205 protein-coding genes, 6 tRNA genes, 8 pseudogenes and 1 riboswitch (1 of these 220 cut by a window edge) are annotated in these 230686 nt (G+C 68.1%); of the genes and pseudogenes, 101 read left to right on the top strand and 118 right to left on the bottom strand.

Annotated elements, in window-relative coordinates; translation table 11 throughout:
• A protein-coding gene (locus ACQR3U_RS03785) for an alpha/beta hydrolase (RefSeq protein WP_051121583.1) crosses the window boundary here: on the bottom strand, nt 1–735 show its 5' portion. It extends 255 nt beyond the left edge of the window; only the first 735 of its 990 coding nucleotides appear in the window; its start codon is at nt 733–735; the stop codon falls past the left edge of the window.
• A gap of 174 nt (nt 736–909) precedes the next feature.
• Between ACQR3U_RS03785 and ACQR3U_RS03780 the strand changes: the two genes are divergently transcribed.
• Both ACQR3U_RS03780 and ACQR3U_RS03775 read left to right on the top strand, forming a co-directional pair.
• Complete coding sequence (locus ACQR3U_RS03780; RefSeq protein WP_006551737.1) at nt 910–1830, top strand: pseudouridine synthase; 921 nt, start codon at nt 910–912, stop codon at nt 1828–1830.
• A gap of 28 nt (nt 1831–1858) precedes the next feature.
• Nucleotides 1859–2365, top strand: coding sequence for an SRPBCC family protein (locus ACQR3U_RS03775; protein ID WP_060651943.1), 507 nt, complete (start codon nt 1859–1861; stop codon nt 2363–2365).
• A gap of 46 nt (nt 2366–2411) precedes the next feature.
• Here the strand turns inward: ACQR3U_RS03775 and ACQR3U_RS03770 are convergent, their stop codons facing one another.
• Nucleotides 2412–2957, bottom strand: a complete 546-nt coding sequence (locus ACQR3U_RS03770; RefSeq protein WP_269065267.1) for a flavodoxin domain-containing protein — start codon at nt 2955–2957, stop codon at nt 2412–2414.
• A gap of 163 nt (nt 2958–3120) precedes the next feature.
• Between ACQR3U_RS03770 and ACQR3U_RS03765 the strand changes: the two genes are divergently transcribed.
• Together ACQR3U_RS03765 and ACQR3U_RS03760 are read left to right on the top strand one after the other, a co-directional pair.
• The gene (locus tag ACQR3U_RS03765) at nt 3121–4653 is read left to right on the top strand and encodes a CYTH and CHAD domain-containing protein (RefSeq protein WP_230809732.1); all 1533 of its coding nucleotides are present in this window, start codon (nt 3121–3123) and stop codon (nt 4651–4653) included.
• 148 nt (nt 4654–4801) lie between these two features.
• Nucleotides 4802–5695: a universal stress protein gene (locus ACQR3U_RS03760; protein ID WP_064062131.1), complete on the top strand. Its 894-nt coding sequence runs from the start codon at nt 4802–4804 to the stop codon at nt 5693–5695.
• A gap of 70 nt (nt 5696–5765) precedes the next feature.
• Here ACQR3U_RS03760 and ACQR3U_RS03755 read toward each other — a convergent pair whose 3' ends face one another.
• Nucleotides 5766–7277: an AAA family ATPase gene (locus tag ACQR3U_RS03755; protein ID WP_372477515.1), complete on the bottom strand. Its 1512-nt coding sequence runs from the start codon at nt 7275–7277 to the stop codon at nt 5766–5768.
• A gap of 231 nt (nt 7278–7508) precedes the next feature.
• Here ACQR3U_RS03755 and ACQR3U_RS03750 point away from each other — a divergent pair, with 231 nt between their 5' ends.
• The 6 genes from ACQR3U_RS03750 (at nt 7509) to ACQR3U_RS03725 (ending at nt 15246) form a co-directional block, all read left to right on the top strand.
• Entirely contained in the window at nt 7509–9911 is a 2403-nt protein-coding gene (locus tag ACQR3U_RS03750) for a glycerol-3-phosphate 1-O-acyltransferase (protein WP_230809730.1), read from the top strand.
• Nucleotides 9908–11338, top strand: coding sequence for an HAD-IB family hydrolase (locus ACQR3U_RS03745; RefSeq protein WP_230809729.1), 1431 nt, complete (start codon nt 9908–9910; stop codon nt 11336–11338). Before ACQR3U_RS03750 ends, ACQR3U_RS03745 begins: the two co-directional genes overlap by 4 nt.
• Nucleotides 11339–12457: a lysylphosphatidylglycerol synthase transmembrane domain-containing protein gene (locus ACQR3U_RS03740; RefSeq protein ID WP_230809728.1), complete on the top strand. Its 1119-nt coding sequence runs from the start codon at nt 11339–11341 to the stop codon at nt 12455–12457.
• An 83-nt stretch (nt 12458–12540) separates the two neighbouring features.
• Complete coding sequence (locus ACQR3U_RS03735) at nt 12541–14145, top strand: sodium-dependent transporter (RefSeq protein WP_230809727.1); 1605 nt, start codon at nt 12541–12543, stop codon at nt 14143–14145.
• Nucleotides 14142–14249, top strand: coding sequence for a methionine/alanine import family NSS transporter small subunit (locus tag ACQR3U_RS03730; protein ID WP_006551747.1), 108 nt, complete (start codon nt 14142–14144; stop codon nt 14247–14249). Before ACQR3U_RS03735 ends, ACQR3U_RS03730 begins: the two co-directional genes overlap by 4 nt.
• Before the next feature lie 169 nt (nt 14250–14418).
• Nucleotides 14419–15246 carry a hypothetical protein gene (locus ACQR3U_RS03725; protein WP_230809726.1) on the top strand — a complete coding sequence of 276 codons (828 nt, stop codon included), beginning with the start codon at nt 14419–14421 and terminating at the stop codon, nt 15244–15246.
• A 47-nt stretch (nt 15247–15293) separates the two neighbouring features.
• Here ACQR3U_RS03725 and ACQR3U_RS03720 read toward each other — a convergent pair whose 3' ends face one another.
• Complete coding sequence (locus ACQR3U_RS03720; protein ID WP_230809725.1) at nt 15294–15977, bottom strand: TetR family transcriptional regulator; 684 nt, start codon at nt 15975–15977, stop codon at nt 15294–15296.
• A gap of 163 nt (nt 15978–16140) precedes the next feature.
• Between ACQR3U_RS03720 and ACQR3U_RS03715 the strand changes: the two genes are divergently transcribed.
• On the top strand, nt 16141–16986 hold the full coding sequence (locus tag ACQR3U_RS03715; RefSeq protein WP_230809724.1) for an LLM class F420-dependent oxidoreductase: 846 nt from the start codon (nt 16141–16143) through the stop codon (nt 16984–16986).
• A 23-nt stretch (nt 16987–17009) separates the two neighbouring features.
• On the top strand, nt 17010–18473 hold the full coding sequence (locus ACQR3U_RS03710; protein WP_230809723.1) for an FAD-dependent oxidoreductase: 1464 nt from the start codon (nt 17010–17012) through the stop codon (nt 18471–18473).
• Between the two features lie 49 nt (nt 18474–18522).
• Here ACQR3U_RS03710 and ACQR3U_RS03705 read toward each other — a convergent pair whose 3' ends face one another.
• From ACQR3U_RS03705 to ACQR3U_RS03695, 3 genes and pseudogenes are all read right to left on the bottom strand, one after another.
• The gene (locus ACQR3U_RS03705) at nt 18523–19062 is read right to left on the bottom strand and encodes a GMC oxidoreductase (protein ID WP_230809722.1); all 540 of its coding nucleotides are present in this window, start codon (nt 19060–19062) and stop codon (nt 18523–18525) included.
• A gap of 234 nt (nt 19063–19296) precedes the next feature.
• Nucleotides 19297–19857 (bottom strand): TetR/AcrR family transcriptional regulator, encoded by a 561-nt coding sequence (locus tag ACQR3U_RS03700; protein ID WP_230809819.1) that lies wholly within the window; start codon nt 19855–19857, stop codon nt 19297–19299.
• A gap of 76 nt (nt 19858–19933) precedes the next feature.
• Nucleotides 19934–20665 (bottom strand): annotated as a pseudogene (locus tag ACQR3U_RS03695) (cytochrome P450); the annotation flags it as partial.
• Here ACQR3U_RS03695 and ACQR3U_RS03690 point away from each other — a divergent pair.
• The 6 genes and pseudogenes from ACQR3U_RS03690 to ACQR3U_RS03665 all read left to right on the top strand — a co-directional run.
• Entirely contained in the window at nt 20609–21406 is a 798-nt protein-coding gene (locus ACQR3U_RS03690; protein ID WP_230809721.1) for an oxygenase MpaB family protein, read from the top strand. The pseudogene ACQR3U_RS03695 and the gene ACQR3U_RS03690 overlap by 57 nt on opposite strands.
• Before the next feature lie 160 nt (nt 21407–21566).
• A pseudogene (locus ACQR3U_RS03685) lies at nt 21567–23036 on the top strand (aldehyde dehydrogenase).
• 26 nt (nt 23037–23062) lie between these two features.
• Nucleotides 23063–23812 carry an SDR family oxidoreductase gene (locus ACQR3U_RS03680; RefSeq protein WP_230809720.1) on the top strand — a complete coding sequence of 250 codons (750 nt, stop codon included), beginning with the start codon at nt 23063–23065 and terminating at the stop codon, nt 23810–23812.
• A complete protein-coding gene (locus ACQR3U_RS03675; protein WP_230809719.1) occupies nt 23809–24708 on the top strand; it encodes an NAD(P)-dependent oxidoreductase in 900 nt (299 codons plus the stop codon). Before ACQR3U_RS03680 ends, ACQR3U_RS03675 begins: the two co-directional genes overlap by 4 nt.
• Nucleotides 24705–25072 (top strand): annotated as a pseudogene (locus ACQR3U_RS03670) (carboxymuconolactone decarboxylase family protein). The gene ACQR3U_RS03675 and the pseudogene ACQR3U_RS03670 overlap by 4 nt, the downstream one beginning before the upstream one ends.
• Nucleotides 24982–25593: pseudogene (locus ACQR3U_RS03665) on the top strand (LLM class flavin-dependent oxidoreductase); the annotation flags it as partial. The pseudogenes ACQR3U_RS03670 and ACQR3U_RS03665, both read left to right, overlap by 91 nt.
• Before the next feature lie 166 nt (nt 25594–25759).
• Here the strand turns inward: ACQR3U_RS03665 and ACQR3U_RS03660 are convergent.
• Nucleotides 25760–26119 carry an Rv2640c family ArsR-like transcriptional regulator gene (locus ACQR3U_RS03660; protein ID WP_006551768.1) on the bottom strand — a complete coding sequence of 120 codons (360 nt, stop codon included), beginning with the start codon at nt 26117–26119 and terminating at the stop codon, nt 25760–25762.
• A gap of 97 nt (nt 26120–26216) precedes the next feature.
• Here ACQR3U_RS03660 and ACQR3U_RS03655 point away from each other — a divergent pair, with 97 nt between their 5' ends.
• Entirely contained in the window at nt 26217–26708 is a 492-nt protein-coding gene (locus tag ACQR3U_RS03655; protein ID WP_006551769.1) for an ArsI/CadI family heavy metal resistance metalloenzyme, read from the top strand.
• Between the two features lie 52 nt (nt 26709–26760).
• On the opposite strand, the gene ACQR3U_RS03650 is transcribed toward ACQR3U_RS03655, so the two are convergent.
• The 5 genes from ACQR3U_RS03650 to ACQR3U_RS03630 are packed head-to-tail and all read right to left on the bottom strand — an operon-like array spanning nt 26761 to nt 30167.
• Nucleotides 26761–27168, bottom strand: a complete 408-nt coding sequence (locus ACQR3U_RS03650) for a low molecular weight phosphatase family protein (RefSeq protein WP_006551770.1) — start codon at nt 27166–27168, stop codon at nt 26761–26763.
• Between the two features lie 13 nt (nt 27169–27181).
• Nucleotides 27182–28243: an ArsO family NAD(P)H-dependent flavin-containing monooxygenase gene (locus ACQR3U_RS03645; protein ID WP_230809718.1), complete on the bottom strand. Its 1062-nt coding sequence runs from the start codon at nt 28241–28243 to the stop codon at nt 27182–27184.
• 14 nt (nt 28244–28257) lie between these two features.
• On the bottom strand, nt 28258–28671 hold the full coding sequence (locus tag ACQR3U_RS03640) for an arsenate reductase ArsC (RefSeq protein WP_269572320.1): 414 nt from the start codon (nt 28669–28671) through the stop codon (nt 28258–28260).
• 3 nt (nt 28672–28674) lie between these two features.
• Nucleotides 28675–29772, bottom strand: coding sequence for an ACR3 family arsenite efflux transporter (arsB, locus tag ACQR3U_RS03635; protein WP_019290010.1), 1098 nt, complete (start codon nt 29770–29772; stop codon nt 28675–28677).
• Nucleotides 29769–30167: an ArsR/SmtB family transcription factor gene (locus ACQR3U_RS03630; RefSeq protein ID WP_064852786.1), complete on the bottom strand. Its 399-nt coding sequence runs from the start codon at nt 30165–30167 to the stop codon at nt 29769–29771. The genes arsB and ACQR3U_RS03630 overlap by 4 nt, the downstream gene beginning before the upstream one ends.
• 792 nt (nt 30168–30959) lie before the next feature.
• Here ACQR3U_RS03630 and ACQR3U_RS03625 point away from each other — a divergent pair.
• Nucleotides 30960–31193 carry a hypothetical protein gene (locus ACQR3U_RS03625; protein ID WP_230809717.1) on the top strand — a complete coding sequence of 78 codons (234 nt, stop codon included), beginning with the start codon at nt 30960–30962 and terminating at the stop codon, nt 31191–31193.
• Nucleotides 31168–31830 carry a class I SAM-dependent methyltransferase gene (locus tag ACQR3U_RS03620; protein WP_230809716.1) on the top strand — a complete coding sequence of 221 codons (663 nt, stop codon included), beginning with the start codon at nt 31168–31170 and terminating at the stop codon, nt 31828–31830. Before ACQR3U_RS03625 ends, ACQR3U_RS03620 begins: the two co-directional genes overlap by 26 nt.
• Before the next feature lies 1 nt (nt 31831).
• On the opposite strand, the gene ACQR3U_RS03615 is transcribed toward ACQR3U_RS03620, so the two are convergent.
• The 8 genes from ACQR3U_RS03615 to ACQR3U_RS03580 form a co-directional block, all read right to left on the bottom strand.
• Entirely contained in the window at nt 31832–32923 is a 1092-nt protein-coding gene (locus ACQR3U_RS03615; protein WP_230809715.1) for a prenyltransferase, read from the bottom strand.
• Nucleotides 32910–33641 carry a class I SAM-dependent methyltransferase gene (locus ACQR3U_RS03610; protein ID WP_024103028.1) on the bottom strand — a complete coding sequence of 244 codons (732 nt, stop codon included), beginning with the start codon at nt 33639–33641 and terminating at the stop codon, nt 32910–32912. Before ACQR3U_RS03610 ends, ACQR3U_RS03615 begins: the two co-directional genes overlap by 14 nt.
• Nucleotides 33635–34873 carry a glycosyltransferase family 4 protein gene (locus tag ACQR3U_RS03605; protein WP_006551781.1) on the bottom strand — a complete coding sequence of 413 codons (1239 nt, stop codon included), beginning with the start codon at nt 34871–34873 and terminating at the stop codon, nt 33635–33637. Before ACQR3U_RS03605 ends, ACQR3U_RS03610 begins: the two co-directional genes overlap by 7 nt.
• A gap of 224 nt (nt 34874–35097) precedes the next feature.
• Nucleotides 35098–35171 (bottom strand) — tRNA-Asp (locus tag ACQR3U_RS03600).
• Nucleotides 35172–35256: 85 nt separating this feature from the next.
• Nucleotides 35257–35333: transfer RNA gene (locus ACQR3U_RS03595), tRNA-Phe, on the bottom strand.
• 39 nt (nt 35334–35372) lie between these two features.
• Nucleotides 35373–35446, bottom strand: a tRNA-Asp gene (locus tag ACQR3U_RS03590).
• 54 nt (nt 35447–35500) lie between these two features.
• Nucleotides 35501–35573 (bottom strand) — tRNA-Glu (locus ACQR3U_RS03585).
• A gap of 100 nt (nt 35574–35673) precedes the next feature.
• Nucleotides 35674–36333 carry a TetR/AcrR family transcriptional regulator gene (locus ACQR3U_RS03580; RefSeq protein WP_006551782.1) on the bottom strand — a complete coding sequence of 220 codons (660 nt, stop codon included), beginning with the start codon at nt 36331–36333 and terminating at the stop codon, nt 35674–35676.
• 332 nt (nt 36334–36665) lie between these two features.
• On the opposite strand from ACQR3U_RS03580, the gene ACQR3U_RS03575 reads away from it, so the two are divergent.
• A tRNA-Lys gene (locus tag ACQR3U_RS03575) sits at nt 36666–36738 on the top strand.
• 84 nt (nt 36739–36822) lie between these two features.
• Here the strand turns inward: ACQR3U_RS03575 and ACQR3U_RS03570 are convergent.
• Complete coding sequence (locus ACQR3U_RS03570) at nt 36823–37461, bottom strand: hypothetical protein (RefSeq protein ID WP_024103026.1); 639 nt, start codon at nt 37459–37461, stop codon at nt 36823–36825.
• A 187-nt stretch (nt 37462–37648) separates the two neighbouring features.
• Between ACQR3U_RS03570 and ACQR3U_RS03565 the strand changes: the two genes are divergently transcribed.
• The 6 genes from ACQR3U_RS03565 to phoU all read left to right on the top strand — a co-directional run bounded on the left by ACQR3U_RS03565 (nt 37649) and on the right by phoU (nt 44710).
• Nucleotides 37649–38110, top strand: a complete 462-nt coding sequence (locus ACQR3U_RS03565) for a hypothetical protein (RefSeq protein ID WP_230809714.1) — start codon at nt 37649–37651, stop codon at nt 38108–38110.
• Nucleotides 38111–38196: 86 nt separating this feature from the next.
• Nucleotides 38197–38799 carry a DUF937 domain-containing protein gene (locus tag ACQR3U_RS03560; protein ID WP_019290016.1) on the top strand — a complete coding sequence of 201 codons (603 nt, stop codon included), beginning with the start codon at nt 38197–38199 and terminating at the stop codon, nt 38797–38799.
• A 205-nt stretch (nt 38800–39004) separates the two neighbouring features.
• Nucleotides 39005–39958 carry an acyl-ACP desaturase gene (locus tag ACQR3U_RS03555; protein WP_230809713.1) on the top strand — a complete coding sequence of 318 codons (954 nt, stop codon included), beginning with the start codon at nt 39005–39007 and terminating at the stop codon, nt 39956–39958.
• Nucleotides 39959–40126: 168 nt separating this feature from the next.
• On the top strand, nt 40127–41269 hold the full coding sequence (dusB, locus tag ACQR3U_RS03550) for a tRNA dihydrouridine synthase DusB (protein WP_024103024.1): 1143 nt from the start codon (nt 40127–40129) through the stop codon (nt 41267–41269).
• Between the two features lie 770 nt (nt 41270–42039).
• Nucleotides 42040–43902 (top strand): LCP family protein, encoded by a 1863-nt coding sequence (locus ACQR3U_RS03545; protein WP_230809817.1) that lies wholly within the window; start codon nt 42040–42042, stop codon nt 43900–43902.
• An 85-nt stretch (nt 43903–43987) separates the two neighbouring features.
• Complete coding sequence (phoU, locus tag ACQR3U_RS03540; protein ID WP_006551790.1) at nt 43988–44710, top strand: phosphate signaling complex protein PhoU; 723 nt, start codon at nt 43988–43990, stop codon at nt 44708–44710.
• Between the two features lie 88 nt (nt 44711–44798).
• Here the strand turns inward: phoU and pstB are convergent, their stop codons facing one another.
• The 6 genes from pstB to ACQR3U_RS03510 all read right to left on the bottom strand — a co-directional run bounded on the left by pstB (nt 44799) and on the right by ACQR3U_RS03510 (nt 50810).
• Complete coding sequence (gene pstB / locus ACQR3U_RS03535; RefSeq protein ID WP_006551791.1) at nt 44799–45575, bottom strand: phosphate ABC transporter ATP-binding protein PstB; 777 nt, start codon at nt 45573–45575, stop codon at nt 44799–44801.
• 45 nt (nt 45576–45620) lie between these two features.
• The gene (gene pstA / locus ACQR3U_RS03530; protein ID WP_006551792.1) at nt 45621–46544 is read right to left on the bottom strand and encodes a phosphate ABC transporter permease PstA; all 924 of its coding nucleotides are present in this window, start codon (nt 46542–46544) and stop codon (nt 45621–45623) included.
• Between the two features lie 3 nt (nt 46545–46547).
• Nucleotides 46548–47603 (bottom strand): phosphate ABC transporter permease subunit PstC, encoded by a 1056-nt coding sequence (pstC, locus tag ACQR3U_RS03525; RefSeq protein ID WP_230809712.1) that lies wholly within the window; start codon nt 47601–47603, stop codon nt 46548–46550.
• An 88-nt stretch (nt 47604–47691) separates the two neighbouring features.
• The gene (pstS, locus tag ACQR3U_RS03520) at nt 47692–48816 is read right to left on the bottom strand and encodes a phosphate ABC transporter substrate-binding protein PstS (RefSeq protein WP_230809711.1); all 1125 of its coding nucleotides are present in this window, start codon (nt 48814–48816) and stop codon (nt 47692–47694) included.
• Nucleotides 48817–49092: 276 nt separating this feature from the next.
• The gene (gene mshD, locus ACQR3U_RS03515; RefSeq protein WP_230809710.1) at nt 49093–50004 is read right to left on the bottom strand and encodes a mycothiol synthase; all 912 of its coding nucleotides are present in this window, start codon (nt 50002–50004) and stop codon (nt 49093–49095) included.
• On the bottom strand, nt 50001–50810 hold the full coding sequence (locus ACQR3U_RS03510; RefSeq protein ID WP_024103019.1) for a winged helix-turn-helix transcriptional regulator: 810 nt from the start codon (nt 50808–50810) through the stop codon (nt 50001–50003). The genes mshD and ACQR3U_RS03510 overlap by 4 nt, the downstream gene beginning before the upstream one ends.
• Nucleotides 50811–50974: 164 nt before the next feature.
• Here ACQR3U_RS03510 and ACQR3U_RS03505 point away from each other — a divergent pair, with 164 nt between their 5' ends.
• From ACQR3U_RS03505 to ACQR3U_RS03475, 7 genes are all read left to right on the top strand, one after another.
• On the top strand, nt 50975–51757 hold the full coding sequence (locus tag ACQR3U_RS03505) for an LmeA family phospholipid-binding protein (RefSeq protein ID WP_081364962.1): 783 nt from the start codon (nt 50975–50977) through the stop codon (nt 51755–51757).
• On the top strand, nt 51754–52179 hold the full coding sequence (locus ACQR3U_RS03500; RefSeq protein WP_230809709.1) for a thioredoxin family protein: 426 nt from the start codon (nt 51754–51756) through the stop codon (nt 52177–52179). Before ACQR3U_RS03505 ends, ACQR3U_RS03500 begins: the two co-directional genes overlap by 4 nt.
• 45 nt (nt 52180–52224) lie before the next feature.
• Nucleotides 52225–52308, top strand: a complete 84-nt coding sequence (locus ACQR3U_RS03495; RefSeq protein ID WP_363887211.1) for a putative leader peptide — start codon at nt 52225–52227, stop codon at nt 52306–52308.
• A 118-nt stretch (nt 52309–52426) separates the two neighbouring features.
• The gene (locus ACQR3U_RS03490; protein ID WP_230809708.1) at nt 52427–52891 is read left to right on the top strand and encodes a DUF4395 domain-containing protein; all 465 of its coding nucleotides are present in this window, start codon (nt 52427–52429) and stop codon (nt 52889–52891) included.
• Between the two features lie 105 nt (nt 52892–52996).
• Nucleotides 52997–53833: a sulfurtransferase gene (locus ACQR3U_RS03485; protein WP_006551800.1), complete on the top strand. Its 837-nt coding sequence runs from the start codon at nt 52997–52999 to the stop codon at nt 53831–53833.
• Nucleotides 53834–53835: 2 nt separating this feature from the next.
• A complete protein-coding gene (locus tag ACQR3U_RS03480; RefSeq protein WP_006551801.1) occupies nt 53836–54141 on the top strand; it encodes a DUF1416 domain-containing protein in 306 nt (101 codons plus the stop codon).
• Between the two features lie 184 nt (nt 54142–54325).
• Nucleotides 54326–54988 (top strand): FABP family protein, encoded by a 663-nt coding sequence (locus ACQR3U_RS03475; RefSeq protein WP_006551803.1) that lies wholly within the window; start codon nt 54326–54328, stop codon nt 54986–54988.
• 75 nt (nt 54989–55063) lie between these two features.
• On the opposite strand, the gene ACQR3U_RS03470 is transcribed toward ACQR3U_RS03475, so the two are convergent.
• Nucleotides 55064–56770 (bottom strand): BCCT family transporter, encoded by a 1707-nt coding sequence (locus tag ACQR3U_RS03470; protein WP_230809816.1) that lies wholly within the window; start codon nt 56768–56770, stop codon nt 55064–55066.
• Here ACQR3U_RS03470 and ACQR3U_RS03465 point away from each other — a divergent pair.
• Entirely contained in the window at nt 56709–56846 is a 138-nt protein-coding gene (locus ACQR3U_RS03465; RefSeq protein WP_228045205.1) for a hypothetical protein, read from the top strand. The genes ACQR3U_RS03470 and ACQR3U_RS03465 overlap by 62 nt on opposite strands.
• A gap of 309 nt (nt 56847–57155) precedes the next feature.
• On the opposite strand, the gene cydC is transcribed toward ACQR3U_RS03465, so the two are convergent.
• The 5 genes from cydC to ACQR3U_RS03440 form a co-directional block, all read right to left on the bottom strand.
• A complete protein-coding gene (gene cydC, locus ACQR3U_RS03460) occupies nt 57156–58802 on the bottom strand; it encodes a thiol reductant ABC exporter subunit CydC (protein WP_230809815.1) in 1647 nt (548 codons plus the stop codon).
• A 17-nt stretch (nt 58803–58819) separates the two neighbouring features.
• Nucleotides 58820–60547, bottom strand: a complete 1728-nt coding sequence (gene cydD, locus ACQR3U_RS03455; protein WP_230809707.1) for a thiol reductant ABC exporter subunit CydD — start codon at nt 60545–60547, stop codon at nt 58820–58822.
• A gap of 2 nt (nt 60548–60549) precedes the next feature.
• Nucleotides 60550–61587 (bottom strand): cytochrome d ubiquinol oxidase subunit II, encoded by a 1038-nt coding sequence (cydB, locus tag ACQR3U_RS03450; protein ID WP_006551807.1) that lies wholly within the window; start codon nt 61585–61587, stop codon nt 60550–60552.
• Between the two features lie 12 nt (nt 61588–61599).
• Complete coding sequence (locus ACQR3U_RS03445; protein WP_006551808.1) at nt 61600–63099, bottom strand: cytochrome ubiquinol oxidase subunit I; 1500 nt, start codon at nt 63097–63099, stop codon at nt 61600–61602.
• 241 nt (nt 63100–63340) lie between these two features.
• Nucleotides 63341–64195: an aminodeoxychorismate lyase gene (locus ACQR3U_RS03440; RefSeq protein ID WP_006551809.1), complete on the bottom strand. Its 855-nt coding sequence runs from the start codon at nt 64193–64195 to the stop codon at nt 63341–63343.
• 56 nt (nt 64196–64251) lie between these two features.
• Between ACQR3U_RS03440 and ACQR3U_RS03435 the strand changes: the two genes are divergently transcribed.
• The 4 genes from ACQR3U_RS03435 (at nt 64252) to ACQR3U_RS03420 (ending at nt 67446) form a co-directional block, all read left to right on the top strand.
• Nucleotides 64252–65382 carry a YgfZ/GcvT domain-containing protein gene (locus ACQR3U_RS03435; RefSeq protein WP_230809706.1) on the top strand — a complete coding sequence of 377 codons (1131 nt, stop codon included), beginning with the start codon at nt 64252–64254 and terminating at the stop codon, nt 65380–65382.
• On the top strand, nt 65379–66083 hold the full coding sequence (locus ACQR3U_RS03430) for an MOSC domain-containing protein (RefSeq protein ID WP_024103012.1): 705 nt from the start codon (nt 65379–65381) through the stop codon (nt 66081–66083). The genes ACQR3U_RS03435 and ACQR3U_RS03430 overlap by 4 nt, the downstream gene beginning before the upstream one ends.
• Entirely contained in the window at nt 66080–67060 is a 981-nt protein-coding gene (locus ACQR3U_RS03425) for an asparaginase (protein ID WP_230809705.1), read from the top strand. Before ACQR3U_RS03430 ends, ACQR3U_RS03425 begins: the two co-directional genes overlap by 4 nt.
• A gap of 194 nt (nt 67061–67254) precedes the next feature.
• Nucleotides 67255–67446, top strand: coding sequence for a DUF3073 domain-containing protein (locus tag ACQR3U_RS03420; protein ID WP_006551813.1), 192 nt, complete (start codon nt 67255–67257; stop codon nt 67444–67446).
• Nucleotides 67447–67671: 225 nt separating this feature from the next.
• Here ACQR3U_RS03420 and purM read toward each other — a convergent pair whose 3' ends face one another.
• The 12 genes from purM to ACQR3U_RS03360 all read right to left on the bottom strand — a co-directional run bounded on the left by purM (nt 67672) and on the right by ACQR3U_RS03360 (nt 80019).
• Nucleotides 67672–68745, bottom strand: coding sequence for a phosphoribosylformylglycinamidine cyclo-ligase (purM, locus tag ACQR3U_RS03415; RefSeq protein ID WP_006551814.1), 1074 nt, complete (start codon nt 68743–68745; stop codon nt 67672–67674).
• Nucleotides 68746–68882: 137 nt separating this feature from the next.
• Entirely contained in the window at nt 68883–70466 is a 1584-nt protein-coding gene (gene purF, locus ACQR3U_RS03410; RefSeq protein WP_006551815.1) for an amidophosphoribosyltransferase, read from the bottom strand.
• 98 nt (nt 70467–70564) lie between these two features.
• Complete coding sequence (locus tag ACQR3U_RS03405; RefSeq protein ID WP_024103011.1) at nt 70565–70951, bottom strand: sterol carrier family protein; 387 nt, start codon at nt 70949–70951, stop codon at nt 70565–70567.
• Nucleotides 70952–70962: 11 nt separating this feature from the next.
• A complete protein-coding gene (locus ACQR3U_RS03400) occupies nt 70963–71649 on the bottom strand; it encodes a CPBP family intramembrane glutamic endopeptidase (RefSeq protein WP_230809704.1) in 687 nt (228 codons plus the stop codon).
• The gene (locus ACQR3U_RS03395) at nt 71646–73421 is read right to left on the bottom strand and encodes an alpha/beta hydrolase (protein WP_006551818.1); all 1776 of its coding nucleotides are present in this window, start codon (nt 73419–73421) and stop codon (nt 71646–71648) included. The genes ACQR3U_RS03400 and ACQR3U_RS03395 overlap by 4 nt, the downstream gene beginning before the upstream one ends.
• Before the next feature lie 2 nt (nt 73422–73423).
• Nucleotides 73424–75703 carry a phosphoribosylformylglycinamidine synthase subunit PurL gene (purL, locus tag ACQR3U_RS03390; protein ID WP_230809703.1) on the bottom strand — a complete coding sequence of 760 codons (2280 nt, stop codon included), beginning with the start codon at nt 75701–75703 and terminating at the stop codon, nt 73424–73426.
• A gap of 67 nt (nt 75704–75770) precedes the next feature.
• Nucleotides 75771–76445 carry a Uma2 family endonuclease gene (locus tag ACQR3U_RS03385; protein ID WP_231781116.1) on the bottom strand — a complete coding sequence of 225 codons (675 nt, stop codon included), beginning with the start codon at nt 76443–76445 and terminating at the stop codon, nt 75771–75773.
• Complete coding sequence (locus tag ACQR3U_RS03380; RefSeq protein WP_230809702.1) at nt 76442–77737, bottom strand: M18 family aminopeptidase; 1296 nt, start codon at nt 77735–77737, stop codon at nt 76442–76444. The genes ACQR3U_RS03385 and ACQR3U_RS03380 overlap by 4 nt, the downstream gene beginning before the upstream one ends.
• Nucleotides 77738–77809: 72 nt before the next feature.
• The gene (locus ACQR3U_RS03375) at nt 77810–78160 is read right to left on the bottom strand and encodes a VOC family protein (RefSeq protein WP_230809701.1); all 351 of its coding nucleotides are present in this window, start codon (nt 78158–78160) and stop codon (nt 77810–77812) included.
• A gap of 348 nt (nt 78161–78508) precedes the next feature.
• Nucleotides 78509–79186, bottom strand: a complete 678-nt coding sequence (gene purQ / locus ACQR3U_RS03370) for a phosphoribosylformylglycinamidine synthase subunit PurQ (RefSeq protein ID WP_006551823.1) — start codon at nt 79184–79186, stop codon at nt 78509–78511.
• Nucleotides 79183–79428: a phosphoribosylformylglycinamidine synthase subunit PurS gene (gene purS / locus ACQR3U_RS03365; protein ID WP_006551824.1), complete on the bottom strand. Its 246-nt coding sequence runs from the start codon at nt 79426–79428 to the stop codon at nt 79183–79185. The genes purQ and purS overlap by 4 nt, the downstream gene beginning before the upstream one ends.
• Nucleotides 79429–79554: 126 nt before the next feature.
• Complete coding sequence (locus ACQR3U_RS03360; protein WP_269572318.1) at nt 79555–80019, bottom strand: LLM class flavin-dependent oxidoreductase; 465 nt, start codon at nt 80017–80019, stop codon at nt 79555–79557.
• A 118-nt stretch (nt 80020–80137) separates the two neighbouring features.
• Here ACQR3U_RS03360 and ACQR3U_RS03355 point away from each other — a divergent pair, with 118 nt between their 5' ends.
• Nucleotides 80138–80782 carry an MBL fold metallo-hydrolase gene (locus ACQR3U_RS03355; RefSeq protein WP_064852801.1) on the top strand — a complete coding sequence of 215 codons (645 nt, stop codon included), beginning with the start codon at nt 80138–80140 and terminating at the stop codon, nt 80780–80782.
• 94 nt (nt 80783–80876) lie between these two features.
• Here the strand turns inward: ACQR3U_RS03355 and ACQR3U_RS03350 are convergent, their stop codons facing one another.
• Both ACQR3U_RS03350 and ACQR3U_RS03345 read right to left on the bottom strand, forming a co-directional pair.
• Nucleotides 80877–82520 (bottom strand): FAD-binding dehydrogenase, encoded by a 1644-nt coding sequence (locus ACQR3U_RS03350; protein WP_230809699.1) that lies wholly within the window; start codon nt 82518–82520, stop codon nt 80877–80879.
• 58 nt (nt 82521–82578) lie between these two features.
• Nucleotides 82579–83283 carry a DUF2334 domain-containing protein gene (locus ACQR3U_RS03345; protein ID WP_024103003.1) on the bottom strand — a complete coding sequence of 235 codons (705 nt, stop codon included), beginning with the start codon at nt 83281–83283 and terminating at the stop codon, nt 82579–82581.
• Nucleotides 83284–83501: 218 nt separating this feature from the next.
• On the opposite strand from ACQR3U_RS03345, the gene ACQR3U_RS03340 reads away from it, so the two are divergent.
• Nucleotides 83502–85547, top strand: a complete 2046-nt coding sequence (locus tag ACQR3U_RS03340) for an FAD-dependent oxidoreductase (protein ID WP_230809814.1) — start codon at nt 83502–83504, stop codon at nt 85545–85547.
• Nucleotides 85548–85629: 82 nt separating this feature from the next.
• On the opposite strand, the gene bluB is transcribed toward ACQR3U_RS03340, so the two are convergent.
• From bluB to ACQR3U_RS03325, 3 genes are all read right to left on the bottom strand, one after another.
• Entirely contained in the window at nt 85630–86289 is a 660-nt protein-coding gene (bluB, locus tag ACQR3U_RS03335) for a 5,6-dimethylbenzimidazole synthase (protein ID WP_230809698.1), read from the bottom strand.
• Nucleotide 86290: 1 nt separating this feature from the next.
• Nucleotides 86291–86785, bottom strand: coding sequence for a glutathione peroxidase (locus tag ACQR3U_RS03330; protein ID WP_019290035.1), 495 nt, complete (start codon nt 86783–86785; stop codon nt 86291–86293).
• 228 nt (nt 86786–87013) lie between these two features.
• Nucleotides 87014–88378, bottom strand: coding sequence for a cation:dicarboxylate symporter family transporter (locus ACQR3U_RS03325; protein ID WP_033096838.1), 1365 nt, complete (start codon nt 88376–88378; stop codon nt 87014–87016).
• Nucleotides 88379–88640: 262 nt separating this feature from the next.
• Here ACQR3U_RS03325 and ACQR3U_RS03320 point away from each other — a divergent pair, with 262 nt between their 5' ends.
• Both ACQR3U_RS03320 and ACQR3U_RS03315 read left to right on the top strand, forming a co-directional pair.
• The gene (locus tag ACQR3U_RS03320) at nt 88641–90194 is read left to right on the top strand and encodes an ATP-binding protein (protein ID WP_230809697.1); all 1554 of its coding nucleotides are present in this window, start codon (nt 88641–88643) and stop codon (nt 90192–90194) included.
• Entirely contained in the window at nt 90191–90883 is a 693-nt protein-coding gene (locus ACQR3U_RS03315; RefSeq protein WP_006551834.1) for a response regulator, read from the top strand. Before ACQR3U_RS03320 ends, ACQR3U_RS03315 begins: the two co-directional genes overlap by 4 nt.
• Nucleotides 90884–90966: 83 nt before the next feature.
• Here ACQR3U_RS03315 and ACQR3U_RS03310 read toward each other — a convergent pair whose 3' ends face one another.
• Both ACQR3U_RS03310 and ACQR3U_RS03305 read right to left on the bottom strand, forming a co-directional pair.
• Nucleotides 90967–93114 (bottom strand): S9 family peptidase, encoded by a 2148-nt coding sequence (locus tag ACQR3U_RS03310; protein WP_230809696.1) that lies wholly within the window; start codon nt 93112–93114, stop codon nt 90967–90969.
• Nucleotides 93115–93120: 6 nt separating this feature from the next.
• The gene (locus tag ACQR3U_RS03305) at nt 93121–94008 is read right to left on the bottom strand and encodes a phosphoribosylaminoimidazolesuccinocarboxamide synthase (protein ID WP_230809695.1); all 888 of its coding nucleotides are present in this window, start codon (nt 94006–94008) and stop codon (nt 93121–93123) included.
• Nucleotides 94009–94116: 108 nt separating this feature from the next.
• On the opposite strand from ACQR3U_RS03305, the gene ACQR3U_RS03300 reads away from it, so the two are divergent.
• A complete protein-coding gene (locus tag ACQR3U_RS03300; RefSeq protein ID WP_094979470.1) occupies nt 94117–95550 on the top strand; it encodes an MDR family MFS transporter in 1434 nt (477 codons plus the stop codon).
• A gap of 74 nt (nt 95551–95624) precedes the next feature.
• Nucleotides 95625–96023 carry a hypothetical protein gene (locus tag ACQR3U_RS03295; protein ID WP_006551838.1) on the top strand — a complete coding sequence of 133 codons (399 nt, stop codon included), beginning with the start codon at nt 95625–95627 and terminating at the stop codon, nt 96021–96023.
• A gap of 68 nt (nt 96024–96091) precedes the next feature.
• Here ACQR3U_RS03295 and entS read toward each other — a convergent pair whose 3' ends face one another.
• The 5 genes from entS to ACQR3U_RS03270 form a co-directional block, all read right to left on the bottom strand.
• Complete coding sequence (gene entS, locus ACQR3U_RS03290; protein ID WP_024102995.1) at nt 96092–97342, bottom strand: enterobactin transporter EntS; 1251 nt, start codon at nt 97340–97342, stop codon at nt 96092–96094.
• Nucleotides 97343–97352: 10 nt separating this feature from the next.
• A complete protein-coding gene (locus ACQR3U_RS03285) occupies nt 97353–97574 on the bottom strand; it encodes a phosphopantetheine-binding protein (RefSeq protein ID WP_006551840.1) in 222 nt (73 codons plus the stop codon).
• Complete coding sequence (locus ACQR3U_RS03280; RefSeq protein WP_230809694.1) at nt 97496–106873, bottom strand: non-ribosomal peptide synthetase; 9378 nt, start codon at nt 106871–106873, stop codon at nt 97496–97498. Before ACQR3U_RS03280 ends, ACQR3U_RS03285 begins: the two co-directional genes overlap by 79 nt.
• Nucleotides 106874–106983: 110 nt before the next feature.
• Nucleotides 106984–108012: an ABC transporter substrate-binding protein gene (locus ACQR3U_RS03275; RefSeq protein WP_230809693.1), complete on the bottom strand. Its 1029-nt coding sequence runs from the start codon at nt 108010–108012 to the stop codon at nt 106984–106986.
• A gap of 94 nt (nt 108013–108106) precedes the next feature.
• On the bottom strand, nt 108107–115915 hold the full coding sequence (locus tag ACQR3U_RS03270) for a non-ribosomal peptide synthetase (RefSeq protein ID WP_230809692.1): 7809 nt from the start codon (nt 115913–115915) through the stop codon (nt 108107–108109).
• 178 nt (nt 115916–116093) lie between these two features.
• Between ACQR3U_RS03270 and ACQR3U_RS03265 the strand changes: the two genes are divergently transcribed.
• From ACQR3U_RS03265 to ACQR3U_RS03255, 3 genes are read left to right on the top strand one after another with little or no spacing between them, the layout of a single operon-like run.
• Nucleotides 116094–117236 carry an isochorismate synthase gene (locus tag ACQR3U_RS03265; RefSeq protein ID WP_033096844.1) on the top strand — a complete coding sequence of 381 codons (1143 nt, stop codon included), beginning with the start codon at nt 116094–116096 and terminating at the stop codon, nt 117234–117236.
• Nucleotides 117233–118015, top strand: coding sequence for a 2,3-dihydro-2,3-dihydroxybenzoate dehydrogenase (locus ACQR3U_RS03260; protein ID WP_230809691.1), 783 nt, complete (start codon nt 117233–117235; stop codon nt 118013–118015). Before ACQR3U_RS03265 ends, ACQR3U_RS03260 begins: the two co-directional genes overlap by 4 nt.
• A gap of 43 nt (nt 118016–118058) precedes the next feature.
• A complete protein-coding gene (locus tag ACQR3U_RS03255; protein WP_230809690.1) occupies nt 118059–119708 on the top strand; it encodes a (2,3-dihydroxybenzoyl)adenylate synthase in 1650 nt (549 codons plus the stop codon).
• On the opposite strand, the gene ACQR3U_RS03250 is transcribed toward ACQR3U_RS03255, so the two are convergent.
• On the bottom strand, nt 119659–121557 hold the full coding sequence (locus ACQR3U_RS03250) for an ABC transporter ATP-binding protein (RefSeq protein ID WP_230809689.1): 1899 nt from the start codon (nt 121555–121557) through the stop codon (nt 119659–119661). The two genes, ACQR3U_RS03255 and ACQR3U_RS03250, sit on opposite strands and share 50 nt — an antisense overlap.
• Before the next feature lie 89 nt (nt 121558–121646).
• On the opposite strand from ACQR3U_RS03250, the gene ACQR3U_RS03245 reads away from it, so the two are divergent.
• Entirely contained in the window at nt 121647–122075 is a 429-nt protein-coding gene (locus ACQR3U_RS03245) for a MarR family winged helix-turn-helix transcriptional regulator (RefSeq protein WP_230809688.1), read from the top strand.
• An 82-nt stretch (nt 122076–122157) separates the two neighbouring features.
• Entirely contained in the window at nt 122158–122877 is a 720-nt protein-coding gene (locus ACQR3U_RS03240; protein WP_230809687.1) for a 2OG-Fe(II) oxygenase, read from the top strand.
• Nucleotides 122878–122913: 36 nt separating this feature from the next.
• On the opposite strand, the gene ACQR3U_RS03235 is transcribed toward ACQR3U_RS03240, so the two are convergent.
• The gene (locus tag ACQR3U_RS03235; protein WP_230809686.1) at nt 122914–123885 is read right to left on the bottom strand and encodes a phosphotriesterase family protein; all 972 of its coding nucleotides are present in this window, start codon (nt 123883–123885) and stop codon (nt 122914–122916) included.
• Nucleotides 123886–123929: 44 nt separating this feature from the next.
• Complete coding sequence (locus tag ACQR3U_RS03230; RefSeq protein ID WP_006551851.1) at nt 123930–124760, bottom strand: SDR family oxidoreductase; 831 nt, start codon at nt 124758–124760, stop codon at nt 123930–123932.
• Between the two features lie 120 nt (nt 124761–124880).
• Here ACQR3U_RS03230 and ACQR3U_RS03225 point away from each other — a divergent pair, with 120 nt between their 5' ends.
• The 3 genes from ACQR3U_RS03225 (at nt 124881) to ACQR3U_RS03215 (ending at nt 126980) form a co-directional block, all read left to right on the top strand.
• Entirely contained in the window at nt 124881–125543 is a 663-nt protein-coding gene (locus ACQR3U_RS03225; RefSeq protein ID WP_230809685.1) for an alpha-ketoglutarate-dependent dioxygenase AlkB family protein, read from the top strand.
• A 149-nt stretch (nt 125544–125692) separates the two neighbouring features.
• Nucleotides 125693–126442, top strand: coding sequence for a cutinase family protein (locus ACQR3U_RS03220; protein WP_052227314.1), 750 nt, complete (start codon nt 125693–125695; stop codon nt 126440–126442).
• Nucleotides 126443–126500: 58 nt separating this feature from the next.
• Nucleotides 126501–126980 (top strand): MarR family winged helix-turn-helix transcriptional regulator, encoded by a 480-nt coding sequence (locus ACQR3U_RS03215; RefSeq protein WP_006551854.1) that lies wholly within the window; start codon nt 126501–126503, stop codon nt 126978–126980.
• Between the two features lie 56 nt (nt 126981–127036).
• Here the strand turns inward: ACQR3U_RS03215 and ACQR3U_RS03210 are convergent, their stop codons facing one another.
• The 9 genes from ACQR3U_RS03210 to ACQR3U_RS03170 all read right to left on the bottom strand — a co-directional run bounded on the left by ACQR3U_RS03210 (nt 127037) and on the right by ACQR3U_RS03170 (nt 134589).
• Entirely contained in the window at nt 127037–127258 is a 222-nt protein-coding gene (locus ACQR3U_RS03210) for a type II toxin-antitoxin system RelE family toxin (RefSeq protein ID WP_372477525.1), read from the bottom strand.
• Between the two features lie 53 nt (nt 127259–127311).
• Nucleotides 127312–127602, bottom strand: coding sequence for a type II toxin-antitoxin system Phd/YefM family antitoxin (locus tag ACQR3U_RS03205; RefSeq protein ID WP_006551856.1), 291 nt, complete (start codon nt 127600–127602; stop codon nt 127312–127314).
• 238 nt (nt 127603–127840) lie between these two features.
• On the bottom strand, nt 127841–128659 hold the full coding sequence (locus ACQR3U_RS03200) for a family 1 encapsulin nanocompartment shell protein (RefSeq protein ID WP_230809683.1): 819 nt from the start codon (nt 128657–128659) through the stop codon (nt 127841–127843).
• Nucleotides 128656–129684: a Dyp-type peroxidase gene (locus ACQR3U_RS03195; protein WP_230809682.1), complete on the bottom strand. Its 1029-nt coding sequence runs from the start codon at nt 129682–129684 to the stop codon at nt 128656–128658. The genes ACQR3U_RS03200 and ACQR3U_RS03195 overlap by 4 nt, the downstream gene beginning before the upstream one ends.
• A gap of 76 nt (nt 129685–129760) precedes the next feature.
• Complete coding sequence (locus ACQR3U_RS03190) at nt 129761–131362, bottom strand: L-lactate permease (protein ID WP_024102976.1); 1602 nt, start codon at nt 131360–131362, stop codon at nt 129761–129763.
• 4 nt (nt 131363–131366) lie between these two features.
• Nucleotides 131367–131795, bottom strand: a complete 429-nt coding sequence (locus tag ACQR3U_RS03185; RefSeq protein ID WP_230809681.1) for an HIT family protein — start codon at nt 131793–131795, stop codon at nt 131367–131369.
• Entirely contained in the window at nt 131792–132394 is a 603-nt protein-coding gene (locus tag ACQR3U_RS03180; protein WP_039958024.1) for a TetR/AcrR family transcriptional regulator, read from the bottom strand. Before ACQR3U_RS03180 ends, ACQR3U_RS03185 begins: the two co-directional genes overlap by 4 nt.
• Nucleotides 132395–132508: 114 nt before the next feature.
• Nucleotides 132509–133930, bottom strand: coding sequence for an adenylosuccinate lyase (gene purB, locus ACQR3U_RS03175; RefSeq protein ID WP_006551863.1), 1422 nt, complete (start codon nt 133928–133930; stop codon nt 132509–132511).
• Between the two features lie 44 nt (nt 133931–133974).
• Nucleotides 133975–134589: a TetR/AcrR family transcriptional regulator gene (locus tag ACQR3U_RS03170; RefSeq protein ID WP_230809680.1), complete on the bottom strand. Its 615-nt coding sequence runs from the start codon at nt 134587–134589 to the stop codon at nt 133975–133977.
• A gap of 145 nt (nt 134590–134734) precedes the next feature.
• On the opposite strand from ACQR3U_RS03170, the gene ACQR3U_RS03165 reads away from it, so the two are divergent.
• Entirely contained in the window at nt 134735–136378 is a 1644-nt protein-coding gene (locus ACQR3U_RS03165; protein ID WP_006551865.1) for a GMC oxidoreductase, read from the top strand.
• Between the two features lie 27 nt (nt 136379–136405).
• Here the strand turns inward: ACQR3U_RS03165 and ACQR3U_RS03160 are convergent, their stop codons facing one another.
• From ACQR3U_RS03160 to ACQR3U_RS03145, 4 genes are all read right to left on the bottom strand, one after another.
• The gene (locus ACQR3U_RS03160) at nt 136406–137605 is read right to left on the bottom strand and encodes a pyridoxal phosphate-dependent aminotransferase (protein WP_019290068.1); all 1200 of its coding nucleotides are present in this window, start codon (nt 137603–137605) and stop codon (nt 136406–136408) included.
• A gap of 31 nt (nt 137606–137636) precedes the next feature.
• Complete coding sequence (locus tag ACQR3U_RS03155; protein ID WP_230809679.1) at nt 137637–139403, bottom strand: CocE/NonD family hydrolase; 1767 nt, start codon at nt 139401–139403, stop codon at nt 137637–137639.
• Between the two features lie 84 nt (nt 139404–139487).
• Nucleotides 139488–140741 (bottom strand): phosphoribosylamine--glycine ligase, encoded by a 1254-nt coding sequence (gene purD / locus ACQR3U_RS03150; protein ID WP_006551868.1) that lies wholly within the window; start codon nt 140739–140741, stop codon nt 139488–139490.
• 10 nt (nt 140742–140751) lie between these two features.
• Nucleotides 140752–141417 carry a nucleoside/nucleotide kinase family protein gene (locus tag ACQR3U_RS03145; RefSeq protein WP_024102972.1) on the bottom strand — a complete coding sequence of 222 codons (666 nt, stop codon included), beginning with the start codon at nt 141415–141417 and terminating at the stop codon, nt 140752–140754.
• A 131-nt stretch (nt 141418–141548) separates the two neighbouring features.
• On the opposite strand from ACQR3U_RS03145, the gene ACQR3U_RS03140 reads away from it, so the two are divergent.
• The 7 genes from ACQR3U_RS03140 (at nt 141549) to ACQR3U_RS03110 (ending at nt 147077) form a co-directional block, all read left to right on the top strand.
• Nucleotides 141549–142658, top strand: coding sequence for a serine hydrolase (locus ACQR3U_RS03140; RefSeq protein ID WP_230809678.1), 1110 nt, complete (start codon nt 141549–141551; stop codon nt 142656–142658).
• Nucleotides 142655–143170, top strand: coding sequence for an ArsR/SmtB family transcription factor (locus ACQR3U_RS03135; RefSeq protein WP_019290073.1), 516 nt, complete (start codon nt 142655–142657; stop codon nt 143168–143170). The genes ACQR3U_RS03140 and ACQR3U_RS03135 overlap by 4 nt, the downstream gene beginning before the upstream one ends.
• A 25-nt stretch (nt 143171–143195) precedes the next feature.
• Nucleotides 143196–143621 (top strand): HIT family protein, encoded by a 426-nt coding sequence (locus ACQR3U_RS03130; RefSeq protein WP_006551872.1) that lies wholly within the window; start codon nt 143196–143198, stop codon nt 143619–143621.
• Between the two features lie 56 nt (nt 143622–143677).
• Complete coding sequence (locus tag ACQR3U_RS03125) at nt 143678–145177, top strand: MDR family MFS transporter (RefSeq protein WP_230809677.1); 1500 nt, start codon at nt 143678–143680, stop codon at nt 145175–145177.
• A 366-nt stretch (nt 145178–145543) separates the two neighbouring features.
• A complete protein-coding gene (locus ACQR3U_RS03120) occupies nt 145544–145750 on the top strand; it encodes a hypothetical protein (RefSeq protein ID WP_006551874.1) in 207 nt (68 codons plus the stop codon).
• 40 nt (nt 145751–145790) lie between these two features.
• A riboswitch (guanidine-III (ykkC-III) riboswitch) is annotated at nt 145791–145856 on the top strand.
• Nucleotides 145857–145869: 13 nt separating this feature from the next.
• Nucleotides 145870–146184, top strand: coding sequence for a DMT family transporter (locus ACQR3U_RS03115; protein ID WP_006551875.1), 315 nt, complete (start codon nt 145870–145872; stop codon nt 146182–146184).
• A 62-nt stretch (nt 146185–146246) separates the two neighbouring features.
• Nucleotides 146247–147077: an ABC transporter gene (locus ACQR3U_RS03110; RefSeq protein WP_193903070.1), complete on the top strand. Its 831-nt coding sequence runs from the start codon at nt 146247–146249 to the stop codon at nt 147075–147077.
• A 17-nt stretch (nt 147078–147094) separates the two neighbouring features.
• Here the strand turns inward: ACQR3U_RS03110 and ACQR3U_RS03105 are convergent, their stop codons facing one another.
• Together ACQR3U_RS03105 and ACQR3U_RS03100 are read right to left on the bottom strand one after the other, a co-directional pair.
• On the bottom strand, nt 147095–147964 hold the full coding sequence (locus tag ACQR3U_RS03105) for a ribokinase (RefSeq protein ID WP_230809676.1): 870 nt from the start codon (nt 147962–147964) through the stop codon (nt 147095–147097).
• Between the two features lie 43 nt (nt 147965–148007).
• Nucleotides 148008–148619, bottom strand: a complete 612-nt coding sequence (locus ACQR3U_RS03100) for a TetR/AcrR family transcriptional regulator (RefSeq protein ID WP_230809675.1) — start codon at nt 148617–148619, stop codon at nt 148008–148010.
• A 134-nt stretch (nt 148620–148753) separates the two neighbouring features.
• On the opposite strand from ACQR3U_RS03100, the gene ACQR3U_RS03095 reads away from it, so the two are divergent.
• From ACQR3U_RS03095 to ACQR3U_RS03085, 3 genes are all read left to right on the top strand, one after another.
• Nucleotides 148754–149227 carry a general stress protein gene (locus tag ACQR3U_RS03095; RefSeq protein WP_230809674.1) on the top strand — a complete coding sequence of 158 codons (474 nt, stop codon included), beginning with the start codon at nt 148754–148756 and terminating at the stop codon, nt 149225–149227.
• A 180-nt stretch (nt 149228–149407) separates the two neighbouring features.
• The gene (locus ACQR3U_RS03090; protein ID WP_024102965.1) at nt 149408–149650 is read left to right on the top strand and encodes a hypothetical protein; all 243 of its coding nucleotides are present in this window, start codon (nt 149408–149410) and stop codon (nt 149648–149650) included.
• A gap of 436 nt (nt 149651–150086) precedes the next feature.
• Entirely contained in the window at nt 150087–150374 is a 288-nt protein-coding gene (locus tag ACQR3U_RS03085; protein WP_006551882.1) for a hypothetical protein, read from the top strand.
• A gap of 32 nt (nt 150375–150406) precedes the next feature.
• On the opposite strand, the gene ACQR3U_RS03080 is transcribed toward ACQR3U_RS03085, so the two are convergent.
• Nucleotides 150407–150481 (bottom strand) — tRNA-Thr (locus ACQR3U_RS03080).
• Between the two features lie 145 nt (nt 150482–150626).
• Between ACQR3U_RS03080 and ACQR3U_RS03075 the strand changes: the two are divergent.
• Nucleotides 150627–152024: pseudogene (locus tag ACQR3U_RS03075) on the top strand (threonine/serine ThrE exporter family protein); the annotation flags it as partial.
• A 381-nt stretch (nt 152025–152405) separates the two neighbouring features.
• Here the strand turns inward: ACQR3U_RS03075 and ACQR3U_RS03070 are convergent.
• The 3 genes from ACQR3U_RS03070 to ACQR3U_RS03060 form a co-directional block, all read right to left on the bottom strand.
• Nucleotides 152406–152642 (bottom strand): MbtH family protein, encoded by a 237-nt coding sequence (locus tag ACQR3U_RS03070; RefSeq protein ID WP_006551884.1) that lies wholly within the window; start codon nt 152640–152642, stop codon nt 152406–152408.
• Nucleotides 152639–154030 (bottom strand): lysine N(6)-hydroxylase/L-ornithine N(5)-oxygenase family protein, encoded by a 1392-nt coding sequence (locus tag ACQR3U_RS03065; protein WP_230809672.1) that lies wholly within the window; start codon nt 154028–154030, stop codon nt 152639–152641. The genes ACQR3U_RS03070 and ACQR3U_RS03065 overlap by 4 nt, the downstream gene beginning before the upstream one ends.
• Nucleotides 154031–154264: 234 nt before the next feature.
• The gene (locus tag ACQR3U_RS03060) at nt 154265–155065 is read right to left on the bottom strand and encodes an alpha/beta fold hydrolase (protein WP_006551886.1); all 801 of its coding nucleotides are present in this window, start codon (nt 155063–155065) and stop codon (nt 154265–154267) included.
• Nucleotides 155066–155260: 195 nt separating this feature from the next.
• On the opposite strand from ACQR3U_RS03060, the gene ACQR3U_RS03055 reads away from it, so the two are divergent.
• Together ACQR3U_RS03055 and ACQR3U_RS03050 are read left to right on the top strand one after the other, a co-directional pair.
• Complete coding sequence (locus ACQR3U_RS03055; RefSeq protein ID WP_016692417.1) at nt 155261–155470, top strand: hypothetical protein; 210 nt, start codon at nt 155261–155263, stop codon at nt 155468–155470.
• 91 nt (nt 155471–155561) lie between these two features.
• Nucleotides 155562–157073 (top strand): alpha,alpha-trehalose-phosphate synthase (UDP-forming), encoded by a 1512-nt coding sequence (locus ACQR3U_RS03050; RefSeq protein WP_006551888.1) that lies wholly within the window; start codon nt 155562–155564, stop codon nt 157071–157073.
• Nucleotides 157074–157083: 10 nt separating this feature from the next.
• On the opposite strand, the gene ACQR3U_RS03045 is transcribed toward ACQR3U_RS03050, so the two are convergent.
• From ACQR3U_RS03045 to ACQR3U_RS02990, 12 genes are all read right to left on the bottom strand, one after another.
• Entirely contained in the window at nt 157084–157713 is a 630-nt protein-coding gene (locus tag ACQR3U_RS03045) for a hypothetical protein (protein WP_006551889.1), read from the bottom strand.
• The gene (locus tag ACQR3U_RS03040) at nt 157710–158222 is read right to left on the bottom strand and encodes a hypothetical protein (protein WP_006551890.1); all 513 of its coding nucleotides are present in this window, start codon (nt 158220–158222) and stop codon (nt 157710–157712) included. The genes ACQR3U_RS03045 and ACQR3U_RS03040 overlap by 4 nt, the downstream gene beginning before the upstream one ends.
• The gene (locus tag ACQR3U_RS03035; RefSeq protein WP_019290086.1) at nt 158222–159634 is read right to left on the bottom strand and encodes an MCE family protein; all 1413 of its coding nucleotides are present in this window, start codon (nt 159632–159634) and stop codon (nt 158222–158224) included. Before ACQR3U_RS03035 ends, ACQR3U_RS03040 begins: the two co-directional genes overlap by 1 nt.
• The gene (locus tag ACQR3U_RS03030; RefSeq protein WP_230809671.1) at nt 159631–160848 is read right to left on the bottom strand and encodes an MCE family protein; all 1218 of its coding nucleotides are present in this window, start codon (nt 160846–160848) and stop codon (nt 159631–159633) included. Before ACQR3U_RS03030 ends, ACQR3U_RS03035 begins: the two co-directional genes overlap by 4 nt.
• The gene (locus ACQR3U_RS03025; protein WP_019290088.1) at nt 160845–162173 is read right to left on the bottom strand and encodes an MCE family protein; all 1329 of its coding nucleotides are present in this window, start codon (nt 162171–162173) and stop codon (nt 160845–160847) included. The genes ACQR3U_RS03030 and ACQR3U_RS03025 overlap by 4 nt, the downstream gene beginning before the upstream one ends.
• The gene (locus tag ACQR3U_RS03020) at nt 162170–163228 is read right to left on the bottom strand and encodes an MCE family protein (RefSeq protein ID WP_019290089.1); all 1059 of its coding nucleotides are present in this window, start codon (nt 163226–163228) and stop codon (nt 162170–162172) included. Before ACQR3U_RS03020 ends, ACQR3U_RS03025 begins: the two co-directional genes overlap by 4 nt.
• On the bottom strand, nt 163225–164244 hold the full coding sequence (locus tag ACQR3U_RS03015) for an MCE family protein (protein WP_024102956.1): 1020 nt from the start codon (nt 164242–164244) through the stop codon (nt 163225–163227). The genes ACQR3U_RS03020 and ACQR3U_RS03015 overlap by 4 nt, the downstream gene beginning before the upstream one ends.
• Nucleotides 164245–164246: 2 nt before the next feature.
• Nucleotides 164247–165425: an MCE family protein gene (locus ACQR3U_RS03010; RefSeq protein ID WP_230809670.1), complete on the bottom strand. Its 1179-nt coding sequence runs from the start codon at nt 165423–165425 to the stop codon at nt 164247–164249.
• 10 nt (nt 165426–165435) lie between these two features.
• Nucleotides 165436–166284 carry an MlaE family ABC transporter permease gene (locus ACQR3U_RS03005; protein ID WP_024102955.1) on the bottom strand — a complete coding sequence of 283 codons (849 nt, stop codon included), beginning with the start codon at nt 166282–166284 and terminating at the stop codon, nt 165436–165438.
• A 16-nt stretch (nt 166285–166300) separates the two neighbouring features.
• Entirely contained in the window at nt 166301–167065 is a 765-nt protein-coding gene (locus tag ACQR3U_RS03000) for an MlaE family ABC transporter permease (protein ID WP_006551898.1), read from the bottom strand.
• A gap of 469 nt (nt 167066–167534) precedes the next feature.
• The gene (locus tag ACQR3U_RS02995) at nt 167535–168461 is read right to left on the bottom strand and encodes a 3-oxoacyl-ACP reductase (protein WP_006551899.1); all 927 of its coding nucleotides are present in this window, start codon (nt 168459–168461) and stop codon (nt 167535–167537) included.
• Between the two features lie 132 nt (nt 168462–168593).
• Complete coding sequence (locus tag ACQR3U_RS02990) at nt 168594–168779, bottom strand: ferredoxin (protein ID WP_006551900.1); 186 nt, start codon at nt 168777–168779, stop codon at nt 168594–168596.
• Nucleotides 168780–168911: 132 nt separating this feature from the next.
• Here ACQR3U_RS02990 and ACQR3U_RS02985 point away from each other — a divergent pair, with 132 nt between their 5' ends.
• The 4 genes from ACQR3U_RS02985 (at nt 168912) to ACQR3U_RS02970 (ending at nt 173506) form a co-directional block, all read left to right on the top strand.
• On the top strand, nt 168912–170096 hold the full coding sequence (locus ACQR3U_RS02985) for an acyl-CoA dehydrogenase family protein (RefSeq protein WP_006551901.1): 1185 nt from the start codon (nt 168912–168914) through the stop codon (nt 170094–170096).
• 15 nt (nt 170097–170111) lie between these two features.
• Nucleotides 170112–171227 carry an acyl-CoA dehydrogenase family protein gene (locus ACQR3U_RS02980; RefSeq protein WP_006551902.1) on the top strand — a complete coding sequence of 372 codons (1116 nt, stop codon included), beginning with the start codon at nt 170112–170114 and terminating at the stop codon, nt 171225–171227.
• Nucleotides 171228–171231: 4 nt separating this feature from the next.
• Nucleotides 171232–172866, top strand: a complete 1635-nt coding sequence (locus tag ACQR3U_RS02975; protein ID WP_230809669.1) for a long-chain-fatty-acid--CoA ligase — start codon at nt 171232–171234, stop codon at nt 172864–172866.
• Between the two features lie 253 nt (nt 172867–173119).
• Complete coding sequence (locus ACQR3U_RS02970; RefSeq protein WP_230826403.1) at nt 173120–173506, top strand: DUF3253 domain-containing protein; 387 nt, start codon at nt 173120–173122, stop codon at nt 173504–173506.
• Nucleotides 173507–173522: 16 nt separating this feature from the next.
• On the opposite strand, the pseudogene ACQR3U_RS02965 reads toward ACQR3U_RS02970, so the two are convergent.
• The 4 genes and pseudogenes from ACQR3U_RS02965 to ACQR3U_RS02950 form a co-directional block, all read right to left on the bottom strand.
• Nucleotides 173523–174262 (bottom strand): annotated as a pseudogene (locus ACQR3U_RS02965) (NAD(P)H-dependent flavin oxidoreductase); the annotation flags it as partial.
• A 93-nt stretch (nt 174263–174355) separates the two neighbouring features.
• Nucleotides 174356–175576, bottom strand: a complete 1221-nt coding sequence (locus ACQR3U_RS02960; protein ID WP_230809667.1) for a CaiB/BaiF CoA transferase family protein — start codon at nt 175574–175576, stop codon at nt 174356–174358.
• A gap of 276 nt (nt 175577–175852) precedes the next feature.
• Nucleotides 175853–176965 (bottom strand): NAD(P)H-dependent flavin oxidoreductase, encoded by a 1113-nt coding sequence (locus ACQR3U_RS02955; RefSeq protein WP_006551907.1) that lies wholly within the window; start codon nt 176963–176965, stop codon nt 175853–175855.
• An 8-nt stretch (nt 176966–176973) separates the two neighbouring features.
• Nucleotides 176974–178641, bottom strand: coding sequence for an acyl-CoA synthetase (locus tag ACQR3U_RS02950; RefSeq protein WP_230809666.1), 1668 nt, complete (start codon nt 178639–178641; stop codon nt 176974–176976).
• A gap of 45 nt (nt 178642–178686) precedes the next feature.
• Between ACQR3U_RS02950 and ACQR3U_RS02945 the strand changes: the two genes are divergently transcribed.
• Complete coding sequence (locus tag ACQR3U_RS02945) at nt 178687–179574, top strand: crotonase/enoyl-CoA hydratase family protein (RefSeq protein WP_230809665.1); 888 nt, start codon at nt 178687–178689, stop codon at nt 179572–179574.
• Between the two features lie 141 nt (nt 179575–179715).
• Complete coding sequence (locus ACQR3U_RS02940) at nt 179716–181245, top strand: AMP-binding protein (protein ID WP_230809664.1); 1530 nt, start codon at nt 179716–179718, stop codon at nt 181243–181245.
• Between the two features lie 60 nt (nt 181246–181305).
• Here ACQR3U_RS02940 and ACQR3U_RS02935 read toward each other — a convergent pair whose 3' ends face one another.
• Nucleotides 181306–182343 carry an LLM class F420-dependent oxidoreductase gene (locus ACQR3U_RS02935; RefSeq protein WP_230809663.1) on the bottom strand — a complete coding sequence of 346 codons (1038 nt, stop codon included), beginning with the start codon at nt 182341–182343 and terminating at the stop codon, nt 181306–181308.
• A 90-nt stretch (nt 182344–182433) separates the two neighbouring features.
• On the opposite strand from ACQR3U_RS02935, the gene ACQR3U_RS02930 reads away from it, so the two are divergent.
• From ACQR3U_RS02930 to ACQR3U_RS02900, 7 genes are read left to right on the top strand one after another with little or no spacing between them, the layout of a single operon-like run.
• Nucleotides 182434–183405 carry a Zn-ribbon domain-containing OB-fold protein gene (locus ACQR3U_RS02930; RefSeq protein ID WP_220666507.1) on the top strand — a complete coding sequence of 324 codons (972 nt, stop codon included), beginning with the start codon at nt 182434–182436 and terminating at the stop codon, nt 183403–183405.
• Between the two features lie 13 nt (nt 183406–183418).
• Nucleotides 183419–184480 carry a thiolase domain-containing protein gene (locus tag ACQR3U_RS02925; protein ID WP_019290103.1) on the top strand — a complete coding sequence of 354 codons (1062 nt, stop codon included), beginning with the start codon at nt 183419–183421 and terminating at the stop codon, nt 184478–184480.
• Nucleotides 184480–185655: a thiolase domain-containing protein gene (locus tag ACQR3U_RS02920; protein ID WP_230809662.1), complete on the top strand. Its 1176-nt coding sequence runs from the start codon at nt 184480–184482 to the stop codon at nt 185653–185655. Before ACQR3U_RS02925 ends, ACQR3U_RS02920 begins: the two co-directional genes overlap by 1 nt.
• An 8-nt stretch (nt 185656–185663) precedes the next feature.
• Nucleotides 185664–186545, top strand: coding sequence for a TIGR03619 family F420-dependent LLM class oxidoreductase (locus tag ACQR3U_RS02915; protein ID WP_230809661.1), 882 nt, complete (start codon nt 185664–185666; stop codon nt 186543–186545).
• Entirely contained in the window at nt 186542–186955 is a 414-nt protein-coding gene (locus tag ACQR3U_RS02910) for a nuclear transport factor 2 family protein (RefSeq protein ID WP_006551916.1), read from the top strand. Before ACQR3U_RS02915 ends, ACQR3U_RS02910 begins: the two co-directional genes overlap by 4 nt.
• Before the next feature lie 9 nt (nt 186956–186964).
• Nucleotides 186965–187537, top strand: a complete 573-nt coding sequence (locus tag ACQR3U_RS02905; protein WP_230809660.1) for a nucleotidyltransferase family protein — start codon at nt 186965–186967, stop codon at nt 187535–187537.
• 60 nt (nt 187538–187597) lie between these two features.
• Entirely contained in the window at nt 187598–188863 is a 1266-nt protein-coding gene (locus ACQR3U_RS02900) for a hypothetical protein (protein WP_019290107.1), read from the top strand.
• 82 nt (nt 188864–188945) lie between these two features.
• On the opposite strand, the gene ACQR3U_RS02895 is transcribed toward ACQR3U_RS02900, so the two are convergent.
• On the bottom strand, nt 188946–190199 hold the full coding sequence (locus ACQR3U_RS02895; RefSeq protein ID WP_033096884.1) for a cytochrome P450: 1254 nt from the start codon (nt 190197–190199) through the stop codon (nt 188946–188948).
• A gap of 180 nt (nt 190200–190379) precedes the next feature.
• On the opposite strand from ACQR3U_RS02895, the gene ACQR3U_RS02890 reads away from it, so the two are divergent.
• From ACQR3U_RS02890 to ACQR3U_RS02880, 3 genes are all read left to right on the top strand, one after another.
• Nucleotides 190380–191543, top strand: a complete 1164-nt coding sequence (locus tag ACQR3U_RS02890; RefSeq protein WP_230809659.1) for a steroid 3-ketoacyl-CoA thiolase — start codon at nt 190380–190382, stop codon at nt 191541–191543.
• A gap of 1 nt (nt 191544) precedes the next feature.
• Entirely contained in the window at nt 191545–192018 is a 474-nt protein-coding gene (locus ACQR3U_RS02885; RefSeq protein WP_230809658.1) for a nitroreductase family deazaflavin-dependent oxidoreductase, read from the top strand.
• A gap of 90 nt (nt 192019–192108) precedes the next feature.
• The gene (locus ACQR3U_RS02880; protein WP_006551922.1) at nt 192109–192768 is read left to right on the top strand and encodes a GNAT family N-acetyltransferase; all 660 of its coding nucleotides are present in this window, start codon (nt 192109–192111) and stop codon (nt 192766–192768) included.
• Between the two features lie 58 nt (nt 192769–192826).
• On the opposite strand, the gene ACQR3U_RS02875 is transcribed toward ACQR3U_RS02880, so the two are convergent.
• On the bottom strand, nt 192827–193741 hold the full coding sequence (locus ACQR3U_RS02875) for an SDR family oxidoreductase (protein ID WP_024102934.1): 915 nt from the start codon (nt 193739–193741) through the stop codon (nt 192827–192829).
• A complete protein-coding gene (locus ACQR3U_RS02870; RefSeq protein ID WP_230809657.1) occupies nt 193738–194514 on the bottom strand; it encodes an SDR family oxidoreductase in 777 nt (258 codons plus the stop codon). Before ACQR3U_RS02870 ends, ACQR3U_RS02875 begins: the two co-directional genes overlap by 4 nt.
• 194 nt (nt 194515–194708) lie before the next feature.
• Between ACQR3U_RS02870 and ACQR3U_RS02865 the strand changes: the two genes are divergently transcribed.
• Genes ACQR3U_RS02865 through ACQR3U_RS02840 form a run of 6 tightly spaced genes read left to right on the top strand, consistent with a single transcriptional unit; the run spans nt 194709 to nt 199659 of the window.
• Nucleotides 194709–195263, top strand: a complete 555-nt coding sequence (locus ACQR3U_RS02865) for an FAS1-like dehydratase domain-containing protein (RefSeq protein WP_230809656.1) — start codon at nt 194709–194711, stop codon at nt 195261–195263.
• Nucleotides 195260–195667 carry a Zn-ribbon domain-containing OB-fold protein gene (locus tag ACQR3U_RS02860; protein ID WP_230809655.1) on the top strand — a complete coding sequence of 136 codons (408 nt, stop codon included), beginning with the start codon at nt 195260–195262 and terminating at the stop codon, nt 195665–195667. The genes ACQR3U_RS02865 and ACQR3U_RS02860 overlap by 4 nt, the downstream gene beginning before the upstream one ends.
• The gene (locus ACQR3U_RS02855; RefSeq protein WP_230809654.1) at nt 195664–196074 is read left to right on the top strand and encodes a MaoC/PaaZ C-terminal domain-containing protein; all 411 of its coding nucleotides are present in this window, start codon (nt 195664–195666) and stop codon (nt 196072–196074) included. The genes ACQR3U_RS02860 and ACQR3U_RS02855 overlap by 4 nt, the downstream gene beginning before the upstream one ends.
• Nucleotides 196071–197255, top strand: coding sequence for a lipid-transfer protein (locus ACQR3U_RS02850; RefSeq protein WP_230809653.1), 1185 nt, complete (start codon nt 196071–196073; stop codon nt 197253–197255). Before ACQR3U_RS02855 ends, ACQR3U_RS02850 begins: the two co-directional genes overlap by 4 nt.
• Before the next feature lie 39 nt (nt 197256–197294).
• Nucleotides 197295–198527 carry an acyl-CoA dehydrogenase family protein gene (locus ACQR3U_RS02845; protein ID WP_230809652.1) on the top strand — a complete coding sequence of 411 codons (1233 nt, stop codon included), beginning with the start codon at nt 197295–197297 and terminating at the stop codon, nt 198525–198527.
• A gap of 1 nt (nt 198528) precedes the next feature.
• Entirely contained in the window at nt 198529–199659 is a 1131-nt protein-coding gene (locus ACQR3U_RS02840) for an acyl-CoA dehydrogenase family protein (protein WP_230809651.1), read from the top strand.
• A gap of 70 nt (nt 199660–199729) precedes the next feature.
• Here the strand turns inward: ACQR3U_RS02840 and ACQR3U_RS02835 are convergent, their stop codons facing one another.
• The gene (locus ACQR3U_RS02835) at nt 199730–200326 is read right to left on the bottom strand and encodes a TetR family transcriptional regulator (RefSeq protein ID WP_255312751.1); all 597 of its coding nucleotides are present in this window, start codon (nt 200324–200326) and stop codon (nt 199730–199732) included.
• Between the two features lie 256 nt (nt 200327–200582).
• Between ACQR3U_RS02835 and ACQR3U_RS02830 the strand changes: the two genes are divergently transcribed.
• On the top strand, nt 200583–201101 hold the full coding sequence (locus ACQR3U_RS02830; protein ID WP_230809650.1) for a flavin reductase family protein: 519 nt from the start codon (nt 200583–200585) through the stop codon (nt 201099–201101).
• Nucleotides 201102–201154: 53 nt separating this feature from the next.
• On the opposite strand, the pseudogene ACQR3U_RS02825 reads toward ACQR3U_RS02830, so the two are convergent.
• The 8 genes and pseudogenes from ACQR3U_RS02825 to ACQR3U_RS02790 all read right to left on the bottom strand — a co-directional run.
• Nucleotides 201155–201703, bottom strand: a pseudogene (locus ACQR3U_RS02825) (MFS transporter); the annotation flags it as partial.
• Nucleotides 201704–201940: 237 nt separating this feature from the next.
• A complete protein-coding gene (locus ACQR3U_RS02820) occupies nt 201941–203902 on the bottom strand; it encodes an ATP-binding protein (protein ID WP_006551935.1) in 1962 nt (653 codons plus the stop codon).
• 615 nt (nt 203903–204517) lie between these two features.
• Nucleotides 204518–204769: an FAD-binding protein gene (locus tag ACQR3U_RS02815; RefSeq protein ID WP_372477514.1), complete on the bottom strand. Its 252-nt coding sequence runs from the start codon at nt 204767–204769 to the stop codon at nt 204518–204520.
• Between the two features lie 396 nt (nt 204770–205165).
• A complete protein-coding gene (locus ACQR3U_RS02810) occupies nt 205166–205579 on the bottom strand; it encodes an MmgE/PrpD family protein (RefSeq protein WP_269065233.1) in 414 nt (137 codons plus the stop codon).
• A 218-nt stretch (nt 205580–205797) separates the two neighbouring features.
• Entirely contained in the window at nt 205798–206721 is a 924-nt protein-coding gene (locus ACQR3U_RS02805; protein ID WP_019290121.1) for a VOC family protein, read from the bottom strand.
• Nucleotides 206722–206755: 34 nt separating this feature from the next.
• Nucleotides 206756–207934 carry an acyl-CoA dehydrogenase family protein gene (locus tag ACQR3U_RS02800; protein ID WP_230809647.1) on the bottom strand — a complete coding sequence of 393 codons (1179 nt, stop codon included), beginning with the start codon at nt 207932–207934 and terminating at the stop codon, nt 206756–206758.
• Between the two features lie 169 nt (nt 207935–208103).
• Nucleotides 208104–208970 carry an alpha/beta fold hydrolase gene (locus ACQR3U_RS02795; RefSeq protein WP_019290122.1) on the bottom strand — a complete coding sequence of 289 codons (867 nt, stop codon included), beginning with the start codon at nt 208968–208970 and terminating at the stop codon, nt 208104–208106.
• Between the two features lie 105 nt (nt 208971–209075).
• A complete protein-coding gene (locus ACQR3U_RS02790; RefSeq protein ID WP_372477513.1) occupies nt 209076–209969 on the bottom strand; it encodes an IclR family transcriptional regulator in 894 nt (297 codons plus the stop codon).
• A gap of 274 nt (nt 209970–210243) precedes the next feature.
• On the opposite strand from ACQR3U_RS02790, the gene ACQR3U_RS02785 reads away from it, so the two are divergent.
• The 3 genes from ACQR3U_RS02785 (at nt 210244) to ACQR3U_RS02775 (ending at nt 214131) form a co-directional block, all read left to right on the top strand.
• Complete coding sequence (locus ACQR3U_RS02785; RefSeq protein ID WP_006551941.1) at nt 210244–211389, top strand: 12-oxophytodienoate reductase; 1146 nt, start codon at nt 210244–210246, stop codon at nt 211387–211389.
• 226 nt (nt 211390–211615) lie between these two features.
• Nucleotides 211616–212962 (top strand): MFS transporter, encoded by a 1347-nt coding sequence (locus ACQR3U_RS02780; RefSeq protein ID WP_230809812.1) that lies wholly within the window; start codon nt 211616–211618, stop codon nt 212960–212962.
• Nucleotides 212963–213078: 116 nt separating this feature from the next.
• Nucleotides 213079–214131, top strand: coding sequence for a ferredoxin--NADP reductase (locus ACQR3U_RS02775; protein WP_019290126.1), 1053 nt, complete (start codon nt 213079–213081; stop codon nt 214129–214131).
• Between the two features lie 70 nt (nt 214132–214201).
• Here ACQR3U_RS02775 and ACQR3U_RS02770 read toward each other — a convergent pair whose 3' ends face one another.
• The 5 genes from ACQR3U_RS02770 to ACQR3U_RS02750 all read right to left on the bottom strand — a co-directional run bounded on the left by ACQR3U_RS02770 (nt 214202) and on the right by ACQR3U_RS02750 (nt 219185).
• The gene (locus ACQR3U_RS02770) at nt 214202–215005 is read right to left on the bottom strand and encodes an SDR family NAD(P)-dependent oxidoreductase (protein ID WP_230809646.1); all 804 of its coding nucleotides are present in this window, start codon (nt 215003–215005) and stop codon (nt 214202–214204) included.
• 37 nt (nt 215006–215042) lie between these two features.
• Nucleotides 215043–215312: a hypothetical protein gene (locus tag ACQR3U_RS02765; protein ID WP_006551945.1), complete on the bottom strand. Its 270-nt coding sequence runs from the start codon at nt 215310–215312 to the stop codon at nt 215043–215045.
• Between the two features lie 11 nt (nt 215313–215323).
• Nucleotides 215324–216502, bottom strand: coding sequence for a Rieske 2Fe-2S domain-containing protein (locus ACQR3U_RS02760; RefSeq protein ID WP_006551946.1), 1179 nt, complete (start codon nt 216500–216502; stop codon nt 215324–215326).
• Nucleotides 216503–216669: 167 nt separating this feature from the next.
• On the bottom strand, nt 216670–218349 hold the full coding sequence (locus ACQR3U_RS02755; RefSeq protein WP_037217165.1) for an AMP-binding protein: 1680 nt from the start codon (nt 218347–218349) through the stop codon (nt 216670–216672).
• A 26-nt stretch (nt 218350–218375) separates the two neighbouring features.
• Complete coding sequence (locus ACQR3U_RS02750) at nt 218376–219185, bottom strand: MaoC/PaaZ C-terminal domain-containing protein (protein ID WP_039583877.1); 810 nt, start codon at nt 219183–219185, stop codon at nt 218376–218378.
• Between the two features lie 236 nt (nt 219186–219421).
• Between ACQR3U_RS02750 and ACQR3U_RS02745 the strand changes: the two genes are divergently transcribed.
• On the top strand, nt 219422–221101 hold the full coding sequence (locus ACQR3U_RS02745) for a class I adenylate-forming enzyme family protein (RefSeq protein WP_230809645.1): 1680 nt from the start codon (nt 219422–219424) through the stop codon (nt 221099–221101).
• A 16-nt stretch (nt 221102–221117) separates the two neighbouring features.
• Here the strand turns inward: ACQR3U_RS02745 and ACQR3U_RS02740 are convergent, their stop codons facing one another.
• Nucleotides 221118–221711, bottom strand: a complete 594-nt coding sequence (locus tag ACQR3U_RS02740; protein WP_024102909.1) for a TetR/AcrR family transcriptional regulator — start codon at nt 221709–221711, stop codon at nt 221118–221120.
• A gap of 52 nt (nt 221712–221763) precedes the next feature.
• Here ACQR3U_RS02740 and ACQR3U_RS02735 point away from each other — a divergent pair, with 52 nt between their 5' ends.
• Nucleotides 221764–222471 (top strand): hypothetical protein, encoded by a 708-nt coding sequence (locus ACQR3U_RS02735; protein WP_230809644.1) that lies wholly within the window; start codon nt 221764–221766, stop codon nt 222469–222471.
• Between the two features lie 2 nt (nt 222472–222473).
• Here ACQR3U_RS02735 and ACQR3U_RS02730 read toward each other — a convergent pair whose 3' ends face one another.
• Complete coding sequence (locus ACQR3U_RS02730) at nt 222474–223691, bottom strand: acetyl-CoA C-acetyltransferase (RefSeq protein WP_006550414.1); 1218 nt, start codon at nt 223689–223691, stop codon at nt 222474–222476.
• 124 nt (nt 223692–223815) lie between these two features.
• Between ACQR3U_RS02730 and echA20 the strand changes: the two genes are divergently transcribed.
• Genes echA20 through ACQR3U_RS02710 form a run of 4 tightly spaced genes read left to right on the top strand, consistent with a single transcriptional unit; the run spans nt 223816 to nt 227317 of the window.
• Entirely contained in the window at nt 223816–224577 is a 762-nt protein-coding gene (gene echA20 / locus ACQR3U_RS02725; RefSeq protein ID WP_024102907.1) for a (7aS)-7a-methyl-1,5-dioxo-2,3,5,6,7,7a-hexahydro-1H-indene-carboxyl-CoA hydrolase, read from the top strand.
• A 30-nt stretch (nt 224578–224607) separates the two neighbouring features.
• Nucleotides 224608–225486: a CoA transferase subunit A gene (locus tag ACQR3U_RS02720; protein ID WP_230809643.1), complete on the top strand. Its 879-nt coding sequence runs from the start codon at nt 224608–224610 to the stop codon at nt 225484–225486.
• Entirely contained in the window at nt 225483–226241 is a 759-nt protein-coding gene (ipdB, locus tag ACQR3U_RS02715) for a cholesterol ring-cleaving hydrolase subunit IpdB (protein ID WP_230809642.1), read from the top strand. The genes ACQR3U_RS02720 and ipdB overlap by 4 nt, the downstream gene beginning before the upstream one ends.
• Nucleotides 226238–227317 (top strand): NAD(P)H-dependent flavin oxidoreductase, encoded by a 1080-nt coding sequence (locus ACQR3U_RS02710; RefSeq protein WP_230809641.1) that lies wholly within the window; start codon nt 226238–226240, stop codon nt 227315–227317. Before ipdB ends, ACQR3U_RS02710 begins: the two co-directional genes overlap by 4 nt.
• A gap of 240 nt (nt 227318–227557) precedes the next feature.
• Here ACQR3U_RS02710 and ACQR3U_RS02705 read toward each other — a convergent pair whose 3' ends face one another.
• Both ACQR3U_RS02705 and ACQR3U_RS02700 read right to left on the bottom strand, forming a co-directional pair.
• Nucleotides 227558–228256 carry an ABC transporter ATP-binding protein gene (locus ACQR3U_RS02705; RefSeq protein ID WP_019290135.1) on the bottom strand — a complete coding sequence of 233 codons (699 nt, stop codon included), beginning with the start codon at nt 228254–228256 and terminating at the stop codon, nt 227558–227560.
• 29 nt (nt 228257–228285) lie between these two features.
• On the bottom strand, nt 228286–229353 hold the full coding sequence (locus tag ACQR3U_RS02700) for an ABC transporter permease (protein ID WP_230809640.1): 1068 nt from the start codon (nt 229351–229353) through the stop codon (nt 228286–228288).
• Between the two features lie 126 nt (nt 229354–229479).
• Here ACQR3U_RS02700 and ACQR3U_RS02695 point away from each other — a divergent pair.
• A pseudogene (locus ACQR3U_RS02695) lies at nt 229480–230592 on the top strand (sensor histidine kinase); the annotation flags it as partial.
• Between the last annotated feature and the right edge of the window lie 94 nt (nt 230593–230686).

The raw sequence follows: 230686 nt of genomic DNA, 5'->3' as shown, positions 1-230686 counted from the left end.
CCACATCGGCAGTCCGCGCATCTGCGGCGCCGCGACGAACGGGTCGTGACGCAGCCACGCCGAGTCCCAGGGCGGTCCCCACATCGCGTCGGCGTTGTATCCGCCGGCGTCGAGCATGGCGAGACGGATGGCCTCGCGCATACCGGGGGCCGAGAGGTTGAGGTAACCCGAGAGGGAGCCGGCGAACTTGAACTGGTCGCGGTGGTAGGCGGCCAGGATCAGCGCCGCGTTACCGCCCATCGACAGGCCGACCACCGCGTTGTTGTTGCGGTCGATGCCGTAGACGTTTGCGAGATGGTCGGGGAGGTTCTGGGTGAGGAAGGACTCCCACTTGTAGGTGTAGGGCTGGCCGTTGAAATTGCTCGGTGCGTACCAGTCGGCGTAGAAGCTCGACTGTCCGCCCACCGGCATGATCACGTTGACGCCGTGATCGGCGAGCCACGCCGCGTTTGTCTCGTGTTCCCAGCCGCTCACGTCGTCGGTGGCGCGCAGACCGTCGAGCAGATAGACGGCCTTGTTGCTGCCGTTGTTCGCCCGCCAGATGCGTACCTTGATCGCCCCGACCCCACCCGGGGCGGCGACCATGTCCTCGTGGAAGCGATCGTACGGATCGGCCGCAGCCGTGCCGGCGCCGAGCCCACTGAACGCGAGCGCCAGCGGAAGGACCAGTGCCGCCACCAGCAGCCGCACGAGAGCGCGTCCCCCCCGCCGACGTGTTCCGGTTTTCGCCGACATCGTCACAACATGCTCCCCTTGCACTCCAGTAACATTTTTCACTTCCGTCCCAGGGTATCGACGGTGCAGAAACCTTAAGCAGGCTTGCACACAATCGTTATCGTGGAAAGTCCGGCAGCGTTATCGTCGGGCCTTCGGCGCTCGCATTCCGGGCGCACCGCTAACCTCCGACCCGTGCCCGAAGCTCCCCTCCCCGTTCGCGACGGCCTGAACCCCACCCGCCTGCGACTGCCGGAAAATCCCAGCTGGGAGACCATAGCGGAGTTCCTGCTCACACGCTTCCCGAACGATGCGGCGCGCATCGCGGAGAAGATCGAATCCGGCGAAGTGGTCGTACAGGACGGCACAGCGGTCACATTTTCGACCCCGTACGTCCCACGCGAATTCGTGTATCTCTACCGTGATCCGCCCGCCGAACCGCGCGTTCCCTTCGAGATCGACGTCCTCCACCGTGACGAGAACCTACTCGTCGTGGACAAGCCGCACTTCCTGGCGACCACCCCGCGTGGTTCCTGGGTGACGGAGACCGCCGTGGTCCGGTTGCGCAAGGATCTGGACCTGCCCGAACTGTCCCCCGTTCATCGGCTCGATCGGCTCACGGCGGGCGTCCTGGTGTTCACCGTCCGGCGCGAGGCGCGACGCGCGTACCAGACGCTGTTCGACCGGCGTCTCGTCGAGAAGGAGTACGAGGCGATCGCCCCGGCCGCGCCGCGCCTCGACTTCCCTCGCGAGGTCCGCAGCCGCATCGTCAAGGAGCGCGGCGTGCTGCAGGCCCGCGAGGTCGACGGTCCCGTCAACGCCGTGACCTCGATCGAATTGGTGGACACGGCCGACGACCGTGCGCGTTACCGTCTGCGTCCCGAGACCGGCCGGACGCATCAACTCCGGGTACACATGAACTCGCTCGGAATCCCCATTCTCGGCGACAACCTCTATCCGGAGGTGTACGAGCTCGAGCCACAGGATTATTCGAATCCGCTGCAGCTTCTGGCCAGATCCTTGTCGTTCCACGATCCGATCACAGGTCGGCCGACCCGCTTCGTAAGCCGACGAAACCTGGCAGCATGGAGTAACAGCACACCAGGACCCCGCTGACCGGCGAGTTCTCGTCTTGGAGGTTTCCATGGAAATCGGCAGCATCTCGCGTACCTATGACGGGCGGGTGGCCCTGCGGTTCGAACGCTCGTTCCCCCACCCGCCGGAGAGAGTGTGGCGGGTCCTGACCGATCCGCAACATCTCCGCGCCTGGTTCCCTGCCGACGTCGAGTTCGAGCTCACACCCGGCGCCACACTCGAATTCCGCTCGACACAGGAACAGACCCGACGTTTCGGCCTGCCGGAAGGGCACACAACCATGGGCAGTGTCCTCACGGTGCGGCCCGCACGGATCCTGGAATACCTCTGGGACACCGACGTTCTGCACTGGGAACTCACTCCGGACGGCTCCGGCGGGTGCTGGCTCACCCTCACCCACACCACCGACGACGAGGAGGACGCCCTTGCACACGGCGCCGCCTGGCACGCCGGGTTCGAGGTGGTCGAGGCCCAATTGGAGGAACGCCCGGTCGACTGGTCGATCTGGGACCGCGCAGCCGAACTGAGCACGCACTATCAGGGCAGCTCGGGCTGATCGCCCGGCTCGGGATCCGGGCCGATCGCCCGGGTGGAATATCCGCCTAGCGGCGCGCCCCACGTCGCGCGGGAGCCGAACCGACGCCGTCGAGGTCGCGCTCCCGCGCTGTCGTGCGTGCAACGATGCGCGCACCCCAGGCACCGATCGCGTCCCAGTCCCGGAAGTCACCGGAAGGGGCGCCGACCATCCTGACGACCATCCGTTCGCCGGTGCCGAGCACCGCCAGATCCAGCTTCCCCGGGAAGGTGCGATGTTCGACGGCCTCGATGCGTTCGGCGACGGCGCACGCGTCGTAGCACGTGTTCACCGACCTCCCGCCCGAGGCGACGGGACCCGACGAGAACAGGTAGACGTCGCGTTCGCGCAGTTCGGCCGCGTGCCGGTCGGAGAACTCCCGCGCGCTGCGCAGCCAGCGACTGCGGTAGACGGCGCTGCCGAGCACCACGACGTCGTACGCGTCGACCTCGTCGACGTGCTCGGGCGCGTTCACGTCGACCTGCGCGCCGTGGTGGCGCATCGACGCGGCCAGCGCTGTCGCGATCTCCGCGGTCGAACCGTGCCGACTGGCCACCGAAACAAGAACCTTCATCACTACCTCCGGACCCGCGTCGAACCATGATCACCCCGGAACCGGGCCTTGACCAGGGCCGAAGTGCCCTTTGCCCGGTATCGGCAGATCACAGTCGGACGAATCCCCTCATATCGGACCGCGTGGCAAGGTGGAGGCAACGCGCACCGAGAGGAGCAGATGGATGCCCAGTACATCGTCGGCGACCGTCGCGGAGGAGGCGGAACGCAAGTACTCCGCCACCGGCGACCGGCCGCTTCCGGACCTGACAGGACTGCCGTCCGTCGATACGATCGACGTCGACCGGTTCGAGTTGTCGGCCCAGTACTACGACACCGCCGACCTGCGCCTGCTGCGCTCGAAGATCACGCTCCGCAGGCGCGAGGGCGGCGACGACGCGGGATGGCATCTCAAACTGCCCTCCGGTGTCGACACCCGCACCGAACTGCACTTCCCCCTCGGCGACGACTCGGCCGAGGACGTTCCCGCAGACCTCGGGTCCCTGTTGCGCGGCATCCGCCGTGGCGCCCCGTTGAGCCTGGCCGCTCTGCTCGTGACCCGACGACATCGGCACCGGCTCCGGTCGTCCGACGGCGGCTTCGTCGCGGAGGTGGTGGTGGACGACGTCGACGCCGTGCGCAGCGCCGACGGATCCGAGATCCGCTGGAAGGAGATCGAGGTCGAGTGGAATTCCACCCTCGGCGACAAGACGATCGGCCGATTCCTCACAGCACTCGAGGAACGCTTCGCGGCCGTCGGGATCACCCGTTCGGAGAGCTCGTCGAAGCTCCACCGCGTGCTCGGCGACCTGATCCCCGCCCGCCCGCCGATCGCGAAGGGCCTGATCCCGATACGCGACTATCTCTCGAGCGAACTGCACACCCTGGGGCTGTCCGACATCGCCGTCCGCCGCGACGCACCCGACGCGGTGCACAGCATGCGCAAGGCCGCGCGGCGTCTGCGCAGCGCACTGCAGACCTATTCCGACGAGATCGTCGTGGATCACGACCTCATCGACGAACTCCGTTGGCTCGGAAGACGTCTCAGCCCGTCACGTGATCTCGAGGTCCAGTGGGAACGGCTCGCGGATCGCGTGGCCGACATCCCGGTCGAATCGCACCGGGAAGCGACGAGAGCCCGTATCGACGAGTACTTCTCGGCACGGTCGGAGGCCGCCCGTCTCGAAGCCGTCGACACCCTGGACTCGGATCGGTACGTCGCGCTGCTCACCCGCCTCGACGCGGCGATCATCGACCTCGCGCCCGCCACCGAAGCGGCGGGGGCACGGCCGAAGGTGGCACGGAAGGAACTGTTGCGCGCGGTCGCAGCGCTGTCGAAGAAGGTCTCGCGCCGCGTCGACAGGGTCGGCGACGCCGAGAACCCGGCGGAGCGCGACGCGCTGATGCACCGGGCACGCAAGGGCGCCAAACGGATGCGGTACGCCATCGAGGTGATCGCGCCGCTGCATCCGAAGCGTTCCGGGCGGATCCTCGACCGGTTCGACGACTTCCAGGATCTGCTCGGTGAATTCCAGGACTCGGTCGTGGCGCGGGAACACCTCCTGGACATGCTCTCCGAGCAGGACCACACCGCCGAGACCAGTTTCGGGCTCGGGATCCTGTTCCGGATCGAGACCGAGATCGGCGACGCGCAGGCCGCGCATCTGGACAGCGGCTGGAGGAAGGCCTACCGCGCCGCTCGCCGATTGTGGACCTGATCGAGGCCGGAAGGCTCTGGTCGGGGCCTCCCCGATCGGGGATCATGAAGATCGTCGACACCGGGTCACGGCCGCGTCGTGGCGGTAACGTGGCCTCGGGCCGACCTGCGCGCGGGAAGCCGCGCGTCGCAACGAAAAGGAGACATCCATGAGCACACCGAGCACCCGCAAGGCAGTCGTCGCAGGCGTCGACGGCTCCGAAACGGCTGTAGCGGCAGCGCGGTGGGCCGGTGCCGTCGCGTCGCGCATCGGAGCACCCCTCCACCTCGTGCACTCGATGCCCCCGGAGGGCATCTTCTACAGCGAGGCCGCAGTGCTCGTGCAGTCGCAGATGATCCAGCAGCTCGAGGAGGACGGCAAGAAGCTCCTCGCCGACGCCGCCGAGCGAGTCCGCGCAGATCACCCCGAGCTCGAGATCAGCAGCTTCATCGGTCCCGGTCCCGCAGCCAAGTCGCTGCTCGAGGCCGCCGAGGACGCACGCCTGGTCGTCATGGGCGCCACCGGCGCGGGTGCGCTGGAGAACTTCCTCCTCGGCTCCACCGTTCTGCGCGTCGCGAACCATGCGCCCTGCCCGGTGGTCGTGTGGCGCGGCAACACCGATTCTCCGCTGCCCGATTCCCGGCCGATCGTCGTCGGTGTGGACGGTAGCGAATTGTCCTCTGCCGCAGTCACTCACGCGTTCTATCTCGCGTCGGCCCTCGGGGTTCCGCTGCGGGCAGTGCACTCCTGGCTCGGTGACGCCGCACTCGGTGTCGGCGCCACGGCCGCGCTGGTCGATTGGGATGCCGTGGAGACCTCGGAGACCGCGGTTCTCGCCGAGACGCTGGCCGGCTGGAGTGATCGCCACCCCGAGGTCACCGTCGAGCGTGTGATCGATCGGGGCCCGGCCTCGAAGGTCCTGCTCGCGCACCTCGACGACGCCCAACTCGTCGCAGTCGGAAGCCACGGACGTGGCCAGTTCCGCGCCGCCCTGCTCGGATCCACGAGCCAGAACCTGCTGCACAAGGCTCCGTGCTCGGTGCTCATCGCCCGCAAGGTCTAGAACCGATCGTTCCGGTTCGACGGGGATCGCTTCGACGAAGCGATCCCCGTTCACTGTTCTCGGGGCGCGATCACCAGGGCGCTGGACCGAGCATGCTCTCCAGTCGCGCCGCGTCGACGGTCTCGACACCCGTATCGATCGCCGCTGCCTCCGGCCACGGATCCCGCCGGCGGAGTTGCTGTTCGAGCACGGCAGGGGTCGCATCGGAGGCATCGTCGCCGCGCTCGGCTCGGGATGCCATCCGTTGCAACAGGATTCCCTTGTCTGCACGGCACTCGATCTCGATCACATCCACGGAAGCACCGTCCGCGACCTTGCGGGCCGCGTCGCGCTGCCCGGACGACAACCAGGTCGCGTCCAGCACGACGGATCGTCCCCGGGCCAGAGCGGTCTCGGCACGGCGCAGCAGTTCGCGGTAGGTCGCCTCCGAATGCGTCGGTGCGTACAGACCGGCATCCGTACCGTCGCCGGTGCGGTCGGTGGGTTGCAGACCCGCCAACTCCTTGCGGACGATGTCGCTGCGCACTACATCCGCTCCGAGATACGCACCGACCGTGCGCGACAGTGTCGTCTTGCCGGTCGCGGAGACACCACCGACGAGCACCATGCGCACGCGCCCCCGGTCGAGATGTCCCTCGAGCAACTCGACGAAACCGGTCGCCGTTTCCCGCGCCGCTGCATCACCCTGCTCGTAGCGTAGGGCGGTCACCTTCGCGCGCACCAACGCTCGATAGGCGATGTAGTGGTGCACGAGAGAGGAGGGCGGGTGATCGCCCGAGACCTCACCATATTGCTCGAGCAACCGCCGTGCTGCGGGTTCGGCACCGAGACGTTCGAGATCCATTGCGAGGAAGGCGAGATCGAGTACTGCGTCGCCGTAGCGCAACTCGTCGTCGAACTCGAGGCAGTCGATGATGCGCGGACCGTCGTCGAGACAGAAGATGTCGTCGGCGAGCAGGTCGCCGTGTCCGTCCACGGCCCGGCCCGCCGCGATGCGTTCGTCGAACAGCACCGCCCGGCCGGCGAGGTAACGGTGCACGGACTCCCGGATCCGCGTCAACGCCCCGGCACGATCCGCCCCTACCTCCAGCCGGCCGAGATGGTCGAGACTGAGATCCCACAGCTCGGCGACGAAATCCGCGGAGGCACACCGGTCGATCTCGGGACCGTGCGGCGAGGAGGCGTGCAGTGCGGCGACCTGCTGTGCCACCTCGTCGATCACCACCGACACGTCCTCACCTCGGCGGACCGCGGCGGCCAGGCGCCGGTCGTCGGGCAGCCGCACCATTTCGACGAGGTGCTCGCACAACTGTCCGTCCGGGCCGTGGACGTCCGCGACGCCCAGATAGACGTCCGGTGCGAGACGCCGGTTGAGCTCCACCTCCCGGTGGCAGATCCGTTCACGGGCCTCACGCGTGCGGTTGTCGAGGAAGCCCAGGTCGAGCGGCTTCTTCAGTTTGTGCACGCGCTCGCCGACGAAGAAGACCACCGACGAATGCGTCTCCCTCACCCCCGCGTAGCCGACATCCTCCGGTCCGGCACCTGTGGTCACTGCGCCCTCCCTGTCGTCGGCGGCTCCCACCGAGTCCTCTCGTCCACCATATTGTCGTTCAGACACTCCCCCGGTGCATCTGCACAGCGCCCACCGGCGCATCTGCACAGCGCCCACCGGTGTATCCGCACAGCCCGCCGGTGTATCCGCACAGCCCACCGGTGTATCCGCACAGTGTGTGTGTGTTCTCCTCCGGATCGCCCGAACGAACCGGCCGCGACAGGTAGCTTTCACACCGAGGTGACTTCTGGACGGGGTGAGATGAGAAACGATCAACCGAGCCGGGTACGAGGAGACGACACCGTGCGGGCGGACGACGGACCCACGGTGGCGGTCCTCGCGTACACGACGGCTCTCGAACGAACGATGATCGAGGATTGGCTGCGCTCGGACGAGCTTCCCGCCGAGTACCGCACGCCGACCCGCCCCGAGTCGCTCGACCTCGACTCACGGGTGCTCACCGAGGAGCTCGTGACCCGCACCGACGATCCGCTGATCCTGCCCTTGCGGATCGTGTGGCTCCCGGCGGAGCGCGACGGTGCGCGGCGTATCCGGTTTGCCGACGTCCTCGCCCTCACGAACCCACGCAATCCGAATCTGCTGCTGCAGAAATGGCTCGTGCGCAAGGGTGCCGACCGCTACCGGATCGTCGTCGCGAAACCGGCCCGCCTGTCCGAACTGCGGGACGCGCTCAGGGCGGAGGGCGGTGACGATGACGACGGGGCACTCGCGCGGTACGTGACCCGTCGCGCCGTCGTCGCGCTCGAACGCGCGGAGCGAGCGGTGATCGGCGACCGCTACAAGGTCCCGCGGCTCGTCGCCGCCCAGATCATGGACTCGCCGATCTTCCGGCGCCGTCTCGACGAGATCGCCGCCGAGCACGGCCTCTCGCGCGCCGAGGTCGAGTCGCGGGCGCGCAGTTCCCTCGACGAACTCGTGGCCGTGCAGTCACGATTGGTCACCGACCTGTTCACGCAGGCGATGCGGCCGTTGCACGCGTCGGCATGGACCGTGCACGCCGACGAGGCCGGTCTGCGCGCACTGCGCGAGTCCAACCGCCGGTACGCCCTGGTCTTCCTCCCCTCGCACCGGTCCTACGCCGATGCCTTCGTGCTGGGCGACATCCTGGCGGCGAACGATTTTCCCGGCAACCACATCATGGGCGGGGCCAACCTCACCTTCTGGCCGATCGGTCCCGTCGCCCGCCGCACCGGCACGGTGTTCATCCGGCGCAGCTTCGCAGACGACGACGTCTACAAGGCCGCGCTCGAGGAGTACTTCGCGTTCCTGCTGAGCAAGCGGTTCAACCTCGAGTGGTACTTCGAGGGCGGCCGGACCCGCACCGGCAAGCTCCGGGCCCCGCGCTACGGATTGCTCAGCTACGTCGCCAACGCGATCCGCGGCGGACGCGTCGAGGACGCGATGCTGGTGCCGGTCTCGATCACCTACGAGGGACTCGCCGAGGTCGCGGCGGTCGCCGCCGAACAGACCGGCGCGACGAAGAAAACCGAAGGCCTGGGATGGCTGGTGCGCTACGCCCGCAATCAGCGCAAGCGGGCCGGGAACGTGTACGTGCGGTTCGGCGATCCCGTGTCGATGCGCGAACTGCTGGTCGCCGGTGGGGATCCGGACCTGACCGCACCGGCGCCGGCAGCCGACCCGTCCGCGGCGCCGACGGATTCCGAGGAGATACGGGTGCTGCGCCGCAAGGCGCTGCAGAAGGTCGCCTTCGAAGTCGCGGTCGGCATCAACTGCAACACTCCGGTGACGGTGAACTGCCTGGTCACCCTGGCCCTGCTCGGTGTGCGCGACCGCTCGCTGACGCTCGAGGAGGTGCGGGCCGTGATCGCACCTGTCCGCCGTTATCTCGATCGCCGCGGTGTCCCGCAGGGCGGGCTCCACATCCTCGACGTCGAAGGTGGGCTCGAGGACGTGCTCTCGTCGCTCACCCACGCGGGGGTGGTCACCACCTACGCCGGCGGGGAGGAACCGGTCTACTCGATCCAGCCGGGTCAGCATCTCGTCGCGGCGTTCTACCGCAACAGCGGCGTGCACTGGTTCGTCAACCGGTCGATCATGGAGCTGGCCATCCTCTACGCGCACGCCAATCTCGGTGACGATCCTGTCCGGGTGGCGTGGGAGGAGGCGAAGAACCTGCGCGACCTGCTGAAGTTCGAGTTCTTCTTCCCCGACCGAGACACCTACGAGACCCAGATGCGCGACGAGCTCGCCTTGCTCGTCCCGTCCTGGGGCGACACCCTGCCGACGAAGGACGAAGCACTGACCGGTCTCGTCGAGACCGGCTTCTTCATGTCGCACCGCACGCTGCGGTCGTTCTTCGACGCGCAGCTCGTCGTCGCCGAGCGCCTCGCCGTCCGGGATCCGGAGCTCGAGGTCGACCGCGCCGCCTTCCTGTCGGAGTGCGTGGCGGTGGGCCGGCAGATGCTGCTGCAGCGCCGCCTGTACGGGCCGGAATCGGTGTCGTCGGAGTTGTTCGCGTCCGCGCTCGACCTGGCGCGCAATCGAGGATTGCTCGACCACGACGAGGACCCCGAGACCGTCCGCGAGCGCAGGAAGGCATTCGCAGCGGAGCTGTCCGAGTTGGCCCAGCGGGTCGCGCTGGCCGAGTCGCTCGACGTGTCGAACAGAAAGGTGGAACGGTGAACCTCGAGCAGGCCCTCGAACGGGTGCGTACGGGTCCGCAGGGACCCGAGGTGGCGGCCTTCTTCGATTTCGACGGCACCATCGTGCACGGCTTCTCCGGTGTCCACTTCTTCCGCGACCGGGTGCTCGCCGGGAAGGTCTCCGCATCCGAACTGGCCGCGACGATGATCAACGGGATCCGCGGGACGGAGACCGAGGAGGACTTCGAACGCTTCGTCGCGATCGCCTTCAAGGCGTGGCGCGGTCACACCGAGGACGAGCTCTACGAGATCGGCCGCCGGCTGTTCATGACGACGATCGCCGGACACCTCTATCCGGAGGCGTGGCAACTCATCGGCGCGCACCAGAACGCGGGCCACACGGTGGTGATCGCCTCGTCGGCGTCCCGCTACCAGATCCAGGCCGCCGGGGACGCGCTGGGCGTCGAGCACATCCTGTTCACCCCACTCGAGGTCGAGAACGGTGTGCTCACCGGACGGGTCGACGGGAAATCGTTGTGGCGCAGCGGCAAAGCGGAGGCGGCACGCAGTTTCGTCGAGACACACGGCATCGACGCCGAGGCCAGCTACACCTATTCCAACGGTGGTGAGGACGTGGAGTTCCTGGCCGTCGCCGGCAACCCCACGGCCACGAACCCCGATCGCACTCTCACCCGATTCGCCATCGAACGCGACTGGCCGATCATGCGGTTCCGGCCGCGCGGTACGCCGGGCGCCCGCGAACTCGTCCGCACCGCCGCCGCCTACGGCGGGATGTTCGGCTCGGTGTGGACGGGTCTCGGTCTCGGTCTGATCAACCGCAGCCGCAAGACCGCGCTGGACTCGATCATCAGCATCGGCACCGAGGTCTCCCTGGCCCTCGCCGGAGTGAACGTACGCATCGTCGGGGAAGCGAATGCGTGGGCCGCCCGGCCGGCGGTGTTCATCTTCAACCACCAGAGTCAGCTCGACCCGGTGGTGCTGGCCAAGGTCCTGAGGCAGGACTTCACGGGCGTGACGAAGAAGGAGATGGCCAACGACCCGTTGTTCGGGCCGCTTCTGCGGTTCGTCGGCGCCACCTTTGTCGACCGCACGAACACCGAGCGGGCGGTTGCGGCGCTCGGACCCGTCGTCGACACCCTCCGCGAGGGTACGTCGATCGTCATCGCCCCCGAGGGCACACGCTCGCTGACCCCGGCGATCGGCAGGTTCAAGAAGGGCGCCTTCCACATCGCGATGCAGGCCGGTGTCCCGATCGTGCCGGTCGTGATCCGCAACGCCGGCGAGATCCTGTGGAAGCACTCGACCCTGCTGCGGTCGGGCACCGTCGATGTGGCGGTGCTCGAACCGATCGACGTGAGCGGCTGGTCGCGGGAGAACTTCGGTGAGCACATCGCCGAAGTCGAGGACCTCTACCGCCGCACGCTGTCGAGCTGGCCCACCGATTAGATGACGAACGAGACCGTGACACCCGAGGAGCCGGACGACGGAGCCGACGAGAGCCCGCACGGTGAGAGCGGGCCGCTCACCCCGAAGCGACGCCGGTATCTCAAGTGGATCGTCGGTGCTCTGCTCGTCGTGGTGCTCACCGTCGAGATCGTGCTCGTGTGGCCGGAACTGTCCGACAGCGTCCGCGGCCTCGGGCATCTTCACTGGGGTTGGGTCGCGGCAGCGGTGTTCGCCTCGATGGCGGAGATGTCGACCTTCGCACGGGTGCAGCGGGCGCTACTGTCCGCGGCGGGTGTGAAGGTCTCGCAATGGCAATCGCTTTCGGTGGCCCTCGCGGCGAACTCCATGAGCGTGACCCTGCCGGGCGGACCGGTGGTCGGGACGACCTTCACCTACCGACAGATGCGGCGCTGGGGCGCACCCCCGGTGGTGGCGACCTGGCAGCTGGTCATGGCCGGGCTCCTCCAGGCCGCCGGACTCGCACTGCTCGGCATCGTCGGCGCTCTGCTCGTCGGCGCCAGCAACAACCCGTTCTCGCTGATCTTCTCGCTCGGCGGTCTGCTGCTGCTGGTCGTGCTCATCCAGTACGCGGCCGGCAATCCTGGTTCGTTCGAATCGATCGGCCTGATCGCCCTGCGGAGCCTGAACCGGTTGCGGAAGAAGCCGGAGCAGGCGGGTGCGCGAGCGTGGCGGAAGATCGTCGGCCAGCTGAGCGCGGTGCAACTCGATCGTCCTCATGCGGCCCGCGCGTTCGGCTGGTCGCTGAGCAACTGGGTATGCGACGGTGCGTGCCTGGCGTTCGCCGCATACGCGGTCGGTGGCGCGCCGAGCCTGGCCGGTATCGCGGTCGCCTACGCGGCCGGAACCGCCACCAGCCGTGCCATTCCGCTGCTCCCCGCCGGTCTGGGTGTCATGGACGCCGTGCTTATGCCGGCGCTCACCGCCTCCGGCATGACCGGCGCGCAGGCCCTGTCGGCGGTGGTCGTCTACCGGTTGATCAGTTTCGTGCTCGTCGCCGCGGTCGGCTGGATCGTCTTCGCATTCCGCTACCGGAACGTCGGCGAGGAGGGGCACGAGGACGAAACTCCCCCGGACCTGCGGCTCTGGGACGACGGCTGAAGGCGCCGACCGAAAAGATCGCCCGCGCGCCGGTCGGGGCGCTAGCGTTGTCCTCCATCCGGATGAATGGAGGGACGAGGTCCGTGGCACAGCACGAGGTCACACGTAAACGGGAAGTCTGGTCGGGCCGGTCGGTGTTCATCATGGCCGCAATCGGCTCGGCGGCCGGACTCGGCAACATCTGGCGCTTCCCGTACATCGCTTACGAGAACGGTGGTGGCGCATTCCTGATCCCGTATCTGGTCGCGCTGCTGACCGCGGGTATCCCCCTTCTCCTGGTCGACTACGCGATCGGGCACAAGTTCCGCGGATCGCCGCCGCTGGCCTTCCGCAGACTGCGCCGCGGCGCCGAATTCATCGGCTGGTGGCAGGTGCTGGTGTGCTTCGTCATCGGCGTGTACTACGCGGTGATCGTGGCCTGGGCCGCGCGGTACACCTTCTTCTCGATCACCGAGGCCTGGGGCGACGACCCCGAAGGCTTCTTCATGAGTTCGTTCCTGAACCAGGACACCGATGCGACCTTCGGCCTGAGCTTCGTGCCGGGCGTCGCGTGGATGCTGCTGCTGGTCTGGATCGCGACGCTCGCGGTGCTCGCTCTCGGCGTCCAGCGCGGTATCGGCAACGCCAATCGGTTCTTCGTGCCGTTGCTGGTCCTGCTGTTCGGTGCGCTCGTCGTCCGGTCGCTGACCCTCGACGGCGCGACCGCCGGTCTCGATGCGTTCTTCACCCCGAACTGGTCGGCGCTGACCGACACCGGGGTGTGGATCGCGGCGTACGCGCAGATCTTCTTCTCGCTGTCCGTCGCCTTCGGCATCATGGTGACCTACTCGTCGTACCTGAAGCGCAAGACGAACCTCACCGGTTCGGGTCTCGTGGTCGGGTTCTCGAACTCGAGCTTCGAGGTGCTCGCCGGCATCGGCGTCTTCTCCGCTCTCGGCTTCATGGCCCAGGCGCAGGGTGTCGAGGTCGGTGAGGTGGTCGCGGGCGGTATCGGCCTCGCCTTCATCGCTTTCCCGACGATCGTCTCGGAGATGCCCGGCGGCCCGCTCTTCGGTGTGCTGTTCTTCGGTTCGCTGGTCTTCGCCGGGTTCACGTCGATGATCAGCATCATCCAGGTGACCGTCTCGGCCTTCCAGGACAAGACGGGCCTCGGCCGGGTGCCGGCGGTACTCGCCATCGGTGGTGTGTCGGCAATCGTGTCGCTGCTGCTCTTCCCCACCACCACCGGCCTGAACACTCTCGACGTGGTGGACCGCTTCGCGAACCAGTTCGGCATCGTGGGTGTCGCCTTCGTGGCGCTCGTGGTGGTCGCGTGGATCTATCGTCGTCTGCCCGAACTCCGCGACCACCTCAACTCGGTGTCGTCGTTCAAGGTCGGCACGGGCTGGATGGTGTTCACGGGCATCATCACCCCGCTCGTCCTCGGCTACATGCTGTTCAGCGAGATCCGCGACCGTGTCCGCGACGGCTACGGCGGTCTTCCCGACAGCCTGGTCACGGCCTTCGGCTGGAGCGTGCAGGCCGGCGTGATCATCCTCGCCGTCCTCCTGACGTTCATCCCCTGGCGCAGGGGAATCGACGAGGAATACGAGCTGGACGAGAACCGTCCGCCCGCATCCGCCCAGGCGCCTGCTTCGTCCGGTGCTCTCTTACCCGGACCCGACTCGTCCACAGGAGGTACCCGATGAGCACAGCGGCCGTCGCCATGATGATTCTCGCCCTCGTCACGCTGTGGGGCGGTCTCCTGCTGAGCATCCTGCATCTGCGTAAGCATCCGGACGATCCGGACTGATCATCCGCACCACCGACTCACATGGGTGTCGGTTCGGTAACACCACGGGGCGGCGCTCTGGCCGGAGCGCCGCCCTTGTGGTCTCCTGGAGCGGTCGTACTCTAAACCTCTAGTTTAGAGTTAGGTAGAGCCCGTCCGGGTGTCACGACCCACAGGAGGAGAACCCCATATGAGCCGCAGACACCGCAATCGGATGCGTCGCATCTCGGCCGCCGCAGCCCTGACCGTCGCCGCAGGTCTGGCGCTTCCCACCATCGCCGGCGCCGAACCCGCACCCACGGACCCGGCAGCACCGGCGGAAGCGCCCGCCACGAGCCCGCTCGTGAGCTCGCTCGAGGCTCTCCGCGCGCTGCCCGGCGTCGATCCCACGACTCTCGCTGCCGCCGAAGCGATCGCGAACGCACGCGGAAGCGCTGCCGACGCGGCCGAAGCGACACCGCTCGGCGCCTACGAGGACGGCATGGAGTTCCTGCGTCGCCTCGGCGTCGAACCGTTCCTCTACCCCACCGGCGCACCGTTCTGCACGGCCGACGGCGACCTGCCGCTGGGCACCGTGCCCGCCGTTGCGGGTGCTCTGCCCGGGCCATGGCCGAACCGCAGCCTGTCGCCGCTGCCGGGCACCCTGAACGTCGTCTCGCCCGGTGAGACGCTCTTCGCGTTCGTCCCCGTCGGCCTCGAGGAGGACGCCGACACCTCGGGCATCCAGCTCGCGTGGTTCAACGTCAACACCTTCCAGGGTGGCTTCGTCCCGATGGGCACGCCGGAGGAGACCGCGGCGGGAGCCATTCCGGCCGGCCTTCCCGTCCAGGCCCGCGGCATCGTCGAGCAGGCCATCACGACCTTCATCGCCGACACCCTGCCGCTGGGTGGCGTGCGGGTCGCGCCGGTCGAGACGGGGTCGGGCACCGTGCTCTCGGCCGTCTTCGGCAACGTGCGCAACGGCGACACGCAGTGCTTCTTCCTGCCCACGATCGGCATCGTGGACGTGCCGGCCTGATCGAACCAGAGCTCCCGAGCGGAGCCCAGAACTGCAGCGGGTGGGCGTCAGCTCGCCCGCTGCAGTCGGTTCAGCCGGTCGAACACGAGCGTGACGGCGGTGTCCATGTGCGCGAGCACATCGTCGACCGACTGCCGGCCCGCCACCCAGGCGACCAGCGCCGACATCCACACGTCGGCGATGATCCGCACGGCGTTGAGCACCTCTTCGGTGACGATGTCGATGCCTGCCGCCTGCGCGAACAGTCGGGTGAGCACCTCACCGAGACGGTCGAGTTCGGGCGCCGAGGACGCGTCGGCGAACATCGCCGCCCGGATGAGCGCGTCGTAGCGCAGCGGGTTCTCGGACAGACGCGGCATCACTCCGCGCAGGACGCCCATCAGGCGCTCGGCGGCACCGTCGCCAGGGATCTCCACGGTGGTCACGGCTTCGGCGGCGGTCTCGAATTCGAGTACGAGCGCCACGACGAGCAGGTGGTTCTTCGAGGGGAAGTAGCGGTAGACCGTGCCGAGAGCGACACCGGATCGGTCTGCGACCGCCCGCATCTGCACGGCGTCGTATCCACCCTCGGAGGCGAGCTCCTCGGCGGAGGCGATGATCCGCATGTACCGCGCCCGCTGTGCCGGTCGTAGGCCCGCACCGGGCGACCGGGTGGACCCGAGGGCCGGCCGCGAGGTCCGCGTCGACGCCGACTCCTCGCCCGCGGTCTCCGTCGTCGACTGCTCCGTCATCACGCCACCTTCCGTTCATGTCCGTTTCGAGGATAGTTCAGCGTGGGACGACTGCCTTTTCGTACGGCCGACCGGCCGCAACCGGACAGGTGTCCGGAAATCTCTTCCCTCCGGATGTAGAACGCGTTACATTTTCTCCGTCACCGTCTGGAGAGGGGCTGTTGTGCGCCACGGAATCACCCTGTTCACGAGCGACCGGGGAATCCGGCCCGAAGTCGCTGCCTCGACCGCGGAGAGTCGCGGTTTCGACAGTTTCTACGTGCCCGAACACACCCACATCCCGATCCGCCGCGAATCCGCGCATCCGGGAACGGGCAACGAGACCCTTCCCGACGACCGTTACATGCGCACCCTCGATCCGTGGGTGGCGCTGGGGCTCGCAGCCGCGGTGACGTCGACGATCAAACTGGGCACCTCCGTCGCACTGCTTCTCGAGCACGACCCCATCACGCTCGCCAAGACCATCGCGAGCCTCGATCACCTCTCCGGCGGCCGGGTGAACTTCGGTGTCGGATTCGGTTGGAACGCAGAAGAACTCGCCGACCACGGCGTACCGCCGAAGAAGAAGCGCACCGCCATGCGCCAGTATCTCGAAGCGATGCAGGCGCTGTGGACCGAGGAAGAAGCCTCCTACGAGGGAGACTTCGTCGCGTTCGGGCCGAGCTGGGCGTGGCCGAAACCCGTGCAGCAACCACGGCCCCCGATCTTCCTCGGCGCCGGTTCCACCGACCGCAACTTCGACTGGATCGTCCGCCACGCCGACGGCTGGATCACCACCCCCACGGAGAACAACGTCGTCGACAACGTCGCCCGTCTCCACAAGGCCTGGGCCGACGCCGGTCGTGCCGGAACTCCCGAGATCCTCGCTCTGGCAGGCCGTCACGACGCCGAACAACTGAAGATCTGGGAGGACGCCGGGGTCACCGAGGTGATCTTCGGTCTGCCCGACCGCGCCCAGGACGACGTCGTCGCATACATCGGCCGACTCGCCTCGAAACTCGACCACTGATCACCGACCCCGAACGGACCCCGATGAGCACCGATCTCCACCCCCTTCCCGCCGGCAGCATCTCCACCTGGGACCACGAAGCCGACGTCGTCGTCGCCGGTTACGGCATCGCCGGTGTCTCGGCGTCCATCGAGGCCGCCCGCGCGGGTGCCGACGTGCTCGTGCTCGAGCGGACCGGCGGTTGGGGCGGTGCGGCCTCACTGTCGGGCGGCATCGTCTACCTCGGCGGCGGCACCCCGCTGCAGAAGGCCCTCGGATTCGACGACACGCCCGAGAACATGAAGGCGTTCATGCTCGCCGCGCTCGGGCCGGGCGCCGACGAAGCAAAGATCATCGAGTACTGCGAGGGCAGCGTCGAACACTACGAGTGGCTCGTGGACAACGGCGTGGTGTTCAAGGAGAGCTTCTGGGGCGAACCCGGGTGGGAGATCCCCGGTGACGACGGCCTGATGTACTCCGGCGGCGAGAACTCCGCGCCCTTCAACGAGATCGCGACGCCCGCCCCGCGCGGCCACGTCCCGCAGATGACCGACAAGCGGACCGGCGAGAAGGGTGGCGGGTACATGCTCATGCAGCCGCTCTCCCAGGTCGCCGAAAGCCTGGGTGTGCGTGCCGAATACGACGTGCGGGTGCAGCGGCTGATCGTCGACGGCGACGGACGCGTCGTTGGCCTGACGGCCAAGCAGTACGGCAAGGACGTCCACATCCGGGCCCGCAGCGGCGTCGTCCTCGCGACCGGCAGTTTCGCGTACAACCAGGAGATGGTCGAGTCGTACGCGCCGCAACTCAGCGGTCGCCCGGGTGCGGCGATCGAGGAGCACGACGGCCGTGCGATCCGCATGGCGCAGGCGCTCGGCGCCGATCTCGCGCACATGGACGCCACCGAGGTCGCCTTCTTCGGCGACCCGCAGTTGATGGCCCGCGGCATCCTCGTCAACGGCCGCGGTCAGCGGTACGTCCCCGAGGACACCTATCCGGGCCGTATCGGTCAGCTCACGCTGCTGAAGAACGACAACCAGGCCTATCTGATCATCGACGAACAGGCGTACGAGGAGGGTTGTGCGGCAACGAGTTCGACGCCCTTCTTCCGGTTCCGTCCGAAGTGGGTCGCGGAGTCCGTCGCCGAACTCGAATCCGACATGGAACTGCCTGCCGGGACGTTGCAGGCGACCGTCGAGGTCTACAACAGGCACGCGGAGAACGGCAGCGATCCGGTGCTGGGCAAGAAGAGCGAGTGGGTCAAGCCCATCGGCAGCCCGATCGCCGCGCTCGATCTCCGAAACTGCACAGCAGGTTTCACGCTCGGCGGTCTGCGCACCTCGGTGAACTCGGAAGTGCGGCACGTGTCCGGCGATCCGATCCCCGGCCTGTTCGCCGCCGGTCGCTGCACGTCGGGCGTGTGCGCGTGGGGTTATGCGAGCGGCACGTCGCTGGGGGACGGAAGCTTCTTCGGTCGCCGCGCCGGTCTGTCGGCCGCGAAGGACTGAGACCGAACGGGTGGTTCCCGCGGCCGAGCCACCGGAACCACCCGTCAGGTCAGAACACGCGATCCAGGTCGCGTGAGACGATCCGATCGGCGCCGTACCCGGCGAGTGCCGCGATCGTCATCGACGGATTGCACGCCCCGGTCGATCCCGGGATCTTCGCGCCGTCCACCACATACAGGCCGGGCTGGCCGTGCACGCGACCGGCGTCGTAGTGCCGGACTCCTCGGCCGTCGACGATCCCCAGACCGATCATCGTGGTCATTCCCACATCGACAGGGAACGGCAGCGGGCCGGTGACGACCATCAACGGTCCGGCGGGATCGGTGTAGTCGGGCATACCCACACAGGCGGAGCCGCCCTGATGGTCGCGGGGGCTGACGAGCGGACTCGTCACGGCGAACACTCGGTCGCCGTTGTTCCCCCATCCCGTTCCGACGCCGTCGGGAAGATCGGGGACGAACCCCTTCGCCTTCGCCTTCACGAGGAGGCGTGTCGTGACGGCCGATCCGGCACCGAGGAACCGCGACTGTGCAAGGAGCCGCTTGCGTTCGAGAACCTCTCCGTCCGTGTGGATCCGGTCGACGTACACGATCCAGGTGCCGTCCGGAGCGCGCTCACCGTCGGCGTGGCGGGACAGTGCCCAGAATCCGAGGTCGGGGTTGTGGGTGGCCGGGTCCTCCTCACGGAGCCGGCGGTAGGTGGGATACGGATCTTCGTGGAAGGCGTAGCCCTACGGGTTGAAGCTCACGGCGCCGAGCGTCGGTGGATCGGGCGAAGCGGGCCCTGAGTACGACGCGGAGCCCGGGGATGCCTGGATCGTGGATCACTCCAATAGAAGTCGGGCGGATGTCTCCAGCCTGTCGGCGAGTTTCTCGTAGGTGCCGTAGCCCATGCCGGCCCGGACGAGCGCGCCGGCGTAGAGCAGTTCGAGTGCTTCGAGTTCGTCGGGATCGGAGTCGGCGCCGAGGGCTGCCGAGACCCGGTGACGGATGTCGAGTCCGATGCGCGCACGCAGGTGTTCGACGTCGGGGTCGTGACCGAGCAATGCACTGGTGACCGCGGCCGCGAGTTCGGGTTCGTCGGCCAGCAACAGCGCGATTCCCCGCAGCACCGCGACCGCCCGATCGGCACGGCTCGCGCTCTCGGCGTCGGCCGTGGGAGCGTTGGCCAAGCGACGCCAGAACACCTCGGCGACGAGGTGTTCCTTGGACGAGAAGTAGGTGTAGGCGGTGGCCGGGGCGACACCGGCGCGGGCGGCGACCATACGCACCGTCAACCCCGTGAATCCCTCCTCGCGGAGCACCTCGACCGCGGCCTGCGTGAGCCTCGCCACCGTATCGGCCTGTTTCTCGGTCAAGCGACGACGGGTCGATTCGAGATTCACGTTTCTGGACACGTGTCTGGACATTACTACGATTGGAGGGGGTCGGCAACGCCCGCAGCGCGTTCATTCGGCGAATTCAGCGCTCTCGTCGGTGGATACGGACGGGCATGGACTTGATGCCGTTGATGAAGTTCGATCGCAACCGCCGCGGTTCGCCGGCCGGTTCGACCCCGTCGATACGGGCAATGAGGGTCTCGAACATGATCCGCAGTTCGAACCGCGCCAGATGTCCCCCGAGACAGAAGTGCACGCCCGTCCCGCCGAAGGCGACGTGCGGATCGTGCTCGCGCCCGAGATCGCGTTGCGCGTCGTCTCGTTGCCCGCGATGACGAGCAGGACGAAGAACATGTCGAACTCCATCTCGGAGAGCGTGTCGCCGTTCTCGTCGGGACACACCAGCTTCGAGACGATGTCGCCGCGCGGCGATCTCGTTGGCGTACAGGAAGATCTCGGCGGCGGCGAGTTCGTCGTCCTCCTGAGTGGTGCCGTATTCGGGGTCGTCCCAGCCGATCATGCGGTTCGACCAGTCGTAGAGCTTGCCGACGTCCTCGGCCGGTGCGCCCAGCAGCGCTGCGATCACCTCCAGCGGCAGGGGTGCCGAGATCGCCGGGATGAAGTCGATCACCGTGCCGTCGCGTGCGGCCTCGATCGCGGCGTCGACGGTGCGTTCGCACGTCCGCCGGATGCGCTCCTCGAGCGTCTTCACCATGCGCGGGGTGAAGCCACGGCTCACGCGTTGCCCGAGGCGGGTGTGCTCCGGCGGGTCGAGGTCGAGCAGCATGGACGCCTGTTTCAGGCGTGTCTCCTCGGCGTCGGCCAGGGGGTCGTCGACAGCACGGTCGACACCGGCCGCGCCGATCTCCATCCAGTCAAGCGGGCCCTCACGACCGGCACCTATCTGGCGGTCGCGGTGTTCGGCACCGAGGCCGACCGCGATTTCGTCCGCAAGTCGGTGCGGAAGATCCACGCGCGGATCACGTCGTCACCCGGCGCGGAGGTCCGCTACAGCGCCAACTCCCCCGCCCTGCAGTTGTGGGTCGCGGTCTGCCTGCTCGAGTACTTCATCGACCAGCACGAATTCCTGTACGGCCCGCTCACCGAGGAGCAGTACGCCCGCATCCTTCGCGACGGCGCAACCCTCGCGACGACACTGAACGTCCGACCGGGGTCGTGGCCCACGACCCGCGAGGAGTACGAGGAACTGTGGAAGGCCGGCGTCGCCGACATCTCCATGAACGAGCAGGTGCGCGAGTACCTCACCGAACTCTGCAATCTCGCGTTCCTCGAGGTGCGTCTCGGACGACTGTGCCGCGGGATCCACCGGGTGCTCGGCAGGTCGTTCGAACTGATCACGCGCGGTGCGCTGCCGCCGGAGTTCCGCGACCTCATGCACTACCCGTGGACCGCCGACGACCAGCGGCGTTTCGACCGCTATCTCGTGGCGGTCCGGCGCCTGCACCGCGTCACGCCGTGGATATGGCCGTTGCTGTGGAAGTCCTATCTGCTCGATCTGCGCACGCGGCGACACCTCGGACTGCGCGTGTTCTGACCGGAGACCACCGGACCCTCGTCGAGACCGGTGTTGTGTGCGAGATTCGTCGAATTCCTCGCACACGACACCGGTTTCGTCCGTTTCGGACGAACCGTTGCATTCGATCGCGTCGCCGAACTATAGTCCAGACACCTGTCCAGAACCGAGGGAACGTCTGATGACACTTCGCCCTACCGACAGCTCCACCCTTCTGATCGACGGCAAGCTCGTACCCGGCAGCGGAGGCACCTTCGCGATCACCGATCCGAGCACCGAAGAACTGCTCGGCCACGCGGCCGAGGGCACCGCCACCGACATGGACGCCGCGATCGCGGCCGCGCGTCGCGCCTTCGACGACACCGACTGGTCACGCGACCACGCCTTCCGGGCCCGCTGCCTCCGTCAGTTGCGCGACGCTCTGCGCGAGCACATCGAGGAACTGCGGGAGATCACCATCGTCGAGGTCGGCGCTCCCCGATTCCTCACGAGCGCCGCGCATCTCGAAGTCCCCATCGACGATCTGCTCTACTTCGCCGACCTCGCCGAAAGTTACGCGTGGACGCAGGATCTCGGCAACGCCTCCCCCATGGGTATCCCCACCCACCGCTATCTGCTCAAGGAAGCGGTCGGGGTCGTCGGCGCGATCACGCCGTGGAACTTCCCGCACCAGATCAACTTCGCCAAGCTCGGGCCCGCTCTCGCCGCCGGGAACACCGTGGTGCTCAAGCCCGCCGCGGACACCCCGTGGTGTGCGGCCCTGGTCGGGCGGATCGCGGCCGAGGAGACCGACATCCCGCCGGGAGTGCTGAACATCGTCACCTCGAGCGACCACAGGCTCGGCGCACAGCTGAGCGAGGATCCGCGCGTCGACCTGATCTCGTTCACCGGTTCCACCGCGACCGGCCGGGCCGTGATGCGCGCGGCCTCAGAGAACCTCAAGAAGGTCTTCCTCGAACTCGGCGGCAAGTCGGCGTTCATCGTCCTCGACGACGCCGACCTGCGCGGCGCCTGCTCGATGGCGGCCTTCACCGTGTGCACGCATGCCGGCCAGGGCTGCGCGATCACCACGCGTCTGCTCGTTCCCCGCGAACGGTACGACGAAGCGGTGGCCCTGACCGCGAAGTCCATGAGCGGCATCCGGCCCGGCGACCCGCGCGATCCCGGCACGGTGTGCGGGCCGCTCATCTCCGAGAAGCAGCGACAGCGGGTGGAGGGCTTCATCCGCCTCGCCGTCGAGGAAGGCGGCACGATCGTCACCGGCGGCGGACGTCCCGCCGAACACGAGCGGGGATTCTTCGTCGAACCCACCCTCATCGCCGGCCTCGACAACTCCGCGCGTACAGCGCGGGAGGACATCTTCGGCCCGGTGCTCGTGATCATCCCTCACGACGGCGACGACGACGCGATCCGCATCGCCAACGACTCCCCCTACGGCCTCTCGGGTTCGGTGTACGGCACCGATCCGGACCGCATCGCGCGGATCGTCGCAGGTGTACGGACCGGCACGCTCGGCGTCAACGGCGGCATGTGGTAAGCCGCCGACGCCCCGTTCGGGGGCTACAAGCAGTCCGGGATCGGCCGCGAGATGGGTGTGGCCGGTTTCGAGGAATACCTGGAGACCAAGCTCGTCGCCGAACCCGCGAGCTGACCCGAACTTCCGAAAGGACTTTTCCGATGGCACGTTTCACCGGTCGCACCGCGATCGTCACCGGCGCCGCCCAGGGGATCGGCGAGGCGTACGCGCGTGCGCTCGCCGCCGAGGGCGCGAACGTGGTGGTCGCCGATATCGATGCCGAACTCGGCGAGCAGGTTGCCAAACAGATCGTCGCCGACGGCGTCATCGCGAGCTTCACGTCGGTCGATGTCTCCGACCCCGCCTCCGCCGAGGCACTCGCCGTGTCGACCGTCGAGACCTACGGCGGCATCGACCACGTGGTCAACAATGCCGCCATCTACGGCGGCATGAAACTCGATCTGCTGCTGACCGTTCCGTGGGACTACTACAAGAAGTTCATGAGCGTGAACCTCGACGGCGCCCTCAACGTCACCCGCGCAGTGTGGCCGCACATGACCAAGAACGGCGGGTCGATCGTCAACCAGTCGTCGACGGCGGCCTGGCTGTACTCGGGTTTCTACGGGCTCGCGAAGGTCGGGATCAACGGTCTCACACAGCAACTCGCCGTCGAGCTCGGCGGGTCGAACATCCGCATCAACGCGATCGCCCCCGGCCCCATCGACACCGAGGCGACCCGCACCACCACCCCCGCGAACATGGTCGCCGACATGGTGAAGCAGTTGCCGCTCAAGCGCATGGGCACTCCCGACGATCTCGTCGGCATGTGCCTGTTCCTGCTCTCCGACGAGGCCGCCTGGGTCACAGGGCAGATCTTCAACGTCGACGGCGGGCAGGTGATCCGCTCGTGACCGGCTCCACGATCGGCCGGGTCGGTTACATCGGGCTGGGCAACATGGGGGCACCGATGGCCGAGCGGCTGTTCACCCGACCCGGAGGCCTCACCGTGCTCGACGTGGTGCCCGAGGCGATGAGCCCGTTCACCGACAAGGGTGCCGCCGCGGCGTCGAACCCGGCGGAGCTGGCCGCCGACTGCGACCTCGTGTGCGTGACGGTCCTCGACGACGCCCAGGTCCGCGACGTCGTCACCGGTCCGGACGGACTTCTCGCGACGGCCCGGCCCGGCACGGTCGTCGCGGTGCACTCGACGATCTCCGACACCACCGCCGTCGAACTCGCCGCGAAGTGCGCCGAGAAGGGAGTCGACTTCGTCGATGCACCGGTCAGCGGCGGCGCCGGCGGTGCGAAGAACGGCACTCTCGCAGTGATGGTCGGCGCGACCGACGACGGCTTCGCCAAGATCGAAGAACCGTTCGGCACCTTCGCGTCGCTGGTCGTGCACGTCGGTCCCGTCGGCGCGGGAACCCGGATGAAGCTCGCCCGCAACCTGCTCCACTTCATCGCGTTCACCGCGGCGACGGAGGCACAGCGACTCGCCGAGGCCGCGGGCATCGACCTCACCGAGCTCGGCAGGGTCGTCCGGCACACCGACGCGATCACCGGCGGCGCCGGTTCGATCATGTGGCGCGACACCACATCTCCCCTCGCAGAGGACGACTCCTGGTTCCCGATCGTCTCGCGCGTGCGCGCCCCGGGTGAGAAGGATCTCGCGCTCGCACTCGATCTCGGCGATCGCCTCGGAATCGCCCTGCCGCTCGGAGCCCGGGCGCTGTCCGACCTCGGCCCCGGCCTCGGAGTCGGCACGGGCGAGATCGCACGGACCCGTTCCCGGAAGGAGCACGCATGACCGACGAGACCCGCCGCCGCGGCCTGGAGATGATGTCCAAGGTCTACGGCTGGGAAATGCAGGACGGTCCCGGTGAGCACTTCGCCGTCACCGCCGACCACCTGTTCGCGAACATCTGGACCCGGCCCGGGCTGACCATTCGTGATCGGCGACTGCTGCTGCTCGGGGCACTCACCGCACAGGGGCCCCCGACATCGCCGAAATCCAGATCGAAGCGGCGCTGAAGAACGAGGAGCTCGACGAGCAGCAGCTCCGCGAGATCGCCCTGTTCCTGTGCCACTACGTGGGCTGGCCGCTGGGCTCGAAGCTCGACAACGCAGTGGGCAGCGTGCTGCAGCGACGGAAGGCGGCGGCCCGCTCGTGAGCATCCCCGGCGGATCCGTACCGGAGCCGGACTGTCCGGAACTCGGATTCTACGGCCTCGCCGGGCACGCCGACGACCCGAGGTCGCTGCTCGACGAGATCGTCGTCGCCGAACGCATCGGTCTCGGCTCGGCCTTCCTGTCGGAACGGTTCGACACCAAGGACGCAGCAGCGCTGGCCGGTGCGGCCGCCGCGACGAGCCGCACGCTCGGGATCGGCACCGCGGCGACCAATCCGCACACCCGCCATCCCCTCGTCACAGCGACGATGGCGACCACACTGCACCGGTTGAGCCGCGGCCGCTACGCCCTCGGGCTCGGCCGCGGCTTCGACGTGCTGTTCGCTCTCATGGGTCTGCCTCGCGTGACGTCGGCACGGCTCGAGGACACCGTCGATCTGCTCCGGACGCTGTGGCGCGGTGACGCGGTCGTCGACCGGCACGGCCCAGCCGGCGACTTCCCGTATCTGCGACGCACCGCCGAGGACGTCGACCGCATCCCGATCCTCATGGTCGCGCTCGGCGAGCGCACGCTCGACCTGGCGGGACGCGTGGCCGACGCCGTCGTCCTGCACACAGTCTTCACCGGACCAGCGACCCAACCAAGGCCGCTGCGCGCCCAACCCCCGATTTTCTGCTCGATGTACGTCCTTCCGGGCCATATGGCAGGTAATCGACACCACGTCGGGATCAGCGACAACAGTTCGGGTCCAGCACCATCCGCAGGGCTTCGAGAGACTCGGCGCGAGGGCGGTAGAAGACGTTCATCCCGCGGCGTTCGGATACGACCATGCCGGCCTTGCGCAGTTGCCCGAGGTGGTGACTGACGGTGGATTCGGTCAGGTCGACGCCGGTGGCGAGATCGCAGGTGCACACTTCGCCGTCGTCGGCGGTGAGCAGGATCGACATGAGCTTGATGCGGACCGGGTCCGCCAGCGCCTTCAGCCGCAGGGCGAGTTCGAGAGCTGCGTTGTCGCTCATCGGCGCGGCCGAAACCGGTTCGCAGCAGATCGGGGCGCTGACGTCGATCACAGGCAGAGCTTTCGGCATGGTTCGAGCTTATCCACTTACTTGACATATGTCGAAAAGGTGGCGCATCCTGTACCCGTCCAGAGTTTCGACATATGTCACACAAGTGGAGGATGTCATGTCCCGCGCACAACTCGCCCTCAACGTCGACGACCTGCAAGAAGCGGTCGCCTTCTACTCGAAGCTGTTCGGCACCGAACCGGCCAAGGTCAAGCCGGGCTACGCGAACTTCGCGATCGCCGAGCCGCCGCTCAAGCTCGTGCTGCTGGAGAACCCCGGCAAGGGTGGCACCATCAACCACCTGGGCGTGGAGGTGGAATCGAGCGAGAAGGTCCATGCCGAGATTGCCCGCCTGACCGGCGAAGGGCTGTTCACCGATGAGGAGATCGGCACCACCTGCTGCTTCGCTACCCAGGACAAGGTGTGGGTCACCGGCCCGGCTGGGGAGAAGTGGGAGGTGTACACCGTCCTCGCCGATTCGGAGACCTTCGGTTCGAGCCCGCAGCATCTCGACGATCCGGCCACCGCCGGGGGTGGGGTGTGCTGCGGCACCGCTGCGGCCCCGGCCGAGGACACACAGCAGGCCCCGGCCGCACCGTCCTGCTGCTGAACAACCCACCTCGATGTCGGCCACCGGATTCGGGTGGCCGACATCGGTGTCTTCAGCGACGGAGCCGGTGGGCGAGGTCGGTGACGCGAGCGGCGATGTCGTCGCGGACCAGCCGCATCCGTTCGATGCCGTCGATGCCGCGCTCGGACGGCTCGTCGGTGTCCCAGTTCTCGAACTGTGTCCCGGGCACCGGATCGAGACGGGCTTCGCGGCCGAGGGTGACCACGAGATCGACGTTCCGAACCAGCTGGGGGTCGACCGGTACCGGGGTCTGGCCGGTGATATCGACGCCGACTTCGAGGAGTACTTCGGCGGCCAAGGCATTGATGCTGGTGCCGGGTTTCGTGCCGGCGGAGTGCACCGTAAGGGTGTCGCCGGCGGCGGCTTTCATCAGTCCGGCGGCCATCTGGGATTTTCCGCCGTTCTTCACACAGACGAACAGCACCGAGGGTGTGCTCACGGTCGAGGTCCTTTCACGCAGGTCGGGTGTCGAGGTCGAGGTCGAGGTCGGCGACAGCGGCCTTGGCGGTGCGGCCGACGCCAAGGAGGGTGGCCGAACCGGGTCCGGTCCAGTCGCCGTAGCCGAGCAGGTGCAGGCGCGGTTCCTTGAGTGCGCGGGTGCCGGCGACCGGCACCGTGCCGGTGTGATCGCGCAGCCGCAACGGGCGCAGGTGTGCGAGGGCGGGCCGAAATCCCGTCGCCCACACCACGACATCAGCCCGCTGGTGACGCTCACCCCAGGCGATGCCGTCGACGGTGAGCCGATCGAACATCGGCAGCGCGGTCAAGACGCCGCGCTCACGGGCGGCAAGCACCTCCGGGACCATCACGATGTCCCCCAGGGCGGCGATGCCGCCGGGATCGGTCCGTCCGGCAGCCAGGGCCACTGCACGGCGGGAGGCGAGCTCGAACAAGGCCCGGCCGTCGACGCCATCCGGCAGGAACCGCGGGGGCCGGTTGGTGACCCAGATGGTTCTCGCGGTGGTGGAGATCTCGGCGACGAGTTGAGCCGCGGAGTTGCCACCCCCGACCACTACGACGTCCGAGCCGGTGAACTCGGCCGCGCTACGGTAGTCGACGGTGTGCAACTGCCGCCCGGTGAACACATTTATGCCCGGATAGCTCGGCAGAAACGGTCGCTGCCAGGTACCGGTGGCGCTGATCACCCGCCGCGCCCGCCACTGCCCGCGGTCGGTGTCGACGAGCAGGTCAGCGCCGTCTTGGCGTACCGCCTGCACGCGCACCGGTCGCTCGATCGGCAGGTCGTAGCGGGTTTCGTAGGCGGAGAGATAGTCCACGACATGCCGTGCCGGCGGGAAACCGTCCGGCCAGCGGGGCATCGGCCACCCCGGCAGGGACGCGAATTCCGCCGGGGAGAACAGCCGTAGCGACGGCCACATGTGCGGCCACGCCCCGCCCGGCTGTTCCTGGTCGTCGAGGATCACGAAGCGGTGCCCCGCCCGGCGCAGATAGTAGCCGGCAGCCAGACCCGCCTGCCCACCGCCGATCACCACGACATCGACGTTCGTCGTCATCGGAGAGCCTCGCGTCAGCGCGGGGTGGGCGGGGCGGTCAGCTCGGCGATGAGGGCTTCGACCTTGGCGCGGATCTCATCGCGGATCGGACGCACCGCCTCGAGGCCCTGCCCAGCCGGGTCGTCGAGCACCCAGTCGCGGTAGGACGTGCCGGGAAAGACCGGGCAGGTGTCCCCGCAGCCCATCGTGATCACCACATCCGATGCCTGCACCGCCTCGGTGGTGAGGATCTTCGGGTTCTCGGTCGAGATGTCGATGCCGACCTCGGCCATCGCCGCGACCGCGGCCGGGTTCACCTGCTCGGCCGGGGCGCTGCCGGCCGAACGCACCTCGATCCGGTCCCCGGCCAGAGCGGTGAGGAACCCGGCGGCCATCTGCGAGCGGCCGGCGTTGTGGACACAGACGAACAACACACTCGGTGTGCTCACGGATCAGACCTTTCGTGGCGCCGGCACCTGCGCCGACTCGTGACGGGTGAAGCGCTTCCGTAGGGCGAGGGAGACGTAGACCAGGGCGACCAGGACGGGAACCTCGATGAGCGGTCCGACCACCCCGGCCAGGGCCTGCCCGGAGGTCACGCCGAAGGTGCCGATCGCCACGGCGATGGCGAGCTCGAAGTTGTTGCCCGCCGCGGTGAACGCGAGGGTGGTGGTGCGTTCGTAGCCGAGGCCGATCGCGGCGCCGAACAGGTATCCGCCGACCCACATGATCGCGAAGTACGCCAGCAGCGGCAGCGCGATCCGCACCACGTCCAGCGGGCGGGAGGTGATCTGCTCGCCCTGCAAGGCGAACAGGATCACGATGGTGAACAGCAACCCGTACAGGGCCCACGGTCCGATCTTCGGCAGGAAGGTGTCCTCGTACCAGGTGCGGCCCTTGGCCTTCTCGCCGAAGTGTCGGGTGAGGAACCCTGCGACCAGGGGAATGCCGAGGAAGATCAGCACCGATTTGGCGATCTGCCATGGCGATACGTCCAGGGCGGCCTGTTCGAGGCCGAGCCAGCCGGGGAGCACCGACAGGTAGAACCAGCCGAGCACGGCGAACATGATCACCTGGAACACCGAGTTGATCGCCACCAGCACCGCCGCGGCTTCCCGGTCGCCGCAGGCGAGGTCGTTCCAGATGATGACCATGGCGATGCACCGGGCGAGACCGACGATGATCAGGCCGGTGCGGTACTCGGGCAGATCCGGCAGCATCAGCCAGGCGAGTGCGAACATCAGTGCGGGTCCGAGGATCCAGTTGAGGATCAGCGACGAGACCAGCAGTTTGCGGTCGCCGGTGACGGTGTCGAGGCGGTCGTAGCGCACCTTCGCCAGCACCGGGTACATCATGATCAGCAGACCGAGGGCGATCGGCAGGGAGATGCCGTCGATCTCGATGAAACTCAACGCTTCACCCAGTCCGGGGATCAGGCGGCCGAGCAACAGACCCACCACGATGGCGGCGCCGATCCACACGGCCAGATACCGGTCGAGGGTTGACATCTTCCCGACGACAGCCGGGTGTTCGGTGTTCGTCGCGGTCATCGGGCCGACTCCACGGCATCGCTGGCCGGGGCACAGTCCGAACCCGGCAACACCCCTACCTCGGCGGAGAGCACGGCCGACAACTGCGCCAGGGCTGACGGGATCACCCGGTAGTACACCCAGGTCCCGCGTCGTTCGCACTCGAGCAGACCGGCCTCGCGCAGCACTTTGAGGTGATGCGAGATGGTCGGCTGGGACAGGTCGAAGGCAGGGCTGACGTCGCACACGCAGCTTTCGCCGCCCTCATGGCTGGCGATCAGGCTCAGCATTCGGAGGCGCACCGGATCACCGAGAGCCTTGAACATCCGGGCCAGGTCTGCGGCCCAGTCCTCCGTCAGAGGTTCCCGTACCAGTGGTGCGCAGCAGAGGTCACCACTATCAGTTTGAATCGACACACATCAATATTGACACTGATCGAATCAGCCTGGCAAATCGTCTTGGCACGCCTGGTCAGGGCCGACCTCCTCCCACAGAACCTGACGGTTCACCTCCCTAGGATCACCGCCCATGACAATCAGCACCCAGTCCACGCCCTCTCGTGAACGACTCCTCGAGCTCATCGACGAACTGTGGGACGGATGGAATCGGTTCTTGCATCGGGACCCCAATCGTTGTGCCGACCGCGGGATACCGAACATCCACTGACCACAGCCGTGGTCATGGCCTATGAAACAGCGATCACCGCGCATTGGCTCGCCGAGGTGGGAGATTCGCGGTGATCTCCGTCAGTCCCCCGTACAACGAGTCCGGTGGCGGCGGCACGGCGTGTCCCGTCGTAGCTCGGTCGACAGATCGCATCTGGTCGGTCCTCGCGACCGTCGACGAGTCGACGCCCGAGGATCTTTCGTTCGCGGAAGCTGACCGGACGGCTCGCGACCTACCTGCAGGGCTGTGGTGACGTGCTCGTGCGTGCGAACAGCTGGGATCCTCAGGTACTGCACCGTTTCAGGGACGACGCGCAGGTCCGTGCTCATTCCGGACCGATCGACGCGGCGCCCACCGAAACGGCGCCAAGCCCACCGAGCTCGCCCCGGTCGCCGCCGCGTGGCGGACGACCCGCGACCCCGAGCGTTTCGCACCTCTACCCGCAAACCCCGGCCGGAGCGCACGATGACCGATCTGTAGTTGTCGGTGGACGACCTGACTCCCGAACGACTCTCGGCCGTGCTCGGTGGCACGGTACGCACGTGCAGGTCGAGCGGACCGGAACGGGCCGGATCGCCACGAGGACCGAGCGCGGCGACCGCATGTTCGCGGTGATGGTCGAGCGGTCGTGCGCCGCGATCCGCGATCTCGACAGTCTCACCGTCGTGTCCGAGAGCATCGGACGCCGCGATCGGTCGGTAGGGTGCTCGGGATACACCGCATCACGCGAGAAGAACGGAGATCCATCCGATGTCCCGCACCACCCTGCCCCGTGAGGCGATCGAACTCGCTGAGGCGACACCGGGTTTCATGCCCCAGGACGAGGGAACCGCACTGCACGAGGCTGCGGTGCAGTATCTCGGTGACGGCGTCGGCGTCGAGATCGGCACCTACTGCGGCCGCTCGACCGTGTATCTCGGCGCTGCGGCCAAGGCGACCGGCGGCACCATCGTCACCGTCGACCACCACCACGGTTCGGAGGAGCATCAGCCCGGCTGGGAGTACCACGATCCGTCGCTGGTCGACCCGCACACCGGCCGCCTCGACACGGTCGGCGTGCTGCGGCACACCCTCGCCGACGGCGACCTCGAATCGCACGTCGTCGCGGTGGTCGGCAATTCTCCTGTGGTGGCGTCGTTCTGGCGCACCCCCGCCTCGTTCGTGTTCATCGACGGCGGACACAGCAGCGAGGCGGCCCGGGCGGACTACGACGGCTGGGCGAGATGGGTGCGCATCGGCGGCGCCCTGATCATCCACGACGTCTTCCCCGACCCGAAGGACGGCGGCCGGCCTCCGTACGAGATCTACTGTCTCGCACTGGAGAGCGGGGAGTTCGTCGAGAAGTCGGTGACGTCCTCGCTGCGGGTTCTCCAACGCACCGCCGGCACGGTCGGATCACGGCCCGGCAGCTGAACTACCGGACGAGCACCGGGCAACGCTCGGTGCAGCGGTCGGCGCCCACCTGGTCGGCGGGTGCCGCCGCATCCCGGAAGATCGCGTTTCCTCCCGTCGTGCGCGAGAGCGCGTCGGCGGCGAGGATCACCGCTGCGCTGGTCCAGGAACTGACCTCCACCGGCCAGCGCTTGCCGTCGGCGTAGACCAGACCGGTCCAGTACGAACCGTCCGGGTCGCGCAGATGCTGCATGGCCGCGAACAATTCGCGGGCACGCCCGGCGTGGCCGAGTGCGTCGAGCGCCAGGACCAGTTCGCACGTCTCGGCTCCGGTGACCCACGGACGATGGTCGACGCACCGGATCCCGAGACCGTCGACGACGAAATCCGACCAGCGTTCGCGGATCCGTTCGTGCGCATCGGTGCCGCGCACCGCTCCCCCGAGGATCGGGTAGTACCAGTCCATCGAGTACTCGGGCTTGGGCGTGAACGCCTCGGGATGCCGACGCAGAGCGTGGCCGAGACGGATCAGCGCGACCCCCCATTCGGGTTGCGCCTCACCGATCAGATCGGCGATCCGCAGACCGCACCACAGGCTCTGGTGGATACTCGAACAGCCTGTGAGCAGCGCTTCGTCGAACATCCCGCCGTCGCCTCGCGCCCAGGAGATCTGGCCGCCCGGCAACTGCATGTCGACCACGAGGTCGAGCGCTGCCCGCACCGTCGGCCACATGTGCTCCACGAAACCGCGATCACCCGTCACGAGATGGTGGTGCCATACGCCAACGGCGATGTAGGCCGTGAAATTGCTGTCGGTGTCGTGGTTCTCGACGATGTCGCCCCGGAACTGGATGGGCCACGACCCGTCGGCGCGCTGCGTCCGCCGCGACCACTCGAAGGCGGCGTCCGCCTCTTCGCGTAAACCGATGACGGTCAACGCCATCGCGGATTCGATGTGATCCCACGGGTCGATGTGCCCACCGGGGAACCACGGGACGGCGCCCGAGGGCTCCTGCATCCGCGCGATGGCCCGGCCCGTCGCCAGGCTCTGTTCCGGCGACAGCACACCCGGCACCGACGGCACCGTCACGCGCGCGGATTCACCGCGCCGCACCGGCGTTTCCCGGCTTCTCGAGGTAGAACACGACACTCTTCCCGATGACGGGATCGAGGATCTTCTCGGCCGTGCGAGTGATCCACGGGGCCTTCATAAGATCCCAGACCAGCAGCCGGTGGTACGCCTTCGTCAGCGGATTGTCGTCGTTGTCGACGCCGACGGCGCACTTGAGCCACCAGTACGGTGCGTGCAGTGCGTGGGCGTGGTCGGTGCCCGAGACCGTCAGACCGGCTGAGGCGAGTTTCGCGGCGAGTTCGTCGGCCTTGTAGATGCGGATGTGCCCGCCCTCCACCTCGTGGTAGGCGTCCGACAGGGCCCAGCAGATCTTTTCCGGCAGCCAGCGCGGCACGGTCACGGCCGCGACACCACCGGGTTTGAGGACCCGGACGAGTTCGGCGATGGCCCGCTCGTCCTCCGGCACGTGCTCGAGCACCTCGGAGATGAGCACGAGATCGAAGGTCGCGTCGTCGTACGGCAGCGCGAGCGCGTCGCCGACCTCGGCCCGGGCCAGCGCACCCTCGGGGACCTCGCCTTCGAGTTCCATCGCGACGAACATGTCGGCGACGGCCTTCATGTCGTCGGCGTTCTGGTCGAAGGCGACGACATCCGCGCCGCGGCGGTACAGCTCGAAGGAGTGGCGCCCCGCGCCGGCCCCGATGTCGAGAGCGCGTATCCCCGGTACGACGCCCAGGCGGTCGAAGTCGACGGTCAGCATCCGTTCTTCCCCTCTCGATGCGCGGCGATCGCCTTGTCGTAGATCGCGGCGGTCTGCGCGGCCACGGCCGCCCAGCTGTAGCGTTCGAGCACACGCTCGCGGCCCTTCGTGCCGAGACGCCGACGCTCGGCCGGGTCGTCGAACAGGCCCGCGAGCCCTGCTGCAAGCTGTTCGGCGTCGCCCGGAGGCACCAGCCGACCGGCGCCCCCGACGACCTCGGGGATGGCCCCGGCGCGGCTCGCGACGAGCGGTGTTCCGCACGACATCGCCTCGATGGCCGGCAGCGAGAATCCCTCGTACAGCGACGGCACCGCCGCGATCTCGGCGGAGGCGAGCAGGTCGGCGAGTTCGGTGTCGTCGATCCCGGAGACGGTGCGCACGACGTCGCCGATCGCGAGTTCGTCGATGAGCTTCTCGGTGGCGCCGCCCGGGGCGAGTTTCGAGACGAGGACCAGTTCGATCTCGCGTTCGGTGCGCAGCTTCGCGACCGCCTCGAGCAGGGTGGGAACACCCTTGAGTGGGGCGTCGGCGCTCGCGACGCAGACGATCCGACCGGGAACTCGCTCGTCCTTCCGCGGCGCGAACACCTCCGTGTTCACGCCGAGCGGGATCGTGTGGATGCGTTCGGATTCGATCCCGAAGGCGGTGCGGATGTCGTCGGCCGAGTTCTCCGACACCGTGAGCAGCGTGGGAATCTGCTGGGCCACCTTCTCCTGCATGCGCAGGAATCCGTACCAGCGCCGGAGCGTGACCTTACGGCTGAGGGTGGTCGCGGAGGCGAGATCGAGTTCGCGGTCGCGGGTGATCGGATGGTGGATCGTCGCGACGAGAGGAAGGTCCTCGGCGATGCGCAGCAAGCCGGACGCGAGCGACTGGTTGTCGTGCACGACGTCGAAGTCGCCGAGGCGGTCGCGCAGCAGTCGTGCGGCGCGCAGACCGAAGGTGCGTGGTTCGGGGAAACCGGCGGTCCACATGGTGGCGACCTCGAGGACGTCGATCCAGTCGCGGTACTCACCCAGCTTCGGGGTGCGGAACGGATCGTCGTCGCGGTAGAGATCGAGACTGGGCACCTTCGTGAGCGTCACGCCGGGGTCGAGCTCGGGGTACGGCTGCCCGGAGAACACCTCGACGGTGTGCCCCTGGGCGACGAGTTCGCGACTGAGATGGCGGACGTAGACCCCCTGACCCCCACAATGCGGCTTGCTCCGGTACGACAACAGAGCTACGCGCACATTCCACCTCGGGGTTCGCTCGGAGGGCCAGGTCGCTCGGACAGATGTCCACTAGTTGTGTAGGGCACACACTAGAACATGTTTTGTGTCCTCACGATAGCGAGCCGGACCGCACCCGGTGCGGATCGGCGATACGAGTGGGACCACGACGCAGACACCGGACCGCGAACAGGTGACGACGACGAAGCCCCGGCATCGATGTGATGCCGGGGCTTCGCCTGGAGCGACCCTGACGGGACTCGAACCCGCGACCTCCGCCGTGACAGGGCGGCGCGCTAACCAACTGCGCCACAGGGCCATGAGGAACCGGAGTTCCCACAGCTCGACCCACCGCAACCGGTGGGTCGAAGATATGAAATTGAGGGTTGTTCGCCGGACAACCGTGGTGGCCAGGGCCGGGATCGAACCGGCGACCTTCCGCTTTTCAGGCGGACGCTCGTACCAACTGAGCTACCTGGCCGGACGGCACCCGAACCGAATGCCGATCGAAACTCTGGAGCGACCCTGACGGGACTCGAACCCGCGACCTCCGCCGTGACAGGGCGGCGCGCTAACCAACTGCGCCACAGGGCCATATATATTCACTTCTCACACCAAGATACTGCACACTTCGACGAGGTCGAAGCGTACCCCCTACGGGATTCGAACCCGCGCTACCGCCTTGAAAGGGCGGCGTCCTAGGCCGCTAGACGAAGGGGGCCCGATCGGATTTCTCCGAACCGCACCCTCAACGGGTTTGGCGTTCCGTTGGGAGCTTGGACAGCTTATGCCACGGCATTCGCGAATCACAAATCAGCAGGTCAAGTGGCTGATTCGTCGTTGTTGGGCCTGCTCGGCCAGCCCTTCTCCCGCCACTGCGCGAGCCACTGCTCCGATGCCATCGCCTCGAGCGGCACCTCCACGCAGGCCTCGAAACGGGCGCGGACGTCGGTCTCCGGCGACGTGAGGTCGGCGAGATAGCGTTGACCGGCGAGTGACGACGCGATGGCCTCGACGAAACGCTGGAGGTCGACATCGGGTCGGAACAGGCCCTTCTCCTGCGCTTCGCGCGCCAGCTGGTAGCCGGCCCGCCCCCACAGGACGCTGCCGCGCAGCCTGACCTCCTCCGCGAACTCGGGTTCGGTGACCAGACGGAACTCCGCGGCGATGACCACGTCGTCGTGCAGAGCCGCACCGAGATCACCGACGAGACCGTGCAGCCGCTCGAAGGGGTCGAGATCGGGGACGTCCATCCACCTGCCGACGATGGCACGGTAGTGCTCGAGTCCTTCGTCGAGCACCGCCCGGGCCAGATCCTCCTTGGACGCGAAGTGAAAGTACATCGCACCCTTGGTGGCGTTCGACTGCTCGAGGATGGCGTTGATCGATGCTGCGGCGAAACCTCGCCGCGCGAATTCGGTGGCTGCCGATCGGACGATCGCAGCCCGCGTACGACGCGCACGCTCCTGTTGACGAGGCATGGGGAAATTCGGCCTTCCACGTTCCTGTGTTCCCCCACGAGACAACTCTAGTCTGCCCCCCACAACCCCGGTTCCAGGCCGTGTTCCACCGGGTGAAATGTGAAACTCCACCCCCGACACCCGGGTTTCCACAGAACACACCGAGTGGTACGCTTTGTCCGGCTCGGGTGCGGAGCAGGGGGTGGGCACCCGAGCCTCTTTCCATTCGTCACGGGTGGCGTCTGCACCGCCGGATGTCCGATATCATCGATCGCGCAGCGTGGCTCACCCTGTGATGTGGTCATCGGACCATGCGGTCTGATCACTGCGGTGTGGTTACACTGTGCGCCCATGCCCCTATAGCTCAGTTGGTAGAGCTACGGACTTTTAATCCGCAGGTCGTAGGTTCGAGCCCTACTGGGGGCACCGGCAACGCCGGCGTCGTACACGACGCCGGCGTTCGTCGTTCCGGAACGTCCCACGGTCCTTCGTCGGAGTCCGGGTCCTTCGTCAGAGACGGTGGGAGCCGGGCGGGACGTCGTCGGTGTTCCGGCCGAGTTCCTTCTCCGCCTCACGGCGCGCCTCGAGGCGCTCCTGCTCGATCCGGCGCTGCTCGAGATCCGTGCGGGCCTGCTTCAGATCACGTCCGCGCTTGCGGTAGCGGGTGAGCGCGACGACGAAGATCACCGCGAACAGAGCTCCGACGATCGCGCCGATCAGCGTGGCGCCGCGGAAGCCGGGCGCGTCCACGTCGAGGATCCGCTCCCCCGCGTGCGCACCGTTCCCCGTACCCAGCACGACCGCCAGGGTCATGAGGTTCGGCAGGGCGACCACCAGCGCGAGCACGCCGAAGGTGATCTGCAGCCCGCGGCTGTACCGCCAGTTGCGGACCTGCCAGATCCACGCGAGCAGCGCGATGGGGATCGCCGTGCACAGGATGCCGAAGAGCAGACCCCACAGCACTCCGCGCGCGAAGCCGCCCTCGGCGAGGTTTGCGATCCGCTGCGCCCACCAGCGAGGAACGAACGCCGCCAGGGTGTAGTAGGCGATGACGAGCACGATCAGCGCCACGACCACGGCGATGGTCTTCTTCGCCCACGGCGGCAAGCCTTTCCGCGAACCGGTCTCGTCGACATTCATGTCCGTCATTTCGAACCTTCCTGGCCGATCGGTCCATGTGCACCTGCCGTGCGCATCTCACCTTACGGACCACCGCGTTCGGAGCAGTGCATTCGGGCAGGTCTCTTCGCACTGCGAATTTCACCCGGTGCGGTTGCCCGTCTTTGTATACGGTGAGCCGCAGGGGTAATCGAATGTTCATCGTCCGGGGAGGAACATGCGCAGTTTCGTGGACCTGGGCCTGTTCCTGGCCGCCGTCGCTCTGGGAATCGGGTCGGTGTTGCCGGTGGTCGGCGGAATACGGCCCACCGAGATTCCCCTGTCGGCGCTGCGCGACGGTTTCCCCGAGGGCGATCTCGCCGGTGTCGCGGTCCCGGGTCTACCGCTGTACGAGTCCCTCGCGGTACCGCTGGTCGTGGCCGCGATCCTGCTCCTCGCTGCCGCACTGTTCGACTCGGTGGCCGTCGGCTGGGCCGGGACGCTGATCGGTGTCGCGACGGCCGCGGTGTTCTGGACGCGTCTGTTCCAGACCCACGGCGAGTACGTCGAACTCAATCGCAGTACGACCCTGACCAATCAGAACGGGACGGTGCTCCTGCTCAGCGGCACGCTCGTCGCACTGCTGTGTTGCCTGATCGCGTTGCGCCGTTCGCCGACGGGCGCCGCCTCGCTCGACTGACGCCTCCCGCTGCAACGGGCTTCGTCCCGATACCCTCTCGGCACCGGGTGGCCACTTCGGGCCACCCACGAGTCAAGGCAGGAACGATGGCAAGTCTCGACGATCTGATGTCCCGCATTCCCGTCGACCAGGTGGCGCAGCGACTCGGTGTCGACAACGCGACGGCGGAGACGGCCGTCCGCGCCGCACTCCCCACCCTCGTCGGTGGTCTCGACGCCAACGCCCAGAATCCGACCGGGGCGGCCTCGCTGCTCTCCGCGCTGGGCAAGCACTCCGAGTCGAACCTCGCCGAGGGTCAGGTCGACGTCGACGGGATCGACACCGAGGACGGCGACAGGATCGTCTCCAATGTCTTCGGCGACAAGAAGGATCAGGTGATCTCGACCCTCGGTTCCGTGAACGGCGCCGGTGGGAACGATCTGATCGCCAAGGTCCTGCCGATCATCGCCCCCATCGTGCTGTCCTATCTCGCCAAGCAGATCGGTGGCGGTGCGGGAACGAACACCGCGAGCGCTCCGCAGGGCGGAGGTCTCGCCGATCTCCTCGGGGGTCTGCTGAAGAACGCCGGTGGTGGATCGGTCGGCTCCGGCGGTGGGATCGGCGACGTCCTCGGCAGCGTGCTCGGCGGCAGTTCGGGTGGTGGACTCGGCGGTCTCCTCGGGGGACTTCTCGGTGGAGGTAAGCGCTGAAACCCTCCGGAACCGCACGTTCCGCTCGTCCGTGTGATAAGGCACGAGCGGGACGGTACTGTCCTCGAGCCGCTCGGACCTGTACCGTGATCCGGGCGAATGTGGGGGGCCACCGGTGCACCGCGTGCCGCGGCGACGAACGGCCGGGCTCCCCTCCTCCGTAGGCCGGCGGAATACACGGACACGATGTGAGGGGTAGAAGAGTATGACGCGAGTCCTGACTCAACTGGAGCTGCTGCGAGAGCTGGAGCCTGTGGCCGAGGCGAACCTCAACCGGCATCTCGCGATGGCGAAGGACTGGCACCCCCACGACTACGTGCCGTGGGACGAGGGCCGGAACTTCGCCGCGATGGGCGGTGTCGACTGGGAACCCGAGCAGTCGAAGCTCGACGAGGTCGCCAAGGCTGCCATGATCACCAACCTCCTCACCGAGGACAACCTGCCCTCCTACCACCGGGAGATCGCCGAGAGCTTCTCGCGCGACGGCGCCTGGGGCACCTGGGTCGGCCGGTGGACCGCGGAGGAGAACCGCCACGGCATCGTCATGCGCGACTACCTGGTCGTCACGCGCGGTGTCGATCCCGTCGCACTCGAGAACGCCCGCATGGAGCACATGACGAACGGCTTCGCGTCCCCCAACTCGACTGGCATGCTCCACTCCGTCGCCTACGTGACCTTCCAGGAGCTCGCGACCCGCGTGTCGCACCGCAACACCGGTCGTGCCTGCGACGACTCGATCGCCGACAAGATGCTCCAGCGCATCGCCGCCGACGAGAACCTGCACATGATCTTCTACCGGAACATCTGCGACGCGGCGATCGACATCGCTCCGGCCCAGACGCTCGCCGCGATCGTCGAGGTGCTCGAGAACTTCCAGATGCCGGGTGCCGGCATGCCGAACTTCCGTCGCAACGGTGTGTTGATGGCCAAGCACGGCATCTACGACCTGCGTCAGCACCTCGACGACGTCGTGATGCCGGTGCTGCGCAAGTGGAGGATCTTCGAGCGAGATCTCGGCAGCGAGGCGCAGCAGGATCTCGACAAGCTCGGCAACTTCCTCGACGAACTGGAACGTCAGGCGGGGCGGTTCGAGGAGATGCGCGATCGCTCCCTCGCCCGCGAGGCTGCCAAGCGCGAGAAGGTGGGCGCGCACGCCTGAGTCCGGATGCACACAGCCGCCCGAGTCCGGATGCACACAGCCGCCCGAGTCCGGCGGAGGTTATCCTGTAGCCCGGTGCCGTTTTCGGTGCCGGGCACAGTCGTTTCCGCGGCCCATCACTGACGGGCACGCTATTTCTTTGTCACACAACGTTTTCCAGAGGTACCCATGTCTTCCCTCCGTATCGGCCCGCTCGAACTGAACAGCCCGGTCGTGCTGGCGCCGATGGCGGGAGTGACGAATGTCGCATTCCGCACGCTGTGCCGCGAACTCGAACTCGAACGGGCCGGCAGCACGTCGGGCCTGTACGTCTGCGAGATGGTCACCGCCCGCGCCCTCGTCGAGCGGCACCCGGTCACCATGCACATGACGACCTTCGGCCCCACCGAGACGCCGCGGTCGCTGCAGCTCTACACCGTCGATCCCGGCACGACCTACGCGGCGGCGAAGATGATCGTCGACGAGAACCTCGCCGACCACATCGACATGAACTTCGGATGCCCGGTCCCGAAGGTGACCCGCAAGGGCGGAGGGTCGGCCCTCCCTTACAAACGCCGGTTGTTCGGGCAGATCGTCGCGGCCGCCGTCCGCGCGACCGAGGGCACCGACATCCCGGTCACGGTCAAGTTCCGCATCGGGATCGACGACGAGCACCACACACATCTCGACGCCGGTCGCATCGCGGCCGCTGAGGGTGCCGCGGCCGTTGCCCTCCACGCCCGGACCGCTGCGCAGCGGTACTCCGGAGCGGCCGACTGGGACGAAATCGCGCGGCTGAAGGAGCACGTCACCGACGTGCCCGTGCTCGGCAACGGCGACATCTTCGACGCCTCCGACGCCGAGAAGATGATGGCGCAGACCGGTTGCGACGGCGTCGTCGTCGGTCGCGGTTGCCTCGGACGTCCGTGGTTGTTCGCCGAACTGAGCGCCGCGCTCGGCGGTCGCCCGATCCCCACCCCGCCGAATCTCGGTGAGGTGACGCAGATCATGCGGCGGCACGCCGAACTGCTCGCCGATCACCACGGCGAGGATCGCGGTCTGCGCGACATGCGCAAGCACATCGCCTGGTATCTGCGTGGTTTCCCTGCGGGTTCGGAGATCCGCAACGGCCTCGCCCGCGTGTCGACGCTCGCCGAACTCGACGACCTGCTGGGCAAACTCGACCACGACGTACCCTTCCCCGCCGATGCCGAAGGCCCGCGGGGACGTCAGGGCTCCCCGAGCAGCGTCGCTCTGCCCGACGGCTGGCTCGACGATCCCGAGGACACTTGCGTGCCCGAGGGCGCCGACATGATGCACTCGGGCGGGTAACCCGTCCCGGCATGTAGTCCCGGACGATAGACGGATCGACCGGTGGATGTCGTGCGACACAGCCGCGTCACCGTCACATGAAACAGACGATCAGTATCATTGCTGAGTCCTCGCGACGGTCGCCGGTGAGCGATCACGTGGACGACGACGGATCCGAGGCGGTGCGACCGCGGAAAGAGCAGGTATCGGTGGACGAGGAGCACGAGACAGGATCCCCGGATCCTCGCGCTCCCTGGGAACGGCCGATCGCCGACAGCAGCTACCGCGAATCCCGCTCGTCCCGCCGCAGCCGCTCGGGTGGGGTGCACCGCTCCGACGACACCGATCCCGATTCGCGTCGCCACGAGAGTGCACGCAACCGCCGGGCCGCGGACTCGGACGATCCGGAGCAGCTCACGGTCGCCGAACTGCTCGACAAGATGGGACGACGATCCGATCCGTCCCCCCGGTCGGATCCGCCCCCGGCCGATCCGCCGCACACGTCCACCTCGTCGTTGCCCCCGGCCCGTCCCCGCGACCCGGAATCCGCCCGGCACGTCGCGACCGAGGACGATGCCGGTCGAGCGGAACTCCCGCGCAGGACGCCGCCTCCGGCTGCGCCGCCGACTCCGTCGGGACCTCCCAGCCCTCCGGTGCCGCCGGCTTCTTCGGGACCGCCGACCACGGTCGCCCCCCCGGTGCAGCCCGGTGCTCCCCGGGTGCCCCCGGGGCCGTCCCGGCCCCGGCCGCCGGAGAAGCCCGTCCCGCCGCACATCCAGGCTCCCGATCGGATGGCGCGCCCCCCGTCCGTTCCGCCCCCGGTACCGACTCCCCCGGCCTCGGCGCAGCCCCCTCGAGCAGTGCCTCCCGCGGACTCACGCCCGGTGCCTCCCGCGGACTCGCGCCCGGTGCCTCCCGCCGGGTCGCCGCAGACCATCAGACCGCCGCAGACGCCTCCTCGACAGCAACCGCCGATCGCGGACGAACAGCCGACCGTCAAGATCGATGCGGTGTCCCCCGAGGGCGCTGCGTCGCCCGCCGAGGACGAGAACGACGACCGGACGACGGACGAGAAGGCGCACGGCTCCGCTCGGCCCCGCACGGTGGGCAACGCGACTCTCGGCCGGCTCGCGCAGAGCAAACAGCGCAAGCGGAAGCGTCTGAGGTTCGCGGCGAGATCGGCGGTGGCGTTCGTCTCGGTCCTCGCGCTCCTCTGTAACGGTGCGGTGTGGGGATACGTCCGGTCCACGGAGGCCGGCTTCTCCCAGATCGCCGCGCTGGACACCGAGTCGGAGGACATCGTCGACCCGGTCGGTCAGACCGGCGACGAGACCTATCTGATCATCGGCACCGACACCCGCGCCGGTGCGAGCGGTGAGATCGGCGCCGGGACGGCCGACGACGCCGAGGGCGCTCGTGCCGACACCGTCATCCTCGTCAACATCCCCGCCGATCGCAGCCGCGTGGTCGCGGTGTCGTTCCCCCGCGATCTGGACGTCGATCGACCGGTCTGTCGCGGATGGGACAGTACGACCGGCGAATACGATTCCGAGCTCTATCCGGCCGCCGAAGGCGACAAGCTCAACGCGACCTACGCCCTCGGCGGACCGAAGTGCCTGGTAAAGGTGATCCAGAAGATGTCCGGATTGAGGATCGGCCATTTCGTGGGCATCGACTTCGCCGGCTTCGAATCGATGGTCGACGAGATCGGCGGCGTCGAGGTGTGCACCTCCATACCGTTGTACGACAACGAACTCGGTCCCCTGATCGAGACTCCCGGCACCCACACGCTCGACGGCAAGCGGGCACTCGACTACGTCCGCGCCCGCAAGATCGACCAGGAGGGCAACAGCGACTACGGCCGGATCAGCCGGCAGCAGAAGTTCCTGTCGTCGCTGCTGCGCTCGACGTTGTCGAACAAGGTGCTGTTCGATCCCGTGAAGCTCAACGGCTTCATCAGCGCCTTCACCCGCGCGACCTTCGTCGAGAACGTCAACGCCGAGTCGCTCGTCAAACTCGGGCGTTCGATGCAGAACGTCGAGGCGGGTGCGGTGTCCTTCCTGACCATCCCCACGGCCGGTACCAACGACTGGGGCAACGAGATCCCGCGCACGGACGACATCAAGGCGATCTTCACCGCGATCATCGACGATCTCCCTCTGCCGGGTGAGAAGCGGGGGGAGGACCCGACGGAGGTCGCGTCCGCTCCCCCGGCCGAACCGCTGCCCGCGCAGCTCGCTGTCGATCCGTCGACGGTGTCGGTGCAGGTCTCGAACGCGTCGGGTCTGTCCGGGCTGGCGGCCGGCACCGCCGAGGAGGTCGCCGCCTACGGCTTTCCGGTCTACTCGATCGGCAACTATGCCTCCGGGACGAGCAAGCAGACCGTGATCCGCTTCAGCGAAGGACAGGAGACCGACGCTGCGACGGTGGCCTCGGCCTTCCCCGGTGCGGTGCTGCAGGAGGCTCCGCCCTCGGCCCAGCTGGGCAGCATCGTGGAGATCGTCCTGGGTACCAGCTTCGACGGCACCGTCGTCGCTCCCACCCCCGCGGGCACGCCGCTCGCCCCGATGCAGATCCGGACCCGGTCGGAGTCGTCGGTCGAGCTCCCCGCCGATCTCGCGATCACCAACGCCGCCGACGATCTGTGCACGTAGACACCACTGTTCGGCCGTCGACGTTCACCTCTGGTTCATCCGATGCTCGCCGTTCGGACCGCTCGAGGTCGTAGGCTGTGCCACTATGCGCGTCGTCTACAACGAACAGATGGGCGAACTCGGCGATCTCCTCGGGGAGATGGCCGGGCTCGCCGGGACCGCGATGGAGCGGTCCACCAGAGCTCTTCTCGAAGCCGATCTCGCTCTCGCCGAGCAGGTGATCGACGAGCACGAGAAGATCACCGAACTCGTCACGATCTGCGAGGAGAAGGCGTTCCAGCTGCTCGCCCTGCAGGGTCCGGTCGCCGGCGATCTGCGTGCCGTCGTCAGCGGCATCCAGATCGTGGCCGACATCGACCGCATGGGTGCGCTCGCACTGCACATCGCGAAGGCGACCCGCCGACGTCATCCCAAGCATGTGCTCCCCGACGAGGTGAAGGGCTACTTCGCCGAGATGGGACGGATCGCGGTCGCCCTCGGTGCCGCCACACGGGAGATTCTCGAGACCCGTGATCCCGCCCGGGCCGCCCGCCTCCACCACGAGGACGAGGCGATGGACGATCTGCACCGACACCTTTTCACCGTGCTCATGGACCGCGAATGGGCGCACGGCGTCGCAGCCGCCGTCGACGTCGCCCTGCTCGGCCGCTTCTACGAGCGGTTCGCCGATCACGCCGTCGAGGTGGGCCGCCGCGTCATCTTCCTCGTGACCGGCAAGCTCCCCACCGAGGAGGAGATCCGTCAGCTCGTGGAGAAGGTGGACAGTCTGACCGTCTACCCGGAGCACCACCGAGCGCAGAACCCCTGAGCCCACGACTGTCGAGTGCAGTAAGCACACGAACGACGAGACCCCGACCGGACGGATCCGGTCGGGGTCTCGTGTAGGTAGTGGCGGCTCAGCCGAAGCGGCCGGAGATGTAGTCCTCGGTGGCCTTCTTGCTCGGGTTCGAGAAGATCTTCTCGGTGTCGTCGATCTCCACCAGACCACCCGGGCGGCCGGTCGCCTCGAGGTTGAAGAAGGCCGTCTGGTCGCTCACGCGCGCGGCCTGCTGCATGTTGTGCGTGACGATGACGATGGTGAAGTCCTTCTTCAGCTCACCGATCAGGTCCTCGATGGCCAGCGTCGAGATGGGGTCGAGGGCCGAGCACGGCTCGTCCATGAGCAGCACGTCGGGCTGGACCGCGATGGCGCGGGCGATGCACAGACGCTGCTGCTGACCACCGGAGAGGCCACCGCCCGGCTTGTCGAGACGGTCCTTGACCTCGTTCCACAGGTTGGCGCCGCGCAGCGACTTCTCGGCGATCTCGTCGAGGGTCTTCCGGTCGCGCACACCCTGCAGCTTGAGGCCGGCGACGACGTTGTCGCGGATCGACATCGTGGGGAACGGGTTGGGACGCTGGAAGACCATGCCGATCGTCTTGCGCACACCGACCGGGTCGACGTTCTGATCGTAGATGTCCTCGCCGTCGAGGAGGATGGATCCCTCGACACGGGCGCCGGGCGTCACCTCGTGCATGCGGTTGATCGACCGGAGCACGGTGGACTTGCCGCAACCGGATGGGCCGATGAAGGCGGTGACGTTCCGCGGCGGCACGGACAGCGTCACGTCGGCCACGGCGTGGAACTTGCCGTAGTAGATGTTGACGTCCTTGAGATCCAGACGCTTAGCCATTACCGGCTCCCTACTGGTGTATCGATGTGAGAAGAGGTCTGTGGGTTACTTCTTGCCGACCTGCGAGTACCGGCTGATCAACTTGGCCGCGATGTTGAGGACCGCGATGACCAGGATCAGGGTGAGCGCGGCGCCCCAGATGCGCTGCGAACCGGCGTCGGTCGGGTTGTTCATCTCGGCGACCATGACGCCCGGGAGGGTGCCTTGCTCACCGCCGAACAGGTCGAGATTGATGAAGGGCGCGTACCCGACGAGGATCAGCAGCGGCGCCGTCTCGCCCATGACGCGGGCCAGGGCGAGCATGATGCCGGTGATGATGCCGGCGAGCGAGGTGGGCAGCACGATGCGCGCGATGGTCTTCCACTTGGGGACACCGAGGGCGTAGGACGCTTCGCGCAGGTCCTGCGGGACGATGCGCAGCATCTCCTCGGTGCTGCGCACGACCACCGGCACCATGAGCAGAACGAGCGCGAGCGACACCGCGAAGCCCGACTTGGGCATCCCGAAGGTCGACACCCACAGTGCGTAGATGAACAGTGCCGCGACGATCGATGGGACACCGCTGAGGATGTCGACCATGAACGTCGTGATCCGGCCGAGCCGCGACCGGCCGGCGTACTCGACGAGGTAGATCGCAACGAAGACGCCGAGCGGGATGGAGATGATCGCGCAGACGAGTCCCTGCAGGAGGGTGCCGACGAGGGCGTGGTAGATGCCGCCGCCCATCGACGAGGACGTCAGTCCGCTCAGCGAGTGCGTGAACCAGGTCGGCGAGGTCAGGGCCGGCAGGCCCTTGGCGACTACGGTGAACAGCACCCAGGCCAGGGGAATCAGCGCGACGACGACCGACAGCGTGACGAGCACGGTGGCTGCGGTGTCCTTGATGCGGCGACGCCCGCTGACCCGCTGGAAGGCCGGAGGCTTGACCGGCGAGGAGAGCGCGGTGGTCGACGTGGTGGTGGTCGACATGGATCAGTCCTTCTTTCCTGCGACGATCATGCGCGCGGCGGCGTTGACCACGAAGGTGAGCACGAAGAGCACGAGACCGGCGGCGATGTAGGCGCCCGCCTGGATGTCGTTGTTGAATTCGGCGTATCCCAGCGCAATCTTGGACGCGATGGTCGCGCCGCCGTCGAACAGCGACCAGGAGAACGCCTCCGAGGTGGTGCGCAGGATGAGGTACAGCGCCATCGTCTCGCCGAGCGCGCGGCCGAGACCGAGCATCGAACCGCTGATGTAGCCGGACTTGCCGAACGGGATGACGGTAGTCCGCACGACCTCCCAGCGGGTCGCGCCGAGTGCGAGCGCGCCCTCGATGTGGGCCGTCGGGGTCTGCACGAACACCTCGCGGCTCACCGCGGCGATGGTCGGCAGGATCATTACGGCGAGGACGATGCCGGCGGTGAAGATCGTTCCGCCGCCCACGATGGACCCGCTGCCGGTGGCGAAGAGCGGGAACCAGGCGAGGGTGGTATTGAGCCATTCCGCGACGGGGCGCAGGAACGGGGCGAGGACGAGCATGCCCCACAGGCCGTAGACGATCGACGGGACCGCGGCGAGCAGGTCGATGACATACGCCAGCGGTTTCCGGAGCCGGTCGGGGCAGTACGAGGTGAGGAAGATCGCGATGCCCAGCGCGACCGGCATGGCGAGGAACAGCGCGAAGAAGGAGACGAGCACCGTCACCTGGAACAGGTCGAGGACACCGAACGCCATGTCGGTGATGTCCTGCGTGATCCAGTCACGGCTGGTGAGGAAGTTGACCTGGTTGCGCTGCAGCGCCGGTACGGCACGCCAGACGAGGAAGACTGCGATCGCGCCGATGATCACGGAGATCAGGACGGCGGAGCCGGAGGCGAGCGAGCCGAAGATTCTGTCTCCCGGCCGCACGACTGTCTTGCGTGCCCTGTCCGGGGATGGGGGTGGGGTGCTGATCGTGTCCTCCGTAATGCCGGTTGCACCGCCCGTTCCTGAGCGGGTCGGTTCGTCGGTCGCGATAGAGACCGACGTGTTGTGCGCGTCACTCATGTGCGCTCGCAATCCTTCTCAGCGTATTCCTCAGGAACGGGCGGGTCGATGATCCCTCGGTTACTCACCGGACCGAGGGATCGGCGGGTCATCCGGCGGCGATGGCGTCGATCGACTCGGTGAGGCGGGTCTTGAAGGCGTCGGGCAGCGGGACGTAGCCCTGCTCGGACAGGCCTTCCTGGCCCTCGTTGGTGGCGGAGATCAGGAACGACTTGACGGCCGCGGCGGTGTCGGCGTCGTAGCCGGCCGAGCACACGATCTCGTAGGTGGCCAGCACCAGCGGGTAGGCACCCTCTTCGGAGCTGCCGAAGATCGACGACAGGTCGAGCGTGAGGTCGCCCTCGGAGGCCGGGACGAACTCGGCGCCCTCGATGGCCTTGCCGGCGGTCTCCTCGGTCAGCTCGACGGGTCCGGAGCCGTTGTCGATCTGCGCGATGCTCAAACCGTTCTGGTCGGCGAAGGACTTCTCGACGTAGGTGATGGAGTTCGGCGAGCCGGAGACGGCCTGCGCGACACCCGCAGAACCCTTCGCGCCCTCACCGACACCGCCGGTGAAGTCCGAACCGGCACCGGAGGTCCATGCGCCGTTCGACGCGGTCTCGAGGTACTGCTGGAAGTTGTCGGTGGTGCCCGACGAGTCCGAGCGCACGATCGGGGTGATGTTCGCGTCGGGAAGCTCAGCGCTCTCGTTGAGAGCGGCGATGGCCGGATCGTTCCACGTGGTGATCGAGCCGTTGAAGATCTTCGCGGCCGTCTCGGCGTTCAGCACGAGCTCGTCGACACCCTCGACGTTGTAGGCCAGTGCGACCGGGCCGAAGACCAGCGGCAGGTTCCATGCGGGATTGCCGGCGCAACGCTCGGCGGCCTGTGCCGCCTGCTCGTCCTTGATGGCCGAGTCCGAGCCGGCGAAATCGATCTGGTTCGCGATGAACTGCGTGCGGCCGTCACCGGAACCGGTGGGGTTGTACGCGACGTTGACGTTCGTGCCCTTCTCGGAGCACACCGCGATGTAGGTGGAGACGAACTGGTCCATCGCGTTCTTCTGGGCCGACGAGCCGGCACCCGAGAGGTTGGACTTGCCGTCGCAGGCTGCAGCGGACGCGGACGCATCGACGTCGACCGACCCGGCATTGTTGTCGGTACCGCACGCGGCGAGCGTGAGGGCTCCAGCGGCCACAACACCGAGCAGGGCGCCATTGCGCTTGAGGTTCACCTGTTCTCCTCCGGAAGTAACTTCACACGACCGCGGCGCCGAGCGGCGGCGGCATCGAGGCGCTGGCGACGCCGGCGCCGGGTCTGCGGCACTCGACCCGCTAGTGAAGTTAGGAGGAGACGGTGGACACTCGGACTACCGAGGGTTAACGCCGGATGAACACGCCGGATACACCTGGCGATGGTGTTGCGACCATCACTCGAATCCTGACCGCGATCGGCGTGTCGGGTGGCAGAGTCCACCCTTCACGCCGTTCGTCCACCCGATCGGAGAGGGTCACGCCCGGGCGTAGGCGACGTCCACGTGGAACCGCTCGAAGCCGAGTTTGCCGTAGGTGTTCAACGCCGCGGTGTTGTCGCCCTCGACGTAGAGCAGGACACCGGGCAGACCCCGATCGCGCAGATAGTGCAGACCCGCGAGGGTGAGCAGGCGACCGAGCCCTCTGCCCTGCGCGGACGAGTCGATACCCACGACGTAGACCTCGCCGAGCTGCGGGTCGGACGCCGTGGCCGGGTGCACCTTGGTCCAGTGGAATCCGAGCAGCTTGTCGGGCTCGGCGGGATCGAACGCGAGGAACAGGCCTTCGGGATCGAACCACGACTCGCGTCGGCGTTCCTCCACGTCGGCGGCCGTCCAACGCCCCTGCTCGGGATGCCACTCGAAGGCCGCCGCGTTGACGCGGAGCAGTTCGTCGTCGTCCTGCGGGCCGCCGTAGGTGCGCAGCAGCACCGAGTCGGGCACCTCGAGGGCGGGAAGATCGTCCTGCTCGAGGGATCGACGCAACTGCAGGAGTTCGCGGACACCGGTCAGACCGAGACGGCGCGCCACCGCCTGCGCGGCGGGCAGGTCGCCGTGTGCCCACACGCGGGTGCCGTCGCCGCCCTCGGTGAGTGCACGGTCGACGAGCTCGCGGCCGAGTCCGTGCCCGCGCTGCGGCGGGTCGACGACCACCTCTGCCATCGCCGGATGACCGTCCTGAGCAGACACGACGTTCGCGTAGCCCGCGACCTCACCGTCCTCTCCGAACGCGACGAGATGCCGGGCCGCGCCCTCCCGTCCGAGGGAGTGCACCGCCTGTTCGGAGATCGGCGCGGTGCCGTCGGTCTGCGTCGCCCGCGACACCACGGCGCGTACGGCTTCGGCGTGGTCGGTGGACGGGTGGTCGACGAATTCCGTATCGGTGCTCACGGAACGAATTGTGCCCCGGACTCCCCTGCGCCCGAGTCACCCGCGCCGGATTCCTCCGCACGGGGGTCGTCGAGAAGCGTGTCGTCCACATCGTCGTCGTCGACATCGGGAGTGGCATTGCCACCCTTGCCCACGCGGTTGGAAGGACGCACCGCCTTGTAGCCGACGTTGCGGACCGTTCCGATCAGCGCTTCGTGCTCGGGGCCGAGTTTCGCTCGCAGACGTCGGACGTGGACGTCGACGGTGCGGGTACCACCGAAGAAGTCGTAACCCCAGACCTCCTGCAGCAGCTGGGCGCGGGTGAACACCCGACCCGCGTGCTGGGCGAGGTACTTGAGGAGTTCGAACTCCTTGTAGGTGAGGTCGAGGGGACGTCCGCGCAGGCGGGCGGTGTAGGTGCCCTCGTCGATCGTGAGTTCCCCGAGAGTGATCTTGCCGGTGTTCTCCGGTCCCACCGCGACACCTGAGCGGCCCATGAGCAGGCGCAGGCGCGCGTCGAGCTCGGCCGGTCCGGTGCTGGACAGCAGGATGTCGTCGAGTCCCCATTCGGGGTTGACGGCCACGAGTCCGCCTTCGGTGAGCACGGCGACGACGGGCAATGCCGACCCGGTGCTGCCGAGCAGTCGGCACAGTCCTCGCGCGGCCGCGAGATCGGAGCGGGCATCGACGATGGCGATATCCGCCGAACCCGCCTCGAGCAGCGACGAAACTTCTGTAGGAGCCGGCCTGACCGAATGCGGGAGCAGCGCCAAGGACGGCAGGACCGCATCCGGATTCGGGTCGGAGGTCAGAAGGAGCAGCTCCACCGGGCCTCCAGTTCTTCGCGCGACCAGCGCGGATAGGGGTCGTAAACGTCGTGCAACAGACTAACGCCCCGATTGTTACCGCTATGTAAGCACGAGAATTCCGTGGACGGCCTCGGAGCGGACGGCGCGGCCCGACCGACGGCGCGTCCGACACAATGGTGGGCGTGCGCAAACTGATCTTCGGTCTCGTAGTCCTGCTCGGACTCGCAGTCCTCGCCGACTTCGGCGCGGCGGCGTGGTCGGAATACCGCGTCTCGCGTGCGCTGCGGGAGGGTGGCGTTCTCGAATCCGATCCGGCGGTGACCATCCACGGCTTCCCCTTCCTCCTCCAGGCCCGCGACGGTCACTACGAGAACGTCGAGATCGTGGCCGACAACGTCCACACCGATCTGCTCGGGGACATCACGGTCGAGGCCAATCTGATCGGTGCGCACGCCGAGGCCGGTGAGCTGCTCGACGGGTCGATCCGGTCGGTGCCCGTCGACCTGCTGTACGGCCGCGTCATGCTCGACGCCACCGAGCTCGGACAGCTCTACGGCATCCCCGACCTGCAGGTTTCCGCTCCCCCGGCGAGCAAGTCCGACGGGACGGGCGGATCCGGCGGGTCCGGTCCGACGACCGCCGGCGGGGTCGTCCTCACGGGGACGGTGCCGGTCGGACCGGTGGATGCGACGGTGAGTGTCCAGGCCGATCTGGTGCTCGACGGCGACCGCGTCCACATCGTCGCGTCGGATCTCTACTTCGGCCCCGAGGGACGCGCCGACTTCTCGGTTCCCGACGTCCTGAAGCCGGCGGTGCTCGGACTGTTCACGACGACGATCGAGCCGCAGAATCTGCCGTTCGGCGTGCGGCCCACCTTCGTCGAGGCGCGGGGCTCCCGGATCGTCATCGAGGGCGAGGCCCGCGACGTTGTCATCGATCTGCAGGAAGTGCAGACGCCCGCATGATCGCAGTGATCGTCCTCGTGGCCGTGATAGTCGCCACACTGGCGGTGGGAACGGCCCTGCGCACCCGTTCCGGCAAGCTCCGCACCACCGGCGCCGGCGCCTCGGCGGGCACCCACGAACTCCATCCCGCGCTGGCCACAGCGGGTGTCGGTGACGGCGTACCGGTGGTCCTGCATTTCTCCGCGCCGTGGTGCGGACCGTGCGCGGCCGTGCGACGGGTCGTCGTGCAGGTTCTCGCCCGCGATCCCGGTCGGGCACGCGAGGTCGAGCTGGATCTCGACGAAAATCCGGTCCTGGCACGGAAACTCGGGGTGCTGTCGCTGCCCACTACCTTCGTCTTCGACGGCGAGGGGCGCGAACGGTTCCGCGCGTCCGGCGTTCCGTCCGTCGACGACCTGCGCACAGCCCTGTCGTCGTTGTGATCCCGGGGGTCCACCCCCGAGGGGACGTGCGTTAAACTCCCCCGCGTGCAGAACCGCCACGAGCTGATGCTCACCCGACGCCGCGCAGTCGATCTGTGCCGCCTCGGTGGCTGTTGTTGTCCCTGCTGAACGCATCAACGGGCTGGCCCCGATCCTTGCGGCACCGATGCCGCCGAACCGATGCGTCGCCCCGCGGTCGTATGAATACCCTCCGCCCAGCGAATCAGAATCCAGCAGGAGATTCCCCATGCCCGTATCCACTCCCCGCACGTCCGGTAGGCAGGTCGACGTCCGTGGCCCGCGTTTCGCGGCGTGGATCACCACCGGCGTCCTCGTCCTCGCCCTGGTCGTCGCCACCTTCTCTCCCGTCGCAGCGGCCGTGATCCTGGCCCTGCAGACGATCGTGTTCGCTCTCGGAGCGGCACTCGGCCCGCGACGCAGCCCGTACGGTGCGCTGTTCGCGAGGCTCGTCGCTCCCCGACTCGGTGCTCCGATCGAGACCGAGCCGGTGGAGCCGCTGCGGTTCGCGCAGCTCGTCGGATTCGTCTTCGCCCTCGCCGGAACGGTCGCGTTCTTCGCCGGCGCCATCGTCGTGGGCTCGGTGGCCGCAGGCTTCGCGCTGTTCGCGGCGCTGCTCAACGCCGCCTTCGGCGTGTGTCTCGGCTGCCGGATCCACCCGCTGGTCGCTCGAATGCGTCGCGTGCCCGCCTGACCGGCGGTCACCGAACTCGACATCCCACACCTCACCCTGGCACGGACCCTCGCACGGGTTCCGGTCACGGAAACCTCCCGGATTCCCTCACCGAAAGGAACACCCATGGCTCGCTCCGACGTCCTGGTCTCCGCCGACTGGGCAGAGCAGAACCTCACTGCGCCGAAGACCGTCTTCGTCGAGGTCGACGAGGACACCTCCGCCTACGACGGCGGCCACGTCGAAGGTGCCGTCAAGCTCGACTGGCGCAAGGACCTGCAGGACGCCGTCCGTCGCGACTTCCTGAACCGTGAGCAGTTCTCCGAGCTCCTCTCACGCAAGGGCATCGCCAACGACGACACGGTCGTGCTCTACGGCGGCAACAACAACTGGTTCGCCGCCTACGCCTACTGGTACTTCAAGCTCTACGGCCACCAGGACGTCAAGCTCATCGACGGCGGCCGCAAGAAGTGGGAGCTCGACGGCCGTCCGCTGTCGAAGGACGAGGTCACCCGCCCGGCCACCGAGTACAAGGCCGCCGAGCCCGACTACTCCATCCGCGCCTTCCGCGACGAGGTCATCGACTCGATCGGCACCAAGAACATCGTCGACGTGCGTTCGCCCGACGAGTTCTCCGGCAAGATCCTCGCCCCGGCGCACCTGCCGCAGGAGCAGGCGCAGCAGCGCGGCCACGTCCCCGGCGCCATCAACATCCCGTGGAGCACCACCGCCAACGAGGACGGCACCTTCAAGTCCGACGAGGACCTCGAGAAGCTGTACGCCGAGAAGGGCTTCGACGACAGCAAGGAGACCATCGCCTACTGCCGTATCGGTGAGCGCTCGAGCCACACCTGGTTCGTGCTCCAGGAGATCCTCGGCAAGAAGAACGTCAAGAACTACGACGGCAGCTGGGTCGAGTACGGCTCGCTCGTCGGTGCACCCATCGAACTGGAGGTCAACTGATCATGTGCGGCGCCCCTGTCCAAACCCAGACCCTGCCCGCCGGCGTGGACACCGAGAAGGAGACGGTCATCACCGGCCGTGTCCTGAACGCCGACGGCGAGCCCGTGGGCGGTGCGTTCGTGCGCCTGCTCGACGGCACCGACGAGTTCACCGCCGAGGTCGTCGCCTCGGCGACCGGCGACTTCCGTTTTTTCGCCGCCCCCGGCGACTGGAAGATCCGCGCCCTGTCGAGCTCCGGCAACGGCACCTCCACCGTGAGCCCCACCGCTCCCGGCGTGCACAACGTGGACGTGACGGTCGCCAAGTAATCCGGCCGGAACACCCCGACGAAGGGCTCTGCTCCACCAGGAGCAGAGCCCTTCGTCGTACCGGAAAAGGGGTTGTCTAGAATGACCGCGTGGTCATCTTCTTCGAAATCCTGCTGGTCGCCGCGGCGCTCCTCATCACGTGGTTCGCGCTGTACACCATCTACCGCGTGGTCTCCGACGGATCGTGACGAACGACGGATCGGACGCCCAGCGGCGTAGCGGCGACGAGGCGATCGCCCGGGCCGCCGAGCGCGCTCGCGCCACCGCCGAGCTGAACCTTCCCGTCCTGGCCGGGCTGCCGGGCGCCGAGGACACCGCGAACCTGCGGCTCGGCCCCGACCTGAGCCCTGCCCTGCTCGCCGTCCTTCCCTTGGTCGGTGTGTGGCGCGGCGAGGGTGAGGCCAACGATCCCGAGACCGGCGACTATCCGTTCGGTCAGCAGATCACCGTCGCGCACAACGGCGGCGCGTATCTGGTGTGGGAGTCGCGCACGTGGCGTCTCGACGACTCGGGTGAATACGTGGGCGAGGATCGGCGCGAGAGCGGCTTCTGGCGCGTGTCCGGAACGGGCGCGCCCGACAGCGACGATCCCGAGACGCTCGAACTGCTGCTGACGCACAGCTCCGGCGTCGTCGAGCTGTACTACGGCACCGCACTCACCCAGTCCTCGTGGGAGCTCGCGACCGACGTCGTGATCCGCACCAAGTCCGGTGAGGTCGTCGGTGGCGCCAAGCGCCTCTACGGCATCGTCGACGGCGGCGACCTCGCCTACGTCGAGGAGCGCGTCACCGCCGACGGCGAACTGAAGCCCCGGATGTCCGCCCGCCTGTCACGCCACATCGGCTGACCAGGCCTCTTTCTTCCGAGACTCGAACGGTCCGGGTCTGTTCCCCTGTGAGGGAACAGACCCGGACCATTTTTCTCAGTTCTCCTCGACGACCGTCGTGCCGGTGGCACGTTTCTTGTCGGCATGTTCACCGTCGCCTCGTACACGGAGTGCATCGGGTTCGCCGGCATGGACCCGGTGGATTCCGGTGTCCTCGGCGTCCTCGGCTGCGTTCTCGTCGTCCTCGTACTCGTCCGGGATGGCCCGCGTGTGGATGACGACCTCGGGTGCGGGTAGTTCCTGAGCAGCCTCGAGTTCCTCGGCCGACCGCACCTCGGGCCACTGACGGGTGATCGGCTCCGGCCGCTCGCCCAGGTCCTCGCGGATACCGCGCACCAGGCTGTACATCATGATGAAGCCCATCACGAAGAACGGCAGACCCACCACGGTGATGACCTGTTGCAGGGCGTCGAGCCCGTCCTTACCGGTCGCGACGAGCATGGTCGCTGCGACCAGGCCCATGAGCACCGCCCAGAACAAGCGCTGATGGATGGGCGCCTTCCCCTCGTGACCGGCCGCCATCATGTCGAGCACCATCGCGGTCGAGTCCACCGAGGTGACGAAGAAGATCACCACCAGGATGATCGCGATGCCGGACACCAGGCCGGTGAGGGGGAAGTTGCCGAGGAATTCGAACAACGCACCCGGGATGTCCCCGTCGCCCACGACCCGCTCGACGAGACCACCGTTGCCCTCGAGTTCGATGTGGAACGAGCCCATCCCGAAGATGCTGAACCAGATCACCGAGAACAGCACGGGCAGACCGAGGACACCGCCGACGAACTCGCGGATGGTGCGGCCTCGCGAGATGCGCGCGATGAAGATGCCGACGAAGGGCGACCACGTGATGGTCCACGCCCAGTAGAAGACCGTCCAGGTGTTCTGCCAGCCGGAGTCGGCGAAGGTGTCGTTCCAGAACGCCAGGCGCGGCAGGGCCTCGGCGTAGATACCGGCCGACTCGATCATGCCCTTGAGCAGGAACAGACTCGGTCCGGTGACGAGCACGAAGACCAGCAACATCACGGCCATGCCGATGTTGATGTTCGACAGGCGCTTGATGCCCTTGTCGAGACCGAGAGCGACCGAGATGCCGGCCATCACCGTCACGATCGCGATGAGGGCGATCTGGACGATCCCGGATTCCTGGATGTCGAACAGCTGCGCGAGACCGGCGTTGATCTGCAGGGTGCCCAGGCCGACCGAGGTCGCGACACCGAAGATGGTGCCGATGATCGCGACGACGTCGATGGTCTTGCCGATCGGGCCGTAGATGCGACCTCCGAGCAGGGGCGCGAAGATCGAGCTGACGCGCGGCGGCAGGTGCCGCTTGTAGATGAAGTAACCGAAGCCCAGGCCGGGCAGGGCGAAGATCGTCCAGGTGTGCAGTCCGAAGTGGTAGAGCGCGAAGCCCATGGCCTCTTCCGCGGCCTCCACGGACTGCGGCTCGACATCTTGCATGGGCGGGTTCGCGAAGTGGGAGATCGGCTCGGCGACGCCCCAGAACATGAGGATCGTGCCGATACCGGCGGCGAACAACATGGCGAACCACGCCAGGGTCGAGTGCTCGGGCCGTTCGTCGTCGCCGCCGAGCCGGACCCGGCCGTAATGGGTGAAGGCGATTCCGACGAGGAAGAGCAGGAAGGTCGTGACGCCCAGGATGTAGAACCATCCGAGGTTCGTCATGATCCAGTTGGACGCGGTACTGAAGATGGAATCGACGCCGTCGGTGAACGCGATCGTCACGACGACGAAGAGCAGCGCGATGAGCGCAGAAGAGAAGAAAACCCCCGGTGACGTGCGCAATCTTAACGAATCGTGAGCATTTTGAAGTATCGGCACCAAACCGGTGTACCCAGAACGGACGAACTTGTACACCCGAAACGCCGATTTTGCACGAATGCGAACAGCCCCCGAGCCGCACCGCCGCACGGATCGCTCCGTGGACCGGCGGTCCCGATCGGACGGACCGGGAGCTCGGGGGCCGGGTGACTACCTGGGATTCGCCAGCCGCGCGCGGTCGGTGAATTCCGTCGTCTCGAGCAGCTAGCGGGTAGCCACCTCACGCGTCCGAATATCAATCACTTCCAGACCACCTCCTTCCTCGTGTACCAGCGAAACTACTCTTCGTTCACGAGGCGGGCAACGCATTTTTCTCGACGCGAACGACCAGGTCGGCGGCGGTATCCGCGGGCAGGCGGTGGGTGACCACCACGACGGTGCGCTCGGGGCCGACCAAGCGTGCGTCGCGGTCCAGGAGGAGTCGCTGCATCAGGTCGGCGCTCTCGTCGTCGAGATGTTCCGTGGGTTCGTCGAGCAGCAGGATCCGTGCGGGCGACAGCAGAGCCCGGGCCAGCAGGAGGCGACGGCGCTGCCCACCGGAGACCGTGCGGGCTCCGGCCCCCAGGACGGTGTGGACTCCCTGCGGGAGTCCGTCCACCCACTCCCCCAGCCCCACGGCGCCGAGGGCGGTCAGTGCCTCGTCCTCGTCCACGTCGCCCCGCGCGACACGCAGGTTCTCGAGGATCGACGTGTCGAACAGGTGGGCGTCCTCCGCGAAGAAGCCGATCTTGCGGCGCAGGGCCGCGGGATCGATGTCCGCGAGGTCGACACCGTCGAGCGTCACTGCGCCTCCGCGTGGGGCGAGCAGACCCGCGAGCGTCATGAGCACGGTGGTCTTGCCGCTGCCGCTGCCGCCCACGATCGCGACGCGACAGCCCGGCCTCAGGTCGAGGTCGACCGGTTCCGTGGACGGTCCGCCGGGCCATCCGCCTCGCAGACCCACCGCACGTAGCCGGCCGGGTCCGTCGGCCGGTTCGATGCCGTGCGGCACCGTCCTGTCGGCGCGGTCGAGCATCTCCGTGATGCGACCGGCCGCCAGGCGTGCGCGGTTGAGGGTCTGCGCGGCTGCCGGGAGGACGGCGGTGGCCTCGAACGCCGACAGCGGCAGCAGGACGAGGATGCCGAGTGTCGTCGGGCTCATGGCCGCCGGACCGGAGCCGAAGACGGCGATACCGACGAGGAGCGCACCGAGCACACTCGCGCCGACCGCGAGGGGTGCGGCCGCGTCGGCGAACGCCGCGGGGACCGCGGAACGGTCGGTGGCACGGACGGAGGCGACGTTCGCGGCGCGGGCCCGCCGGGTGAGCGTGTCGAGCCGTCCCGCGACCCGCAGTTCCGCCGCGTGGTCCAGCACCGTGACCGCGTCCTCGGTGAACCGGGTCCGTGCGGCGTTCGCATCGGCGTCCGCACGGGCCGCGGCGCGGGCGGACAGCCACGGTGCGAACAGTCCGGCAACGAGCAGCGCCGCGGCGAGGACCGCGCCGGCAGCGGGAGCGATGACGGTGAGGGTCACGACCGCCGCGAGGGAGAGCACGGCCGCGACGGCGATGGGCACGAGTGCGCGCACCACGACGTCGCCGAGAGCGTCGACGTCGGCACCGGTACGCGCGAGCAGGTCGCCGCGTCCCACGCCCAGGGCGGCGGCCGGGTCGCCGTCCGCGAGTCGCCGGTAGAGATTCGCGCGGGCCGAGGTGGTGCCGCGCAGCGCGGTCTCGTGCGTTGCGAGTCGTTCGAAGTAGCGGAACAACCCGCGGGAGATTCCCAGCGCCCGCACCGCGACGACCGCGACGGTCAGGTCCAGGACGGGCGGCATCTCCCATGCCCGCACGATCAGCCACGCCGAGAGACCGGCGAGCAGCAGGGCACTGCCGAGGGTCGCGACACCGGCGAGGACGGCGAGCAGCACTCGGCGCGGCTCGAGCTCGAGCAGGGCCATCGCCCGGCGCAGATCCTTCACCGGGACACCTCCGTCGGTGCTGCGTGGACGGTGACGACCTCGTCCGCGATGGCGAGCAGGGTGGGGCGATGCGCCACGACCACCACGGTGCGGCCGGCGGCGGCGAGCCCGCGCAGCGTGGACAGGACGGTGGCCTCGGTGTCCTCGTCGAGGTGGGCCGTGGGTTCGTCGAGCAGCAGGACCGCGCGCGGGGAGGCGAGGGTGCGGGTGAGCGCCAGTCGCTGACGTTGGCCGAGCGACAGGCCCGTGCCGCCGGCCCCCACGACGGTCCGCCAGCCGTCCGGGAGTTCGGCGAGCACGCTGTCGAAGCCGGTGGCGGCGCAGACGTCGTCGAGTTCGGTGGCCTCCGGGTCGACACCGGTGAGTCGCAGATTGTCGGCGAGCGTGCCGGGCAGCAGCACCGGCCGCTGCGGAAGCCATGCCATCTGCGACCACCAGTTCTCGTCGCCCGCGACGGGACGTCCGTCGACGGTGACGGTCCCCTCGCTCGGCTCGGCGAGCCCGAGCAGCGCCAGCAGGGCGGTGGACTTGCCGGCCCCGTTGGCGCCGGTGAACGCGGTGATCCAGCCGGGACGGCAGATCGCGTCGAGCCGGTGCGGGGCGCAACCGTCGCGGCCTGGCACGGAGACGCCGTCGAAGACGATCTCGCAGTTCGCGACCCGGTCGGTGCCGATCGTGTCCGTGGAGGTGCGACGCGAGGAGGCGCGGCGAGAGGAGGCGGCGTCCGGCACCGAGTCGAGCACGGCGAATGCCTTGTCGGCCGCCGCCATCCCGTCCTCGGCGGCGTGGAACTTGCTGCCGACGGTGCGCAACGGGAGGTAGGCCTCCGGCGCGAGGATCAACGCGATGATGCCGGCTTCGAGGGGCATGGATCCGTAGACGAGGCGCATACCGATGCTCACGGCGACGAGGGCGACGGACAGCGTCGCGAGGAATTCGAGGACCGTGCCGGACAGGAAGGCCACGCGCAGGGCCGACATCGTAGTCGCGCGATGCTCGTCGCCGAGTTCGCGCACGCGATCGGCGGGCCCCTTCTCACGACCGAGGGCGCGCAGTGTGGGAAGACCCGCGAGGAGGTCGAGCAGTTGTGACGACAGTGTCGTCATCGCGCGCAGGGTGCGGTCGGCCTTGCCTTTGGTGAGCAGGCCGATGAGGATCATGAAGATCGGGATGAGCGGCAGCGTGATCACGACGATGACCGCCGAGGTGAGGTCGTGCAGGGCGATCACGACGATCGTCACCGGGGTGAGGATCACGGCCAGCAGCAGCGCCGGCAGATAGCCGGTGAGATATTCCTTCAGCCCGTCGAGTCCGCGGGTGAGAACCACCGCGATCTCGTCGCGTCGCGGGTCGAGTTCGCGCGGGGGCAGATTCGCCGCGGAATCGAGGACCTCGTGTTCGAGTTCGGCGACCACGCGGGTCGCGGACCGGTGCGCGTACCGCGACTGCAGCCACGTCACCGCGACCCGCACGACGATCGCCACCGCGAGGATCGCCAGTTCGGTCGTCCAGTCGCCGACGGACCGGGCGTCGGTGGTGATGACGCCCGCGAGGACCCGTCCGATCATGAGTGCGGTGACGACGACCATCACGACATCGACCACCGAGGTGACCACGGTCAGGACGAGATATCCGCGGGCTGCGGCCGAGTAGCGCCACAACCGCGGGTCCACCGGCCCCCGCCGACGCGCGGGCGCGTCGGCGGGGGCTGCGGACTGCGTCATGCTCACTTCGAGCCGATCTTCAGACCGATCGAGTGCGGAATGTGGTCGGTCGACAGACGCTGACGGAACACCCAGTACGTCCAGCCCTGGTAGGCGAGGACGACCGGGGTCATGAACGCTGCGGCCCACGTCATGACCTTCAGTGTGTACGGGCTCGACGACGCGTTCTCGATCGTCAGCGACCAGGACGGGTCGAGGGTCGACGGCATGACGTTCGGGAACAGCGACGCGAACAGCAACACCGAGGTCGCGGCGATCGCGACGGTGGTGAACACGAACGCCCAGCCCTCACGCGCGACGATGGTCAGCGCGACCACCGCGAGCAGGGAGATCGCCGCCACGGCGACGAGCGCGATCGTCCAGCCCTTGCCGTAGGCGAGTTGGGTCCACACCACGAACGCACCGGCCACGAGGACGGCGGGCACGGCCAGCTTCCGCGACATCGCCACGGCATCCGTCCGGACCTGTCCCTCGGTCTTGAGTGCGATGAACACCGCGCCGTGCAGCGCGAAGACCAGCGCCGTCGTCGCACCGCCGAGCAGGGCGTACGGGTTCAGCAGGTCGAAGAATCCGCCGACGTACTGCTTGTCGGCGTCGATCGCCACGCCGCGCACGATGTTCGCGAACGCCACACCCCACAGCACGGCGGGCACCCACGAGCCGAAGATGATCCCCCAGTCGCAGCGGCGACGCCAGGTCGGATCGTCGACCTTGCCGCGCCACTCGATGGCGCACACCCTCACGATCAGGGCGAGCAGGATCAGCAGCAGCGGGAGATAGAAGCCCGAGAAGAGGGTCGCGTACCACTCGGGGAACGCCGCGAACAGCGCACCACCCGCGGTGATGAGCCAGACCTCGTTGCCGTCCCAGACCGGACCGATCGTGTTGAGCAGCACCCGGCGCCGGGTGTCCGCCTCGACGGTCCTACCGCGGCCGAGCACCGGGAAGTGCATGCCCACACCGAAGTCGAACCCCTCGAGGACGAAGTAGCCGGTGAACAATACTGCGATGAGAATGAACCAGATTTCCTGAAGTCCCATGTCCGCCCACTCCTAGTACGCGAAGGACAGCTGTTTCGGCTGCGTGTCGTCGGTGTCGTCGTCGGAGCCCGGCGGTTGCGCGTCGTGCTCCTGCGGGCCTTCCATCGCGTACTTGCGGATGAGCCAGAACCACACCACGCCGAGCGCTGCGTAGACGAGGGTGAAGGCGATCAGCGAGGTGAGCACCGTTCCTGCCGCATGATCGGAGACACCCTGGTCGACGGTGAGCCGGATCATGTCCACGCCCGTGGGATTCGGATGCACCACCCAGGGCTGCCGGCCCATCTCGGTGAAGATCCAGCCCGCACTGTTGGCGAGGAAGGGCGTGGGGATCGCGACGAGCGACAGCGTCGAGAACCACCTCTGGTCGGGCACCCGGCCGCCGCGGGTGACCCACAGCCCGGCCAGGGCCAGGGCCGCGGAACCGGCGGCGAGGCCGATCATCGCGCGGAACGACCAGTAGGTGACGAACAGGTTGGGCTTGTAGTTGCCGGGGCCGAATTGCTGTTCGTACTGCGCCTGCAGGTCCTCGACGCCCTGGAGGGTCACGCCGCTGAACTCGCCCTGCGCGAGGAAGGACAGCACGTAGGGCACGTCGAGGACGTGGATCACGCCGTCGCAGTCGTTGTGCGTGCCGATCGTGAGGATCGAGAAGTTGGGGTCGGTCTCGGTGTGGCACAGTGACTCGGCCGAGGCCATCTTCATCGGTTGCTGCTCGAACATGAGCTTGGCCTGGACGTCACCGGTGACGAACAACCCGATGCCCGAGATGATCATGACCATCAGGCCGAGGCGGGTCGCGGGGCGGAACAGTCCGCGGGCGTCGTTCTCGAGGCGCTGGGCCTCCTCGGGTTCCGAGGTGCGGATCTCGGCGGCGCGTCGCATGTTGCGGACCATCCACCAGCCACCGATGCCGGCGACGAAGGTTGCGGCGGTGAGGAATCCGCCGGCGACCGCGTGGGGGAAGGCTGCGAGCGCGGTGTTGTTGGTGAGCAGTTCCCAGATGCTCGTCAGCTCGGCGCGGCCGGTCTCGGGGTTGTAGGTGGCCCCGACGGGATGCTGCATGAACGAGTTCGCCGCGATGATGAAGAAGGCGGAGGCGTTCACGCCGATCGCGACGAGCCAGATGGTCGCGAGGTGCACGAGTTTCGGCAGGCGCGTCCAGCCGAAGATCCACAGGCCGAGGAAGGTCGACTCCATGAAGAAGGCGACGAGACCTTCGAGGGCGAGGGGTGCGCCGAAGACGTCGCCGACGAAGCGGGAGTACTCGCTCCAGTTCATGCCGAATTGGAATTCCTGCACGATGCCGGTCGCGACACCGAGCGCGAAGTTGATCAGGAACATCTTCCCGAAGAACTTCGTGAGGCGGTACCAGTGATCCTTGCCGGTGACCACCCACATCGTCTGCATGATCGCGACGAGCGGCGCGAGGCCGATCGTCAACGGCACGAGGATGAAGTGATACACCGTCGTGATCCCGAACTGCCACCGGGACAGATCCAAGACGTCCATTGCCACTCCGAGTGAGGCCCGGTCGATACGGAGATCCAGAGCGGGGCCGACGCTGCGGTTCTCGTTCGCGAAGACACGCCGGTAGTACTGCTCCGGCCTTGCTACTACCGAATGTAGTAGCGATTGCGCGAAGTGGGACAGGTTCGTGTCGCCCGACACATCGGACTCACGTCACATCGGATACGGATCACCCGCGGGGGCACACCCGCCGCCACTCAGGAAGCTGCATCGACCGATTCGCTCACGAAGCGGCGTCGACCGCCTCGTCGACGAGGCCTTCGATCTCGCCCTCCTGGACCCGCGGGACCAGCGCGTGCCCGTTGAGGGTGTGCACCCGCACCGCGAGCGCCACGCTGGAGATCAGCCAGAGACCGTCGGCGACGACGAGATCCGCCGGGCGCAGCGGCTCGTACCGGACCGTGAAGTCCCGCTCCCCCGCCAGGTCGAACAGTGCCTGCTGCGTGGTGCCGGGGAGGATCCCCTGCTCCGGCGGCGGAGTGAGCAATGTCCGGCCACGCGCGACGAGCACCGTCGACCGCGGACCCTCGAGCACGTAGCCCTCGGCACTGACGAAGATCACGTCGTCGGCGCCGACCGACTCGGCGTGACGCAGTGCCGCCATGTTCGTCGCGTACGACAGCGTCTTGGCACCGAGGAGCTGCCACGGCGCCTTCTGCGCCAGATCGGTCGAAAAACCCCGTTCGAGGGTCACCACGGACACGCCGTCGCGCCGTGCGATGCCGACACGCTCGGCCACCGGCGTCACGAGCAGGAAGGCCGTCGGCGTGTCGGCGCCCTCACGACCACGCGTGTAGACCAGGCGCAGCACGCCCTCCTGCTCGGCGCCCCACTGTTCGAGTGCCACGTCGACGGCGAGCCGCCAGTCGTCGCGATCGGGTTCGGGCAACTGTGCGGCGGCCGCGGACGCCGCGAGCCGGGCGAGATGCAGTTCGAGCGCACGCGCCCGGCCGCCTCGCACGAGCAACGTCTCGAACACCCCGTCGCCACGAAGAACACCGAAATCGTCGGCGTGCAGAAGGGGTGCGTCCGCATCCCTCACCTCGCCGTCCAGCGTCACCAGCACCCGCTCAGCCATGGCGCTCAGCCTAGCCACTGGCAGACCTGTCGGCCGGTTCCCCATAGACTGGTGTCGTGACCGAGTCTCCGATCGTGTCCGAAAGCGCCCTTCTCGCACTTCCCGGCGCAGTCGCCTCGCCTTCCGGCGGGCCCGATGCCGGACTTCCCTGGCATTACGGCGACCCGCTCGGCGAGCAACGTGCCGCCGCCACGTCCGCCGCCGTGGTCGACCGTTCCACCCGCTTCGTCCTCGCTGTTCCGGGCGACGAACGCCTGAGCTGGCTGCACACCATTTCCAGCCAGCACATCGCGTCGCTCCCGAACGGCACCTCCGCCGAGAACCTGAGCCTCGACGCGAACGGCCGCGTCGAACACCACTTCGTGCAGACCGACCTCGACGGCGTGACGTGGATCGACACCGAAGCCGACCGCGGACCCGACCTGCTGGCCTTCCTGAAGAAGATGGTGTTCTGGGCGAAGGCAGAACCCCGCGACGGCAACGAACTCGCGGTCCTGAGCCTCCTCGGGCCGGACGCCGGCAGCCCCGCCGTGCTCGCCGTGCTCGGGATCGACGCGCTGCCGGCCGAACCCTATGCCGCCGTCGCCCTGCCCGCCGGTGGCTTCGTCCGCCGCATGCCGTGGCCCACCGAGCACTCCTTCGACCTCCTGGTGCCACGCGAGTCGCTCACCGCGATCTTCACCGCCCTGCGGGACGCCGGCGCGCGTCCGGCCGGCAGCTGGGCGTTCGAGGCCCTGCGCGTCGAAGCGGTCCGTCCCCGGATCGGTGTCGACACCGACGAGCGCACCATCCCCCACGAGGCCCGCTGGGTCGGCGGACCCGAGCAGTACGGCGCCGTCCACCTCGACAAGGGCTGCTACCGCGGTCAGGAGACCGTCGCGCGGGTCCACAACCTCGGCAAGCCCCCGCGACATCTCGTCCTTCTCCATCTCGACGGCTCGGCCGACGGACGACCCGAGACGGGCGACGACATCACCGCCGGAGGTCGCGCGGTCGGACGCATCGGCACGATCGTCGACCATCACGAACTCGGGCCGATCGCGCTCGCGCTCGTCAAGCGCACCATCACGCCCGACACGGCCCTCGTCGCAGGACCGTGCGCGGCGTCCATCGACCCCGACTCCATCCCTCCCGACGACGACATCCAGGCAGGAAGGGCGGCGGTCGACCGATTGCGCGGCCGGTGACCGCCGAGACGGCCGGCACGCGGCCGGCGACCTCGGGGACCGTCGCAGCGGTCTGCGTCGTGCACACGCTGCACGAGACCGGACTGCGGCGTAATCCCGTCACCGCGATCGACAAGCGTCCCGTCGACGGGCCGGTGCACGTCGGCGAGCTCGGCTTGACCGGCGACCGCCAGTGCGACACCGCCAACCACGGCGGCGTCCACAAGGCCGTCTACGCCTTCTCGCAGGACGAGTCGCGCCGCTGGGGCACCGAACTCGACCGGGAACTGCCCATCGGCTGGTTCGGCGAGAATCTGCACGTCGCCGGGTTCTCCCCCACCGACGCCGTCATCGGCGAGCGGTGGCGCGTCGGCGACGGCGGTCTGCTCCTCGAGGTGACCGGCCCCCGTACCCCTTGCCGCACCTTCGCGATCCGTTCGGAGGAGGGCGACTGGGCCACCCGGTTCGTCGCTCGCGGCGATTGCGGCGCGTACCTGAAGGTGATCTCCGAGGGACCGGTGGCCGCGGGCGACCGCATCGTCGTCGAACACGTCCCCTCCCACGCGGCCACGGTGCGCGATCTGTTCACCGGACAGGGCCACGAGCGGGTCGCCGCGATGCTCGAGCAGCAGGCCGACATCGCTCCCAGCGTCGCCGACAAGGCCCGCCGCCTCGCCGGACGACCACAGGAGGGGCGGGCACGGAAGGGAGAGAGTCGTTGAGCGTCGAACTGGTCGAGGTGGTGCGCTCGGGCTTCCGGGAGTGCATCCACCGCGGCTCGCTGATCGTTCTGGACCCGGACGGCGAGGTCCTCGTCTCGCTGGGCGAGGTGCACACGCCGATCTATCCGCGGTCGTCGAACAAGCCGATGCAGGCGGTCGCGCTGCTGCGCGCCGGCTTCGTCCCCCGCGACTCCGCCGAACTCGCGATCGCCACGGCGTCGCACGAAGGTGAGGCCGACCACGTGGAGGCCGTCGAGCGGATCCTGTCCGGTGCCGGTTTCACCGAGAAGGACCTGCGCTGCCCGACGGATCTGCCCGGCAACGAACTCACCCGCGCCGAGGTGCTCGCCGCCGGACGCACGCCGCGGTCGATCTACATGAACTGCTCGGGCAAGCACGCGGCGATGCTCGCGGCGTGCGCGGCGAACGGCTGGGACACCGACGGCTACACCGACGCCGGCCACCCGCTGCAGCAGCTGGTGACCGAGACGATCCTCGAACTGACCGGCGACATCGAGGACACCGATCTCGGAATCGACGGCTGTGGTCTGCCGATCGTGCCCGTCCCCCTGTTCAATCTCGCCCGCGCCTACTCGCGGCTCGCGACGGCGGAGGTCGGCACGCCCGAGCGCGCCGTCGCCGACGCGGTGCGCGAGCATCCGTTCCTGATCTCCGGCACCGGCAAGGACGATCTGAAGCTCATGCGCGCGGTGGGCGGTCTGCTGTGCAAGGCGGGCGCCGACGGGATCCACGCCGGCGCGCTGCCGGACGGCACATCTTTCGCCTTCAAGATCGACGACGGGCACGAGCGGGCACGCCTCCCGCTCACCGCGGCCCTGCTCCACCGCCTCGGAGCGGATGCCGCCGCGAACGCCGCGACCTTCGATTCCGAACGGCTGGCGGTGCTCTCATCGGCACCGGTCTTCGGTGGTGGCGTGCGAGTCGGCACCGTCCGGGCCGTCCCGGGGGTGTTCTGAAGGGCATCTCTATCACATTTCAACAGCATTCATGCAGGTCGGGTCGTTATGAGGCGTAACGGACACCGGCCCAGCCGGGTGTGTGGAGGCGCAACCGAAGTTTCCACGCTAAAGTGGGCGTCAGGAAAATACTCAACACACCGGGGCCGCCACTTTTCCCCAGGCCGCCCCGTCAAAGCGCGAGGGGGTTGGCCATGGGCCGCGGCCGGGCTAAGGCAAAGCAGACCAAGGTTGCACGGCAACTCAAGTACAGCTCGCCGTCCACCGACTTCGAGAGCCTCCAGCGAGAGCTGTCTGGCGGAGCAACCAACTCGCAGCGGGACGAAGTCTTCGCCGAGCAACGTTCCGGTTGGGACGACGACTACGACGACGACTGGCGTCGCTGACCTGATACCACTCTCCGACGGAGGGGGAGGCCGACTTTCGGCTCCCCCTCCGTCGGTGGTGTGGTCGGCGTTCGACGCGAGGCCGGACGGCGCTCGTCACCGTCCGCAGCCTTCGAGCCTGTGACTTCCGAGTTCACAACACGGCAGTAGCCGAAAGGCCGGTTCCCCCATTCTTCCTGGGGGAACTGGCCTTTCGTCGTGTTCGCGTCGGGCGACGCGCGCCCGTCAGAAGCGCGGGTGGTCTCCGAGCAGCACCGCGCGCTCGTCGGCGCCGTCCTGCGCCTTACGGACCGTGCCGAGCGTCCAGCAGTCGATGTGCCGGGCGGTGAGCACCGCCAGAGCCCGGTCGACGTCCTCGGGGGCCACGATGGCCACCATGCCGACGCCCATGTTGAAGGTCTTCTCCATCTCGACCCGCTCGACCCGTCCGCGCTGCGCGATGAGGCCGAAGACCGGAGCCGGGCTCCAGGTGGTGCGGTCGAGCTCTGCGACGAGCCCCTTGGGCATCACGCGCGCGAGGTTCGCGGCGAGACCACCACCGGTGACGTGGCAGAAGGTACGCACCTCGGTCTCGGCGGCGAGCGCAAGGCAGTCCTTGGCGTAGATACGGGTGGGCTCGAGCAGCTCCTCGCCGAGGGTGCGACCGAACTCGTCGACGTGCGCCGTCAGGCTCATCTTGCCGATGTCGAGCAGCACCTTGCGGGCGAGCGAGTAGCCGTTCGAGTGCAGACCCGAGGCGCCCATCGCGATGACGACGTCCCCGGGGCGCACGCGGTCGGGTCCGAGCAGCTTCTGGGCCTCGACGACACCCACGCCGGTCGCGGACAGGTCGTAGTCGTCGGCCGCCATGACGCCCGGGTGCTCGGCGGTCTCGCCACCGAGCAGCGCGCAACCGGCCTGGACGCAGCCCTCGGCGATGCCGGCGACGATCTCCGCGACCCGCTCGGGCACCACGCGGCCGACGGCGATGTAGTCCTGCAGGAAGAGCGGCTCGGCGCCGCAGACCACAAGGTCGTCGACGACCATGGCGACGAGGTCGAGACCGACCGTGTCGTGCTTGTCGAGTGCCTGCGCCACCGCGAGCTTGGTGCCGACACCGTCGGTGGACGCCGCGAGCAGCGGCTCCTTGTATCCGTCCTTGAGCGCGAACAGACCGGCGAACCCACCCAGGCCGCCCATGACCTCCGGGCGGGTGGCCCTCTTCGCGTGCGGGGCGAACAGTTCGACGGCTCGGTCACCGGCCTCGATGTCCACGCCCGCCGCGGCGTAGGAAGCTCCGGGGGTTGCGTCCTCGGTCATGAGTTGTCGGCTCCAGCCTCGAGTTGTGTCTTGTCGTGAAATATCTGGCTACATGCGGGCAGGCACACCTGCGTCCGGGCATGCGAAACGCACGCCGAACCGTGCCGACCGCGGCACTTACGGTACCCGACCAGCTTCTACGGCCGACTGAGAACGTCCGCGTTGTCGTTGTCCAACACGGTCGGGGTGGCCGAATCGGTGTCGACGACGCCGGCGAGGACGTCCTTGCCCGCCTGATGTTCGCTGGGGAGGGCGATCGGGTAGTGGCCGTCGAAACATGCAGCGCACAAACGGGATGCGGGCTGCTCGGTGGCGCCGATCATGCCGTCGATCGAGATGTAGCCGAGCGAGTCGGCACCGATCGACCTGCGCACCATCTCGACCATCTCGTCGTAGTCGTGCCCCTCCTCGACGGTGTCGCGGGTACCTGCACCGTTGGCGATCAGCTCGGCCGGCGACGCAAAGTCGATGCCGTAGAAGCAGGGCCACTTGACCGGCGGCGAGGCGATGCGCACGTGGATCTCGAGAGCACCGGCCTCGCGCAGCATGCGGATCAGGGCGCGCTGGGTGTTGCCACGCACGATCGAGTCGTCGACGACGACGAGGCGCTTACCGCGGATCACCTCGCGCAGCGGGTTGAGCTTGAGCCGGATACCGAGCTGGCGGATGGTCTGGCTGGGCTGGATGAAGGTGCGGCCGACGTAGGCGTTCTTCATCAGGCCCTGGCCGTACGGGATCCCCGAGCCCTGCGCGTAACCGACGGCGGCCGGGGTGCCCGACTCGGGTACCGGGATGACCAGATCGCCGTCGATCGGGTGTTCCTTCGCGAGCCGGCGGCCGATCTCCACGCGGGTCGCGTGGACGGAGCGACCGGCGATGGTCGAGTCGGGGCGCGCGAGGTAGACGTACTCGAAGACGCAGCCCTTGGGTTCGGGGTTCGCGAAGCGCGACGAGCGCACACCGTCCGCGTCGATCGCGAGCAGTTCGCCGGGCTCGATGTCGCGAACGAAGGAGGCACCGACGATGTCGAGGGCGGCGGTCTCGCTGGCGACGACCCAGCCGCGGTCGAGGCGTCCGAGGCACAGCGGGCGGATACCCCAGGGGTCGCGGGCCGCGTAGAGGGTGTGCTCGTCCATGAAGGTCAGGCAGAACGCGCCGCGCAGCTGCGGGAGCAGCTTCATCGCGGCCTCTTCGATCGTGCTGTCCTTCGCGCCGTGAGCGAGCAACGCACCGACGGTGTCGGAGTCGGAGTTCGCCGCACCGGGCCGTGTGGGATCGAGCACGCCGAGACGACGTCCGCGTTCGGCGAGTTCGGCGGTGTTGACGAGGTTGCCGTTGTGGCCGAGCGCGACGCCCGAGCCGGCGGCGGTGGTGCGGAAGATCGGCTGCGCGTTCTCCCAGGTCGTCGACCCGGTTGTGGAATAACGGCAGTGGCCGATGGCGATGTGGCCGGTCATCGCGGCGAGCGTCTGCTCGTCGAAGACCTGGCTGACGAGACCGAGATCCTTGAACACGAGCACCTGCGAACCGTCGGCCACGGCGATGCCCGCAGCTTCCTGCCCTCGGTGCTGCAGCGCATAGAGACCGTAGTAAGTGAGCTTCGACACGTCCTCGCCGGGAGCCCACACTCCGAACACTCCGCACTCTTCGCGGGGTTCGTTCTCGGGTTCGGTGGAGGCGAGAAGATTACGTGTGTGGACCGACAGATCGGCACTGGTCACGGACGTGCTCCCTGAGGCTGGACAAGCGGGGCTCCCCCCATTCTACGGGCAGCGCGGGGTGCTTCTTCCCGGACGCCCGGCGTGAACCCCGGCAAACGTCAGAGTCGGGCGATCGGGAGCAGCCGTCCGATCTCCGCTGCGCGCCCACCCGACGCCTCCACCGCACCCGAGTCCACGGCCCCGGCGAAATCGATGCTGCCGACCACCAGACGCAGCCACGTCCGCGGATCGGTCTCGACGACGTTCGGTGGTGTCCCCCGCGTGTGACGCGGGCCTTCGATGCACTGGACGGCCACGAAAGGCGGCACCCTAACCTCCACACTCGACCCAGGGGCTATCTGCTCGAGGCTGCGGGCACTGAGCCGCACAGCGGCGGCGAGATCGGAGCGCGGCGGTTTCTCGTCGCTCTCCCCCCTCATCCACGGGCCCACCCGTTCGAGAGCTGCGCGCAGTTCGGCGGGGTCGACGGGTCTCCGGGGTGCCATGGCAGCACACCCTAGCGACGCGCGTCGCGCTCGGAAGTACGCAGCCTCGTCGCGATGCCCACGGCGACGGCCCCGCCGGCGTTGATCGCCAGGTGCAGGAGCATCGGCGCGACGACGCTGCCGGTCCGTCGTCGCAGTTCGTCGAACACCACCCCGCTCAGGGCGGTGAGCGCGACGGTTCCGGGCACCGAGTCCCCGGCGTGCCGGGCGGGGGCGACGTGCCAGAGCCCGAAGGCTACCGAGGTCAGCACCCGGTGCCACTTCCGTGACTCGCGGCGGGTCAGGGCGTACAGAACCGATCGGAACAGCAGCTCCTCGGCCAGGACCGTCCCGAAGGGGATGTGCACGAAGACCCACTCGGTGTGGTCGGCGCGTCGCGCTCCGGCGGCCATCCGCCGTCGTACGGGTGGGACGGCGAGCATCACCGTGTAGGCCGCGACGGGCAGGACCACCGACGCGGTCCCCCACCGCAGGCCCTTCCCTGCCCCGCGCCAGCCGAGCTCGGTTACGGAGACCCCGGCCGCGCGGGTCGCCGCGGCGAGCGCGACACCGAATCCGGCGTTCGCTGCGGCCCGGCCGCGCGGACCGAGATCCATCGCCGGGAGGACGAGGTTGTTCCACGCGACCAGCGTGGCGGCACATCCCGCAGCGGTGCAGCTCATGGCGGTACCGGTCACTGCAGCGACTCGCGATGTCATTTCTCGGGCCCGTCGTCCTCCGCGAACGCCTCGAGGGCGATGCGCACCCGCTCGGTGTCGTTCTCGGTCCAGCCCTCGGGCTGGGTGATCTCGATCCATCCCTCGAGCACCGCCGACCCGTAGTTGTGGCCGTGTCCGTCGGGGACGCCGGCAGCGTTGGTGAGGTCTGCGGAGACCTGCCAGAAGGTGACGAAGGGGAACCACCGCATCTGCGGCAGCCGGTCGCGTCCGGGCGGCTCCGACAGCCAGTCGGGGCGGGAGAACAACAGGTCCGGCGACCACCAGACGACGGGATCCGAGGCGTGCTGGATGTAGAGCACGCGCGGCGACAGCCACGGTGTGTCGGGCTCGTGGATCGCCTCCCGGCTGTCTGCGAAGCGCACGACGAGACCGTCCGCGTACACCGGTTGCACCTCGGTCGTGCCGGGATCGCGGCGCTCGACGAGCTGCCGCCACAGACGGTTGGAGTTGGGCGGGCCCACCCACAACACCCCGTCCATCTGGGCGCGGATCTCGGCAAGGCTGTCGAAGGCACCCTCCCCCGACTGCGTGCCGAGGCTCTCGCCGTAGAGGAACAGATCGGGGCGGTCGTCCTCGGGCAGCTGCGACCAGCGTTCGTGTACCCGCTCGATCAGCATCTTGCCTGCGGCCGCAGCCTTCTCACGGTCGGCGAGGAAGGAGATCCAGCTCGGGAGGTAGGAGTACTGCCAGGCCACCATCGCCAGGTCGCCGTTGTGCACGAGCTCCATCGCGCGGGCCGCGGTGGGATTGACCCAGCCGGTGCCGGTGGTGGGGATCAGGACGAGCGTCGAGCGGTCGAAGGCACCGGTCCGCTCGAGTTCCGCGAGGACGAGGTCGATGCGTTCTTCCGGGGTGGGTGCGGTGTCGAGACCGACGTACACGCGGATCGGTTCCGGTGCGGGACTGCCGTTGACGGCGGTCAGTTCCTCGGCGTCGAGTCCTCGCGAGACGAAGTTGCGACCCTCGAATCCGAGCGTCTCCCAGGCCGCGAGGGACTCGGGACTGCCGGACTTTGCGGGGTCGACCGGTTGGATCGCCCCGGGACGAGTGGTGTCGTCCTCCAGGCCGAACGCCTGATTGACGATCGCGTAGGAGCCTCGGACGAGCACGCCGTCGATGAGCATGAAGGTCGCCAGCACGACGACGAGAACGCCGAGCGTGCGGGCGAGACCGAGCGGCATCCGGGTGCGGCGCATGAGCAGCATCGACACCCAGCGGACGATGTCGCGCAACCCGCGCCACAGAGCGATGAGGGCGGCAGCGACCGCGACGCTCAGCACGATGGTGCGCAGATATCCCGAGGTCGTGGTGCCCTCGACACCCATCAGGGCGGCGAGCTGGCGTTGCTCGCCGGCGGAGAGCACGAGCGCGACGAGCGACGCGAGAACGGCCGCGACCGGAACCGCGACCTTGATGGCACGCAGCACAGGCAGCGGCGGCGGCCACCATCGCCACGCGGGGAGCAGGAAGCGGGCCACGGGCCAGCCGACGACGCATCCGACGCCGTACCCGATCGTGGCGTTGATGCCGCCGATCAGGCCCTGGAAGAGCCAGTCGCGCGGAAGCAGCGACGGCGTCAGCGACCAGCAGAAGAACAGCGCGGCGAAGGCGACGCCCGTGAAGTCCAGGCCGAGCCACCCCCACACCCGCGCGGTGAGGGGGTGGCGCTCACCGAAGTCGGTGACCGCGGCGATGATCCGGCCCTGCCGGGCCTCGAACGCCGCCAGTCGATCGACCTGGGTGGCCGGCACGGTTACCCGAACAGGGCAGGCAGGGTCCCTTCCCAGACCTCGCGCAGCTCGGTCATGGGGATCGAGAACAGGCCCTGGATCTCGACGGAGTCGGATCCCTCGTCGACGACGCCGATGCGCACCCACGGCATGTTGCGTGCGGTGCACATGCCCGTGAAGCGCGATTCCTCGGTGCGCGGCACGGCCACGAGCACGCGGCCGGCAGATTCGGAGAACAACGTCACGAACGGATCGGCGCCCTCGGGGAGCAGCACGCGGCAGCCGGTCTCGCCCGCGAGTGCGGCCTCGACGACGGCCTGCGCGAGACCACCCTCGGACAGGTCGTGTGCGGCGGAGATCAGGCCGTCGCGCGAACCGGCGGTGAGGATCTCCGACAGCAGCCGCTCACGGTCGAGATCGACCTTCGGCGGGACACCACCGAGGTGGTCGTGTTCGACCTGCGCCCAGATGGAGCCGTCGAACTCGTCGCGGGTCTCGCCGAGCAGGATCAGCGTCTCGCCCGGCTCGAGGCCGATGCCGGTGGGGATGCGACGGTGCACATCGTCGATCACACCGAGCACCGCGACGACCGGGGTCGGCAGGATCGCGGTGGCGCCGGTCTGGTTGTAGAAGCTGACGTTGCCACCGGTGACGGGGATGCCGAGCTTCGCGCAGCCGTCCGCGAGGCCGCGCACGGCCTGCTGGAACTGCCACATCACGCCGGGGTCCTCGGGCGAACCGAAGTTCAGGCAGTTCGAGACGGCCTTCGGCGTCGAACCGGTGACGGCGACGTTGCGGTAGGCCTCGGCGAGGGCGAGCTGGGCGCCCGTGTACGGATCGAGCTGCGTGTAGCGGCCCGAAGCGTCGGTCGCGAGCGCGATGCCGCGGCCGGTCTCCTCGTCGATACGGACCACACCGGCGTCGGCGTTCTCGGCGAGCACCGTGTTGCCGCGCACGTAGCGGTCGTACTGCTCGGTGATCCACTTACGGCTGCACAGCGCCGGCGACGCGAGCATCTTCAGCAGCGTCTCGCGCAGCTCGTCGGCGGTCTCCGGACGCTTCAGGCCGGCGGTGGTGTTCGCGATCAGCTCGTCCTGCGAGGCCGGGCGCTCGACGGGGCGCTCGTAGACCGGGCCCTCGTGCGCGACCGTGCGCGGCGGCACGTCGACGACGGTCTCGCCGTGCCAGTCGATGACGAGGCGGTCGCCGTCGGTGACCTCACCGATGACGGTGGCCAGGACGTCCCACTTCTTGCAGACGTCCATGAAGGCGTCGACGTTGTCGGGCGTGACGACCGCGCACATGCGTTCCTGCGACTCCGAGGACAGCACCTCGGCCGGGGTCATGCCCTTCGCGCGCGTCGGGACACGCTCGAGGTCGATGTGCATGCCACCGTCGCCGGCGGCGGCGAGCTCGGAGGTCGCGCAGGACAGACCGGCACCGCCGAGGTCCTGGATACCGACGACGAGCTTCTCGCGGTAGAGGTCGAGGCAGCACTCGATGAGCACCTTCTCGGTGAAGGGGTCGCCCACCTGCACACTCGGGAGCTTCTTGGGGCGGCCGCCGGCGCTGTCGTCGAAGGTCTCGGAGGCGAGGACGGACACGCCGCCGATGCCGTCGAGGCCGGTGCGGGCACCGAACAGGATGACCTTGTTGCCCGTGCCGGAAGCGTGGGCGAGGTGCAGGTCCTCCACGCGCATCGCACCCGCGCACAGCGCGTTCACGAGCGGGTTGCCCTGGTAGGAGGCGTCGAAGACGGTCTCGCCACCGACGTTGGGCAGGCCCAGGGAGTTGCCGTAGCCGCCGACACCGCGCACGACACCGTCGACGACGCGACGGGTGTCGGGGTGATCGGCGGCGCCGAAGCGGAGCTGGTCCATCACGGCGATCGGGCGGGCGCCCATGGCCATGATGTCGCGGACGATGCCGCCCACGCCGGTCGCGGCGCCCTGGTACGGCTCGATGTAGGACGGGTGGTTGTGCGACTCGACCTTGAAGGTGACGGCCCAGCCGTCGCCGATGTCGACGACGCCGGCGTTCTCACCGATGCCCGCGAGCATCGACTCACGCATCTCGTCGGTGGTGGTCTCGCCGAAATAGCGCAGGTGCACCTTCGACGACTTGTACGAGCAGTGCTCGGACCACATCACCGAGTACATGGCGAGTTCGGCGTCGGTGGGGCGACGGCCCAGGATCTCCTTGATCCGGGTGTACTCGTCTTCCTTCAGACCCAGCTCCCGATAGGGCTGAGCGGCGTCGGGGGTTTCGGCGGCGTGGGAGACGGTATCCACGTGCGGTGACACTGGGCGTCGGGTCCCTTCACTCTGGGATCGAAAACGGCAGGCCGGGCGGGAACTGCCGCGGATCAGTCTATCGTTGTGCAGGCGCGACGGGGTTCACCGGTGCGGGCACGAACCCCGACGGTGTGACGGCCACCTCGGTGCCCAGCGCATCGAGGGTGACGGTGCCCGAGTGCTCCCCGTCGAATCGGTACCACCCGTCGACGAGCGTGAAGGTCGCGATCACCGGCGGTCCGCCGAGATCGACGATCCAGTACTGCGGGACGCCGGCCTCCGCGTATTCGGAGAACTTCGTGACGCGGTCGGTGCGGGCCGTGCCGTCGACGGTGACCTCCACGACCAGCTTCACCTCGGAGATCGGCGCCCGATCGGGATCGGCGTCGACGAGGGAGCGTCCCACGACGATCACGTCGGGGCACCGCACCGTCAGCGGCTTCTCCGCGACCAGCACCTCGACGCCTCCGAGTGCGCACCATTCGTCGGGCAGCTTCTCGTCGAGGAGCAACGCCAGGGTCACCGCGGCATGATCGTGCGCCGCCCCCGGTGCGGGCGCGGCGAGGAGCACGCCCTCGCACACCTCCACATGGTGCCCGTCGGATTCGGGCAGGGCCGCCCACTCGTCGAGGGACAGCAGATGATCGGGGTAGGACGGGACGTCCACTGCATTCCCCCGTTCTCTCCGACCGGACACGACCGTCTTCAGTGTGTCACCGGCGGGTGCTTCGGGGCGGGCGAACGCGGTCACGATGCCGGGGTCAGGAAAGCGGTCAGGGCCTGCGCATAGCTCGCCACGTCGTCCGCGCCCATGAACTCGCGCGCCGAGTGCATGGCGAGCTGCGGAGCGCCGACGTCGACGGTCGTGATGCCGGTCCTCGACGCGGTGATCGGGCCGATCGTCGAGCCGCACGGCAGGTCGGCGCGGTGCACGTACCGCTGCAGCGGGACCCCCGCCTGCTCGCAGGCCAGCGCGAAGGCTCCGGCACCGGTCGCGTCGCTCGCGTAGCGCAGGTTCTGGTTCACCTTCAGGACCGGTCCGCCGTTGACCGCGATGCGGTGGGCGGGTTCGTGCCGCTCGGGGTAGTTGGGGTGCGTGGCGTGCGCCATGTCGCCGGACGCGACGATCGAGCCGGCGCGGGCGCGGAGGAACTCCTCCCGGCCGCCACCCCGGAGCAGGACGATCCGTTCGAGGACGGTGTCGAGCAGTTCCGAGAAGGCGCCGCGGTCGGACATGCTGCCGACCTCCTCGTGGTCGAACAGGGCGAGGAGCGGCATCGGGCCACCGTGCGCTGCGACGTGTTCCGCGGCGGCGAGAAGGGCGTGCAGTCCGGCGTAGCAGGTGCCCTGGTTGTCGAGACGCGGTGCGCTGACCAGGTCGCGGCCCGGCCCGACGACCGCGCTCGGTGCGAGGTCGTGGGTCATCAGTTCCCAGCCGAGCACCGCGCCCGGGTCGATTCCGTGCTGCTCGGCGACCCACGCGATGAACGAGCGCGGTTCGGTGCCGACTCCCCAGACGCCATTGACGTGGCGCTGCGGATCGAGCTGGACGCCCTTGCGGTCCTCGGACAGGTGGATGGCGAGCTGCGGGACACGCAGGACCGGCGCGTCGACTCGGACGAGGACGTCCTCGGTCGTCTCCGCCGCGCGCACGGTGACGCGGCCGGAGATGCCGAGGTCGCGGTCGAGCCACGAGTTGAGCCACGCACCGCCGTACGGTTCGAGTCCCACCATCCGCCAACCCGCCGATGTGAGGTCGGGATGCTGCTTGACGCGCAGGTTGGGGCTGTCGGTGTGCCCGCCGACGATGCGGAAGGGTGCGGCCGGATCGTCGGCGACACCCTCGGTGCTCCATGCGATCAGCGACCCGCCGCGTATCAGGAAGAAGCGTCCCGGTTCGGAGGGCCAGGCCTGCTGCTCGTGCAGTTCGACGAAGCCCGCCTCGGTCAGCGCCGCGGCGACGGTGGCGCAGACGTGGAACGGCGACGGCGACAGGTCGACGAAATTACAGAGACCCCGAGCATCGGCACGCGTGGAAGACATGACTGCATCTTCGCATCACGGACAGCGGGAGCGCCGACCGAAAGCGCCGGCCCGCTCTCCTCGTACCGAGTGTCAGTGCCCCTCGGCGACGCAGAACAGGTTGCCCTCGGGGTCGGCGAGCGTCACCCAGCGGAAGTCGTCGCCCATGTCCTCGCGGTGGACCTCCTTCGCGCCGGCCTGCACGAAGCGCTCGACCTCGGCGTCGAGGTCGGGGACGGCGAGGTCGAGGTGCACGCGGTTCTTCCCGGGTGTCGGATCGGACACCTTCTGGAAGCCCAGCCTGATGCCCTGTGGCAGGGCGACGATGAAGAACCAGCCGTCGTTCTCCTGCTCGATGCGGCCGCCCGTACGCCCGGCCCACCATCTCGCGATCGGAGCCGGATCGGTCGTGTCGAAGGTGATCATCGCAATGGTCGCTGTCATGGCGCGACGGTACCGCCGGGGACCGACACGCAACGCCCGTCGACGGACAGGCCCGATTTGGGTAGTCCTACTCAGGACAGGACGATTCGGCTCCGGCAGACTGATCCGCGATGTCGCGCATGGGGGATGACGACGACATCGCGCCCGGGACTTGATCGGGGGGTCGAGCTCCGGGTTGTAGGGACGAGGGATTCCGCAGCCGATCGGGACGGTGGCGGGGTCCCTCGTTCCGTCTCTCCTGTTCCGGAACTTCGGTTCGAAGGATTCCTCGAGCCCGCCGGAACGAGCGACGCCCCCACGACCCGGGAGGGTCGATGGGGGCTTCGCCGGAAAATTCCGGTCAGGCGGTCACGCGTTGACGACCGCGTCCAGCACGCTGTAAAACATGCCGAGTCCGTCATCGCTGGGGCCGGTGAGCGCCTCGGTGGCGTGCTCGGGGTGCGGCATGAGACCGACGACCCGGCCGTTCGCCGACGAGATGCCGGCGATGCCGCGCTGCGAACCGTTCGGGTTGTCGCCCGCGAAGCGGAACACCACGCGACCTTCACCCTCGAGCTCGTCGAGCACCTTCTCCGATGCCTGGTAGCGGCCCTCACCCGACTTGAGCGGGATGAGGATCTCGGCGCCGGCCTCGTAGCGCGAGGTCCACGCGGTGGTGTTCGACTCGACCTTCAGCCACTCGTCGCGGCAGACGAAGTGCAGACCGGCGTTGCGGGTGAGCGCGCCGGGCAGCAGACCCGCCTCGCACAGCACCTGGAAGCCGTTGCAGATGCCGAGGACGGGCATGCCCTTCTGCGCGGCCTCGACGACCTTGCCCATCACCGGTGCGAACCGTGCGATGGCACCGCAGCGCAGGTAGTCGCCGTAGGAGAAGCCGCCGGGCACGATCACCGCGTCGACCCCCTTGAGATCGGCGTCCCCGTGCCACAGGCTCACGGCCTCACCACCGGCGAGCTTCACCGCGCGGGAGGCGTCGACGTCGTCGAGCGTGCCCGGGAAGGTGATGACTCCGATGCGTGCGCTCATGCGTCACCGTCGATCCGCCGGATGGCCCAGTCCTCGATCACCGTGTTGGCGAGCAACGACTCGGCGATCTTCTCGAGCTCCTCGTCGCCGACGCTGCCGTCGACTTCGAGCTCGAAACGCTTACCCTGACGGACGTCGGTCACGCCCGCGAAGCCCAGCCGCGACAGCGCCCCGGTGATGGCCTGACCCTGGGGGTCGAGAATCTCGGCTTTGGGCATGACTTCGACGACGACACGCGCCACGTGCTGCTCCTCGGTAGTAGTACTGGCGCCCGGGGACGGACACCGGACATCCAGCAGTTTACCGGCCGTGGCCACCGGGAAGGGCATCGGCCGAGGTCCTCCTCGTGCGAGACCCGTCACCCCCGTTCAACGCCGCTCGGCAGCAACGAGTTCGCGCACGCGGGGCGCGACCTCACCGGCGAAACGTTCGAGGTCGGACCGCGACCCGTCCGCGGTCTCCGCGACGGTGCCGGAGATGTTGTAGAGCCGGCGGATCGCGGCGGGATCACGCCCGGCACGGTGCGCGCCCTCGTCGACGCGAGCGCTCATCTCCCCCAGCTTCTCGGGCCCGGCGGCGAACGAACTCGGCAGCCATCCGCCGGCGAAGCGGCCGGTGACGTCGAGCATCCGCTTGCCGTAGGCGCCGAGCCAGATGCCGAGAGCGTGCGCGGGGAACGGGCCCCGCTTCGCGCCGGTCAGCCGGTAGTACGTGCCGTCGATCCCGGCCGCGCCCTTCTCGTCCGACCACAGAGCGCGGATCACTTGATCGCCTCGATCAGTGCGTCGACCGCTTCGCCGGGGCTGCGATGCGGTCCAGGCGCTCTCCGACACCACGGCGAGGTCGACGACGCCCGCCGGATCGGCAGCGGACGGCGTGAGGAAGATGCCGAAGCGGAGTTCCTGTCCGTGAGTCGGTCATCGGGCTCCTCCCGACGGCATACTCGACGACATGCAACTGACCCATTTCGGCCATTCCTGCATCCTCGTCGAACACCTCGGCGCGAAGCTCCTTTTCGACCCCGGAAATTTCTCCCACGGGTTCGAGGGCATCACCGGACTCGACGCGATCCTCGTGACCCACCAGCATCCCGACCACGCCGATACCACCCGGCTGCCCGCGCTCCTCGAGGCCAACCCCGGAGCGCAGTTGTTCTCCGACCCGCAGTCGGCGAACCTGCTCGACGGCGACTGGACCGCGGTGCGTCCGGGCGACGCCTTCTCGGTGGGTTCGCTGACCGTACGCGGCACCGGCGGACGGCACGCGGTGATCCACCCCGACATGCCCGTCATCGACAACACGGCCTTCCTCGTGGGCGACGACGAGAATCCGTCGCGGCTGCTGCACCCCGGCGACTCGCTGTACATCCCGCACGAGCGCGTCGACGTGCTGGCCCTGCCGTCGACCGCGCCGTGGCTCAAGATCTGGGAGGCGATCGACTACCTGCGCGCGGTGAATCCGCGGGTCGCCGTGCCGATCCACCAGGGCATCGTCAACGACAACGGTCGCGGCATCTTCTACGGCCGGTACAGCGAGATGGCGCCGGAGGGCACCGAATTCCGCGTGCTGCCGCACGAAGACGGCGTCGAGGTCTGACGCTGCGGAGCGCGAAACGGTCGTCGGCGCGGGATGTTTCGCGCTCCTACGACCGTTTTGCGCTCTGCTGTCCCAGTCGACGCCAACGGGAGGTTCAGCGGGCGGCGGCGCGACCCGCCGCCCGGCCCGAGAAGATGCATCCGCCGAGGAAGGTGCCCTCGAGCGACCGGTAGCCGTGGACGCCGCCACCACCGAAGCCGGCGACCTCACCGGCGGCGAAGAGGCCGTCGAAGACCGACCCGTCCGACCGCAGCACGCGCGAGGACAGGTCGGTCTCGAGCCCGCCGAGCGTCTTGCGGGTGAGCAGGTGCAACTTGACCGCGATGAGCGGTCCGGCCTTGGGGTCGAGGATCCGGTGCGGCGCCGCGATGCGGACGACGCGGTCGGGTACGTAGGCCCGCGCCGAGCGCACCGTCGCGACCTGCAGGTCTTTGGTGTACTTGTTGTCCATCTCGCGGTCCCGGGCCTCGACCACCGAACGCACCTGCTCGTAGTCGAGCGGCGCCTCGGGGGTGAGTTCGTTCATGCCCGCCACGAGATCGGCGAGCGTGTCGCGGACGACGAAGTCGACACCGCGCTCCTTGAAGGCCTCGACCGGTCCGGGGGCACCCGACCTGACCCGCTGCAGCAGCAGGCGGAGGCTGCGCCCGGTGAGGTCGGGATTCTGCTCGGAGCCGGAGAGCCCGAACTCCTTCTCGATGATCTTCTGGTCGAGCACGAACCAGGTGTGGTCGTAACCCGTGCTCACGATGTACTCGAGGGTGCCGAGCGTGTCGAAGCCGGGGAACAACGGCACCGGCAACCGCTTGCCGGTGGCGTCGAGCCACAGCGACGACGGGCCGGGCAGGATGCGGATGCCGTGATCGGGCCACACCGGGTCGTAGTTGGTGATGCCCTCGGTGTAGTGCCACATGCGGTCGCGGTTGACGATGTTCCCGCCGGCCTTCTCGGTGATCTCGAGCATCCGGCCGTCGACGTGCGCGGGCACACCGCTGAGCATGTGCTTCGGCGGCTCCCCCATCCGCTTCGGCCAGTTCTTCTTCACGAGGTCGTAGTTGCCGCCGATCCCGCCGGAGGTGACGATCACGGCTCCGGCGGAGAACTTGAAGTCCCCGACGACGGTGCGGGAGGACGCCACGCCGCGCGCCGCGTCGGTGGGCTCGAGGATCGCTCCGCGCACACCGGTGGCGGCGCCGTCGGTGACGACGAGTTCGTCGACCCGGTGGCGGTGCTTCAGCGCGACGAGACCGCGTTCGACGCCTTCGCGGAGCTTGCGCTCGAAGATCTCGACGAGGCCCGGACCGGTACCCCAGGTGATGTGGAATCGCGGGACCGAGTTGCCGTGCCCTGCAGCGTCGTATCCGCCGCGTTCGGCCCAGTTGACCATCGGGAAGATCTTCAGCCCGCGCTGCTCGAGCCAGGCGTGCTTCTCCCCCGCGGCGAACTCGACGTAGGCCTGGGCCCAGCGCCGCGGCCAGCGGTCCTCGATCTCGCGGTCGAAGCCGGCGGTCCCCATCCAGTCCTGCAAGGCGAGTTCGTAGGAATCCTTGATCCCGAGTCGTCGCTGTTCGGGACTGTCGACGAAGAACAACCCACCGAACGACCAGAAGGCCTGCCCACCAATGTTGTTCGAGTTCTCCTGATCGACCAGCAGAACCTTGCGACCGGCGTCGATCAGTTCACCGACCGCCACGAGCCCCGCGAGTCCCGCCCCCACCACGATCACGTCAGCATCCATGGCCGCCAACATTACCGAGCGGATGCGGCGACCGGGAGCACCGGCGGGCCAGGCGGGATCACGCCACGCGGCTGTTCGACGGACGCGGCCGCCAGGCGTGGACGGTCGGTTCGGCACCGTGGTGCAGCGCGAGGTCGACGGCGTCGAGGATCGCCTGCCGGGGTCCGGACTCGGCGAGCCGGGGAGCGGCGATCGCCAGACGCAGCAGCTCCCCGCGCCGCGCCGTCCGCGACGCGCCCATCACCATCGCGCGGCAGCGCCACACGTCCGACCCCGCACCGTCACCGAGCGCGTACAGCCGCGTCTTCGTCACGGTGCCCGCCACCAGATCGTGGATCCCCGCGTTGTCCGCCATCATCCGGAAACCGACCTGCGGAAGTGCTGTCACTGCGCCCGGCGACGCGCGCCATCGCGGTGGTGCGAACAGCCGGGTGCGCAGTCCGGTCTCCTCGAGCACACGGTCGGCGGCGAGCAGGCGCAACCGTGCTTCGTGCTCGGGCAGCGTCGCGAACTCGGCGCGACGTCGCTTCGTCGCCGCCTGGTCGTAACCGTGCAGCACGATCGCGTCGCCGCCCTCGCGTCGCTCGAGCAGCCACTCCTGCGTCGCCGGATCCCGCACGAGGCGGTAGTGGTCTTTCAGGCGGGGTGCGACGAACAGCGACAACGGCACTCCACGCGCGTCTGTCTCACGGGCGAAGGCGTCCACGAGGTCGCGCGTGACGTCCCGGATCCCCGACACCGACACGATCATCCGTCCGCTCATGCCCCCGAGCCTGCTGCACTCGGGTGAACGGCGTCCTGCCCGACCGGGAAGTCCGGATGAAGACTCGGGCCGGCGATCCGCATCCCGTTCATCGGGACAGTGTCGACGGCCACACGGAGCCGGGCATACCGTCCGGGCGTGGCAGTCCCGAACCAGACCATACGCGCCTTCTCTCCCCCGGCACCATCGGGCCGATCACCCTGGACAACCGCGTGGTGATGCCCGCCATGGACATGAACCTCTGCGAGGACGGGGAGATCGAGCAGGGCGACATCGATCATTTCGTCGCCCGCGCGGCCGGAGGCACCGGGCTGATCGTCACCGGATGCTGCGCGGTCGCCTATCCGGCGGGATGCACCAGCACGAAGGAACCCGGCCTGTCCGAGGACCGGTTCATCCCCGGCCTCCGCGCACTGACCGACGCCGTCCACGAGGCCGGCAGCAAACTGTGCGTGCAGATGGTGCACCACGGCAAGGTCGCCCGTATCGACACCCTGCAGGGCCGGCCGCAGCTCGTGCCGAGCATCCCGAAGCCGCCGAGCGACATGAGCGCCATAGCCGACTGCACGCCCGCGGAACTGCAGCGCATGGCATCGATCCAGGGTGGCGCGCAGGCCACCTACAACGAGGCCTCCGAGAGCGACATCGAATGGTTGATCCGGATGTTCGCCGAGGCCGCGGGCCGGGTCGCCGCCGCCGGAGCGGACGCCGTCGAGATCCACGCCGCCCACAACTACGTGCTCGGCGCCTTCCTCAGCCGCTACACGAACCAGCGCACCGACGGATACGGCGGGTCGCTGGAGAACCGGGCCCGGCTGACCTGCGAGGTGATCCGCGCGGTCAAGGCCGAGGTCGGCGACCGCCTCGCCGTCATCGTGCGGCTGGCAGGGCAGGAATACGGTGAGACGGACGGCCTGACCGTCGAGGAATCCGCTGCTGCCGCAGTGCTGTTCGAGCAGGCCGGTGCCGATGCACTCCACGTCACTGGCACCGCGCTGAACGCGTTCGCGAATTTCACCGACGGCCCGTTGCCGGACAAGGTCGGCTACTACACCCACAACGCGGCGGTCATCAAGCGTGCGGTGTCGATCCCCGTCATCACCGTCGGCCGCATGCTGCCGGAGGTCGGCGAGCGAATGATCGCCGAGGGCGTCACCGACTTCGTCGCGATGGGACGTCAGTTGCTGGCCGATCCCGCGCTCGTCGCCAAGCTCAAGCAGGGCCGCAGCGAGCAGATCCGCCCGTGCATCAACTGCTATGTGTGCGTGCAGGAGAACTTCTGGGATGCCACGCCCATCTGTGCGGTCAATCCGGCGCTGGGCAACGAGACACTCGTGCCGTTCGTCCGCACTGCGGCGCCGAAGCACGTCGTCGTGGTGGGTGCCGGGCCGGGCGGCCTCGAGACTGCGCGGGTCGCCACCGAGCGCGGGCACCGCGTCACCGTCCTGGACAAGACCGACCGGCTGGGCGGGACCCTGTGGTTCTCGACCCTCACCACCCCCGACAACGAGCGGCTGCTGAAGTGGCTGACGGCCGAGGTCACCCGCCTCGGCATCGACGTGCGGCTCGGCGCCGAGGCCACCTCCGCATCGATCCGCGCCCTGAAGCCGGACGTGGTGGTCGTCGCGACGGGCGCCGTGCGGGAACGTCCCACCGTGCCGGGCGGGGACTTGCCGCACGTGCACACCGGCGACAGCATGCGTGCGCTCATGACGGGTGCGGGCGACGTCTCCGATCAGTCCCCGGTGCTGCGGGTGATGGGCCGGGTGGGCAGGCTCGCCGGTATCACCACGAGCCCTCGGAAGATCCGTGATCTGAGCCGGCGGTTCCTGCGTTTCCTGCCGATGGCGAAGGACGTCGTCGTGATCGGCGGCTCGCTCGTCGGGCTCGAACTCGCGGAGTTCATGGCCGAGCGGGGAAGCCGGGTGACGCTGCTCGCCGAGGGGAAGCAGCTCGGGGTGCCGATGGCGATGCCGCGCCGGTGGACCGCCGTCAAGCACGCGCGCGAGGTCGGCCTCGAGGTGCATCGTGGTGCGACGGTTCAGCGCATCACCCCGAAGACGGTGGAGTTCACCGTGGGTGGCGAGACGAAATCGGTACGCGCCCGCATGGTCGTGGTCGCGTCCGGTGTGTCGGCGGCAGCACCGCTCGCCGACGAACTGGCCGGCTCGGACGTCGATGTCCGCGTCGTCGGGGACGCGGGTCGGGTCGACTACATCGAGGGCGCCATCCACAGTGCCTGGAAGGTCGCGACCGAACTCTGAAAACAGGCAGGTGGCGACCGATCTGTGAAACAGCGGGTGGCGGCCGGCTCGCGCACTCACGAACCGGTCGCCACCCGTCGGATCAGGCTTCCCGGTCACCCGGCGCCGCGAACCTGTCGCGGTGCACGGCCTCCTCGAGCTGGCGCCCCTTGCGCCAGCCGAACCGTTCGAGGTCGGGTATCTCCTGGAGCCGCGTGACCGGCCCGACACACAGCCACGCGATGGGACGCACGGGTGCGCTCACTCCGACGAAGTCGGCGAGGAAGTCCTCCTCGTAGAACGACACCCATCCCACGCCGAGGCCCTCGGCGGTCGCGGCGAGCCACAGGTTCTGGATCGCCAGCACGGCCGAGAACAGGCCGGATTCGTCGATGGTGTGACGGCCGAGGATGTGCTTGCCGCCGCGTTCGGGGTCGTAGGTGACGACGACGCCGGTCCCCGATTCGACGATGCCTTCGATCTTGATGGGGTCGAAGGTGTTCTTCCGGTCCTCGGGGAGCGAGTCGGCGAACGCCTGCCGGCAACCGGCGACGTGCTCGGCGAACTCCTTCAGCCGCTGTTCGTCCTGTACGACGACGAAGTCCCAGGGCTGGGTGTTGCCGACACTGGGTGCGTGATGGGCGGCCCGCAGGATGCGCATCAGCGTGTCCTCGTCGAGCCGTTCCCCGCTGAATTCTGCACGGACGTCGCGACGCATGCGGATGATGTCGTACAGCGCGTCCCGCGCTTCTGTGCCGAACATGTCAGGCCGGCAGGATCTCTTCGAGGGCGTCGAGGATCTCGGGCGCATCCGGTTCCGTGCGGGGACGGAAGCGCGCGGCGACCGTGCCGTCGGGAGCGATGAGGAACTTCTCGAAGTTCCACTGGATGTCGCCGGCCTCGCCGGAGGCATCCGGGTGCTTGGTGAGCTCGGCGTAGAGCGGATGCCGGTTCTCGCCGTTGACCTCGATCTTCTCGAGCAGCGGGAAGGTCACGCCGTAGGTGGCGGAGCAGAACTCCTGGATCTCCTCCGGCGTTCCGGGCTCCTGACCCATGAACTGATTGCACGGCACGCCCACGACGAACAGTCCGCGGTCGCGGTATTCCTGCGCGAGCTTCTCGAGCGCCGTGTACTGCGGGGTCAGGCCGCACTTGGACGCGACGTTGACGACGAGTACCGCGTGGCCCTCGTACGAGCCGAGATTCGTGGGTTCACCCGAGAGGGTGTTGATCGGGATGTCCTGGAGAGGCGTGGTCATGCATCCAAACTATCGTGTGCCCGATCACTCCCCCGAACATCGGCGTGCTACATCTTCTCCCCCGGCAGCGCGGCGGCCTGTCTCACCCACTTCCGGACCTTCTCCTCGTCGAGGTCCTCGAGCCGGCGGATGTCGTGATAACGCCGCCGGCGCGTAGTCGCTACAGAAATAGCTGTCCGCTACGGAAAATTTCCGTAGCGGACAGCCATCGTCGTAGCGGATGCCGGATCAGACGGACACCTTCTCCAGCTTCGCCGGTTCGCGCTCGGGGGCGGGCTCGTGATCGTCGACCATCATGCTTTCGTCGAACGGCAGCCGTCCGCTGAGCACCTCGTCGACGCGGTCACGGTCCACCGACTTGGTCCACGTGCCGATGAGCAGGGTCGCGATGGCGTTGCCGGAGAAGTTGGTGACGGCACGCGCCTCGGACATGAACCGGTCGACACCGACGATCAGGCCGACACCGTCGAGCAGGTCGGGGCGGTGGCTCTGCAGACCGCCGGCCAGCGTCGCCAGACCGGCACCGGTGACCCCGGCCGCACCCTTCGAGGCGACGATCATGAACAGCAGGAGCGAGATCTGCTCACCCATGTTCAGGGGACTGCCCATCGCGTCGGACACGAACAGGGCGGCCATCGTCAGGTAGATCGCGGTGCCGTCCAGGTTGAACGAGTAACCGGTGGGCACGACCACGCCGACGGTGGTGCGCTGGACACCGAGGTGCTCCATCTTGGCGATCAGACGCGGCAGCGCGGACTCCGACGACGACGTCGCGAAGATGAGGAGGTACTCGCGGGCGAGGTACTTCACGAGCTTGAACACCGAGACACCGGAGACCGCTCGCAGCAACGATCCGAGAACACCGAAGACGAACACGACGCACGTGAGGTAGAAGGCGATCATCAGAACACCGAGCTGCAGGACCGCGCTCAGACCGGTCTGGCCGACGACGTTGGCGATGGCACCGAAGGCACCGATCGGGGCGAGCCACAGGATCATCGTCAGGATGCGGAAGACCAGCTTCTGCAGGTGGCCGATGCCCCGCAGGATCGGTTCACCCGACTTGCCGATGCCCTGGATGGCGAAGCCGACGAGCAGCGCCACGAACAGGGTCTGCAGGACGCTGCCCTCGGTCAGTGCGGACAACAGGGAGGTGGGGATGATCGACGCGATGAAGTCGACGGTGCCGCCGGCGGCATGCGCCTTCTCGGCGAGTTCGGCACCCGAGCCGGCGTTGGCCGGATCGAGGGTGAGCCCCGAGCCCGGGTCGAGCAGGTTGCCCACACCCAGGCCGATTGCGAGGGCCACGGTCGACATGCCCACGAAGTAGATCAGCGCGAGTCCACCGATCCGGCCGACGCTCGCCGCTGCCCGGACCGACCCGATGCCGAGCACGATGGTGCAGAAGATCACCGGGCTGATCATCATCTTGATCAGGTCGACGAACATGGTGCCGAGGACACCGAGCGACTTGCCCGTCTCGGGGGCCAGCCATCCGACGGCGATACCGGCGACGACGGCGATGATGACGCCGATGTACAGCCAGTGGGTACGGTCGCGGCGTTTCTCGCCCCGCACGGTTGTGGTGCTCATGGAGTGCCCTTCGATCATGCGCGGGCTCGTCGCGCGATGTTCACGGATAACGGGATGCGGTGACGCACCGGCGAGGACTCGGGAATCGACCGTGGTTCGGTCGGGTACTACGGGACCCTGGTAGGGGCCGCTCCGCGCCCGGGTGGTGACCGGCATCACGTCCACATAAGGACATGGTGGTGGCCGGGTCGCCGCGGGAGAAGTTTGTGTACATAGTGTTCACGGGAGGTGAACGGTGAACCGTCGCCAGGCGAGACCGCCGATGAGCGTGGCGGGCCAGCTGCTCATCCTCCAGCTGGTGGTGTTCACGGTGATAGCGATCGTGGCGGGTGCGCTCATCGTCGTCGACGAACGCCGCGACGCCGACGAGGCCACGCGCCGCACCGTGACGGATATCGCAGTGACAGCCGCGCTCTTCCCGGAGGTCGCGGACGGGTTGCTCTCCCCCGATCCGACCGCAGCGCTCCAGCCCCGCGCCGAGCAGATCCGCGAGGCGACAGGGGTGGACTTCGTCGTCGTCGTGGACCCCGAGGGCATCCGCGTGACACATCCGGTGCCGGAGCAGATCGGGTTGCCGTACACGGGCCACACCGATGAGGCCCGTTCGGGCACGCCGTTCACCGAGACGTACACGGGCAGCCTCGGATCGTCGATCCGCACCATCGCGCCGGTCTACGACGACGGCACGCTCGTCGGATTCGTGTCGGTCGGGGTGACACGGGAGAGGATCGCCGAGAACTTCGTGCGGAGCCTTCCGGGCATCGTCGGCCTGGTGGCGGCCGGGCTCGTGGTCACCGCGGCGGGCGGATACCTGATCGCGCGGCGCCTGCGCCGTCAGACCCTCGGGCTCGATCCCGACCAGCTGCGGCGCATGTACGAACACCACGACGCCGTCCTGCACTCGATCGGTGAAGGGCTGCTGGTGTTCGGTGGAGCACCCGGCGCCTCACCGCAGGTCGACGTCGTCAACGACGAGGCACGCCGCCTGCTCGGCCTTCCCCCGACCGGGCCGGTCCCCTTCGACGCCCTGCCCGAGACACTGCGCGAACTCGCAACCACCGGCGAGGCACGCGACGAGGTGCACCTGACGCGCGACCGCACCCTCGTCGTCAACAGCGACGCGGTGAACTGGAACGAGCGCCGCATCGGCACCGTCGTCACCCTCCGCGACCACACCGAGTTGCGCGGTGTCCTCGGTGAACTCGACTCGGTCCGCGGATTCGCCGAGTCGCTGCGGGCGCAGGCCCACGAGTCGGCGAACCGTCTGCACACCATCGTCACGATGGTCGAACTCGGCCGGACGGAGGACGCGGTCGCGTTCGCGACGCAGGAACTGGCGGTCTCCCAGCACCTGATCGACAGGTTGACAAGTGCCATCCACGAGCCGGCGCTGTCGGCGTTGCTGCTCGGCAAGATCGACGCGGCGGCCGAGCGAGGTGTGGAACTGACCGTCACCGACGACACGGAACTGGGCCCGGTTCCGTCCATCCCGGCGCGCGATATCGTCACCCTCGTCGGGAATCTCATCGACAACGCCATCGACGCCTCCCATGCGTCGGACGACCCATGGGTGGAGGTGACTGTGCGTCGGGACGATTCGTCGATGATCGTCGAGGTCGCCGACAGCGGGCCGGGGATGTCGCCGGAGGTGCTGGCCCAGGCCATGCAGCGCGGCTACTCCACCAAGTCCGAGCAGCGCGGCCTCGGACTCGCACTCGTCGCCCAGGTCGTGGCGCGTCACGGGGGAACTCTGCGCACCGAACCGTCGCTGGGTTCGATGATCGTCGCCGTGATCCCCTTGGAGAGCCGGTCGTGATCCGGGTGCTCGTCGTCGAGGACGAACCTCTCATCGCCGAGGCCCACCGCGAATACGTCGGGAGGGTGGACGGATTCGAGGTGGTAGGTGTCGCGCACACGGGTAGCGACGCCGTGCGGGCGGTCGCGTCGGCTGCGCGGGTGGGCACACCGGTGGATCTGGTGCTGCTCGACATCGGGCTCCCCGACACGAGCGGCCTCGAAGTGGCTGCACGCCTGAGCGCCGGTCGTCCGAGTCCCGACATCATCGCCGTCACGTCGAACCGCGATCTGGAGGTCGTGCGGACGGCGGTCGCGCGGGGTGTGGTGCTGTATCTGCTCAAGCCGTTCACCTTCGCGGCACTGCAGGACAAGCTCGAACAGTACGTGGCCTACCGCTCGGCGTTGCGCGACGCCGAGACCGCGGCGGGCCAGCACGATATCGATCGCGCCATGTCGGCTCTGCGCACGAGCAGTTCCCGTCCGTCCACACCCAAGGGCATCTCCCCCGACACGCTGTCGAAGATCACCGATTTCCTTCATCACGCCGACGGGCCGCGAACCGCTGCGGAAGTCGGATCGGCCGTGGGGGTCTCACGCGTGACGGCGTGGCGTTACCTCGAACGGCTCGCCGACGACGGAGCCGCGACCCGCATCACCGAGTACGGCCGCGCCGGCCGGCCTCAGGTCCGGTACGAACTGCGCAGGTGAGCGGTCTGCTATCGGCTACACAGTTCGTCATTCGCGTCGGCAATTGCTGCGGCGAATAGCGAGAACGCGAGCGGATACCGAGCTCAGCCCGCAGCGGTCTCCGCGCGGCAGGCGCCCGACGTCTCGAGCACCCACGCGAACTCGAACGCGACCTCGCGCCACTTCTCGTACCGGCCCGACACACCGCCGTGTCCCGCGCTCATCTCCGTCTTGAGCAGCAACGGCGCATCGCCGGTCTTCGTCGCGCGCAGCTTGGCGACCCACTTGGCGGGTTCGACGTAGAGCACGCGCGTGTCGTTGATGCTGGTGATCGCGAGGATCGCCGGGTAATCCTTGGCCTCGACGTTCTCGTAGGGGCTGTACGAGCGCATGTACTCGTACACCTCTGGGTTCTCGAGCGGGTTGCCCCACTCGTCCCATTCGATCACCGTGAGCGGCAAGGACGGATCGAGGATCGACGTGAGCGGGTCGACGAACGGGACGTTCGCGAGGATGCCCGCGAACAGCTCGGGTGCGATGTTCGCGACCGCACCCATGAGCAGGCCACCGGCACTGCCGCCGTCGGCGACCAGCTTCTCCGGGCTCGTGACGCCGGCGTCGATCAGGTGCCGCGCGCACGCCACGAAGTCGGTGAAGGTGTTCTTCTTCGTCAGCGACTTGCCGTTCTCGTACCAGTGCCGGCCCATCTCGCCGCCGCCGCGCACGTGCGCGACCGCGAAGACCATGCCCCGGTCGAGCAGCGACAGGCGTGCGACGGAGAAGGCCGGGTCGATGCTCACTTCGTACGAGCCGTAGCCGTACAGCAGCGTGGGCGCGTTCTCGGGGGTGCCCTTGCGCGCGACGATCGACAGCGGGATCTTCGTGCCGTCCTCGGCGGTCGCCCACTCGCGGCGCTGCTCGTAGAGCGTCGGGTCGAACTCGCCGAGCACCGGCTGCGACTTGAGCAGCTTCAGCTCACCGGTGCTCACGGTGTAGTCGTAGACCCGGCTCGGGGTGATGAACGACGTGTAGCCCAGACGCAGTGTGGGCTGGGTCCATTCGGGGTTCGCGCCCGGTCCGACGGCGAAGAGTTCCTCGTCGAACTCTAGTTCGGTGAGCTTGCCGTAGCCCTCGTCGGTCAACGGCCACACCGCGAGTCGGGTGAGGGCTTCGCGGCGGTAGCCGAGCACGAGGTGTCCCTCGAACGCGTCGACGTCCTCGAGGCGCACGTCGTGCCGGTGCTCGATCAGGGTGCGCAGCGCGGACGGGTCGTCGACGGGAGCCTCGGCGAGGACGAAGTTCTCGGCCTTCTTCCCCGTCTCGGGGTCGACGTCGTTGTGCAGGATCAGGAAGCGGTCCTCACCGGCGATCACGGCGTGCTCGGCACCGTACTCGACACCTTCGCGGCGCGGCAGGATCACACGGAATTCGCCTGTGGGGTTCTCGGATTCGAGCACCCATCCCTCGGTGGTGATCTTCGAGCCGACCCAGATCATGAGGTACTTCTCGCTGCGGGTCGAACCGATCGACACCCAGTACCGCTCGTCGGGTTCGTGGAAGACCTTCACGTCCTCGTCGACGGAGGTGCCGAGCTTGTGCCGCCAGACGGTGTCGGGCCGCCACGACTCGTCGACCGTCTGGTAGAAGACGTGGCTGTGGTCGAGCGCCCACGTCGCTCCCGGTGCGGTGCCGGGGATCTCGTCCGCCCGCATCTCACCGGTGGTGAGGTCCTTGATGCGCAGGGTGTAGCGCTCGTCGCCCACGACGTCGGTCGAGTACGCGAGCAGCGTGCCGTCGTGGCTGATCGAGAACGCCCCGAGCGAGAAGAACTCGTGCCCTTCCGACTCGACGTTGCCGTCGAGGAGCACCTGCTCGCCGGGGAGTTCCACACCAGGCGTGACGTCGGGCGGTGTCCAGTCGTCGGCGTCGGCGATCGGGCACCGGCACTGGATCGCGTACTGCTTGCCCTCGACGGTGCGGGCGTAGTACCACCAGTCACCCATCCGGGTGGGGACCGACATGTCGGTCTCCTGGGTGCGCGACCTGATCTCCTCGAAGATCGCCTCACGCAGCGGAGCGAGATGTTCCGTCTGCGCCTCGGTGTACGAGTTCTCCGCTTCCAGGTACGCGACGACCTCGGGGTCGTTCTTGTCGCGCAGCCATTCGTAGTCGTCGACGAAGGTGTGCCCGTGATGGGTGCGCTCGAGCGGCACCTTCTTCGCGACCGGCGGAGTGATCTTCGAGGAGGTCATATGCGGTCAGCCGATCCAATCGTCGAAGGACAGTCCCGAAATACGTTCGTACGCCTCGATGTAGCGAGCTCGCGTCTTGTCGACGACGTGCTGCGGCAGCGGCGGGGGCGGGGTGTCGGAGGCGCGGTCCCAGCCCGATTCGGGTCCGGTGAGCCAGTTCCGGACGATCTGCTTGTCGAAGCTGGGCTGAACCTTGCCCTCCTCGTACTCGTTCGCGTCCCAGTAGCGGGACGAATCCGGGGTGAGGACCTCGTCGGCGAGCACCAGATTGCCGGCCTTGTCGAGACCGAACTCCAACTTGGTGTCGGCGAGCAGGATGCCGCGGTCGGACGCGTACATGGCGGCGCGGTCGTAGATATCGAGCGTGTCCTGGCGCAGCTTCATCGCCAGGTTCAGACCGACCTTCTCGACGACGTCGTCGAAGGAGATGTTCTCGTCGTGGTCGCCGAGCGCAGCCTTGCTGGCCGGGGTGAAGATCGGTTCGGGCAGTCTGCTGGCCTCGACGAGCCCCTGGGGCAGGGTGACACCGCAGACGGAGCACGTGGCTTGGTAGTCGAGCAGGCCGGAGCCGGTGAGGAAGCCTCGGGCGACGCACTCGACGGGCACCATCTCGAGGCGCTTGACCACGAGTGCGCGGCCGAGGACCTCCTCGGGGATACGCTCGTCGTCGGGTTCTCCCGCGAGGTGGTTGTTGGTGGCGTCGAGCAGCTTGAAGAAGAACACGCTCATCGCAGTGAGGACCCGCCCCTTGTCGGGGATCAGGGTCTCGAGCACGTGATCGTAGGCCGAGATCCGGTCACTGGCGACGAGGAGCAGGTGCTCGTCGTCGATCACGTACAGATCACGCACCTTGCCGCCGGCGAGGTGTTGGTAGGACTCGAGTGAAGGACGCACGCTGACACCCTAGTGCTCATCGAGTGGGCGTACCGCACCCCGTGGCGGATATCCCACTCGTTCACAGCCGGGTGGAACAACGAACGTACGAGTGGGAACAGGAGTGGCATGGCCGCATCATCGCGAGTGGACGTCGGGTTCGGGTCCGAGCGGGGCCCGATCCTCATCGCTCTGATGCTCGCCACCTCCCTCGTGGCGCTCGAGAGCACCATCCTGGCGACCGCGATCCCGACGATCGTCGCGGACCTGGGCGGCTTCACGCAGTTCCCGTGGTTGTTCTCCGCCTATCTGCTCACGCAGGCGGTGCTCGTCCCGGTCTACGGCAAACTCTCCGACGTCTTCGGCCGCACTCCGCTGTTGTTGTTCGGGATCGGGGTGTTTGCGGCGGGTTCGGTGCTGTGCGCGGTGGCGTGGAGCATGCCGGCGCTGATCGCGTTCCGCGCGGTGCAGGGACTCGGCGCCGGTGCGGTGCTGCCGATGGCACAGACGATCGCCGGGGACATCTACACGGTCGCCGAGCGCGCCAAGGCGCAGGGCTATCTCGCCAGTGTGTGGGGCATGTCGGCGGTGATCGGCCCGACCGTGGGCGGTGTCTTCGCAGACTTCCTGTCGTGGCGGTGGATCTTCTGGATCAACCTGCCGTTGTGTGCCCTCGCGGCGTGGGTGCTCGTCCGCAACTTCCGCGAGGACACGCCGTCGGGACCGCGACCGCGCGTGGACTGGGCCGGCGCGGCGACACTCGCGGTAGGCGCCGCCCTGCTGATCCTCGGCCTGCTCGAGGGCGGGCAGTCATGGGCGTGGACGTCGGCGACCGGGATCGGCATCTTCGCCGCCGGTGCAGCCCTGATCGCGGTGTTCGTGTGGATCGAGTCCCGCGCCGCCGAGCCGATTCTGCCGATCCGGCTGTTCACGCGACGTGTGCTGGTCACCACCAGCGCGGTGTCGTGCCTGGTGGGCGCGGTCGTGCTGGGTCTGACCTCGTACGTTCCGTCGTTCGTGCAGGGTTCGCTGGGGACCACGGCGCTCGTCGCGGGGTTCACGCTGGCGACGATGACGATCGGCTGGCCGATCGCGGCGGCGCAGTCGGGCCGGCTCTATCTGCGGATCGGTTTTCGCAACACCGGTCTGGTGGGTGCGGTGCCGCTGTTGTGCGGCGCGGCGCTGTTGACGCAGGTCGGGGTGGATTCGGCTCCCGGGGAGGTGGCGCTCTGCTGCGTGCTCGTGGGACTCGGGATGGGGTTGATCGCCAGTCCCGCGCTGATCGCGGCGCAGTCCAGCGTCGACTGGTCCGAGCGGGGCGTCGTCACGGGCGCGAACGCCTTCGCACGTGCGATCGGCAGCGCGGTGGGCGTGGCGGTGTTCGGTGCGCTGGCCAATGCAGCCCTCGGGGGCGCAGCGGCGGACGAGACCGTCACCGGAACTCCCGGTGCGGCGCAGTTGGCGGACTCGGTGGCGCCGGTGTTCGTCGCCGTTCTGGTCTGCGCCGTCCTGCTGGTGTCGTGCGTGTGCCTGATCCCGAACCGTCCGGCGGCGGCCGGGTAGGCGACACGCCGCGTGCCTATACCGTTACCTACGAGCTGTTTCGTATTCGCTCGAGATCGGGCACCATCTCTGCGGTGAGAACGACAAGCGGCGGCAAGGACACCATCGACGACGTGACGTACTTCCCCGTCGGAGCTGCGGAGCATGCTCTGCAGCGACTGGCACACGCTACGGCGATGCAGGACACGACGGATTACGAGTCGCTGCGCTCTGCCATGGACGCGGAGTACTTCTGGCGCGGTGTCGCCGAGACCTTCCGGATCGCCGACGAGGCGTTCCGGATCGTGTCGTCCGCGACACGCGACCGGCAGGACATCTGCGCGCACGTCATGGCACGCGCTGCCGACTGGGTGGGCACCATCGAACTCGCCACCGAGGGATCCCGGTTGTACGGCGCGCTCGTCGCTTACACCCAGGGCGTCAGCGAAGGGTATTCGGCCGTGGAGGCCTGGGCGCGCGACGGACGGGTATGACGCGAAAGCGCTGATCGACGCGAAGGCGGGGCCGGGGATCACCCCGGCCCCGCTCGTCGACCCGCAGGTCAGCCCACAGCTTCGAGATCGCCCGTGTCCTCGAACCGCCGCAGCGTCGGGGTCGCAACGAACATGATCGCGATGATCACCACACCGGCCACGCCGTAGATGGTCAGGGCCATCGAGATCGGCACCAGCGAGGCCACGACGCCCGCCGCGACCGCGCCGACGGAGGTACCGGCCGTCACCTGCGCGCCCCACACGGCCGCGATCCGTCCGCGGTACTCGTCGGAGGTGTTGCGCTGGACGGTCGCGTACCGCACGACGTCCGCGAGCGAGTCGCCGAAACCGTGCGCGGCCAGACCGAGCAGCACGACGGCGAGGACGCCGGTCGCGCCGGCACCCACCAGACCGGCGGCGGAGACCGCCATGAGCAGGTACACCACCAGCCCGTACCGGCGGATCGAGCCGGTCCAGCCGCTGGTCAGCGAGCCGACCACGGCTCCGACGGCGGGTGCGGTGTAGAGCAGGCCGACCACCGACGGTCCGACGCCGAGCACCTCGTCGGCGAACTCCGGGATCAGCACGGCCCAGCCGGACAGCAGCATCGCGAGGAATCCGACGATCAGCACCTGCCCCACCACGCGGTTGTGTGCCGCGTACCGGAAACCCGACACCACCGACTTCAGCGGTGATTCCTCCGCCACGTGCGTCGGCGGCAGCGACGGCAGGCGGGTGATGCAGAAGGTGGTGATCGCCGTGGTGAACGCCGCGAGCGCGTAGGCCACACCCACACCACCGGCGGCGATGACGACACCGCCGAGCGCCGGGCCGATCATGGAGCCGAGGTCGGCGGTCAGCGCCATGAGCGCGCCGGCCGCGGCGAGCTTGTCGCGCGGGATCAGGCTGGGGGTTACCGCCATGAGCGCGGTCGACGAGATCCCGCCCGCGATGCCGTCGACGACGGCGAGCACGTAGATCGCCCACATCTGCGGTTCGGGCAGGAACGCGTTGATCGCCAGCAGCGCGAAGGCGACGCCCGCGGTGCCGCGGGCGAGGGCGATGACGTTCCGCCGGTCGTACCGGTCGGCGAGCACCCCGCCCGCGAAGGTGGCCCCGAAGGTGGTCACACCGATCACCGCGGAGACGGCGGCGACCTGCGCCGTCGAGCCGGTGAGCTGGTACACCTGCACGGGCACGGCCACGATGAGGAAACCGAGACCGAACAGCGACACGACGCGTGCGGTGAACAGGTACCGGAACTCGCGGCTGGTCCGCAGCGGGTCGAGGTCGATGAGGAGCTTCTCGAAGACGGCCACGATCACCCGCTCATCCGCGGGTGAGCAGCGCGATCCACTGCTCGAGGTCGGGGGCGGAGGCGAGGTCCACGAAGTCGACCTCGACGCCGGCGCTACGCCACTGTTCCACGAGGGCCATCAGCCGGACGGAGTCGAGTCCCTGGTCGACGAGGCTCACCGAGGGGTCGAGTTCGTCGACGTCGATGTCCAGGATCCGGGCGGTGTCGGCGAGGACGGTAGTGCGATCGAGCATGGTGTTCTCCTTGTTTCGATGTGTGCAGGCGCTGTGCCCTGGTAAGCGGTGCCGGTGAGTTCTTTCGCGGCGACGACGACCTGCACCGTCTCCTGCCAGATCCGCGCGATCTCGGCGAGCGTGTCCGCGTCGACCACGTCCGCTGCGGCGGCGAACTCGCATTCCAGAACCGCGCCGTCCGGGGTGTCCTCGGTGATGGCGTCCACCTGCAGGACGTGGTCGAGCGGCATGTCCGGATCCACCGAACCTCCGATCGCAGCGGCGCCCGGTGCACCCGACCACGGGCTGCCCGACGCCTCGCCGAGCGTGAGCCGACCGAGGTAGTTGAAGACGACGGCCGGCGGCACGTACCGGGCGAAGCGGTCGCCGAAGTCCGGGTTCAGTCGACGCAGCAGGCCGAAGCCGATGCCGTTGTCGGGTCGTTCCCGCGACGCGCGGGCCACCGCACGCAGCACCGCGCCCGCGGCGTCGGTGTCCCGGGACGCGGACGCCACGTCGATCTCCGCCAGATCCACCGTCACCGGATACATCGACGTGAACCAGCCGACCGTGCGCGACAGGTCGGCACCGGGGACCACCTGCTCCTCCCGGCCGTGTCCCTCGAGGTCGATGCGGACCTGGTCGCCACCCCGGACCGACGCCACCGCGACGGCGAGGGCCGAGAGCAGGATGTCGTCGACGACGTTCGCGGCCAGGACCCGCTCGGTGACGTCGACGGGCAGCTGCACGCGGGTCGACCGGGTCGAGAGGACGGTGTCGCGTGCCGGGTCGAGCGGGCGCGAACCGAGCATCGGTTCGTCGGCGTCGACGGCACGCTGCCAGGCCGACCACGACGCGGTGATCCGCTCCGAGCGTGCCGCTTTCGCGAGTTCGTCCGCCCACACCCGGAAGGGTGTGCCGCTCGACGACAGGGTCACCGTCTCCCCGCGTTCGGCCTGTTCGACGGCGTCGGCGAGGTCGGGGACGAGGATCCGCCACGACACGCCGTCCACCACGAGGTGGTTCACGACGATCAGGACGCGTCCGGCCTGCTGCGGCCCGAAGTCGAACCACGCGATCTGCACCATCGTCCCGTTCTCGGGATCGAGTGCGGCGTACGCGTTCTCACGCTCCTCGTCGAACAACTCGTCCCAGTCCCGGCCCGTGGCGTCGACGCGCCGCACGGCTGCGGTGAGGTCGGGAACGGTTTCGGGGACCGTCCACGACGGTCGGCCTTCGTCGTCGACACGGAAGGTCGAGCGCAGCATCGGATGGGCGGCCACGAGTGCCTCGACCGCGGTACGCAGGGTGTCGAGCGTGAGCCCGACCGGCGCGACGAGCAGTCGCGCCTGCGAGAACCGGGACAACCCCGTCCACTGATCGAGGGTGTCCCACACGATCGGCGTGACGGTCACCTCGCCTGCCACGTCGCCGACGGCTGCCGGACGGGTCTGTCCGCCGCCACTGTCGATCGCGGCCGCGAGTGCCTCGACGGTGCGCAGTTCGATCACCTGACGCGTGGTGATCCACAGCCCGGCCGCCCGGACCTTCGACACGAGCTGGATCGAAACGATCGAGTCGCCACCGAGGGAGAAGAAATCGTCGTCGATCCCCACCCGTTCGAGTCCGAGCACGTCCGCGACGAGTCCCGCCAGGACCCGCTCGGTGTCGGTACGCGGTGCACGCGCCCCGACCAGCGACGAGAAGTCCGGCTCGGGCAACGCCTTCCGGTCGACCTTGCCGTTGGCAGTGACGGGGAAGGCGTCGAGTACGAGCACCACGGCGGGCACCATGTAGTCGGGCAGACGCTCGGCAACGGCGGCACGGACGACCGCCGGATCGACGGCACCGTCCGGGGTCACGTAGCCGACCAGACGCGTCACTCCACGACTGTCGGTGTGCGCGTCCACGACCGCGTCCCGCACCCCGCGCACCGCGGTCAGCGCGGCCTCCACCTCACCGAGTTCGACCCGGAAGCCGCGGATCTTGACCTGATCGTCGCCGCGGCCGAGGAATTCGAGCACGGGCCGGCCGTCGGCACCACGCACCCGCCGGACGAGGTCGCCGGTGCGGTACATACGGGTGCCGTCGTCGGCGAAAGGATTCGGCACGAACCGCACCGTCGTGAGGTCGGGTCGGCCGAGATATCCGCGGGCGACACCGGCACCGGAGACGTACAGTTCGCCGACCACACCCATCGGGACGGGCCGGAGCATCGCGTCGAGGACGTACGCGCCGGCGCCGTGCACGGCCCGGCCGAGGCACGGTGTGTCGGCGTCGGTGACGGCCCCGATGAGAGAGTCCACGGTGCATTCGGTCGGTCCGTAGAGGTTGAAGGCGCGCCCGTCGGTCAGCTCCCGCAGTCGCTGCCACGACGCCGGATTGACTGCCTCGCCACCGAATCCGACGGAGGCGGGGCGGTGTCCGCTCTCGTACAGTCCGGCAGCGAGCATGCGGTCGAGGAAGGACGGGGTGACCTCGAGGAAGTCGAGTTCGTGCTCGAGCGTGTATGCGACCATCCGTTCGGGATCACGCATGGTGTCCTCGTCGAAGACGTGCACCGTGTGTCCGTCGAGCAACCACAGGGTCGGCTGCCACGAGGCGTCGAAACCGAACGACCACGCGTGCCCGACGCCGACGGAATCGCGTCCGGACGCCGCTACGGTCGGGACGTAGAGATCCGCGCGGTGGCTCTCGAACAGGTTGAGCAGGTTCGCGTGCGTGACCGCGACACCCTTCGGCAGTCCGGTCGAACCGGAGGTGTAGATGACGTACACGCCGTTGTGCGGGCGCAGCGCACCGCGGCGGTCGGCATTCGTCAGTGGGGCGGTGGAGAATTCGCCGAGTTGCAGGTCGGGGTCGTCGAGCACCACGATCCTCGTGTCGCCTGCGATGGGGACGATACCGTCGAGAACCGAGGCGACCGTGACGATCACCTGTGGTCGAGAGTCGGAAACCATGTGCGCCAGTCGATCCTGCGGATAGGACGGGTCCATCGGCACGTACACGCCACCCGACGAGATCGCCGCCGCGATCGCGACGACCATGTGCTCGGACCGCGGCAGCGCGAGTCCCACGACCGTCTCCGGTCCGACTCCGGCGTCGACGAGGAGCCGCGCGAGTCGCGCGGAGCGCCCGCCCAGTTCCGCGAACGACAGTGTCGTGCCGTCGGCGACCACCGCAGGTGCGTGCGGGGTGCGGGCGATCTGCCGCGCCAGGAGATCGGCGACGGTCGCCGCTCCGCTCGACGGGGCCGCGGCGGTCGTCGACCGGTCGCTGCGCAGACCGGCCCGCTCAGCGGTCGTGAGCACATCGAGTTGCGCCACGGTGCCGGGGTTCTCGGCGACGAGCTGGTCGAGGATGCGGACGAGGCGCTCCCCCAGTGCGGTGGCGTCGTCCTCGGTGAACAGATCGGTCCGGTACTCGAGGCCGAGGTGCAGTTCGTCCTCCAGTCCCGCGACCAGCACGAGCGGGAAGTTCGTGGCGTCCGAACCCCCGACCGACCCGACCCGCACGCCGCCGTCCCGTTGCGCCGCGTCGAGGGCGTCGCGGTCGACGGGGTAGTTCTCGAAGACGAGGAGGGTATCGAACAGTTCGCCGATCCCGACGGCACGTTGGATGTCGGCGAGACCGACGTACTGGTGGTCCATCACGCGGTTCTGGGTGCCGTGCGTGCGAGTGACGAGATCGGTGATCGACTCCCCCGCCTGCGTGCGGACGCGTACCGGGACGGTGTTGATGAACAGGCCGATCATCGATTCCACGCCCGGCACGTCGGGGACGCGCCCGGAGACGATCGCACCGAAGACGACATCGGTTCTGCCGGTGAGCGACCCGACGAGAAGGCCCCAGGCGGTCTGCACGAGTCCGTTGACCGTGACGCCCTGTGCGCGGCTCGCTTCGACGAGCCGCCGCGACAGCCCGTCGGGCACGGCGACCGTCAGTTCGGCGGGAAACTGCGGTCGCAGCGCCGTACCGGACGGTGTGACGAGGGTGGGTTCGTCCACGCCGTCGAGCAACTCGCGCCACACTTCGACACCGGCCGCGACGTCCTGTTCGCCGAGCCAGTCGAGGTAGTCGGAGAACGGCACGACCGGCGCGAGTCCGGCGGCGGAACCCCCGGCGGCGTAGATCTGCAGGAGTTCCTGCACGAGCAGCGGGGTGGACCAACCGTCGGAGACGAGGTGGTGCATCGTGAACAGCAGTCGCGCACGCGTCGGTCCCGCGACCACCAGCGTGAAGCGCACCAGGGGTGCGGCCGCGAGATCGAATCTGCGGGTGCGGTCGGCGGCGAGCAGTTCCGCCACCCGCGTGTCGAGTTCGCCGGGCTCGACGGTCCCGAGATCGACGACCTCCCAGTGCGGTTCGGCGGTACGACGGACGACACCGATCGGTTCGCCCGCTGCGCCGAGTCGATAGCCGGTGCGCAGAACGGCGTGCCGGTCGACGAGTGCACGCACCGAGCGCTGCATCGTGCCGGCGTCGACGCGGCCGTCGAGGGCGAGGTCGGTCTGCATCGTGTAGACATCGACACCCTCGGCGACACTGCCCGATCCCGACGGCTCGTCCAGTCCGGCCAGGAAGTACATGCCGCGCTGCAGGGGTGTCAGCGGCACGACGTCCTCGATGCCGTCCGGATTCTCGGCGTGCAGTGCGAGCACCTCGTCGACGGACAACCCGGACGCCGTGAGCACCGACGGCACGGGGACGCCCACGGCACCGCCGGAGACCGTGTCGGTGAGAAGGTGCAGTGCCGCGAGCCAGCGCTGCCCGATCCGGCGGGCCCGATCGGCGTCGAGAGCACCGGTGGCGTAGGTGAACACCGCCGAGAGAGCGGGTCCGTCCGGTCCGTCCTCCGTGATCGCGTTGACCTCGAGGACGTGGTCGAGGGGCATGGCCGGATCGACGGAACCACCGAGCGCGGCCGCCTCGGGTGCGGCCGACCACGCGGAGTCGGCGGTATCGCCGAGAGTCATCCGGCCGAGGTAGTTGAACATCACCTCCGGGGTCCGGTAGCCATCGAAGCGGTCACGGTCGTCGCCGAGGAAACGCAGGAGACCGAAGGAGATTCCGTTGTCGGGAATGCGTTTCAGCGATTCGGTCGCGTGGGCGACGGCCCGGAGCGGAGCACCGCCGTCGAGTGCACGGTCTCCGCCGAGTTCGACCGTCACGGGGTACAGGGAGGTGAACCACCCGACGGTACGCGACAGGTCGGCACCAGGCACGATCTGTTCCTCGCGTCCGTGATTCTCGAGATGCACTCGCAGGGCGGATCCGCCGCAGACGTCGGTGACGGCGAGTGCGAGGGCCGCGAGCAGCACATCGCCGGTGCCGATACCGAGGGCGGACGGCACCGTGGTGAGGATGCGTTCGGTGACGTCGACCGGTACGTCGATCTCGACGGACGCCGAGGTCGACACGATGTCGCGCTGCGGGTCCAGGGCGCGGCTTCCCACCGCGGGCGAACTCTCGGCGGCGAGGGCGGATTCCCAGAGCGGCCACGATCCGGTGATCCGCTCGGACGAGGCCGCTTCGACGAGCGATTCCGCCCACTCCCGGAAGGACGTCCCGGTGTCCTCCGGCGCTGGCGTCTCCCCGCGGGTGGCCGCGGAGACGGCACCGGCGAGGTCGGGCACCAGGATCCGCCACGACACGCCGTCGACGACGAGGTGGTGCGCGACGACGACGATCCGTCCGGCCTGCTGCGGTCCCGGGTCGAGGAAAACCACGCGGAGCATCACCCCGGCTTCGGGGTCGAGTGCGTCGACAGCCTCCGCCGACGCTTCGACGATGAGGTCGTTCCACGAAATTTGTTCCGTGGTCGAGTGATCCACTCGCCGGACGAGCGTCGCGGCCTCCGGGATGTCCTCGGGCACGATCCATGTCGCACCGCGACGAGTACGCCCCGACGGTTCCGAGTCGCCGACGGTGAACCGCGAGCGCAGCATGGGGTGGGCCGCGAGCAGCGACCGCACACCCGTGACCAGATCCATCTCCCGCAGGCCGACGGGGGCGACGAGCGTCCGGGACTGGGTGAATCGGCGCAGCGAGTCGAACGATCCGGACGCGAGGGATTCGTGCACGATCGGCGTGACGGGCACCGGGCCGGTCGCCGCCGTCCGGCCTCGCCGGGGTTCCTCGGCGGGTGCCTCGCACGCTGTGGCGAGTGCGGCTGCGGTGCGCAGTTCGAAGACCTGACGGGCGGTCACGCGCAGGCCGGCCGCGCGTAGACGCGACACGAGTTGGATGGAGACGATCGAATCGCCCCCGAGGGTGAAGAAGTCGTCGTGGACACCCACGCGGTCGAGGCCGAGGACGTCGGCGACGGTGGCGCACAGCGTCCGCTCTGTCTCGGTGCGCGGTTCGCCGGCACCCGCCAGGGACGAGAAGTCCGGTTCGGGCAACGCCTTCCGGTCGATTTTGCCGTTGGCCGTAATCGGAAGGACGGGAAGAGTGACGAGCACCGCCGGGACCATGTAGTCGGGCAACCGGTCGGCGAGCGCGGCCCGCACCTCAGCGGTGTCGGGTCCGTCGCCGACGATGTACCCGACGAGGCGGGTGGTTCCCCGGTGGTCGGTGTGTGCGACCACCACGGCGTTCCGCACGGCCGGATGCGCGGTGAGCGCGGTCTCGATCTCGCCGGGTTCCACTCGGAATCCGCGGATCTTGACCTGGTCGTCGTCGCGGCCGACGTATTCGAGTGTGCCGTCGTCCGTCCAGCGCACGACATCACCCGTGCGGTACATGCGGGCACCCGCGGACCCGCAGGGATCGGCGACGAAGCGTGCCGAGGTCAGGTCGTGGCGGCCGAGATAGCCACGGGTGACACCGTTTCCGGAGACGTACAGTTCACCGGCCACTCCGATGGGCACGGGACGCAGCCAGTGGTCCAGGACCCGCACGCTCGTCCCGGGAGTGGGACCGCCGATCGTCACGGTGTCCCCCGCGATGTGCGCGGAAGTCGCGTCGACGGTGCATTCAGTGGGTCCGTAGCAGTTCGTCGCCACCACGTCGCTCGCGGCGAGTCGCTGCCACAGCGCGGTGCTCACCGCTTCGCCGCCCACGGTGACGATCGCGGGAACGTGCCCACCCGGTTCGAGGAGACCGGCGTCGAGCAGGCGGTTCATGAGCACGGGCACGGTGTCGACGTAGTCGATGCCGTGGGTGCGCACGTAGTCGACGATGCGGTCGACGTCGGCACGGTTGTCGTCGGGAAGCACATGCAGCACATGGCCTTCGAAGAGCCAGGTGAGCGCGGCGACCGCCGAGTCGAAGGCGAACGGGTAGGTGAGCAGGACGTGCCACTGCCCGTCGCGCGGCGCACGACCGGCGGCGTGCATGGGCCCGGCGGCCTGTGCGGCGTGCAGGTCGGCGAGATTGGAGTGCGAGACGGCCACGCCCTTCGGCAGACCCGTGGAGCCGGAGGTGTAGACGACGTAGGCCAGATGATCCGGGCGGAGCGGAGCGCGCCGGTCCGCGTCCGTGAGCGGAGCCGACGACAGCGCCGACAGTGTGGACTCGACATCCGGGTCGTCGAGGACCAGCGCGTCGACCCCGTCGAGCACCTCACCGAGACCCGCGCGCACGGCCTCGGTGGTGATCACCAGACGCGGTGCGGCATCGGTGATCATGTGCTTCAACCGGTCGGCGGGATAGGACGGGTCGAGCGGCAGATAGGCGCCTCCGGCGGTGAGGACGGCAACGATCGCGTCGACCATGGCGCCGGTCCGGGAAAGCGCGAGACCGACCCGGTCGTCGGGTCGCACGCCGCGGTCGACGAGCAACCTCGCCAGTCGCGCCGAGGCCGCGCCGAGTTCACCGAACGACGATTCCTGCTCACCGCACACCACTGCGGGTCGGTCGGTGCCGGTGGTGAACCGGTGCGCGAGCAGGTCGGCGACGGTGCCGCTCGACGGTGCCGCGGGTGCGGTGGACCAGGTGCCCAGTACACGTTCCCGTTCCGAGGACGGCAGGATGTCGAGGTCGGCGACAGGCGCATCGGGCCGGGCACACAGGGCCTCGAGGATCGCGACGAGGCGGGCGCCCAGGGCGGCGGCCTCGTCCGCGTCGATCAGCGACGGGCGGTGGTCGAGCTTGACGACGAGCCGATCGGACATGCCGGCCGTGAGGACCAGCGGATAGTTGGTGGCGTCGCGTCCGTCGACGCCGGTGATCGTCACTCCCCCGGCGCGTTGCGCTCGCTCGAGGGCGTCGCGGTCGACGGGATAACTCTCGAAGACGGTGAGGGTGTCGAACAGTTCACCGATCCCGACGGCGCGCTGCACCTCGGACAGGCCCAGGTACTGGTGATCGACGGTGCGCGACTGCTCGAGCTGTACGCGTCGCAACAGTTCGGTGACGGTCGCGGCGGGATCGAGCCGCACCCGCACCGGAACGGTGTTGATGAACAGCCCGATCATCGATTCCACACCGACGAGTTCCGGAGGGCGGCCCGAGACCGTCGCGCCGAAGACGATGTCGTCGCGGCCGAGCAGACCGGACAGGAGCATCGCCCACGCGGTCTGCAGCACCGTGTTGAGCGTGACGCCGCTCGCGCGGGTGAGCTCCGCGAGCTTCGCGCCGAGCCCGTCGGGGACCGGAACGTCGAGTTCGCCGCAGCGTTCCGACGAGCGGGTCGCGCCCGGCGGTGCCACGAGCGACGGCTCGCTCACACCGTCGAGCGCCTCCTGCCACAGCGACCGGGCGGCCTCGCGGTCCTGGCGCCCGAGCCACGCGAGGTAGTCGCGGTAGGGGCGCACGGACGGCAGGCCCGACGCCGATCCCCCGGCGGCGTAGATTTCGAGCAGCTCGCGCACGATGATCGGGGACGACCAGCCGTCGACGACGATGTGGTGGGCGGTGAGCAGCAGGCGCACCTCGTCGGCGCCGAACCGCACGAAGGTCCAGCGAACGAGCGGCGGTTGCGTCAGGTCGAACCAGTCGTGCAGGTCGTCCTCGACGATCTGCTCGAGCCGGCGTTCCGCCTCGGCGCGTTCGAGACCGGACAGATCCTCGCTGCGCCAGGGATTCTCCACGCCCGACACGACGAGACCGGCCGTACGGCCGTCCTTACGGGGACGGAAGCACGTGCGCAGCGCCGGATGACGGTCGAGCAGCGCCTGCGCGGAGGCCGCCATCCGCTCCTCGTCGACCGCCCCCGAGAGTCGCACCACCGATTGCACCGTGTAGGCGTCGGGATCGGCCCCAGCCGTGTCGTCGGATGTCGAGCCGGTCGGCGCCGCAACGGTACTCAGGTAGAGCAAGCCCTGTTGCAGCGGCGAGAGCGGAACGATGTCTTCGAGCGCAGTGGAACGGGTCATCTGTCGCTTTCGGTATGGACGGTCATTTCGGGCACGGACGACGAACGGCCCCCGCGCCGGGACGTCGGGGGCCGTTCGGTCGGTGGTGCGGGGCGGGCCCGCAACAGCGACTACTCCTGGCTCTGGTTGGCCGGAAGTTTCGCCAACTCGGCATCGATGGAATCGAGTGCCAGCAGAGCGGTTTCGTAGGTCGCTGCACTGGAGTGCTTGACGGCGACGAGGTTGCCGGCCTTCACGGCGGGAAGATCCTGCCACAGCGGGGAGGCGAACAGTGCCTCCAGCTCGGGCGGCAACGAACCGTCGGCCTCGACACCGTAGACGATCACGTCGGCCTCGCCGAGGTTCTCGGGCAACTGCTCGACCGACAGGTACTCGGCGTGAACTCCCTCGGGATCGGTCGGCTCACCGAAGAAGTCGAACCCGAGATCGTCGAACAGGTTGGTGGTGTACGACGAGGCGTATTCGCGGGAGAACTCACCGGGCTCGGTACCGCACACACCGCAGACGCCGGCGAACTTCAGGCCCCCGAGCGAGTCGGCGTACTTGTCGGCGATCTCGGCAGCGCGAGCCTCGTACTCCTCCTTGAACTCCCCGTAGGAGTCGCTGACGTTCGCGGCATCGGCGTACTGCTCACCGAGTTCGCGCCACTCGCCCGGAACCGTGAGCCCGACGAAGACCACCGGGGCGAGCGCCTCGAGCTTGGCCACGTCGACCTGCTCCTGCACGCGGGCCGGGACGCCCATGATGATGAGGTCGGGATCTGCGGCGGTGACTGCCTCGTAGTTGAGCTCCGAGACGGCGCCGTCGGGAGCGACCTTCGGCAGCGCCTCGTAGGCGGCCAGGGTCTCCTCGTCCATGTTGTCGAGCTCGCGGCTCCACTCGCATACGGCGGCGAGGTTCGCGCCGGCCTGGATGAGCGGGAGGGTTGCGTAGCCGCAGGACACGATCCGCTGGGGGTCGGCCGGGATCTCGATGCTGCCGTTCTGCGCTTCGAAGGTGCGCGTCGCGGCGGAGTCGGTGCCGCTCTCCGCGCTGCTGCTGTCGCCGTCGCTCGAACATCCCACAAGTCCGACGGCCAGCAGGGCTGCCGCGCCGAGCGCCGCGGCGCCCCGCGCGCGCTTGCGTTCCAGAACGCGCATCGTTGTTCTCCCAGAGTCTCCCGCCGGGGCGCGTTGCCCCGGTCATGATTGGTTAGGCTAACCGAAAGAGACCGCCTCGCCAAGCGCTCCGTCCTCAGCCGAATTCGAGCGCGAAATCGTCGATCTCCGACTGGTCGAGGTCGTCGAGCGTGAGGTCGGACGGTGTGAACCCGCCCGCGTCCTCGTCCGACGCGTGCCCGGCGAGCGCACGCAGCGCCGCGATCCACTCGTCGGCCAACGCCGACACTCTCTCCGCAGGAACGAGATCGGGGCTGTACCCGAACGTCCCGCGAAGCACCGGCTCGGCACCGGAATCGTCGGTGAGCACACCGATCTCGACGGCGTGCGCCACGGGCATGTCGGCTTCGGTGGCCCCACCGAGCGCCGAACCCTCCGGAGCACCGGCCCACGCCTGCCCTTCGGTCTCGCCCAGCGTGAACCGGCCGAGATAGTTGAATCCGATGTCCACAGCGCCGACGCTCGCGAGTTCCGGGCCGCCCACTGGGTCGAGATGCCGCAGCATCCCGAATCCGATTCCACTGTCCGGGATCTCCCGCAGCTGTTCCTTCACGCGTTTCAGAGCGTCACCCGCGCTCGCTCCGCCGGCATACGCGTCGGCGACATCGAGTCCCGCGACGTCCAGGCGCACCGGATAGAGCGTGGTGAACCACCCCACCGTGCGCGACAGATCCGCCCCCGGAACGGCCTGTTCCTCACGGCCGTGCCCTTCGAGGTCGACCGCGACCGCCCCTTCGCCGCACACCCGCGCGGACGCCAGCGCCAATGCTGTGAGCAGGACGTCCTCGACACCGGTGTGGAACCGCTCGGGAACGGTGGTGAGCAGCGCGTCGGTGAGCTCGGAAGGAACCTCGACCTGCACCCTCGCGGTTTCTGCCATGGTGTGCCGCGTGGGATCCGGATCACCGGACGCCAGACGCACGCGTCCCGCCGGGGCGAGGATGCGCCGCCACAACGACAATTCGGATCTGCGCGCCGGCACTCCGTCGAGCAGTCCCCGCGCCCAGCGGCGCAGCGACGTGCCTGCGCGCACCGGGGCGACACCGTCGACCGCACCGGCGAGATCGGGCACCAGGATGCGCCACGACACACCGTCGACGACGAGGTGGTGCACCGCGACGAACACCCGTCCCGGCGCGTCGGGACCGGCGTCGAAGAAGATCACGCGCACGAGCGCGCCGGCGGCGGGATCGAGTTCGGCATAGGCGATCCCGGTCGCGGCGACGATCGCCTCCTGCAGGTCGACCGAGTCCGAGACGTCCACGCGGGTCACGACATCGGCGGCGTCGACGGAACCGACCGGGCGGACGTCGAGCACTCGTGCCTGCGGATCGAAGACGGCCCGCAACGCGTCGTGCGTGTCGAGCAGGGCCTGGACGCCGTCGGTCAGCCGGTCGAGCGTCAGCCCTGCGGGCGCGAGGAGCAGCCGCGACTGCGCGTAGCGGGCGTACGGTCCACCACGGTCGAGCATGTCGTGGACGATCGGAGTCGCCGGGACGTCCCCGAGTGCCGACTCGACGTCGACCGTCCCGGGCCCGTCCTCGATCTCCGCGACGCGGGCGAGTCCCGCCGGGCTGCGGTGTTCGAAGACGTGCCGCGCGGTGAACCGGATCCCGGCGGCGCGCGCCGCGGACACCAGCTGGATGGACACGATCGAATCGCCACCGAGAGCGAAGAAGTCGTCGTCGGGGCCCACGGCATCGAGTCCGAGCACCGACGCCGTCAGCTCGCACAGGCGTTGTTCGAGTTCGTCCGCCGGCAGGCGACTCTCGGTGGCCGGCGTGAAGACCGGCTCGGGAAGTGCTCTGCGGTCGATCTTTCCGTTGCGGGTGACCGGGAGCTCGTCGAGCACGACCGTGACGGCGGGGACCATGTGGTCGGGCAGCCGGTCGGCGACGTACATCCGGAGGGTGTCGGGGTCCGTCGTTCCGGCCGCGTAGGCGACGAGCCGCTTTCGACCCGGTTCGTCCTCGCGGACCACGACCGCCGCGGCACTCACCGCGGGATGGCCGCCGAGCACGGTCTCGATCTCACCGAGTTCGATGCGGAAGCCGCGGATCTTCACCTGGTCGTCGGTGCGGCCGAGGTAGTCGAGCACCGGGCCGTCGGTGCCGGAGATCCTCCAGCGCACCAGATCGCCGGTGCGGTACAGGCGCTCGCCGCCGGTGCCGAAGGGGTCGGCCACGAACCGTCCCGCGGTCTGCGCGCTCCGGCCGAGATAGCCGCGGGTGACGTGCGGGCCGCCGACGTACAGTTCGCCGGGCACGCCCGGGGGCACCTGCCGCAGGTGCGCGTCGAGGACGTACACCCGGCCGCCGTGGATCGGCGTTCCGATGTTCGGGGTGCTGCCCGGGGTGAGTACGACGCCGGTCGCGTCGACGGTGCATTCCGTCGGACCGTACATGTTGCTCACGCGCACATCGGTTTCCGCAGCGAGCTGCGACCACAGCTCACCCGGTACCGCCTCGCCGCCGAGCACCATGGACTCGGGACGGTGCGGCGCGGCGGGGTCGAGGAGCCCCTCGGTGAGCAGGCGACCGGCGAGCACCGGACCGCAATCGAGTGCGTCGATGCGGTGCCTCCGGACGTACCGGACGATCCCCTCGGCATCGGCCATGAGGTCCTCGGCGAGCACGTGCACGGTGTGGCCGCCCAGCATCGCGAGGAGAGGCTCGACGGACGAGTCGAACGCGAAGGTGTAGCTCAGCAGCACGGTGCGTCGGCGCGTCGCGGGATCGCCGACGGTACGGGTGCGCACCGTCTCCCACAGGTTCACGACACCGCGGTGCGGTACCACCACACCCTTCGGGGTGCCGGTGGATCCGGAGGTGTAGACGAGATAGGCGGTGGTGTCCGGGTGCACGACCGGCAGGTGCACATCCGGGCGGCGCGCATCCGGGCGGTGATCGGTGATCGAATCGACCGCGTCGGCATCGAGCACGACACCCACACCGGCGTCGCGGAGCATGTACTCGTTCCGCTCCGCCGGCTGTTCCGGGTCGAGCACCAGATAGGCCGCTCCCGACTTCCACACGCCGAGGATCGCTGCGACCAGCACGGATTCCCGCGGAAGACTCAGTCCCACGACGTTGTCGGGGCCGATCCCGTCGGCGACGAGGTGACGGGCGATCCGGTCGGACCACGCGTCGAGATCGCGGAAGGTCAGGCGACTCGACGGGGTGACCAGCGCGGCCTCGTCGCCGTAGCGCTCCACGGTGCGGGCGAACAGTGCGGGCAGGCTGCGGGTCGCCGAGCCGTCGGCGCTGCCACGGTGCGGGCCGGACGGGTCCGGGAGCGCGGTGGCATCACCGGCACGCAGCACCTCGCGCTCGGAGCCGGTGAGCAGATCGAGCTGCGAGAGCCTCGCGTCCGGATCGGCACATACCGCGGCGAACGCCCGCTCGACCCGCGCGGCGAAGGCCTCGGCGGACGACTCGTCGAACAGGTCGCGGGCGTACTCGACGCGCACGCACAGATCGCCGCCGGATTCCTCGATGACATCGAAGGTGAGGTCGAACATCGCGGTGTCGTTCGCGACGAACGAGGGTGTCGGCGTCAGCTCGTCGAATCCCGTGATGGCGGGCGGGCTCTGATACTGCACCATCACCTGGAACAGGGGGTGCCGGGCGGCGCTGCGCTCGGGGTTGAGGGTCTCCACGACGCGGTCGAACGGGACGTCCTGGTGCGAGTACGCCGCGACGTCGGTGTCCTTGATCCGGGCGAGCAGCTCCCGCACCGTGGGGTCGCCCGAGAGGTCGGTGCGCAGCACCACCATGTTGACGAAGAAGCCGACGAGGTCCTCGAGTTCGGGTGCGGGCCGTCCCGCGGTGGGCGATCCGAGCGGGATGTCCTCGCCCGCGCCGCTGTGCGACAGCGCGACCGCGACCGCCGCGTGCACCATCATGAACATCGTGGTGCCGGTCGTGCGCGCGGCCTCCCGGATCGTCGCTGCGCGGTCGGCGGGGATCCGGTGCTCGACACCGCCACCCGCGTAGGAGGCCACGGTCGGGCGCGGGCGGTCGGCGGGGAGGTCGAGTTCGGCCGGGAGACCGTCGAGCTCCTCGCGCCAGAACGCGAGTTGTCGTGCGGAGAGCGAGTTCTCGTCGTTCTGTTCGCCGAGCAGTTCGCGTTGCCAGATCGCGTAGTCGGCGTACTGCACGGGCAGCGGTGCAGGCTCGTGGGAGTCGCCACGGACGTGTGCGGAGTAGAAGGTGCCGAGATCGCGCAGCAGCAGCGGCGTGGACAGTTCGTCGCTCGCGATGTGGTGGGCGAGCACAAGCATCACGTGCTCGTCGGGCGCGATCGTGAACAACCGGATCCGCAACGGGATCTCGCGTTCGAGATCGAACGCGTGCCGGGCCTCGGAATGCAGGCGTCCGGTGAGCGCGTCGCGGTCGACGGCCTCGACCGCGAAGGGAACGGCAACCCCGGCAACTTCTTCCACTCCGCGCACCTGCTGCATCCCCACGCCGTCGCGTTCGACGAGAACGGTGCGCAGACTCTCGTGGCGCGCGAGCACGTCGGAGACCGCCTGCCGCAAAGCATCCGGGTCGACCGGTCCGTGCAGGTCCACCGTGATGGGGACGTTGTAGGTCGGACTGGGCCCTTCCATGCGGTACATGAACCACAGCCGCTGCTGCGCATACGACAGTGGTGCAAGGGACAGGGCCGCCGGATCGTTCTCACCGCGCGGGACGAGCGCCGGTCCGGCCGGAGCGGCGGTCGGGTGGTCTCCACAGTGCGCGGCGAGCGCGACGACCTGCGGATGATCGAAGACCGTCCGGATCGGCAACTCCACACCGAGCTCGTCACGGATGCGGGCGAGCAGTGTCGCGGCGCTGAGCGAGTGCCCGCCGAGGGCGAAGAAGTCGTCGTCCGCGCCCACCGTGTCGAGGCCTAGGATGTCGGCGTAGATCCGGCACAGTGCCCGTTCGGTCTCGGTCTCCGCGACGCGGGACGAGACCATCGACGAGAAGTCCGGTTCGGGCAGCGCCGTGCGGTCGAGCTTGCCGTTGGAGGTCAACGGCATCTCGTCGAGGACGACGAGGGCCGCGGGAACCATGTACCCGGGCAGGAACTCGGCGACGAGACGGCGGGCCTCGACCGGTTCGGGCACGTCTTGTCCGACGAGATAACCGACGAGCTGCGCGGTATCGGAGGGATCGGTGCGCACCACGGTCGCGGCGCGGGAGACACCGGGGATGCGCAGCAGAGCGGTGTCGACCTCGCCGAGTTCGATGCGGAATCCTCGGACCTTGACCTGGTTGTCGACCCGGCCGCGGTAGGCGAGGCGGCCGTCCTCGGTCCACTGGACGAGATCGCCGGTGCGGTACAGGCGGGCGTACGGACCGGAGGCGTCCGCCGAGTACGGATTCGCGACGAACCTCGTGGCGGTGAGGGCGGGTGCGTCGAGATATCCCCGGACCACGCCCGGTCCGGCCACGTACAGCTCACCTTCGGTTCCGGCGGGCACGGGTGCGAGTCCCGCGTCGAGGACGTGGACGCGCAGGTTGGCGACGGGACGGCCGACGACCGGTGTCTCGGCGTCGGCGACCTCCGCGACGAGGACGTCTACGCTGCACTCGGTGGGGCCGTAGAAGTTGAAGGCCGCACCCCGGCGTTCGCGCAGGCGGCTCCACAACCGCTCGGAGACGGCGTCGCCGCCGAAACCGAGGGTGGGCACGGTGCCGTCCGGGAACAGGCCGTCGTCGACGAACTGCTCGAGCCGGCCCGGTGAGAACTCGACGAAATCCCATCCCTCGTCGAGGGCGCGGCGTGCGAGTGCCGCCGGGTCGCGCTGAGTCGCCTCGTCGACGATGTCGACGGTGTGCCCGGCGAGCATCCACAGCAACGGCTGCCACGACGCGTCGAATGCGAGCGACCAGGCCAGTCCGAGGCGGACGGATTCGCGGCCGGCCTCGCGGGCGGCACGGGTGAACACCTGGGCGCGGTGGCTGTGGAACAGGTTGACCAGCCCACGGTGGGGTACGACGACGCCCTTAGGTCTGCCGGTGGAGCCGGACGTATGGATCACGTAGGCGATCGAGTCGGGTGTCAGCGGGCCGCGCTCCGAGTCGTCGAGCGGAGCGTCGGACACGGCGTCGAGGTCGAGATCCTCGAGCACGACGCGCTTCGGCACCCCCGTCACCTCGGCGACCCGGTCGTCGGTCGTGTGGGTGGTGAGGATGCAGACGGGGTCGGTGGAGCCGAGGATGTGGGCGAGGCGTTCGAGGGGCTGATCGACGTCGAGCGGGACGTAGGCGGCGCCGGTCTCGAGGACGGCGTGGATCGCGATCAGCGCGTCGACGGTGCGGGGCAGCGCGAGGGCCACCCGCGCGTGCGGCCGGCCGAGATCGAAGCTCGAGACGAGGTGGCGGGCCAGGCGGTGCACCCGCGCGCCGAACTGCGCGTAGGTGAGCGTCACACGGGCGTCCGCCGCTGCCGGTGCGTCGGGGGCCGCCTCGATCCTCTCCCGCAGCAGGTCGACGAGGGTCAGGCCGGGGTCGAACGGGATGTCCGGGCTGTGGCTCCAGTCGTCGAGGATCGTCCGTCGCTCGGCGGCGGTCAGGACGGACACCTGCGCGAGCGGGGTGTGCAGATCCCGCTCGGCCACCGAACCGAACAGCATCTCCAGCCGCTCGGTGTGGATCGTCAGATCCGCCTCGCTGTAGACGTCGGCGTCGACGTCGACGAACACTTCGAGTCCGGCACTGCCGTCGAGGGGCCGCACGGTGACCATGAAGTCCTGCAGGGGTCCTCGGGCGACCGAGTGCACGGCCGCACGCACGTCGCCGAACCGGAGCGAGTCGCCGAACGGTTTGACGTTGACCGACGGGCCGATGACGCCGCGGGACCTGGTCGGTAGTCGCAGGTCGCGCTGTATGTCCTCGGTGCGGTAACGATAGTGGTTGCGGCACAGCGCCACTCCGTCGCGCACCTGCGCGACGAGCTCGACGAGCGTGGCCGATGCGGTCGGATTCAGGCGCAGCGGAACGACATTGACCGCGGTGATCGGCACCCGCAGTGCGGCGCTGCCGAGCCGGTTCATGACGGGGAAACCGAGTGTGAGGTCCTCGCGGCCGGTAACTCCGCGCAGGTAGGCGGCGACGAGCGCGGTGACCGCGTCACCCCAACTCGCGCCGACCTCCTTGCCGAGAGCCACCAGACCGCGCTGCCGGTCGGCGTCGAGGGTGAAGCGCGTGCCACGGGAGCGCCGCGCGATGCCACCCGGGCCGGGCCGCAGGGCGACCGCTTCGTCCACGCCGTCGAGGTACGCGTTCCAGAAGTCACGGTCTGCGTCGAAGTCGGCCGAGTCGCGATAGTCCGATTCTTCCCGTATCACCGATTCGACCGAATCGAACCGTGCGGCAGCAACTTCCGTACCGGCGACCGCGGCGCTGTAGCGCTCGGCGATGCGCCGGTTGAACAGCGAGAACCCGAAGGCGTCGAGGACGATGTGATGGGCACGCAGGTAGAGCAGGACGTGATCGTCGGCGAGTCGCAGGACCGCGGCCCGGACGCACGGATCCACCGACAGGTCGACGGGCCGCTCGAGGTCGCGCGCCATCCACTCGTGGGCCGCCTGCCAGGGGTCCGCCGCGGAGGTGAAGTCGACGGTCGGGGCGAGATCGAGTGTGCGCGCACCGGGAATCCGGACGACTGTACCGTCGGCGAGGGTCTCGAACCCCGCGACCAGCACCTCGGCCTCGGATGCCGCCTTGGAAACCGCTGTGACCAGCGCTTCCTCGTCGACCGCGCCTCGCAGTTCGATGCATTCCGAGGTGTTGAACAGCGGGTTGTCGGGGTTCAGTTGCTGGGCGAACCATACGCCCGACTGTGCGCGCGACAGAGCGAGCCGTGAGGCGTCCGGTCCGGCTAGGGGCACTGGAGATCCTCTTTCCTTCGATCGAAACGATTGGCTGGGAACGGAATCCGCTGATGTGCGCGCTGCGGCGCCGGAGGGCACAGTACCAAAGGTTAGGCTTACCGTATATGTTGCTCAGTGATCGTGTGTCCTGTGGCGCGGTCCTGCCAGCAGACCTCCTCAACCGGAAGGTACGAGAATGCAAGTGCCGGTCCTCGGCGCAACCGCTACCGACCGGGCCGAGCGGCCCGTCGCGCACCCGTTCGTCCTGTCCCGCCCGCACGGCACGGTGATCGCCGAAGGCGTGAGCGAACACTTCGACCGCGCGTCCGCCGCCGCCGACGCCCTGCGCACCGGACAGGTCGCCGCGATCGTCGGAGCACTGCCCTTCGCACCCGACGGTCCGGCCGCACTGACCGCTCCGAGCACACTCCATCACTCCCCCGCGCACTACGACGCACCGGCCGCCGACCTGCCCCCGATCACGATCACGGGCGCATTGCCGTCGGAAGGCGAGCACATCGATCGGGTCGAGACCGTACTGCGCCTGCTCCGCTCGGACGACAACGACCTTCTCAAGGTGGTCCTGGCCCGGGCACTCGCCCTGCGCGCCGACCGGCCCGTCACCCCGCACGACCTCCTCGTCGCTCTCACGCGAAACGATCCGCTGCACAACGGCTTCCTCGTCGACCTCACAGCAGCCGGTGGCGTGTGGACGGGACGTCACCTGGTTGGGTCGAGCCCGGAGGTGCTCGTGCGCCGTCGCGGAGATCGGGTCACCGCTCACCCCCTCGCCGGATCCGCACCGCGGCATTGCGACCCCGGGATCGATCGGGCGACGGCCGACAGGCTCGCCGGCTCCGCGAAGAACCTCGCCGAGCACGCGCACGTGATCGATGCGATCCGCGCCGCGCTCGAACCGTTGTGTGTCGACCTCGACATCCCCGAGCAGCCGACCGTGACGAGCACGCGCCAGCTGTGGCATCTCGGCACTCCCATCGAGGGTCGCCTGCACGATCCGGGTGTCACGGCCCTCGATCTCGCACTCGCGGTGCACCCCACCCCCGCGATCTGCGGCACGCCGACCGCGGCCGCCCGCGATCTGATCCTCGCGACCGAGGGTGACCGGGGCTTCTACGCCGGTGCCCTCGGATGGTGCGACGCCGCGGGCGACGGCGAATGGTTGGTCACGATCCGCTGCGCCGTCCTCGATGCCGACGGTGTCGGGCTCACGGCCTACGCCGGGGGCGGTATCGTCGCCGACTCCGACCCTGCCGACGAACTGGCCGAGACGACCGTCAAGTTCGGCACCGTCCTCGATGCACTGGGAGTACTCCGATGACCGAGGCCGCACCATCCCCCGTCACGCTCGTCGTCGGAGCCGCGCAGGGTATCGGCCGCGCGACCGCCGAGGCCCTGGCGCGTGCCGGTCACCGTCTCGTGCTCGCCGACCGCAAGGCCGAAGGACTGCGCAAGACTGTCGCGCTGCTCGGCGGCTCCGTCCCCACCTACCCCGTCGACATCCGCGACCACGACGCCGTCGCCTACCTCGTCGAGAACATCGAATCCGAGCACGGACCGATCGAGCATCTCGCGCACGTCGCAGGTGTCTTCACCACGGGCTCGGTGCTCGACTCCGATCCCGAGGACTGGCAGCACATGTACGACGTCAACGTCACCGGCCTGCTGTCGGTCCTGCGTTCGGTCGGACGGGCCATGCGGGAGCGGAGGTCGGGTTCGATCGTCGTCGTCGGATCGAACTCCGCGGGCGTGCCACGCATGGGCATGGGCGCCTACGGATCGTCCAAGGCCGCGTCCACGATGATCGTCCGGATCCTCGGACTCGAGCTGGCGCAATACGGGATCCGCGCCAACATCGTCGCGCCGGGTTCCACCGACACCGCCATGCAGCGCTCGCTGTGGGAGGACCCCAACGACGACGCCGGCGCACGCAGCGCCATCGAAGGTGACCTGTCGCAGTTCAAGGTCGGCATCCCCCTCGGCCGCATCGCCGAGCCCGCCGACATCGCCGAGGCCATCGAGTTCCTGCTGTCCGATCGTGCTCGTCACATCACCATGCAGGCGCTCTACATCGACGGCGGCGCCACCCTCCGCGCCTGACCGACAGACCTGCATCGACCCTGATCCCGAAAGGAAACGTTCCGTGACAACCGGTTTCGAGCGCACGCCGCTCGCCGACACCGCCCGCTACCCCGAGGAGTTCGCCGAGCGGTATCGCGCAGCCGGTTACTGGACGAACGAGACCTTCGGCGAATTCCTCCCGGCCCGCGCCGCCCGGTTCGCCGGTCGCATCGCCGTCGTCGGACACGACGCGACGGGCACCTGGCGGCGCATCACCTACCGCGAACTCGACGACGCCTCGGCCCGCGTCGCCGCCGGTCTCGCCGACCTCGGGGTCCGGAAGGGCGACCGAGTAGTCCTGCAGTTGCCGAACATCGTCGAGTACACCGAAGTGCTCTTCGCGGTCTTCCGCCTCGGTGCGCTCCCCGTCTTCTCCCTGCCCGCGCACCGCGCGTCGGAGATCGGCTACTTCTGCCGGTTCAGCGACGCCGCAGCGTACGTGATCGCCGCCGAACACGGCGGATTCGACTACCGCGTGCTCGCCCGGCAGGTCGCCTCCGAGATGGAGAATCCGCCGGTGGTCGTGGTCGCCGGTGAGGCCGAGGAATTCACTGCGCTCGGGTCGTTGCGCGACCGCGAAGCGGCGCCGATCACGGAGAACGACGCCGGAAACGTTGCCTTCCTGCAGCTGTCGGGTGGCACGACCGGAACGTCGAAGCTCATCCCCCGCACCCACGCCGATTACCTGTACTCCGTGCGCGAATCCGCGGTGATCTGCGGAGTGGACGAGAACACCCGCATGCTGGTCGCGCTGCCGGCGGCGCACAACTTCCCGATGAGCTCGCCGGGCATCCTCGGTGTGCTGCACGCCGGCGGCACCGTCGTCCTCGCTCCGGATCCGAGCCCCGACACCGCGTTCGCCCTCATCGAGAGCGAGGGCGTGACGATGGCGTCGCTCGTCCCGCCCCTCGCGCAGGCGTGGCTGTCGGCGCGGGCCCGCACCGAACGCGACCTGTCGTCGCTCGAGGTGCTGCAGGTCGGTGGTGCGAAGTTCCCGGCCGAGGCCGCCAAACGCGTTCGCCCCGAACTCGGCTGCACGCTGCAGCAGGTCTTCGGTATGGCGGAGGGTCTCGTCAACTACACCCGGCTCGACGACGACGAGGACACCATCGTCACCACCCAGGGCCGGCCGATCAGCCCCGACGACGAGATCCGCGTCGTCGACGACACGGACGAGCCCGTCGCCGCGGGCACCACCGGCCACCTGCTCACCCGCGGCCCGTACACGATCCAGGGCTACTACAATGCGCCGGAACACAATTCGATGGCATTCACCCCGGACGGCTTCTACCGCACCGGCGACATCGTCCGGCTCACCGAGCACGGCTACATCGTCGTCGAGGGACGCGCGAAGGACCAGATCAATCGCGGTGGCGAGAAGATCGCGGCCGAGGAGGTCGAGAATCATCTGATCGCGCACCCGGCCGTGCTCGACGCGGCGGTGGTGTCGATGCCCGACAAGTATCTCGGCGAGCGCACCTGCGCCTTCGTCGTCACCGAGGGGGAAGCGCCGAAGGCCCTCGCGCTCAAGAAGTTCCTGAGGGAGCGAGGGCTGGCCGACTACAAGATCCCCGACAAGGTGCAGTTCGTCGGCGCCTTCCCGGTCACGGGAGTGGGCAAGATCAGCCGGAACGAACTGCGGCGCGCCCTCGCGGCCACTCTGGAGGACTGATCTCGCTCCGCGACGACGGGATGACTTCACCCCGTTCGGCTCGAGCGGCGAGGATTGCGTAGCGGCCACCGCGGGCGACGAGGTCGTCGTGCGTTCCGCGTTCGACGATGTGGCCCCGGTCGAGGACCACGATCTCGTCGGCGTTCCGCACGGTCGAGAGCCGGTGCGCGATGGTGATGGTCGTGCGTCCGCTGCGCGCGGCGTCGAGGGCCTGCTGCACGGCGTGCTCGGTGTCGTTGTCGAGGGCGCTGGTCGCCTCGTCGAGCACGAGGACACGCGGGTCGCGCAGGAGCGTGCGGGCGATCGCCAGTCGCTGTTTCTCACCACCCGAGAAGCGGTATCCGCGGGCGCCGACGACGGTGTCGTAGCCGTCCGGCAGCGAGACGATCAGGTCGTGGATGTGTGCGGCGCGGGCCGCGGCCTCGATCTCGTCGTCGGTCGCGTCCGGCTTCGCGTAGCGCAGGTTCTCCCGGACGGTCGCGTGGAGGAGGTAGGTCTCCTGCGACACCACGCCGACCAGTCCGGCGAGATCGGCGAGCCTCATGTCGCGCAGGTCGACACCGTCGATGCTCACGCGTCCCTCGACCGGGTCGTACAGTCGTGCAACGAGCGAGCCGAGCGTGGTCTTGCCCGAGCCGGTCTCGCCGACGAGCGCGACCTGCGCCCCCGCCGGGACGTCGAGATCGATGCCGTCGAGGGCGTTGCGGTGCGCTCCTTCGTAGCGGAAGCTCACGTTCTCGAACCGCACCCGGCCGGCGACGGTCGCAGGGTCGACGGGCACCGGATCACGCGGGTCGTCGACGTCGACCGGAAGGTCGAGGTATTCGAAGATGCGGCTGAACAGGGCCAGCGAACTGGTGACGGAGACACCGACGTCGAGCAGGCTCATCAGCGGCCGGAACAGCGCGCCCTGCAAGCCGGTGAAGGCCACCAGGGTGCCGATCGTCATGCCGCCCGAGGTGGCCGGCAGACCGGCGACGAGATAGAGGACGGCGGGGATCGCCGCGAAGACGATGTTCATCGTGGCCATGCGCCAGCGGCCGGACAACTGCGCGTGCACCTCGAGATCGGCGAGTTCCTCCGACGTGCGGGCGAACTTGTCGGACAGGGCCGGGCCGGTGCCCAGCGTCTTGACGAGCAGCACGCCGCTGACCGACAGCCCTTCGTCGATCTGCGACTGCATGTCGGCGAGGCGCCGTTGCTGACGGGCGGTGACGGCGCGGCGCATGAGCGCGACCCGGCGCGTGAGCCAGATGGCCGGCGGGAGCACGATCAGGGAGAGCAGAGCCAGTCGCCAGCTGAGGACCGCCATGGCGATCGCCGTGCCGACGACGGTGGTGACGTTGGACGCCAGTGAGGTCGCGGTGTTGGTGACCACGGACTGCATGCCACCGATGTCGTTGGTCAGCCGCGACTGGATCTCACCGCCGCGGGTGCGGGTGAAGAAATTCAGCGACTGTCGCTGCAGGTGGGAGAAGACCCGGGTACGCAGACCGTGCATGACGTTCTGGCCGACGGTCGTGGAGATCCAGGTCTGGACGACGGACAGGAGCGAGCTCGCGACGGTGACGGCCAGCATGCCGCCGACGGCCCACAACAGCAGGCTCACGTTCTGGTGCGGGATGGCATCGTCGATGACGGCGCGGACGAGGAAGGGCGTCGCGAGGGAGATCACCGACGAGGCGATGATGAGCGCGACGACGAGGGTGATCTTCCACCGATAGGGCGCGAAGAGGTCGCCGATACGGCGCAGGCTCACCGGGGCCTCGCGGAGCTGCTCGAGATCCTTCTTGTCGATCCTGCCGCGGCTGCCCGGCTTGCCGCCGAGAGTGGGTGGGGGCTGCATCATGTGCGCCACCTCGATTCGTGGTTCGTGACTCGTACTTGTTGAGGTTGCCTCATTGAGGGTTAACCGTCAAGTGAGGTAATGTGACCACCATGCCGGATTCACCCGTCGCACTGCGCGATCTCCTCCTCACCACCACGCGTACGCTGCGCCGACGCTGGCACGACCTCCTCCAGCCGTGGGGATTGTCACCCCACGAGTACCGGGCGCTCGACGTCATCGGACGCGCCGACGACCCCATCCGCCTCGGCGCCGTGGCCAAGGAACTGCGCATCGTCCCCCGCTCGGCCACCGAGGTCGTCGACCGCCTGGAGTCGCGGGGTCTCACCGAGCGACTCCCCGATCCCGCCGACCGACGCGCGGTCTGCGTGCGGCTGACCGACGAGGGCCGCAGGATCCGGGCCGAACTGGCCTCGGCCCGCGATGCCGACGCCGTCGAGATGTTCGACCGGCTCGACGCCGAGGAACGCGCACGACTGTCCGATCTGCTGCACAAACTCGTCGACGACCGGCCGCGCTGATCCTTTCCGGTTCCGGGTACTCACATTCCCGACGGCAGCGACGTCTTCCCTACGAGTGTCCGTGCCGATCGAGGAGAGCCCTGTGAAGACCATCGACAGTCTGCAGTCGCGCGTCGACGCACTGAACCTGCCCGAGCTGACGAGCGAGCTCGACGAGAACGGCTGCGCCCTCACCGGGCCGCTGTTGAGCGACGACGAATGCACCGAACTCGCGGCCCTGTGGGACGACGACGCCCGCTTCCGTACCACGGTCGACATGAGCCGCTACGGGTACGGGCACGGCACCTACAAGTACTTCGGCTCACCCGTCCCCGACGCCGTCGCACACCTGCGCTCGGCGTTCTACCGGCAGCTGCTCCCCGTCGCGCGCTCGTGGGCCGAACGCCTCGGCGATCCGGCACCCTGGCCCGACGACTTCGACGACTGGCTCGACATGTGCCACGCGGCCGGCCAGACCGACCCCACCCCGCTGATGCTGCGCTACACCACCGGCGACTGGAACGCCCTGCATCGCGATCTCTACGGCGACCTCGTGTTCCCACTGCAGGTCGCGATCGGGCTCGACCGGGCGGGCGTCGACTACACCGGCGGCGAGTTCCTGTTGGTCGAACAACGGCCCCGCGCGCAGTCGCGGGGCACCGTCACCGTGCTCGAGCAAGGCCACGCGCTGATCTTCACCACCCGCGACCGACCGATCCGGTCGGCGCGCGGATGGTCGCGGGCGCCGGTCCGGCACGGCGTGAGCACCGTCCGATCGGGCCTGCGTCGCACGCTCGGCCTGGTACTGCACGACGCCGCCTGAGCGTCCTCGGCGCTACCCGACGCGGCCTACGCCGCTTCAGCGTTCGAAGATCCGCCTCGGATTGTCCACGAGCATCGTGGTGATCTGCTCGTCGGTCACGCCCCGTTCGCGCAGGGCCGGCAGCACCTCGTCGCTGATGTGGTTGTAGTTCCAGTTGGGCACGGCGGTCTGCTTCACGTCGTGCGGGAACCAGTCGATGAAGCACGACGCATCGTGCGAGAGCACCATGCGCTCGGTGTAACCGGCCTCCACGAGCGCGACCACCGTGTCGACGCGCTGCTCGAACGGCAACAGCAGATCGAGGCCGAAGCGGTCCATCCCGAGAATCGAACCGGCGTCGGCAATGCGACGCAGGTAGTCCAGATCGGTCGAATCACCGCTGTGCCCGATCACCACCTTGGTGAGGTCGACACCTTCCTCCGCGAGCACCCGCTGCGCCACCTGCCCCGACCCGGTATGCGGATTGGTGTGCACCGTGATCGGCACACCTGTCTCGACGTGCGCCTGCCCCACCGCTCGCATCACGCGCTCGACGCCCGGCGTGAGTCCCAGAATCTCGATGGCGCACTTGAGCATTCCTGCACGCACCCCCGTGCCGGCGATGCCCTCGCGGATGTCTTTCACGAACAGTTCGGTGAGCGGCTCCGGTCCGTCCACCAGCAACCCCGGCCCGACGTTGTGGAACTGGAACGGCAGGTCGTTGTAGGTGTACAGGCCCGTCGCGACGACGATGGAGATGTCCACCCGTTCGGCGACGCGCTGGATACGCGGGATGTACCGGCCGAGACCGACCACCGTGGGATCGACGATCGTGTCGATGCCGCGCTCCGACAACGCCTTCAACTTCGCGACCGCGTCGTCGACGCGTTCGTCCTCGTCCCACGGGCTCGGGTAGTCGGGAAAGTTGGTGCGGATCTCCTCGCCGAGTACGAAGACGTGCTCGTGCATGAGGACTCTGCCCAGACGGCCCGTGTCGAGAGGACCGCGAACGGTGTCGACGGATGTCATGACCGGTGACGCTAGGACACCAACGTGGGCAGGGGCAATCGATTTCACGAATCGGTGGGAGTCGACTCCTCGAGGGCCTGACGGTAGCGACGCATGCCGCGCAGCCACCGGTCGTAGTCGGCGCCCTTGTTCCGGTACATCTCGAGGACCTCCGGGTGCGGAAGGATCAGGAAGTGCTCCTCCTCCATTGCCGCGAACACCGTCTCCGCGACGTCGACGGGTTCGAGCACCGCACCGGCGGTCGTGACGGCCCGGGTGGCGAGTTCACCGAGTGCGTGCCCGGATGCGTCCCCCGAGTACAGCAGAGGTGTGTTGACGCCCATCGGGCACAGGCAGCTCACCCTCACACCCTTGTCGCCGTAGGTCACCGACAGCCACTCGGCGAAACCGACGGCCGCGTGCTTGGTGACCGAGTAGGTGGCCGAGCCGATCTGTGTGAGCAGGCCGGCCGCCGACGCCGTGCTGACGAAATAGCCCTCGCCACGTTCGACCCATCGGGGTACCAGCAGTCGCGCCGCACGGATGTGTGCGCGCAGGTTGACGTCGAAGGACTGCTCCCAGACCGAGTCCTCGATCTCCAGGCCGGGCACACCGGTGACACCCGCGTTGGCGAAGTACAGGTCCACGGGACCGAACTCCGCTTCGGCGCGCTCGACGAGGCCGCGGATGTGTTCGTCGTCGGAGACGTCCGCCGCCACCGCGACGGCGCTCCCCGGCGTCTCCTCCTCGAGCGTCGCGACGACGCGCTGCGCCGCGTGTTCGTCGAGGTCGGCGACCACCACTCGTGCACCTCGCTCGACGAGGCCGGCAGCGATGGCGCCGCCGATTCCGCCGCCCCCGCCTGTCACGACGGCCACTCTGCCTTCGACCTTCATCGCTGATACCTCCCCGTCGAATCGCAGTGCCGTCCCGTGCGGCACAGTTGGTACTGAACCTGTCTACACGTATCACCGGCTGTAGGTACCGCTCACACGCACGGAGGTCGAGCACCCGGGATGGACGAATTGTTCTCCGTCTCCCGTCCGCGACGCGAGATCGCGCCGGGCGCCGTGCATGTGCCCGACTGGCTCGACCCGGGCGAACAGCGCGAGCTCGTCGAGCTGTGTCGTGATTGGGCGCGCCCGCCGGCGCCGATGCGGCACACCCTGCTTCCGGGTGGCGGACGGATGTCGGTGAGCACGGTGTGCCTCGGATGGCACTGGTCGCCGTACCGCTACACCCGCACCGCGGTCGATGTCGACGACGCTCTCGTTCCGCCGCTTCCCGACCGGCTCGTCGAACTCGGGCGGCGTGCCGTCGCCGATGCCTACGACGATCCGGCGGCCGGGGGCGGGTACGAGCCCGATACCGCTCTGATCAATTTCTACGACCGCGACGCGCGGATGGGGATGCATCAGGACAAGGACGAGCGGGTGAGCGCGCCGATCGTGTCGCTCAGTCTCGGGGATGCCTGCTTGTTCCGGTTCGGCAACACCGAGTCGCGCGGCCGGTCGTACACCGACGTGCGTCTCGAGTCCGGCGATCTGTTCGTCTTCGGCGGTCCGTCGCGGTTCGCCTATCACGGGGTGCCGGTCGTGTATCCGGACACCGGCAGTTCCCGCTGCGGACTCACCGCGGGGCGCCTCAACATCACCCTGCGGAGTACCGGACTTGCTTGATCGAACCGCTCGAAAATTCCGAACGTTCGGTCTGTGACTTTGTAACCAACTACACTTGGAGTAGCGTTTCGCCGGCGAGAAATACGTCAAATCGGACGATATTCTCGTGCGGTAGTCATCGGTGTCGGGGTCGATCACAGGAGACTGCCATGCCCGACTTCGCTTGTCGTCGTGTCCTGGCGATCATCGCAGGACTCGCCCTCGGCCTGACCGGACCCGTCGTCGCCGCCGCCACTGACGGCACCGCGCCCACCGCCGGCGCGGAGACCTTCCGTCCGTGCCCGGAGCGGTTCGTCATCGCGGTCGACGGAACCCGCAACATCGACACCCCGGATTCGATCGATCCCGATTCACCCCTCGCGAAGATCTCGGCGCGGTACGCGGCACCCGGCACGGTGGTCGAGCACATCCGCTATCCCGCCGTCGTGGTTCCGGTGCCGGAGTCCGGGTCGAGCGAGGGATCGGGGCGACTCGCGTACGACGAGTCCAAGAGGATCGGGCATCAGCGCCTGCGCGAGACGATCACCGTCCGGCACGGTTCGTGCCCCGACAGCGAGCTCGTCGTCCTCGGTTACTCGCAGGGCGCGTCGATCGCCGGCGACGTCCTCGCCGAGATCGCGGCCGACGGTTCGGTGCCGCCGGAGCGGATCAGCGGTGTGCTGTACTCCGACCCGCGTGACACCCGGGGAGTCGAAACGCTGTTCCCGGGCGAGGTCGTCCCGGGCATCACGCTCGGTGGCGGTCGCGACGACTTCGGCACGATCGCCGTCGAACGGATCTGCATCGAGGGCGACGCGGTCTGCGACGGCGTGACACCGGAGGAGAGCGAAGGGTGGTTGGGCGAGAACGTCACCGGCTACCTGAGGCTGCACACGACCTATCCCGACTACGACCCGTGAGGATCGTCGCACCCGGGAGAACCCGGGCCGGGATATACCGGTTCGGTATCGTCGGTTCATGAGCGTCGAGTCCCCGGCCACCCACCTCCCTGCTTCCGGTGATGATCCTCTCGCGCTGGAGCGGCAGGTGTGTTTCGCTCTCGCCGTGGCGAACCGCGCCGTGCTCGCGGTCTATCGACCGATCCTCGACAGGCTGGGACTGACCCACCCGCAGTACCTGGTGATGCTCGCCCTGTGGGAACGCTCGCCGCTGACGAGCAAGGAAGTGGGGCAGTTACTCCAGCTCGACTCGCCCACGCTGTCTCCCCTGCTCAAGCGACTCGAGGCGCTGGGCCTGATCACCCGCGCGCGCAGCGCGGCCGACGAACGGCAACTCGTCCTCGAGCTCACCGACGCCGGCCGGGCGCTGCGTGCCGAGGCCGAGTCGGTGCCGGGACAGGTCGTCGATGCCCTCGGTGTCGGGCTCGACGAACTCCAGGACCTGCACGCCGCGCTCGTGCGCGTCAACGCGGCGGCGTTGAAGGCCGGAGCACTCTGACAGCTCGGTAGCTGCCGCAACCCCGACGGCTCGCGGCAGCACTGTCCGACCGTCTTCTATCGATACGCATCGGCACGGTGCGAAATCGCGGTGACCTCGACCGTGCGGTTCGCATCATCGATCAGATACAGGACGCGATATTCACCTCGCCGGGCGCTGTACGCCGGCGCAAGAGGCGGATTCAACGGCTTCCCCACCCGCTTCGAATTCTCGAGAAGGGGTCCTGTGACGAACTCGTATACCGCAGTTGCTACCTTCTCCGGCAACGACCTCGCCATGGCGCGTGCAGCCGACCTCGCCATCACCAGCCGATACGGGTGGTCCGGAGTGCTCATTCCTCGGACGACCGAGCATCACGCATCAGCTGCGTCAATTCCTGTACATCGACGACGTCTCCCGACTCGACCTCCGTTCGGCCCTCGACGTGCGCCCGCAGCAGATCCGTATCCGACAACACCGCGATCGTCTCCTGCATCGCGTCGTAATCGTCGGCACCGAGAAGCACCGCGGCGCGGTGCCCGTTGCGGGTGATCTCGAATCGCTCGTGTGTGCGCTCGGCCTCATCGACCAGTCGTGACAATTGCGCCCGCGCGTCGGCAACAGGAAGAGTCGTCATGTACATAATTCTAGCGAATTACTATGAGAAGTCTCAGGTCATTCCGTTCGCGCCGGTTCCGACACCGGCTTTCGACGGGAAGCCACGAACGCCAGGACGAGGCCGAAGGCCGCCCAGCCCAGCACAGCACAGCACAGCACAGCACAGCAGGACGATCGCAGGTAAACCCGCGCCGGCGCCGTCGTGATCCGGCCGGACGGTCGGTGACCCGGGGCGCCGCACGCGCGGACGCCCCGGGACCGGCTCAATGCGGGAGTTCGAGCGTCGTCGGCACCAGCGGAACCGAGGCCTCGCCGGTGTAGACGAGGAAGGTGAACGACTCCTGGAAGTACAGGTTCACCGTCTCTGCGTCGTGCGAGAGGTAGCCGATCGACAGATCCTGGCCGACCTGCAGGTCGTAGTCGCCGCCTCTCGTGGTCAGCACGAACGCGCCGTCGATCGCCGGGGCCCAGATGAGGTCGCCGTCGATGAGGCGGCGCAGTTGTTCGCGGATCGGGTAGCCGTGATCGGACGTCTCGCTGACCTTGGTGTACTCGTCGGCGCCGAGCAGGATCGAGTACGGGCCACCCACACCCGCCAGTCGCAGCTGCGACAGCGCCTGGCTGATGATCTCCGGGAAGTCGCGGGGATCCTGGGGCAGCTGCAGGGACGGGTTCGACGACGACGCCCGGATGCCCTCGATACCCGCGGCCGCGTAGCCTTCGAAGATCGCGCGGTCCTCGGCGAAGGCGATCTGGCGGGCCGCTTCCTTGACGGGGTCGAGGTCGATGTCGCGGGAACCGCGCTCGACGCTGTCGATCTCCTCGCGCGACAGCGTGAACGGCACCCGCAGTTCGACGACCGGCGCGACGCGGTGCTGACGCGCCCGCACTCCGGCGGCCGGGGGTTCGATCTCGCGGGTGCGGCCGAGACCCACCGCCGCGAAGTCGGTGCCGTGCGGTCCGGAGAAGTCGACGACGGTGCGCCCGGCGACGTGTCGCTTGAAGGTGCGTGCGGCCTCCTCCTCGATCTCGGTCCATGCTGCCTCGGAAATCGGGGCGAGGTCGCGATACAGATTGTTCACAGGGTCGAACTCCTTCGCAGAGCGCCAACTCCGAGTGATCCGTCGGCAGGCCGGCCGGCGGTCGAGGCACTCGGATCTTCGTGGGAGGGAATTTCCGCCGGTGACGGCGGAAGATCTTCGAGGAACTCCAACGAGGGGCAGAAGAACAGCGATCCCGTCACCGCGGTGGAGAAGTCCAGGATGCGGTCGGTGTTGCCGGGCGGGCTGCCCAGGAACATGTTGCGCAGCATCTGCTCGGTCACCTCCGGGGTGGCCGAGTAACCGATGAAGTAGGTGCCGAACTCGTCGGCGCCGAAGCTGCCGAACGGCATGTTCGCGCGCACGATCTGCTGCTCGACCCCGTTCTCGTCGACGATCACGTTCAGTGCGACATGCGAATTCGCGGGTTTGGTCTCGTCGTCGAGCTCGATGTCGTCGAGCTTGGTCCGGCCGATCGCCCGCTCCTGCTCCTCGACGGTCAACGAGTTCCACGACGCGAGGTCGTGCAGGTATTTCTGGACGACGACGTAGCTACCGCCGGCGAAGTCCGGATCCTCGTCGGAGACCAGGGCCGCCTCGACGGCCTCGTCGTCCTCGGGGTTCTCGGTTCCGTCGACGAAGCCGAGCAGGTCGCGGCGTTCGAAATAGCGGAAGCCGTGCGTCTCGTCGACGACCCGAGCCGCACCGCGCAGCCTATCGTTGATCTTCGCGGCGAGTTCGAAGCACAGGTCCATCGTCGACGCGCGGAGGTGGAACAACAGGTCGCCGTGGGTCGAGGGGGCCTGGTGCCGACCGCCGTCGAGCGGGACGAACGGATGCAGTCCGGCGGGCCGGGGGCCGTCGAACAGCCGGTCCCACATATCCGAGCCGATGCCGGTGACGACCGACAGGCCGCCCTCCGGGATGCGGAAACCGACCGAGCGGCGCAGGCCCGAGAGATCTTCGAGCAGATCCCGCACGGTGTCCTCTGCGCCCTCGTCGACGGTGACGACGAGGAAGATCGCCGCTTCGGTGAGCGGGGTCAGTATCGGTTGTGCACGAACCACTCCGACAACGCTAGTGCACCCCGCACGAAACAGGCGTTCGCGACACGCCGACGTTCGTCACTGCACAACTGCAGCGTCAAGGCACCATCCAGCCCAGCACCGAGGTGGACTGCAGCCACACGAGGACGGCGAGCACCGCGAGACCGGCGATGCTCAGCGGCCAGATCCGGCGCATGAGCAGCCCGTCCTTGCCGGACAGTCCCTTCACCGACGACACCAGCGCGAGGTTCTGCAGTGCGATCGGGGTGCCGGTGGTGCCGCCGGCCATGTTCCCGGCGACCAGCACGGTCGGGTCGAGTCCCGACTGCTGGGCCGCGGCGACCTGCAGGCTGCCGAACATCGCGTTGGAGGCGGTGTTCGAGCCGGTGACCACGACGCCGAGCCAGCCGAGCACCGGCGACAACAGCGCGAACGCCACGCCCGCACCGGCGAGAAAACCGCCGATCGTGGCGGTCTGCCCGGACAGGTTCATCACGTACGCGAGGGCGAGGACCGCCGTCACCGTCGCGAACGACCACCGCAACTGCACGACCGCCGCGACGAAGCATCGCACCGCGTCGGCCACCGCGACCTTCAGCACCGGTATCGACAGCAGCGCGGCGACGAAGACGAGGCTGCCCGGGGCAGTGAGCAGATCGATGGTGAAGGTCTCCGCGGTGGGAACGTCCCCGTCGGCCGTAGTCACGTCCACACCCGGCCAGGGGAACGACAGGCTCGCGTTCGACAACAGCGACGCCACCGGACCGAACCGGCTGACGAGGAAGACGACCACGATCAGGGCGTAGGGGGCGAACGCCTCGACGACGCGTCGACGCGAGTCGTGGATCCGGTCGGATGCGGCCCGGCGGGCCTCCCGATGCATGGGGTGCACCTTCACCGCGACCAGCAGCACGAGCAGACCGGCCACGGCACCGGCGATGTTGCTCAGCCCCACGGTGAGATAGCTCGCGCACACGAACTGGGCGGCGCCGAAGGCAAGTCCGACGACGAGCGCGACCGGCCACGTCTCGCGAACTCCGCGCCATCCGCCGACCACCGCGACCAGCACGAGCGGAACGAACACCGCGAGCAGGCAGACCTGACGCGCGACGACCGGTCCGATCTCGTCGATCGGGATCTCCGAGACGCGCGACATCGTCAGGATCGGTGTGCCCATGACGCCGAGCGGGGTGACGACCGAGTTGGCGAGCAGCGACGCCGCGGCCGCACGCACCGGCGGCAGACCGGCACCGATGAGCACGACGGTCGCGACGACGATGGGGGTGCCGAAACCGGCGACCGCCTCGAGCAGCGCGCCGAACAGGAAGGCGATGACGATGGTGAGGATCCGCGGATCCGGGGATATTCGCCCGAAGGCGCGGGTGAGGACGTCGAAGTGCCCGGATTCGACGGTGAGCCGGTACACCCAGACGGCGTTGACCACCGTCCACATGATCGGGAAGAGACCGAAGACCGCACCTTCGACACCGGCACTGAGCGCGGACCCGACCGGCATGCCGTAGACGGCGGTGCCCACGATCAGGGCCACGACCACCGCGATTCCCGCGGCCGAATGCGACCGCAGTCGGAAGACGGCGAGCAGGACGAGCATGGTCAGCAGCGGGAGTACCGCCACCAGTGCCGACCACGCGAGCGACCCGCCGACCGGCGCGATCGGCTGAACGTATGCACCTGTCACTGCATCACGACCGGTGTGTCTGCACGGCGGTGCGGATGGTGGCGGCCGTGCCGTCGAGAACGGTCCGGTTCGGTGTCCGCCAATCGGCTCGGATCCCGAAGCCGTCCCCGGCGCTGCGCGGCACGAGGTGCAGGTGCACGTGGAAGACCTCCTGGCCGGCGGCGGCGCCGTCGGCGAGGAACATGTTCACGCCCTCGATCGGGAGGTCGGACGCGCGCATCGCCGTGGCGATCCGTTGCCCGGCGGTGAACACCTTCGCTCCGTCGTCGGGATCGAGTTGTGCCAGTCCGGAGGCGTGCCGCTTCGGAATCACGAGCAGATGCCCGGGAGTGAACGGGCGGATGTCCATGAACGCGAGCACGTCGGGTTCGTCGAGCACGACGCTGGCCGGCGACTGCCCGGCCACGATGGCGCAGAAGATGCAGTCCGTCACTGTGGCGTGGACTCCTCCGCACGTGCGGGTCCGCGGGCGGTTTCGAGCAGGCGTAGCAGTTCGCCCTGCACCGTAGGACGGTCGCGCACCGGGTCGTCGCTGTGCGCGAGACACAGCATCGCTTCCTCGACGGCCGCGACGAGCAGGTGCGCGAGCACCGACGTCCGCGTGGGCGACGCCTCGTAGGTCTCGGGATCGAGGGTGACGAGCATGCGCTCGATGGCCTTCAGCGAGGAGTGCCGGTGGGTCTCGCGGACCTCGGCCCAGCCGAGGACCGCGGGGGCTTCGATGAGCAGCAGCCGGCGGGTCGCGGGGTCGTAGACCGCGTCGAGCGAGGCGAGCACGGCTTGGGTGAAGCCCTCCCAGGCGTCCTCGACCGGTTCGGCCGGGACCAGGGAGCTCTCCGCTTCCGACTGGAGTCGTTCGATGACACCGCGGAACAGATCCCGCTTGTCGGCGAAGTGGTGGTAGAGCGCACCGCGCGTCACCCCCGCCACCGAGACGATCTCCTCCGTGGCCGCCGCCGCGTATCCGTCGCGCAGGAACACCTCGCGCGCTGCATCGAGCAGCGCGGTGCGTGTTCGCGCTGCGTCACGCAACCGACCCGTATTTCCCGGTTTCACCGACACTTCGTTCTCTCCTGCTGATACCGCCACCCCCATCGGACACTCCCCCCGGCAGTCGGTTCCCGTGATTCCTGTCGAATCGGCTTCCTACAGAATCGGCGCCGGCGTGTACTTCGCTGCTTCCGGATACTGCGTCACGAGGTCCTGCACCGCCGCGACGACCGCTTCGACCTGCGCGACCGCAGCTCCGGCGAAGACCTCCCGGTCGGCCAGTGCCGCGTCGAGCGCGGCGCGGTCGAGCGGCAGCCGGTCGTCGGCGGCGAGACGGTCGAGCAGATCGGGTTCGCGACCCTCCTCGCGCATCGCGAGTGCGACGGAGACCGCATGCTCCTTGATGACCTCGTGTGCGGTCTCGCGACCCACCCCGGCCCGGACCGCGGCCATGAGGACCTTGGTCGTCGCGAGGAACGGCAGGTACCGCACGAGTTCCTTCTCGATCACCGCCGGGTAGGCACCGAACTCGGCGAGGACCGTCAGGAAGGTCTCCATCTGGCCGTCGATCGCGAAGAAGGCGTCGGGAAGGGCCACACGGCGGACGACGGAGCAGAAGACGTCGCCCTCGTTCCACTGCGCGCCGGCGAGCTCGGCGGCCATGGAGGCATAGCCGCGCAGGACGACCTGCAGGCCGTCGACGCGCTCGCACGAGCGGGTGTTCATCTTGTGCGGCATCGCGGACGACCCCACCTGGCCGGGCTGGAAGCCCTCGGTGACGAGTTCGTGGCCGGCCATGAGCCTGATGGTGTGGGCGAACGACGCGGGACCGGCGCCGACCTGCACGAGCGCGGAGAGCACGTCGTGGTCGAGCGAACGCGGATAGACCTGGCCGACGCTCGTGAAGACGTTCGCGAAGCCGAGATGCTGCGCGACCTTCTGCTCGAGCTGCGCGAGCTTGGCGGAATCACCGCCGAGCAGGTCGAGCATGTCCTGTGCGGTGCCCATCGGGCCCTTGATCCCGCGCAGGGGGTAGCGGGCCATCAGTTCCCGGACGCGCTGCAGCGCGATGAGCAGTTCGTCGGCGGCCGACGCGAAACGCTTGCCGAGGGTGGTGGCCTGCGCCGCGACGTTGTGCGAGCGACCGGCCATGACGAGCGAGGCGTACTCGGTGGCGCGCTCGGCGAGGCGTGCGGCCACGGCGACACCGTGGGAGTGGACGTGCTCGAGCGACCGCAGGATCTGCAGTTGCTCGACGTTCTCGGTGAGGTCGCGGCTTGTCATGCCCTTGTGGACGTGCTCGTGACCGGCGAGGGCGTTGAACTCCTCGATGCGGGCCTTGACGTCGTGGCGGGTGACGCGCTCGCGCTGGGCGATGGACTCGAGGTCGACCTGCTCGATCACGCGTTCGTAGTCGGCGATCGCCTCGGCGGGAACGTCGATCCCGAGTTCGGCCTGCGCCCGCAGCACCGCGAGCCACAGCTGCCGCTCGAGCACGATCTTGTACTCGGGCGACCACAGGTCCCGGAGTTCGGGGCTGGCGTAGCGGGTGGCGAGGACGTTGGGGATGTGGCTCACACAAGTGAGTTTACGGTCCGGGTCTGCTCCCGTATTCCCCGACCTCAATCCTCGACCGGGGGCGCGACGGTCTCGACGACGTCGAGCAGGATGCCGCGCGCGAGCGAGCGCGGGTCGGGATCGAGCTCGCCCAGTCCGCCGAGGACCGCGCCGTCCACGACCGCCACGAGCCGGCGCACCTCGCGGGGCCGCACCGATCGGCAGCAGCGTTCGAGCAGGTCGGTGAGCAGGTGGTCGATCTGCTCGCGCATGCGGACCTGCACGTCACGCAGTTCCGGATAGCGGGCTGTCGCGACGCACCGCTCGTACCGGGAGATCAGGCGTTCGCGGTCGATGCCGCCGTCGCAGTCCCGCGGTCCGATGAGCAGTTCGACGATGAGATCGGCCGTGCCCTCGAGACTGCGCGGGAGCGGCTGGATGTCGCGGACGCGCTCCCGCATCGCGTCGAGTTCCCGCTCGCTGTTGTAGTCGACCGCGCATGCGACGAGGTCGTCGAGCGATTCGAAGTAATAGGTGGTCGATGCGAGCGGCAGGCCCGCGCGGGTGGCGACGGCCCGGTGGCGGACGGCGTCGATCCCCCCTTCGAGGATGAGGTCGGCCGCTGCCTCGACCAGCGCCTGACGGCGCCGTTCGCCCTTCGGAGTCGCAGCAATCGACACCTTCTCATGGTGACAGTCCCGACCGTCTCACCAGGGGAGAACGGAAGTGGAGACCAACCGGTACCATTGCGCCCGCCCGCGCGTGTCGAGTCCTCGGCGAGCGCAGCCCCGCGAGTAGATCATCGAACGATCGGAGCCGTACCGGATGAGACGTCGACGCTTTCTGCAGGCATCGCTTCTCGGGGCCGCCCTGGCGGGTGCCGGCGCCGCGGCGCCGGGCATGTCCGGTATCGGCCTCCCGCGTGCGGACGCGCTGCCCGTCGGGGTCGACGAGTACCGCCGACTCGTGCCCGAACTGTTCGTTCCGCCGCCCGCCCCGCCGGAGCATTCCGAGGTCGTCGTGGTGGGCTCCGGTTTCGGTGCGAGCGTCGCCGCGCTGCGCCTGGCCGAGGCCGGGAACCGGGTCACGATGCTCGAGCGCGGCATGCGCTGGCCCCGCGACCCGCACCGCGAGATCTTCACGACCGACCTGCTCGCCGATGGTCGCGGCTACCACCACCGCACCCATTTCACCGGACCGACGGGCATCCCGGTGGTGTGCGACGACTTCGCCGGTGTCCTCGATGTGGTCGACTACCCGAACATGTCGGTGTGGCGCGGCGCGGCGGTGGGTGGCGGATCGATCGTGTTCACCGGAGTGATGATCGCTCCCGAACGGCACCTCTTCGAGCACGTCTTCGGCGGCCGTCTGTCCTACGACGAGATGACCTCCACCTGGTACCCGAAGGTGCGCTCGATGCTGCGCCTCGACCCGATGCCCGACGACATCTACAACGCCGCCGAGTTCACGCACTCGCGGCGATGGGACGACGACGCGCGCGCCGCCGGTTACAGCCCGCACCGCATCGACGGCATCTGGGATTGGGACGTCGTGCGCGCCGAACTCGCCGGCTCGGTCCGCCGATCGGCCGTCGCGGGCGAGAGCAATCTCGGCAACTCGAACGGCGCGAAGTTCGATCTCACGCAGAACTACATCCCGGCGGCAGAGGCGACCGGGCGCACCCTGGTGTGCCACGGTCACCGGGTGCTTGCGATCGGTCAGAACGGCGACGGCCGCTACCGGCTCGACGTGCAGGCCGTCGACCCGACGGGGGTGGTGCTGCGCACTACCACGATCACGTGCGACCGCCTCGTCCTCGGCGCCGGATCGATCGGCACGACCGAGCTGCTCGTCAAGGCGCGGCACACCGGTTCGCTGCCGAACCTCGACGAGCGCGTGGGCCGGGGCTGGGGCACCAACGGCGACGCGGTGCTCGTCCGCTCGTTCGCGCTCACCGAGGGTTTCGGCGGCGACCAGGGCGCGCCGTCGGCGTCGCGGATCGTCGACGAGTCCGGTCTGCCGCTGAGCCTCGAGAATTGGTTCGTCGCGGGCACCGCGAAGGACGTCGGGATGCTCGCCTCCCTCGGCATGACCCTCGACCCCACCCGTGCCGACTTCGCGTACGACCCGGGTGCCGATCGGGCGGTTTTGAACTGGCCGACCGGTGGCGAACGCGAGAGCGTCGACGCCCTGCGGGCCGTGCACAACGCGATGGCGCAGGCCGGTGGCACGATCCCGGGCGCATCGCCGATGGCCGAGGACGTCAACGCGACCTTCACTGCGCATCCACTCGGTGGTGCGGTGCTCGGCGAGGCGACCGACGGTTACGGCCGCGTGCACGGCCATCCCGGTCTCTACGTCGTCGACGGCGCGCTGATCCCGGGCAGCACCGGCACCGCGAACCCGTCGCTGACCATCGCGGCGCTGGCCGAACGGAACATCGCGCGGATCATCGCCGACGGGCGGTGACCCGGCCGCGGCGGTCCGGCACGGCGTTCAGGAGACGGGCAGCCAGGCCGCGAGCCGGTCGAGCGCCGCGGTGACGTCGGCAGTCGAACCCGCGAACGACAGCCGCACGGTCTCGCCGCCGCGCACGGTGTCGAAGTCGACGCCCGGTGCGAGCGCGAGCCCGGTGTCGTGGAGCAGCCGCGCGCACCACGCCGTCGAGTTCTCGCCGTCGAGCAGATGGCCGATGTCGGCATAGACGTAGAAGGCGCCGTCTGCCGGTGCGAGTTTCGTGATGCCGAGATCCGGCAGCCCTTCGAGCAGCAGTTCCCGGTTCACCGCGTAGCGGGAGACGTGCCCGTCGAGTTCGGTGCGGGCCTCGGTCCCGAACGCCTCGACCGCCGCGAACTGCGAGACCGACGGCGGGCACACCGTCATGTTCGACGCGAGTCGCTGCAGAGCCGGACGCATCGTCTCGGGCGCGAGCATCCAGCCGAGCCGCCAACCGGTCATCGAGAAGTACTTCGACACCGAGCCGATCACCACCGAGTCGCGCGAGGTCGCCCACGCCGTCGAGGTCGCCGGTGATCCGGTGCCCTCACCGGTCTCGGACCGGACGGTGCCGAACTCGATGCCGTGGTAGATCTCGTCGGAGATGAGCAGGCTGCCGTGCTCGTCGCACCAGCGCGCGAGCGCCGCGAGCTCGGACGGTTCGATCATCGTGCCGGTCGGGTTGGCGGGGCTGGCGACGACGATTCCCGCAGGCGGAGCGTCGAGTTCCTCGAGCATCGCGACGGTGGGCTGGTAGCGGGTCTGCGGACCGCAGTCGAGTTCGACGACACGACAACCGAGCGCGGCGAGGGTGTTGCGGTAGGCCGGGTAGCCGGGGCGGGCGACGACCACGGTGTCGCCGACGTCGAAGGCCGCGAGGAACACCAGGGTGAAGGCGCCGGACGAGCCGGTGGTGACGACGACGTCGTCCGCGTCGACGTCGATGCCGTACTTGTGGCGGTGGTACGCCGCGATCTCCTCGCGCAGCGGCAGGATGCCGAAGGTCTCGGTGTAACCCAGCAGTTCCGCATCGATCGCCAGGTTGGCGGCCCGGAGCACGGGAGCGGGTGCGGGGGTCGACGGTTGTCCGGCGGCGAGACTCAGGACGTCGCCGTGGCTGCGCTGCCGCTCGGCGGCCGCCTTCCACACATCCATGACATGGAACGTCTCGATACCGGAGCGTTGGGATTCGGGGCGCACGTCGACGACGGTAGTACGCCCGCGTCGTTCGTCAGAGCCGGACGCGCTGAAGTCGGGTGAGGGCACCCCACGCGATCGGATAGTCCTGACGATCGACGACCTTCACCTGCGTGGCCTCCGCGTCGGGTTCGGGCGTCGGTTGCGGCACGACCGGCAACAGCAGATGCGAGTCGAACTGTCCGCCGGCGTGCACGATGTGGAAGCCCTTGTTGATGGTGCGATCGTGCCCGACGCGTGGGTTCTCGTCGAGGTCGTGGCCGGCGATGACGAGCACGAGGCTCGATCCGGCTTCGAAGAAGGTGCTGTGCGGCATGATCTCGATGTCGACGGGCACGATCTGGTCGGGCAGCAACGGCCAGTACTTCGTCTGGTCGTGGACGGGCCGGTAGGCGGTGGAGGCCTCCGGGTCCAGCGCCCGCCGCGAGACCCGCATCCACCCGTGGGCGACGAATCCCTTCTCGTAGCCGCCGTGGCCTTCGAACCACACGTCGCGGCCGTGCTCGTCGCGCTTGGCGAGCCCGACGAACAGGTCCATGTCGTTGGCGTCCTTCGCCTGCACCCACAAACGCAGCGCCGCGTGCCCGGTGATCTCGGTGTCCTCGTCGAAGGTGTGGGTGAAGACGAGTTCGTCGCCCGCGACGGGGAAGGTGCGGCGGAACTGGCTGCTCTCGCACGGGGTGGTGCTCAGGTCGGCGTTCGCGTGGTCGAGGTGGAATGCGACGTAACGGGTGTCGGGGACCGGCCACTCGGATTCGAAGCGTTCGGAATAGGTGCGCAGGTCGTGGCGGGTCTCGAGACGGATGCGCGGGGTGTCCTCGAAGCCGTTGTCCTCGTCCTTGAGGAAGCGGTCGAAGAATCGTCGCTGGTAGTCGAGGGCCTCGTTGCCGTAGAAGGTCTGCCACATCTTCCGGCCGTGGGTGTAGAGCCACTTGTGCTCCGACGCGATGCGGCGGTAACCCTCGACCGACCCGCGGGCGCGTGGGCCCTGATCGGACCACGAGACGCCGACGAGCGCGGGCACGGTGACGTCCTCGAGCCGGGGCGGCGGGGCGAGGTGACGGAAGAAGTCGGGGAAACGGCGCCGCAACCACGGGGTGAACCGCCGGAGGGAGGCGGCGCCGCAGCGGGCCCCGGTGTTCATCGCGCTGTACCAGAACTCGCTGTAGCGGGTCTCGGGGATGCCGCCCTGGGTGAGGATGTCGCGGCAGGGATCGCTCACACCCTCCCAGGGTGCGATGGCCGCGAGACAGGGCGGGTTGAGCGCGGCGGTGTACCACTGCAGTGTGGCGAGATAGTCGGCGCCGGCGAGGCCGACGCGGCCGTTGCTCCACTCCTGACCACCGGCCCATTCCACGACGGACGCGCAGTCGAGCGCGGCCCGGCCGAGCAGCAGGCGGGGACGGCCGCCGCTAGCGTGATGACCGCGCATGTCCGCGACGACGAGGACGTAGCCGCGAGGAACCCAGTAGGCGGGGTCCGGTGCTTCGAAGGAGGTGCAGTCACTGATCTCGAGATCGCCGATGTGGTTGCCGGATTCGGCGAGGTAGTCGAAGTCGACGGGATACCGGTCGACGCCGGCGTCCTTGCCGTAGGGGGTGACGGCGACCAGCACGGGGCAGCGGTCGTGCTCACCGGAGTCGGCAGGACGGTAGACGTCGGCTCTCAGTACGGTGCCGTCGCCCGCGCGGATCGGCACGTCGCGCTCGACGAGGACGTCGTCCGGCAACCCGTGGACGACGACGTGGTGGTGCCGTAGCGGTGTCGGGTCCGGCGTCGGCGTTCGTCTTCGAGAAACCATGCAGTCACCCCTGGCGGCATCGAAATGCACCGAGTGTGCAACATACACCCGGTAGGTGCAAGGGTGAAGGACGAGAGTGAAAGGCTAGACCGAGATCCGGCCCTCGACGGCCGCCAGACCGATGTCGCGGCGGAAGTGACCGCCCGGCAGCTTGACGTCGGCGAGCCGATCATAAGCGGCCTCGCGCGCGGACGCGAGATCGGCACCCACACCGATCACGTTGAGCACGCGCCCACCTGCGGAGACCAGCGCGCCGTCCTCGCGACGCTTCGTGCCGGCGTGCAGCACGGTGTCGCCCTCGGCGCCGGTGATCACATCGCCGGTGCGCGGGGTGGACGGGTAGTACTCGGCGGCGAGCACCACGGTCACCGCGGCGCCGTCCTTCCAGCGCAGCGGCGGAAGCTCGGCGAGCGTGCCGGCGGCGACCGCCTTCAGGGCCTCGCCCAGCGGGGACTCGAGCAGAGCGAGCACGGCCTGGGTCTCCGGGTCGCCGAAACGGCAGTTGAACTCGACCACGGCCGGGCCCTCGGCGCCCATCGCCAGACCCGCGTAGAGCAGTCCGGAGAAACCGCATCCGCGGCGCACCATCTCGGCCGCGACGGGCTCCACGACCTCGGAGACGATCCGCTCGACGCTACCCTCGGGCAACCACGGCAGCGGCGTGTAGGCACCCATGCCACCGGTGTTGGGGCCGGTGTCGTCCTCGCCGACGCGCTTGTGGTCCTGCGCCGGGAGCAGCGGCACGACCGTCTCGCCGTCGACGAGGCAGAACAGCGAGACTTCGGGACCGTCGAGGAAGGACTCCAGCAGGACGGGGTGCCCGTTCTCGAGGATCTCGGCGGCGTGGTCGCGGGCGGCGGCGCGATCGGTGGTGACGACGACGCCCTTACCGGCAGCGAGACCGTCGTCCTTGACCACCCAGGTCGGTCCGAACCGGTCGAGCGCCTCGTCGAGGGTCGCGGGAGTGTCGACGACCTCGCTGTGGGCGGTGCGCACACCGGCGGCGGCCATGACGTCCTTCGCGAACGCCTTCGATCCCTCGATGCGTGCGGCGGCGGCGGACGGTCCGAAGCAGGGGATGCCCGCGGCGCGGACGGCATCGGCGACCCCGAGGACGAGCGGAACCTCGGGACCTATGACGACGAGGTCGGCCTTCTGCGCGGTGGCGAGGGCGACGACGTTGTCGGCGGAGGCCGCATCGACGGGGAACAGCTCGGCGACGTTCGCGATACCGGGGTTGCCCGGCGCGGCCAGCACGGCGGTCACGCCGGGGTCGCGGGACAGGGCGAGAGCAAGAGCATGTTCACGGGCACCGGAGCCGATAACGAGTACGCGCACGCAGGACAGACTACGGGACCGGTCTCCACACGAGATCGGCGCGGGAACGCGTGCGCTGAACGGCTTCCGCATTGGGCAGATCGACGGTCCGCACCCATTCGCGTGCGCCGTCCTCGTCCCGTCCGTGGTGGCGGTGCCGGCGCACGAGACGTCGCGTGAGCGTGCGGCGGGGTGCGTCGATGTAGATGACGAGGTCGAGCAGCGGGCGGATATGTTCCCATCCCCCGGTCTCGAACATCAGGTAGTTGCCCTCGGTGACGATCACCCGGGCATCGGCCGGCACAGCGTGCACCGCCGCGATCGGTTCGTCGAGCGGCCGGGAGAAATCCGGGGCGTAGATCGTCTCGTCGCGGCACTGCCGCACCCGGCTCAGCATGTCGCGGAAGCCGGCCACGTCGAAGGTGTCGGGCGCCCCCTTCCGGTCCCGCGCGCCGAAGGTGTCGAGCTGCCGGTTGGACAGGTGGTAGCCGTCCATCGGCACCTGCCCGGTGGAGACCCCCGCGCATCGGAGGGCGTAGACGAGCAGCGCCGTGGCGCGACTCTTCCCGGCACCCGGCGGCCCGCACAGACCGACGACCGTGCGCCGATCCGCGGGAAGCCCGACGAGGACGTGTGTGACGAGTTCGTCCACGAGCACGCGCAGCGGCGCCTCCCGCACGCTCCCGTCACCTTCCATGAGCCCGACGATACGACCGCCCGCGACCGTCGGAGTCGCCGTGAGCTCTCGACACGCCCACCCGACTGATCTATCGTTATTTCGAAAGTTCGGAATTTCGAACTGTCACCCCGACACGGACGGATACCGCCATGCCGAACAGGATCGGAACCACCCTCGCCGCGACGAGCGTCGTGATCGCTCTGGCCGGATGCGGGCAGAGCACTCCACCGGAGTCCGACATCCCTGCACCGGCCGGGGCGGACGCGTCCGCCCCGGCCGGTGAATGCATGCCCACCCCCGCCGCGGACGTGAGCACCGCCGAAGGCTGGATCGGCTACCTCGCCGAGAACCCCGACACGGTCGCCATCGCGGTCGACGACGGCAACGGCGGGACCTTCGAACAACGACCCGACGAGCGGCAACCGCTCGCGTCGGCTGTGAAGGTCGTGCATCTCGCCGCCTATGCCCGCGCCGTCGCAGCCGGTGAACTCTCCCCCCACGAGCGCGTACCGCTCGCCGACTGGGAACGCTGGCATCTCCCGGGCACCGACGGCGGCGCACACCCCCGGGCTCTCGAACGGCTCGGTGTGAACGACCCGGAGGACACCGTCACTCTCGACGAGATGGTGTCGGCGATGATCCAGGAGAGCGACAACGCGGTCCCCGACTACCTGCGCGACCGCCTCGGCGACGACGCGCTGCGCGAGGCCGCCGCCCAGGGCGGCTGGGACGACTTCACGCCGCCGACGATGCTCGGCAACACGCTCGCGCTGCTCGACCCGACACTCGACGATTCGTCGGCGGTCTGGGACGCCGCGCGCCGCTACGCCTCCGACCCCGCCTACCGCGCCGAAGCGGTGCAGCACCCGGTGCCGGAGGATTTGTTCGCCCGGGTCGACCGCGTCCAGCGTTTCGACAACGCCGGATCGGCCGCCGAGCTCACCGCCCTGCATCGCGCGATCGCCGACGGTTCGTTCGGTGCCGGCGGTGACCTCGCGCGTACCCACCTCGAATGGCAACCGTCCACGGTTCCGGGATTCGAGGGAGTCGGATTCAAGGGCGGTAGCCTGCCCGGCATCCTCACCGACGCAGTCACCTTCCGCCGCGACGACGACACGATCGCGACCACGGTGATGCTCGCGTCCGGCATGTCGGACAGCGACTACGCGGAAGCCCTCGAATCGTTCGCCCATCAGGAGATGCTCGCCGCGGCAGCGAACGATCCCGATTCTCTCGAGCGGATACGCTGCGCGATGTGAGCGACGGCGACGTGAACGACGAGTACGAGGCCCGGCTCGCGGATCTCGAACGCCGTGTGCGGATCCTCGAGGGCGACGCGACCCGCCGGGGCGCCGGGGACGGTCCCGGTGGCACCGGTCCCGTGGCGGACGTGGCAGGAAGCACGGGGTCCGTGACCTACGGGGGCTTCGTCTCCCTGCACGGCCACGTCCGCTGGAACATCGAGTACGACGCGGGCGCATCCCTCGCACTCGATCCCGTTCCCGTCGCCGCCGTCCTCGACGCCTTGGGCAACCCCGCGAGGCTGGCGATCGTGCGGACTCTGCTGCGCGGGCCCGCCACCGCCACCGAACTCCAGGAGGCCACCGACCTCACGTCGACCGGCCGGCTCTACCACCATCTCCGGGCTCTGTCGGCTGCGCGCGTGGTCGAGCAGGGAAGCCGAAACCGCTACCGGATCGCGCCGGAGAAGGTCGTGCCGCTGCTGGTCCTCACCGTCGCGGCGGCCGATGTCGGGGAACAGCTCCGGTGAACCCGGTGTCCCTTATCCTCCCGGTATGACTTCCGTGTTCAGCAAGATCATCGCCGGTGAACTGCCGGGCCGTTTCGTCTGGCAGGACGACGACGTCGTCTCCTTCCTGACCATCAACCCTTTCACCGAGGGGCACGTGCTGGTCGTGCCACGGCAGGAGGTCGATCACTGGCAGAGCGTGGACGACGACCTGTGGGCGAAGGTGAACGACGTCGCCCGCATCCTCGGTCGCGCCGTCACCGCCGCCTTCGACGCCCCGCGCGCCGGCCTGATGATCGCCGGCCTGGAGGTCCCCCACCTGCACCTGCACGTCTTCCCCGCCTACTCCCTCGGCGACTTCGATTTCGCGACGGCCGAGAAGGATCCGTCGCCCGAATCGCTCGACCGCGCGCATCGCAAGATCAAGGACGCCCTGCGCGAACAGGGTCACGGCGAGCACGTCCCCGACTGATCCGCTCGACGGGATATCGGCGGAACAATTCCGACCGGTATCCCGTTGTGTTCCTCGTGTCTTCTACTCCACCGAGTTCCCCAGCCCCGGCCGGTACGGCCGAGCCGCAGGCCGCTGCCGCACCGCGCGCCGGTCTTCTGATCGCCGTTCTCGTCGGGGCCGCATTCGTCGTCATCCTCAACGAGACGATCATGAGCGTCGCGCTGCCGAAGCTGATGGTCGAGTTCGACGTCGGCGCAGCCACCGCCCAATGGCTCACCACGGCGTTCATGCTGACCATGGCCGTCGTCATCCCGATCACGGGTTACCTGCTCACCCGGCTGTCGCTGCGCACGGTCTTCGCGATCGCGATGGGCAGCTTCCTGCTCGGCACCCTGATCGCCGCGAGTGCCCCGATCTTCCCGGTCCTCGTGCTGGGTCGTGTCGTCCAGGCCGTGGGCACCGCGGTGATGTTGCCGCTGCTGTTCACGACGGTGCTCAACCTGGTTCCCGCCGATCGTCGCGGTCGCACGATGGGCGTGATCTCGATCGTCATCGCGGTCGCTCCCGCGGTCGGCCCGACCATCGGTGGCGTCGTGCTCGACCAGCTGAGCTGGCGGTGGATGTTCTGGCTGGTGCTGCCGATCGCGGTCGTCGCGACGGCGCTCGGCCTGAGCTGGATCCGCAGCGTCACCGAACCGGTCGCGGTTCCGCTCGACGCCCCGTCGGTGGTGTTGTCGGCCCTCGGGTTCAGCGGTCTCGTCTTCGGTCTGAGCAGTCTCGGTGAGGCCGCCGAGGGCGATCCGCTCATGCCGCCGTGGCTGCCGCTGGTCGTCGGCATCGCGTCGCTGACGGTCTTCGTCCTGCGTCAGATTCGCCTCGGCGACGGCGCCCTGCTGGACATGCGCGCGTTCCGTACCCCGGCGTTCTCGCTCGCGGTTGCACTCGTCTCGGTAAGCATGATGTCGCTGTTCGGCACCCTCATCCTGCTGCCGATCTACCTGCAGAACGTGCTGGGTCAGTCGACGCTGACCACCGGCCTGATGCTGCTGCCCGGTGGTCTGGTCATGGGTCTGCTCGGCTACATCGTCGGACGCCTGTTCGACCGGTTCGGTCCGCGGCCGCTCGTCGCACCGGGCGCGATCATCGCCTGCGTCGCGATGTGGGGCATGACGACCTTCGACGCGACCACCACGATCGGCACGGTCATCGCCTGGCACGTGCTGCTCAACATCGGCCTCGCGTTGATGTTCTCGCCGCTGCTGACCTCGGCACTCGGAGCGCTGCCGCGGCGGTTGTACTCCCACGGCAGCGCCATCGTCAGCACCATGCAGCAGGTCGCCGGTGCGGCCGGTACGGCGTTGTTCATCACGGTGCTGACCCGCACGACCGTCGCGGGCGCCGAGAGCGCGGGCGATCCCGCCGGTGCGCTCGCGGCCGGTGTCCACGGCGCGTTCACGGGGGGCGCGGCGATCGCGGTGATCGCAGTCGTCGGCTCCCTGTTCGTCCGACGGGCCCCGGAGCCCGAGGCGGATGCGGTGGAGGTGTCGGCCCCCGAGACCGCCGGAACGCACTAGCCGGCAGTACACACCGCCCGGCACTCACGCGCCGGTCGTCACGACTTCCCTGTTCGACGGGAAGCGTGGCGGCCGGCGCGTTGCTGTCCGCACACGGTTCGTGGAGGAAGGCGTCCAGTTCGACCCACGAGGTGTCGCGTGCGGCGCTGCCGGACGGATGCTGGATCTCGCGTTCGATCGCGGTGAGGCGGTAGGCCGTGCGGACGATGGGTGCGGGCACCCCGCCGAAGACGGCGTCGAGCAGGCCGAGTGCGGGCTCGGCGACGAACAACGACCACGCGTTCCGCGCGGCCTTCCCGACCACGTCCGTGATCCCCATGTATGAGCTCGGAGAACCTGTCCGACGGCAGTGCTATCAAGTGATGCATGACGTGTTCACAGTGCAACCACGATCTCGACCACTGCCACGGCACTCTCGTGCTCCACGCCGATACTCGGGTCGACTGCACCGAACCCGACTGCGTCGACTTCGAGATCGTGCGGCACACCCTCGTTCTCGACTGCATCGAACTGGACGGCGGATGTTCGTGCACGGTGATTGCGCAGGAATCGCAGCTACTGCGCGTGTCCTGAGCAATTTGCCAATACTCGCCCGGAATTCCTAACCTCGACGGAGCTGGCCGCCGGTCGGCCTCCCGGACGAGCGCACCGTACCCGGCCAGCGACAAGACGGTGCAGGAGCGTTGTACGTCATGGCCTGGATCGTTCTCGTCCTCTCCGGTGTGCTCGAAGCCGTGTGGGCTACAGCCCTCGGCAGATCTGCCGGTTTCAGCCGGCTCACCCCGACACTGGTGTTCGTCGTCGCCCTCGTCCTGAGCATGGCCGGGCTCGCGTATGCCCTGCGCACCCTGCCGGTCGGGACGTCCTACGCGATCTGGGTGGGTATCGGCGCCGCTCTCACGGTCGGATATGCGATGGTCACCGGCACCGAGACCGCCTCGCTGCTGAAGCTCGCACTGATCGCGGGCATCGTGCTGTGCGTGGTCGGTCTCAAACTCGTGCACTGACGTTCTTGGGCCTCACGTTCTCGGACTGACGTTCTCGAGCACTGACCGTTACAGTCGGTTCCATGAACCTCGGGTCCGTACTCGTGATGCCGGTGCGTGTGGGTCTGACCGCCGCAGAGGTCGCCCTGAGCGTCGCCGAGACGGTCGTCGGCACCGTGCGGGTCGCGGTGTCGCCCACCACCTACTCCGCGCTCGGCGCGGTCGGCCTGCCCGACACCCGCAACTCGGTGGGGCTGCTGCAGCAGATCTCGAAGCTCACGTCGGAGGACCGTGGACTCGGTCACGCGTTGCGTCCCGGCGGTCCCCTCGACCGGCTGCTCGCGCCGGGTGGGCCGGTCGATCGGCTCACCGAGCCGGGTGGCCTGCTCGATCGGTTGCTCGAACCGGGCGGACCCGTCGACCGGCTCACCGCACCGGGTGGTCCCCTCGACCGGATCCTCGCCGACGACGGTGCCCTCGACCGCCTCGTGTCGGAAGGGGGTCTGCTCGATCGCCTCACCGCGCACGACGGCCCGCTCGAACGGCTGCTCGCCCAGGACGGCGCGGTGGAACGGCTCACCGCGCCGGGCGGCATCGTCGATGTGGCGATCCGGCCCGGTGGGGTCGTCGAGCGGGCCCTCGCCCAGGGCGGCGTCCTCGACGTCCTGCTCTCCGAACGGGGCGCCCTCGAACGACTGCTCGCCGAGGGCGGTCCGCTCGATCAGATCGTCTCGCTCTCGGAGACCCTCGCGCATCTCACGCCCGGCATCTCGCAGATGAACGCGAGCATCGACATGTTGCAGGAAACGGTCGAGCTGCTGCGCGGGGCCGTCGGTCCGCTCGGCGACCTCGCCGGCCGGCTTCCCGGGCGCTGGTTGCGCAGCGGCAAGGGCGAGCTGCTTCCGCCGCCCTGACGTGGTTCCTCGCCGTGTCACCGATCGGAGCGGCGGGATGCGACCAGCCGGGCAGCGTCGGCCGATGCCCGGCGCGCTGCCGCGAACAGGTCCTCCCCCGTGCCGAGCAACGCGGCGAGCGTGCCGGCGAAATGATCGCCCGCCCCCGTCGTGTCGACGACGTCGACCTGCGGGACCCGCAGATGTTCGATCGCGTCCTCGGTTCCGACCACGACGTCCTCCCCACCACGGGTGATCACCACGGTGCGCACCTGTTCGAGCAGGCGGGTCACGATCGCGTCGAAGCGGGTCCCTGCGGGAAGACCCGCGTAGTGCAGGGCTTCCTGCTCGTTGAGTACGAGCGGATCGGCGCCGGCGAGGACGTATTCGTCCAGGTCGATCACCGGGCTCGGATTGAGCACGAACCGGCGGTCGTGATCGCGCGCCCACTGGGCGGCGGCCCAGGTCACTGCGGGGAGCAGCTCGAGTTGGGTGAGCACCACCGCGGGATCGAGAGCATCGAGTGCTGCGGTCACGTTCTCGGCCTCGAGCAACGAATTGGCCTCGGGTACGACGACGATCCGGTTCTGCCCGTCGTCGGAGACGAGGATGACGGCCCGGCCGGTCGGGCCCGGTGTGGTTCGCAGATGGGAGGTGTCGACCCCTGCCCTCTGTTGCACGCCGCGCAGTACGTCAGCGGCATGATCGCTGCCCACCGCGCCGACGATGGCGGTGGGAGCCAGGCGGGCAGCACCGATGGCCTGGTTCGCGCCCTTGCCTCCCGGATAGGTGCGCAGATGCCGGCCGAGTACCGTCTCACCTTCTTCGGGAGCACGTGCCAGGACGACCGTCAGGTCGAGGTTCAGCGATCCCACGACCGCCACCACGCATCGACTCGACTCGGTCACGGGTCGAGCCTACGATCGATCGACCCGCGGGGCGGGCCTACGATCACTGCGCCTGCGGGTCCGGTTCCAGTTCGGGGCAGACGATGTGGACGACCTCGTCCGCCCAGGACTCCCCCACCTCGCCGTGACGCAGGTAGGCGCCGAGATACGCGCCGGCGAGCATCGAGACGGCGGTGTCGACGTCGATGTCCTTGCGGATCGCGCCCGACTCGATCGCGGTGCGGAGCACGTCGGCGACGACCTCGCTCCGGGCATTGATGATCTCCCGGATCGACTCGGTGAACTCGGGTTCCTGGTCGGTGAGCAGTGCGCCGACACTGCCCATGCCCACTTCGTTCGACAGTCCGCGACGGATCAGCTCGAGGGTCCATTTGATGCGGTCGTAGACGCACAGCCCGTCGGGCACGCACGGTGAGGCGACCTGCGAGTGCAATGCCGCGTCGAGGATCTCCTCACGGTTCGCGTAGCGCCGGTAGATCGTCGTCTTCGCGACGCCCGACAGCGCCGCGACCGCCTCGACGGTGACGCGGTTGGGCCCGTGAAGCCGCAGGATCTCGAGCGCGGCCTTCACGATGCGTGCGTCGGTCCCGGCACGCTCCTTGACGGGGCGCCGCGACGTCAGGGCCACGGATTCCGTCTCGACCTCGCCCACCATGTCTACATCCTCCTCGCGCGGGCATACACCCGCAGGATTCCCGAGTCTCCCCGACAAGGCGACCCCGAATCAAACACTACGAAACGATACGCTACGATGAGCGTATCGTTCCAATCGTCGACGAAGGGGAACGCATGACAGATGTCTACGCACCGACACCCGGGCACTACACCGAATCCGAAACCGTCCTCGAGAGCTACCGCACCTACGACGCCGTCGAGAGGGCCATCGACCACCTGTCCGACGAAGGCTTTCCCGTCGAGTACCTGCGGGTCGTGGGCCAGGGAGTCACCACCGTCGAACACATCGAAGGCCGCATGACCAACGGCAAGGCCGCCCTTCGCGGCGCCGCCGCAGGCGTCTGGACGGGCCTGCTCTTCGGTCTGCTCCTGGCACTGCTCCTGCCTGCCACCGGCATGGCCACCGTGATCCTCACCGCTGTCGTCTTCGGCGCGGTATGGGGCGGATCACTCGGCTTCTTCACCCACTGGAGCACCGGGGGGCGCCGCGACTTCGTCTCGAGAAAGAGCATCGAGGCCTCGCGCTACGACCTCATGGTCGATTCCGAGTTCGTCGATCAGGCGCGCGAGAAGCTCTCACTGCGCTGACCGGCCATTGTTTCTCCGATTCGAGAACCTCTTCGCCCACGCCGACCGGCGTGGGCGAAGTCGTTTCTGGTGGAAAGAACAACACGAAAGGGATATTCCACCCGAATCGCCACATTCGTCCGATGCGGATAATCCGTGTTTGCCCGGTCGATTCTTTCCACTGGTGGCATGATTCGAGTTATGGCCGGATCGTCGAATACTCCCCCGAAGCCTGCCGTGGGCTCGAAGGTCGTCGTACGCGCGGGTGTCGCGGGCACCAAGGCCTGTCCCGGCACGATCGTCGAAGACTTCGGTCCAGCACAGGAAGCCGTGGGCGACAAGCTGGGTCGCGACTGGGCGCGCGTGCGCCGCTGGGCTGTGGCACTCGACGACGGACGGCTGATATTCGTCGATATGGACGCATTCGAATCCTCGAAGTCCTGATATCCGATCCATTTCGTCACTTCCGCATTCACACGCCCCTGCAGTGACATGCGGAGAGTGAACAACCGGGTGAACTGCGGCGGATCCGTTGACGCTCCGTGCGCCCGAACCGTTCTCCGGATATGACCTGGATCGGTTGGCCGCTGCTCGGATGGCTCACGGCATCCCCGGTGGTCGCCCTCGTATTCGGGCGCGTCGCCGCGGCGCACGACCTCCACGAGGCGCCGCACACGATTGCGCCGGTGATCGACCTGTCCGAGCGCCGAGCACTCCGCCTCGGTGAACACCACCGGCCGGAGCAGGACGGCAACGGCCCCGGCAACCCTCCCGGAGCCCCGTCTTCCGATGTAAATTGTCCTTCTCGCCTTCGACGGGACAGGGATCCGGTCCGGGCGAACACCCGCCCGTGCATGTGTGCCTCCCGGATCGAGGGACGATGACCGCAGACCGCTTCACCCCGGTCCCGCCCCGCAACGGCGCCGGAAACACGGCACTTACCGCAGGGATCGTCGCGCTCGTCTTCGCCTTCGTACCCGTCATCGGCGACTTCGTCGCGATCCCCGCAGGTCTGGTCGCAGTGGTGTGCGGATGGATCGGTCTCGAACGGGTCGACAGGGGCACGGCGACGCATCGCCGCGAAGCTCTGATCGGTGCGTGCCTCGGCGTCGCGGCACTGTTCGCCGTGTTCGTGGTCTTCGCAGCGGTTCACAGCAGCACCGGATGAAACAGGCCCGCGCGGTACGCGACGGGCCCTACTGGAGCCCCCTGTCAGGATTGAACTGACGACCGCTCGCTTACAAGGCGAGTGCTCTACCACTGAGCTAAGGAGGCACAGAACTCGACGGTCGCGGACGACGCGTGAGCGACGCCATCATATAGCGCGTCACACTCTCGGCGCGCACCCACCCGCCTTCGTTACGGTGGATTGCATGCCCACCCTCCCCGTTTCCCCCAGCCGTACCGGAGGCCGCGGACGGTGAGCCGCTTCGACGACTTCCTCGATCGGGTTCTCGGTACCCGCCGCGCGACCATCGACGCGGTCACCGAGGCGCCGGCGCCACTGCAGCCGATCGATCTGACCGATGATGCAGTGGTCGCCGAGGCGCTCGACGTCGCCGTGCGTGTCGGTGAGGTCCTGCTCGCGTCGGGCACCGGCGCGATCGACACCGCCGAACAGGTGCGGTTCGTCGCTGCCACCTACGGTCTGGCGCAGTGCGACGTCGACGTCACCTACAACTCGATCGTGCTGTCGGCCTATCGCGGACCGACCATGCCGCCGTCGAGCACGATGCGGGTGGTGCACTACCGCTCGATGGACTTCACGCGGCTCGCGGCCGTCGACCGTCTGACCCGCCGCGTCCGCCGCGACGCGATCTCCCCGGCGCAGGCGCACGAAGAACTGCTCGCCATCACCACCAAGGCGCATCCGTACAACCGTTGGGTGGCGACGATCGCGTGGTCGGCGATGGCCGCCTCGATCTCCGTGCTCCTCGGCGGCGACGCGCTGGTTGCGCTCGTCGCCTTCGGTTCGACGTTCGTGATCGACCGCGTCAACCGCAAACTCAACGCGGCCGGGTTGCCGTTCTTCTTCCAGCATCTGGTGGGCGGCATCGTCGCGACAGCCCCGGCGATCACGCTGTACGGGATGCGGGAGACGATCGGGATCGAAGTGTCACCGGGACTGATCATCGCGGCCGGCGTGACGGTGCTGCTGTCCGGTCTGTCGCTCGTGGGTTCGGTGCAGGACGCCATCACCGGGGCCCCCATCACGGCGTCGGCGCGTTTCTTCGAAGTGCTGATGATGACGGGCGGCATCGTCGCGGGTGTCGCGACGACCCTGCGGGTCGCGTCGGTGTTCGGCGCCGAACTCCCTCTCATCAGTTACGAGGCACTTCCCGACCTCACACAGCTGCCGACGAAGATCCTCGCCGGTGCCGCGGCGGCGTTGTTCTACGCCGTCGCCTGCTACGCCGAACGTCGCGCTCTCACGGTCGCCGCGCTCGCCGGCGCCACCGGCAGCCTCGGCTACCAGCTCGCGCTCGGGTTGTCGCTCGGTCCGATCATCTCGTCGGCGCTGGCCGCGACCGTCATCGGTTTCGCCGGTGGTCTGATGGCCCGCCGCGCGCTCACGCCACCGCTGGTCGTCGCGGTCGCCGGCATCACGCCGCTGCTGCCCGGTCTCGCCCTCTATCGCGGCCTTTACGCGATGCTCCGCAATCAGATGGCCACCGGCATGACGGCGCTGTTCTCGGCGTTCGGTATCGGGTGCGCGCTCGCCGCGGGTGTCACGCTCGGTGAATGGCTCGCCCGCCGCACGCGCAACCCGCGCGGTGTCCTCCGCGTCGGCGCGCTGCGTCGCCCGCAGCTGCGGCGGATCCCCCGGATCCGGCTCGACAAGAACCGCCCGGTGTGGCGTCCGGCGCCCGGCCCCGCCACGGGTCCCATCCCGGTGGGATCGCTGCACACCGGCCCGATACCCACAGCTCCCGCGACGGGCCCCATCGCGACGGGTCCGATCGCCACCGGTCCGATCGCCACCGGCCCGATCGCCACCGGCCCGATCGCCACCGGCCCGATACCGACGGGCCCGATACCGACGGGCCCGATCGCGTCGGGTCCCCTGGCCACGGGCCCGATACCTCTCGACCCACACGGGTCGTCGTCGGGCCGTGAGGCAGGATCGTCCGTACAAACGACGAGAGCCACGCTGCGCTTTCGGCGCGGGCGTGACTCTCGGCGGATCTGACGGAAGCGTTCAGCTGCCCTGGCGGGCCTTCTCGTCGGCTTCCATTGCGTCGCGAAGGCTCTTCGGACGCATATCGGTCCAATTCTGCTCGACGTACTCGACGCAAGCGGCGCGCGACTCTTCGCCGAATACCACCCGCCACCCCTGCGGAACCTCGGCGAAGGTCGGCCACAGCGAGTACTGCTCCTCATCATTGATGAGGACGTAGAAGCGGCCGTCTTCGTCGTCAAATGGATTCGTGCTCATCTCGCCTCACTTGTTGCGTAGGTGTGATGGTCCGATATCCTACCAAGCTCGTCGATTCCTCCCCCGGCTCCGGGCAGACGGAGCTCTCGGCGTTCGACGATCGAGGTCAGGATCTCACCCGCGCGGATCGCTGCGTTGGACAGCAACGACGCGGTCAGACCGTGTGTCTTCTCGGTTCCGCCCTGCAGGTAGACGTCGGCCGTGACGTTCTCGGGCAGCGGCAGACGGTAGTCGCGGGCGACGGACAGAACGGGTGCCTCGGGCGCGAGATCACCCAGCAGCGGCGCGAGAGGCGTGGGCTCGAAGCCGGTCGCGAGGACCACCGCATCGCACTCGAGGGTCTCGGTGTCGCCTTCGAGATTGTCGCGGATCTCGACGGTGACTCCCGCCTCGCTCTCGATCGCCGACACGACCTCCGAGGCACGACGCATGAACAAGCGGCGACGACCGCTCACCCGTTCGCGGTATTCGGTCGCGTAGAGCGCCTCGATGAGTTCGGGCGAGACGACCGAGTAGTTGGTGCTGCGGTGCAGGGCGAGCAGACGCTCACGCTCGGACAGCGGGGCCGCGTGCAGTTCGTCGACGACCTGCGGGTCGAAGATGCGGTTCGCGTACGGGCTGTCGTCGGCCGGGCTGTACCCGAAGCGGTTGAAGACGTTGTGGACCTCGGCCTGCGGGTAGTGCGTGTGCAGGTACTGCACGACCTCGGCCGCGCTCTGCCCGGCACCGACCACCACGAAGCGCTGGTGCTGCGGCTCCGGCATGTCCTCGATGTGGAAGAGGAAGTGGTGGTTGTGGAAGCAGCGGGCGGACTCGGTCGCCCACTTCGGGAGCCGGGCACGCAGTCCGACTCCGACCACGACGCTGTGCGCGTACACGACGGCGCCGTCGGCGGTCCGCACGGCGAACAGATCGGCGACCCCGTTGTGGTTGCGGACGGTCTCGACCGAGACGACCTCGGTCCCGTAGCGGACGTCGCCGTCGACGCGCGTGGCCGCCCACTGCAGATAGTCCTGGAACTCGTGACGGGTGGGGAAGAACGTCTGGTGGTTGACGAAGTCCACGAGACGGCCACGGTCGTGCAGGTAGGAGAAGAAGCTGTACGAGCTCGCGGGGTTGCGGAAGGTGACCAGATCTTTGGGGAATGCGATCTGCATCGTGGCGCCCTCGAGCAGCATGCCCGGGTGCCAGGCGAAGGCCGACCGACGTTCGAAGAAACGTGCCCGGATCGCCGAGGAGCGGTTGTCGGTGTTGTGCTCCTCGACGGCGATCGCGAGCGCCAGGTTCGAGGGGCCGAAACCGATACCGACGAGGTCGAAGACGTCTCCTTGCGAGTTGCCCTCCGACCTCCCCGCGTCATCGGCGACAAGGCTGGAACGGTCGGTCATCACTCAACTTCCGTACTAGGGGGTCCGGAGGGGCCCGTGATCAGTTCGTACGAGACTCGAAGGTAGCTCAGGCTAACCTTTGTTCGGTGAGCGTACCAGTGCCCGACGGTCCGCGGGACGTCCCGATCTCCCGGATCACAGGGACCTTCGTCGCATTTCGACGACGGCGGGCGCGGTGGATCGTCGCCGATCCCACCGCGCCCGCCTGCCGATTTCCCGTGTGAAGGGACTCCTCTAGGAAGCCAGGAAGTCCACCAGGATCTTGTTGACCGCCTCGGGCCGCTCGAGATAGCCGTAGTGCCCCGCGTCCGGGATCTCCTCGTAGCGCGCACCCGGAATGGCGTCCGCCACCTCGCGCGACAGATAGGCCGGGATCATCCGGTCGTCGGCGAATCCGACGGCCAGGCACGGCACGGTGATGCCGCGGTAGGCCGCGCGCCGATCGAACTCCCGGTCCATGCCGAGCTGCGCGCGCACGCCCGCCGACACCTTTCCGCCGCTGAACTCGAAGACGTCCAGCCAGTCGCGGGCGGTGTGCTCGTCGGCCAGCGAGGCCGGCGACAGATTCATCACGGCCGTGACGGCAGCCTGGTACTTCGGCGGCAGTTCGACGCCGCTGTCGTAGAGCTGCCGCTCGCCCTCGGTGAGCGTCAGCTGGAATTGGTCCATGCGGGCGTGACCGGCCAGGAAAACGGCCTTGCGGACGAGTTCGGGACGGGCGAGCGTCAGCTCCTGCGCGACACGCGCACCCATCGACGTGCCGATCACGTAGGCGGGGCCGCCGAGCAGTTCGATCAGGCCGGCGGTGTCCTTCACCAGGTCGTCGATGGTCATGCCGCCGAGGCTCTCGCCCGACGGTGCGATGCCGCGGTTGTCGAAGGTGGCGACCCGGTAGCCGGCCTCGACGAGCGCGGGCACCTGGTGCAGATCCCACACGCGCCCCGGACTACCCGTTCCCATGATGAGGACGACGAGATCGCCCGTTCCCTTGACCTGGTAGTTCAGCGGGATGCCGTTCACGGTGGCAATGGGCATGAATACCTTCCTCGACGAGAGCGCGGTTGTGCGCCGCGGGTCGGCGCTGTGACGTCGTGCGCCGGAAACACACACGGTGTACCTACTGCACGACCGTCCTACGGTACCGCGACGTAGACGTGCAGGACCGTGCCAGGACCGCCCTCGGAAGGCGGGTGGCGGCGAGCTGTCCGATTCTCCTAGAGTCGAAGGACGATGCGTGCTCGCACAGAGCAGCGACCCCGGGAGGACATCATGGCCGCGGACCCGACCACCGCGAACGACATCGCCGACGAGGATCTCGAACCCGTCGCCGACGAAACCGCACGACAGGCGCAGCGAGTCGTCGCTGCCTACGCAGAGAACGCGGACGAGTGCCGCATGCTGCTGTCGATGCTCGGCATCGGTCCCAGCGACAAGCACTGACGAGCTCGACACCCATCCCGGTGCCGATGTCGGCACCCACACTGCCGGGCCGGCGACGGCCCCGGCCCCGGCCCCGAAAGAGGACCACAACGTGACAGCAGGCGAAGCGGACGCAGCGGGGAACCACGACTCGCACGCCGGGTCGGACTTCGTGGTCGTCGCCAATCGCCTGCCGGTCGACCTCGAACGGCTTCGCGACGGCACCACCCGCTGGAAGCGCAGTCCGGGCGGGCTCGTCACCGCACTCGAGCCGATCCTGCGTTCGAACAACGGCGCCTGGGTCGGCTGGGCCGGCGTGGCCGACGCCGAGTCAGGCGTCATCGTCGAGGACGGGCTGACCCTGCACTCGGTGCGGTTGAGCACCGAGGACATCGCCGAATACTACGAGGGGTTCTCCAACGCCACGCTGTGGCCGCTCTACCACGACGTGATCGTGCGTCCGGAGTACCGGCGCGAATGGTGGAACTCCTACGTCGAGATCAACCGCCGCTTCGCCGAGGAGACCGCGAAGGCCGCCTCGGAGGGCGCGACCGTCTGGATCCAGGACTACCAGCTGCAGCTGGTGCCGAAGATGCTGCGGATGCTCCGTCCCGATCTGACGATCGGCTTCTTCCTGCACATCCCGTTCCCGCCGATCGAGCTGTTCATGCAGCTGCCGTGGCGCACCGAGATCGTGGAGGGTCTCCTCGGCGCCGACCTCATCGGCTTCCATCTTCCCGGGGGTGCCCAGAACTTCCTGTATCTCGCCCGACGTCTGGCAGGTGCCCAGACCTCACGCGGTAACATCGGCATCCGGTCCAAGCTCGGCGTGGTCCAGGTCGGCTTCCGCTCGGTGCGCGTCGGCGCTTTCCCCATCTCCATCGAATCGGGCCGGCTCGACCAGCAGTCGCGGAGCAAGGCCATCCGCGATCGCGCCAAGGCGTTGCGCAAGGAACTCGGCAACCCGAAGACGATTCTGCTCGGCGTCGATCGCCTCGACTACACCAAGGGCATCGACGTGCGGCTCGATGCGGTGCACGAACTTCTCGCCGAGGGTCGCATGGACCCGAAGGACACCGTGATGGTGCAGCTCGCGACCCCGAGCCGGGAGCGCGTCGATTCCTACGTCCACATGCGCGGCGAGATCGAGCGGACGGTCAGTCGCATCAACGGTGAGTACGCCGAGGTGGGGCGTCCGGTGGTGCACTACATCCACCGCCCGGTCCCCCGCGACGAGCTCATCGCGTTCTTCGTCGCGGCCGACGTCATGCTGGTAACCCCCTTGCGCGACGGCATGAACCTCGTCGCCAAGGAGTACATCGCGTGCCGCAGCGATCTCGGCGGCGCGTTGGTGCTCAGCGAGTTCACCGGTGCCGCAGCCGAACTGCGGCAGTCGTTCCAGTGCAATCCGCACGACCTCGAGGACGTCAAGGACAAGATCCAGGCCGCGATCGAGGTGCCGCGCGAGGACGGCCGCAAGAGGATGCGTGCGCTGCGCCGTCAGGTGCTCACGCACGATGTGGATCGCTGGGCCCGTTCGTTCCTCGACACCCTCGCCAACACCGGCGCCGCCGGACGCGCGCTGATCGCGCCGGGTGAGGCCGGCGAACCCGACCCCACCTGACGACTCTCTTCTAGATCGGGGTCAACCGGCTGACGAGCCAACGCCCGTCCTGCTTTTCGAGTTCGACGCGCACCCGACTGCCGCTGCTCACCGCTTCGGGGTTCTCCGAACTCGTCGTGATCTGGTTGAGGAACAGCAGGGTCACAGCGTTGTCGGCGTCGGCGGAGACCACCGACGACGCCTGCACGCTCACCTGCACGCTGATCGCTTTCTCCTTGGCGCCCGGCGCGATGATGTTTTTCATCAGATTCGTGTACTCGTCGCGGAAGTCGCCGGTGAGACCCTCCGCGGCGGCGTCGGTCTGCGCGTCCACCTGGTCGTGGGTGTAGGCGAGCATCGCGACCGCCTGTTCCTCCGCAGCGACCCTTGCCTCCGTCCGTGCCGTCTCGGCGGCGGACTGCTGGACGGTGCCGTAGGCGAGCCATCCCACCAGGACCGCGAAAACCACTGCCACGAAAGACAATCCGATCGCGATGTGTGGCAGGTACGAGGCCTTCGGATCCGAAATCGCGTCCGGGACGGAGGTGTCGGCGGCCGAGGTCTCGGCGGCGGTGGATCCGTCCTTCTCTGCGGTCCCACCGGCCACAGTGTCGTCGGTCGTCTTGTCGAGCGTCACGCGATCGTCCTTCTCGTCGGTCACGGCACGAACTCCACCTTCGACGCCAGCAATCTGCCGTTCTCGTCGCAGATCGTCACCCGCAGACGGAAGTCGCGTGCTTCGGGTTCGGTCTGGTCGGCGTTGCTCACCATCGCGCGGGAGGCGACGAGCGACGACGCGCACGTGCCGTCCTCGTTCTGGATCCCCGCTTCGAGGACCTCACCGGTGGTGTCGACGCCGGCCTGTTGCACGACCTCCACGAAAGGCCCTTCGCGGCCCTCGAACTCGGCCTTGAAATCGCCCGTCGCGCCTTCGAGCAGACGTGCGACGTCGGCGTCGGCGGTATCGGCGTTGATGGTGGTCAGGTTGAGCACCGTCTGCCGCGCGGCCTGCAGGTACGCCTCCCGCTTCTCGTCGCGTTCGTTCGCGGACTGCCTGTCGACGATGAGCCAGGCACCGGCCGCGACGAGCGCGATGACCAGTACGGACGCGATGATCGCGACCGGCTTGGCCCATGCCGGCTTCGTCTTCTTGTCGATCTCGTCTGCCATCAGCCCTGCTGCGCCTTCATGTAACTCTCCAAGCTCCGATCTCCACCGAGATCGGCGTGCGTGTACACGGTGCCGTCGGGACCAATGTACGTCCCGGTCTGCGGATCGATCCGTCGCGCCGCGACCCCCGCGGGAGCCGTGTCGCCGCGCTCACCGTAGGAAGCGGGTGTGGGTGCGACGTTCTCCGAGGCCACCGGTGTCGGCGGCCCGGTCCACGGATTGTCCGAATAGGTAGGGCTGTACCCGGTGCGGCACGTGTCGGGCGTCGGTGCGCGACGGCCCGGGTACTCCATGCACGGTACGTTCCGGGCGCCGCGGACCGCGTTCGGATAGTCCTGTGGCAGTTGACAGAAGATGTCGCCGGGTGTGTCGACCACGGAGGTATCGGCCGGACTGCGCCACTGCTCCGGCGGCACGAAGCCTGCCAGGCACGGCGGCGGATCGTTGACCTGCAGGTGGAAGTCCACCACGGCACCGTCCTCGGGCGGGCCGGCGCCGGCCGCGGTGATCAGGGCCGTCGTCATCGGCGGGTACAGCACCAGGATCTGCTCGATGCCGGCGTTGTAGACCACACCCACCTCGCCGACGCTCACCAGATTCGCAAGCAGCAACGGCAGGGTCGGTTTCAGTTCCTGCAACAGGGATTCGGTTTCGGCAGCGGCACCCGGTCCGACGTCGAGCAGGGCTCGCAGGTCGGGGTCGCTCTCGCGCAGGCGGTCGGTGAAGGTGACCATGTCGCGTGTCCACGACCGGATCGCATCGCTCGTGACCACCTGCGTGTCGAGCAGCGGACCGATCTGGTCGATCAACTGCCGTGTCTCGGCACTGTTCGCCGAGGCCTCCTGCACGAACAGGCGCGTCGAGTCGATCAGTTCCTGCAGTTCGGGTCCGGAGCCGTTGAACGCGTCGAACGCCTCGTCCACCACGGTCTGCAGCCGGGTGTCGCTGATCGAGGCGAGCAACACGTCGGCCTGGTCGAGCAGGGCACCGACCTCCTGCGGCACGCTCGTGCGGTCGATCGGGATCACGTCGCCGTCGGCCAGGCGTTCGCCGCCCGAACCGTCGGCTCGGGGAACGAGATCGACGTACTGTTCGCCGACAGCCGAGACGCTGCGCACCGCCGCGTCCACATCGGCGGGAATCTTCGCGTCGCTGTCGATGGACAGCAACGCCTCGACCCCTGTCGGCGACAGGGCGACGCTCCGCACGGTGCCGACGGTGTTTCCGCGATAGGTGACGTTCGAGTGCGGATACAGACCGCCGGTCGACTGCAGTTCGACGACGATCTCGTACCGTCCGATCCCGAACAGCGCCGGCAACTTCACGTACATCAGCGACATCACGACGAGTCCGACGACCGTGAGGATCGCGAAGATCGTGAGCTGGATGCGGACGAACCGCGTGAGCATCATGGTGCGGGCACCCCCAGGGGCAGGCCGGGAATGGTGATCTCACCGATGCCGGGGATCGTCAGTTTCCCTTCGGGACCGGGAGGCGGCGGCGGGGGTGGTTCGAGCGGTGCGCGGAACGGGTCCGTCGCCTGTGCGGCGAGTCCCGCGTCGCGGCCGAGGATGCCTTCCGGGCCGGCGAGGCGTCCCGCGAGCGGCGTCCCGGACAGGAAGTTCAGGTCGAGGCGGTCGAGGGTGAGGTCGATCGTCATCGCGAGGTTCGCGTAGTCGCCGCGGATGATGTTGTTGATGCCCGCCTGCGGGAAGGGATAGGTGAACAGCACACCGAGCACCTCGGTCAGGGCACTGCCCGAATCGGCCAGGGCCTTCAACGTCGGCGCGAGCCCTTCGAGATTCGCCTTCAGATCGTCGTTCGAGGTCTCGACGATCCGGCTCGCCACGGTGCTCAGTTCACCGAGCGAACTCATCGCGGCGGTGAGGTTCGAACGCTGATCCGAGAGCACCTCCAGCGCGGGTGGCAACTCCTCGAGGGCGCGGACGAGTGTCGCGTTCTGGTCGTCGACGGTCGCGGCCAGCCGGTCCATGCCCTCCAGCGCCGCGATGATGTCGCCGCGCTGCGTGTCGAGGGTGGACACCAGTTCGTCCAGGCGCGGGAGCAGATTCCGGATCGAGTCCTCCCGGCCGACGAGCGCCGCGTTCAGTTCGGTGGTGATGTCGTTGATCTGCGCGAGTCCACCACCGTTGAGCACCACCGACAGCGACGAGAGTGTCTGTTCGGTGGTCGGATACGCACCGGCGCGTTCGAGCGGGATGACGTCGCCGTCCTCGAGCCGGCCCTGCGGGGGTTCGCCGACGGGCGGGATCAGTTCGAGGTGTTGCGACCCGAGCAGACTCGTCTGCCCGATCCGGGCGAGCGAGTTGGCCGGAACGATCACGCCTTCGTCGAGCGAAACCGTCACGAGCGCGTGCCAGCCGTCGAGTTCGATCCCCGAGATCGACCCCACAGTGACGTCGTCGACCCGCACGGGCGAGTTCTGGGTCAGGGTCGTCACGTTGGGCATCTCGATCTGCACCTCGTAGGCACCCTCCCCGCGGCCGGCGCTGCCGGGCATGGGAATCGAGTTGAGTCCGTCCCACTCGCAGGCGGTGAGCGTCGTGCTCACCGCGACCGCGGTGGCCGCGACGCCCAGGCGGCGGAACATCGAGCGGCCGGTCATCGCACTCCTCCCGGCTGCAGCAGAGAACCCAGATCCTGCGGGACCTGCAGCGACGGCAGGCCACCGAGGATCCCGTCGACCGGCGACGCGGTCTCCGAGGACGACGGCTCGGGCGCGGTGCCACGACCTGCCGACGCCTCCTCGAGCCAGGTTTCGGTGTAGACGATGTCGTCGGGGAAGGCCTGCACACCGGCGAGCGGATTGACCAGCAGCGGAAGGTAGTTGGCGTTGATGGACGACAGCACCGGGCCGAGTTGCTGGCGGCACAGTTCCTCGCTGCGCTCGGAGGTCGCGTTCGCGGCGGCCGCGACCGACCCGCACATCCACTCGACGGGGTTGGCGAGGTTGTTGATCGCGAGCGCGCCCGTGAGCGACCCCTGCGCCGGCTTGTAGATGTTGTAGAAGTTCGCGAGGGAGGTCGGGCCGGAGTGCAGCACCCGCTCGATCTCGGGACGTTTGCGGACCAGCACCTCGGTCGCATCGGCCAGCCGCTCCACCGATTCGGTGAGCTCGGCCCGGTTGTCCTGCACGAACCGCTGTACGTCGCCGACGGCGATGTTCAACTCGGACAAGGAGACACCGAGCTGGTCGGAGCTCTGCGCGAGCACGTCCGAGACCGACGCGAGACGACCGCCGAACTGCACGATCTGTTCGTTGCTCGACGAGAGGACCGACACGAAGGTCTGCAGGTTGCGGATCGTCGAGAACAGATCGGTGCGTCCCTCCGAGAGCGTGCGCATCGTGTCCGACAGCTCCCGAAGGGCCTCGCGCACGGTCTGCCCGTTGCCCTCGAGATTCTCGGCCGCGGTGTCGATGAACCGGCCGAGAGATCCCTGCGGATCGAGTTCCTCGGGACCGAGCGCTTCGGACAATCGCATCAGTTCGGTCTTGATCTGGTCCCACTCCACGGGAGAGGCCGTGCGCTGCATCGGGATCGTCGCGCCGTCCTCGATCGTCGGGCCACCCGAGTACACAGGGGTGAGCTGGACGAAGCGCGCCGAGACGAGACTCTGCGCGATGACGACGGCACTCGCATCGGACGGGATCTCGACGCCGTCGTCGACCTTCATCGTCACCTGTACGAGGTCGTCGCGGGGTTCGATGTCGCTGATGCGCCCCACCGAGACGCCGAGCACCCGCACGTCGTCGCCCTCGTACAGGCCGCTGGTGGACGCGAATTCGGCGTGGATCGTGCGTTTGCCGAGGTCCGGCAGGACGAACACGGCGAGGGCGCCGAGCACGAGCACGACGACGGCGCCGATGATCACCGGCACCAGCAGGGGTGGGCGACGGCGGGCGGTCGTCGGGGCGGTATCGGTACTCATTCGCCGTCCCTCTTGATAGTCGGGGGCCCGTCCGGGATCACGTCCTGGAGATCCTCGGGGAGAAGATCGGGCGCGACCTGGCTGTCCACGATGGCCTTCCACCACGGCGCCGGCAGGATGTTGGACACGTAGGCGTTGAAGAACGGTCCGCTGGCGACGGATTCCCCGAGTGCGCTGATGTACGGGCCCAGGCCGTCGAGCGCCCCGGCGATGTTCTCCTTGTTCGCCTGCAGGTTGGCCGTCACGAGGTTGAGCTTCTCGAGTGTCGGTGCCATCTGCGCCTGGTTGTCCTGCACGAGCCCGGTGAGCTGACGTGAGACGGAGGAGATGTTCGCGATCAGTTCGGTGATGGCGTCGCGGCGCAGGCTCAGTTCGCCGAACAGGGCGTTCGCGTCGACGATGAGCGCGTTGACCTGGTCGCTGCGCTCGGCCAGGATGCCCGTCACGCTCTCGGCACGCTCGAGCAGTTGGTGCAACGACTCGTCGCGGGCGTTGATCGACTGCGACAGGCGGGTCATGCCCTCCAGGGCGCCCTGGATCTCGGGCGGGGTGTTCTCGAGGGTTTGCGACAGCGCGTCGAGCGAGTCGTTGATGCGATCGGTGTCGAGTTCGGAGACGGTCGTCGTGAGATCGCCGAGTGCGTCGGTCAGTGAGTACGGCGAATTGGTGTGCTCGATACCGATGATCGAGTTCGGGCGCATCACACCGTCGCCACCGGGGCGCAGCGCCAGCGATTTCCGGCCGAGCACGGTGTTGGTCTTGATGTCGGCTCCGGTGGTGTCGCCGAGCCCGATACCGTCCCGGATGCGGAAACTCACCAGCACGGCCTGACCGTCGAGGCGCACCTCGGTGACGTCGCCGACGTTCACGCCGGCGAGCATGACGTCGTCGCCGGGCACCAGACCGCCGGCGTCCTGGAATCGCGCCGAGTAGCTCAGGCCCCCGGAGAGGAAGTGCAGCTGGTCGTACTGCAGACCGGCGAGAACGATCGCGGCGGACACGGCCAGGCCGATGATGCCCGTCCGGATGTAGTTGGGGTCACGGGGTGCACTCATTCGACCTTCGCACACCTTCCCGTGTCGTGGTTCGCCGTGGTGTACCGGATGGTGGTTCCGTCCGGTCCGGAGAACTTGAAAGTATTGGCACAGAGGAAGAACTGGAAGAAGTTTCCGTATGCACCCACGCGGATGAGTTTCTTGTAGTCGGAGGGCAGGCGTTCGAGCGTGCGGTTGATGTCATCCTTGCCGAGGTCGAGCTGGGTCATGGTGCGGTTCGTCTCGGCGATGACCGTCTGCAAGTCGGGCCGGTTGTTCTGCAACAGCGCGGCGAGATCCGCGGTACCGGAGGCGATCGGCGGGATCGACGCGCCGATGGGATCACGATCGGCGGACAGCCCGCCCACCAGGGTGTGCAGCTGTTCGATCGTGTTCTCGAACTCGCGGTCGTGATCGTCGATCGTGCCGAGGACGGCGTTGAGGTTGTCGATGACGTCGCCGATCAGCTGGTCGCGGTCGGCGAGTGAGTTGGTGAACGAGTTGGTGTTCCCCAGCAGCGACACGAGCGTGTCGCCCTGCCCCTGGAAGACCTGCAACAGAGCTCCGGAGAGGTCGTTGACCTGCTGCGCGTCGAGGCCCTGCAACAGCGGCTTGAACCCGCCGAGGAGCAGGTCGAGATCGAGGGCGGGTTCGGTCTGCTCGATCGGGATGTTGCCACCGGCGGGCAGGACGTCGACGCTGCCGGCACCTTCGAGCAGTTCGAGATACCGGTCGCCGACGAGGTTCTCGTATCGCACGGTGGCGCGGGTGCCGGTGAACAGCGTGTGCTTCGCATCCACGTCGAACTCGATCTCGGCGGTGTTGTCGCGGCCGATGTCGACCTTCTTCACCGAACCGACCTGCACCCCGGCGATGCGGACCTTGTCGCCGGCACCGAGACCGGAGACGTCCGTGAAGGTGGCCCGGTAGTTCTCGGTGCCGGTGAACCGCGCCTGGCTGAACACGACGGCCAGCCCGGCGAAGATCAACGTCATCGTGACGGCGAAGATCAGGAACTTGACGGTGGTCGCTCTCATGGTCACCGCCCGCCCGCGAGATGGTCGCCGAACAGGTACTGGAAGATCGTCGGGTAGCGGATCCAGGCTTCCGTTGCGGGCTTGTAGGGCGTTTCGCCGGTGTTCGACACGACGAACGGCGCGTGACCGTCGCCGCGCGGGTCGAAGTTCGGCAGGCCCCAGCAGTTCGGTCCGCCGGTCGCGCCGACCACGGGCAGATCCTGGGCGTCGTTGTACGGCGTCGCGCCACCCATGAAGCTGGTGCTCAGCATCAGCGCGGCGTACTCCCCGGTGCCGGCCATCGGTTCGAACGCCACCCGGGCGTCGTTGAGACCGACGATGAAGCAGGTCAATTGCGGCGAGTACTCACCGAGCAGGCCGGTGGTGCGGCTCAGGCTGTCGAGTGCGGTGGTCAACTGTGTTTCGTTCTCCCCCAGGACGTCCCGTCCGGTGTTCGCGAGACCGGTGAGGTTCACCAGTAGCAGATCGAGTTGCTGTTGTTCGTCGACGACGGTGTTGCCGACGTCGGTGGCGTTGCCGATCGTGGTCATGAGGTCGGGGGCCGTGTCGGCGTAGACGTCGGTCACCTGCGCAGCCGAGACGAGGTCGGCCTGCAGTTGCGGCAGCGACGGATTCATCTCGGCGAGATACGCATCGGCCTCGGTCAGGGCGGCACCGAGGGCGTCGCCGCGTCCGTTGAGCGCTTCCGACAGCGCGCCGAGGGTGGCGTTGAGCTTCTCGGGCTGGATCTGGGCGAGCACGTCGGACAGGTGCTCGAAGACCGTGTTGAACTCGACGGTGACGTTGTCGGCCGCGATTACGGCGCCTTCCTGCATCGGCACCGAGGACGGATCGTCGGGGACGACGATGTCGACGAACTTGGCACCGAAGACGGTGGTGGATTCGATCGCCACCCGTGCGTTCGACGGGATGAGCTGCATCTGCCCGGGCTGCATGTCGAGATGCAGGACCGCACCGGCCGGTGTGTGCTCGATCGACGCCACGCGGCCCACCTCGACGCCGCGCATCGTCACCTTGGCGTCGGGTTCCATCACCAGACCCGACCGGGGCGAGGTGACGGTGAGCGGGACCGTCGAGGTGAACCCACCGGCGAACATCGTCAGTGCCACCGCGACGATCGCGGCGAGGCCGCCCACGAGACCGAAGGCGGCGAACTTCTTCTTCCACGAAGGAGTGTCCATGTCGCGCGCCCTACCCCGACAGGTTGAAGTTGCCGGTCGCGCCGTAGACGGCGAGCGAGATGAGCAGGGTGACGGTGACGACCGCGACGAGCGAGGCCCGCACCGCGTTGCCGACCGCGACACCCACACCGACGGGGCCGCCACCTGCGGTGAAACCGTAGTAGGTGTGGATGAGCATCACGGCGATCGCCATCACGATGGCCTGGACGAACGACCACAGGATGTCGGTGGGTATCAGGAAGGTCGTGAAGTAGTGGTCGTACACGCCCGCCGACTGGCCGTAGAGCACCACCGTCGCGAAGCGGCTCGCGACGAACGAGGCGATCACGGCGAGCGAGTACAGCGGGACGATCGCGATCATCCCGGCGAGCACGCGCGTGGACACCAGATACGGGATGGACGGGATCGCCATGGTCTCGAGCGCGTCGATCTCCTCGGAGACACGCATGGCGCCGAGCTGGGCGGTGGAGCCGGCGCCGATGGTGGCCGCCAGCCCGATGCCGGCGATCGTCGGGGCCGCGATACGCACGTTGATGAAGGCCGCGAAGAAGCCGGTGAGCGCTTCGACACCGATGTTGCCGAGTGAGCTGAAGCCCTGCACGGCGATGATGCCGCCGGTGAAGAGCGTCAGGAAGCCGACGATCACGACGGTGCCGCCGATGACGGCGAGTGCGCCGGTGCCCATGCTGATCTCGGCGACCAGACGCACCGTCTCCTTGGGGTAGTGCATCAGCGCCCGGGGGACCGTCGCGAGGGCGCGCCCGAAGAACAGCGCCTGCTCCCCCACCCGGTCCACGGTGGACGACGCACGTGTCATGCGCCGAACCGCACGGGGGAAGCGCCAGGACATCACTGCCATGAAATCTCCGCTCCCCTCATCCCGCGGTCAGCTTGATGCCGACGGCCGTGACGAGGAGGTTGACCACGAACAGCGCCATGAACGCGAACACGACCGTCTGGTTGACGGCGTCGCCGACACTCTTCGCTCCACCTTTGACATTGAGACCGAGATAGGACGCGACCAGCCCCGCGATCATGCCGAACAGCCCCGCCTTGACCTGGGAGATCATCAGTTCTCCGAAGCCGGTGAGCAGGGTGATGCCGTTGATGAACGCGCCGGGGTTGACGTCCTGGAGGAAGACCGAGAAGGCGAACCCGCCGAGGATGCCGATCGTGCACACGAGACCGTTGAGCAGTAGGGCAACGACGGTGGACGCGAGCACCCGGGGCACGACGAGACGCTGGATCGGATCGATGCCGAGCACACGCATCGCGTCGATCTCCTCGCGGATGGTGCGCGCCGCGAGATCGGCGCAGATCGCGGTGGCGCCGGCACCGGCGACGATGAGCACCGTGACCATGGGACCCACCTGCGTCACCGCGCCGAGGGCCGCACCCGCTCCGCTGAGGTCGGCCGCGCCGATCTCCCGGAGCAGGATGTTGAGGGTGAAGCTCACCAGAACCGTGAACGGCACCGCGACGAGCACGGTGGGCACGAGCGAGACGCGTGCGACGAACCATGCCTGGTCGATGAACTCGCGCCGTTGGAAGGGGCGACGGAAGGCCGCCCGGGCGGTCTCGCCGGTCATGGCGAACAGTCCGCCGACGGCCCGTAAGGGAACCTCGAGGAGGTCTACCATCGTGTACCCCCTTCGATCCTCACGTCGTCGGCGCGCGGCCGATCGATGGCGTGTGCTGTGACCCGGGTCATAGTAACTAGAACGTGTTCACCTGTCAAAGATCGGTCGAGGGGCATCTCGATCCATTTCCGTCCGAACGGACACACGGGCGTCGACCGACGCGCATCGACACGCTCATAAGTGGTTTTACCCTGGGATTTCGGTGAGATTCTCGACGCCGGGCCCGAGCTCGATCACCTCGGCACGAGAGGCCGTCACGGCCCGATCGGGTCGTCGCAGGAGGGGAAAAAATTAGAACACGTACCAGGCCAAAACGCGGGGCCGGGCGAGAGCCGGAGGAACGGCCCGAGTGGGCGTGACGCTACCGGAACCCCGGTGTCCGTCACCCGTAGTTGCAGGATCCCGGCCCGGAGACGAAGACACGGCATCCCCTGCTGTCCCCGAACAGGAACAGCAGGGGATGCCGGAACTACAGATCGAGAGCCGCCGAGGCCGAGAATGTCCGGCCCGGATCACGATCGGCGAAGTAACCGCCGAGCTCGTCGGCGAGCGCTGCGGGGGTCCACTGCCCGTCGGCGTCGAAACGCTGCTCGACGACCGGCGCGGCCATCAGGGCCACCATGGGTCCGTAGACGATGAAGACCTGCCCGTTGACGCGATCGGCCGCCGGGGAGGCGAGATAGGCGACCAGATTCGCGACGTGGTCGGGCGAGAGCGGATCGATGCCGTCGTCCGGCGCGTCGCCGAAGACCGCCTCGGTCATCGACGTGCGCGCGCGGGGGCAGATCACGTTCGCCCGGACCCCGTACCGCTCGAGACCCCGGGCGGCCGAGAGGGTGAGCGCGGTGATGCCGGCTTTGGCGGCACCGTAGTTGGGTTGCCCGGGCGGCCCGAGCAGACCGGCCTCCGAGGACGTGTTGACCAGACGCCCGTAGACGGGGCCACCCTCCTGCTTCGACCGGTCGCGCCAGTAGGCCGCGGCATTGCGGGACAACAGGAAGTGACCACGCAGGTGCACGGCGACCACCGAATCCCACTCGTCGTCGGACATGTTGGGCAGCATCCGATCCCGCGTGATGCCTGCATTGTTGACGACGATGTCGAGACCACCGAACTTGCCGTGCGCCGCAGCGAGCATCGCATCGGCCGTCTCACGCTCGGCGACGCTGCCGGGCACGAACTCCGCCTCGGCACCGAGATCGCGGATCCGCGCGAGGGTGTCCTCCACCGCGTCGTTCTCCACGAGATCGTTGACCACCACCGATGCTCCGGCCCGCGCGAGCGCGAGCGCCTCGGCACGTCCGAGTCCCGCTCCGGCTCCCGTGACGACGGCGACCCGCCCTTCGAGAGACACCCGATCGTCGTTCTCCGCGCCACCGTTGGCGTCCGCACTCATCCACGTACTCCTCGAGATTCGGGCCGATTGCCGGCCGCACGCCGGTACTCTCCCCACCAGGACCCGGGGGCACCGAGAATGTAGAACTTGTTATTTTCCCGACAAGGGTCGGTGCCGGTCACCGTCCGACGCTCATGCCTCGGCGAGGGCCGCACGCGGGCACTGGGCGACGGCCTCGCGGACGACGTCCTCGCTACCCTCGGGTACGGGATGCGTGACGATCAGCTCGTCGTCGTCGTTGAGATCGAAGACGTCGGGCGCCAGCCCGACGCACACGCCGTTCGCTTCACAGCGGTCGAAGTCGACCTTGACATCCATTCCGGGACCTCGCTTCACATTCGCGCCGACCGATCGAGTCCAGACTAGAACGCGTTCCAATTCTGTGCAATGATTCGCGATGATCCCACAGAGACGATTCGCGGGGACACGCAGCGACGAAACGGAGCGTTCGTGGACATCTCCTACACCCCCGGGCAACAAGCCCTCCGCGAGGAATTGCGGGCCTATTTCGCACAGATCATGACACCCGAGCGCCGCGAGGCGCTCGCGGCCACGACCGGGGAGTACGGCGTCGGCAACGTGTACCGCGAGGTCGTGCAGCAGATGGGCAAGGACGGATGGCTCACCCTCGGCTGGCCCGAGGAGTACGGCGGCCAGAACCGTTCCGCGATGGACCAACTGATCTTCACCGACGAGGCGGCCATCGCCGGCGCGCCCGTCCCGTTCCTCACCATCGATTCCGTCGCGCCGACGATCATGCATTACGGCACGGACGAGCAGAAGGAGTTCTTCCTCCCCCGCATCTCCGCAGGGGAACTGCACTTCTCGATCGGCTACTCCGAGCCGGGCGCCGGCACCGACCTCGCTTCCCTGCGCACCACCGCGGTGCGCGACGGCGACGAGTGGGTCATCAACGGGCAGAAGATGTGGACGAGCCTGATCGCCTACGCCGACTACGTCTGGCTCGCCGCGCGCACCAACCCGGATGTCAAGAAGCACAAGGGGATCAGCGTCTTCATCGTGCCGACCGACACTCCCGGATTCTCGTACACCCCTGTGCACACCATGGCCGGTCCGGACACCAGCGCCACCTACTACCAGGACGTACGCGTCCCGGCGTCCGCACTCGTCGGCGAGGTCGACGGCGGCTGGGCGCTCATCACCAACCAGCTCAACCACGAACGGGTCGCGCTCACCTCCGCCGGCCCCGTGCGCACCGCACTGACCGAGGTCCGGCGCTGGGCGCAGGAGACGCATCTGCCCGACGGGCGACGGGTGATCGACCAGGAATGGGTCCAGATCAACCTGGCACGCGTCCACGCCGAGGCCGAATACCTGCAGCTGATGAACTGGGACATCGCCTCGAGCGCCGGCACGACCCCGCTCGGCCCGGAGGCCGCCTCCGCCAACAAGGTGTTCGGAACCGAATTCGCGACCGAGGCCTACCGGTTGCTCATGGAGGTCCTCGGACCCGCGGCGACTGTACGGCAGAACTCGGCCGGCGCGCTGCTCCGCGGACGGATCGAACGCATGCACCGCAGTTCCCTCATCCTCACCTTCGGTGGCGGCACCAACGAGGTCCAGCGCGACATCATCGCGATGACCGCTCTCGGCCAGCCGCCCGCCAAGCGTTAGATAAGGACGCGCACCGTGGACTTCACCCTTACCGAGGCCCAGCAGGATCTCGCAGAACTGACCCGCAGCATCGTCGCGGACATCGTCACCAACGAGCACCTGCGCACACTCGACGCCTCCGAGGACCGCCTCGACCGCACCCTGTGGGACACGCTCGCATCGTCGGGCGTGCTCGGCGCCGCTCTTCCCGAGTCGCTGGGCGGAGACGGTTACGGCCCGCTCGAGCAGGCGAGCATCCTGCGCGAACTCGGCCGCGGCGTCGCCGCCGTCCCGTACATCGGCTCGATCGCCGCGTGCGCGTCGGCGATCGCGGAGTTCGGCGCCGCCGAGCAGCAGGCTGAGTGGGGACGCCCTGCGGCGACCGGCGAGCAGATCCTCTCCGCCGCGCTCGCCGAGGAACTGAACCCCGATCCCACGACCCCGGCGACCCGGGCGCAGGCCACGGGCGACGGTCACGTGCTCGACGGCGTGAAGATCGTCGTCGACTCGGCGCCGGTCGCCGACGGTTTCCTCGTCCCGGCCACCATCGGCGACTCGGTGTCGGTCTTCCTCGTGCGACCCGACGATCCGGGTGTCTCGATCACCCGTCAGCAGACCACCGACTTCGACAGTCGCGGCATCGTCACCCTCGAGCAGGTCGCGCTCCCGGCCGATCGTGTCCTCGGCACCGACGGCCTCGCCGTGGCGACGTGGTTGCGCGACCGCAGCCTGCTCGGCTCCGCCGCCTACCAGTGCGGCGTCCTCGAGCAGGCGCTCGAGCTCACCGCGCAGTACGCGCGCGAACGCGTCCAGTTCGACCGCCCGATCGGCAGTTTCCAGGCCGTCTCCCAGCGACTCGCCGACGCCTATATCGACGTCAAGGCGGTGCGTCTGACGTTGTGGCAGGCCGCCTTCCGCATGGCTTCGGGTGAGCGTCACGACGACGCCCTGCGCACCGCGGCCTTCTGGGCTGCCGATGCGGGACATCGTGTCGCGCACACCACCGTGCACGTGCACGGCGGTGTCGGACTCGACGAGGACCATCCGGTGCACCGCTACTTCCTCGCGGCCAAGCACCACGAGTTCCTGCTCGGCTCCGCCACCGACCAGTTGCGCGCGCTCGGACGCGAACTCGCCGACGTCCCGGCCTGATCGCATGTCTGCCTTCACCGTCACCGAACTGCTCGAACGACTCGCCGACGTCGACGATCGAGGACTGCGCTTCGAGGAGACCGAGCTGTCCTGGCGCGAACACGTCGCACAGTCCCGGCGACGCGCCGCATTGCTGCGCGACCTGCTCGACGGCCCGGCACCGAAGCACATCGGGATCCTCATGGACAACGTCCCGGAGTTTTCGTTGCTGCTCGGCGCCGCGGCCTTCTCCGGTTCGGTGGTGGTGGGCCTGAACACGACCCGGCGCGGTGCGGCGCTCGCCCGCGACATCGCGCTCGCCGACTGCCGGGTCGTGTTCACCGAGGCCGCACATGCGTCACTGTTCGACGGTGTGGATCTCGGCGACGTGCGGGTGATCGACGTCGACTCCCCCGAGTGGACGGCGATGCTCGCCCCGTTCACCGGCACGGTCGTGGAGACTGCCGCGCATTCCCCCGACGACCTGTTCATGCTGATTTTCACGTCGGGCACGAGCGGCGACCCGAAGGCCGTGCGGTGCACGCACCGCAAGTTCACCGATCCCGCGACGATGCTCGCCACGCGGTTCGGTCTCGGCTCCGACGACACCGTGTACGTGTCGATGCCCCTGTTCCACTCCAACGCGATGATCGCCGGCTGGTCGGTCGGACTCGCCGCGCGCGGCAGCATCGCCCTGCGTCGCCGGTTCTCGGCGTCGGGTTTCCTTCCCGACGTCCGCCGTTACGGCGTGACCTTCGCGAACTACGTCGGCAAACCACTGTCGTACATCGTGGCGACACCCGAACACCCCGACGACCACGACAACCCGCTGCGCATCATGTACGGCAACGAGGCGTCTGCCACCGCCGTCGCCGAGTTCACCCGCCGTTTCGGCGCGCGGGTGGTCGACGGCTTCGGCTCGACCGAGGGCGGCATCGCGATCGCCTCGGCTCCCGACGCCCCGGCCGGATCCCTCGGCAGACTTCCCGAGGGCATCGAGATCCTCGATCCCGAGACGGGGCAACGCTGCCCGGCAGCGGTGTTCGACGCGAACGGCAGGATCACCAACGCCGACGCCGCGACGGGCGAGCTCGTCAACGTGCGCGGTGCCGGTCTGTTCGACGGCTACTACAACAATCCCGAGGCTGACGCCGAACGCCTCCGCGACGGGCGTTATCACAGCGGCGACCTCGCCTACCAGGACGAGAACGGTTTCGTGTACTTCGCCGGGCGCAGTTCGGGCTGGCTCCGGGTGGACGGTGAGAATCTCGGTGCGGCGCCCATCGAGCGCATCCTGATGCGGTACGAGGGCTTCGCTCAGGTCGCGGTGTACGGGGTGCCCGATCGCAACGTCGGCGACCGGGTGATGGCCGCGGTGATCCCTGCGGCGGGCTCCGACTTCGACCCGGTCGCGTTCGCGCGTTTCCTCGATGCACAGACCGATCTCGGCCCCAAGCAGATGCCCGGTCTGATCCGTATCTGCAGCGAGTTCCCCCGCACCGCGACCTTCAAGGTCCTGACCCGTTCTCTGGCCGCCGAACGCTGGTCCTGCAGCGATCCGGTGTGGCTTCGGGAACGTGGCGATTCCGAATTCCGGTTGTTGTCGGACGAACTGGCGCAGCTTCTCGAACCGGCCTCCCTCGGCACTTGTGCGCGATAGCGTCGTCGCCCCTCGGCCGACGCGCTCCCGCGCGTACAGTTGTGCCGCGACGGTGGTTGTTCGGCGACAAGTCCGGAAGGACTTCCGTCGCCGTCGAGTCGAGTGACGGGCGGGACCGATGGACACCGACGGGTCATCCGGAGGGGCGGAGCGCACGCCGGACGGCAGATATGTGGTGGTGAACGGGCGGCGCTGGCGTGCCACCGACCCCACGATTCCTGAACCGTTGCAAAAGCAACTCGTGGCGGAGTTGATGCGCGCTCGGCGTCTCGTGAAGAGCGACGGCGACTCCGCACGGCACCGCGTCCAGGACGCGAAGGTCGCGCTCGGTGAACGCGGGCATCCGTGGTGGGAACCACGCGACGAGTATGCGGATCGTGAACGGCTGGCGGCCACGATCTGCGCGCTGCTCCGGGAACGGGATCCGTCCACCATCTGTCCCAGCGACGCCGCGCGGGTCGCGGGTGGCGACTCGTGGCGCGACCTCATGGACGCCGCACGCTCGGTGGCGGCCGAACTCGAACGCAGCGGCCACGTGGTGATCACGCAGAAGGGCGAGCCGGTGGACATGGAGACGGCACGAGGCCCGATCCGGATTGCACCCGGACCGAACCTCGAGCACCCTCGTCCCTCCCCGTGAGACGAACCCGAGCGGATCAGACGCTCGCGGCCTCGTTCAGCTTCTCCAGCGTGCCGGTCGCCTCGAGGTACTCCTGCACCCAGCGTTCGATGACCGCGGAGGTCTTGTCGACCTTCGTGAACTGCCCGACGACCTGACCGACGGGGTTGAGCGCGACGTCGACCGACTCGTCGGGGTACTTGTGAGTGGCGGCGACGGCCATGACGGAGACCATGTACTGCAACGGCATTTCGAGGGCTTCGGGTTGCCCTCCTGCTCCCACGCCTCAGTCCAGTCGTTGCGGAGCATGCGGCAGGGCTTGCCGGTGAACGAGCGGCTGCGGACGGTGTCGCGGCTGCTCGCCTTGATGTAGGCCTCCTGCTGCGCCGGGGTGTTCTCGGCCTCCTCGACCATGAGCCACTGCGAACCGGTCCACGCACCCTGGGCGCCGAGCGCGAGCGCCGCGGCGATCTGCTGGCCGCTGCCGATATCTCCGGCCGCCAGCACCGGGACCGGCGCGACCTCCTTGACGACTTGCGGCCACAGCACGATCGAGCCGACCTCACCGCAGTGCCCGCCACCTTCGCCGCCCTGGGCGATGATGATGTCGACACCGGCATCGGCGTGCTTGCGGGCCTGCTTCGGCGAACCGCACAGCGCCGCGACCTTGCGACCGGCTTTGTGGATGTGCTCGATCATGTCGGCCGGCGGGGTGCCGAGTGCGTTGGCGATGAGCGTGACCTTCGGATGCTGCAGCGCCACCTCCACCTGCGGGGTGACCTTGCGCGGAAGGTACGCAACAACGGACGAAGGCTCGCAACACCGGTAGTGACTGCCGACGTTGCGAGCCTTCGCCTCGCGTTGCGTACCTCAGATGATTCCGCGCTCGCGCAGTTCCTTCTGCTCGATGTCGCTCAGTCCGAGGATCTCGCCGTAGACCGCCGCGTTGTCGTATCCCGCGACGGGCGGGCCGGCACGACGCACCGAACCCGGCGTCCCGGTGAGCGTCGGCACCACACCGGGGCCGAGTACGTCTGCGCCGGTGCGCTCGTCGTGATGCGGAACGATCATGTCCCGTGCCTGGAACTGCGGATCGGCGACGACCTCCGCGACGGTGTTCACCGGCCCGGACACCACACCCGACGACGACAGGTGCGCCAGCAGGTCGTCGAGCGTCCACGTCGCCGCCCACTCGCCGATGAGGGCGTCGAGCTCGTCCTGGTTCACGCCGCGCGCGAGGTGGTCGGCGAAGCGCGGGTCGTCGGCGAGCTCGGGGCGCTCCATCGCCGCGCACAGGCGACGGAAGACCGTGTCCTGGTTGGCGGCGATGACGATCCACATGTCGTCGGACGTCCGGTACAGGTTCGACGGGGCGATGCCCTCGAGCCGGGTGCCGGAGGGGCCGCGGACGACGCCTGCGACGTCGTAGTCGGGGATCACCGATTCCTGGATCGCGAGGCACGCCTCGGTGAGCGCCACGTCGACGACCTGCCCGCGTCCGGTCCGTTCGCGGCCGAGCAGCGCGGCGAGGATGCCCTGCACGGCGAACATCCCGGCGAGGGAGTCGCCCAGGGAGAGCGCGAGTCGCGGGGGCGCCTGCCCGGGATAGCCGTTCAGGTGCCGCAGACCGCTCTCAGCCTCGGCCACGGACGCGTAGCCGGCCTGCCCGGCCTTGGGACCGGTCTGCCCGTATCCGGAGACGCGAGCCAGCACGATGCCCGGATTGATCTCGGAGAGCAGGTCGTAGCCGAGCCCCCACTTCTCGAGCGTGCCGGGACGGAAGTTCTCGACCACCACGTCGGACTCGGCGACGAGACGCCGGAACAGTTCCTGCCCGTCGGGCGCCCGCAGATCGAGGGTGATGCACCGCTTGTTGCGGGCGTGCACCGTCCAGAAGAAGCGGTGCCCGTCCCGTTCGCCCTGCCCCCAGGTGCGGAGCGGGTCGGGCCGCTTCGGGTCCTCGATCTTGATGACGTCGGCGCCCATGTCGCCGAGCAGGCGTCCTGCATATGGCCCGGCGATCAGGGTGCCCAGTTCGAGCACCCTGATGTCCGTGAGCGCTCCGGTTGCCTGCGACTCGGCCTGTGTCACTGCGTCTTCCGTCCTCTGCTCGGTAACCGAGGTGAACGGCCTCCTCCTCGGTGAACGCTTCGAGTCCGCTGCGGTGCGGTTCACGACCGGTACCGCTCGCGTCACGTCCACCCCAGGGTAGTGCCGGATCGGGCACACCTCAGCCGTCGACCCCCACCCCCGACCGCCGCTGCCCCCCCTGTCCGGCGACACCCCGGCCGACGCAGATCCCGGAAAGGGACGGTGCCCGGGGCGGATCACTCCACCCCGGGCACCTGCCACCCCACCACTGTGGTCCTATCGCGCCTCGTTCAGCCGATCGACGGCCTCGTCGTAGCCCCGCACGAGGTCGGCCATGATCTCCGCGACGGGACGGATCTCGTTCATCCGCCCCACCACCTGCCCGACCGGCATCGCGACGGCCTCGGGGTCATCGGCCGCCGACATGCGCTGATGCGCCTCGCTCACCAGGATGTTCTGTAGCGGCATCGGCAGCGGTTCGGGCGCACCGGGTTTCGACCACGCCTCCGTCCACTTGGTCTTGAGCAGACGCGCGGGCTTTCCCGAATAGATCCGCGACCGCACGGTGTCGGACGAGCTCGCTCCGAGCAACGCGCGCTGGATCGACGACGGACCGTGCGCGGCCGCCCCGAGCTTGTATTCCGAGGTGGTGAGCCAGTACGAACCCATCCACACACCGGAGGCGCCGAGGGCCAGCGCCGCCGCGACCTGCCGTCCCGATCCCACACCACCGGCGGCGAGCACTGCCGCGGAATCGCCGAGCGCGTCGACGATTTCGGGCCACAGCACCAGCGATGCGATCTCACCCGTGTGCCCTCCGGCCTCGTAGCCCTGCGCGATCACGATGTCGACACCGTTCTCGACGTGCCGCTTCGCGTGCTCGACCGCACCCGCGAGTGCCGCGACCGGCACTCCCTTCTCGTGCGCGAGGTCGATGACGTCCTTCGGCGGCGACCCCAGGGCGTTGGCGATCAGGGCGGGCCGGTGTGCGAGTGCCACGTCGACGTGCGAACGCGCGACCGAATGCAGCCAGCCCAGAACACCGCTCGCCTTGCCGACGTCGTCGGACAGCGGCGGCACACCAAGTTCTTCGAGCGTGCGGTTGACGAAGGCACGGTGTTCGGCGGGGATCAGTTTGTCGAGGTCCACCGCGGTGCCTTCGGTGGGCACCTTGGCGGGCATCACGATGTCGACGCCGTACGGTTTGCCGTCGGTGTTCTCGTCCATCCAGGTCAGGACGGCGTCGAGTTCCTCCGGGTCGTTGAACCGCACACACCCGAGGACACCGAGTCCACCCGCGCGGCTGATCGCCGCCGCGACGTGTTCGGAAGGCGTGAATCCGAAGATCGGATACTCGATACCGAACTTCTTGCTGAGGCCGGTCTGCATGCGTCCTTCTATCCCGTCGCCGCGGCGCCGTTGCCGTCGCCGTTGTTGTAGACCTCGTCGGCCGGACGCAATCCGGTCTGGTCCTTGGCCCACCGGTAGTCGGGCTTGCCGGCCGGCGACCGCTTGATCTCGTCGACGAACCACACCGCGCGCGGCACCTTGTACCCTGCGATCTTCGACCGTGCCGTCGTCATGAGTTCGTCGAGCGGCGTCGGCTCGCCCTCGCGCAGGGCGACGACGGCGCAGACCCGCTCGCCGAAGCGCTCGTCCGGCACACCGACCACCAGGGCGTCGAAGACCGCCGGGTGCTGCTTGAGTGCGCCCTCGACCTCTTCGGGGTAGACCTTCTCGCCGCCGCTGTTGATCGAGACCGAACCGCGGCCGAGCATTGTGACGGTGCCGTCACCCTCGACGCGCGCGTAGTCACCGGGGATCGAGTAGCGGATCCCGTTGTACTCGCGGAAGGTCGCCTTGGTCTTGGCTTCGTCCTTGTAGTAGCCGAGCGGGATGTTGCCGGTGCGCGCGACCATGCCGACCTTTCCGGAACCCGGTTCGATCGGGTTGCCGTCGTCGTCGAGGACGGTGGTCGACTCGTCGATCTTCACCGTGGGGCCGCCGCCGAGGGTCTTGCCCTTCTCGGCGATGCCGATGCCACCGAAGCCGGTCTCGGACGAGCCGATGGAGTCGGTGATGATCTTGCCGGGCAGCAGGTCGAGGAAACGGTCCTTGATGGACGGGGAGAACAGGGCCGCACTCGATGCCATGGCGAACAGGGTCGAGAGGTCGTAGGGCTGACCGGTTGCCGGGTTGCCCTCCTCCAGTGCGTCGAGCATGGGGCGGGCCATGGCGTCGCCGGTGATGAAGATGACGTTGACCTTGTGGTCGTCGATGATGCGCCACACCTCGTGGCCCGAGAACTCGGGGTGCATGACCACCTTGCCGCCGCTGAACAACGACTGGAACAGCGCCCACTGGGCGCCACCGTGGATCATCGGCGGGATGGGATAGCGCACGAGACCGGGATTCTCGGCGCCCTCCTTCGCCAGCTGCCATTCGTCCTTGACCCATTCCCCGGTCATGAAGTTGATACCGCCGCCGAGGACGCGCCACACGTCCTCGTGACGCCACAGCACGCCCTTGGGGTGACCGGTGGTGCCGCCGGTGTAGAGCATGTAGATGTCGTCGGCGCTGCGGTCTTCGAAGTCGCGTTCCGGGTTGCTCTGCGCCAGTGCCGCTTCGTATTCGATGCCGCTATAGGCCGAGAAGTCGACGTCGGTGCCGTCCTCGACCACCACGACGGTCTTCACCAGCGGAGTGTTCGGCAGGACGTTCGCGACCTTGTCGGAGTAGCGACGTTCGTGGACGAGCGCGACCATGTCGGAGTTGTCGAAGATGTACTGCAACTCGTTCTCGACATAGCGGTAGTTGACGTTGATCATGATCGCGCGGATCTTGAAGACCGCGATCATCGCCTCTACGGCCTCGATGGTGTTGCGCGAGTAGATGCCGACCTTGTCGCCCGGCTTCACACCTTGTTCGCGCAGGTAATGAGCAAGTCGGTTGGCTCGTTCCTCCAGCTGTGCGTAGGTGACCTCACGTCCGTCCGAGGCCAGCGCGACGCGCTCGGGAACGAGGTCGATTGCGTGTTCGACGAGGTCTGCGATGTTTAGGGCCACACTGACAAAAGTAGAACGTGTTACCGTTTCTGACAAGACCTGCATATGATCCAGTTCACAATCCCGCGAGGAGTCCCGCCAGTGTCCGCTACCGAAGCCCCCGGCGCAGCCGATTCGGACATTTCGTCCCGCGCACCGCATTGCCTCGTCGAGCAACGCGGCCACGTTCTGATCGTCACTCTCAACCGCCCCGAGGCACGAAATGCGCTGTCCGGCGAAATGATGGCGATCATGAACGAGGCCTGGGATCGCGTCGACAACGATCCCGAGATCCGCGTCGCGATCCTCACCGGCGCCGGTGGAGCGTTCTGCGCGGGTGCCGATCTCAAGGCCATGAATGCAGCGCCTCCCGGAGACAAGTTCGAGCAGGGCGAGCGGAGCAACGGCGGTGGGTGGGATCTCAGTCGGCTCCCCGCACTACTGAAGGGCCGCCGTCTGACGAAGCCACTCATCGCGGCCGTCGAGGGTGCCGCCATCGCCGGTGGCACCGAGATCCTGCAGGGCACCGACATCCGTGTCGCCGGCGAGAGCGCGAAATTCGGCGTCTCCGAAGCGAAGTGGGGATTGTTCCCGCTCGGCGGATCCGCCGTGCGCCTCGTCCGGCAGATCCCGTACACGATCGCCGCCGACATCCTGCTCACGGGCCGCCACATCAAGGCCGCCGAGGCCAAGGAGATCGGGCTCATCGGCTACGTCGTCCCCGACGGCACCGCACTCGACAAGGCCCTCGAGATCGCCGAGACGATCGCGAACAACGGCCCGGTCGCCGTGCAGGCCATCCTCCGGACCATCCGCGACGCGGAAGGTCTGCACGAGGAGGAGGCGTTCCGGATCGACGCCGAACTGGGCGCCGCCGTCTTCAAGAGCGCCGACGCCAAGGAGGGGCCGCGGGCGTTCGCGGAGAAGCGCGCCCCGAAGTTCTCGGGTTCCTGACCTGCGCCACTGTGGACCGCACTCCCACCCGTGAGAGCACGGTCACAACCATCTCCTTAGCTCTGCTACATTGTCGGCCGTGATCCAGACCACAAGATCACAGTGTTCGTCGAGGCGATGTCGAGGCAATGAGGAGCCCCCATGTATCCAGGAGTGCACGCCCGCACCGCCCCGGACAAGCTCGCCGTCGTCCTGGCCGACAGTGGCCGGAGCCTGACCTACCGCGAACTCGACGACCGGTCAGCGGCGCTCGCCCGAGTGCTGCACGATGCCGGGCTCCGCCCCGGCGACGTCGTCGCCCTCCTCACCGACAACCGGCCGGAGGCATTCGAGGTGTTCTGGGCCGCAATGCGGTCCGGGCTGTACATCACGGCGGTCAACAGCCACCTCACCGCCGGCGAGGTGGCGTACATCGTCGAGGACAGCGGCGCGAAGGCTCTGATCGTCTCGACGACGCTGGGTGAGCTTTCCGAACAGGTCGGCGAGAAGGTCACGATCGGTTCCGCGCGACTCGCGTTCGGCGGCGCCGTGCGCGGTTTCGAGTCGTACGAGGACGCCCTCGCCGGGGCCGGTCCGCGGCTCGAGGAGGAACCGTGCGGCGCCAGCATGCTGTACTCGTCCGGAACCACGGGCTTCCCCAAGGGAATCCAGCCGGATCTCCCGGAACGTCGCGTCGACGAACCCGGTGAGCCGCTGGTGACGGTGGCACAGTTCCTCTTCGGCCTCACCGACTCCGACGTCTACTACTCCCCCGCCCCGATCTATCACGCAGCGCCTCTGCGCTGGGGTGGGGCGATCCACGCGCTCGGCGGCACGGTGGTCCTGGCCGAGAAGTTCGACGCCGAGACCGCGCTCCGGCACATCGAGGAGCACAAGATCACCGCCGGGCAGATGGTGCCGACGATGTTCGTCCGCATGCTCAAGCTCGACGACGAGATCCGTGCCCGCCACGACCTGTCGAGTCTGCGCGTGCTCGTCCACGCCGCCGCGCCGTGCCCGCCGGAGGTCAAGCGGTCGATGATCGACTGGCTCGGACCGGTGATCTACGAGTACTACAGCTCCACCGAGGCCAACGGGATCACGTTCATCAACAGCCAGGCATGGCTCGAACACCCGGGTTCGGTCGGCAAGAGCGTGCTCGGGCCCGCACACATCTGCGACGAGGAAGGGCGGGAACTCCCGGCCGGTGAGGTGGGGACCATCTACCTCGAGTACGAGAAGGTTCCGTTCTCGTACCACAACGATCCCGAGAAGACCGCGGCGTCGCAGCATCCCGAGCATCCCACATGGACCACGGTCGGCGACCTCGGTTACCTCGACGAGGACGGTTATCTGTATCTGACCGACCGCAAGTCGTTCACGATCATCTCCGGCGGAGTGAACATCTATCCGCAGGAGATCGAGAACGTGCTCGCCCTGCACCCGGCCGTCGAGGACGTCGCCGTCATCGGCGTACCCCATCCGGAGATGGGCGAGGAGGTCAAGGCCGTCGTGCAGGTGTCGTCCGGTGCCACCACATCACCCGATCTCGCCGACGACCTCATCGCGTACGTCCGCGAGCGGGTCGCCCACTTCAAGGTGCCGCGGTCGGTGGACTTCGTCGACGAACTGCCCCGCACCCCCACGGGCAAGCTGGTGAAGGGCAAGCTGAAGGCGGCCTACGCCTCCTGACGCCCCGCCCGCGGCGGGCGGAAACCGTCCTCACGGAAGGGTTTCCGCCCGCGGCGGCATCTAGCGCAGCACCACCTCGGCGATCGTGCGCACCTGGTCGACATCGCGACAACCGACCAGCAGCATCGTCACGCCGGCCGCCTCCCAGCGCTTCACACCCTCGCGCACCTCGTCGGCATTGCCGACGATCATCGCCTCGGTGACCATCTCGTCCGGGATCACTGCCGCCGCCTCGTCCTTACGGCCGGCACGGAACAGCGCGGTCACCTCGTCGACCACGGCCTCGTATCCCATCCGCCGGTAGACCTGCGCGTGGAAGTTCAACTCCGGCGCACCCATTCCGCCGACATACAGCGCGGTCACCGGTTTCATCGCCGCGATCGTCCCTGCGCGATCGTCCGTGATCACCACCTGGCAGGTCGCCGCGATCTCGAAGTCCTCACGGGTGCGTCGGGCGCCCGGCCGGGCGAACCCCTCGTCGAGCCACTCGTCGTACATCGACGCCAGGCGCGGGGTGTAGTAGATCGCGAGCCAGCCGTCGGCGATCTCGGCGGTGAGCGCGACGTTCTTCGGACCTTCGGCACCGATCCAGATCGGGATGTCCGACCGCAGCGGATACGTGATGGGCTTGAGCGGTTTACCGAGCCCGGTTGATCCGGCGCCCGCGTAGGGCAGCGGGAAGTGCGGTCCGTCGCCGGTCACCGGCGCTTCGCGCGCGAGCACCTTGCGGATCACGTCGACGTACTCGCGGGTCCGTGCGAGGGGCTTGGCGAACGGCTGGCCGTACCAGCCCTCCACCACCTGCGGCCCCGAGACGCCGAGACCGAGGATGTGCCTGCCCTTCGAGAGGTGATCGAGCGTCAGCGCGTGCATCGCGCAACTCGTCGGAGTACGCGCGGAGATCTGCACGACGGACGTGCCGAGCCGCACCCGTTCGGTGGACGAGCCCCACCAGGCCAGCGGCGTGAACGCGTCCGATCCCCACGATTCGGCGGCGAAGACGGCGTCGAATCCTTCGGCCTCGGCCGCAGCAACGACTTCCGGTGCGTTCGAGGGCGGCTGAGCACCCCAGTAGCCGAGTTGCAGTCCCAGTTTCATTGGACGCCTTTCCTGTCGGGCGAATCGTGGAGAGATGCAGTTCGCGCGCCGCTCTTGCCAGCACCACTAGAACCTGTTCTACTCGAAATTGTGAGCCTGGGAAAGAGCGCGGTTGCCGAGCCACCGCTGAGCGCACCGCTGAATCTGAAGTTCGACTACACACGATCCACCGGGCCGACCGTCGGAGCCTTCGTCACCGGATTGCGCGACGGCCGCATTCTCGGCGCCCGCGGATCCGACGGACGGGTCCTCGTCCCACCCCCCGAATACGACGCGGTCACCCATGAACCACTCACCGATGTCGTCGAGGTCGGACAGACCGGCACCGTGATGAGCTGGACGTGGAACGCCGAACCGCTGCCCGGACAGCCCTTCGACCGGCCCTTCGCCTGGGCACTGATCCGCCTCGACGGCACCGACACCGCACTCCTGCACGCCGTCGACGTCGGCTCCCCGGACGACATCGAGACGGGTCTGCGTGTACGTGTGCGGTGGGCCGCCGAACGCACCGGCGACATCCACGACATCGAGGCGTTCGAACCCGGCGAGGCGACGATCACCGTCGCAGCGGCCGAGGGTGATCCGGTCACGATGATCACCACTCCCGTCGACCTGGACTACCGGCACTCCGCCTCCCCCGAGGAATCCTGGTACCTGCGAGGGTTGAAGGACGGCAGGATCATCGGTGGCCGCACCGGCCCGGGCGGGAAGGTCTACGTGCCCCCGCGCGGTGCGAGCCCCACCGACGGTGTACCGACGAAGGAACCCGTGGAAGTGTCCGACAAGGGCATCGTCACCACCTTCTGCATCGTGAACGTGCCGTTCCTCGGCCAGCAGATCGAGCCGCCCTATGTCGCCGCCTACGTACTGCTCGACGGTGCCGACATCCCGTTCCTGCACCTGATCCTCGAATGCGATGCGTCCGAGGTGCGGATGGGCATGCGTGTCGAAGCGAAATGGCGTCCTCGCGAGGAGTGGGATCACACGCTGCGCAACATCGAGTACTTCCGTCCCACCGGCGAACCCGACGCCGACTACGACACCTTCGAACACCACCTCTGAGAGCGGCGGACACATGACAGACATCGCAGTCGTCGGCTTCGCGCACGCTCCGCACGTGCGCGAGACGTTCGGCACCACCAACGGCGTCGAGATGCTCGTCCCGTGTTTCCAGGAGCTGTACGGCAAGCTCGGCATCACCAAGTCCGACATCGGTTTCTGGTGTTCGGGTTCCTCCGATTACCTTGCCGGACGAGCATTCTCGTTCATCTCGGCGATCGATGCGATCGGCGCCGTCCCGCCCATCAACGAATCGCACGTCGAGATGGATGCGGCCTGGGCGCTCTACGAGGCGTGGGTCAAGCTCATCACGGGTGAGGTCGACACCGCCCTCGTGTACGGCTTCGGCAAGTCCTCGGCCGGCACTCTGCGCCGAACCCTGTCCCTGCAGCTCGATCCGTACCTCGTGGCCCCTCTGGGCGTCGACTCCGTCTCGCTCGCGGGCCTGCAGGCCCGCCTGGGTCTCGAATCCGGTAAGTGGACCGACCGCGAGATGGCGGAGGTCGCGGTCCGTAGCCGCGCCGCCGCCAAGGACAATCCCAAGGCGCAACTCTCCGGCGACTTCGACATCGACGAACTGCTCGCCCAGCCGTACATCGCCGACCCGTTGCGTAAGCACGACTGCGCCCCCGTCACCGACGGCGCGGCCGCGATCGTCCTCGCGACCGGCGACCGGGCGCGCGAGCTGTGCGAGAACCCGGCGTGGATCACCGGGATCGAGCATCGCACCGATTCACCGAACTTCGGCGCACTCGATCTGACCGTCTCACCCTCGACCCGGGCCGCAGCGCAGGCCGTCACCGGCGGGGACACCGCCTTCGACGTCGCCGAGTTGCATGCACCGTTCACGCACCAGGAACTCATCCTGCGCGAGGCGATCGGCCTGGGCGAGTCGACGACGATCAACCCGTCCGGTGGGCCGCTGACGGGCAACCCGATGTTCTCCGGCGGTCTCGAGCGCATCGGTTACGCAGCGCAGGCGATCATGGACGGCACGGCCGGACGTGCACTCGCGCACGCGACGAGCGGTGCTGTGCTGCAACAGAATCTGGTAGCCGTTCTGGAGGGACGCAACTGATGGCGAAGCAACCCGCAGCTGTCCTCGGAACCGGGCAGACCCATTACGTCGCCAAGCGGCACGACGTGTCGATGTCCGGCCTCGTCCGCGAGGCGATCGACCGCGCCATGACGGACGCCCAGGTGGGCTGGGACGACATCGACGCCGTGGTGATCGGCAAGGCCCCCGACCTGTTCGAGGGCGTCATGATGCCCGAACTGTCGATGGTCGACGCCATCGGCGCCACGGGCAAGCCGATGCTGCGCGTGCACACCGCCGGGTCCGTCGGGGGCTCGACGGCGAACGTCGCGGCAAGCCTCGTCCAGGCCGGCGTGCACCGCCGGGTACTCGCGGTGGCCTGGGAGAAGCAGTCCGAGTCGAACGCGATGTGGGCGCTGTCCACACCGGTCCCGTTCACCATGCCGGTCGGTGCCGGCGCGGGCGGCTACTTCGCGCCGCACGTCCGTTCGTACATCCGCCGGTCCGGTGCGCCCGAGCACATCGGGGCGATGGTCGCGGTCAAGGACCGCCTCAACGGCGCGAAGAATCCGTACGCGCATCTGAAGCAGCCCGAGATCACCCTCGAGAAGGTGCAGGCCTCGCAGATGCTGTGGGATCCGATCCGGTACGACGAGACGTGCCCGTCGTCCGACGGTGCGTGCGCGGTCGTGCTCGGCGACGAGGACACCGCGAAGGCCGCCGAGGAGGCCGGCCGCCGGGTGGCGTGGATCCATGCCACGGCGATGCGCACCGAACCCACCACCTACGCCGGGCGCGATCAGGTGAATCCGGAGGCCGGACGGGTCGCTGCCGCAGCACTGTGGAAGCAGGCCGGTATCACCGATCCGCTCGGCGAGATCGACTGCGCCGAGATCTACGTGCCGTTCTCGTGGTTCGAGCCGATGTGGCTCGAGAACCTCGGTTTCGCGTCCGAGGGGTCGGGGTGGAAACTCACCGAGGCCGGCGAGACGGCGATCGGCGGTCGGCTTCCGGTCAACATGTCCGGCGGCGTGCTCTGCTCCAACCCCATCGGGGCATCGGGCATGATCCGGTTCGCCGAAGCCGCGATCCAGGTGATGGGCACGGCGGGAGATCACCAGGTCGACGGCGCCCGCAAGGCACTCGGACATGCCTACGGCGGTGGATCCCAGTACTTCTCCATGTGGGTGGTGGGCTCCGACCGGCCCACGAATTAGGAGGCATCATGGTCTCGTTCACCGTCGGGGTCGCGATGACCCCACTCGACCAGCTCACCGGCATCGCGCAGACCGCCGAGGAGTGCGGATACACCTCGATCGCACTGCCCGACTCCCTGTTCTACATGGAGAAGCAGACGGTCGACTATCCGTACACCCCCGACGGTTCGCGGATGTGGACGCCCGACACCCCCTGGGTGGATCCGCTCATCGCCGCGGCGTCGATGGCGGCGAGCACGTCGACGATCCGGTTCTACACCCAGGTGCTCAAGCTCGGCTCCCGCAATCCGGTGCTGCTGGCGCGGCAGGTCGGATCCGTTGCGAACCTCACCGGGAACCGGTTCGGACTGGGTGTCGGAATCGGCTGGGCGCCGGAAGAATTCGAGTGGTGCGGTGTGCCCTACGCGAAGCGCGGCAAGCGCGTCGACGAGATGATCGACGTTCTGAAGCTGATCCTCGACGGCGGCATGGTCGAACATCACGGCGAGTTCTACGACTTCGACCGGCTGCAGATGAGTCCCGCGCCCACCGCACCGGTACCGCTCTACGTCGGTGGGCACACCGATGTGGCGCTGCGGCGCGCGGCGCGGGTTGGGGACGGGTGGACGTCGGCGATGATCGAGTACGACGATCTCGTCGAGGTCATCACCCGACTGCGCGAGTTGCGCGCCGAGTACGGCCACAGCGACGAGCCGTTCGAGATCCAGGCCGTGTGCGTCGACAGGTTCGGCAGCTCCGGTTATGCCGAACTCGCCGACGCCGGGGTCACCGACATCATCGTGGTGCCGTGGATCTTCGACGGCCACGGTTTCGACTCCCCGCTCGAGGCGAAGCAGGAATCGCTGCGGAAGTTCGCCGACAAGTACATTCCCGGAAGGGATGCCGCATGAGCGAGGAACACCCGGCGCGTATCGCAGCGAAGGCGTCGCAGGCGGCGGCGAGCGGGAAACGCAAGGACGAGTGGCTCGCGCTGTTCGCGGAGAACGCGTGCGTCGAGGATCCGGTGGGTCCGTCCGGCTTCGATCCGGAGGGCAAGGGGCATCACGGTGCCGAGGCGATCGCGAAGTTCTACGACATGACCATCGCGAACACCGACAAGCTCGAATTCCTCGTCGACGACGTGCTGGTCTGCGGCGACGAATGCGTCAACATCGGCACTATCCGTACGACGATGGCAGGCAATCTGATCGATGCGGAGGGCGTGTTCGTCTACCGCGTGGACGACGACGGGAGGATCGTCTCGCTGCGTGCGTTCTGGGAAGTGGACCGCGCGATGAAAACCGTGCGCCCCGTCTCGTAGAGTCGGGCCATGGGCACAGCCGGGATCGTTCTTGCGGCAGGGGACGGCTCGCGACTGGGCGGACGGGCGAAAGCGCTGCTCCCCCAACGCGGCCGTCCCCTGCTGCATACCGTCGTCGAGGCACTGCTCGAAGGTGGTTGTGACGACGTGATCGTGGTCGTGGGCGCATTCGGCGACGATGTGGCCGCCGCGTGCCCTACCGGAGCGACAACGGTCTACAACCCCGACTGGACCGTCGGCATGTCGACATCCCTGCGCCGCGGGGTCGACGCGGCACGAGCCCACCAGAGGGTTGCGCTCACCGTCGTCGATTTTCCCGGCATCACAGCCGAATTGGTCCGCCATCTCCTGGATGTGCACCACACGGGGACGGTGACGCTCCCCGTCTTCGGAGATCACCCCGGTCACCCGGTGGTCTTCGACATCGCCGATGCGCTGGGCGCCGCCGCCGACGCCACCGGCGACGAGGGCGCGCGGTCCTTCCTCGCCCGCAATCGTGAACGCGTGCGGCGTCTCGACTGCACCGGGCTCGCCGACCCCGGAGACGTCGATACCCCCGAGGATCTTCGCCGCCTGACCTGATCGCATCGTCGCCCGGCGTGTCGGCGCCGCGTCCCGGTGACCGCTCGGAGAAGGTAGGGGGTGCCCTCCTGGATTCTCTACGCACTCGCAGCCGTCGGCAGTTTCACCGCCGGAACCGTCCTCGCCGCGCCGAGCGTCGACACCTATCCACTCGATACCGGGTTCGGTTTCGGTGCCGTGGAGACTTCGGGTATCACCGCGTCTGCCACGGGAGCGCTCGTCGCCGCGTCGATCGCGCTGTGGTTACGCCACCGGGTGGGCGCGCTCGGCGCCGTCGTGGCCGGAGCCGCACTCGTGGCGGTCGTCGCCCTGCCGGGTGCGTGGCGGTTCGACATGTACGTCTCGGCGGTCGGTGCCGGCCTGGTGCTCGGTGCCCTCGTCGTCTGCTGCGCCCGAACTGCGGGCACCCGGCTCCCCGCGGTGATGACCGGTGGCGTCGTTGCCGCGCTGCTCACCGCGGAACCCGTCGCGGAATACCGGGAGTTCGCGGCCTCCTCGTCCGGAAGCGCCGTGTACCTCGAGGTGTCGGCGCAGCCCGCCAACACAGTGTGGACGGTTCTCTCGGTGACTGTCATCGCGGTGGCAACAGCGGCTCTCGTGATGCGTGCCGGTGCTCCCGATTCGGTCGACGAACGACGATGGGATGTGAGGGAAACGGTGGTCGGTATCGGCCTACCGCTCGTCGCCGTCGTGCTGTATCGGTCTCTTCACAGTGCCGTGTGGTCTCCGGATGCGAATCCCGGCGGGAACGGGCGATGGCTGTGGGGCATCGTCGCTGTCCCACTCGTGATCGGTGCTGCCCTGTGGCTGCGCGAGAGAAGCGGAGCGGTCCTGCTCGCCGCCTTCGCGGTGGCCGTCGCCGCGGGTACCGCTCCCTCGTGGATTCCCGGCGGATGGCTCCTGCCGGCCGTGATGGTCGTGCTCGCCGCCGTCGGCGCGTGGCTGGGCCGTCGCGCGCCGAGGCCGATGGCCGGAGTGGGCGTGCTCGCGTTCGTCACGATCACGGCGATCTTCACTCGTGCGCCCTGGGACAACGTCCACCTCTTGGCGACCTTCTTCGTTCTTCCGGTGGCAGCCGCGTACACGATCAGCGCGGCACTACCGTCGACGAGCGCGGTCACCGCCGCGTCCTTCTCGCTGCCCGCCGTGATGGCGTTGCCTCTGCTCACCCGATTCGGATGGACCGCCTACACGCCTCTCACCGATTCTCCGTCCGGGTGGACGCCGGACTCGTGGACGGTTCTCACGACCGGTGTATCGGTAGCCGGTGTGCTCGCGGCGGGGGCCGCGATGTGGTGGATCGGCCGCAGGTCCGAGGTCCTGTAGACGACACGGGATGTGCGAGGTCCCCGGGCGCGCAGGGGCGGCCGGGGACCTCGATGTTCGGTTCGGTCGGTGTTCGGTTCGGTCAGTGCTGGACCGGGCACCCACCCGAGGTCTTGTAGTCGACCTGGAATTCCTTGATGCCGTTGAGCCAACCCGACCGCAGACGGTGCGGGTCGCCGATCTTCGTGATGTCCGGGATGTGATCGGCGATCGCGTTGAAGATCAGGTCGATCTCCATACGTGCGAGGTTCGCGCCCAGGCAGTAGTGCGCGCCCGTTCCACCGAATGCCAGGTGCGGGTTGGGATCACGAAGGATGTCGAACTCGCGGGGGTTGTCGAACACTTCTTCGTCGTTGTTGGCCGACGCGTACAGCATGACGACGCGATCGCCCTTCTTGATCGTCTGCCCGCCGAGTTCGGTGTCCTCGAGGGCGGTGCGCTGGAACGACGTGACCGGGGTGGCCCAGCGGATGATCTCGTCGGCGGCGGTCTTCGGCCGGTCGCGCTTGAAGATCTCCCACTGCTCCGGATTGTCGAGGAACGCCGCCATGCCGTGGGTGATCGCGTTGCGGGTGGTCTCGTTGCCGGCCACCGCGAGCACGATGAAGAAGAAGCCGAACTCCTCGGGAGCGAGTTCGTCACCGTCGATGTCGGCCTCGATGAGGGTGGTGACGATGTCGTCGGCCGGGTTCTCCTTGCGGGCCGCGGCCATCTGGTAGGCGTACCCGAGGACTTCCATGGACGCTGCCGCCGGATCGGCGGTGTTGTCCGGATCGTCGTAGCCCGTCATCTGGTTGGACCACTCGAAGAGCTTGGCGCGATCCTCCTGCGGCACACCGATGAGGTCGGCGATGGCCTGCAGCGGCAGTTCCGCGGCGATCTGCGTGACGAAGTCGCCCCGACCGGCCTGGCAGGCCTCCTGGACGATCATCTTGGAGCGACGGTCGAGCTCGTCGCGCAGGCCGTTGATCGCACGGGGCGTGAAGCCTCGGGCGACGAGTTTGCGCAGCTTGGTGTGCTCGGGGGCGTCCTTGTTGAGCAGGACGTGACGTTGCAGCTCGACGGCCTCACGAGGAATGTCGTCGTTGAACCGCGGAATCGCAGTGTTCTCCCAGTTGGAGAACACGTCGCTCCGGCGGGAGACCTCTCGGACCTCCTCGTGCCGGGAGACAACCCAGAAACCCTCGTCGTGGAAACCACCGACGTCGGGAGACTTCTTGTTCCACCACACCGGTGCCGTCTTACGCAGTTCCGCGAACTCTTCGAACGGCATACGGTCTGCGTACAGATCGGGATCGGTGAAGTCGATGTCTTCGGGGATGTTCGGCTGCGCCACTGATATCTCTCCTGCCCTGGCGAGTACCGCTCGCGTGATTTGTAACACGTTCTAGAACCATTCAAACACAGGCGCGCCGCGCGACCAAGAGATCTGCACGTCCCGTGGATAATCGAGTTCTGTTGCCTCTCGGAGAAACCTGTTCTATTTTGCGAAGAACGTAGGAGAAAGGAGCCCGAAGTGGGCACACCAGTCATCGTCGAGGCCGCACGGACCCCGATCGGCAAGCGGGGTGGATGGCTCGCGGGCCTGCACGCTGCCGAGATCCTGGGCGCCGTCCAGGCCGGACTCGTCGAACGCGCCGGCATCGACGCCGAGCTCGTCGAACAGGTCATCGGTGGCTGCGTCACCCAGGCGGGCGCCCAGTCCAACAACATCACCCGCACCGCATGGCTCAACGCGGGGCTGCCCTGGCAGGTCGGCGCGACCACCATCGACGCCCAGTGCGGATCGGCGCAGCAGGCCAATCACCTCATCGCAGGCCTCATCGCCACCGGCGCCATCGACGTGGGCATCGCCTGCGGCATCGAGGCGATGACCCAGGTGCCCCTCGGCGCCAACGTCGGCGACCAGGCGGGCCCGCGCCGGCCGGAGTCCTGGAGCATCGACATGCCCAACCAGTTCGAGGCCGCCGAACGCATCGCGCGGCGCCGCGGCATCACCCGCGAGGACGTCGACGCACTCGGCGTGCGCTCACAGCAGCTCGCGAAGCAGGCCTGGGACGAGGGCCGGTTCGACCGCGAGATGCTGCCGGTCGTCGCACCCGTCGTCGACAAGGAGGGCAACCGCACCGGCGAGAAGGCGACCGTCACCCGCGACCAGGGTCTGCGCGAGACGTCGGCCGAGTCGCTGGCGAAGCTGAAGCCCGTGCTCGAGGGTGGCATCCACACCGCCGGCACCTCGTCGCAGATCTCCGACGGAGCCGCGGCCGTGCTGCTCATGGATTCCGACCGCGCGAAGGCACTCGGACTGAAGCCGCGGGCGCGGATCGTCGCGCAGGCTCTCGTCGGCGCCGAACCCGAGTTCCACCTCGACGGCCCGGTCCAGGCCACCGCGAAGGTTCTCGAGAAGGCGGGCATGAGCGTCGGCGATCTCGACCTGTTCGAGGTCAACGAGGCGTTCGCGTCGGTGCTGCTGTCCTGGGCCCAGGTGCACGGACCCGACATGGACAAGGTCAACGTCAACGGTGGCGCGATCGCGCTCGGCCACCCCGTCGGATCCACCGGCTCCCGCCTCATCACCACCGCGCTGCACGAGCTCGAGCGGCGTGACGCGTCGACCGCTCTGATCTCGATGTGCGCCGGTGGAGCGCTGGCGACGGGCACCATCATCGAGCGCATCTGACATGGGCACCGAAGCGGCGCCGAAGGGCCTCGACTCGAAGGCCACGATCTCGATCATCAAGTGGATGTCGCGGTTCAACGTCGCGGCGTACCGGGCGACCGGCGGTCGCATCGGCGGGAAGTGGCGCGTGGGAAGCGCCTTCCCGTGGGGCATCCCGGTGTGCCTGGTGACCACGATCGGGCGGAAGACCGGGCAACCGCGAACGGTCCCGCTGCTGTTCCTCGAGGACGGCGACAAGGTGGTCCTCGTCGCCTCCCAGGGAGGACTGCCCAAGCACCCCTTGTGGTTCCGCAACATCCAGGCGAACCCGGAGACCACGGTGCAGATCAAGTCGCGCATCCGGACCATGCGGGCGCGGGTCGCGAGCGACGAGGATCGAGCGGCCTACTGGCCACGTCTGACGGCGATGTACCCGGACTTCGACAACTACCAGTCGTGGACCGACCGTGTGATTCCCGTCGTCGTGTGCGAGTGAGCGTCCCTCCCGGCACGGTTCGCCGGGACGGTCCCGTGCGGGAATACTGAGTCTCGTACGTCCAGGTTCTCGACGAAGGGATGTCGCACGATGGAAACCACCGATCACGACAAGGTGCTCGACCGGCGGGAAATCGCGGCCGCGCTGCTCCGGGCGCTCGAACGACGCCACGAGGTGCTCGACGTGATCGTCGAGAGCAAGGATCGGGGCGACGCGGTCGCGAAGCTCGCCTCGCTGCTCGACACCGACGAGTTCTGCGCGGAGGCCGTGCTGAACCTTCCGTTCCGCCGTCTGACCCAGGCGGAGCGGAAGAAGATCCGTGAAGAACTCGACGATCTCGATGCGGTGCTGCAGTGGACGACGGCGGCGCGTCCGTACGCGACCGGCGCGCATTTCCGGTTGCGGCCCATTTCCCACAGCGCGGCCGACACGGCGCTGTTCAAGCAGCGCTGCGCCGACCAGCTGGGTGACGACAGCGACGAACAGGTCGAATCCGAGCGGCAGCGCGGCAGCGAGCTGATGGACGACGAGTCCGGCATGTGGCTTGTGGCCGAAGATCTTTCGGGCGACGAGCCGAAGGCCATCGGGTTCGCGTTCGGCGAGCTGACCGGCAACGAGGTCGAGGTGCGGATCTGGGTGCATCCCGAGTTCCGCAAGCAGGGTTACGGCACCGCCACGCTCAAGCAGGCACGTTCCGAACTCGCTGCCTACTTCCCCGGCTCCACCCTCATCGTCCGCACGCCCGCCTAGAGCGGCGACGCCGTCCGTGCGCGTTTCCGGTGATGACCACCGGAAACGCGCGGGGACATCACGCTCCGTAGACCGGCGTCGGCGGCTGCGACGCTGCGATCAGCTTCTCGACGACGGGACCGAGTTCCTTCGGATCCCAACGGTCGCCCTTGTCGATCGCCTCACCGTGGCGCCACCCGTCGGCCAGCGACACCTTGCCGCCCTCGGCCTCGAACACGCGACCGGTCACGTCCTTCGCTTCGGCACTGCCGAGCCACACGACCAGCGGCGAGACGTTCTCCGGCGCCATGGCGTCGAAACCCTCTTCGGGTGCGGCCATCATCTCGGCCATCGCGCCACCGGCCCCGACGGTCATGCGGGTGCGCGCCGAGGGTGCGATCGCGTTGACGGTTACCCCGTAGCGGCCGAATTCGGCTGCGGCCTGGATCGTGAGCGTCGCGATACCGGCCTTGGCGGCGGCGTAGTTGCCCTGGCCGATGCTGCCCATCAGGCCGGCACCCGAGCTGGTGTTGATGATGCGGGCGTCGACGGGGTTGCCGGCCTTGGCCTCGGCGCGCCAGTAGGTCATGGCGTGACGCATCGGCGCGAAGTGCCCCTTGAGGTGCACGCGGATGACCGCGTCCCACTCCTCTTCGCTCATGTTGGCGAGCATGCGGTCGCGCAGGAATCCGGCGTTGTTGACGAGCACGTCGAGCCGGCCGAAGTTGTCGAGGGCGGTCCTGACGAGGTTCTCGGCGCCGGCCCAGTCGGCGACGTCGTCGCCGTTGACGGCGGCCTCTCCCCCGGCCGCACGGATCTCCTCGACGACCAGCTCACCGGGGCTCTCCCCCGTGGCGGTTCCGTCACTGCCGACACCGATGTCGTTGACGACGACTTTCGCACCCTCCGCGGCGAATGCCAGGGCATGCGCGCGACCGAGGCCGCGTCCGGCGCCGGTCACGATGACGACGCGCCCGTCCATCAGTCCACTCACTTCGTCTCCTTCGTTTCGGCCGCTGCCATGTAGGCAGGGCGTTCACCGCCGCCGTGGACGGTCAATGTCGATCCGCTGACGTAGGCCGACAGCGGAGAGGCCAGGAATGCGGCGCAGTGGCCGATATCTTCGGGCTGGGCCAGCCGTCCCAGCGGAACGGTCTCGCCGACTGCGGCGACGCCGGCCTTGTCTCCGTAGAACTGGTGCGACTGTTCGGTTTCGACCAGGCCGACCACCACCGAGTTCACCCGTACCTTCGGGGCCCACTCGACGGCGAGCGACTGTGCGAGGCTGTCGACGCCTGCCTTGGCCGCACCATATGCCGCGGTGCCCGGCGAGGGGCGGGATCCGCTCACGCTCGAGATGTTGACGATCGAGCCGCCGGTGTCCTGCTTCTGCATCACCGCGTTGGCGGCCTGCGCGACCAGCAGCGGGGACAGCAGGTTCAGTTCCACGATCTTGGCGTGGAACTTCGGGCTGGCATCGGCCGCCAGCGCGTACGGTGACCCGCCGGCATTGTTCACCACGGCGTCGAGCCGCCCGTGGCGGTCGACGATGGTCTCGATCAGCGCGGCCACCTGATCGGCATCGCGGACGTCGCACGTCAGGAACTCCGCGGTCCGCCCGTCCACCTCGAGAGGCTGTTCGGGCTCGTTGCGAGCGCACGTCACGACGGTCGCACCGGCACGCAGGAACACCCTGGTGATGCCTGCACCGACTCCCCGTATTCCCCCGGTGACGAGCACGACCGCGCCGTCGAGTCCCAGATCCATTCGCTGCCTCCACGTCATTCATCCCGCGGGATGCGCGGGTCTCACGTCGACAACTTACCAAGCAATCGCTTGGTTCGGTACCGGCTCCCCCTCACCCCGCCACTGCTCCTGCTCAGTGGGAATCACGGGAACTCGCTTGTCGGCCCCACTTAGCGTGACGACGAACGCGCGCGTCGAAGAGGAGTGACTGGGCCATGCAGACCGTCGAGCAGGATTACGAGAAGTACGTCGGGCAGGTGGCCGAACCACCCCGCGTGGCCCGATACGCCGTCAACGACGCCATGATCCGCAACTGGGTCGAGGCCCACGACGACTTCAACCCGATCTACGTCGACGCCGAGGCCGCGCGCGAGACCGGACGCGACTCCGTCGTGTGCCCGCCCGCCATGATCTCCACCTGGATCATGGCCGGCTACCGCCGCTGGCGTGACGTGCAGTGCAAGCGCGCCGAGGGCGTCGTGGAGGACTTCGCATACTCCCGGATGCTTGCCGACCTCGATCGGGAGGGTTTCACCTCCGTCGTCGCGACGAACGTCGAGCAGGACTACCACCGCGAACTCGTCCCGGGCGACCACATCACCGCCCACTACACGATCGAGTCCGTATCCGAGGTCAAGCGAACGGGTCTCGGCCACGGCCGATTCTTCACGCTGTACAAGCGCTACGAGGACCAGAACGGCGAAGTCGTCGCCGAGGAACGCTTCCGGATGCTCCGGTTCAACCCGAACACCGACAAGGAGACGCGATGACCGCCGTCCCCCGGCTCACCATCACCCAGGACAACCAGTTCTGGTTCGACGCCGTCCGTGAGGGCCGACTCGAGATCCAGCAGTGCAGCGAGTGCGGCACTCTGCGCCATCCTCCGGGTCCGGCATGCCCCGCGTGCCGCTCGTTCGAATGGAAGACCGTCGAATCCTCACGGCGCGGAACGCTTCACAGCTGGACTGTCATTCACCACCCGCAGGATCCGGCCTTCGAGTACCCGCTCGCCGTCGGACTGATCGACCTCGACGAGGGGATCCGCATCGTCGCCGACATCGCGGGCGCCGACCACGACACCCTCGAGATCGGCATGGAACTCGAGGTGGGATTCTCCGAGCACGCACACGGCGAGATCCTGCCCCAGCCGCGCAAGCCCGGAGGAGACGCATGAACCTCGTCGAATGCACTGTCGGACAGGAACTTCCCCAACTCGCCCTGCCTATGGATCGCACCATCATCGTGGCTACCGCGATCGCCTCGCAGGATTTCGAGGACGTGCACCACGACCCGGACGCCGCACTCGGACGCGGCACACCGGACGTCTTCATGAGCATCAACGCCACGAACGGTTTCGTCGACCGGTACGTCACCGACTGGACCGGGCCGTCGGCGCGGGTGCGCCGCGCGTCGCTGCGTCTGGGCGTGCCCTGTTTCCCCGGCGACCCCATGCACATGAACGGTGAGGTGACCGCCGTCGACGGCGCAGCCGTCACCCTGAAGGTGCAGGGCCGCAACAGCAGAGGCGTCCACGTCACTGCCGAGGTCGTGGTGGAGCCCTACGAGAGGAAGACACGATGACCGTCAAGGGCTTCTCCGGAGCCGCCGCCATCGCCGGCATCGGAGCCACCGAGTTCTCCAAGAACTCCGGCCGCAGCGAATGGCAACTCGCGTGCGAGTCGGTCCTCGCCGCTCTCGAGGACGCACAGATCGGTGTCGAAGAGGTCGACGGCTTCGCACTGTTCACCATGGAGACCAACCCCGAGATCGCCGTCGCCCGCGCGCTGGGCATCCCGGAACTGAAGTTCTTCAGCCGGATCCCTCACGGCGGCGGCGGTGCCTGCGCGCCCGTGCAGCAGGCCGCGCTGGCCGTCTCGAGCGGTGTCGCCGACGTCGTGGTCGTCTACCGCGCCTTCAACGAGCGCTCGGGCCACCGGTTCGGTGCCGGTCCGCCGCCGTTCGCGTACAACTCGAACACCGACCAGGAATACCGGAACTGGATCAACCCCTACGGTCTGCTCACTCCTGCTCAGCAAGAGGCCTTCCTGGCACGCACCTACATGCACAAGTACGGGGCGACCAGTGCAGACTTCGGGCAGATCTCGGTGCTCTCGCGCAAGCATGCGGCGAACAATCCCAAGGCCTGGTTCTACGAGCGCCCCATCACCATCGACGACCACCAGAACTCCCGGATGCTCGCCGACCCGCTGCGCCTGCTGGACTGCTGCCAGGAGAGCGACGGCGGCCAGGCACTGGTCATCGTGAGTGCCGAACGCGCGCGAGATCTTCCGCATCCTCCGGCGATCATCACCGCCGCGGCGCAGGGCGTCGGCCCTCAGCAGATCTCGATGAGCAGCTACCACCGCGAGGACATCGACGCGATGCCCGAGGTCGAACTCGTCGCCCGGCAGATGTGGGCACAGGCCGGCTTCGGTCCCGAAGGTATCGACGCCGCGATCCTGTACGACGCCTTCACCCCCATGGTCCTGCTCCAGCTCGAGGAGTACGGCTTCTGCGGTCGCGGTGAGGCGAAGGACTTCATCGCCGACGGCAACCTCGAGGTGGACGGGCGACTGCCGATCAACACCCACGGCGGTCAGCTCGGCGAAGGCTACATCCACGGCGTCAACGGCATCGCCGAAGGCGTCCGGCTCATCCGCGGCACCTCCGTGAACCAGCCGGCGAAGACACTCGACAACGTGCTCGTCACGGGCGGATCGCCGGTGCCGCACAGCGCGATCGTCCTCTCGGCCGACCGTTAGGCCCGCAACCCGGGCCCCGACCACCTCTCAGGAGACCACATGCATCCCGAGCTGTCCGACACGTCACGGCGGCTGCGCACCGAACTGCGGGAGTACTTCGCCCGCGTCATCGACGACGACGATCGACGTGCCCTGGTCGACCAGACCGAGGGTGGACCGGTCTTCGACAAGATCTACCGGCAGATGGGCACCGACGGCTGGCTCGGCCTGGGATGGCCCGAGGAGTACGGCGGACGCGGGGAGGACCCCGAGGCGCTCTACGTTTTCTACGACGAGACGATCCGTGCGGGCGCACCGGTCTCGCTGGTCACTCTCAACACCGTTGCGCCGGCACTGATGAAGTACGGCACGCAGGAACAGAAGGACTTCTTCCTTCCCAGGATCCTCACGGGTGAACTGAAGTTCGCGATCGGGTACACCGAGCCCGGTGCCGGCACCGACCTCGCTGCACTTCAGACGCGGGCACGCATCGACGGTGACGAACTCGTCATCGACGGCAACAAGCTGTTCACGAGTTCGGCCATCTTCGCCGACTGGATCTGGCTCGCCGTGCGCACCGATCCGGACGCGCCTCGCCACAAGGGGATCTCGGTCGTGCTCGTGCCGACCTCGTCGCCGGGCTTCTCCGCCACCGAGATCCAGACCGTCGGCGGAATCAGCACAGCGGTCACGTACTACGAGAACATCCGCGTTCCGCTGAGCAACGTCGTCGGCGAGCTCAACGGCGGCTGGACCCTCATCACGAGCCAGCTCAACCACGAGCGTGTCGCGCTGGCCGCCCGCGGTGGCATCGCCAACGAGATGTACGACGAGGTCCTCGCCTGGGCGAAGCAGGAGCCCTTCGGCCCCGGTGTGCTGTTCGGCGTCCCGTGGGTGCGTTCGACTCTCGCCGAGGTCTACGCGCTGCTGTCGGCAGCCGACCTCGTGAACCTGCGCCTGGTGTCGGACATCGCGGCCAACACCCTCGACGGTGGCGACTCCGCCGCAGCGAAAGTGTTCGGAACCGAGGGTGTCGTCGCGGCCTACGGAATGTTGCAGGAGGTGCTCGGCGCCCGCGGTCTGCTGCGTCCCGGTAGCCACGGCGCCGTGATCGAAGGCCGCGTCGAAGCGCTCGGTCGACGCGCGCAGAACAACACCTTCGGTGGTGGCAGCAACGAGGTGATGCGCGAGATCGTGGCGGCGAAGACCCTCGGAATGACCCTGGGCGCCCGCAGGCGCCCCGACGCGACGGCACAGGCTGCGGTGAAGACGCCGGCCGAGACGAGGAGCTGACATGGAATTCGAACTCGATGACGACCTGATCGCGGTCGAGGACCTCGCGTCGCAGGTCTTCGGTTCGCTGGCCAAGGTCGAGCGTGTGGTCGAGGTGGAGCGCAAGGAGGGCGGTTTCGACGCCACCCTGTGGCAGGCACTCGCCGACGCCGGGATCCTCGGACTCGCTCTGCCCGAGTCCGTCGGCGGCGCCGGCATGGGCATGCTCGGGCTCACGACGATCCTGCAGCAGCAGGGCCGCCGCGTCGCACCCGTTCCCGTGTGGTCCACCGTGGCCGGTGCGGCTCTTCCGCTCGCACAGTTCGGCACGGAAACCCAGGTCGAGCGTTACGTTCCGAAGCTCATCGACGGGTCGGTCGTCCTGACCGGCGCATTCGACGACACCCCCGGCGCGAGCCCCACGGTGACAGCGATCCGCAAGGGCGACGATCTCGTCATCAGCGGTGAGATTCCGTCCGTTCCGTCGGCTCCCATCATCGCCGGCGTCGTCGTCCCGGTCCGCTGCGACGACGACTCGGTCGCCGTGGTGGTCGCACCGGTGGACGCGACCGGCGTCGAGGCCGTCCCGGTCGCCGTGACCGGACGTGGCGCCGAAGCCGCGGTGCGCTTCACGGACGTGCACATCGGAGCCGAGGACGTCCTGCCCGGTGACGGTGAGGAGATCGCGACCTGGACCCGTCGTCGTATCCGCATCGCTCTGGCTGCCGTTCAGCTCGGGGTGTGCGAGGAGACGCTGCGGGCAACGGCGAAGTACACGTCCGCGCGCGTACAGTTCGGCCGCCCGCTGTCGACGAATCAGGCTGTCGCATTGCGCGCGGCCGATGCCTACCTCGACACCGAAGCGATCCGACTCACGGTGCGGAAGGCCGCGTGGTTGATCGACGTCGGACGCGAGGACGAAGCCGACTCCGCGGCCCTGGTCGCCAAGTGGTGGGCGTCCCGCGGCGGTGTGCGGGTGGGCTTGACCGGCCAGCACCTGCACGGCGGCATCGGCGCCGACATCGACTACCCCATCCACCGCTACTTCCTGTGGGGCCGGCAGCTTGCGTTCACCTTCGGCGGCGCCGACGCGACGGCAGCTGCCCTCGGGGACGTCCTGGACACCGCACCCCCGATCGGTGCGGCCGGATAGTCTTCTCGCACCGATGACGTGAGTCCTTCTCCGCAGACCGCGGAGGGGGACTCGCGTCGTTTCCGGTGCCCTACTCCGACAGGTGCGCGAGCAGCAGGTCGCAGCTCCTCCGCACATCGGCCTCGGTCTCCTCGAGGGTCGCTCCGCCGTTGAGATAGGTCACCAGCAGTCCGGACCACAACATCGACAGCAGCCGCACGGCGTTGCGATCCTCCTCTGTCGGCTCGTCGAGGCCTGCCCTCTCGAACAGGATTCGGTGGAACGTCCGCCTCACCTCGGTGGAGTCCGGAACCACCGAGGCCGGGGCGGTGCTGTTGGACAGCAACATCGCGGAGGCCAGGCGTGGTCGGTCGACGAACCGGCGGGTCATCTCGACGAGCGTCTCGGTGATCGCCTCGCGCGCGCTCGTCCCCGGTTTCCGTTCGGGCAACCGGTCGGCGCCGAGCTCGAGCCGGTGGAGCAGCAACGCCACGAACAGGTGCGTCTTCGACGGAAAGTACCGGTACAGGGTGCCGATCGCGACCTCGGCGTTCTTCGCCACCTCGGTCATCTGCACGCGGGCCAATTCGTGCTCGGACCCCAGCTGCGCTGCAGCCTCGAGGATCCGCACATGGCGTCGCCGTTGTTCGACCGAGGTCGGCTCGGCTCCGTCCCGCGCCTTACCGATTCTGGGCACCGGTCCCCCTTTCCACGATGACGACCCGTCGATTCTGCACCGAACCGCCCGGCAGATTGTCGCATCGCGGATCGTCCACGGTCCCGAACGGTGGGAGCACGGGCACCGGACGTCGTGCTGGGACGGCATCGGATCCGAGCGTCCACTGAGCGAGAAGCCGGTCCGTCCCGACTTTCTCGGGCCGTAACGTCGGAGTCGGAGAAGGACCGTCGGAGTCGACCTCCACGATCGAATCGGAGTGAGCCACATGCAGACCCGGATACCGACCCGCGACACCGACCACAGGATCGAACTGCCGGGCCCCGACGAGATGCGACGTGCCATGGGACGGTTCGCGAGCGGCGTCACCGTCGTGACCGGTCTCGACGAGGACGGGCCCACCGGCTTCGCATGCCAGTCGTTCGCGTCGGTCTCGCTCGAACCGCCCCTCGTGTTGTTCTGCGCGGATCACCGCGGGCGCGCGTGGCCGCGGATCCGCCGCGTCGGCCGGTTCACCGTCAACGTGCTCGGTGCCGACCAGAGTGATCTGTGCGCGCGTTTCGGGTCGAGCCGCGGTCCGAAGTTCGACGGTCTCCACTGGGAATTGTCCCGCTGGGACACTCCGTCGCTGCCGGATGTCCTGCTGCGGGTGCACGCATCGGCGGAGGACGTGCACGTCGCGGGTGATCACGACGTCGTCATCGGCCGGGTCGCCGAACTGGAGTGCGTCGGCGACCGGAGTCCGATGGTGTTCTACCGCGGGGCGTTCGGGCTCGACGCGCGGTAACTCCGCGGATACTTCCTCCGTCCGCCGGTACCGACGGGCGGAGGAAGTCGTCGTCACACCCTCACGGAGGGCGTCGCGCCGGCGGCAACCTTCGCGAGACGGGCCCGGCGCGACTGCGGACCGGCGACGGTGAGGACAGCCGCGAGAAGCGCGACGCCTGCGCCCGTCAGCAGGACGACCCGGAAGCCGGACTCCGTGGGAATGATCAGGGCGGGCATCGCACCGTATGCGAACCCGACTCCCGTTCTGCAGATCGTGGCGACGACTGCCAGGCCCAGGACCGATCCCATCAACAGCAGCCCTGCCGTGTACCCCAGAGCGATGATCAAGCAGCCCACCAGCAGCGTGGTCTTCGGGCCGTGGCCAGCCGAGAGCTTTCCTCCGATGGGAGAGACCGCCATCATCATCAGACCACCCGGTGCCATGCACAGACCCATCATGATCATGGACCGGCCGAGTCCGTGACCGGTCTCTTCCGGCAGCTGCAGGATCTGCGGAAGAATCAGCGACTGGGCGTACCTCGCGAAACCCACCACGATCGAAGCACTGTTGGTGAGCAGCACGGGCCGGCGGGCGGTGACGCGCAGATCCACCAACGGATCGCGAACCCCGGCTCGAACGCTTCAACAACGACATCGAACGCTTGACGGGGCATCCGTGGCCGCGCCCCCCGGGTCCGCAGTGCATCTTCCCGACGGGTCCGTCGGGGGGATGTGAGCCGGGGGTACCGTGCGAACACGGTTCGGTGGCCGGCCGAGACCACCGGCAGACCGGAACACCCGCGGTACGAGTGATGCCACCGCCGTCGAGACGGCGGTGGCATCACTTCCGGTCACACGTCAACCACGATGCTTTCCGGGGGCAATACCTCCGGCAGGCGTCGTCGACGGCACCAAGGACGGAAGTTCCTCGGTCCTGAGCCGGCGGGGGCGTTCCGTCATCACGGTGGGCTGGACCGTGTGCACCTCGCTGAGGAGAGCGGCCGGGAAGTAGACCGACGCCGTGACACCGGCGTTCGTCTCGGTGTCGAAGGTCGGCCTCAGACGCACGCTCATGCCGTTGCGGGCCGCCAGACGCCCGATCACGAACAATCCCAGTTGACGCGGGGCGTCGACATCGGCATTCTCACCCGCCGCGAGACGGATATTGATCTCCTCCATGGTATCTCGGGGAATACCGATTCCGCGATCGGCGATATCGAGAAGCAGGCCACCCTCCACGGCGGAGGAGAACTCGAACCTGACGGGAGTGGTGGGCGGGGAAGCCCGCAGCGCGTTGTCGACGAGTTCGGCCACCAGATGCACCACGTCGTTCACCACCTTACCGACGAGATATCCGCGCGGGGTGTTCCCGATCTGCACCCGCTGGTAGTTCTCCACCTGGGACACCGCACCGCGGAGCACGTCGCCGAGCGGTGCGGGCCCGCTGCGAGTACGCGGGCGCGTGCCCGCGAGAACCAACAGGGATTCGCCGGTACGCCGCATGCGCGTCGCCAGATGATCGAGAGCGAACATGCTCTGCAACCGGGCGGGATCCTTCTCCTCGTATTCGAGAGATTCGATCAGCGAGAGTTGCTGTTCGACGAGGGTCTTGTTGCGGCGTGCCAGCGTCTCGAGCATCACGTTCACCTGTTTCCTCAGGTGGGCCTGCTCGCCGGCGAGACGCAGTGCCTGCGTGTTCATCGAATCCACCGCTCGGGAGAGTTCGCCGATCTCCTCGTCCGTATCGGTGCCGACGGGAGCGAGACGGACGGTGTCGATGTCGGCCCCGTCCTTGACCGCCGCGATGGCGGCGGGAAGCTCGGTGTTCGCCGCTGCGAGAGTGTTGTCTCGCAGACGTCCCAGGGGCACCGACAGGGAACGGATGACTGCTATCGCGAGGAGCAGGGCGAGTACGAGTGCTGCCGTGACGAAGAGCGCGTCGCGGGTGGCCGCGGTACGTGTCTCGTCCGCCAGTTCTTCGAGCGTCCCGATGATACGCGCGCTGGCGCTGTCGATCCCTTCCGCATAAGACCGGGACGCCGAAAGTACAGCGTTGCGAAGGTCTTCCCCGAATTGCCTGCTCGGCGTGAAGTTCTCGATCAACCTACGGCGCGCTTCGATACCGCCGAGCATCCCGTCGATCTGCCCGGTATCGAGCCCCGATCCTCGAAGGAGCCGCAGCGTCGACTCTTCGGTGTTCATGGCGCCGGTCGCCAGGATCCGGGCGGCTTCGGGGTTGGTGGCCAGCAGCCGGAAGGACTCCATCTGGTCGAGGAGGTTGAGCTGCGCGTCCCACATCAGGAGCAGGTTCGTGGCGTCGACGAGAGCGTCGTGGTTCTCGAACTGATCGAACAGATCTCGGAAGATATCCCTGCACCGCACCAGGAAGTCGGTGGTCATGCGACCGAACTCCTCGGCTCCGAGGGAGGAGTTCATGACCGCGGCGTAGAGCTGGTCGCCCTGCGCGAGCAGCGCATCGAGTTCTACGGCGACATCGGAGCTGAGATCGCTTCCTGCGGCGAGTTCCCTCAGAGTGTCCATGGACTGCGTCACATCGTCCGCGGCCACGCTCTTGGGCGTGAATCCGAGGCTCGTGGCGGCGGTAATGCTGATCACAGCGATGGAGAAGTCGAGCAGCGCCGGCGCGACAACGGTCTGCTCGGACAATGCGGCCGACCGCTGCGCCTCGTCGAGCTGAGTCGTGACGCGCACGGCACCGAGAGCGACAGCGAGGACGAGGGGAATCGACAGCACGGCCGCGAGTCTGTATTTGAGACGCCAGCGACCGATCTGCAGCGCACCTGTTCGGCTCGGCTCCAATTCTCGGATCTCCCTTTCACGATGAAGAGAACGTGCTTTTCGGACAAAAATTACATCTTTCCGAAACGTTCTACACCAGGTCCTCGTTCGGGCAAATACTTCGTCCCGGGCACGGAGACGAATTCCGTGCCGGTCGTCCTCGCCCGAGGACCGGCTCCCTACGAACCGGTCGGCCGAACCGTCGATCGCCGCAGGACGAGCACCGCCGTCGAGGGCTGGACCGCACACTTCCGCACCGGAGACGACGAGGAATCCCGGCGGCAGCCCGCCCCCGCCGGCCCCCGACAACCGTGCCCAGTCCTGTGTTCGTTCATCGATGCCCCCTTTTCGCGGCGTCGAACATACACAATGCGTGCGGAGGACGGTGAGGAGGTCCGCCCTTTTCGTCTACGGCGACAACGCTCCTCGCGTGCTCGAATACCCGATCAGGCCGCGCACCCGGCACCGAGGTCCGGTCGCCGACCGCCGGCGCGAATTGCAGAGCCGGCGCACGGCAGGGGTCGCGAACCCGGCATCGCCCCGTGGCACGCTCGCACGACACGAGACGCGGAGCCCTCCTGGACCCGGATCCGGAATGCTCCGCTCATCGCATCCGAGGGGACATCCCGGTGCCACTCACTTCGCCGCCGCACGCATTCCCGCGCGCCGGCCGAAGAAGCTACCGTCACCGAGGGAGATGCCGCTGCAGTAGCCCCACGCCGAGAGGCCGGACGTACAACGGCCCGCCGCATACAGACCGGGAATCGGATCTCCGCCCACGTGAAGAACTTCCGAGTCCACCGAGGTCTGCAGTCCCCCAGGGTGAAACCTTCGGCCATGCCACGCAGATCGATCGCGGCGATCGGCGATCGGAGGGGCCGCACCCACTCCGCCTTCATTCCGAGGACCGGATCCGTCCCCGATTCGGCGTGCCGATTGTAGAGCCCCACCGTCGATCCGAGAGTTCCTGCGGGAAGACCCATTTCGGACTCGAGCTCCGACACCGTCTCACACCCAGGTCGGCTGGCGACGGAGTTGCGGACTCGAAGTCGGTGTGGCCATTCCTTCCTCGTAGGCCTGTTCGTCGATGACCAGGAACGCCTGATTGTCGTTCTGGTACATGGTGAGCTGGCCGGTCCGCCCGGGAGGTCGAAGGCTCCGTGGACCGCGGCACGATGGTCGGGTTCGATACTCGTTGCCGGCGTGTGGAACACCCGCTGGCTGTAGGCGCCGGGGTTGAGCCGAACCTCGATGTGTTCGATATCGTCCGGCCCCCGGCCGTGTTCACGGACGAGCGCGCGCAACGCATCGATGGAGGCAACCGTGTAGCAGCAAGGCCGGGCAGTACTTCACGGCACTGTCGAGTATCCACCACTTCATCTTTCCGTCGACGACCTCCATGAACGAGCATGCGAGGTTGAGCCGCGCGGTCATGTCGTAGCCGACAGCGACGGTACGGAGCAGGCTGTCGCCGGACGCATCGACGCGTTCGGCCTCGGCGCGGGCCGAGGAGACCACGATCGTCGCGAAGTGCGCCGAGTCGAAGAGTGTGTCGTCCGCGTCGAGCGCGTAGGTGATATCGGAGTTGAACGCAGCAGCAACGGCAGCAGGCGCTTTGGTCGAACGGCCGAACACCGTGGCCTCCTCGACCCCACCGAGGCGGTCGATCACCTTGTGTGCCATGCGAGTACGTTCCATGCGTAGGGACGGCCCGCGTCGAGATGCGTGAGGATCCGGCACGATCTGTGATCCACATCACTCTCCCCGAAGCCTGTGACGCACCGCCTTCCGGTCCCGCTCACCGGGAGCCGCCCTCCCGGGTGTACCGAGGCGATCGGACAGGGCCACCGACGCGACGATGCCACGGCGTCGTACGCCGTGGCATCGTCGGAAGGCATCCGGGTGGACGAACTCGATCAGCCCACAGGAGGCGAGAACGCCGCGAGCGGCTCGGAGCCCGACCAGTCGTGACCCCAGTAACTGTCCGCGGTGATTTCTTCTGCGGTGTAGAAGGTTTCGTCGACGAGCATGCCTTCGGTACCGAACTCGAGGTCCCATCCGCCGGGGGCACGCACGTAGAAGGAGACCATCTTGTCGTTGGTGTGCCGGCCCAGAGTCGACGAGATCGAGAAGCCCAACTTGTTCACTCGGTCCAGGGCCTGACCGACCGCGTCGAGCGTCTCGACCTCGAGCATCAGGTGCACGAGACCGGGTTCGGCGGTGGGCGGAGCCGGGCACAACGCGAGGCTGTGGTGGCGGCGGTTGACGCCCAGGAACCGCACGCGTCGCACGGGCGGCGGTGCCGACAGGCCACCGAGCCGCGTCGCTCCGCGCGGCAGGAACCCGAGTACCTCGGTGTAGAACTCGTAGGACTCCGCGAACGCGGCGGTGGGCAGGACGACGTGGCCGAGTCCCTCCTCACCGGTGTGGAAGACACCGGCGAACGGCGTCACGAGGGGGCTGTGGTCGAGCACCGGACCGAAGAACACCTCGGTGCGGGTGCCGCCCGGATCGTCGAATGCGATGACCTGCTCGGCGTCGCGGTAGGTCGACTCCTCCTCGGAGAGGACCTCGACGGCGATGCCGGCCTTCTCGACCGCTTCGCGCACGCTACGCAGCGCGAACTCGTCGCGCACCTCCCAGCCCACGGCGAGTGCCTTGTCGACCTCACCGGGCAGCACGATCAGGCGTGCCCGCCGCTCGTCGACACGCAGGTACAGGCCGTCGGGTTCCGGGCCGGTACCGATCGCCATGCCGAGTCCGTCGACGACGAGTTCGCGCCATCGTGCGATGTCTGTGGTCTGGATCCTGAGATAACCCAGGCCCCGAATATCCGTCATATCCGAATGTTCCTTCGCCGTAATGGATGTGATGTCAGATCATCGACCGCATCATGCCCTGCGGCTCTTCGCCGAGCTGGGTGAGCGTCGCGGCGTGGAAGATCGAACCGGGGACGTGGATGGCGTGGCTCAGACCGGCGTGGGCGTCGCGCCAGAAGCGCTGCAGCGGATTGCTCAGCTGCAGCGCGCCGCCGCCGGCCCGCGAGAAGATCTCGTCGACGGCGCGCACGGCCCGCCATGGCGCGGCGACCTGGGTCCGGCGTCCGATCGCGCGTTGCTCGAAGGTGACCTCGATGCCCCGCTCGGTCAGATCCCAGAAGCGGTCGACGGTTTCGAGCAGGGCGGCGCGCGACGCGGCGATCTCCGCTGCGGCGTCACCGAGGTTCGACAGCACGTACGGGTCCTGCTTGATCGCGGTGCCGGACACCGTGACCCGCTCGCGCTGGGACTCGATGTAGCAGTTCAGCGCACCCTCGGCGATGCCGATGAGCGACGAGGTGATGCCGAGCGGGAAGATGCACGAGAAGGGGAACTTGTAGAGCGTCTCGTCGCGTCCGGCGTCCTGCCACGCCACCCCGCCCATGACGCGCTCGGCGCGCAGGGTCCGGTACTCGGGGAGGAAGGCGTTCTCGACGATGAGATCCTTCGAACCCGTGCCGCGCAGGCCGACGACGTTCCAGCTGTCGTGGTCGATCCGGTAGTCCGACCGCGGCAGCAACACGTGCAGGCTCTGTGGCGGGTTCAGGCGGTTGCCGTCCTTGTCGCCCACGGCCGCACCGATCATCACCCAGTCGCAGTGGTCGGTGCCCGACGAGAACGACCAGCGGCCGTTGAGGATGTATCCGCCGTCGACGGGGGTCGCCACACCCATCGGTGCGTACGGGGAGGCGATCCAGGTGTCGGGGTTCTCGCCCCACACCTCCTCCTGGGCCTTCGGGTCGAAGAAGGCCATCTCCCACGGGTGGACACCGACGATGCCGCTGACCCAGCCGGTCGCGCCGTCCATGGCGCCGATGGCCATGGCGGTCTCCGCGAACTCGCGCGGGTGCGCCTCGAGGCCCCCGAATTCCTTCGGTTGCAGGAGACGGATGACGCCGGCGTCGCGGAGCCTCTTCGCGCTGCGGTCGGTCAGCCGCATCAGCGTGTCGCCTTCGGCGCCGTCCGCGCGGATCTCGTCTGCGAACTCCGAAACGGAGTCGAGCACCTGTCCCATGATCTCTCCAGCTCTGTGAGGGTGACGCCCCCGATACGGCGTGGTGAGCGTCGGTTCCGTTGACGCCTACGGTCTCAGGTGGACCGCTCCCGTATCGTCGTTCTTCCACTGAGCGGGAGCGGTCGATGGGGCTGAGCGGGAGCGGGTTACGAGTCCGCGCGGACGGGGCCTACGCGTCGTCGCGGCGAAGGAACGCGAGCACCGCCGACAGCCACGCCTCGCGCGCCTCGATCATCGTCCAGTGGCCGCAGTTGGGGAAGACGTGGAGCTCGCCGCGGCGCAGTTCGCGCATGGGAAGCATCGCCATGTCGACGGGGCTGACACGGTCGTCGCGACCCCAGGTCAGCAGCACCGGTGCGGTGATCTTGTGGAGCTGCGCCCAGTACGGGGTGGCGTCGGAGGCGGCAGCGGCCTTCGCGCCCGCAGCGAAGGCCGCGGTGCTGTACATGCGTCGGGCGATCTCGAGGGTCTTCGGTTCGGTGGCCAGTGCCCACCGCTCCTCGATGAGTTCCTCGGTGACGATCGCAGGGTCGTAGACCATCGACCGCAGCCAACGGACGAGCTTGTCGCGCGTGGGGTCGTCCGTGAACTCCATGAGCAGCCGGATGCCCTCGCCCGGCGACGGCGCGAAGACCGAACGGCCGGCGCCTCCGATGGTGACGAGCTTCTTCACCCGCTCGGGCTGCGCGATCGCGAACTGCGTCCCGACGATGCCGCCCATCGAGTTCCCGATGATCGACACGCGGTCGAGGCCGAGTCCGTCGAGGAAGTCGGTCACCGCGACCGAGGCCATCGCCATCGGGTGTCCTTCGCACGGGTCGCTCACGCCGAAGCCGGGGAACTCCAGGACGAGGCACCGGTAGTGCTCGGCGAGATCGGCGAGCACACCGCGGTAGTTCCGCCAGCCGGTGACGCCCGGTCCGGAGCCGTGGAGCAGCAGGAGTGGTTCACCCTGACCGGCTTCGTGGTAGCGGAGGGTGCCGCGGTCGGTCGCGAGTTCTCTCGCCGTGTTCTCGAAAGTCGATTCCGTCGTCATGACGAGAAGGTTTCCAGTGATCCACCTCACGCGGCTCGAACGTTCCCAATCACCGGGATGTTCCGCCCGCCGCGGGGCGGTGCGTGATGTTGCCGGCTCCGGCCGTCAGATCCAGCCGTTCGACTGCGTGGCGAGCATTCGCTCCATGACCTGCGTCGACCACGACGCTCCGGACGTGCGTGCGGCGCGATTGCGTCGAGGGGTGTCGAGTTCGGGATAGAGCGCGCGCGAGATCGTGCGGACCGCATCGGCGACCAGCGGCGCGATGCGTTCGAGGTGGCCGGGGCGGGTGGGACCGCACAGGGAGATCGCGGCGACCGGCGATGCAGGGCTGCGGATCGCGGCGCCCGCACAGGACATACCGGCGGTGGCCTCTCCGGTCTCGAAGGCCAGACCGTGGCGACGGCGGATGCGGTTGAGTTCGAGGTGCAGGGTCGACAGATCGGTGATGGTCCGCTCGGTGCGACGCGGCAGTTGCGGGCCGGGGTAGAGGGCATCGACCTGCTCCGGCTCTAGTCCGGCGAGCAGCGCCTTGCCGCCGGCGGTGGCGTAGGCGGGGACACGTCCGCCGACCCGCGACGGCAGTGCCGCGGCGAGCTGGCCGCCGATCTTGTCGAGGTAGACGCAGTCGGGCCCGTCGAGCACGGACAGGTGCGCGACCATCCCGGTGGTCATGTGCAGTTCGTGGAGGAGCGGCGCCGCGGCCTCACGGACGCGGATGTGCCCACTGTCGCCCTCTCCCATGGACTTCGCACGACGGCCGAGGCAATACCCGAACGACGCGTGGTCGATCCAGTCGAGTCGCACCATCTGGTCGAGGATGCGGTGGACCGTCGAGCGCGGAAGCCGGGTGCGGCACGCGACTTCTTCCAGGGTGAGCCGCGACGAGAGATCGTCGAAGGCATCGAGGATGAGGGTCGTTCGCTCGACCATCGATGCAGGCAGTTCGCGCTTCGGTGCCTGGGAGACCTGCGTACGTTGCGCCTCGGACATCGTCACCCTTTCTCCGGAATCCGATCACCCACGAAAGCAAGAATTGAAATTGATTCTTGTGAGTGATGCCCAGAGTACAAGGCGAGTGACCTGTCGCACAATTCCCGATCAGTGGACTCGATGCTCCCGCGATCTACGTCCCTCCCCTCGCGCTTCCGCCGGCACGTCTCACTGAGCAGGAGGTCCCTGTCCCGCGGACCGGGCGGTGGGTACAACCTCGGATGTGGGCCGAACCCGCCTGCACCCGTCGCCCGCACGAGCCGAAAGAGTCGAGACCACGATGCCGGATACCGAGTCCCCCCTCTTCCGTCCCCTGACGGTCCGTTCCCTCGAGCTCCGCAACCGCATCGTGATGTCGCCGATGACCCGCTCGCACTCGCCGGGTGGCGTGCCCGGCCCGGATGTCGTGGAGTACTACCGGCGACGCGCCGCGGGCGGCACGGCCCTGATCCTCACCGAGGGCGTCGCGATCGATCACCCGACAGCAGTCGACAATCCCCGCGTGCCACACATGCACGGCGAAGAAGCCCTCGACGGCTGGCGTCGCGTCGTCGACGCGGTTCACGCCGAGGGTGGACGCATCGTCCCCCAGCTCTGGCACGTCGGCCCCCTCTGGGGCGCGATGACCGCAGATGTCGACCCCGACCTCGTCCCCATGCGGCCGTCGGGAGTCTGGGGCGAGCTCGGCGTGACGTCCTACGGCGAGGACTACATCTCCCGGGCCTCAGCGCCCACGCGGGCCATGACCGTGGAGGACATCGAGCAGGTCGTCGCGGCCTATACCGACGCGGCGGCCGCCGCTGCCCGAGTCGGATTCGACGGCATCGCACTGCACGGTGGGCACGGCTATCTGCTCGACGCGTTCCTCTGGGAGGGAACGAATCTCCGCGACGACGAATGGGGCGGCGACCTCGAGCGCCGCACCCGTTTCCCCGCCGCGGTGGTCGCCGCCATCCGCGCGCGCATCGGCGACGACCTGCCGATCTTCTACCGGTTCTCGCAGCACAAGCAACAGAACTACGAAGCCCGGATCGCCCACACCCCGGACGAACTGAAAGCCGTCCTCACCCCATTGAAGGAAGCCGGCGTCGACGTCTTCGACGCGAGCATCCGCCGCTTCGACATGCCGGCCTTCGAAGGCAGCGACCTGACACTCGCAGGCTGGGCCAAGAAGGTCACCGGCGCACATTCGATGGCCGTAGGCAGCGTCGGAATCGCAACGACGTTGCGGGAGAGCCGCCTCCAGGGCAGCGCACCTGTGCGCAACAACGTTCCCGAACTCGAACGACGCCTGGGCGACGACGAGTTCGATCTGATCGCCATCGGTCGGCTCCATCTCGCCGACCCGTCGCTCGCGACGACCCTTCGCAACGGCGCGGAACTGCCCGAGTTCGACCGCGCAGCACACGAGGCCGCGCTCATCTGACGCATCAAAATCGTTCTCGCTCAGCGAGATAGAACAGCGTGACAGCCCTCACCTGCGATACCAAGTGATCCGAGCCACTCCCATTCGTGGGGCAGGAAACACGGCCCGCGATCGGGCCGCCGAGAGTCTGGAATGCGCTTTGACGTCCTACGCCAATGACCTCTCCCAGCCGGAATCCGCAACGCCGAAGGGGCGGAGCCGGTTCGACCGGCAGCAGCCGGTATGGGTGATCGTGTCGGTCCTGATCGCCGTCGAGATCATCAGTGCGTTCGAAACATCGATGATGTTCGCCGCGATCCCGACGTTGATCGTCGAATTCGACAGCAACGCATCGACGGTCGGATGGGCGGTGACGGCCTTCCTCCTCGTCTCGGCCGCCTCGGCCGCCGTGTGCGGCCGGCTCGGCGACATGTACGGCCGGGAACGGATCCTGATGGTCCTGCTCGCCGTCGCGGCGCTCGGCTCGATGGTCAGCGCCCTCGGTGACAGCCTCACCAGCATCATCATCGGCCGCGCGATCCAAGGTGTGGCCGGTGCGATCCTGCCGCTGTGCATCGGGCTGGCGCGCGAGCATCGTCCCGCTTCCCGCGTTCCCGTTGCCGTCGCACTGATCTCCGGCTCGGCGGTCGCCGCCGGTTCGGCGTCGCTGCTCGTCGCCGGTCTGCTGATCGACAACGCCAGCTGGCACATGATCTTCGTCGTCGCCGCCGTGTACGCGATCTTCGCCCTGCTGCTCGTCTGGTTCGTCCTCCCGTGGCGCCGGCCCACCGGGACCTCCGAGAAGATCGACTACATCGGTGCGGTCACCTTCGCCGGCGCGGTCGCCGCGATCCTGCTCGGCGTCAACAAGTCCCAGTCATGGGGCTGGTCGGACCCGCGGACCCTCGGTCTCATCCTGGGCGGGGCCGTCGCTCTGGTCCTGCTCGTGCGGTGGGAACTGCGCACACCCTCCCCCATCATCAACGTGCGCCTGTTCGCCGACCGCAAGTTCTCGCTCACGATGCTGGCCACCGTCGCGATCGCGGTGGGACCGCTGGGCGTGGTCACCATGATCATTCCGATCATCATGCAGACGCCGTCCACCGGCGACTTCGGCCTGGGCCTGAGCGCGACGCACGCGGGTTGGCTCTCGTTCATCGGCTCCCTGTTCGGATTCGTCTGCACTCCGCTGAGCGGCCGGATCTCCGCCGCGGTGGGTTCACGCGCGTCGATGCTGCTCGGTACCGCCCTGTTCATCGTCGGCGTCGTCGTCATGCTCACCGCGCACCACTCCGTGGTGGCCATGACCGCGATGGTCGTCGTGGTGTCGGTCGCGACCGCCTTCGCCTACACGGCGATTCCGAACCTGATCGTCGAGTCCGTGCCCGAGCACAACACCAGCGAGACGACCGGCACGAACGCCGTGCTGCGTACCGCGGGTCAGGGTGTCGGAACGTCGATCGCGACCATGCTGCTCGCGTTCGCTGCGACCCCACTCGCGGGAATCAACATGGTCGGCGGCATGCTCATCGCGCTCTCCGTGGTGACCATCGGGATCACCTTGCTGATCCCACGCAGCGTGCGCACCGCCTGATCCGAACGCCCGTCTCCTCCCGTGTCCCGATTACCGGGAGGAGACGGGCGTCGGCGTCCGTCGGCGTTCTACGGTGATCCGATCGAGAAGTATTCGTATCGAAGGGAACCACTGCGATGACAGCCGTTGAGACACCGGTCGGTTCACGCTCCGTCGTACTGACCGTCGGTGCAGTCGTCCAGGAAACCGCCGACGCCGTTTCGCTGGTTTTCGACGTGCCAGAAGAGCGCCGCGCGGGCTTCGCCTACAAACCGGGACAGTTCCTCACCCTGCGCATCCCGAGCGATCGGACCGGTTCCGTGGCACGGTGCTACTCGCTCGCGAGCTCCCCCCACACCGGCGAGCCTCTCAAGGTCACCGTCAAGCGCACCGCCGACGGATACGGATCGAACTGGCTGTGCGACAACATCACTGCAGGGCAAACCCTCGAGGTGCTGCCCCCGGCGGGCGTGTTCACTCCGGTCGATCTCACCGAGAAACTCGCACTGTTCGCCGGAGGCAGCGGTATCACGCCGGTGTTGTCCATCCTCGAGTCGGCTCTCCACAGCGGCAATCGCAACGTGGTGCTCGTCTACGGCAACCGCGACGAGAAGTCCGTCATCTTCGCCGAGAGGCTGCGCGAACTCGCCGCCCGGCACGCCACTGCCCTCACCGTCGTGCACTGGCTCGAGAGCGTGCAGGGCCTGCCGACGCCGCAGCAGCTCGCGACCCTGGTCTCTGCCTTCGCCGATCACCGCGCGTACATGTGCGGACCCGGGCCGTTCATGGATACCGTCCGCGAAGGCCTGCTGCTGGCCGGCGTCCCGAAGGACCGCATCCACGCCGAGGTCTTCACCTCCCTGTCCGGCGATCCGTTCGCCGACGTACCTGCCGTCGAGATCGACGAGTCGGACACCGACGCCGCCTCCGTGACGGTGCAGCTCGACGGCGAGGAACACGACCTCGTCTGGCCGCGCAGCGCGACTCTCGTGGACATCATGCTCTCGAAGGGCCTGGACGTGCCCTACTCGTGCCGGGAAGGCGAGTGCGGGTCGTGCGCGTGCACCGTCGTCGAAGGCGACGTCGACACCCCGCCGTCCGCGATCCTCGACGAGGAGGACATCGCCAACGGATACGTCCTCGCGTGCCAGGCCAAGCCGAAAAGCAAGCATGTGCGCATCGACTTCTGACCCCCGACAATGAAGCGTCCCCGGCTGCCGTTCCGCAGCCGGGGACGAGTCGTAGAGGAAGCGGCAGAGCTCAGCGGTTCAGGAGCGCTCGCATCGCGGCAGCCGCGCCTCGGACGAGCTTGTCGCGCGGGAATCCGCTGCGCTTGACCGCAGCCTCGTGGTTGCCGCCGGCGACCCACACGGGACCGTCCTGGAGGCGTTCGAGACCTTCACGCGCAACGTCTTCCGGCTCGGCGACGAGCATCCCCGGGATGTCGAAGTTCAGGCCCGCGCGCACCATCGCCGGGGTGCGGGTGACACCGAGTACCAGTTCGACCACGTGCACGCCGTGCGGTGCGAGCTCGAGCCACAGACTTTCGGCGAAGACGCGGCTGAACGCCTTCGAGGCCGCGTAGATGCTCTGGTGTTCGGCACCCATGTAGCCGGAGAGCGACCCGAGCAGCATGATGCCACCGCGCCCGCGCTCTTTCATCGGTCCACCGAACAGGTGCGACAACTCGATCTGCCGGTGGACGTTGAGGTCGATCACGCCGCGGAACCCATCGAGGTCGCCGGTGACGAACTCGTGGCCGTAGCTGTTCGCGCCGGCGTTGAAGATGAACAGGCCGACCTCGATGTCCTCGGTCGCCTTGCGGATCTCTTCCACGGCATCGTCGTCGAGCAGATCCAGCGCGAGGGTGCGCACCTGCACCCCGTTGCTCCGTGCCTTGTCCGCCGTCTCCTGCAGTGGGCCCGGCTTACGCGCGATGAGCACGAGATCGAAACCCGCGCGGCTCAATTCGTCGGCGAATGCCGCGCCGACGCCTTCGGAGCCACCGACGATGACGGCCCACGGGCCATAGTACGAGCGGTCGAGATCGAGGGTTTCGGCCATCACTGGTCCTTCGGGAGGTAGTCGGAAGCTGAAGAGGTCACTGCACGATGGGGGCTCGGATCGGAGTGTCGTCGAAGACCTCGATGACCCCGGAAGCAGCCGCCTTGGCGATCGCGGCGTCGAGATGCGAACACGACATCCAGGGCGCGCCGGGTCGCCCGTCGCGCCCGTCGTCGTCCTGCACGACAGGGCAACGACGGCGCGCATCGGTGTTCCACTGGATGGACGTGTGCTCCCAGCTGTTCTTCTGGACGAGCACCTGCGCGGCGCATTCGCCGCAGCGCAACGGTTCCATCCGGTTCTGCATGTCTTTGGCTCCTAGCCCGTCGTGGTGGACTGCTGCGCGCCTGCCTGCTCGTCGAGGGCTGCCTTGCGGGCAAGGTTCTCCTCGACCTCCTTCATCCACGCGGCCACCGGGCGAGTGGTGTCCATCTCGAACTCGAAGCGGTCGGTCATCTCCTGCGCAACGTCCTCGACATCGACATAGAACTGCTCGTACCAGCGCCGCAGCTGGTAGACGGGGCCGTCCTCCTCGCACAGGAGCGGGTTGTCGATGCGGGTCTTGTTGCGCCAGATTTCGATGTCCTGCTCGAAGCCCTTCGCGATGAAGTTCCCGAACTGCTGGGCGGTCTGCAGCGCCTCCTCCCCCTCGAGGCGGTCGGACTTCTTGACGATCATGCCGTACATCAGGACGAACTTGTCCTGGGACACCGGGTAGTGGCAGTTGATGAGGACCGACTCGACGTCGTAACCCTCGTACTGGTAAACGAGATCGTCGATCATGAAGGACGGTCCGAAGTAGCTCGCGTCGGAGCGGCTTCCGAGCATCTTCGGCTGTCCGTCCGCGTGCGGACGAGCGTCCATACGAGCCTGACCCCGCATGAACTGGCTGGCCACGTGGCCTTCGAAGACGTTCTTGAAGTAGACCGGGAAGGAGTAGTGCACGTAGAAGAAGTGCGCCATGTCGACGATGTTGTCGATGATCTCGCGGCAGTTCGTATCGACCTCGGTGGTGTACCAGACCCAGTCGGTCCACTCGTCGCTCGTGGCGCCCTCGATGTGCGGGATGGTCACGTCCGCGGGCGGCGGGTTCCCCTGGGGGTCGTGCCACACGAAGAGCATGCCGTCCTGGTCGAGAGTGTGCCACGCGCGGGTCTTGGCGATCGGAGGAACACGCCGCGCGTACGGGATGTTCTTGCAGCGCCCGTTGCCGCCCCAGCGCCAGTCGTGGAACGGACACGCGATCTCGTCGCCCTTGACCGTGCCCTGGCTGAGATCCCCACCCATGTGCCGGCAGTACGCGTCGAGGATCTTGATCTCGTCGTTGCTGTCGGCCCACACCACGAGCTTGGTCCCGAATGCCTCGATCGAGTGCGGCTTGCCGTCCTTGAAGTCCTTCGACAGGCCGAGGCAGTGCCAGCCCCGGGCGAAGCGGGCGGGAGCCGACCCGGCGACGATCTCGCGGATCTCGGATTGTTCGGAAGTGCCGATGCTCACGGTCGTCCGTCCTTTCGGGAGGGAAGCGTTGAGGAGGTCAGGCGACGGAGTCCGCTGGAGCATTCCGTCGCGATACGACCGAAACGCTAGGTGATCGGTATCACCCCTGATGAGGCCATCTCACTGGTCGAGACCTTCCGATGTCGTGAGACCGGGCCGGACCGCGATCATGCGACCGGCGCAGGTTCGGGGGTCGGCAACAGGGCCGCCCGGCCGTTGGCCACGAACTCCCGCTCGATGCGTGTGCGTTCCGCGTCGCCGAGCAGGACGTACTCGGAGGTCCGTCGGACACGCACGTAGACCGTGTCTGGCGTGTTCCACGCGACCGCCCGCAGCGGGGCTTTGTTCACCTTGTTGCTGCCCGTCAGCGGGATCTGCGCGGTGACGCGCACGAATCGCGGCCACCACTTGTCTCCCATGTCGGGCTGCTCGGCGAGGGTCGCCCCGAACACCGCCGGGTCGAACTCCGCGCCGGGCTCGAGTTCGACGGCGCACATGACCTGATCCCCGGTCGTGGGATCGGGCACGGCGAAGACCGGGGCGGACAGGATGCCCGGCACCCGCAGGATGATGCGCTCGACGGGAGTGGCGGAGAAGTTCTCGCTGTCGACGCGAAGCCAGTCGGAGGATCTTCCGGCGAAGTAGAAGAAGCCGTTCTCGTCGCGGTACCCGAGGTCCCCCGACCAGAAGTCGTCGCCCTTGACCCGATCGGCCATCGCCTCGGGATTCTTGTAGTAGCCCTCGAAGGTGTGGGCGGCACCGCACGCGACGATCTGTCCGACGGCGTCACTGTTGAGGAGGCGACCGGTCTCGTCGAAACGGGCGCGGGGGCACTCCTGCCCGGTGTCCTCGTCGAAGATCCGGACATCGACGCCTCCGACGGCGACCCCGAGCGATCCGGTCGGGGTGTCGGGGGTGCGGTTGATGCGGAAGACGCCTTCGCTCATCCCGTAGCCTTCGACGACCGTGCAGCCGAAGCGTTCGGAAAAGCGGGCCACGTCGGCTTCGGATGCCTCGGTGCCGAACGCGAGTTCGAGGGTGCTCGCGCGGTCGCGGGGGTCTTCCGGCCGGCTGAGGATGTACGACAGGGCCCGGCCCACGTAGTTGACGAAAGTGGCGCCGTAGCGGTGGATGTCGTCGGAGAACCGGCTCGCGGAGAACCTCCGGATCATGCAGACGGTCGCGCCGGCCCGCATGGCCGTGCCGAGGTTGAGCATGAGTGCGTTTCCGTGGAAGAGCGGCATGCACAGATAGGCGACCGAATCCTCGCGCATGCCAACACGTTCGGTGAGCGGACCGAGGAGGCGTGCGAGCCGGCCCTGGCCGACGATCACGGCCTTCGGAGCGCCGGTCGAACCGGAACTGAACAGCAACAATGCGATGTCGTCGGTGGACGGGATCGTCTCCGGCAGATCCGCGCCGCGGAACGGCGCGAGGAACTCCGCGTAGCGATCGCCGTCGATGTCGAGGATGCGGTCGGCCGGCAGTCCGTGGCCGGTGTCCTCGAGCAGATGGGCGAGGCGGGATTCGGTGACGACGAGGTCGATGTCCGCGTGCGCGATGTCGCGGGCGATCTCGGGGCCGCTGCGGCTGGCGTTGATGCCCACGACGGCTGCTCCGGCCAGGGCACCGGCGCCGATCCAGAAGACGAAGTCCGGGACGTTCTCGAGCAGCACCCCGATGTGGCGCTGCCGATCTGCGGGAGCAGGCACGGTCGCGACGATCGCGGCGGCACGATCGGCGCTTTCCTGAACCACCTCGCCCCAGGTCCACTGCTGGTCCTCGAAACGCAACCCTACCTTCGGGTCACCGTGACGAGCGCGCACTACTTCTGCGAACGTGTCCAAGTCTTTCCTCCAGACGGTTGTGGCGATCAAGCAAAAACGGCGCGACCGCCGGACAGGACGGCGCCGGTCGCCGTGACGACGTCGAACCGGACGTCCACTGCGTCACCCCAGGCGCGGACCTGTGCCGCATCGCCGGGGAAGACGGGGGCCGCGAAGCGCCCGAACAGCGTCTTCAGGTCGGCGGGGTGTCCTCCGAGCATGTCGGCCAGAGGCAGGGTCGCGGCCGCCAGCGTGCACAGGCCGTGCAGGATGGGGCGGGGTTGTCCGATGCGCGCCGCAGCCTCGGGATCGATGTGGATGTGGTGCCGGTCGCCGGTCAGCCGGTAAAGCGCCGCCTGGTCGGCGCGTGTGGCGAGCGTGCCGACCACGTCGGCATCCCCCTCCGGCGCGGACGGCGCCGACGGTCCGCGCTCGCCGCCGAAACCTCCCGCTCCCGGTGCGAACAACGACCACGTCGCGATGAAGAACTCGCTCTCGACGACGACCTCGAACACCGCTGCCCGGCCCTTGTCCCAGACCTCACCGACGCGCGCCGACATCGCGATCTCCCCGGAGCGTGGCAACGGTGCGAGCACCTCGAGGCTCTGGGAACCGTGGAGCGCGGTGGCCGTGTCGAAGGCACCGAGCGCACCGAGCGCATCCGGTGCCCACTGGGCCAGCGTCAGGGCGAACGTCGGCAACACCCGCAGCCGGTCCTCGAACACGAGATCGAGGTCCGCCGCGCCGGCGCCCACCGCGAGCGCGTACAGGATCGCGTCCCGCTCGTCGTAGCGGATCGTGCGGGCACCCAGGTCGTGGCCTCGCCACTGCGCGGGCGTCGGCGTCGTTGCGGTCATTCGTCTTCGGTCCTTTCTCACAGGGGCGCCGGGCGGCGGCCCGACGGAGACAGGACCTCGCTTTTCCACAGACGCCCAGGTCACAGGCTAGGGAGAGCGATGGTGACCGTCACCGCCCGTCCCACTCACCGGTACATTCGAAGTCGGGGTGACCCGTCGTGAGATTCTGGCGGTACGCACTCGATGGAGGAGGGGACGTCCGTGAAGCGTGCAGGGGCACCGGTGGGATACAGGCGATGACCATCCCCTCCGATCCCTCCCATTTCCTCGATCAGCTGGTATCGCGACTCACCGGTCCGGGTGGCGAGTTCGAGATCGTCGTGCAGGACGTCCTGGGCACCGAGATACCCGTCATGCGCAGACGCGACGTCGCCGTGGCGGATCTGCTCTCGCAGTCCCTCGCCTGGGGCGACCGCGAGTATCTGGTCACGACCGATCAGCGGATCACCTTCGCCCGGAACGCGCGCATGTCGTACGCCCTCGCCGCGGCGCTCCACGAGCGGTACGGGGTGGGCGTGGGCGACCGGGTCGCGATCCTGTCGGCGAACCGGCCCGAGTGGGTCACCGCCTTCTGGGCGACGCAGGCCCTCGGTGCGATCTCGGTGGGCCTGAACGCGTGGTGGGTGCAACCGGAACTCGAATTCGGTATCCGTCATTCGCGACCCCGGGTGCTCTTCGTCGACGGTCCGCGCGCTGCGGCCGTGGCCGGCATCGACCGTGCGCAGACGGTGGTGCTGTCGATCGAGGAGGATCTACCGCGCCTCATCGCCGAATTCGACGGCGCGCAGCCGCCGCCCCCGAGAGTCGCCGAGGACGATCCGGCCGTCCTCCTGTACACCTCGGGCACGAGCGGGGATCCGAAGGGTGCGTTGCACTCGCAGCGGAATCTGCTGGCAGTGGTCGACTACCACCGGTACCTCGACGCGATCGCGACGATCTGGACCGGCGGCACATACGACCGGTCCGCACCATCGGACTCCCGCTATCTGCTGACCTCCTCACTGTTCCACATCACGAGCCTGCACAACACGATCGTGCCGCGCCTGGCCACCGGCAGCACCGTGGTGATGAACCAGGGCTGGTACGGCGTGCGTCCCGTGCTCGAACTCATCGAGGCGGAACAGGTCACCCACTGGATGGCCGTGCCGTCGATGGCGGCGCGGATGCTCGAGGACGAAGATCTCGACAGATACGACCTCACCTCGCTGAGCCGGTTCACCCTGTCCTCGGAACCTTCGACGCCGGAATTCAAACAACTTCTGCGCGAAGGGCTTCCGTTCGGCAAGCACGCCATGGTCGACAGTTACACCATCACCGAGTGCAGCACGTCGATCGCTGTGGCCTCCGCCGCCGAACTCGAGGAGTTCCTCGGCACGGTGGGCGCGCCGATCATCACGGTGAGCCTCGAGATCCGGGATCAGAGCGGCGCCTGGCTGCCCGACGGCCGCGTGGGCGAGGTGTGTGTGCGCAGCCCCTTCGTCATGCTCGGCTACTGCGACGACGCGGCGGCGACCGCCGAGGCGATCACTCCCGACCGCTGGTTGCGCACAGGTGATTTCGGCGTGGTCGAGAACGGCCGTCTGCGTCTGGTGGGCCGGCGCGCCGACCTCATCCACCAGAACGGCGAGAACGTCTACCCGTCGGAGGTCGAGCGCGTCCTGGCCCTGCACCCGGCGGTCCGCGAATGCATGGTGACCGGCGCGCCCCACCCGGAATGGGGCCAGGAGGTGGCTGCGGTGGTCGTGCTCGTCGAAGGCTCCACGGTCACCGTCGAGGAATTGACGACCTTCGCATCCGAGCGTCTCGCCTACTTCAAGGTGCCGACGCAATGGACGCTGACGTGCAACCTGTTGCCGCGCAACGCCACCGGGAAGATCATCCGCAAGGGCTGGCGCGACACCCACGGCCACTGGTGACGACGGATCTGCACATCTACGGCCGGAGCAGGCGCTGCAGGGCGTCGCGGAGCGTTTCCTGTTCGAGCACGGGGTCGAAGGACGTCTCGGCGGCGACGACGCCGAGGTAGCCGTCGAGCAAAGCCTGTAGCCAGGTGACGAGCCGATCCGCGGGCAGGTCGGTCCGGATCTCTCCGGCCTGCTGCGCGAGCCGCACCCAGGGAAGCAATCCGTCGCGCAGCGCGCGGGCGTCGCGGTCGAGAGCAGCCGCGATCTCCGGCCGGGTCATCACAGCCCCGACCGCTCGGACGAAGCCGGCCGTACGGGGATCCGACGCATCCTCTGCTGCCCGAACGGCGTATTCGTCGAGTACACGGGTGGCGTCGGTGCGCCCGCTCTGCGCCTCGAACCACGCCACGCTTTCGGCTGTGCCCAGTTCGAGAACGGCCACCATCAGCGACAGTTTCGTGGGGAAGTAGTGGAAGAAGGTTCCGGACCCGATGCGGGCCTCGCGGCAGATCGCGGCCGTGGTCGTGCCGTCGTAGCCGTGTCGGGCGAAGCAGGTCAGAGCTGCGTCGATGATTCCGAGGCGGCGCGCCTCGTGCCGGACCGGATCGACCGTACGTGCCATGTCCCCGGCTCCCTGGATGCCATTGATGGAGTGTCTGCTCTATTATTACTGTATGCCGAAGACTCCGGAGCGCTGGCTGCTCACCTGGGAGAGCGCCGAGCACGCCGTGGAAATCGACGATGCCGGGCTGAGCCGCAGGATCACCTGGACGATCGACGGCGAGGAGATCGCCACGAAGAAGACCTCCGACGACAAGGTCGTCCTCGACGGGCACGAACGCGGCGCGATCGCCGTCAGGCTCCCCACCTTCATCGGACCGGCCCGACGAGTCACCTGGTGGGACGGCGACACCGAACTCGGTGCGGCAGCAGCCGCCCTCACCGGCATCGGCGGGGTCGACCTCGACCCCGAGCCTGGATCCAAGGCGGCTGTTCGCGAGGAATGGATCCGGGCGCACCCCCGGAAATACGCCGCCCAGCGCACGGCGGTCGCCGTAGCCGGGGTCGCCGTGCCGCTGATCGTGCTCTGGCTGCTCGCACAGATCCCGATCCCCGAAATCGATTGGCCCGACTGGGATATCAACATTCCCTGGCCGGACATTCCGTGGCCCGACATTCCGTGGCCGACCATCTCCCTGCCGGAATTCTCCCTGTTCGACTTCACCGTGCCCGAGTGGGTGAAGGCCGTCGCAGACAAGGCGAAGTACGTCTGGCCGGTCGTGCTCGCGGCCGTCCTCGCGAACCGGGAGGTCGCGCGCCGCCGGCGCCAGGACGAGCGCAAGCGGCAGACCGACGACCCCCCGACCGACTCGGAGGACTGAGCTCAGCTGAGGCGTTCGAGCACCATCGCCATGCCCTGACCCCCACCGACGCACATCGTCTCGACGCCGAACTGCTTGTCGTGGGTCTGCAGGTTGTTGATGAGTGTCGCGGTGATGCGGGCACCGGTCATCCCGAAGGGGTGACCGAGCGCGATCGCACCGCCCGAGACGTTGAGCTTGTCCTCGTCGATCTTCAGCTCACGCGCCGAACCGAGCACCTGCACGGCGAACGCCTCGTTGATCTCGAACAGGTCGATGTCGTCGATGCCCATGTTCGCGTTGGCGAGAGCCTTGCGGGTCGCGTCGATCGGTCCGAGACCCATGATCTCCGGCGACAAGCCCGAGACACCGGTGGAGACGATGCGCGCGAGCGGGGTCAGTCCGAGTTCCTTCGCCTTCGTGTCGGACATGATCACCAGAGCGGCCGCACCGTCGTTGAGCGGGCACGCGTTGCCGGCGGTCACCGTGCCGTCCGGGCGGAAGACCGGCTTGAGCTGACTGACGGCCTCGTAGTTGGTGCCCGGACGCGGACCGTCGTCGGTGCTGACGACCGTGCCGTCGGCGAGGGTCACCGGAGTGATCTCCCGCTCGAAGAAGCCGCTCTTGATGGCTTCCTCGGCGCGGTTGTGCGAGCGCACGCCCCAGCGGTCCTGGTCCTCGCGCGAGATGCCGGTGTGGGACGCGACGTTCTCGGCGGTCTGTCCCATCGCGACGTAGACGTCGGGGAGCAGACCCTCGGTGCGCGGGTCGGTCCACGGCACTCCGCCTTCGGCGAGCTTGGCGGTACGCGCCTGGGCGTCGTCGAACAGCGGGTTCTTGGTGTCGGGCAGACCGTCGGCGTTGCCGGTCACGAAGCTCGACACCGATTCGACGCCGGCGGAGACGAACACGTCGCCCTCGCCGGCCTTGATGGCGTGCAGCGCCATGCGGGTGGTCTGCAGCGACGACGAGCAGTACCGGTTGACGGTCACGCCGGGAAGGAAGTCGTAGCCGAGTTGCACCGCGACCACGCGGGCGATGTTGAAGCCGGACTGTCCGGCGGGCTGGCCGCAGCCGAGCATGAGGTCGTCGATCTCGGTGGGATCGAGATCGGGGACCTTCGCGAGCGCTGCAGCGACCATCTGGGTCGCCAGGTCGTCCGGGCGGATCGACGCGAGCGAGCCCTTGCGTGCTCGCCCGATCGGCGACCGTACTGCGGACACGATTACTGCTTCGGGCATCTTCTCTCCTCGATGATCGGTCGTACTTCGACCCTACGGCCCTTCGACCCTCTGGGTCCGGCGGCTATCCTGTGCTAACTTACCAAGCAATCGCTTGGTTCGGTACAGACGTTAGGAACATGCCATGGGCATCACCTCGACCTCCGACAGCGCCGGTATCACCACGGTCACCGTCGACTTCCCGCCCGTGAACGCTCTCCCCTCACAGGCCTGGTTCGACCTGGCCGAGGCCGTGACCACGGCCGGGCGCAGTCTCGACACCCACGCGGTGATCCTGCGCGCCGAGGGCAGAGGCTTCAACGCGGGTGTGGACATCAAGGAAATGCAGGCCACCGAAGGGTTCGACGCCCTGATCGCCGCCAACCACGGGTGTGCCGCGGCATTCGCCGCCGTCTACGACTGCGAGGTACCGGTCATCGTCGCCGTCAACGGCTTCTGCGTCGGAGGCGGCATCGGCCTCGTCGGCAACGCGGACGTCATCGTCGCCTCCGACGACGCCGTCTTCGGCCTGCCCGAGGTCGACCGCGGTGCACTGGGCGCCGCAACGCATCTCGCGCGCCTCGTCCCCCAGCACATGATGCGCACCCTCTACTACACGGCGCAGAACGTCACCGCGCAGCAGCTCGAGCACTTCGGCTCGGTGTACAAGGTCGTGCCGCGCAGCGAACTCGACGCCGCCGCACGCGAGGTCGCCGAGATGATCGCCGCGAAGGACACCCGCGTCATCCGCCGTGCGAAGGAAGCCATCAACCGCATCGACCCCGTCGACGTGAAGACGAGCTACCGCCTCGAGCAGGGCTTCACCTTCGAGCTGAATCTCGCCGGCATCGCCGACGAGCACCGCGACGAGTTCGTCGCAACAGGAAAGCCGCGCAGCAACAGCTGACGCCTCACACCACCAGGAGTTCGGAACACCATGCGTGACAAGAGAATGTCGCTCGACGACGTGGTCGGCGAGCTGCGCAGCGGAATGACCATCGGCCTCGGCGGCTGGGGATCGCGCCGCAAGCCCATGGCCCTCGTGCGGGCCATCCTCCGTTCGGACGTGAAGGATCTGACCGTCGTCACCTACGGCGGTCCCGATCTGGGCCTGCTGTGTTCGGCGGGCAAGGTGAAGAAGGCGTACTACGGATTCGTCTCGCTCGACTCGGCACCGTTCTACGACCCGTGGTTCTCCAAGGCCCGCACGGGCGGCGAGATCATCGCCCGTGAGATGGACGAGGGCATGATCAAGTGCGGCCTGGAAGCCGCCGCCGCGCGCCTGCCGTTCCTGCCCCTCCGCGCGGGCCTGGGTTCGGCCGTGGTCGACTTCTGGGAGGGTGAACTGAAGACCGTCACCTCGCCGTATCCCGGACCGGACGGCACCGAGACCCTCATCGCCATGCCCGCGCTGAACCTCGACGCGTCGTTCGTGCACCTCAACATCGGCGACAAGCACGGCAACTCCGGTTACCAGGGCGTGGACCCCTACTTCGACGACCTCTACTGCATGGCCGCCGAACGTCGCTACGTCTCCGTCGAGAAGATCGTCGAGACCGAGCAGCTCGTGAAAGAGGTTCCGCTGCAGCAGCTCCTGCTCAACCGCATGATGGTCGACGGAATCGTCGAAGCACCGAACGGGGCGCACTTCACCCTCGCGGGCGACAGCTACGGCCGCGACGAGAAGTTCCAGCGCCACTACGCCGAGTCCGCCAAGGACCCCGAGGCATGGCAGGCATTCGTCGACCGCTTCCTCTCGGGCAGCGAGGACGACTACCAGGCCGCAGTCCAGACGTTCGCACAGGAGCAGGCATGACCACCACCGAGACCGTGACCCGCGCCGAGTACTGCGCGATCGCATGCGCCGACATCTTCTCGGGTGCCGGCGAGATCATGGCGAGCCCGATGGCGACACTGCCGCAGATCGGTGCACGCCTGGCCAAGCTCACCACCGAGCCCGACCTGCTGATCACCGACGGTGAAGCACTCATCCTCGCCGACGTCCCGGCCCTCGGCGCGAAGGCACCGATCGAAGGCTGGATGCCCTTCCGCAAGGTGTTCGACGTCGTCGCCTCGGGCCGCCGCCACGTGGTGATGGGCGCCAACCAGATCGACCGGTACGGCAACCAGAACCTGTCGGCCTTCGGTCCACTCCAGCAGCCGACACGCCAGATGTTCGGTGTGCGCGGCGCTCCCGGCAACACGATCAACCACGCGACCAGCTACTGGGTCGGCAAGCACTCCACGCGCGTCTTCGTCGACACGGTCGATATCGTCTCGGGTGTCGGATACGACAAGGTCGATCCCGAGAACCCGGCGTACCGCTTCCTGGACATCGCGCGGGTCGTCACCAACCTCGGTGTCTTCGACTTCGGCGGTCCCGACCACACCTTCCGGGCGCTCTCGTTGCACCCGGGTGTCGAGGCGTCCACCGTCGCGGAGAACACCTCCTTCGAGGTCGCCGGCCTGGACGAGGCGGGCGTGACCCGCGAGCCGACCTTCGAGGAACTGCGTCTGATCCGCGAGGTGATCGACCCCAAGGGTCTGCGCGACCGCGAGGTCTCGCTGTGACCGTCCTGCGCACCGCCCTGACCGACCTGGTGGGGATCGAGCACCCGATCGTTCAGACGGGCATGGGATGGGTCTCCGGTCCCCGCCTGACCGCCGCGACGTCGAACGCCGGTGGTCTCGGCATCCTCGCCTCGGCGACGATGACCTACGCCGAACTCGAAGCGGCGGTCGCGAAGACCAAGTCGCTGACCGGCAAGCCGTTCGGCGTCAACATCCGCGCCGACGCCTCGGACGCCGGTGAGCGCATCGACCTGCTGATCCGCGAGAAGGTCAAAGTCGCGTCGTTCGCCCTCGCACCGAAGAAGGAGCTGATCGCCAAGCTCAAGGATCACGGCATCGTCGTCGTGCCGTCGACCGGTGCTGCCAAGCACGCCGTGAAGGTCGCCTCGTGGGGCGCCGACGCGGTGATCGTGCAGGGCGGCGAGGGCGGTGGCCACACCGGTCCCGTCGCGACAACCCTGCTGCTGCCGAGCGTCCTCGACGCCGTCGACATCCCCGTCGTCGCCGCCGGTGGCTTCTTCGACGGTCGTGGGCTCGCAGCCGCGCTGTCCTACGGCGCGGCCGGCATCGCGATGGGCACTCGGTTCCTGCTCACGAGCGACAGTGCTGTTCCCGATTCGGTGAAGCAGCAGTACCTTTCGCGGGGACTGCAGGACACCACGGTGTCACTCAAGGTCGACGGCATGCCGCACCGGGTCCTGAACACCGACCTGGTGAACAGCCTCGAGAAGTCCACCTACGCGAAGGGACTGCTCGCGGCCGCGCGGAACGCGACGAAGTTCAAGTCGATGACGGGCATGAAGTGGTCGACCATCGTCAAGGACGGCCTCGCCATGAAGAAGGCGAGCGACCGCACCTGGCAGCAGATCATCATGGCCGCCAACACCCCCATGCTCCTCAAGGCCGGTCTCGTGGAAGGCAACACCGAAGCCGGTGTGCTCGCCTCGGGCCAGGTCGTCGGCATGCTCGACGACCTGCCGAGCTGCCAGGAACTGATCGACCGCATCGTCGCCGAGGCAGTCGAGCGCATCGACGCGCTCTCCGCCCTGCGCGATCAGGGGCGTCCCGCCGCCTGATTCCGATTCCCAGCAGATCGAGACCGGTGTTGTTGTCGAGTTTCCGCGAGAAATCGACAACAACACCGGTCTCGATCGGTTCCGACGTGCGCAGACTCCGCCGCGCGTCGCCGGACACAGGCGCTGGGTCGTTCACGATGCCTCCCGCGGTCCGGAAAATCGACCCCACTCCGCCGAAGCCCAAGCCAAGGCCCGGTCAGGAAGATTCCCGATACCGCGTGACAACAGTTCGCCGCTGTCTCAGTGAATTGCGCTCGGCACGGAGCCAGGCAGGGGTATCAGTGTCCCGTTGCGCACGGCACAGGCGCGGTCGACGAGAGTCAGCCGGCTCAGGTCGTGAGTGACCATCACGATCGCCACATCCCGATCCCGGCTCAGATCGGCGAGCAGGGCCACGACCTCGCGGCTGCGGTTCTCGTCGAGGGCCGAGGTGGGCTCGTCGACGAGCAACACCGAGGGGTCGTTCATCAGTCCTCGCGCGATCGCAACCCGTTGCCGTTGCCCTCCCGACAGTTGGTGGGGACGCCGGTCCAGGTGCCCGTCGAGACCCAATGAACACAACAGGTCCGTGGCACGGGCACGACTCTCGCGGACCGAGTCGCCCGCGAGATGGGACATCATCTGCAGTTGTTCGACTGCGGTCAACGAGGGCAGCAGGTTCGACTGCTGGAACACGAATCCGAGCTTCTCGCGTCGCACGGTCGTGCGCTCGTCACGGTCCAGTCCCGTCATGTCGCTGCCGTCGATAACGACACGACCCGAATCGGGGGTGATGAGAAGGCCGGCGACAGCGAGCAGGCTCGATTTGCCGGACCCGGACGGACCGGTCACAGCCACGAATTCGCCGCGTCGGACCTCGAAATCCACGTCGTCGAGGACGCGTCGATGCCCGTCACCGTCGGGATAGCTGAGGACGATGTTGCGTAAGCAGATACTCATGTCGAAGTCCTTCGTTCTCGGTAGATGACTCATCGAGCGGCTGCAAGGGCAGCGAGCGGGTCGACCTTGGCGATACGGACCAGGGAAGCAGCCGCGCCGATCATGCCCGTCGCAACGAGGGCGAGGAACGGAACCACGGTGGTGGACATCGTGAGCGAGAACGGAACCGACTGCGAGGCTGCCGTTCCGAGACCGGCTGCGGCCAGGGTTCCAAGTCCGGATCCGAGTACCAGCACGATCGAGCTCTGCCCGAGTGCGTCCTGGAGCAGATAGCGGGTGGAGGCACCGACAGCCTTGAGCACAGCGAGGTCCTGGCCGCGCTGGATGGTCCATACCGTGAAGAAGGCCCCGACGACCAAGGCGCTGACGATCATCAGCATCGTCTGCATCAACAGCAGCGATCCACGCTCGGAGGTGTACGACCCGATCGCGTTCAGCGCACCGCGGCCGTCGGTGACGGCCGTCCCGGTCGCCTCACCGACAGAATCGGCGTCGAACCCTGCGGAGGTCCGCAATGCAACGACGGTGCCGTCACTGCCACCGGCCGACGGCAGTGACATCCATGCGTCGTGGTCCATCCAGACCACGGGCTGATGACTGTAGAACGAGTCGTCGACCAGAGCGGTGATGGTGAATACCTTTCCGCTCATCAAAATCCGGGTTCCGTTCGTCCATCCGTTGTCATTGGCGAGGTCGGCGCCCACGGCTACCGAGCCGGCACCGAGCACGACCGGAGCGGCGAAAGAATGCCCGTCGACGCCGAACGCAGAAGCGGCAACTTCTCGACCGTCGACGCTGATCCGAGCGGGTGCCACCCCGATGATCGACGCAGCATCGACACCGTCGGCCTCCGCAAGTTCCGCATACTGCCGCGTCGTCACGGTCGACTCGGCGAACGAGACCGAGCGGCCATCGGGGGGAGCACCGAATGCGAAGTGGTCGGCGCCGATGTTCTCGATCGCAGCGATAGACCGATTACCCAGTCCGGAGGTCAGCCCCGACAGCGTGACCACCATCAGCGAAATGAAGAACAGGGCCGAGGTCATCAGCGTGAAGCGACCTTTGGCGAACCGGAGATCACGGAAAGCGAGGAACATGCATCTCAGTGTCGTGCAAGGCAACATTCCCGGCATCGCGCATTGGTTGGGTTCGCTGATCCATCGAAAGTTGGAGATCGCCGATCGGTGCGGTCGACGGCATAGTGCGGTATTAGAGTGGGCGAGATGCGGAATTCCGATGGGTCTGACTCGGGCGGGGCCGTGCCGGTGCTACGCGCCATGCAATTCGGCGCCCATCTGCTGTTCTTCCTGCTCCTCGCGGTGGGTGTCGTGCGCACGGTTACCGACAGTGCTCATCCCGTTCCGATCGTCGCGCTCGCTGTCGTGGTAGCCGGGTGGTATCTCTTCGGGATCTGGTTCGCGCAGCGTGAGGGCTTCGAGAACGGGGAGCCGGTACAGCGCCGGTCGGGGCAGATCTGGTTCGCGGCGCTCGGGCTGGGCTGGTTGGCTCTCGTGGTGGCGGATGTCAACTTCGTCTGGCTGGCGTTCGCCCTGTTCTTCCTGTGCTTTCCCCTGTTCTCCACTCCGGTCGCGTTGACGGTGACGATCATGCTGACCGCGATAGCGATCGCAGCGACGCTGTGGCACGGCACCACGAACACGGTTGCCTCGATTCTCGGACCGGTGTTCGGGGCGGCAGCTGCCGCCGGAATGGCCGTCGTCTAACAACAGTTGGTGCGGCAGTCCGCGCAGCGACAGCAGTTGGTGGACGAACTCACCGAGGCGCACCGAGAGTTGCTCGGGGCGCAGGACGAATTGGTCGCGCTGCAACGGGAAGCGGGCGCACTGACCGAACGTTCCCGCCTCGCGCGTGACATTCACGACACTCTGGCGCAGGGATTTTCGTCCATTCTGCTGCTCTCCCGAGCCGGGCAGCGCGCTCCCGACAATTCTGCGGCGGTCTTCGCGCAGATCGCGGACACCGCGCAGCAGAATCTGATCGAGGCCCGCCGGGTGGTCGACGCGCTCGCGCCGGTTGCGCTCGAGTCCGCACCGCTCGAATCCGCGTTGCGGCGCCTGCTCGACCAACTCGAGCAGCAGACCGGGATCACCGGTGACCTACTCACCGACAGCGATCCGATCCCGCTGGTGACGGACTTCGACGTCGCCTTGCTCCGCGTCGCCCAGAGTGCTCTCGCCAACGTGCGGTTGCATTCGCGGGCGCGTCGGGTACGGGTGACATTGAGCTACGCATCCGACGAAGTACGGCTCGATATCGTCGACGACGGTATCGGCTTCGATCAACGTCAGGACGGTGGATTCGGCTTACGGTCAATACCGTTAAGTTAGTGACTCACTATGGTGCATATCGGTGACTGGGTGGGTTGTGGATGGTGTTGGTGGTGCGCGCGTTTCGCGGCCCATTTGAGGA

This window comes from Rhodococcus sp. IEGM1339 (assembly GCF_050321925.1).
Classification (GTDB): Bacteria; Actinomycetota; Actinomycetes; order Mycobacteriales; family Mycobacteriaceae; genus Rhodococcus; species Rhodococcus pyridinivorans.
The sequence above is the reverse complement of the archived record's forward strand: the minus strand, read 5'-3'. Positions and strand labels throughout refer to the sequence as shown.

What these genes read in the sequence shown, in the direction of transcription:
- ACQR3U_RS03015 (WP_024102956.1), bottom strand. Translation starts at nt 164,244, where the DNA reads ATGAGAGCGACCACCGTCAAGTTCCTGATCTTCGCCGTCACGATGACG.
- ACQR3U_RS02720 (WP_230809643.1), top strand. Translation starts at nt 224,608, where the DNA reads ATGCGTGACAAGAGAATGTCGCTCGACGACGTGGTCGGCGAGCTGCGC.
- ACQR3U_RS03225 (WP_230809685.1), top strand. Translation starts at nt 124,881, where the DNA reads ATGGACGAATTGTTCTCCGTCTCCCGTCCGCGACGCGAGATCGCGCCG.
- ACQR3U_RS03205 (WP_006551856.1), bottom strand. Translation starts at nt 127,602, where the DNA reads ATGTACATGACGACTCTTCCTGTTGCCGACGCGCGGGCGCAATTGTCA.
- ACQR3U_RS03130 (WP_006551872.1), top strand. Translation starts at nt 143,196, where the DNA reads ATGACTTCCGTGTTCAGCAAGATCATCGCCGGTGAACTGCCGGGCCGT.
- ACQR3U_RS03275 (WP_230809693.1), bottom strand. Translation starts at nt 108,012, where the DNA reads ATGCGCGTTCTGGAACGCAAGCGCGCGCGGGGCGCCGCGGCGCTCGGC.
- ACQR3U_RS03100 (WP_230809675.1), bottom strand. Translation starts at nt 148,619, where the DNA reads ATGGTGGGCGAGGTCGAGACGGAATCCGTGGCCCTGACGTCGCGGCGC.
- ACQR3U_RS02905 (WP_230809660.1), top strand. Translation starts at nt 186,965, where the DNA reads ATGGGCACAGCCGGGATCGTTCTTGCGGCAGGGGACGGCTCGCGACTG.
- ACQR3U_RS03545 (WP_230809817.1), top strand. Translation starts at nt 42,040, where the DNA reads ATGGCGCGCCCCCCGTCCGTTCCGCCCCCGGTACCGACTCCCCCGGCC.
- ACQR3U_RS02970 (WP_230826403.1), top strand. Translation starts at nt 173,120, where the DNA reads ATGCGCGCTCGGCGTCTCGTGAAGAGCGACGGCGACTCCGCACGGCAC.
- ipdB (WP_230809642.1), top strand. Translation starts at nt 225,483, where the DNA reads ATGACCACCACCGAGACCGTGACCCGCGCCGAGTACTGCGCGATCGCA.
- ACQR3U_RS02990 (WP_006551900.1), bottom strand. Translation starts at nt 168,779, where the DNA reads ATGGATGTCAAGGTCGACTTCGACCGCTGTGAAGCGAACGGCGTGTGC.
- ACQR3U_RS02870 (WP_230809657.1), bottom strand. Translation starts at nt 194,514, where the DNA reads ATGGATCTGGGACTCGACGGCGCGGTCGTGCTCGTCACCGGGGGAATA.
- ACQR3U_RS03265 (WP_033096844.1), top strand. Translation starts at nt 116,094, where the DNA reads ATGCAAGTGCCGGTCCTCGGCGCAACCGCTACCGACCGGGCCGAGCGG.
- ACQR3U_RS03000 (WP_006551898.1), bottom strand. Translation starts at nt 167,065, where the DNA reads ATGGTAGACCTCCTCGAGGTTCCCTTACGGGCCGTCGGCGGACTGTTC.
- ACQR3U_RS03340 (WP_230809814.1), top strand. Translation starts at nt 83,502, where the DNA reads ATGCCCGCCATGGACATGAACCTCTGCGAGGACGGGGAGATCGAGCAG.
- ACQR3U_RS03090 (WP_024102965.1), top strand. Translation starts at nt 149,408, where the DNA reads ATGGCCGGATCGTCGAATACTCCCCCGAAGCCTGCCGTGGGCTCGAAG.
- ACQR3U_RS02795 (WP_019290122.1), bottom strand. Translation starts at nt 208,970, where the DNA reads ATGACGACGGAATCGACTTTCGAGAACACGGCGAGAGAACTCGCGACC.
- ACQR3U_RS02860 (WP_230809655.1), top strand. Translation starts at nt 195,260, where the DNA reads ATGACCGCCGTCCCCCGGCTCACCATCACCCAGGACAACCAGTTCTGG.
- ACQR3U_RS03310 (WP_230809696.1), bottom strand. Translation starts at nt 93,114, where the DNA reads ATGACCTCCTCGAAGATCACTCCGCCGGTCGCGAAGAAGGTGCCGCTC.
- ACQR3U_RS02840 (WP_230809651.1), top strand. Translation starts at nt 198,529, where the DNA reads ATGGAATTCGAACTCGATGACGACCTGATCGCGGTCGAGGACCTCGCG.
- ACQR3U_RS02750 (WP_039583877.1), bottom strand. Translation starts at nt 219,185, where the DNA reads ATGACCGCAACGACGCCGACGCCCGCGCAGTGGCGAGGCCACGACCTG.
- ACQR3U_RS02800 (WP_230809647.1), bottom strand. Translation starts at nt 207,934, where the DNA reads ATGGGACAGGTGCTCGACTCCGTTTCGGAGTTCGCAGACGAGATCCGC.
- purM (WP_006551814.1), bottom strand. Translation starts at nt 68,745, where the DNA reads ATGACCGAGGACGCAACCCCCGGAGCTTCCTACGCCGCGGCGGGCGTG.
- ACQR3U_RS02865 (WP_230809656.1), top strand. Translation starts at nt 194,709, where the DNA reads ATGCAGACCGTCGAGCAGGATTACGAGAAGTACGTCGGGCAGGTGGCC.
- ACQR3U_RS03580 (WP_006551782.1), bottom strand. Translation starts at nt 36,333, where the DNA reads ATGCCTCGTCAACAGGAGCGTGCGCGTCGTACGCGGGCTGCGATCGTC.
- ACQR3U_RS02945 (WP_230809665.1), top strand. Translation starts at nt 178,687, where the DNA reads ATGATCCAGTTCACAATCCCGCGAGGAGTCCCGCCAGTGTCCGCTACC.
- ACQR3U_RS02955 (WP_006551907.1), bottom strand. Translation starts at nt 176,965, where the DNA reads ATGCAGACCGGCCTCAGCAAGAAGTTCGGTATCGAGTATCCGATCTTC.
- ACQR3U_RS03020 (WP_019290089.1), bottom strand. Translation starts at nt 163,228, where the DNA reads ATGAGTGCACCCCGTGACCCCAACTACATCCGGACGGGCATCATCGGC.
- ACQR3U_RS03560 (WP_019290016.1), top strand. Translation starts at nt 38,197, where the DNA reads ATGGCAAGTCTCGACGATCTGATGTCCCGCATTCCCGTCGACCAGGTG.
- ACQR3U_RS03620 (WP_230809716.1), top strand. Translation starts at nt 31,168, where the DNA reads ATGTCCCGCACCACCCTGCCCCGTGAGGCGATCGAACTCGCTGAGGCG.
- cydD (WP_230809707.1), bottom strand. Translation starts at nt 60,547, where the DNA reads ATGACGCAGTCCGCAGCCCCCGCCGACGCGCCCGCGCGTCGGCGGGGG.
- ACQR3U_RS03740 (WP_230809728.1), top strand. Translation starts at nt 11,339, where the DNA reads ATGACGAACGAGACCGTGACACCCGAGGAGCCGGACGACGGAGCCGAC.
- ACQR3U_RS03565 (WP_230809714.1), top strand. Translation starts at nt 37,649, where the DNA reads ATGCGCAGTTTCGTGGACCTGGGCCTGTTCCTGGCCGCCGTCGCTCTG.
- pstC (WP_230809712.1), bottom strand. Translation starts at nt 47,603, where the DNA reads ATGAGTGACGCGCACAACACGTCGGTCTCTATCGCGACCGACGAACCG.
- ACQR3U_RS03660 (WP_006551768.1), bottom strand. Translation starts at nt 26,119, where the DNA reads ATGCCGAAAGCTCTGCCTGTGATCGACGTCAGCGCCCCGATCTGCTGC.
- pstB (WP_006551791.1), bottom strand. Translation starts at nt 45,575, where the DNA reads ATGGCTAAGCGTCTGGATCTCAAGGACGTCAACATCTACTACGGCAAG.
- ACQR3U_RS03235 (WP_230809686.1), bottom strand. Translation starts at nt 123,885, where the DNA reads ATGACATCCGTCGACACCGTTCGCGGTCCTCTCGACACGGGCCGTCTG.
- ACQR3U_RS03025 (WP_019290088.1), bottom strand. Translation starts at nt 162,173, where the DNA reads ATGAGTACCGATACCGCCCCGACGACCGCCCGCCGTCGCCCACCCCTG.
- ACQR3U_RS03570 (WP_024103026.1), bottom strand. Translation starts at nt 37,461, where the DNA reads ATGACGGACATGAATGTCGACGAGACCGGTTCGCGGAAAGGCTTGCCG.
- ACQR3U_RS02770 (WP_230809646.1), bottom strand. Translation starts at nt 215,005, where the DNA reads ATGGCCGAAACCCTCGATCTCGACCGCTCGTACTATGGCCCGTGGGCC.
- ACQR3U_RS03490 (WP_230809708.1), top strand. Translation starts at nt 52,427, where the DNA reads ATGCCCGTATCCACTCCCCGCACGTCCGGTAGGCAGGTCGACGTCCGT.
- ACQR3U_RS03210 (WP_372477525.1), bottom strand. Translation starts at nt 127,258, where the DNA reads ATGGCGAGGTCGTTGCCGGAGAAGGTAGCAACTGCGGTATACGAGTTC.
- cydB (WP_006551807.1), bottom strand. Translation starts at nt 61,587, where the DNA reads ATGGGACTTCAGGAAATCTGGTTCATTCTCATCGCAGTATTGTTCACC.
- ACQR3U_RS03720 (WP_230809725.1), bottom strand. Translation starts at nt 15,977, where the DNA reads ATGACGGAGCAGTCGACGACGGAGACCGCGGGCGAGGAGTCGGCGTCG.
- phoU (WP_006551790.1), top strand. Translation starts at nt 43,988, where the DNA reads ATGCGCGTCGTCTACAACGAACAGATGGGCGAACTCGGCGATCTCCTC.
- ACQR3U_RS02775 (WP_019290126.1), top strand. Translation starts at nt 213,079, where the DNA reads ATGACAGCCGTTGAGACACCGGTCGGTTCACGCTCCGTCGTACTGACC.
- ACQR3U_RS02975 (WP_230809669.1), top strand. Translation starts at nt 171,232, where the DNA reads ATGTCTGCCTTCACCGTCACCGAACTGCTCGAACGACTCGCCGACGTC.
- ACQR3U_RS02940 (WP_230809664.1), top strand. Translation starts at nt 179,716, where the DNA reads ATGTATCCAGGAGTGCACGCCCGCACCGCCCCGGACAAGCTCGCCGTC.
- ACQR3U_RS03230 (WP_006551851.1), bottom strand. Translation starts at nt 124,760, where the DNA reads ATGAAGGTCGAAGGCAGAGTGGCCGTCGTGACAGGCGGGGGCGGCGGA.
- ACQR3U_RS03380 (WP_230809702.1), bottom strand. Translation starts at nt 77,737, where the DNA reads ATGTCTTCCACGCGTGCCGATGCTCGGGGTCTCTGTAATTTCGTCGAC.
- ACQR3U_RS03400 (WP_230809704.1), bottom strand. Translation starts at nt 71,649, where the DNA reads ATGACATCGCGAGTCGCTGCAGTGACCGGTACCGCCATGAGCTGCACC.
- ACQR3U_RS03220 (WP_052227314.1), top strand. Translation starts at nt 125,693, where the DNA reads ATGCCCGACTTCGCTTGTCGTCGTGTCCTGGCGATCATCGCAGGACTC.
- ACQR3U_RS02995 (WP_006551899.1), bottom strand. Translation starts at nt 168,461, where the DNA reads ATGAGTGCGGACGCCAACGGTGGCGCGGAGAACGACGATCGGGTGTCT.
- ACQR3U_RS03325 (WP_033096838.1), bottom strand. Translation starts at nt 88,378, where the DNA reads ATGAGCACCACAACCGTGCGGGGCGAGAAACGCCGCGACCGTACCCAC.
- ACQR3U_RS02810 (WP_269065233.1), bottom strand. Translation starts at nt 205,579, where the DNA reads ATGGAACGTACTCGCATGGCACACAAGGTGATCGACCGCCTCGGTGGG.
- ACQR3U_RS02745 (WP_230809645.1), top strand. Translation starts at nt 219,422, where the DNA reads ATGACCATCCCCTCCGATCCCTCCCATTTCCTCGATCAGCTGGTATCG.
- ACQR3U_RS02765 (WP_006551945.1), bottom strand. Translation starts at nt 215,312, where the DNA reads ATGCAGAACCGGATGGAACCGTTGCGCTGCGGCGAATGCGCCGCGCAG.
- ACQR3U_RS02735 (WP_230809644.1), top strand. Translation starts at nt 221,764, where the DNA reads ATGCCGAAGACTCCGGAGCGCTGGCTGCTCACCTGGGAGAGCGCCGAG.
- ACQR3U_RS03030 (WP_230809671.1), bottom strand. Translation starts at nt 160,848, where the DNA reads ATGACCGGCCGCTCGATGTTCCGCCGCCTGGGCGTCGCGGCCACCGCG.
- ACQR3U_RS02785 (WP_006551941.1), top strand. Translation starts at nt 210,244, where the DNA reads ATGCCGGATACCGAGTCCCCCCTCTTCCGTCCCCTGACGGTCCGTTCC.
- ACQR3U_RS03765 (WP_230809732.1), top strand. Translation starts at nt 3,121, where the DNA reads ATGCCCAGTACATCGTCGGCGACCGTCGCGGAGGAGGCGGAACGCAAG.
- ACQR3U_RS02920 (WP_230809662.1), top strand. Translation starts at nt 184,480, where the DNA reads ATGGCGAAGCAACCCGCAGCTGTCCTCGGAACCGGGCAGACCCATTAC.
- ACQR3U_RS03260 (WP_230809691.1), top strand. Translation starts at nt 117,233, where the DNA reads ATGACCGAGGCCGCACCATCCCCCGTCACGCTCGTCGTCGGAGCCGCG.
- ACQR3U_RS03645 (WP_230809718.1), bottom strand. Translation starts at nt 28,243, where the DNA reads ATGACGACGAACGTCGATGTCGTGGTGATCGGCGGTGGGCAGGCGGGT.
- ACQR3U_RS03055 (WP_016692417.1), top strand. Translation starts at nt 155,261, where the DNA reads ATGCGTGCTCGCACAGAGCAGCGACCCCGGGAGGACATCATGGCCGCG.
- ACQR3U_RS02805 (WP_019290121.1), bottom strand. Translation starts at nt 206,721, where the DNA reads ATGACGGATATTCGGGGCCTGGGTTATCTCAGGATCCAGACCACAGAC.
- ACQR3U_RS03070 (WP_006551884.1), bottom strand. Translation starts at nt 152,642, where the DNA reads ATGAGCACGAATCCATTTGACGACGAAGACGGCCGCTTCTACGTCCTC.
- ACQR3U_RS02845 (WP_230809652.1), top strand. Translation starts at nt 197,295, where the DNA reads ATGCATCCCGAGCTGTCCGACACGTCACGGCGGCTGCGCACCGAACTG.
- ACQR3U_RS03760 (WP_064062131.1), top strand. Translation starts at nt 4,802, where the DNA reads ATGAGCACACCGAGCACCCGCAAGGCAGTCGTCGCAGGCGTCGACGGC.
- ACQR3U_RS03680 (WP_230809720.1), top strand. Translation starts at nt 23,063, where the DNA reads ATGGCACGTTTCACCGGTCGCACCGCGATCGTCACCGGCGCCGCCCAG.
- purQ (WP_006551823.1), bottom strand. Translation starts at nt 79,186, where the DNA reads ATGAGCGCACGCATCGGAGTCATCACCTTCCCGGGCACGCTCGACGAC.
- ACQR3U_RS03375 (WP_230809701.1), bottom strand. Translation starts at nt 78,160, where the DNA reads ATGACAGCGACCATTGCGATGATCACCTTCGACACGACCGATCCGGCT.
- ACQR3U_RS03345 (WP_024103003.1), bottom strand. Translation starts at nt 83,283, where the DNA reads ATGAGCGGACGGATGATCGTGTCGGTGTCGGGGATCCGGGACGTCACG.
- pstA (WP_006551792.1), bottom strand. Translation starts at nt 46,544, where the DNA reads ATGTCGACCACCACCACGTCGACCACCGCGCTCTCCTCGCCGGTCAAG.
- ACQR3U_RS03120 (WP_006551874.1), top strand. Translation starts at nt 145,544, where the DNA reads ATGACGTGTTCACAGTGCAACCACGATCTCGACCACTGCCACGGCACT.
- ACQR3U_RS03250 (WP_230809689.1), bottom strand. Translation starts at nt 121,557, where the DNA reads ATGATGCAGCCCCCACCCACTCTCGGCGGCAAGCCGGGCAGCCGCGGC.
- ACQR3U_RS03060 (WP_006551886.1), bottom strand. Translation starts at nt 155,065, where the DNA reads ATGCCCATTGCCACCGTGAACGGCATCCCGCTGAACTACCAGGTCAAG.
- ACQR3U_RS02925 (WP_019290103.1), top strand. Translation starts at nt 183,419, where the DNA reads ATGACAGACATCGCAGTCGTCGGCTTCGCGCACGCTCCGCACGTGCGC.
- ACQR3U_RS02915 (WP_230809661.1), top strand. Translation starts at nt 185,664, where the DNA reads ATGGTCTCGTTCACCGTCGGGGTCGCGATGACCCCACTCGACCAGCTC.
- ACQR3U_RS03330 (WP_019290035.1), bottom strand. Translation starts at nt 86,785, where the DNA reads ATGACCACGCCTCTCCAGGACATCCCGATCAACACCCTCTCGGGTGAA.
- ACQR3U_RS02830 (WP_230809650.1), top strand. Translation starts at nt 200,583, where the DNA reads ATGCAGACCCGGATACCGACCCGCGACACCGACCACAGGATCGAACTG.
- ACQR3U_RS03285 (WP_006551840.1), bottom strand. Translation starts at nt 97,574, where the DNA reads ATGCTCGATCGCACTACCGTCCTCGCCGACACCGCCCGGATCCTGGAC.
- dusB (WP_024103024.1), top strand. Translation starts at nt 40,127, where the DNA reads ATGTCTTCCCTCCGTATCGGCCCGCTCGAACTGAACAGCCCGGTCGTG.
- ACQR3U_RS03485 (WP_006551800.1), top strand. Translation starts at nt 52,997, where the DNA reads ATGGCTCGCTCCGACGTCCTGGTCTCCGCCGACTGGGCAGAGCAGAAC.
- ACQR3U_RS03465 (WP_228045205.1), top strand. Translation starts at nt 56,709, where the DNA reads ATGATCCAGTTGGACGCGGTACTGAAGATGGAATCGACGCCGTCGGTG.
- ACQR3U_RS03040 (WP_006551890.1), bottom strand. Translation starts at nt 158,222, where the DNA reads ATGGCAGACGAGATCGACAAGAAGACGAAGCCGGCATGGGCCAAGCCG.
- ACQR3U_RS02885 (WP_230809658.1), top strand. Translation starts at nt 191,545, where the DNA reads ATGGGCACCGAAGCGGCGCCGAAGGGCCTCGACTCGAAGGCCACGATC.
- ACQR3U_RS02880 (WP_006551922.1), top strand. Translation starts at nt 192,109, where the DNA reads ATGGAAACCACCGATCACGACAAGGTGCTCGACCGGCGGGAAATCGCG.
- ACQR3U_RS03445 (WP_006551808.1), bottom strand. Translation starts at nt 63,099, where the DNA reads ATGGACGTCTTGGATCTGTCCCGGTGGCAGTTCGGGATCACGACGGTG.
- ACQR3U_RS03165 (WP_006551865.1), top strand. Translation starts at nt 134,735, where the DNA reads ATGAGACGTCGACGCTTTCTGCAGGCATCGCTTCTCGGGGCCGCCCTG.
- ACQR3U_RS03355 (WP_064852801.1), top strand. Translation starts at nt 80,138, where the DNA reads ATGCAACTGACCCATTTCGGCCATTCCTGCATCCTCGTCGAACACCTC.
- ACQR3U_RS03280 (WP_230809694.1), bottom strand. Translation starts at nt 106,873, where the DNA reads ATGACCCGTTCCACTGCGCTCGAAGACATCGTTCCGCTCTCGCCGCTG.
- ACQR3U_RS03725 (WP_230809726.1), top strand. Translation starts at nt 14,419, where the DNA reads ATGAGCCGCAGACACCGCAATCGGATGCGTCGCATCTCGGCCGCCGCA.
- ACQR3U_RS03775 (WP_060651943.1), top strand. Translation starts at nt 1,859, where the DNA reads ATGGAAATCGGCAGCATCTCGCGTACCTATGACGGGCGGGTGGCCCTG.
- ACQR3U_RS03500 (WP_230809709.1), top strand. Translation starts at nt 51,754, where the DNA reads ATGATCGCAGTGATCGTCCTCGTGGCCGTGATAGTCGCCACACTGGCG.
- ACQR3U_RS03770 (WP_269065267.1), bottom strand. Translation starts at nt 2,957, where the DNA reads ATGAAGGTTCTTGTTTCGGTGGCCAGTCGGCACGGTTCGACCGCGGAG.
- ACQR3U_RS02910 (WP_006551916.1), top strand. Translation starts at nt 186,542, where the DNA reads ATGAGCGAGGAACACCCGGCGCGTATCGCAGCGAAGGCGTCGCAGGCG.
- ACQR3U_RS03245 (WP_230809688.1), top strand. Translation starts at nt 121,647, where the DNA reads ATGCCGGATTCACCCGTCGCACTGCGCGATCTCCTCCTCACCACCACG.
- ACQR3U_RS03145 (WP_024102972.1), bottom strand. Translation starts at nt 141,417, where the DNA reads ATGGAAGGTGACGGGAGCGTGCGGGAGGCGCCGCTGCGCGTGCTCGTG.
- ACQR3U_RS03065 (WP_230809672.1), bottom strand. Translation starts at nt 154,030, where the DNA reads ATGACCGACCGTTCCAGCCTTGTCGCCGATGACGCGGGGAGGTCGGAG.
- arsB (WP_019290010.1), bottom strand. Translation starts at nt 29,772, where the DNA reads ATGACCGCGACGAACACCGAACACCCGGCTGTCGTCGGGAAGATGTCA.
- ACQR3U_RS03655 (WP_006551769.1), top strand. Translation starts at nt 26,217, where the DNA reads ATGTCCCGCGCACAACTCGCCCTCAACGTCGACGACCTGCAAGAAGCG.
- bluB (WP_230809698.1), bottom strand. Translation starts at nt 86,289, where the DNA reads ATGTTCGGCACAGAAGCGCGGGACGCGCTGTACGACATCATCCGCATG.
- ACQR3U_RS02730 (WP_006550414.1), bottom strand. Translation starts at nt 223,691, where the DNA reads ATGCCCGAAGCAGTAATCGTGTCCGCAGTACGGTCGCCGATCGGGCGA.
- ACQR3U_RS03005 (WP_024102955.1), bottom strand. Translation starts at nt 166,284, where the DNA reads ATGGCAGTGATGTCCTGGCGCTTCCCCCGTGCGGTTCGGCGCATGACA.
- ACQR3U_RS03110 (WP_193903070.1), top strand. Translation starts at nt 146,247, where the DNA reads ATGAACCTCGGGTCCGTACTCGTGATGCCGGTGCGTGTGGGTCTGACC.
- ACQR3U_RS03085 (WP_006551882.1), top strand. Translation starts at nt 150,087, where the DNA reads ATGACCGCAGACCGCTTCACCCCGGTCCCGCCCCGCAACGGCGCCGGA.
- ACQR3U_RS03350 (WP_230809699.1), bottom strand. Translation starts at nt 82,520, where the DNA reads ATGGATGCTGACGTGATCGTGGTGGGGGCGGGACTCGCGGGGCTCGTG.
- echA20 (WP_024102907.1), top strand. Translation starts at nt 223,816, where the DNA reads ATGGGCATCACCTCGACCTCCGACAGCGCCGGTATCACCACGGTCACC.
- ACQR3U_RS03480 (WP_006551801.1), top strand. Translation starts at nt 53,836, where the DNA reads ATGTGCGGCGCCCCTGTCCAAACCCAGACCCTGCCCGCCGGCGTGGAC.
- ACQR3U_RS02850 (WP_230809653.1), top strand. Translation starts at nt 196,071, where the DNA reads ATGACCGTCAAGGGCTTCTCCGGAGCCGCCGCCATCGCCGGCATCGGA.
- ACQR3U_RS02705 (WP_019290135.1), bottom strand. Translation starts at nt 228,256, where the DNA reads ATGAGTATCTGCTTACGCAACATCGTCCTCAGCTATCCCGACGGTGAC.
- ACQR3U_RS03215 (WP_006551854.1), top strand. Translation starts at nt 126,501, where the DNA reads ATGAGCGTCGAGTCCCCGGCCACCCACCTCCCTGCTTCCGGTGATGAT.
- ACQR3U_RS03300 (WP_094979470.1), top strand. Translation starts at nt 94,117, where the DNA reads ATGGCCGCATCATCGCGAGTGGACGTCGGGTTCGGGTCCGAGCGGGGC.
- ACQR3U_RS03095 (WP_230809674.1), top strand. Translation starts at nt 148,754, where the DNA reads ATGACAGATGTCTACGCACCGACACCCGGGCACTACACCGAATCCGAA.
- ACQR3U_RS02740 (WP_024102909.1), bottom strand. Translation starts at nt 221,711, where the DNA reads ATGGCACGTACGGTCGATCCGGTCCGGCACGAGGCGCGCCGCCTCGGA.
- ACQR3U_RS03155 (WP_230809679.1), bottom strand. Translation starts at nt 139,403, where the DNA reads ATGGTTTCTCGAAGACGAACGCCGACGCCGGACCCGACACCGCTACGG.
- ACQR3U_RS03555 (WP_230809713.1), top strand. Translation starts at nt 39,005, where the DNA reads ATGACGCGAGTCCTGACTCAACTGGAGCTGCTGCGAGAGCTGGAGCCT.
- ACQR3U_RS03710 (WP_230809723.1), top strand. Translation starts at nt 17,010, where the DNA reads ATGAGCACCGATCTCCACCCCCTTCCCGCCGGCAGCATCTCCACCTGG.
- ACQR3U_RS03405 (WP_024103011.1), bottom strand. Translation starts at nt 70,951, where the DNA reads ATGGCACCCCGGAGACCCGTCGACCCCGCCGAACTGCGCGCAGCTCTC.
- ACQR3U_RS02855 (WP_230809654.1), top strand. Translation starts at nt 195,664, where the DNA reads ATGAACCTCGTCGAATGCACTGTCGGACAGGAACTTCCCCAACTCGCC.
- ACQR3U_RS03115 (WP_006551875.1), top strand. Translation starts at nt 145,870, where the DNA reads ATGGCCTGGATCGTTCTCGTCCTCTCCGGTGTGCTCGAAGCCGTGTGG.
- ACQR3U_RS03730 (WP_006551747.1), top strand. Translation starts at nt 14,142, where the DNA reads ATGAGCACAGCGGCCGTCGCCATGATGATTCTCGCCCTCGTCACGCTG.
- ACQR3U_RS03140 (WP_230809678.1), top strand. Translation starts at nt 141,549, where the DNA reads ATGCCGAACAGGATCGGAACCACCCTCGCCGCGACGAGCGTCGTGATC.
- cydC (WP_230809815.1), bottom strand. Translation starts at nt 58,802, where the DNA reads ATGGCCCTGCTCGAGCTCGAGCCGCGCCGAGTGCTGCTCGCCGTCCTC.
- ACQR3U_RS03035 (WP_019290086.1), bottom strand. Translation starts at nt 159,634, where the DNA reads ATGATGCTCACGCGGTTCGTCCGCATCCAGCTCACGATCTTCGCGATC.
- ACQR3U_RS03420 (WP_006551813.1), top strand. Translation starts at nt 67,255, where the DNA reads ATGGGCCGCGGCCGGGCTAAGGCAAAGCAGACCAAGGTTGCACGGCAA.
- ACQR3U_RS02700 (WP_230809640.1), bottom strand. Translation starts at nt 229,353, where the DNA reads ATGTTCCTCGCTTTCCGTGATCTCCGGTTCGCCAAAGGTCGCTTCACG.
- ACQR3U_RS03610 (WP_024103028.1), bottom strand. Translation starts at nt 33,641, where the DNA reads ATGCTGACCGTCGACTTCGACCGCCTGGGCGTCGTACCGGGGATACGC.
- ACQR3U_RS03010 (WP_230809670.1), bottom strand. Translation starts at nt 165,425, where the DNA reads ATGGACACTCCTTCGTGGAAGAAGAAGTTCGCCGCCTTCGGTCTCGTG.
- ACQR3U_RS03320 (WP_230809697.1), top strand. Translation starts at nt 88,641, where the DNA reads ATGAGCGTGGCGGGCCAGCTGCTCATCCTCCAGCTGGTGGTGTTCACG.
- ACQR3U_RS02935 (WP_230809663.1), bottom strand. Translation starts at nt 182,343, where the DNA reads ATGAAACTGGGACTGCAACTCGGCTACTGGGGTGCTCAGCCGCCCTCG.
- ACQR3U_RS03440 (WP_006551809.1), bottom strand. Translation starts at nt 64,195, where the DNA reads ATGGCTGAGCGGGTGCTGGTGACGCTGGACGGCGAGGTGAGGGATGCG.
- ACQR3U_RS03750 (WP_230809730.1), top strand. Translation starts at nt 7,509, where the DNA reads ATGAGAAACGATCAACCGAGCCGGGTACGAGGAGACGACACCGTGCGG.